At 52.1% G+C, this 230,686-nt stretch carries 196 protein-coding genes, 3 tRNA genes and 1 riboswitch (2 of these 200 only partly in view); of the genes, 77 read left to right on the forward strand and 122 right to left on the reverse strand.

The features are described from left to right. Positions 1 to 61: the 5' end (the start) of a hypothetical protein gene (locus F7P81_RS01440; protein ID WP_075654520.1), read on the reverse strand. 527 nt of this gene lie to the left of the window's left edge; 61 of the gene's 588 nt are visible here — the first part of the coding sequence; the start codon lies at positions 59 to 61; the stop codon falls past the left edge of the window. A gap of 72 nt (positions 62 to 133) precedes the next feature. Beyond that, positions 134 to 376: a hypothetical protein gene (locus F7P81_RS01445; protein ID WP_151158217.1), complete on the reverse strand. Its 243-nt coding sequence runs from the start codon at positions 374 to 376 to the stop codon at positions 134 to 136. A gap of 239 nt (positions 377 to 615) precedes the next feature. Between F7P81_RS01445 and F7P81_RS01450 the strand changes: the two genes are divergently transcribed. After that, positions 616 to 1,803: a pyridoxal phosphate-dependent aminotransferase gene (locus F7P81_RS01450; protein WP_151158219.1), complete on the forward strand. Its 1,188-nt coding sequence runs from the start codon at positions 616 to 618 to the stop codon at positions 1,801 to 1,803. Between the two features lie 67 nt (positions 1,804 to 1,870). Here F7P81_RS01450 and F7P81_RS01455 read toward each other — a convergent pair whose 3' ends face one another. The 6 genes from F7P81_RS01455 to F7P81_RS01480 form a co-directional block, all read right to left on the reverse strand. After that, positions 1,871 to 3,565: an ABC transporter permease subunit gene (locus tag F7P81_RS01455; protein ID WP_075654517.1), complete on the reverse strand. Its 1,695-nt coding sequence runs from the start codon at positions 3,563 to 3,565 to the stop codon at positions 1,871 to 1,873. Continuing rightward, positions 3,562 to 4,632 (reverse strand): ABC transporter ATP-binding protein, encoded by a 1,071-nt coding sequence (locus F7P81_RS01460; RefSeq protein ID WP_151158221.1) that lies wholly within the window; start codon positions 4,630 to 4,632, stop codon positions 3,562 to 3,564. Before F7P81_RS01460 ends, F7P81_RS01455 begins: the two co-directional genes overlap by 4 nt. A gap of 227 nt (positions 4,633 to 4,859) precedes the next feature. Continuing rightward, a complete protein-coding gene (locus tag F7P81_RS01465; protein ID WP_151158223.1) occupies positions 4,860 to 5,867 on the reverse strand; it encodes an ABC transporter substrate-binding protein in 1,008 nt (335 codons plus the stop codon). 584 nt (positions 5,868 to 6,451) lie between these two features. After that, on the reverse strand, positions 6,452 to 7,354 hold the full coding sequence (locus tag F7P81_RS01470) for a DUF2865 domain-containing protein (protein ID WP_170265201.1): 903 nt from the start codon (positions 7,352 to 7,354) through the stop codon (positions 6,452 to 6,454). A 119-nt stretch (positions 7,355 to 7,473) separates the two neighbouring features. Next, the gene (locus F7P81_RS01475) at positions 7,474 to 8,628 is read right to left on the reverse strand and encodes a GGDEF domain-containing protein (RefSeq protein WP_151158227.1); all 1,155 of its coding nucleotides are present in this window, start codon (positions 8,626 to 8,628) and stop codon (positions 7,474 to 7,476) included. Positions 8,629 to 9,026: 398 nt separating this feature from the next. Beyond that, positions 9,027 to 9,101, reverse strand: a tRNA-Gln gene (locus F7P81_RS01480). Positions 9,102 to 9,446: 345 nt separating this feature from the next. Here F7P81_RS01480 and F7P81_RS01485 point away from each other — a divergent pair. Beyond that, positions 9,447 to 10,427: an MraY family glycosyltransferase gene (locus F7P81_RS01485; RefSeq protein ID WP_374828060.1), complete on the forward strand. Its 981-nt coding sequence runs from the start codon at positions 9,447 to 9,449 to the stop codon at positions 10,425 to 10,427. Here the strand turns inward: F7P81_RS01485 and F7P81_RS01490 are convergent, their stop codons facing one another. The 8 genes from F7P81_RS01490 to puuE all read right to left on the reverse strand — a co-directional run bounded on the left by F7P81_RS01490 (position 10,428) and on the right by puuE (position 19,952). After that, positions 10,428 to 12,293, reverse strand: a complete 1,866-nt coding sequence (locus F7P81_RS01490; protein WP_151158231.1) for a polysaccharide biosynthesis protein — start codon at positions 12,291 to 12,293, stop codon at positions 10,428 to 10,430. A gap of 411 nt (positions 12,294 to 12,704) precedes the next feature. Continuing rightward, entirely contained in the window at positions 12,705 to 13,526 is an 822-nt protein-coding gene (locus tag F7P81_RS01495) for a DUF2793 domain-containing protein (protein ID WP_151158233.1), read from the reverse strand. A gap of 81 nt (positions 13,527 to 13,607) precedes the next feature. Continuing rightward, on the reverse strand, positions 13,608 to 13,964 hold the full coding sequence (gene uraH / locus F7P81_RS01500) for a hydroxyisourate hydrolase (RefSeq protein ID WP_151158235.1): 357 nt from the start codon (positions 13,962 to 13,964) through the stop codon (positions 13,608 to 13,610). A 27-nt stretch (positions 13,965 to 13,991) separates the two neighbouring features. Next, positions 13,992 to 14,513, reverse strand: coding sequence for a 2-oxo-4-hydroxy-4-carboxy-5-ureidoimidazoline decarboxylase (uraD, locus tag F7P81_RS01505; protein ID WP_151158237.1), 522 nt, complete (start codon positions 14,511 to 14,513; stop codon positions 13,992 to 13,994). Position 14,514: 1 nt separating this feature from the next. After that, positions 14,515 to 16,899, reverse strand: coding sequence for a xanthine dehydrogenase molybdopterin binding subunit (gene xdhB / locus F7P81_RS01510; RefSeq protein WP_151158239.1), 2,385 nt, complete (start codon positions 16,897 to 16,899; stop codon positions 14,515 to 14,517). Then, positions 16,896 to 18,377 carry a xanthine dehydrogenase small subunit gene (xdhA, locus tag F7P81_RS01515; protein ID WP_151158241.1) on the reverse strand — a complete coding sequence of 494 codons (1,482 nt, stop codon included), beginning with the start codon at positions 18,375 to 18,377 and terminating at the stop codon, positions 16,896 to 16,898. The genes xdhB and xdhA overlap by 4 nt, the downstream gene beginning before the upstream one ends. A 149-nt stretch (positions 18,378 to 18,526) precedes the next feature. Beyond that, complete coding sequence (locus tag F7P81_RS01520) at positions 18,527 to 19,033, reverse strand: ureidoglycolate lyase (RefSeq protein WP_151158243.1); 507 nt, start codon at positions 19,031 to 19,033, stop codon at positions 18,527 to 18,529. A gap of 1 nt (position 19,034) precedes the next feature. After that, a complete protein-coding gene (gene puuE, locus F7P81_RS01525) occupies positions 19,035 to 19,952 on the reverse strand; it encodes an allantoinase PuuE (protein WP_151158245.1) in 918 nt (305 codons plus the stop codon). Positions 19,953 to 20,138: 186 nt separating this feature from the next. Between puuE and F7P81_RS01530 the strand changes: the two genes are divergently transcribed. Then, on the forward strand, positions 20,139 to 21,044 hold the full coding sequence (locus tag F7P81_RS01530) for an MBL fold metallo-hydrolase (RefSeq protein WP_151158247.1): 906 nt from the start codon (positions 20,139 to 20,141) through the stop codon (positions 21,042 to 21,044). Between the two features lie 2 nt (positions 21,045 to 21,046). Here F7P81_RS01530 and F7P81_RS01535 read toward each other — a convergent pair whose 3' ends face one another. Then, a complete protein-coding gene (locus tag F7P81_RS01535) occupies positions 21,047 to 21,895 on the reverse strand; it encodes a DUF1499 domain-containing protein (RefSeq protein ID WP_170265202.1) in 849 nt (282 codons plus the stop codon). 391 nt (positions 21,896 to 22,286) lie between these two features. Between F7P81_RS01535 and F7P81_RS17170 the strand changes: the two genes are divergently transcribed. After that, positions 22,287 to 22,667, forward strand: a complete 381-nt coding sequence (locus F7P81_RS17170; RefSeq protein WP_022710087.1) for a hypothetical protein — start codon at positions 22,287 to 22,289, stop codon at positions 22,665 to 22,667. Between the two features lie 22 nt (positions 22,668 to 22,689). Here F7P81_RS17170 and F7P81_RS01545 read toward each other — a convergent pair whose 3' ends face one another. Both F7P81_RS01545 and ppdK read right to left on the reverse strand, forming a co-directional pair. Then, the gene (locus F7P81_RS01545; RefSeq protein WP_343031674.1) at positions 22,690 to 23,568 is read right to left on the reverse strand and encodes a polysaccharide deacetylase family protein; all 879 of its coding nucleotides are present in this window, start codon (positions 23,566 to 23,568) and stop codon (positions 22,690 to 22,692) included. Between the two features lie 98 nt (positions 23,569 to 23,666). Beyond that, positions 23,667 to 26,333, reverse strand: coding sequence for a pyruvate, phosphate dikinase (gene ppdK, locus F7P81_RS01550; protein WP_151158253.1), 2,667 nt, complete (start codon positions 26,331 to 26,333; stop codon positions 23,667 to 23,669). Between the two features lie 348 nt (positions 26,334 to 26,681). Between ppdK and F7P81_RS01555 the strand changes: the two genes are divergently transcribed. Continuing rightward, positions 26,682 to 27,029: a VOC family protein gene (locus F7P81_RS01555; protein WP_028233815.1), complete on the forward strand. Its 348-nt coding sequence runs from the start codon at positions 26,682 to 26,684 to the stop codon at positions 27,027 to 27,029. A gap of 57 nt (positions 27,030 to 27,086) precedes the next feature. Here the strand turns inward: F7P81_RS01555 and F7P81_RS01560 are convergent, their stop codons facing one another. The 6 genes from F7P81_RS01560 to F7P81_RS01585 all read right to left on the reverse strand — a co-directional run bounded on the left by F7P81_RS01560 (position 27,087) and on the right by F7P81_RS01585 (position 35,121). Beyond that, positions 27,087 to 27,980 carry a cation diffusion facilitator family transporter gene (locus F7P81_RS01560; RefSeq protein WP_151158935.1) on the reverse strand — a complete coding sequence of 298 codons (894 nt, stop codon included), beginning with the start codon at positions 27,978 to 27,980 and terminating at the stop codon, positions 27,087 to 27,089. A gap of 124 nt (positions 27,981 to 28,104) precedes the next feature. Further along, positions 28,105 to 31,569: a chromosome segregation protein SMC gene (smc, locus tag F7P81_RS01565; protein ID WP_151158255.1), complete on the reverse strand. Its 3,465-nt coding sequence runs from the start codon at positions 31,567 to 31,569 to the stop codon at positions 28,105 to 28,107. Positions 31,570 to 31,704: 135 nt separating this feature from the next. Continuing rightward, positions 31,705 to 32,367, reverse strand: a complete 663-nt coding sequence (locus F7P81_RS01570) for a DsbA family protein (RefSeq protein ID WP_022711656.1) — start codon at positions 32,365 to 32,367, stop codon at positions 31,705 to 31,707. 176 nt (positions 32,368 to 32,543) lie between these two features. Next, entirely contained in the window at positions 32,544 to 33,053 is a 510-nt protein-coding gene (locus tag F7P81_RS01575; RefSeq protein ID WP_151158257.1) for a DUF721 domain-containing protein, read from the reverse strand. Positions 33,054 to 33,062: 9 nt separating this feature from the next. Then, positions 33,063 to 34,352, reverse strand: a complete 1,290-nt coding sequence (locus tag F7P81_RS01580) for an O-antigen ligase family protein (RefSeq protein ID WP_210307564.1) — start codon at positions 34,350 to 34,352, stop codon at positions 33,063 to 33,065. Between the two features lies 1 nt (position 34,353). Continuing rightward, on the reverse strand, positions 34,354 to 35,121 hold the full coding sequence (locus F7P81_RS01585) for a glycosyltransferase family 25 protein (protein WP_151158259.1): 768 nt from the start codon (positions 35,119 to 35,121) through the stop codon (positions 34,354 to 34,356). 221 nt (positions 35,122 to 35,342) lie between these two features. Here F7P81_RS01585 and mutY point away from each other — a divergent pair, with 221 nt between their 5' ends. Together mutY and F7P81_RS01595 are read left to right on the forward strand one after the other, a co-directional pair. Further along, positions 35,343 to 36,449, forward strand: a complete 1,107-nt coding sequence (gene mutY / locus F7P81_RS01590) for an A/G-specific adenine glycosylase (protein ID WP_151158937.1) — start codon at positions 35,343 to 35,345, stop codon at positions 36,447 to 36,449. A gap of 17 nt (positions 36,450 to 36,466) precedes the next feature. After that, positions 36,467 to 37,084: a class I SAM-dependent DNA methyltransferase gene (locus F7P81_RS01595; protein ID WP_151158261.1), complete on the forward strand. Its 618-nt coding sequence runs from the start codon at positions 36,467 to 36,469 to the stop codon at positions 37,082 to 37,084. A gap of 163 nt (positions 37,085 to 37,247) precedes the next feature. Here F7P81_RS01595 and F7P81_RS01600 read toward each other — a convergent pair whose 3' ends face one another. Then, positions 37,248 to 38,381 carry a site-specific DNA-methyltransferase gene (locus tag F7P81_RS01600; RefSeq protein WP_022711662.1) on the reverse strand — a complete coding sequence of 378 codons (1,134 nt, stop codon included), beginning with the start codon at positions 38,379 to 38,381 and terminating at the stop codon, positions 37,248 to 37,250. A gap of 395 nt (positions 38,382 to 38,776) precedes the next feature. Between F7P81_RS01600 and F7P81_RS01605 the strand changes: the two genes are divergently transcribed. Beyond that, positions 38,777 to 39,466, forward strand: coding sequence for an HAD family hydrolase (locus tag F7P81_RS01605; RefSeq protein ID WP_151158263.1), 690 nt, complete (start codon positions 38,777 to 38,779; stop codon positions 39,464 to 39,466). A 66-nt stretch (positions 39,467 to 39,532) separates the two neighbouring features. Here F7P81_RS01605 and F7P81_RS01610 read toward each other — a convergent pair whose 3' ends face one another. Continuing rightward, entirely contained in the window at positions 39,533 to 39,715 is a 183-nt protein-coding gene (locus F7P81_RS01610) for a hypothetical protein (protein WP_075654492.1), read from the reverse strand. Positions 39,716 to 40,317: 602 nt separating this feature from the next. Further along, complete coding sequence (locus F7P81_RS01615; protein WP_028233820.1) at positions 40,318 to 40,893, reverse strand: hypothetical protein; 576 nt, start codon at positions 40,891 to 40,893, stop codon at positions 40,318 to 40,320. Positions 40,894 to 41,406: 513 nt separating this feature from the next. On the opposite strand from F7P81_RS01615, the gene thrC reads away from it, so the two are divergent. From thrC to F7P81_RS01635, 4 genes are all read left to right on the forward strand, one after another. After that, complete coding sequence (gene thrC, locus F7P81_RS01620; protein ID WP_151158265.1) at positions 41,407 to 42,804, forward strand: threonine synthase; 1,398 nt, start codon at positions 41,407 to 41,409, stop codon at positions 42,802 to 42,804. A 199-nt stretch (positions 42,805 to 43,003) separates the two neighbouring features. Further along, positions 43,004 to 44,302 (forward strand): M16 family metallopeptidase, encoded by a 1,299-nt coding sequence (locus tag F7P81_RS01625; RefSeq protein WP_022711667.1) that lies wholly within the window; start codon positions 43,004 to 43,006, stop codon positions 44,300 to 44,302. 18 nt (positions 44,303 to 44,320) lie between these two features. Continuing rightward, positions 44,321 to 44,932, forward strand: coding sequence for a GNAT family N-acetyltransferase (locus tag F7P81_RS01630; protein ID WP_075654489.1), 612 nt, complete (start codon positions 44,321 to 44,323; stop codon positions 44,930 to 44,932). Positions 44,933 to 45,002: 70 nt separating this feature from the next. After that, positions 45,003 to 47,867: an EAL domain-containing protein gene (locus F7P81_RS01635; RefSeq protein ID WP_170265213.1), complete on the forward strand. Its 2,865-nt coding sequence runs from the start codon at positions 45,003 to 45,005 to the stop codon at positions 47,865 to 47,867. A gap of 74 nt (positions 47,868 to 47,941) precedes the next feature. Here F7P81_RS01635 and F7P81_RS01640 read toward each other — a convergent pair whose 3' ends face one another. Continuing rightward, positions 47,942 to 48,523: a YqgE/AlgH family protein gene (locus F7P81_RS01640; protein WP_075654488.1), complete on the reverse strand. Its 582-nt coding sequence runs from the start codon at positions 48,521 to 48,523 to the stop codon at positions 47,942 to 47,944. Positions 48,524 to 48,912: 389 nt separating this feature from the next. Here F7P81_RS01640 and F7P81_RS01645 point away from each other — a divergent pair, with 389 nt between their 5' ends. Beyond that, complete coding sequence (locus tag F7P81_RS01645) at positions 48,913 to 49,398, forward strand: peroxiredoxin (RefSeq protein ID WP_075654487.1); 486 nt, start codon at positions 48,913 to 48,915, stop codon at positions 49,396 to 49,398. Positions 49,399 to 49,499: 101 nt separating this feature from the next. Here F7P81_RS01645 and rnhA read toward each other — a convergent pair whose 3' ends face one another. From rnhA to coxB, 11 genes are all read right to left on the reverse strand, one after another. Then, positions 49,500 to 49,940, reverse strand: a complete 441-nt coding sequence (gene rnhA, locus F7P81_RS01650; RefSeq protein ID WP_151158269.1) for a ribonuclease HI — start codon at positions 49,938 to 49,940, stop codon at positions 49,500 to 49,502. Between the two features lie 65 nt (positions 49,941 to 50,005). Next, positions 50,006 to 50,965 (reverse strand): homoserine kinase, encoded by a 960-nt coding sequence (locus F7P81_RS01655; RefSeq protein WP_122093348.1) that lies wholly within the window; start codon positions 50,963 to 50,965, stop codon positions 50,006 to 50,008. Between the two features lie 53 nt (positions 50,966 to 51,018). Beyond that, positions 51,019 to 52,020 (reverse strand): 4-hydroxy-3-methylbut-2-enyl diphosphate reductase, encoded by a 1,002-nt coding sequence (gene ispH, locus F7P81_RS01660; protein ID WP_151158271.1) that lies wholly within the window; start codon positions 52,018 to 52,020, stop codon positions 51,019 to 51,021. Between the two features lie 111 nt (positions 52,021 to 52,131). Further along, positions 52,132 to 52,884 (reverse strand): SURF1 family protein, encoded by a 753-nt coding sequence (locus tag F7P81_RS01665; RefSeq protein ID WP_151158273.1) that lies wholly within the window; start codon positions 52,882 to 52,884, stop codon positions 52,132 to 52,134. Beyond that, complete coding sequence (locus tag F7P81_RS01670) at positions 52,881 to 53,273, reverse strand: DUF983 domain-containing protein (protein ID WP_151158275.1); 393 nt, start codon at positions 53,271 to 53,273, stop codon at positions 52,881 to 52,883. Before F7P81_RS01670 ends, F7P81_RS01665 begins: the two co-directional genes overlap by 4 nt. 305 nt (positions 53,274 to 53,578) lie before the next feature. Further along, the gene (locus F7P81_RS01675; RefSeq protein ID WP_022711677.1) at positions 53,579 to 54,457 is read right to left on the reverse strand and encodes a cytochrome c oxidase subunit 3; all 879 of its coding nucleotides are present in this window, start codon (positions 54,455 to 54,457) and stop codon (positions 53,579 to 53,581) included. A 203-nt stretch (positions 54,458 to 54,660) separates the two neighbouring features. Beyond that, the gene (locus F7P81_RS01680; RefSeq protein ID WP_151158938.1) at positions 54,661 to 55,308 is read right to left on the reverse strand and encodes a cytochrome c oxidase assembly protein; all 648 of its coding nucleotides are present in this window, start codon (positions 55,306 to 55,308) and stop codon (positions 54,661 to 54,663) included. 74 nt (positions 55,309 to 55,382) lie between these two features. Beyond that, positions 55,383 to 55,562: a hypothetical protein gene (locus F7P81_RS01685; protein WP_022711679.1), complete on the reverse strand. Its 180-nt coding sequence runs from the start codon at positions 55,560 to 55,562 to the stop codon at positions 55,383 to 55,385. Next, positions 55,562 to 56,515 carry a heme o synthase gene (locus F7P81_RS01690; protein ID WP_022711680.1) on the reverse strand — a complete coding sequence of 318 codons (954 nt, stop codon included), beginning with the start codon at positions 56,513 to 56,515 and terminating at the stop codon, positions 55,562 to 55,564. Before F7P81_RS01690 ends, F7P81_RS01685 begins: the two co-directional genes overlap by 1 nt. Before the next feature lie 339 nt (positions 56,516 to 56,854). Next, positions 56,855 to 58,543 (reverse strand): cytochrome c oxidase subunit I, encoded by a 1,689-nt coding sequence (ctaD, locus tag F7P81_RS01695; RefSeq protein WP_022711681.1) that lies wholly within the window; start codon positions 58,541 to 58,543, stop codon positions 56,855 to 56,857. Between the two features lie 184 nt (positions 58,544 to 58,727). Then, positions 58,728 to 59,612: a cytochrome c oxidase subunit II gene (gene coxB, locus F7P81_RS01700; RefSeq protein ID WP_033316145.1), complete on the reverse strand. Its 885-nt coding sequence runs from the start codon at positions 59,610 to 59,612 to the stop codon at positions 58,728 to 58,730. 883 nt (positions 59,613 to 60,495) lie between these two features. Between coxB and F7P81_RS01705 the strand changes: the two genes are divergently transcribed. From F7P81_RS01705 to F7P81_RS01715, 3 genes are all read left to right on the forward strand, one after another. Continuing rightward, entirely contained in the window at positions 60,496 to 61,056 is a 561-nt protein-coding gene (locus tag F7P81_RS01705) for an invasion associated locus B family protein (protein WP_151158278.1), read from the forward strand. A gap of 157 nt (positions 61,057 to 61,213) precedes the next feature. Beyond that, a complete protein-coding gene (tldD, locus tag F7P81_RS01710) occupies positions 61,214 to 62,641 on the forward strand; it encodes a metalloprotease TldD (protein WP_151158280.1) in 1,428 nt (475 codons plus the stop codon). Positions 62,642 to 62,643: 2 nt separating this feature from the next. Next, on the forward strand, positions 62,644 to 63,393 hold the full coding sequence (locus F7P81_RS01715; RefSeq protein ID WP_151158282.1) for an SDR family oxidoreductase: 750 nt from the start codon (positions 62,644 to 62,646) through the stop codon (positions 63,391 to 63,393). A gap of 18 nt (positions 63,394 to 63,411) precedes the next feature. Here F7P81_RS01715 and F7P81_RS01720 read toward each other — a convergent pair whose 3' ends face one another. The 5 genes from F7P81_RS01720 to F7P81_RS01740 form a co-directional block, all read right to left on the reverse strand. Then, entirely contained in the window at positions 63,412 to 64,641 is a 1,230-nt protein-coding gene (locus F7P81_RS01720; protein ID WP_151158284.1) for a class I SAM-dependent RNA methyltransferase, read from the reverse strand. Continuing rightward, positions 64,641 to 65,420 (reverse strand): TlyA family RNA methyltransferase, encoded by a 780-nt coding sequence (locus F7P81_RS01725; protein WP_151158286.1) that lies wholly within the window; start codon positions 65,418 to 65,420, stop codon positions 64,641 to 64,643. Before F7P81_RS01725 ends, F7P81_RS01720 begins: the two co-directional genes overlap by 1 nt. A gap of 41 nt (positions 65,421 to 65,461) precedes the next feature. After that, entirely contained in the window at positions 65,462 to 67,402 is a 1,941-nt protein-coding gene (gene dxs / locus F7P81_RS01730; RefSeq protein WP_151158288.1) for a 1-deoxy-D-xylulose-5-phosphate synthase, read from the reverse strand. A 98-nt stretch (positions 67,403 to 67,500) separates the two neighbouring features. Continuing rightward, on the reverse strand, positions 67,501 to 68,436 hold the full coding sequence (locus tag F7P81_RS01735; RefSeq protein ID WP_151158290.1) for a pirin family protein: 936 nt from the start codon (positions 68,434 to 68,436) through the stop codon (positions 67,501 to 67,503). 229 nt (positions 68,437 to 68,665) lie between these two features. Next, positions 68,666 to 69,313 (reverse strand): YidB family protein, encoded by a 648-nt coding sequence (locus tag F7P81_RS01740; RefSeq protein ID WP_151158292.1) that lies wholly within the window; start codon positions 69,311 to 69,313, stop codon positions 68,666 to 68,668. 260 nt (positions 69,314 to 69,573) lie between these two features. Here F7P81_RS01740 and F7P81_RS01745 point away from each other — a divergent pair, with 260 nt between their 5' ends. The 3 genes from F7P81_RS01745 (at position 69,574) to F7P81_RS01755 (ending at position 70,765) form a co-directional block, all read left to right on the forward strand. Beyond that, entirely contained in the window at positions 69,574 to 69,834 is a 261-nt protein-coding gene (locus F7P81_RS01745; RefSeq protein WP_022709973.1) for a GlsB/YeaQ/YmgE family stress response membrane protein, read from the forward strand. Positions 69,835 to 69,852: 18 nt separating this feature from the next. Further along, positions 69,853 to 70,350: a DedA family protein gene (locus tag F7P81_RS01750; RefSeq protein WP_151158294.1), complete on the forward strand. Its 498-nt coding sequence runs from the start codon at positions 69,853 to 69,855 to the stop codon at positions 70,348 to 70,350. A gap of 157 nt (positions 70,351 to 70,507) precedes the next feature. After that, entirely contained in the window at positions 70,508 to 70,765 is a 258-nt protein-coding gene (locus F7P81_RS01755; RefSeq protein WP_022709980.1) for a DUF1344 domain-containing protein, read from the forward strand. 78 nt (positions 70,766 to 70,843) lie between these two features. On the opposite strand, the gene F7P81_RS01760 is transcribed toward F7P81_RS01755, so the two are convergent. The 4 genes from F7P81_RS01760 to F7P81_RS01775 all read right to left on the reverse strand — a co-directional run bounded on the left by F7P81_RS01760 (position 70,844) and on the right by F7P81_RS01775 (position 74,197). After that, positions 70,844 to 71,443 carry a histidine phosphatase family protein gene (locus tag F7P81_RS01760; RefSeq protein ID WP_151158296.1) on the reverse strand — a complete coding sequence of 200 codons (600 nt, stop codon included), beginning with the start codon at positions 71,441 to 71,443 and terminating at the stop codon, positions 70,844 to 70,846. 11 nt (positions 71,444 to 71,454) lie between these two features. Then, a complete protein-coding gene (gene fabI, locus F7P81_RS01765; protein ID WP_116087060.1) occupies positions 71,455 to 72,273 on the reverse strand; it encodes an enoyl-ACP reductase FabI in 819 nt (272 codons plus the stop codon). Positions 72,274 to 72,482: 209 nt separating this feature from the next. Continuing rightward, positions 72,483 to 73,406: a DnaJ C-terminal domain-containing protein gene (locus tag F7P81_RS01770; protein WP_151158298.1), complete on the reverse strand. Its 924-nt coding sequence runs from the start codon at positions 73,404 to 73,406 to the stop codon at positions 72,483 to 72,485. A gap of 359 nt (positions 73,407 to 73,765) precedes the next feature. Further along, the gene (locus tag F7P81_RS01775; protein WP_374828059.1) at positions 73,766 to 74,197 is read right to left on the reverse strand and encodes an RT0821/Lpp0805 family surface protein; all 432 of its coding nucleotides are present in this window, start codon (positions 74,195 to 74,197) and stop codon (positions 73,766 to 73,768) included. Positions 74,198 to 74,666: 469 nt separating this feature from the next. Between F7P81_RS01775 and pdxH the strand changes: the two genes are divergently transcribed. The 5 genes from pdxH (at position 74,667) to F7P81_RS01800 (ending at position 79,089) form a co-directional block, all read left to right on the forward strand. Further along, positions 74,667 to 75,278 (forward strand): pyridoxamine 5'-phosphate oxidase, encoded by a 612-nt coding sequence (gene pdxH, locus F7P81_RS01780; RefSeq protein WP_151158300.1) that lies wholly within the window; start codon positions 74,667 to 74,669, stop codon positions 75,276 to 75,278. Positions 75,279 to 75,424: 146 nt separating this feature from the next. Further along, entirely contained in the window at positions 75,425 to 76,516 is a 1,092-nt protein-coding gene (gene aroC, locus F7P81_RS01785) for a chorismate synthase (RefSeq protein WP_151158302.1), read from the forward strand. Between the two features lie 88 nt (positions 76,517 to 76,604). Further along, positions 76,605 to 77,711: a 3,4-dihydroxy-2-butanone-4-phosphate synthase gene (gene ribB, locus F7P81_RS01790; RefSeq protein ID WP_075654473.1), complete on the forward strand. Its 1,107-nt coding sequence runs from the start codon at positions 76,605 to 76,607 to the stop codon at positions 77,709 to 77,711. A 142-nt stretch (positions 77,712 to 77,853) separates the two neighbouring features. Continuing rightward, positions 77,854 to 78,816 (forward strand): histone deacetylase family protein, encoded by a 963-nt coding sequence (locus F7P81_RS01795; protein WP_151158304.1) that lies wholly within the window; start codon positions 77,854 to 77,856, stop codon positions 78,814 to 78,816. 3 nt (positions 78,817 to 78,819) lie between these two features. After that, positions 78,820 to 79,089 carry an exodeoxyribonuclease VII small subunit gene (locus F7P81_RS01800; protein ID WP_022709975.1) on the forward strand — a complete coding sequence of 90 codons (270 nt, stop codon included), beginning with the start codon at positions 78,820 to 78,822 and terminating at the stop codon, positions 79,087 to 79,089. A gap of 50 nt (positions 79,090 to 79,139) precedes the next feature. On the opposite strand, the gene ubiA is transcribed toward F7P81_RS01800, so the two are convergent. Then, positions 79,140 to 80,123, reverse strand: coding sequence for a 4-hydroxybenzoate octaprenyltransferase (ubiA, locus tag F7P81_RS01805; RefSeq protein ID WP_075654798.1), 984 nt, complete (start codon positions 80,121 to 80,123; stop codon positions 79,140 to 79,142). A gap of 102 nt (positions 80,124 to 80,225) precedes the next feature. On the opposite strand from ubiA, the gene purD reads away from it, so the two are divergent. The 3 genes from purD (at position 80,226) to F7P81_RS01820 (ending at position 84,307) form a co-directional block, all read left to right on the forward strand. Continuing rightward, entirely contained in the window at positions 80,226 to 81,533 is a 1,308-nt protein-coding gene (purD, locus tag F7P81_RS01810) for a phosphoribosylamine--glycine ligase (protein ID WP_246176014.1), read from the forward strand. A 252-nt stretch (positions 81,534 to 81,785) separates the two neighbouring features. Further along, positions 81,786 to 83,552 (forward strand): acyl-CoA dehydrogenase family protein, encoded by a 1,767-nt coding sequence (locus F7P81_RS01815; RefSeq protein WP_151158308.1) that lies wholly within the window; start codon positions 81,786 to 81,788, stop codon positions 83,550 to 83,552. Between the two features lie 2 nt (positions 83,553 to 83,554). Then, positions 83,555 to 84,307 (forward strand): crotonase/enoyl-CoA hydratase family protein, encoded by a 753-nt coding sequence (locus F7P81_RS01820; protein WP_151158939.1) that lies wholly within the window; start codon positions 83,555 to 83,557, stop codon positions 84,305 to 84,307. Positions 84,308 to 84,448: 141 nt separating this feature from the next. On the opposite strand, the gene F7P81_RS01825 is transcribed toward F7P81_RS01820, so the two are convergent. The 6 genes from F7P81_RS01825 to F7P81_RS01850 all read right to left on the reverse strand — a co-directional run bounded on the left by F7P81_RS01825 (position 84,449) and on the right by F7P81_RS01850 (position 90,942). Then, positions 84,449 to 85,015 carry a DUF6101 family protein gene (locus tag F7P81_RS01825; protein WP_151158940.1) on the reverse strand — a complete coding sequence of 189 codons (567 nt, stop codon included), beginning with the start codon at positions 85,013 to 85,015 and terminating at the stop codon, positions 84,449 to 84,451. Between the two features lie 586 nt (positions 85,016 to 85,601). Beyond that, entirely contained in the window at positions 85,602 to 87,020 is a 1,419-nt protein-coding gene (locus F7P81_RS01830) for an FAD-binding oxidoreductase (RefSeq protein WP_151158310.1), read from the reverse strand. 20 nt (positions 87,021 to 87,040) lie between these two features. Further along, on the reverse strand, positions 87,041 to 88,003 hold the full coding sequence (locus tag F7P81_RS01835) for an L-threonylcarbamoyladenylate synthase (protein WP_151158312.1): 963 nt from the start codon (positions 88,001 to 88,003) through the stop codon (positions 87,041 to 87,043). Between the two features lie 100 nt (positions 88,004 to 88,103). After that, a complete protein-coding gene (locus F7P81_RS01840) occupies positions 88,104 to 88,685 on the reverse strand; it encodes a histidine phosphatase family protein (protein WP_151158314.1) in 582 nt (193 codons plus the stop codon). 86 nt (positions 88,686 to 88,771) lie between these two features. Then, a complete protein-coding gene (gene der / locus F7P81_RS01845; RefSeq protein ID WP_151158317.1) occupies positions 88,772 to 90,211 on the reverse strand; it encodes a ribosome biogenesis GTPase Der in 1,440 nt (479 codons plus the stop codon). Positions 90,212 to 90,270: 59 nt separating this feature from the next. Continuing rightward, positions 90,271 to 90,942 (reverse strand): tetratricopeptide repeat protein, encoded by a 672-nt coding sequence (locus F7P81_RS01850; protein WP_151158319.1) that lies wholly within the window; start codon positions 90,940 to 90,942, stop codon positions 90,271 to 90,273. 305 nt (positions 90,943 to 91,247) lie between these two features. On the opposite strand from F7P81_RS01850, the gene F7P81_RS01855 reads away from it, so the two are divergent. Continuing rightward, positions 91,248 to 92,267: a polysaccharide deacetylase family protein gene (locus F7P81_RS01855; protein WP_151158321.1), complete on the forward strand. Its 1,020-nt coding sequence runs from the start codon at positions 91,248 to 91,250 to the stop codon at positions 92,265 to 92,267. A gap of 27 nt (positions 92,268 to 92,294) precedes the next feature. On the opposite strand, the gene F7P81_RS01860 is transcribed toward F7P81_RS01855, so the two are convergent. Together F7P81_RS01860 and F7P81_RS01865 are read right to left on the reverse strand one after the other, a co-directional pair. Next, a complete protein-coding gene (locus F7P81_RS01860; RefSeq protein WP_151158322.1) occupies positions 92,295 to 92,642 on the reverse strand; it encodes an ArsC family reductase in 348 nt (115 codons plus the stop codon). Between the two features lie 25 nt (positions 92,643 to 92,667). After that, positions 92,668 to 93,117 (reverse strand): MerR family transcriptional regulator, encoded by a 450-nt coding sequence (locus tag F7P81_RS01865; protein ID WP_075654461.1) that lies wholly within the window; start codon positions 93,115 to 93,117, stop codon positions 92,668 to 92,670. A 75-nt stretch (positions 93,118 to 93,192) separates the two neighbouring features. Between F7P81_RS01865 and F7P81_RS01870 the strand changes: the two genes are divergently transcribed. Beyond that, on the forward strand, positions 93,193 to 95,514 hold the full coding sequence (locus F7P81_RS01870) for a heavy metal translocating P-type ATPase (protein WP_151158325.1): 2,322 nt from the start codon (positions 93,193 to 93,195) through the stop codon (positions 95,512 to 95,514). A gap of 43 nt (positions 95,515 to 95,557) precedes the next feature. Here F7P81_RS01870 and F7P81_RS01875 read toward each other — a convergent pair whose 3' ends face one another. After that, entirely contained in the window at positions 95,558 to 96,484 is a 927-nt protein-coding gene (locus F7P81_RS01875; RefSeq protein ID WP_022711182.1) for a LysR family transcriptional regulator, read from the reverse strand. A gap of 166 nt (positions 96,485 to 96,650) precedes the next feature. Between F7P81_RS01875 and F7P81_RS01880 the strand changes: the two genes are divergently transcribed. Together F7P81_RS01880 and F7P81_RS01885 are read left to right on the forward strand one after the other, a co-directional pair. Beyond that, positions 96,651 to 97,532 (forward strand): pirin family protein, encoded by an 882-nt coding sequence (locus F7P81_RS01880; RefSeq protein WP_151158327.1) that lies wholly within the window; start codon positions 96,651 to 96,653, stop codon positions 97,530 to 97,532. A gap of 109 nt (positions 97,533 to 97,641) precedes the next feature. Then, complete coding sequence (locus tag F7P81_RS01885) at positions 97,642 to 98,331, forward strand: hydrolase (protein ID WP_151158329.1); 690 nt, start codon at positions 97,642 to 97,644, stop codon at positions 98,329 to 98,331. A gap of 59 nt (positions 98,332 to 98,390) precedes the next feature. Here F7P81_RS01885 and F7P81_RS01890 read toward each other — a convergent pair whose 3' ends face one another. The 5 genes from F7P81_RS01890 to ureB form a co-directional block, all read right to left on the reverse strand. Beyond that, on the reverse strand, positions 98,391 to 99,782 hold the full coding sequence (locus F7P81_RS01890) for an MATE family efflux transporter (RefSeq protein WP_075654794.1): 1,392 nt from the start codon (positions 99,780 to 99,782) through the stop codon (positions 98,391 to 98,393). Between the two features lie 271 nt (positions 99,783 to 100,053). Next, positions 100,054 to 101,343, reverse strand: coding sequence for an NCS2 family permease (locus F7P81_RS01895; protein ID WP_075654458.1), 1,290 nt, complete (start codon positions 101,341 to 101,343; stop codon positions 100,054 to 100,056). Between the two features lie 376 nt (positions 101,344 to 101,719). After that, positions 101,720 to 102,412, reverse strand: coding sequence for an alpha/beta hydrolase (locus F7P81_RS01900; RefSeq protein ID WP_151158331.1), 693 nt, complete (start codon positions 102,410 to 102,412; stop codon positions 101,720 to 101,722). Positions 102,413 to 102,625: 213 nt separating this feature from the next. Beyond that, positions 102,626 to 104,341, reverse strand: a complete 1,716-nt coding sequence (ureC, locus tag F7P81_RS01905; protein WP_151158333.1) for an urease subunit alpha — start codon at positions 104,339 to 104,341, stop codon at positions 102,626 to 102,628. 90 nt (positions 104,342 to 104,431) lie between these two features. Beyond that, the gene (gene ureB / locus F7P81_RS01910; RefSeq protein ID WP_151158335.1) at positions 104,432 to 105,193 is read right to left on the reverse strand and encodes an urease subunit beta; all 762 of its coding nucleotides are present in this window, start codon (positions 105,191 to 105,193) and stop codon (positions 104,432 to 104,434) included. Positions 105,194 to 105,871: 678 nt separating this feature from the next. Here ureB and F7P81_RS01915 point away from each other — a divergent pair. After that, the gene (locus F7P81_RS01915; protein WP_151158337.1) at positions 105,872 to 107,449 is read left to right on the forward strand and encodes an EAL domain-containing protein; all 1,578 of its coding nucleotides are present in this window, start codon (positions 105,872 to 105,874) and stop codon (positions 107,447 to 107,449) included. Between the two features lie 188 nt (positions 107,450 to 107,637). Further along, positions 107,638 to 108,357, forward strand: coding sequence for a L,D-transpeptidase (locus F7P81_RS01920; protein ID WP_246176015.1), 720 nt, complete (start codon positions 107,638 to 107,640; stop codon positions 108,355 to 108,357). Positions 108,358 to 108,497: 140 nt separating this feature from the next. On the opposite strand, the gene F7P81_RS01925 is transcribed toward F7P81_RS01920, so the two are convergent. The 6 genes from F7P81_RS01925 to katA all read right to left on the reverse strand — a co-directional run bounded on the left by F7P81_RS01925 (position 108,498) and on the right by katA (position 115,613). Continuing rightward, positions 108,498 to 109,208 (reverse strand): phosphoribosylaminoimidazolesuccinocarboxamide synthase, encoded by a 711-nt coding sequence (locus tag F7P81_RS01925; RefSeq protein WP_151158339.1) that lies wholly within the window; start codon positions 109,206 to 109,208, stop codon positions 108,498 to 108,500. A 181-nt stretch (positions 109,209 to 109,389) separates the two neighbouring features. Continuing rightward, on the reverse strand, positions 109,390 to 110,946 hold the full coding sequence (guaA, locus tag F7P81_RS01930; protein WP_075654792.1) for a glutamine-hydrolyzing GMP synthase: 1,557 nt from the start codon (positions 110,944 to 110,946) through the stop codon (positions 109,390 to 109,392). Between the two features lie 88 nt (positions 110,947 to 111,034). Next, positions 111,035 to 111,751 carry a 5'-methylthioadenosine/S-adenosylhomocysteine nucleosidase gene (locus F7P81_RS01935; RefSeq protein WP_083646896.1) on the reverse strand — a complete coding sequence of 239 codons (717 nt, stop codon included), beginning with the start codon at positions 111,749 to 111,751 and terminating at the stop codon, positions 111,035 to 111,037. Positions 111,752 to 111,965: 214 nt separating this feature from the next. Beyond that, on the reverse strand, positions 111,966 to 112,421 hold the full coding sequence (locus F7P81_RS01940; RefSeq protein ID WP_022711196.1) for a PaaI family thioesterase: 456 nt from the start codon (positions 112,419 to 112,421) through the stop codon (positions 111,966 to 111,968). Positions 112,422 to 112,683: 262 nt separating this feature from the next. Then, complete coding sequence (locus F7P81_RS01945) at positions 112,684 to 113,976, reverse strand: RsmB/NOP family class I SAM-dependent RNA methyltransferase (RefSeq protein WP_151158341.1); 1,293 nt, start codon at positions 113,974 to 113,976, stop codon at positions 112,684 to 112,686. A 137-nt stretch (positions 113,977 to 114,113) separates the two neighbouring features. Next, the gene (gene katA, locus F7P81_RS01950; RefSeq protein WP_075654448.1) at positions 114,114 to 115,613 is read right to left on the reverse strand and encodes a catalase KatA; all 1,500 of its coding nucleotides are present in this window, start codon (positions 115,611 to 115,613) and stop codon (positions 114,114 to 114,116) included. A 260-nt stretch (positions 115,614 to 115,873) separates the two neighbouring features. On the opposite strand from katA, the gene F7P81_RS01955 reads away from it, so the two are divergent. After that, the gene (locus tag F7P81_RS01955; RefSeq protein ID WP_151158343.1) at positions 115,874 to 116,839 is read left to right on the forward strand and encodes a hydrogen peroxide-inducible genes activator; all 966 of its coding nucleotides are present in this window, start codon (positions 115,874 to 115,876) and stop codon (positions 116,837 to 116,839) included. 89 nt (positions 116,840 to 116,928) lie between these two features. Here F7P81_RS01955 and F7P81_RS01960 read toward each other — a convergent pair whose 3' ends face one another. From F7P81_RS01960 to F7P81_RS01970, 3 genes are all read right to left on the reverse strand, one after another. After that, the gene (locus tag F7P81_RS01960) at positions 116,929 to 117,147 is read right to left on the reverse strand and encodes a hypothetical protein (RefSeq protein ID WP_151158345.1); all 219 of its coding nucleotides are present in this window, start codon (positions 117,145 to 117,147) and stop codon (positions 116,929 to 116,931) included. 61 nt (positions 117,148 to 117,208) lie between these two features. After that, positions 117,209 to 118,702 carry an IMP dehydrogenase gene (gene guaB, locus F7P81_RS01965; protein ID WP_075654446.1) on the reverse strand — a complete coding sequence of 498 codons (1,494 nt, stop codon included), beginning with the start codon at positions 118,700 to 118,702 and terminating at the stop codon, positions 117,209 to 117,211. 162 nt (positions 118,703 to 118,864) lie between these two features. Continuing rightward, entirely contained in the window at positions 118,865 to 119,548 is a 684-nt protein-coding gene (locus F7P81_RS01970; protein WP_151158347.1) for an ArsR/SmtB family transcription factor, read from the reverse strand. A gap of 78 nt (positions 119,549 to 119,626) precedes the next feature. Here F7P81_RS01970 and F7P81_RS01975 point away from each other — a divergent pair, with 78 nt between their 5' ends. Both F7P81_RS01975 and fdhA read left to right on the forward strand, forming a co-directional pair. After that, the gene (locus tag F7P81_RS01975) at positions 119,627 to 119,986 is read left to right on the forward strand and encodes an antibiotic biosynthesis monooxygenase family protein (protein ID WP_151158941.1); all 360 of its coding nucleotides are present in this window, start codon (positions 119,627 to 119,629) and stop codon (positions 119,984 to 119,986) included. Between the two features lie 154 nt (positions 119,987 to 120,140). Continuing rightward, a complete protein-coding gene (fdhA, locus tag F7P81_RS01980; protein ID WP_151158349.1) occupies positions 120,141 to 121,331 on the forward strand; it encodes a formaldehyde dehydrogenase, glutathione-independent in 1,191 nt (396 codons plus the stop codon). A 109-nt stretch (positions 121,332 to 121,440) separates the two neighbouring features. On the opposite strand, the gene F7P81_RS01985 is transcribed toward fdhA, so the two are convergent. The 5 genes from F7P81_RS01985 to F7P81_RS02005 form a co-directional block, all read right to left on the reverse strand. Further along, entirely contained in the window at positions 121,441 to 122,160 is a 720-nt protein-coding gene (locus F7P81_RS01985) for an ABC transporter ATP-binding protein (RefSeq protein WP_151158351.1), read from the reverse strand. 3 nt (positions 122,161 to 122,163) lie between these two features. After that, complete coding sequence (locus F7P81_RS01990; RefSeq protein WP_151158353.1) at positions 122,164 to 122,907, reverse strand: ABC transporter ATP-binding protein; 744 nt, start codon at positions 122,905 to 122,907, stop codon at positions 122,164 to 122,166. After that, the gene (locus F7P81_RS01995) at positions 122,904 to 123,905 is read right to left on the reverse strand and encodes a branched-chain amino acid ABC transporter permease (RefSeq protein ID WP_022711207.1); all 1,002 of its coding nucleotides are present in this window, start codon (positions 123,903 to 123,905) and stop codon (positions 122,904 to 122,906) included. Before F7P81_RS01995 ends, F7P81_RS01990 begins: the two co-directional genes overlap by 4 nt. After that, positions 123,902 to 124,780: a branched-chain amino acid ABC transporter permease gene (locus F7P81_RS02000; protein WP_075654440.1), complete on the reverse strand. Its 879-nt coding sequence runs from the start codon at positions 124,778 to 124,780 to the stop codon at positions 123,902 to 123,904. The genes F7P81_RS01995 and F7P81_RS02000 overlap by 4 nt, the downstream gene beginning before the upstream one ends. 164 nt (positions 124,781 to 124,944) lie before the next feature. Then, positions 124,945 to 126,087: an ABC transporter substrate-binding protein gene (locus tag F7P81_RS02005; protein ID WP_116087010.1), complete on the reverse strand. Its 1,143-nt coding sequence runs from the start codon at positions 126,085 to 126,087 to the stop codon at positions 124,945 to 124,947. Between the two features lie 387 nt (positions 126,088 to 126,474). On the opposite strand from F7P81_RS02005, the gene F7P81_RS02010 reads away from it, so the two are divergent. Beyond that, positions 126,475 to 127,014, forward strand: coding sequence for an invasion associated locus B family protein (locus F7P81_RS02010; protein WP_151158355.1), 540 nt, complete (start codon positions 126,475 to 126,477; stop codon positions 127,012 to 127,014). Positions 127,015 to 127,083: 69 nt separating this feature from the next. Here the strand turns inward: F7P81_RS02010 and F7P81_RS02015 are convergent, their stop codons facing one another. The 8 genes from F7P81_RS02015 to F7P81_RS02050 all read right to left on the reverse strand — a co-directional run bounded on the left by F7P81_RS02015 (position 127,084) and on the right by F7P81_RS02050 (position 135,993). After that, a complete protein-coding gene (locus F7P81_RS02015; RefSeq protein WP_075654438.1) occupies positions 127,084 to 128,028 on the reverse strand; it encodes a substrate-binding domain-containing protein in 945 nt (314 codons plus the stop codon). A gap of 103 nt (positions 128,029 to 128,131) precedes the next feature. Further along, positions 128,132 to 129,145, reverse strand: a complete 1,014-nt coding sequence (locus F7P81_RS02020) for an ABC transporter permease (RefSeq protein ID WP_075654437.1) — start codon at positions 129,143 to 129,145, stop codon at positions 128,132 to 128,134. Beyond that, positions 129,142 to 130,680: a sugar ABC transporter ATP-binding protein gene (locus F7P81_RS02025; RefSeq protein WP_151158357.1), complete on the reverse strand. Its 1,539-nt coding sequence runs from the start codon at positions 130,678 to 130,680 to the stop codon at positions 129,142 to 129,144. Before F7P81_RS02025 ends, F7P81_RS02020 begins: the two co-directional genes overlap by 4 nt. Next, positions 130,677 to 131,831 (reverse strand): Gfo/Idh/MocA family protein, encoded by a 1,155-nt coding sequence (locus tag F7P81_RS02030; RefSeq protein WP_151158359.1) that lies wholly within the window; start codon positions 131,829 to 131,831, stop codon positions 130,677 to 130,679. The genes F7P81_RS02025 and F7P81_RS02030 overlap by 4 nt, the downstream gene beginning before the upstream one ends. Before the next feature lie 11 nt (positions 131,832 to 131,842). Continuing rightward, positions 131,843 to 132,898 (reverse strand): sugar phosphate isomerase/epimerase family protein, encoded by a 1,056-nt coding sequence (locus F7P81_RS02035; RefSeq protein ID WP_151158942.1) that lies wholly within the window; start codon positions 132,896 to 132,898, stop codon positions 131,843 to 131,845. Positions 132,899 to 132,956: 58 nt separating this feature from the next. Next, positions 132,957 to 134,267, reverse strand: a complete 1,311-nt coding sequence (gene xylA / locus F7P81_RS02040; RefSeq protein WP_151158361.1) for a xylose isomerase — start codon at positions 134,265 to 134,267, stop codon at positions 132,957 to 132,959. Continuing rightward, a complete protein-coding gene (locus tag F7P81_RS02045; protein ID WP_151158363.1) occupies positions 134,264 to 135,562 on the reverse strand; it encodes an ROK family protein in 1,299 nt (432 codons plus the stop codon). Before F7P81_RS02045 ends, xylA begins: the two co-directional genes overlap by 4 nt. Before the next feature lie 357 nt (positions 135,563 to 135,919). Further along, positions 135,920 to 135,993: transfer RNA gene (locus tag F7P81_RS02050), tRNA-Gln, on the reverse strand. A 259-nt stretch (positions 135,994 to 136,252) separates the two neighbouring features. Here F7P81_RS02050 and F7P81_RS02055 point away from each other — a divergent pair. Next, positions 136,253 to 137,932: a Ppx/GppA phosphatase family protein gene (locus F7P81_RS02055; protein WP_374828051.1), complete on the forward strand. Its 1,680-nt coding sequence runs from the start codon at positions 136,253 to 136,255 to the stop codon at positions 137,930 to 137,932. Then, positions 137,929 to 138,687 carry an RlmE family RNA methyltransferase gene (locus tag F7P81_RS02060; RefSeq protein WP_151158367.1) on the forward strand — a complete coding sequence of 253 codons (759 nt, stop codon included), beginning with the start codon at positions 137,929 to 137,931 and terminating at the stop codon, positions 138,685 to 138,687. Before F7P81_RS02055 ends, F7P81_RS02060 begins: the two co-directional genes overlap by 4 nt. A 71-nt stretch (positions 138,688 to 138,758) precedes the next feature. Here F7P81_RS02060 and F7P81_RS02065 read toward each other — a convergent pair whose 3' ends face one another. Further along, positions 138,759 to 140,159, reverse strand: coding sequence for a DHA2 family efflux MFS transporter permease subunit (locus F7P81_RS02065; RefSeq protein WP_116086991.1), 1,401 nt, complete (start codon positions 140,157 to 140,159; stop codon positions 138,759 to 138,761). Between the two features lie 636 nt (positions 140,160 to 140,795). Continuing rightward, positions 140,796 to 141,245, reverse strand: coding sequence for a GNAT family N-acetyltransferase (locus tag F7P81_RS02070; protein ID WP_151158368.1), 450 nt, complete (start codon positions 141,243 to 141,245; stop codon positions 140,796 to 140,798). Between the two features lie 263 nt (positions 141,246 to 141,508). Beyond that, positions 141,509 to 141,662: riboswitch (FMN riboswitch) on the forward strand. 85 nt (positions 141,663 to 141,747) lie between these two features. Here F7P81_RS02070 and F7P81_RS02075 point away from each other — a divergent pair. Further along, positions 141,748 to 142,218: a 6,7-dimethyl-8-ribityllumazine synthase gene (locus F7P81_RS02075; RefSeq protein ID WP_022711224.1), complete on the forward strand. Its 471-nt coding sequence runs from the start codon at positions 141,748 to 141,750 to the stop codon at positions 142,216 to 142,218. Positions 142,219 to 142,357: 139 nt separating this feature from the next. Here F7P81_RS02075 and fdhD read toward each other — a convergent pair whose 3' ends face one another. Beyond that, positions 142,358 to 143,221 carry a formate dehydrogenase accessory sulfurtransferase FdhD gene (gene fdhD / locus F7P81_RS02080; RefSeq protein ID WP_151158370.1) on the reverse strand — a complete coding sequence of 288 codons (864 nt, stop codon included), beginning with the start codon at positions 143,219 to 143,221 and terminating at the stop codon, positions 142,358 to 142,360. A gap of 289 nt (positions 143,222 to 143,510) precedes the next feature. On the opposite strand from fdhD, the gene F7P81_RS02085 reads away from it, so the two are divergent. From F7P81_RS02085 to F7P81_RS02100, 4 genes are all read left to right on the forward strand, one after another. Then, positions 143,511 to 143,852 carry a protein tyrosine phosphatase family protein gene (locus F7P81_RS02085; RefSeq protein ID WP_151158372.1) on the forward strand — a complete coding sequence of 114 codons (342 nt, stop codon included), beginning with the start codon at positions 143,511 to 143,513 and terminating at the stop codon, positions 143,850 to 143,852. Positions 143,853 to 143,924: 72 nt separating this feature from the next. After that, on the forward strand, positions 143,925 to 145,859 hold the full coding sequence (mutL, locus tag F7P81_RS02090) for a DNA mismatch repair endonuclease MutL (RefSeq protein WP_151158375.1): 1,935 nt from the start codon (positions 143,925 to 143,927) through the stop codon (positions 145,857 to 145,859). Positions 145,860 to 145,894: 35 nt separating this feature from the next. Next, on the forward strand, positions 145,895 to 146,131 hold the full coding sequence (locus tag F7P81_RS02095; protein WP_022711228.1) for a DUF2093 domain-containing protein: 237 nt from the start codon (positions 145,895 to 145,897) through the stop codon (positions 146,129 to 146,131). A 1-nt stretch (position 146,132) separates the two neighbouring features. Continuing rightward, positions 146,133 to 146,588 carry a GNAT family N-acetyltransferase gene (locus F7P81_RS02100; RefSeq protein WP_151158377.1) on the forward strand — a complete coding sequence of 152 codons (456 nt, stop codon included), beginning with the start codon at positions 146,133 to 146,135 and terminating at the stop codon, positions 146,586 to 146,588. A 105-nt stretch (positions 146,589 to 146,693) separates the two neighbouring features. On the opposite strand, the gene lpxK is transcribed toward F7P81_RS02100, so the two are convergent. The 6 genes from lpxK to F7P81_RS02130 form a co-directional block, all read right to left on the reverse strand. Continuing rightward, entirely contained in the window at positions 146,694 to 147,755 is a 1,062-nt protein-coding gene (gene lpxK, locus F7P81_RS02105) for a tetraacyldisaccharide 4'-kinase (protein WP_151158379.1), read from the reverse strand. Then, positions 147,755 to 149,104: a lipid IV(A) 3-deoxy-D-manno-octulosonic acid transferase gene (waaA, locus tag F7P81_RS02110; protein ID WP_151158381.1), complete on the reverse strand. Its 1,350-nt coding sequence runs from the start codon at positions 149,102 to 149,104 to the stop codon at positions 147,755 to 147,757. Before waaA ends, lpxK begins: the two co-directional genes overlap by 1 nt. Positions 149,105 to 149,446: 342 nt before the next feature. After that, on the reverse strand, positions 149,447 to 150,205 hold the full coding sequence (locus F7P81_RS02115) for a lysophospholipid acyltransferase family protein (protein WP_370627042.1): 759 nt from the start codon (positions 150,203 to 150,205) through the stop codon (positions 149,447 to 149,449). Positions 150,206 to 150,264: 59 nt separating this feature from the next. Further along, positions 150,265 to 150,534: a DUF4170 domain-containing protein gene (locus F7P81_RS02120; RefSeq protein ID WP_022711233.1), complete on the reverse strand. Its 270-nt coding sequence runs from the start codon at positions 150,532 to 150,534 to the stop codon at positions 150,265 to 150,267. Between the two features lie 167 nt (positions 150,535 to 150,701). Next, complete coding sequence (locus tag F7P81_RS02125; RefSeq protein WP_151158383.1) at positions 150,702 to 151,556, reverse strand: 3'(2'),5'-bisphosphate nucleotidase CysQ; 855 nt, start codon at positions 151,554 to 151,556, stop codon at positions 150,702 to 150,704. Continuing rightward, entirely contained in the window at positions 151,543 to 152,892 is a 1,350-nt protein-coding gene (locus F7P81_RS02130; protein WP_151158943.1) for a TldD/PmbA family protein, read from the reverse strand. Before F7P81_RS02130 ends, F7P81_RS02125 begins: the two co-directional genes overlap by 14 nt. A 422-nt stretch (positions 152,893 to 153,314) precedes the next feature. On the opposite strand from F7P81_RS02130, the gene F7P81_RS02135 reads away from it, so the two are divergent. Further along, entirely contained in the window at positions 153,315 to 155,174 is a 1,860-nt protein-coding gene (locus F7P81_RS02135) for a monovalent cation:proton antiporter-2 (CPA2) family protein (RefSeq protein WP_075654420.1), read from the forward strand. 91 nt (positions 155,175 to 155,265) lie between these two features. Here F7P81_RS02135 and F7P81_RS02140 read toward each other — a convergent pair whose 3' ends face one another. From F7P81_RS02140 to F7P81_RS02155, 4 genes are all read right to left on the reverse strand, one after another. After that, positions 155,266 to 156,627: a M16 family metallopeptidase gene (locus F7P81_RS02140; RefSeq protein WP_151158385.1), complete on the reverse strand. Its 1,362-nt coding sequence runs from the start codon at positions 156,625 to 156,627 to the stop codon at positions 155,266 to 155,268. Then, complete coding sequence (locus tag F7P81_RS02145) at positions 156,627 to 158,189, reverse strand: M16 family metallopeptidase (protein ID WP_151158944.1); 1,563 nt, start codon at positions 158,187 to 158,189, stop codon at positions 156,627 to 156,629. Before F7P81_RS02145 ends, F7P81_RS02140 begins: the two co-directional genes overlap by 1 nt. Positions 158,190 to 158,420: 231 nt before the next feature. Further along, entirely contained in the window at positions 158,421 to 158,975 is a 555-nt protein-coding gene (gene rsmD / locus F7P81_RS02150) for a 16S rRNA (guanine(966)-N(2))-methyltransferase RsmD (RefSeq protein ID WP_022711239.1), read from the reverse strand. Further along, entirely contained in the window at positions 158,975 to 160,912 is a 1,938-nt protein-coding gene (locus tag F7P81_RS02155) for a pseudouridine synthase (RefSeq protein ID WP_151158387.1), read from the reverse strand. The genes rsmD and F7P81_RS02155 overlap by 1 nt, the downstream gene beginning before the upstream one ends. 393 nt (positions 160,913 to 161,305) lie before the next feature. On the opposite strand from F7P81_RS02155, the gene F7P81_RS02160 reads away from it, so the two are divergent. After that, the gene (locus tag F7P81_RS02160; RefSeq protein ID WP_075654789.1) at positions 161,306 to 161,737 is read left to right on the forward strand and encodes a nucleoside deaminase; all 432 of its coding nucleotides are present in this window, start codon (positions 161,306 to 161,308) and stop codon (positions 161,735 to 161,737) included. Between the two features lie 56 nt (positions 161,738 to 161,793). Here F7P81_RS02160 and F7P81_RS02165 read toward each other — a convergent pair whose 3' ends face one another. From F7P81_RS02165 to F7P81_RS02185, 5 genes are all read right to left on the reverse strand, one after another. After that, a complete protein-coding gene (locus F7P81_RS02165; protein WP_075654416.1) occupies positions 161,794 to 162,462 on the reverse strand; it encodes a hypothetical protein in 669 nt (222 codons plus the stop codon). A 316-nt stretch (positions 162,463 to 162,778) separates the two neighbouring features. Next, on the reverse strand, positions 162,779 to 165,685 hold the full coding sequence (gene ileS / locus F7P81_RS02170; RefSeq protein WP_151158389.1) for an isoleucine--tRNA ligase: 2,907 nt from the start codon (positions 165,683 to 165,685) through the stop codon (positions 162,779 to 162,781). Positions 165,686 to 166,052: 367 nt separating this feature from the next. Then, positions 166,053 to 166,874, reverse strand: a complete 822-nt coding sequence (locus F7P81_RS02175) for a MipA/OmpV family protein (RefSeq protein WP_075654414.1) — start codon at positions 166,872 to 166,874, stop codon at positions 166,053 to 166,055. A gap of 105 nt (positions 166,875 to 166,979) precedes the next feature. Then, positions 166,980 to 168,002, reverse strand: coding sequence for a bifunctional riboflavin kinase/FAD synthetase (locus F7P81_RS02180; RefSeq protein ID WP_151158945.1), 1,023 nt, complete (start codon positions 168,000 to 168,002; stop codon positions 166,980 to 166,982). 55 nt (positions 168,003 to 168,057) lie between these two features. Continuing rightward, entirely contained in the window at positions 168,058 to 168,906 is an 849-nt protein-coding gene (locus F7P81_RS02185; protein ID WP_151158391.1) for a TIGR01459 family HAD-type hydrolase, read from the reverse strand. 421 nt (positions 168,907 to 169,327) lie between these two features. Here F7P81_RS02185 and F7P81_RS02190 point away from each other — a divergent pair, with 421 nt between their 5' ends. From F7P81_RS02190 to F7P81_RS02215, 6 genes are all read left to right on the forward strand, one after another. After that, complete coding sequence (locus F7P81_RS02190; RefSeq protein WP_246176016.1) at positions 169,328 to 171,175, forward strand: TadE/TadG family type IV pilus assembly protein; 1,848 nt, start codon at positions 169,328 to 169,330, stop codon at positions 171,173 to 171,175. 412 nt (positions 171,176 to 171,587) lie between these two features. Beyond that, on the forward strand, positions 171,588 to 171,884 hold the full coding sequence (gene groES, locus F7P81_RS02195; protein WP_022711248.1) for a co-chaperone GroES: 297 nt from the start codon (positions 171,588 to 171,590) through the stop codon (positions 171,882 to 171,884). Between the two features lie 109 nt (positions 171,885 to 171,993). Beyond that, entirely contained in the window at positions 171,994 to 173,637 is a 1,644-nt protein-coding gene (gene groL, locus F7P81_RS02200; protein WP_075654413.1) for a chaperonin GroEL, read from the forward strand. Positions 173,638 to 174,383: 746 nt separating this feature from the next. Further along, positions 174,384 to 174,635, forward strand: a complete 252-nt coding sequence (locus F7P81_RS02205) for a hypothetical protein (protein ID WP_075654411.1) — start codon at positions 174,384 to 174,386, stop codon at positions 174,633 to 174,635. Between the two features lie 179 nt (positions 174,636 to 174,814). Next, on the forward strand, positions 174,815 to 176,206 hold the full coding sequence (gene fumC / locus F7P81_RS02210) for a class II fumarate hydratase (RefSeq protein ID WP_151158393.1): 1,392 nt from the start codon (positions 174,815 to 174,817) through the stop codon (positions 176,204 to 176,206). 328 nt (positions 176,207 to 176,534) lie between these two features. Further along, positions 176,535 to 176,936: a DoxX family protein gene (locus tag F7P81_RS02215; protein WP_075654409.1), complete on the forward strand. Its 402-nt coding sequence runs from the start codon at positions 176,535 to 176,537 to the stop codon at positions 176,934 to 176,936. Positions 176,937 to 177,011: 75 nt separating this feature from the next. On the opposite strand, the gene hisG is transcribed toward F7P81_RS02215, so the two are convergent. From hisG to F7P81_RS02235, 4 genes are all read right to left on the reverse strand, one after another. Further along, on the reverse strand, positions 177,012 to 177,704 hold the full coding sequence (hisG, locus tag F7P81_RS02220; RefSeq protein ID WP_151158395.1) for an ATP phosphoribosyltransferase: 693 nt from the start codon (positions 177,702 to 177,704) through the stop codon (positions 177,012 to 177,014). Continuing rightward, positions 177,701 to 178,843, reverse strand: a complete 1,143-nt coding sequence (locus F7P81_RS02225) for an ATP phosphoribosyltransferase regulatory subunit (protein ID WP_151158397.1) — start codon at positions 178,841 to 178,843, stop codon at positions 177,701 to 177,703. The genes hisG and F7P81_RS02225 overlap by 4 nt, the downstream gene beginning before the upstream one ends. A 1-nt stretch (position 178,844) precedes the next feature. Continuing rightward, a complete protein-coding gene (hisS, locus tag F7P81_RS02230; protein ID WP_151158399.1) occupies positions 178,845 to 180,368 on the reverse strand; it encodes a histidine--tRNA ligase in 1,524 nt (507 codons plus the stop codon). A gap of 123 nt (positions 180,369 to 180,491) precedes the next feature. Continuing rightward, the gene (locus tag F7P81_RS02235) at positions 180,492 to 181,142 is read right to left on the reverse strand and encodes a DNA-3-methyladenine glycosylase I (protein ID WP_151158401.1); all 651 of its coding nucleotides are present in this window, start codon (positions 181,140 to 181,142) and stop codon (positions 180,492 to 180,494) included. A 303-nt stretch (positions 181,143 to 181,445) separates the two neighbouring features. On the opposite strand from F7P81_RS02235, the gene F7P81_RS02240 reads away from it, so the two are divergent. The 3 genes from F7P81_RS02240 (at position 181,446) to F7P81_RS02250 (ending at position 184,144) form a co-directional block, all read left to right on the forward strand. Beyond that, a complete protein-coding gene (locus tag F7P81_RS02240; RefSeq protein ID WP_151158947.1) occupies positions 181,446 to 182,279 on the forward strand; it encodes a L,D-transpeptidase in 834 nt (277 codons plus the stop codon). A gap of 348 nt (positions 182,280 to 182,627) precedes the next feature. Then, complete coding sequence (locus tag F7P81_RS02245) at positions 182,628 to 183,452, forward strand: aldo/keto reductase (protein ID WP_022709446.1); 825 nt, start codon at positions 182,628 to 182,630, stop codon at positions 183,450 to 183,452. Between the two features lie 470 nt (positions 183,453 to 183,922). Further along, a complete protein-coding gene (locus F7P81_RS02250; protein ID WP_151158404.1) occupies positions 183,923 to 184,144 on the forward strand; it encodes a helix-turn-helix domain-containing protein in 222 nt (73 codons plus the stop codon). A gap of 134 nt (positions 184,145 to 184,278) precedes the next feature. Here F7P81_RS02250 and F7P81_RS17010 read toward each other — a convergent pair whose 3' ends face one another. Next, positions 184,279 to 184,419, reverse strand: a complete 141-nt coding sequence (locus F7P81_RS17010; protein ID WP_162994564.1) for a hypothetical protein — start codon at positions 184,417 to 184,419, stop codon at positions 184,279 to 184,281. Between the two features lie 474 nt (positions 184,420 to 184,893). Here F7P81_RS17010 and F7P81_RS02255 point away from each other — a divergent pair, with 474 nt between their 5' ends. The 5 genes from F7P81_RS02255 (at position 184,894) to F7P81_RS02275 (ending at position 190,822) form a co-directional block, all read left to right on the forward strand. Then, positions 184,894 to 185,631 (forward strand): 16S rRNA (uracil(1498)-N(3))-methyltransferase, encoded by a 738-nt coding sequence (locus F7P81_RS02255; protein WP_151158406.1) that lies wholly within the window; start codon positions 184,894 to 184,896, stop codon positions 185,629 to 185,631. Positions 185,632 to 185,835: 204 nt separating this feature from the next. Then, entirely contained in the window at positions 185,836 to 187,209 is a 1,374-nt protein-coding gene (locus F7P81_RS02260) for a glutamate--cysteine ligase (protein ID WP_151158408.1), read from the forward strand. Between the two features lie 303 nt (positions 187,210 to 187,512). Then, on the forward strand, positions 187,513 to 188,385 hold the full coding sequence (locus tag F7P81_RS02265) for a LysR family transcriptional regulator (RefSeq protein ID WP_022710512.1): 873 nt from the start codon (positions 187,513 to 187,515) through the stop codon (positions 188,383 to 188,385). A 167-nt stretch (positions 188,386 to 188,552) separates the two neighbouring features. Continuing rightward, positions 188,553 to 190,184 (forward strand): exodeoxyribonuclease VII large subunit, encoded by a 1,632-nt coding sequence (xseA, locus tag F7P81_RS02270; RefSeq protein WP_151158410.1) that lies wholly within the window; start codon positions 188,553 to 188,555, stop codon positions 190,182 to 190,184. 134 nt (positions 190,185 to 190,318) lie between these two features. Next, complete coding sequence (locus F7P81_RS02275) at positions 190,319 to 190,822, forward strand: hypothetical protein (protein ID WP_151158412.1); 504 nt, start codon at positions 190,319 to 190,321, stop codon at positions 190,820 to 190,822. 122 nt (positions 190,823 to 190,944) lie between these two features. On the opposite strand, the gene F7P81_RS02280 is transcribed toward F7P81_RS02275, so the two are convergent. Then, positions 190,945 to 191,021: transfer RNA gene (locus F7P81_RS02280), tRNA-His, on the reverse strand. Positions 191,022 to 191,482: 461 nt separating this feature from the next. On the opposite strand from F7P81_RS02280, the gene F7P81_RS02285 reads away from it, so the two are divergent. Both F7P81_RS02285 and F7P81_RS02290 read left to right on the forward strand, forming a co-directional pair. Beyond that, positions 191,483 to 194,737, forward strand: a complete 3,255-nt coding sequence (locus F7P81_RS02285; protein ID WP_246176017.1) for an ATP-binding protein — start codon at positions 191,483 to 191,485, stop codon at positions 194,735 to 194,737. A 151-nt stretch (positions 194,738 to 194,888) separates the two neighbouring features. Next, entirely contained in the window at positions 194,889 to 196,871 is a 1,983-nt protein-coding gene (locus F7P81_RS02290) for an AsmA family protein (RefSeq protein WP_151158414.1), read from the forward strand. 59 nt (positions 196,872 to 196,930) lie between these two features. Here F7P81_RS02290 and F7P81_RS02295 read toward each other — a convergent pair whose 3' ends face one another. The 5 genes from F7P81_RS02295 to F7P81_RS02315 form a co-directional block, all read right to left on the reverse strand. Next, positions 196,931 to 197,755 carry an ABC transporter permease gene (locus F7P81_RS02295; protein WP_151158416.1) on the reverse strand — a complete coding sequence of 275 codons (825 nt, stop codon included), beginning with the start codon at positions 197,753 to 197,755 and terminating at the stop codon, positions 196,931 to 196,933. Then, complete coding sequence (locus tag F7P81_RS02300; protein WP_122004997.1) at positions 197,755 to 198,666, reverse strand: ABC transporter permease subunit; 912 nt, start codon at positions 198,664 to 198,666, stop codon at positions 197,755 to 197,757. The genes F7P81_RS02295 and F7P81_RS02300 overlap by 1 nt, the downstream gene beginning before the upstream one ends. Before the next feature lie 179 nt (positions 198,667 to 198,845). Next, on the reverse strand, positions 198,846 to 199,991 hold the full coding sequence (locus F7P81_RS02305) for an ABC transporter ATP-binding protein (RefSeq protein ID WP_151158418.1): 1,146 nt from the start codon (positions 199,989 to 199,991) through the stop codon (positions 198,846 to 198,848). A gap of 149 nt (positions 199,992 to 200,140) precedes the next feature. Beyond that, positions 200,141 to 201,253: a polyamine ABC transporter substrate-binding protein gene (locus F7P81_RS02310; protein ID WP_022710503.1), complete on the reverse strand. Its 1,113-nt coding sequence runs from the start codon at positions 201,251 to 201,253 to the stop codon at positions 200,141 to 200,143. A 333-nt stretch (positions 201,254 to 201,586) separates the two neighbouring features. Next, on the reverse strand, positions 201,587 to 203,014 hold the full coding sequence (locus F7P81_RS02315; RefSeq protein ID WP_151158421.1) for a helix-turn-helix domain-containing protein: 1,428 nt from the start codon (positions 203,012 to 203,014) through the stop codon (positions 201,587 to 201,589). Between the two features lie 254 nt (positions 203,015 to 203,268). On the opposite strand from F7P81_RS02315, the gene aceA reads away from it, so the two are divergent. From aceA to F7P81_RS02335, 4 genes are all read left to right on the forward strand, one after another. Then, positions 203,269 to 204,558, forward strand: coding sequence for an isocitrate lyase (gene aceA, locus F7P81_RS02320; protein WP_075654394.1), 1,290 nt, complete (start codon positions 203,269 to 203,271; stop codon positions 204,556 to 204,558). A gap of 165 nt (positions 204,559 to 204,723) precedes the next feature. Next, on the forward strand, positions 204,724 to 204,957 hold the full coding sequence (locus tag F7P81_RS02325) for an SMc00767 family acetate metabolism repressor (RefSeq protein WP_022710500.1): 234 nt from the start codon (positions 204,724 to 204,726) through the stop codon (positions 204,955 to 204,957). Positions 204,958 to 205,697: 740 nt separating this feature from the next. Beyond that, positions 205,698 to 207,131: a glutamine synthetase family protein gene (locus F7P81_RS02330; protein WP_075654393.1), complete on the forward strand. Its 1,434-nt coding sequence runs from the start codon at positions 205,698 to 205,700 to the stop codon at positions 207,129 to 207,131. A gap of 109 nt (positions 207,132 to 207,240) precedes the next feature. Further along, positions 207,241 to 208,539 (forward strand): NAD(P)/FAD-dependent oxidoreductase, encoded by a 1,299-nt coding sequence (locus F7P81_RS02335; RefSeq protein ID WP_151158423.1) that lies wholly within the window; start codon positions 207,241 to 207,243, stop codon positions 208,537 to 208,539. A gap of 58 nt (positions 208,540 to 208,597) precedes the next feature. Here F7P81_RS02335 and F7P81_RS02340 read toward each other — a convergent pair whose 3' ends face one another. Continuing rightward, positions 208,598 to 209,347, reverse strand: coding sequence for a glucose 1-dehydrogenase (locus F7P81_RS02340; RefSeq protein WP_022711172.1), 750 nt, complete (start codon positions 209,345 to 209,347; stop codon positions 208,598 to 208,600). A 323-nt stretch (positions 209,348 to 209,670) separates the two neighbouring features. Between F7P81_RS02340 and zwf the strand changes: the two genes are divergently transcribed. From zwf to edd, 3 genes are all read left to right on the forward strand, one after another. After that, positions 209,671 to 211,146, forward strand: coding sequence for a glucose-6-phosphate dehydrogenase (gene zwf, locus F7P81_RS02345; RefSeq protein WP_151158426.1), 1,476 nt, complete (start codon positions 209,671 to 209,673; stop codon positions 211,144 to 211,146). 153 nt (positions 211,147 to 211,299) lie between these two features. Next, positions 211,300 to 212,025, forward strand: coding sequence for a 6-phosphogluconolactonase (gene pgl / locus F7P81_RS02350; RefSeq protein WP_075654390.1), 726 nt, complete (start codon positions 211,300 to 211,302; stop codon positions 212,023 to 212,025). A 226-nt stretch (positions 212,026 to 212,251) separates the two neighbouring features. Further along, entirely contained in the window at positions 212,252 to 214,066 is a 1,815-nt protein-coding gene (gene edd / locus F7P81_RS02355; RefSeq protein WP_151158428.1) for a phosphogluconate dehydratase, read from the forward strand. A 58-nt stretch (positions 214,067 to 214,124) separates the two neighbouring features. On the opposite strand, the gene folD is transcribed toward edd, so the two are convergent. After that, positions 214,125 to 215,042, reverse strand: a complete 918-nt coding sequence (folD, locus tag F7P81_RS02360; protein ID WP_151158429.1) for a bifunctional methylenetetrahydrofolate dehydrogenase/methenyltetrahydrofolate cyclohydrolase FolD — start codon at positions 215,040 to 215,042, stop codon at positions 214,125 to 214,127. Positions 215,043 to 215,183: 141 nt separating this feature from the next. Further along, a complete protein-coding gene (locus tag F7P81_RS02365; RefSeq protein WP_151158430.1) occupies positions 215,184 to 215,789 on the reverse strand; it encodes a hypothetical protein in 606 nt (201 codons plus the stop codon). 549 nt (positions 215,790 to 216,338) lie between these two features. On the opposite strand from F7P81_RS02365, the gene proC reads away from it, so the two are divergent. The 5 genes from proC (at position 216,339) to F7P81_RS02390 (ending at position 221,238) form a co-directional block, all read left to right on the forward strand. After that, entirely contained in the window at positions 216,339 to 217,151 is an 813-nt protein-coding gene (proC, locus tag F7P81_RS02370; protein ID WP_151158431.1) for a pyrroline-5-carboxylate reductase, read from the forward strand. A gap of 412 nt (positions 217,152 to 217,563) precedes the next feature. Next, positions 217,564 to 217,911, forward strand: coding sequence for a BRA0787 family protein (locus F7P81_RS02375; protein WP_151158432.1), 348 nt, complete (start codon positions 217,564 to 217,566; stop codon positions 217,909 to 217,911). A 183-nt stretch (positions 217,912 to 218,094) separates the two neighbouring features. Continuing rightward, positions 218,095 to 218,835, forward strand: coding sequence for a glycosyltransferase family 25 protein (locus F7P81_RS02380; RefSeq protein ID WP_151158433.1), 741 nt, complete (start codon positions 218,095 to 218,097; stop codon positions 218,833 to 218,835). Further along, the gene (locus tag F7P81_RS02385) at positions 218,835 to 219,545 is read left to right on the forward strand and encodes a polysaccharide deacetylase family protein (protein ID WP_151158434.1); all 711 of its coding nucleotides are present in this window, start codon (positions 218,835 to 218,837) and stop codon (positions 219,543 to 219,545) included. Before F7P81_RS02380 ends, F7P81_RS02385 begins: the two co-directional genes overlap by 1 nt. A gap of 157 nt (positions 219,546 to 219,702) precedes the next feature. Next, on the forward strand, positions 219,703 to 221,238 hold the full coding sequence (locus tag F7P81_RS02390; protein ID WP_170265203.1) for an FAD/NAD(P)-binding protein: 1,536 nt from the start codon (positions 219,703 to 219,705) through the stop codon (positions 221,236 to 221,238). Here the strand turns inward: F7P81_RS02390 and F7P81_RS02395 are convergent. Beyond that, the gene (locus tag F7P81_RS02395; RefSeq protein ID WP_151158436.1) at positions 221,201 to 221,917 is read right to left on the reverse strand and encodes a TetR/AcrR family transcriptional regulator C-terminal domain-containing protein; all 717 of its coding nucleotides are present in this window, start codon (positions 221,915 to 221,917) and stop codon (positions 221,201 to 221,203) included. The genes F7P81_RS02390 and F7P81_RS02395 overlap by 38 nt on opposite strands. 277 nt (positions 221,918 to 222,194) lie before the next feature. On the opposite strand from F7P81_RS02395, the gene hemA reads away from it, so the two are divergent. Continuing rightward, the gene (gene hemA, locus F7P81_RS02400; protein WP_151158437.1) at positions 222,195 to 223,439 is read left to right on the forward strand and encodes a 5-aminolevulinate synthase; all 1,245 of its coding nucleotides are present in this window, start codon (positions 222,195 to 222,197) and stop codon (positions 223,437 to 223,439) included. Between the two features lie 34 nt (positions 223,440 to 223,473). Here the strand turns inward: hemA and F7P81_RS02405 are convergent, their stop codons facing one another. Together F7P81_RS02405 and mscL are read right to left on the reverse strand one after the other, a co-directional pair. Next, entirely contained in the window at positions 223,474 to 224,550 is a 1,077-nt protein-coding gene (locus tag F7P81_RS02405) for an AbrB family transcriptional regulator (RefSeq protein ID WP_022711156.1), read from the reverse strand. A 151-nt stretch (positions 224,551 to 224,701) separates the two neighbouring features. Further along, complete coding sequence (mscL, locus tag F7P81_RS02410; protein WP_022711155.1) at positions 224,702 to 225,118, reverse strand: large conductance mechanosensitive channel protein MscL; 417 nt, start codon at positions 225,116 to 225,118, stop codon at positions 224,702 to 224,704. Between the two features lie 232 nt (positions 225,119 to 225,350). On the opposite strand from mscL, the gene F7P81_RS02415 reads away from it, so the two are divergent. Continuing rightward, a complete protein-coding gene (locus F7P81_RS02415) occupies positions 225,351 to 228,848 on the forward strand; it encodes a PAS domain-containing hybrid sensor histidine kinase/response regulator (protein ID WP_151158438.1) in 3,498 nt (1,165 codons plus the stop codon). Positions 228,849 to 228,869: 21 nt separating this feature from the next. Here F7P81_RS02415 and F7P81_RS02420 read toward each other — a convergent pair whose 3' ends face one another. Then, on the reverse strand, positions 228,870 to 229,520 hold the full coding sequence (locus F7P81_RS02420) for a response regulator transcription factor (protein WP_022711153.1): 651 nt from the start codon (positions 229,518 to 229,520) through the stop codon (positions 228,870 to 228,872). Positions 229,521 to 230,054: 534 nt separating this feature from the next. Between F7P81_RS02420 and pip the strand changes: the two genes are divergently transcribed. Further along, positions 230,055 to 230,686 carry the 5' portion of a prolyl aminopeptidase gene (gene pip / locus F7P81_RS02425; RefSeq protein ID WP_075654379.1) on the forward strand. It continues 325 nt past the right edge of the window, so the window shows 632 of its 957 coding nt (coding positions 1-632); its start codon is at positions 230,055 to 230,057; its stop codon lies beyond the right edge, outside the window.

A 230,686-nucleotide genomic window follows, 5' to 3' on the forward strand; every position in this document is an offset into this window, starting at 1 on the left:
CATTGATAATGCGCATATGCGAAAAAACATCAGCCTGACTGACAAGAATATCCGCTGCCATTGGCAAGCTCCCCTCCGGATAAGCGCATTATAAACTGCCGGATCACATCCCCTCCGGCTGTCATTTTATTTATTAGTAAATTATCAGCTCAAATGATGCCGACATAGTCAGAAGCAGAGCACCCAGAATTGCCAGAATCAAGCCGGTTCTGAAATGTTTGGATGCTTTAACAACCAAGCCTTTGTCATCGCTTTGTCCCGCAGCACCATGCAGGGATGTGGAGAACAATACGATCAGCAAACCGATCAGCAGTGTGAATGAACCCGCAGCACTCAGCAGATCACAGATAAAAAGCGTTAAATTGGTATTGGTCATAGAAGCTTCACCGGACAGATTACAAAATTACCCGTGATGGTTATAAACTCTGCCTGCTCATGACAAGCCTGAAGATTTCAATAGATCATAATGTTGAGCAATAATTCCCACCATAATTTATGCGCTTTTCTGATGTCATGCAGAAACAACACTGGTCTTAACTTCGGTTCATGCGATACAACGCATGAATTATTAAAAGATGCAGCAAGCATGAATAAAAATACGGAGGAGCGCTCAAGATGCATTATGCGCGTATTACCGAGCGTTTGAGCAGCAAAGGCTCACACAAATGGGCTGTCCATATGCGCGCCCGCGAGATGAAAGCCGCAGGCGAAGATATTATCGAGCTGACCATCGGCGAGCCGGATATTCCGACACCTGCCGATATGATTGATGAGGCTGCCCGCTCCATGCGCGCAGGCCGCACCCGCTATACCAGCGGCCGTGGCGAGCCGTCGATTCTTGCAGCTCTGTCTGACAAATATTCGAAGCGTACCGGCCGCAAGATCAGCCAACAGCAGATTCTCTGCTTTCCGGGCACACAAAGCGCACTGGCAATTGCCATGCTTGGTCTGGCCGAAGAAGGTGATGAAGTCATCACCACCAACCCGTGCTATGCGACTTATGAAGGCGTGATTAAAGCAACCGGTGCCACACCGGTCTATGTGCCGGTCAGTGAAACCAACGGTTTCCGCCTGCAGGCTGCCGATCTGGAAAAAGCGATTACACCACGTTCGCGTGTGCTGCTGCTCAACTCACCGCATAACCCTACCGGCGCCATGCTGAGCCGTGAGGAAATCGCAGCCATCGGCGAAGTCTGCCGCAAGCACAATCTCTGGATCATCTCCGATGAGGTTTATGAATTGCTGGTCTTTGAGGGTGAGTTTGCTTCTCCGCTTGATCTGCCAGAACTGGCCGAGCGTACCGTTGTGGTTGCCTCGATTTCCAAATCCCACTCCGCGCCGGGCTTCCGCAGCGGCTGGTGCATCGGACCGGAAGAATTTACGGATCGCCTGCTGCCTTTGTCAGAATATCTGCTGTTCGGCGTACAGCCTTTCATCGCAGATATGACTGCCTATGCGCTGAACCGTCCGGCAACCGCAGCGCAGCAAATGCTTGAAAACTTCTACCGCCGTGCGCAAAGGATCTCCGAGCGCCTCGATGGTCATGCCGGAATTTCCTGCAAGATCCCGCAGGCAGGCATGTTCATTCTGGCAGATATCCGCGCCACCGGCATGACCGGTGCGGAATTTGCGATGCGCCTGCTGGAAGAAGAAAAGATTGCGACTATGCCCGGCGATTCCTTCGGCAGCAATCTGGTCGGCTTTTTGCGTCTGAGCCTGAGCGTGGCGGATGACCAGATTGATGCAGCCTGTGCCGGTATGGTGCGGCTTGCACAACGTATCACACTGGAAAAAGCAGCCTGATTTCACCTCTTTCCAATACAAAGCCCGCCTCAGTGATGAGGCGGGCTTTTTGTTTTACATATCAGTTTTAGCGGATCAGTGTCACATGCTTGGCACCAAATGCCCAAAGAATACCGCGCACGATCAGCAAAGCTGCAATCACAATCAGCATAATACAGACCGAAAATGCCGCCGCCTGATTGACCGCCCCGCGATCAGACAATTGCAGCACAGAGATCGAAGCGACCTGCGTTGCCGGTGTGGTGAGAAAGATCACCGCAGACAGCGATACCATAGTGCGCATGAAGAACAGAACCCCCACGCCCAGCAATGTCGGCCACAACAGCGGCAATGTCACTTTACGCAAAGTTGTCAGCACGCTGCCGCCAAGCATGGTTGATGCTTCATCAAACGAACCGCTGATCTGTTTCAGACTGGTTGAGGAGATCAGGAATGCGTGGGCATGGTTATAATAGACACTGAGAATAATGATCAAAGCAAAGCTGCCATAGAGGAAGTGCAGCGGGTTGGACGGATTGTTAAAGGCCAATACATAACCAAGCCCCAACACCATACCCGGCACGGCTGACGGCAAGATGGCCAGAAATGCCAGCGGGCCGGTGAGCGGATTCTTGAACTTCTGCACCGCAATTGCAGTCATACCGGCAATTGCCACACCCAGCACAGCCGTCGCCAGACTGATCTTCACACTGTTCCACAAAGGCGCTGTGCCGTTCTGCACATCAAACTGATAATGCTGAAGCGTAAAGCTCATATTATACGGCCAGAGCTTGACGAAGCTTGCCAGCACCACAATCAGAATGACACTCAGGATCAGCGCCATTGTGAAATAGGCATAAAGCCCGAGCAGCAGATCACGTTTACCAGACGGGCGCACAACCATTGGCCGCGCCTGTGAGGTGAGCAGCGCCTGTTGCTGTTTGGTCAGGCGTTTTTCAACAATCTTGGCGGCAATGGCAGGCATCAGCAGCACAATACCGATCACCGCACCAAGGCCAAACTGCGCCTGCCCGATCACCTGATTATAGACTTCTGTGGCCAGCACATTGAAATCGCCGCCAATCACCATCGGATTACCGAAATCGGTCATCACCAGATTGAACACCACGAAACAGGCTGCCGCCAGACCATAGCGGGTGGCAGGCAAAGTCTGGGTGCGGAAGATACGCCATGGCCCTGCCCCCAGCACTTCCGCACTTTCATGCAGCCGTGCATCGCTGACAGCCAGCGCTGCCGAGAGGATCAGGAAAGCATAGGGAAAAGCATAAAGCGCATTAGCAATCACCACACCCCAGAAACCATAGATATCAATATCCATGCCCATCCAGCGGTTGAGAATACCGTTACGGCCGAGCAGCAGCACCAGCCCCTGCGCCTGCACCAGTGACGGAGCAAAGAGCGGAATAAGCGCCGCCATCCGCAACAGGGATTTAAACGGTACATGGGCACGCTGCAGCGTATAGGCATAGGCATAGGCCATGCCGGTCACAATAATGGTACAGGTCAGCGCCATACCAAGACTGTTCAACACCAGCGTCCAAAAACGCGCGGTGGTAAAAGTGCGGGTAAAATTGCCGAGACCAAAACCTTCCGGCGTGCTGAAACCCAGCACCAGAATGGCCCAAAGCGGCATGACAAGGAAAATCAGGATCAGGGCTGTAATCCCGATCGTCATCGCCCAGGAAATGAAATTGTCGCTAAACAGACCGCGCTTTAAACCGGCACCGGTCGTCGTGGTTACAGAAGCCTCCGCACTGCTCATGACAGCACCCGTAAAGCATCTGCAGGCAGGTGCAGCGTTACTGCATCACCTGTTTGCGGCAAATACCCTGTTCTGTTGGCGGTGCCGTGCATTTCCACACTGATTTTAACGTCCGGCCGTTTATCCGGCACCACTTCCAACCGCGATATATGCCCCAGATAAATCTGACTACGGATGGTTGCCGGAAAGTGATTATCATCCGGCATGGTTTGCGTTGCAGGCAGCAGGCTGACGGCCTCAGGCCGGATACCGACTTTACTGACCGGTGCGGAACCGGAAACCTCTGCGGCATCCAGTTTCAGTACTTTATCGGCAAAATGCAGACTATTTCCGGTGGTCTTATCCAGCGGCAGAATATTCATACGACCGATAAAATCTGCAACAAAACTGGTTAAAGGTTGCTGATAGAGCGTCTGCGGCGTGCCGGTTTGTTCAATATGTCCGTCTTTCATCACCACAATCACATCGGCCATCGCCAAAGCTTCTTCCTGATCATGTGTGACCATAATGGTGGTAATGCCGACGCGTTTTTGCAGTGCGCGGATTTCATTGCGCAATTCCTCACGCACCTTTGCATCCAGCGCGGAAAGCGGCTCATCAAGCAGCAAGAGTGACGGATTGGGCGCCAGTGCACGGGCAATAGCAATACGCTGCTGCTGACCGCCGGACATTTGCGCCGGTAATTTCTCGGCCTGATTAGCCAGATGCACCAGATCCAGCATTTCACGTACCCGCGCTGCAATCTGTGCTTTTGTCCAGCTCCGGCATTCCAGCCCGTAGGCAATATTGCGCGCCGCTGTCATATGCGGAAACAGCGAATAGGACTGAAACACAACGCCGAAATTACGCGACCGCGCAGGCGTATGTGACAGGTCATTGTCGCCCAGCATAATCCTGCCGGAATCAATATCTTCCAGCCCCGCAACGGCACGCAGCAAGGTTGTCTTACCGCAACCGGAAGGCCCGAGAAAACATACCAGAGAACCATGCGGAATATTCAGAGAAACATTATCAAGGGCTTTCACTGCGCCATAGCTTTTAATGACATTCTGAATGTTCAAATCCATTGGTATATTTCCTTTGGTATTTTGTTTTTATGGACGCAGCTGAAAATCCCTGCGTATTCCCCGTTGCATGAAATTTCATGCAAATGCTTATCAGACTGATTCAAGCCGCAGCTTTAAATCTCTGTTTTTCGTATGTTTTTTACAGCGCAGAAAACAGCTTGCTCAACGCTTTGAAAGCCGAAAGAGCAAGACCGGACAGCTGCAAGGCTGTCCGGTCTGATTAACAATTAGCGCTCGTATTTCTTCTGCCATGTTTCAATGATCTTTGTGCGATCATCGGCTGCGGCTTTGAAATCAACCGCATACATAACCTTGGACACATCTTCAGGAAGACCGGCTTCTTTGAACTTGTCCGGCATTGCGCCGCCCGGAATCGTTACAATGGCTTTCCACTTGTAATATTCGTCGGCAGCCTGCTTGCTCACAGTCCAGTCGAGAAAACGCTTGGCTGCGTCTTTGTTCTTGGATGTTGAAACCAGCGCATTGGCTTCCAGCTCATTACCCGCGCCTTCTGACGGGATCACCATAGTGATCGGATAACCTTCGGCAATATTCTTGATGGCACGCAGTTCAAAAGAGGCACCAACAGTATATTCGCCCATTGAAGCGACGTTACACGGCTTGGAACCGGATTTGATATATTGCGCTACGTTCTTGTCGAGACTGTCGAGGAAAGCCCAGCCCTTTTCTTCGCCCATCTGCTGGATCAGCGAGTCAATCTGAATATAGCCGGTGCCGGATGATGCAGGGTTCGGCATCACCACTTCACCTTTAAAGGCAGGGTCGGTCAGATCGGCCCATGACTTCGGCATTGTCAGGCCTTTGGATTTCAAGCGCTCATTGTTTACGCAGAAAGCGGCCATATAACCGGTGACCGCAAACCAGCGGTCTTCTTTGTCACGGAACTGCGCAGGCACAGTTTCGATATTCGCAGGCTTATAAGGCTCCAGCGTTTTAATAATTTCAGGATTGAACAGCGAGGTAACTGCAACGCCCCACAGCACGTCATGTTGCGGATTTGCCTGTTCGGCAATGATACGGGCAACAAGATCGCCATTGGACAGGCGCAGCATATTAATATCCAGATCAGGTAAAGCTTTTTTCGCCTCGGCGAGGAAAGCTGCGGCCTCATCTTCTTCATAAACAGTATAAACCGTCAGCGTCTCTGCCAGTGCAGAACCGGCCATCAGAGTCGCAGCCAGCGCCCCCAGAGTTTTCAGGTAAGTCTTGCGCATATCAAAGCCCCCATCCCATGGATTTTGTTTGAGTTTTTATAAAAAGTTCCCGCACATAATGATGAAATAGCCACAGATATCAATGCGAAACTTTGAAAACACACCGGAACACGCTGCGCTTGCCCCCTCCCGCGGCAGTCATTCCCGTGGCCTCATTGGTCGCATAAACATGATCTCAGAATGAGACCATTCTTCAGACAATGCTCCGCACAACCTCACAGAAAGGCACATCTGTCAGGTCAGCTTCCGAATTCTCGATTGGTCATATTATCGCGGTCGTTGAATGAGACCATTTAACGACGGGTACTCTGAAGTCTGTGACTGCAGATGTGTTTTCCACACCCGCATTGCATTCACGATCTTGTATAAAAATCAGGGTTGAGTGACGGATCAAAAGCCGCCCCCATCAGGATAACCTCAAAACTGTGCCTGTGCTTTGGCTCATGCGCATGTCCGTAAGCGGCAAAAAACAGCGCATTTTGTCATAATAAACATTTCCGCAGACAGGCAATAAAACTGCAATATTTGCTGTCGTTTTCACGGTAACAAATATCGCATTCGGTCAGTTACGCCATGCGATCAGATCACTCTGTACTGTGTAAAACTTCTATGCCTGTTTCCGGCCGCTCGCGACGACTCCCCAGATTGACCAGCATATCATTACCGTCCTGCAAGAAGGCAGGTCCAACAATCCGTACAGCACGGTCAGACACATCTTTTTCAACGACCGGAACAGAAACCGGCGCGATTACCGGCTTAACAGACGCAATGGTTTTTTTCTTCGGTTTTGCGGAACCTGCCCGCACCTGCTCAATATAGGAAAAATACTTTGCCCAGTTACATTTCTGAAAATTCTCTGATGCCTGATAGGCATAGGCAGAACCCAGATTGACGTAGGATTCGCGTTTATCAACGGATACCATATCCGCAGTCTCGGCAGCAGGATCGCTCAAAACATACAGATTGACATCGGGGGTCTCGCAGATGAAACGGCACTGCGCCAATGTCTCTTTTATCTTGTCGCTTCGGGCATATTGCGAATGCGGTGCCGGAAAATAATATCCGTCAGACAGGCGCACACAAAACAGTAAAGGTGTTCCCGAATACTGACCGCCAAACAAATTGGTATTTTTGGCAAGCTGGTTTTTGTTGCTCAGCCCGCTTGGTTTTGATGATGTGGCAGTAAGAGATGTTCCGCTGCATTTTGCCAAAGCTGCGGCACTTTTCTGTAACTGTTTTTGTATGTCACCACGTCGCTGAGCCAAATCACGACACGCGTTAAAAAAGCCGCCCTGAGCATTTTCTGCCGTACATTTCCGGCCGCGCTCCATATTTTTCAAGGCAGTCAGCTGACGTTTTAAAATAATATCGGCAGCGATCAGGGAATTATCCGAACATGTCGCAGCAAGAGCAGGAGAGATTGTGCCCGTTACAAGCAGGACAACCAAGAGGAGCAATGTCTGGCGAAGCGTAACACAACGCGTCATAAGCGCAGGCATCACCGGAAAACCCAACCTCTTTGACACCCTCCACTTAACCACAGTCCCCTCCGCGTGTTTATGTAACGGCCGAATTGAGCAAAGAATTACAAAGCTTTACCGATGAATCATGTAGCAAATATTTCAACCCGGTTACGACCATTATTTTTAGCTATATACAGGCTGATATCTGCTTTTTGGGTCATATCGGAAAAAGAGGCTACGTCTGTTGCTGCCTGACAGACCCCCGCGCTGATTGTCAGGCGCACAATACCGTCACTATGCTCAAATGCATCATTTTCAGCAGTCTTGCGAACACGCTCGGCAAACTCATAGGCTTCATTCATCGTCGTATCTGGGAGAAGAACTGCAAATTCCTCCCCGCCTATACGGGCAATAAAATCCTTCTTCCGGAAAATCGTCATCAGGATATTGGCAAAACGCTGCAAGGCAATATCACCGGCGGCATGACCGAACTGATCGTTAATGCGCTTGAAATGATCAATATCCAGCAAAATCAAAGCGAGAGAACCATCCGCAGGATCACGCTCTGCTAAAGTCAGCTCAAAGGCTCTGCGATTATACAGGCCCGTCAGCGGATCAAGCAGAGCCATTTGTTTTAACTCGGAAATCCCCCGTTCATAGGCCATTGATATAGCGAAAGCACCGCTTGCAACAATATGAATGGACATGACGAGCAAAATGACTGCCAGAAGCCCGTCATTCGGCAGTAATTTCATATTTGCGGGACTTGTCACCCAACCCTGTATCACGCGGGCAACAAATGCCGCAGCAACAAGACTATAGGCAATAGCCAGCCCCCAACGAGACGGCAGAGTCTCACCATTTGGGCGCACCAATTCGCGGAGAACTAGAACGATTTCAACCAAAAATATGAGATTAACAAAGCCAAAAATAAACCCGTTCGTCAGATAGGAAGAGAACAGATATGGAAGCAGCACAATCAGTATGATTAAGAAATTAATCTCAATATAGTTTTTGCGATAGAAAAAGCTGCGTATAGCCTGCCAGCGCAGCGCTATCCCCGTCGCTAATACCACGTTGACGAGAATCAACTGCAGCATCTGCGAGCGATCAATCACAACAAAGATAATGAAGCCGACGGATAAAACCGCATTTGCAGCAACCCAATAGAGCCAATAGGTTCTGTCGCGCTGCTTCAGCCAAATACAAAAAAATGCAATCGCAAACGCTGCCAGAGAAATAGCGTTTACTGTAAATAGTGAATTTGGCTCAATATCTGCCATGTATTGAATGAGCATCGACAATCAAATCCCTCACGTCGATAAACAAAACACTCCCGGAATGCACTGTATCTCTGACTTCTGCCCGTTAAGGAGACGAAGTCAGTATGCGGTTCGGCAAGCCGAACATATTCATAAAGTGTGCAGCCGTTTTAGCAGGCATCACATATTCCATAGCATTATGTAAAAAGATCCCGCTATCACTTTTTTATGCAAAAAGCGACATTTTGAATGAAAGATAAAAGAATAAGATTGTTTCAGTGCTGCTTAATATTCTTAAATTCAAACAAAACAAACAAGCTGAGTTAAATATAATGTGAGAACAATTTAAATTTACTCCGCCTGTTTACTACGCATAGCGAGATCAAAAATCATCGGCAAAACAAATTAAACAGGCAGAATATAATGTGAGGAATTGGCTGGGGCGCCTGGATTCGAACCAGGGGATGGCGGTACCAAAAACCGCTGCCTTACCGCTTGGCTACGCCCCAATACAAATCACGGAGAGATTCCGTGGCGGTTGATCCGGCTTATAGCCGCAAGAAATCCATTGTGCAATGCATTGAAATCAGATTTTTACATTTTAAAACAAAGCAAACCCGTCCAACTTCAAAAAAGCGTTTTACGTTTTCAGCTTCGCAAGTTCTCCACTCTCCAACATGCTGGAAAAGCAGCTCATAAACGCGTAAAGACAACAGTAATTGAGTAAGTTTGACTGCGCTCCGATACAGTTTAAAGGTTCAGACAATCCGTTTCAGATTAAATTATATCATATTCAACCGCTTGCCGGATTACCTTACACTTCAGGAGACAGCAGCTTGTCAGTTTATTGGTGGATTTTTCCTCTGTGCTTTATTTTCTCCACGCTCCTGCTCCTGATTTTAAAAGACAAACTTCCTGCGAATTTTCTTGCTGCCGGCTTTAATCCGCGCTCCAACCATTCTGTCCCTGCCAGACAAATCGGCGGACTGGCCTGCATTCCGGTTTTCATATGTGCACTAATTATTTTTGGCCTATGGGAAATGATACCGGCTCGCATGAGTATCAGCCTTGTCATTGCGGCTTCGTTAGTCTGGGTTATCGGTTATCTGGATGACCGAAAAGAACTGTCTGTACGCGCAAGACTTCCCTTGCAACTTCTGGCCGCAATTCTTGCGGTTTACAGTTTAGGTGCCAATTTTCAACTTTTGCCCGATCTGCTCCCCTATTGGCTTGAAATGCTGATTTTGAGCATCGCTATCCTTGGAAGTATTAATGTCGCCAATTTTATGGACGGTCTGGATTGGCTGACTGTCACCGGAATTGGAATTCCACTATTCCTGCTCGGAATTCTCTCAGCTATATTTCTTCAGGAGCCGGCAATTCCGGCGATTAGTCTGGCGATAAGTGGTGCTCTCGCAGGATTTGCAGTTTTTAACCGCCCGCCAGCCTCAATCTTTCTCGGTGATTCCGGTAGTCTGCCGCTTGGCCTGATTACCGGTGCAGTATTTCTGCTCTTTGCCGGACAAGCAGGTATTATTGCCGCTCTCATCCTGCCGCTTTATTATATTCTCGACGCTGGCAGCACGATTATCCTGCGTCTTAGCAAAGGTGAGAATATTTTACAGGCGCATTCTTCCCATGCCTATCAGATTGCAAAACGCTCGGGAAAATCCGTTTATTTTGTTACCGGCAGCCTTGCACTGCTCAATCTTATATTGGGAGCTATTACTGCAGCCGCGCTGTGGTCAGGTACTCTTATCGGGCAATTATACGGCCTGATAATCGCCCTGGTGCTGACAGCGCTGCTGATCCTTTATTTCCGCAAAAGAGTTTAATTACTGGCGGATATAATCGAACAACAGCGCTTTAGCGCCCTCCGCATCGTTATCATCAAGGAATTGCTGCATGTGCGGCAAACGCTGCGGTATTTCGTCGGCTTTTGTACCACGTTTTTCCGCACAAAGAATTTTAGGGTGACGGGTACGTAATGCCTTATCCGGATCATAAAACAGCTCCTCGTAAAGCTTCTCGCCCTCGCGAATACCGGTTACCCGAATTGTAATATCCCCGTCAGGATTTTTCATGTCACGCACAGACAATCCGGCCATCAGGATCATATTTTCAGCCAGATCTCTGATTTTCACCGGACTTCCCATTTCCAGCAAAGCCGTCTCACCACTTTTGATAACCGCACCGGACTGGATAATCAGTTCTGCAGCCTCGCGGATCGACATGAAATAACGGGTCATATTTTCATCAGTCAGCGTTACAGGGCCTCCTGCAGCAATCTGCTCACGAAACAGCGGTACAACCGACCCGTTAGACCCTAGAACATTACCGAACCGAACGCTCGAAAATGACTGTGCCGAACCTTTCTGCTGCGCAAGATCTCCATAATGGCGGATAACAAATTCTGCCCATCTTTTGGTTGCCCCCATAACATTAGTTGGGCGAACAGCTTTATCGGATGAAATCAAAATAAAACGCTCTACGCCGGTTTTCAGCGCAGCATCGGCAACAGCTTTTGTGCCCATAACATTATTACGGATGCCTTCAAGCGGGTTCACCTCAACCAAAGGCACATGCTTATAGGCAGCACAATGATAAATCGTATCAACGCCGTGAGAGTGAATAACATTCTCCACCAGTTCCTGCTGGGTTACTGAACCCAAGACCGGAACGATTTCACAATTCGTGACAGATTTCAGCTTGCGCTCCAGCTGATAGAGCGCAAATTCCCCGACCTCGAACAAAATCAGTTTGCGTGGTTTCCAGTTGACGATCGTACGGCACAATTCGCTGCCGATAGAACCACCGGCACCTGTTACCATGATTGAGTGCCCCTCAATCATCGACTGCAGCATCGCCTCATCCGGCGGCACCGGCGAACGCCCCAGCAGGTCATCAATTTCAATATTACGCAGCGCACCAACCAGATATTTTCCCCGCGACAGATCTGCAATCGGCGGCAGAATACTGGTACGGATTTTCAGGCGTCCTAAAATACTGGCATAGGCTTTTCGCTCTGTCTCCCCCATCGACGGATCAGAGATCACGACCTGACAAACACCGTAATTCTTAACCAGATCATCGATAGACGCCGGTGCATAAACACGGGTTCCGGCAATATCCATACCAAGCAATGACGGATCACGATCAATAAAACCGGCCACGTAAGTGTCGCGATGTACACGCAATGCCGCTGCCAGCTGCTGTGCAGCTTCACCGGTACCGATAATCAAAGCCACTTCCCGTGATACTGGCCCCGTACTATCCCGCAAAATCCATTTAGCGCCGAAACGGGAAATGGAAACCAAAATCGTAATCAACAGCCAGTAAATCAGCGGAACAGAACGCGGAACGCCGGTTCCGCCGGTCATTTCAGTCAGGAATGCGATAGCAACCCATAGCAAAGCCGCAACAGCGGTTGCCTGAAAGATAGACCAGATTGCCTTTTCCGGCAGATAGCGGATGACGGAACGATAAAGACCATAGCGGATAAAAACCGGCACAGCGATCAGCGGAGCCGCCAGCATCAGCAATATTTGCTTGGGATTTGGCACAAACAGGAAGCCATAACGCAGAACATAGGCAACATAGACGCCAAGCAACAACAACGTAATATCCACAGCCAGTGTGATAAGTTGCTTTATAAATCGCGGGAGTCCCGCAATCCGCCTTGAAAAATCTGCCGTTTTCATGCGGTTAATCTCTCACCTTATTCTTCAGCAAAATTTGCACCTTACTTCCACAATCACAATCAGGCAAAAGAATAATTTGACCAAAACAATTGAATATTAAGTTTAGATAAAACAGCGTATTTATACTGACTAACAAAATACTTATATCAAAACCAGCAAATCTCCCACTATTCACAAGAATTGCGAACAGAAGTAGCTATGCGACAGACGTATAAAAATGATGCTTCTCATAATTTTTCTCAAAATGAACCATAGACCACTGCCTTACCAATCAAGCTTTCTCAGGTTCCGTAAAAGAAATTTATCCGGCTCTTATAATTCATCAGATTCGCTGCTGTTGCACGACATATCAATCGAAATCCCCCGATTGTTTTGAAAGCCGTGCAACAAACTATTACAAACTTAACAACATCATGGAGCAACAGGCTGATTACCGTCTACCCAAAGCCACTGCTGGCCATCACTGAAAGCAAGCTTCCCGCTCTGACCTGTCCTGATAAAAATAACCGCTCCCGCACCGCTCTGCGCAGCATCCGGCAATGTACCACTCTCATAATTTCCGGTGCGAATTGGCCCCTCAACATGCAACGGTGCTGTTGGCCAGACCGAGCCGATAGCTATATTACCGCTAGCACGATCAATCCGCAGTGCCTGTCGCCACTGCCCGCTATCATCTGCAACTTTAATGCTGAAGTTATTTTCACCGGCGATTCCCATTTCAGCATAGCCGGTCCAGCTACTCTGAAATAACAGGGATGCAGTATTCTCACTCAGGTTTTTATTGATTTTCAGCTGATGCCCTGCCCCGCTATGGGTCAGCAGAACGGCGTCAGAGGCTACAGCCAAGCGGTTATAGGTATCAGCCTCCGTATTTACTCCAACCATCGGCTGCGGGTTCAGCAGTGCCTGCCATTGACTGCCGTTAAATATGAACAGCGCATTTTCATCAGCAATATGCATGATCCAGCCGCGCAAGGGCACGAAGAAGAACCATTCACCATCCATAAAGGCTGCAAGATTGCCATCCTGCCCGCTCCATAAATCCGCGGCTCCCGCAGGTATCAGATAACGATCACCTTCCTGCGCAGTGACAGGCGCTGAAGAATATTGCCGGCTTAGAACGGACAGATGCAAAAGCGCATCGAGATAACGCAGTGCTTCATTATGTGTGACATGTTTCTGCGCTTGACTGGGCAGAATATAAGGCATTTTCAGATTAGGGGTCGTTTCCATATCTTGCTTTTCCCGTTGCTCATGAACGGGAAAAGTCTACGGAGAGAATAAAGAGCGGGGATAGATTTGCCCGTCGTGCCTTTAGCTGCCGCGATAAGTGGAATAAGCCCAAGGGCTGACCAGCAGCGGCACATGATAATTGGCGCTCTCATCGGCAATAGAAAACCGGATCGGAATCAGATCCAGAAATGGCGGCTTCGCCTGATCCGCGCCTTGCGATTCAAAATATTCAGCGACATGAAACTGAATTTCATAAGTGCCGATACGCATTTCCGCTTCATTGAGCAGAAGCTCATCAGTGCGGCCATCAAGATTGGTTGCAGTCCGCTTAATCAGTTCCAGCTCACCACTGCCCTTCACCCGATAAAGCTCAAGACGCATTGCGGCAGCCGGTTTGCCATGAGCAGTATCGAGAACATGGGTTGAGAGTTTTGCCATAACCATACCTTTTCTGCTGCATATATTTTATTGGCCAAGCATATCCCCCAGCCGCAGTTCAGCGATACGCGCAATCTGCCGCAGTGCCTCAGAAATTTCCTGTGCCGGTGTGTTTTTCAAACGCGTTTCAAAACTGGCGAGGATGGAATGTTTGTCATGTCCTTTACCGTCAAAACCGCGTACGGCGAGAATGAAGGGAAAGTCAAAACGCTGCTTATAGGCATCATTTAAGCTATGAAAGCGCTCATACTCCGCATCATCAAGCCGGTCGAGTCCCGCTCCCTTCTGCTCACTTGTAGAAGCATCGGTGAGATGACCTGCACGCGCAGCTTTGCCTGCCAGATCAGGATGCGCACGGATCAGCGCCAGTTGTTTGTTTACACCCGCGTTTTCAACTACCTGCACCATCGCCTGATGCAGAACAGAAACTGAAGCGAACGGCCTGTCTCTCACCACAGCTTCTGCCACCCAAGGGGAATGTTCGAAAATACCGCCCAGAGCAGAGACAAATTCCGTTTCTGACAGCGAATTTAAGGTCTGCAAATTCATCTCAACCCTGCTTGTTATTTCCACTCTGGCGCTGACGCAATTTGATGATCGATTTCAGCACGGTTTCTGGTGTGGCCGGTGCATCGAGTTCCGGTGAAAACTGGTGATCCGTAATCGAAGCAATGGCATCGCGGATTGCCAGCCAGACGGAAATGCCAAGCATCAGCGGCGGTTCGCCAATGGCTTTGGAACGGAATACCGTTTCCTCGCGGTTCGGTGCATTTTCCAAAATCCGCACATTGAAGATTTCCGGCACATCACGCGAGCCCGGAATTTTATAGGTTGAAGGGCCTGCGGTGCGTAACCGTCCAGCCTTGTCCCACCATAATTCCTCGCAAGTGACCCAGCCCATGCCCTGCACAAAAGCGCCTTCAATCTGGCCGAGATCAATCGCAGGATTAAGCGGAAAGCCGACATCCTGCAGAATATCCGCCCGCAAGCAGCGCGTTTCACCGGTCAGCGTATCCACTGCCACTTCGGCAACAGCCGCACCATAGGTGAAATAGAAGAACGGACGGCCGCGCATTGTCTTGCCGTCCCAATGGATTTTCGGCGTCGCATAATGAGCAGCCTCGGAGAGCTGCACACGTTTTGACCACGTCAGCTTGGCAAGCTCGCCAAAGGACATCGATTCATTGCCCGCATAGACACGGTTGCCACGGAAAATGATCTCGCTCTCTTCTGTATTATAATGTTCTGCGGCAACCTTGGTCATCCGCCCCTTAATCGCCGTTGCCGCTTTAAAGGCTGCCATACCATTGAGATCAGAACCCGTTGAAGCAGCCGTTGCAGATGTATTCGGCACTTTGCCGGTCGCTGTCGCCGAGATACGCACCATGTCCAGATCGATCTGGAACACTTCAGCCACAACCTGCGCGACTTTGACAAACAGTCCCTGCCCCATTTCCGTACCGCCATGGTTCAGAAACACAGAACCATCCTGATAAACATGCACCAGAGCACCAGCCTGATTGAGCGCTGTGAGATTGAACGAGATACCAAACTTCACCGGCATCATCGCCAATCCGCGACGGATCAGCGGATTACCCGCATTATAGGCATCAATTTCCACACGCCGTTTTTGCCAGTCACTGCTGCTCAGCAGCGCTTCTGTGACCTGTACCAGACGGTTGTCGTCAACCTTCTGGCCATAAGGCGTTTCATCACCAGTCTCATCGCCGTAATAATTGATGGCGCGCAGTTGATTGGGATCAAGCTTCAATTCACGGGCAATCGTATCGACGATTGTTTCAATCGCGATAATCCCCTGCGGCCCCCCAAAGCCGCGAAATGCCGTATTAGACACAGTATTGGTTTTGCAAGCATGACCAATGAAATGCGCATGTTCGATAAAATAGGAATTATCGGCATGGGTCAGCGCACGGGCAATTACCGGCCCTGTGAGATCCGGCAGGTTTCCGGCGCGGGCAAGGAATTCAATATCCAGCCCTTTGATACGCCCGCGACTGTCTGTTCCTGCCTGCCAATGCACTACAAAATCATGGCGTTTGCCGGTCGCAATCATATCATCGCGGCGCTTGAGGCGCATTTTGCACGGGCGTCCGGTTTTAGCTGCAACCAGCGCAGCGGCACAAGCGATAATCGTCGCCTGACTTTCCTTGCCGCCGAAACCGCCGCCCATACGCCGCACCTGACATTCCACCGCATGGGCATGAAGCCCCAGCACATGCGCCACATGATGCTGTACTTCGCTCGGATGCTGCGTTGAAGAATGCACCAGCATATCGCCGTTTTCATGCGGCCAGTTTTCACCCGGAATGGCATAGGCAATATGAGTTTCGAGGTAGAAATGATCCTGCCCGCCCATGGAAAGACGGCCGGAAAACTGATGTTCCGCATTGGCAACGGCGGTTTTGGCATCGCCCTGTTGCACCACCTGTTGCGGGATCACATAGCTCTTTTGCCGGTGAGCTTCTTCCACATCCAGCACCGGTGGCAGTTCTTCAATATCCAGCTTCACCAGCTTAGCGGCCTTATAGGCGGCTTCAAAACTGGTCGCGGCAATCACCGCAATTGCCCGCCCCTGATGATCAAGCAGCTCCTCAGCAAAGAGCGGTTCACCGGGGAGACCAGGTGAAACATCATTGATGCCCGGAATATCATGCACATCCCAGATACCGACCACACCGGCCTGCGCCAGAGCTTCACTGGCATCCATGCTTTTCAACCGGCCATGGGCAACCGGCGATAATATAAAAGCCGCATGAAGCGTATCCGGTAATTCCGGCATGTCATCAATATAAGTCGCGGCACCCGCCACATGACGGCTGGCGGAATCATGCACAACACCATGTCCGACAATACTGCGTTCGACTTTATCCAAAGCACTCTTTGGAGTAGGGAAAGGCTGATTAAGTGCTATCATAATGCCATCACCTCCACCAATTCACCGGCCAGATCATGACGCAAACGCTCCACCAGATTTTGCGCCACCATCAACCGGTACTCGGCACTGCCGCGCCAATCACTTAATGGACTAAGCTCTGTGGCAATAGCCTGCATACAGGCTGCGACTGCGGCCTCATCTAACGTCTTACCGATCAGCGCCTGTTCCGCACTTTTCACTCGTTTCGGGATCGCTGCCATACCGCCAAAGACGATACGGGCATCTGTTATAATCTCGTTTTCCCGCGTTATGCGGAATGCACCGCAAACAGTAGAAATATCCTGATCGTAACGTTTGGAGATTTTATAAACACGATAATCCTGTGTGGCAGTCAGCTTCGGAAGCATAACCGAGGCAATCACCTCATCACCGCGCAGTTCCGTCTTACGGTAATCGAGGAAGAAATCTTCCAGCGGCAGTGTACGACTGCCATTTGAGCCGGCCAGTTCAATCTCAGTGCCAAGACCGATCAACGCTGGTGGCCCGTCCCCGATCGGACTGGCCGTGCCGATATTGCCGCCAATCGTGCCCTGATTGCGGATTTGTACAGAACCGAAACGGCGCAGCAAAGTAGTGAGTGACGGATAATGATTGCCGATAGTTTTCAGCACCTCTGCCCATGTCACCGCAGCGCCAAACCGGAAAGAACTCTGATCTTCACGGATCTCCCGCAATTCACGCACATGCGCTGTCGAGATCACCTCATTCCAGTCGCTGTGATAATCGGCCAGCGCCACGCCGAGATCAGTACCGCCAGCCAGCAGCAGGCTCTGCGGATATTGCGCACGTAATTCCACCAGTTCTTTGAGTGTCTGCGGCTGATGATAGGTTGAGCCGCCATGGCTGAAACCTGTTTGCGGACGGATATCCTGCAAGGAACCGGAAACCGGCTGTGCTACCGGTGCGCCACCTTCTGCAATCACCTTACGGGCGGCTTCAACAATCGGGCGATAGCCGGTGCAGCGGCAGAGATTGCCTGCCAATGTGTCATGGATCAGCTGATCGTCAGCTTTGGTACCGTGACTTGCACAATCCGCAGCCAGTCCGCTGAGCGACATCACAATACCGGGTGTACAAAAACCGCATTGCGATGAACCGTTTTCGGCCATTGCCGCCTGCACAGGATGGAGTTGTGTGGTTTTCAATCCCTCAACCGTGACCAATGCCTGACCGTCCAGCTGTCCCATTGTCAGGATACAGCTGTTAACAGCGCGGTAGCGAAATGCTCCGTCGGCATTGTTCGATTGTGGTTCACCCGCCGCAGTGTCAGCCTGCGCAATTGCGTCTTTATCTGTGCCGATTAAAACGGAGCACGCCCCGCAATCCCCCTCAGCACAGCCTTCCTTCGTTCCCTTGAGCCGCGCCTCCCCGCGCAGCCATTCCAGAACCGTTGTATCTGGCCGGATCTGAACATCCTGCCGGTGACCATTCAGAAAGAAACGGATCATCTGTGTCATAAGACCAGATTGTTACGCCTCTGAATACTCGTCAAGATGTGCCGTGACAAATGCGGCAAATTAGCTTTGAGTTGCGTTTTAAAGCGACATTTCTGATCTGTTTCATGCCGCTTTTAAACTATGTGTATTCGGAGCATCTGACCGGATGGTCAAATCTCCCTGTCAGAAATCGTGAAATTTTGCTGCGGGAAGTAATATTCTTCCAGATTATTGCCCGCACCGCCACGATCCACCACCAAAAAATCTGAAGTCTCATCCAGCGCCAGCAGCGGATGATGCCAGACATTGCGGTGATAATTCACGCCCTGATTGCCCCGCGCCAGAAAAGCCACAGGCTGATGCGGGACACCATTATTATCTTCTGCAACCACCACAAGATAGTCGCGTCCGTTCAGCGGCATAAAGGCTTGCGAGCCCAGCGGATGGCGTTCAACCATCTTAATGGTCAGCGGCAGCTGCCAAGGCTTGCTGCGGAAGATGTTCATCAAAACTTGGGGCTCCTCACCGATAACATCGGCTTTCGCCAGTGCATGGTGGCGTTCGGTAATGTCCCAATTGATGAGCTTAACTTCACCCAAGCCGGTTTCGATAATATCCCCGAAAGGTGCGAAATTTTCCGGCGTCAAAGCCCGTACCGGCAAATTGATTAGTTCCATCTTATTGCCTTGCCGGTTTGTGATGTTCATGCCAATGGCGGGCAATATCAATGCGCTTGGCGACCCAGACTTTGTCATGGGACTGCACATAATCCAAAAAGCGCTCCAGTGCTGCGGCGCGACCCGGGCGGCCGACAAGGCGGCAGTGAAGACCGACAGACATCATCTTCGGCGCGCCTTCCCCGCCTTCGCGGTAAAGCACATCAAAAGTGTCTTTCAGATAGTTGAAAAACTGGTCACCGGCATTAAAGCCCTGCGGCGTGGCAAAGCGCATATCATTGGTATCGAGCGTATATGGCACGATCAGATGCAGCCCTTTTGGCCCTTCAATCCAGTAAGGCAGTTCATCGGCATAGGAATCAGCGGAATAGACAAAACCACCCTCTTCCATCACCAGCCGCAATGTATTGTCGGAAGGTTTGCCCTGATAGATACCGTAAGGGCGCTCGCCGGTCAGTTCTGTGTGCAGACGCACGGCTTCCTGAATATGACGGCGTTCTTCTTCTTCTGTGAAGTCTTTATATTCCAGCCAGCGCAAGCCATGACTGGCGATTTCCCATCCTGCTTCTTTCATCGCCGCAACGGCTTCCGGATTACGTTCCATGGCTTTAGTCACACCATAGACAGTCACATCCATATTGCGCTTGGTGAACATGCGCCACAACCGCCAGAAACCGGCGCGTGCACCATATTCGTAGATCGATTCCATATTCTGGTTACGCTGTTTCGGCCAGCTTTGCGCGCCGACAATCTCGGACAGCAGGCATTCAGAACCGGCATCACCATCGAGAACACAGCTTTCACCGCCCTCTTCATAATTGACCACGAATTGCACGGCGATCTGCGCGCCGTTCGGCCAGCGCGGATCCGGCGTATGACGGCCATATCCGATAAATTCACGTTCACCACATTTTTGCATGTTCTGCTCCCCAATTCTGTCCGCTCAAAATGATAAAACATCGGGCACTTTGTCAATGTCAAATTGTCGACAATTTTAACAATAATTGTCGATTATAATATATGGAGTGGATAAACGGGACAAGTCACTGAAAAGCCTTTATAGACACCCTGTTATTATTGTGATGCCTGCCGGAAAGTCTCTTTGATGTCTCTGAAATTTGATACGCAATTTGATCCGGCCTATGGTGAAGCGGTGCAGATTGCGCCGGATATTCTGCGCGTAACCGTCAATAATGCCAGTGCTTTTACCGGTTACGGCACCAACAGCTATATTATCGGCAAAGCCCAGCTCGGTATTATCGATCCGGGGCCGGAAGATGAAGCGCATTTTGCAACGCTGATGCGTATTATTGCAGACAGGCCGGTCAGTCATATTTTCGTCAGCCACACCCATCGCGATCATTCACCGCTGACCGCAAGACTGAAAAGTGAAACCGGTGCAATCGTTATTGCACAAGGCCCGCATCAATCCGCCCGTCCGTTATTTGACGGTGAGAGTAATGCACTGGATGCCAGTGTAGACACAGATTTTGCGCCGGATATTTGCGCCAAAGACGGAGAGATTTTCACCAATCCTGACTGGGCACTAGAGGTGATCCATACTCCCGGCCATATGGCCAACCATGCCTGTTTCGCACTCAATGATCGCGGCATCTTATTTTCCGCCGATCATGTCATGGCATGGGCGACCACCATTGTTGCGCCACCGGACGGCTCCATGCGCGCCTATATGCAATCTCTGGAAAAACTTCTCAAACGCAAAGACAATCTCTATCTGCCGGGGCATGGCGCACCGATTGCCAAGCCGCATCGTTTTTTACGCGGACTTCGTGCTCACCGAAAAATGCGCGAGCGGGCCGTGTTTGAGCGGGTGATGCAGGGCGATGAAACCATCGCGCAGATGGTCGCCGCGATTTATCGTGATACTGATCCGCGTCTGCATGGCGCTGCAGGGCTTTCGGTTTTCGCCCATCTGGAAGATCTGGTCTCACGCGGATTAGTCAAAACCGACGGCGACCCGATGCCCGACAGTCTCTACCGGCCTGCCTGAGCTTATTCTTCCGGCGCATCCGGTACGGCATTGCGCATTTCCAGATCAAGCGCATTAAAAAACGTACCGATCAGACCGGCATTGAACCCCATATCATAGCGCCCGTAACGCGAGACGGAGCGCATATCGACCGTGGTTTGTTCGGCCTCGTCCCTGAGCCGCACGACCACATCGCTGTGCAAACCCAGAATGAAGGTTTTGGCAGTTGCCTCGACACTCACATCCATGTCTTCACCGGCAGTACCGGACGTAGCAGTCACAGCAAAGCCCTGCTCTTTCAGCACTTTAAGCACAGCTTTTAAGACGTGATCCTGCGCACTGTCATATTGCCGACCGCTCACTTCCGGATAGGCAGAGATTTGCTGCAACATATCCGGCATCGCATCGGTGCCCAGACTATTTTGCACAGTCAGATCACCCAGCCCCAGTTTTTGAAGCAGTTGCACGCGGAAATCCGGCTTATGATCCTGCAATAAATCCTGCTCATTGCTCATCACAGTATTGAACTGCACGGAGTTTTCGAGATCGGTGGAAACATCATGAATACGCGGTGTGCCGCTGATCTGCCCCAGCACAAGTGCGGGCGGGATCAATGTGATCAGAGCGATAAAGCAGGCACGCATGGCACGCCGCCCTCCGGCATCGCCGCTACGCCATAAATTATAAAAAGATTTAGCTGAGAGCAGCAAAGCCAGCAGAGCGAAAAACACGGCAAGTGCCACAATAAACACCAGATCCGGCTGCTGTATCAAACTGAAACGATGTGCTGTAACCGCAGCGATGAGCAACCCCAGACCGGCAAAAGCGCAAGCCGGTGCATATTTCGCCGATCGCGAGGAACGACGTCTCACTTTGCGCCGGATGTAATAATTTTCAAGCATCACTTGCCGCACTGCCGGTTAGAGAGCGGTTCCGGTAAACACGGAATTGTAAAACCGCTCTGTCTCTTTGTTTTACGCATCGAGGCGGGTAAAGAAATCAGTCCCGCGAAGGCGCTTCGCACAATATTCAGGGTCTGCCGAGCATAAACAATACGCGATCCGCATCGCTGCCTGCAAGAACTGTTCATTTCGTCAGGTAGCAAAAGAGGTAAAGATCTGTGATTAACGATAGATAAAAGAGAAATATTTTTATTTATCATGATATTATAACAAATCACTAAAATGAGATTGCATCAAATTCACAAACTGCCACAATCAGTTTGCGGATAAGAAGAATTATACAGCCGGAGACGCTCCCCCTATGAGGCAAACGCCCTCCTCCACCGACGAAAACCTGATAGCCGCGTCTGAGGAGAACGCGTCTTTAGAAGCAGTTGAAGTTGAATTTGCCCTCGGTGCTCAGGATGTTCTGACCGACGGCTTTGATCTGTCCTTGGCCAAAGCCGCTGAAATTGTCGGCGGTGAAGTCCTGTTTAATATGCCTGCGCTGGACACTACCAATGCGCAGCGTATCGGTGCCATTCTTGTGCCGTCTGCCGTACAGGATCAGGTAGTTTTCGTCACTTTGCTTAATGACGGGATTACGCTGTCCCACGCTCCGCTCTCGGGCAATAATGTTCTGTTTGAAAGCCTCGGCCGCAATTATGCTGCCGTTATGGGCAAGCTAAAGAACGGCCTCTGAAATCATTCAAATACTTGATATGTCATTGCGCAGAGACCGGAACAGGCTCTGCGGATGCCGGTTTTGTCTTTACTTTAGAATGGCTTTTATTCTCTTTCTGCGAAACAGATTCATTCGGCGGCGCAGTTTCACTCACCACATTCGGTGCTGCGCGTGCGGGCATATCCCGCAGAAGCCTGAACTGCACGCCTTTCTTCTTCAGCGTCAGAATACCCTCGGCCACACCGGCACCGGAGACACGTTTCGGCTGATTGATATGTGAGATAATCACATCACCGTCTTTGGCATAGGATATCCGTTTGGCAACCGTTGCCGCAGGCAGAGAAGCACCGCGATCACCATTGAGCGAATAACCGGCAACCTTATAACCCATGCCCTCGATCTGGCGCACGGCATCCGTTGAATAACGGGCTGTCGCATCGCGGTACCATTGCGGCTGCTTGCCGAAGATTGCAGTGATCTTGTCCGCACCGCCTTTGACCTCTGCTTCAATTGCAGCAGGTGTACCGGCTGTCGGAATACCATACATGGTTTTCAGCACGGTAATTGCAGGCACATGCTCCGCCCCGTGATTTTCAATCGCGAACAAATCCGGATGCGCTTTCAGAACCTCAATCGCCGCCTGATTGCGGCGCAGCCAGCGCGCAGTCACAAACAAAGTTGCCGGAATTTTCTCTCTCACCAGAACATCAAGAATACGATGGTCGACATCGCCTGAGCAGGCATCCAGTGTCAGTGCCACCTGTATCGGATTTGATTTACCGGCAAGATTTAGCTGCGGCTCGATAATCAGATGGCGCTGCGAAATTTTGGACGAGAGCAAGGCTTCATCTGCAGCAAACGCAGCAGTTGCACCAATGCTCAGGCTCAAGCTCAGCAATAAGGATTTAATGACAGACATCTCGCACCGGCTCATGTTTCAATAATGAACTTATAGCACCATAAACTACAAATGCGCCGGATGAAGCATCCGGCGCATCGTCTTGATTATTTACAACGTTACTTCGCTGCGGCAATTGCCGCTTGTGCTGCGGCAAGACGGGCAATCGGCACACGGAACGGCGAACAGGAGACATAATCCAGACCGGTCTTTTCATAGAAACCGATTGAGGCCGGATCACCGCCATGCTCACCGCAAACGCCGAGTTTGATATTGCTGCGCTGTTTGCGACCACGCTCAGCGGCCAGCTGCACCAGCTCACCAACACCATCGAAATCCACCGTCACAAACGGATCCTGTTCGATAATGCCCAGCGCCTGATATTGGGTCAGGAAGGATGAAGCATCATCACGCGAGACACCAAAGGTGGTCTGTGTCAGGTCATTGGTACCGAAGGAGAAGAATTCGGCAGTCTCAGCCAGTTCCCCTGCACGCAAGGCAGCACGCGGCAATTCGATCATGGTGCCAACCATATAATCAACCTGCACGCCGCTCTCGGCAATGATCTGCGCAGCGACTTTATCAATGCGCGCTTTCACAAAATCCAGCTCGGCTTTAATACCAACCAGCGGCACCATAATCTCCGGTATAACCGCTTCGCCGGTATCTTTGGCAGCGGCAATCGCCGCTTCAATAATCGCACGGGTCTGCATTTCAGCAATTTCCGGATAGGAGATCGCAAGGCGGCAACCACGATGGCCAAGCATCGGGTTAAACTCATGCAGGCTTTCCGCACGCTCGGTCAGCTTGTCGACATCCACGCCCATGACATTGGCGACTTCGGCGATTTCTTCCGCAGTCTTTGGCAGGAATTCATGCAATGGCGGATCGAGCAGACGGATGGTGACCGGCAGCCCCTGCATGATTTCAAACAGCTCGGTGAAATCATCACGCTGCATCGGCAGGAGTTTATCCAGCGCAACACGGCGGCCTTTTTCGTCCGATGCCAAAATCATCTCACGCATAGCGAGAATACGCGGCCCCTCGAAGAACATATGCTCGGTACGGCACAGGCCGATCCCTTCCGCACCGAAGGATCGCGCTGCACGGGCATCAGCCGGTGTTTCCGCATTGGTGCGCACTTTCATGCGGCGGGCTTCATCTGCCCAAACCATCAGCTTGCCAAAATCACCGGAGAGTTCCGGCTGTTGCATGGCCACAGTGCCTTTCAGCACCTGTCCGCTGCCGCCGTCAATGGTGATGATATCACCCTTTTTGAAGGTGCCGCCGGCTGTCAGCATTGTACCGTTGCGATAATCAATACGCAGCGTACCGGCACCGGAAACACAAGGCTTGCCCATACCACGGGCAACCACAGCCGCATGGCTGGTCATGCCGCCGCGCGATGTCAGAATACCTTCCGCTGCATGCATGCCGTGAATATCTTCAGGGCTGGTTTCAATACGCACCAGAATGGCTTTGCGGCCTTCCGCTTTCAGCTGTTCCGCATCCTCCGAAGAGAAAACAATCTCACCGGTTGCCGCCCCCGGAGAGGCAGGCAGGCCGATACCGATCACATGGCGTTCGGCTCTCGGATCAATGGTCGGATGCAGCAGCTGATCCAGCGATGCCGGATCAATACGGTTGACGGCTTCTTCTTTACCGATCAGCCCTTCCTCGACCATTTCCACGGCCATTTTCAGCGCGGCTTTAGCCGTGCGCTTGCCGGAACGGGTCTGCAGCATCCAGAGTTTGCCGCGTTCAATGGTGAATTCCAGATCCTGCATATCGCGGTAATGCTGTTCCAGACGATCAGCAATTTTCAGGAATTCAGCAAAAGCATCCGGCATGATTTTCTCAAGCGAGGGACGCTCGGAACCAGCCTCAATACGGGCTTCCTCGGTGATATTCTGCGGGGTGCGGATACCGGCCACCACATCTTCACCCTGCGCATTGACGAGGAACTCGCCGTAAAGCTTGCGCTCACCGGTGGAAGGGTTACGGGTAAAGGCAACGCCGGTTGCTGATGTATCGCCCATATTGCCGAACACCATGGCCTGCACATTCACGGCAGTACCCCAGTTTTCCGGAATATTATGCAGGCGGCGATAGGTGATCGCGCGGGCATTCATCCATGAGGAGAACACTGCGGAAATCGCGCCCCAAAGCTGCGCTTCCGGATCCTGCGGGAACGGCTCGCCCAGCTCTTCTTCAACCTTGGCCTTGTACTGATCGATCACACCGCGCCAGTCGTCTGCAGTCAGATCGGTATCGACATCCAGATCGAGACTGGCTTTGGCATCATCGAGAATTTCTTCAAAGAAAGAATGGTCAACGCCCAGCACCACATCCGAATACATCTGGATGAAGCGGCGGTAGCTGTCATAGGCAAAGCGCTCATCATTGGCCTCGGCTGCGATTGCCGCAACCGTATCATCATTGAGGCCGAGATTAAGCACCGTATCCATCATACCCGGCATGGATGCACGGGAACCGGAACGAACTGAAACCAGAAGCGGACGGGTTGCATCTCCCAGACGGCGACCGGTCAGCGCAGTGATATGTTCCAGTGCAGCTTTGACCTGATCTTTCAGGATTTCAGGATAAGTCCGGTCATGGTCGTAATAATAGGTGCAGACATCGGTGGTAATGGTAAAGCCCGGAGGCACCGGCAGTCCGAGGCTGCTCATTTCAGCAAGGTTTGCACCTTTACCGCCCAGAAGATTACGATCACTTGCAGCACCATCGGCTTTGCCGTCACCGAAGTGATATACCCACTTAACCATTCCCGTCCTCCTGTTATGTCCGGCTCAGGCTGAATGTAAGTCATGATAACCGATACCGGATACACGCATTCTGCTTAAGCGATAGCACTGCCGCGGGCTACTGAAAAATACAGAAAAACGGTAACAAAGCGCAACGCAATGCTTGTATATTTGTTTAAATCGATTTTGCGGAATTCGTTTCCGGTTTATTGTCTGAACAGATGAATAATTTACGGCGGCACAGAAAGCGATTTCATCTGCATTTCCGCAACTTAACGGAATCAGCTGAGAGTTTGATTCCGGAACATCAAAACAACGCGGAATCTGCTATTAACAAACGTCATTCTCAACCTTGTTTCGGGGATCATCATGCGTAAGACCGGAAAACTCGACTATATAGAAATGCCTGCCGGCCAAAGCGGTCTGAAGGATGTCAAAGCCTTTTACGCCGATGCCTTCGGCTGGAGCTTCACCGATTACGGCCCCGATTATGCCGCCCATTCTGAAGGACTGGACGGCGGCTTTTATCAGGGCGATGAGGCGAAAAACGCCAAACCACTGCCCGTGCTCTATTCTGAGGATCTGGAACAGACACTGATTGATGTTGAAAAAGCAGGCGGCAAAATCGTCAAACCGGTTTTCAGTTTCCCCGGTGGCCGCCGTTTCCATTTCACTGATCCGTCCGGTAATGAACTGGCCGTGTGGAGCGAGAATTAAACCGGCACTCACAGATATGAATAACAGCTACGGTGCTTAAATGAGCGCCGTAGATGATTAGTGAATATCTTCTTCACGAGCGCAATTTTCGGCCTCCATCTGTAATGTCGTATGATGCAGATCATATTGCTGCTGCAACACCTGTTCGATTGCACGGCGCACGGCTTCACCATTTGCCTCAGGTTGCAGCACAATATGCGCCGTCAGAGAATGCTGGCTTTTGGTCAGCGACCAGACATGCAGATCATGGATTTCATCAACGCCAGAGACTGCAAGAACAGATTGTTCAAGCTTGCGTAAATCCAACCCGACCGGCACACCTTCCAGCAGAATATTGATACATTCCTTGAGCAGCACCCATGTGCGCGGAAAAACCATAAAGCCGATGCCCACAGCAATAACCGAGTCCACCCACTGCCAGCCTGTCAGATAGATAATCACCGCGCCGACAATGACGCCGACGGAGCCAAGCATATCCGCCCAGACTTCAAGATAAGCGCCTTTAACATTCAGGCTTTCATCTTTTTTGCCGCTTAAAAGCTGCATGGAAATGAAGTTCACGATCAGACCGAGAACAGCGACAATCATCATGCCGACAGACTGCACTTCTGCTGGCTGGAACAGACGTTCATAGGCTTCATAGAGAATATAGAATGCGACGAGCAGCAACAGAACGGCATTGATTGCTGCCGCCAGAATTTCAAAGCGGGAATAACCATAGGTGCGGAAAATATCCGCTGCACGGCGCCCCAGATAAATGGCAATCAGAGCAAGTGCCAGCGCGAAAGTATCTGTTGCCATATGCATGGCATCGGACAGTAGAGCCAGACTGCCGGTAACATAGCTGCCGATAATTTCGGCAATCATGAAGCTGCCCGTCAGCCCCAAGGCCATCCAAAGCCTTGAAACCGGTGTTGTGCTTACATCCGCATGATTGTGATCGCCGCTCATCATCTGCCTTTCAGCTTTGCATGCCAGTCTGCAACTCAGATAAAACACGCCTGAAAATCATTCTTAATTTTGCATCGGACAAAAGAAAACGGGATGATTTAACAGGTTCAGCAAGACTATAATTTTATACTGCTTCACGCATGGCAGCAGCGGTTTGCAGATCAACGGAAACCAGCTGGCTCACACCCTGCTCGGCCATGGTCACGCCAAACAGACGATCCATGCGTGCCATGGTAATCGGATTATGGGTAATGATAACAAAACGCGTCTTTGTGGACGCGGCCATCTCATCCATCAAATTGCAATAGCGTTCCACATTGTGGTCGTCGAGCGGTGCATCCACCTCGTCCAGCACGCAGATTGGTGCCGGATTGGTGAGGAACACTGCAAAGATCAGCGCCATTGCCGTCAGCGCCTGCTCACCGCCGGAAAGCAGGGTCATGGTCTGCGGCTTCTTACCCGGAGGACGGGCGAGAATTTCCAGACCGGCATCCAGCGGGTCTTCCGATTCAATCAGTTGCAGCTCCGCCGTACCGCCGCCAAACAGGTGCGTAAACAAACGCTGGAACTGCTCATTGACCACATCAAATGCCGCCAGAAGACGTTCTCGGCCTTCTTTGTTCAGGCTTTGAATGGCCTGACGCAGTTTCTTGATCGCCTCCATAACGTCTTCGCGCTCATTGATGATCGCGTCCTGTCGTTCGGACAATTCGCGCTGTTCTTCTTCGGCACGCAAATTCACTGCACCGAGACGTTCGCGCTCAATCTTCAACCGGTCCAGCTGACGGTCTGTATGATCCATATCCGGCAGCGGATCACCGGCATTGAGACCTGTATGACGGAATGCTTCATGCGGCGCACAATTCAACACCTCAGCGATACGCGCTTCTGTATCCTTGCGGCGATCTTCTGCAGCCGCCAGACGCTCTTCGGCACGGGCACGCACTTCCCGCGAGGAAGCCAGTTCCTGAATAGCCAGCGTTGCCCGCTTATCCAGTTTGGCCTGCTCGGTTTCGGCAATGCTCAGGCGGTCAGAGGTTTCTTTGCGTTGCGCATCGGCATCCGCCACAGCGCTTTGCAGCTCACGGCGGCGCTCTTCAATATCCGCCGGTGCTTCCGCCAGATCTTCCGCTTCATCACTGGTTTCAGCCCTGCGTTCTGTCAGCGCAGTAATTTGCCGGCGGGCATTTTCTGCCCGCGATTGCCAGCTTTTGCGCTCATGCCCGATCATTTCCAAGCGACGCAGACGGTTTTCCGCATCACGGCGCAGATTATCATGCGCGGCGCGGGCTTCCGTCATTGCGGCACGATCAGCCATAACCTGCGTGGTCAGCGAGGTCAGTTGCAGGTTCAATGCAGCCAGATCCGGCAGATCATCCAGTCTGATCTGTGCTTCTTCCAGCTGAATGGTGTTTTCTTCCAGACTGTCGCTGAGACGGGTTTTCGCCTCATCCAGCGCTGCACGCTTGCTGGATAATTGTCCGGCAACACGCTCGGCCTCCGCCAAGGCATCACGCGCCTGCGCCAATTCACGCTGTGCAGAGCGCCAATGATCGCGCAGGCTGCGTTCACGCTCCACCGCCTCGCGCAAAGCCGTTTCCGCCTGACGCAAAGCCGTTTCTGCCTGTGTTACACGGTCGCGCGCAGTGACAGCAGAAGCTTCAAGCTCAGCTAAGCGGTTTTTCTGTGCCAACCGTTGTGCGGCGGCAGTCGGTGCATCGGAACGCGCCGTAAAACCATCCCAACGCCAGAGACTGCCCTCGCGGCTCACCAAACGCTGACCGCTTTGTAATTGCGCCTGAAGATTTGCGCCTTCACTGTCGTCTACCAGACCAATCTGGGACAAACGTGCCTGCAATGCCGCAGGCGCATCTACCACCGTGCTCAGCGGCACTGCACCTTGCGGCAGGGAGCCGAAATCCCGCGCATTCTGGCTATCAATATCCGTCCAGAAAACCGGCGCCTGCGGATTAACCGGCGCTTCGAGATCGTCGCCCAAAGCTGCACCAAGTGCGGTTTCATAGCCCTTTTTCACCTGCATCTGCTCAACAACAGCGATATAGGTGGAAGACTGGCCGCTATTGAGAATACTGGCCAGAGTACGGGCTTCAGTTTCAATCCGGTTCAGCTCTTCGCGTGCATGCGCCAGTGGCTGGCGGCGGCCGGTTTCGGCTTCCCGCGCTTGCTCTACCATTTCTTCACAAGCCAGTGCCTGTTCTTCCGCAGCCTGAACCGCCTCTTCGGCCAGCGCTACCCTGGCGGCTTTTTCTTCTGTACCAGCGAGTAATTTCAGCTGGTTTTCCAGCGCGGCAATATCCTGCTCTACCGTTCGCAACTGCACTGAGAGTTTCTCACTGCGCTCGGCAATATCACGTACCAAACGTTCGCTTTGCGTGCGCTCTGCTGCAGCCTCTGCTCTTGCAGAAGTGATCTGCGCCAGTTCAGACTCATGAGCCTGTAATTGTTCCTGTGCAGTGGCCAGCAGTTCTTCTGCTTCAATCGCACGATCGCCGGACGCCTCATTCTGCTCACGCAGATCCTGCTCTTCATCGTCCAGACGCTCAAGCACAGCCGCATGTTCCTGCAACATCTGCTCTTCGCGGGCGATGTCAGAGCTTAGCTGCTCAAGCCGTTTTAACAGCTCAGACCGGCGCTGTGTCAGGCGCGTCGCTTCTTCATCCAACTGCGAAACCGCAATCGTCAGACGCTGTAAGGCTGCAGATGCGGATGCCTGCTGATTACGCAGTTCCGGCAAATGCTGAGCGGCAATGGCCTGTTCTTTGGCGGCAATCATCTGCGCCTGTGCCATGGCACCAACTTGCGATGTTGCTGTTGCCAAAGCACTCTGCGCCTCGCCTTCCTGTTGCTTGGCTTGCGACCAGCGCAAATGCAACAGGATCGCTTCCGCCGCACGGATATCTGCGGACAATGCGCGGAAACGGTTAGCCTGACGGGATTGACGCTTAAGACTTTCAATCTGGGTGCCAAGCTCACCGACCACATCTTCAAGACGTTCAAGATTGGTTTCAGCCGCACGCAAACGCAATTCGGCTTCATGGCGGCGGGAATGCAGGCCGGAAATACCGGCAGCCTCTTCCAGCAATGCACGGCGTGCCTGCGGTTTGGCCTGAATAAGCTCACCGATACGCCCCTGACCGACCATAGATGGTGAGCGCGCGCCGGTAGACTGATCGGCAAACAACAGCTGTACATCTTTGGCACGGACTTCCTTGCCATTGATGCGATAGACAGAACCGGATTCACGCTCAATACGGCGCGAGACCTGCAACTCATCCACGTCATTATAGGAAGGCGGTGCAGAGCGGTCGCTATTGTCGAGAAACAGGGTTACTTCCGCACTGTTGCGTGCAGGGCGTGTGCCCGAACCGGAGAAAATAACATCATCCATGCCGGAGGCGCGCATATTCTTATAGGAGTTTTCCCCCATAACCCAGCGCAACGCTTCAACGAGATTGGACTTGCCGCAGCCATTCGGCCCGACGACACCGGTCAATCCGCCTTCAATAACGAATTCCATCGGCTCGACGAAAGATTTAAATCCGAGAAGGCGCAGTTTGGTAAAACGCATCAGCCAGTGCTCCGTGCAACCGGGCGCGGCAAAAACAAATCAATGAAGAGCGGAATAAAATCAGACACTATTTTTTTTAAATATGAAAATGCAGCGGGCGCAAAAAAGCCCCCGCTGCATGAATATGCATCAGGTTCAGAGCATAGAGTCGATAACTGCCGACATCTGTTCAACCGAAAGAGCTCCGGAATATTTCTGACCATTGATAAAGAATGTAGGCGTTGCATTCACACCGAACTCAGCGCCACGTTCACGAACAGCATTCACATCATCGAGAAGCTGCTGGTTCGTCAAGCAGGCATTGAATGTCTCCTGTGTAAAACCGGCCAGTTTGGAGATTTGCAGCAATGCAGCCTGTGCATCATCGGCCGCAGCCCACTGCATCTGCTGCTTGAACAGCACATCCACCATCGGGAAATAACGGTCATCCGGTGCACAGCGTGCCAGCATGAAGGCAGCAGTTGCGCGCGGATCAAACGGAAATTCACGGAAGATCAGACGGGCTTTGCCGGTCTTAATGTATTTTTCTTCAATTGCCGGAAGTGTATTCACAGCGAAAGTCGCACAATGCGAACATGTCATCGAAGCATATTCAACGATTGTTACCGGTGCATCAGCCTGCCCCAGCACTTTATCTTCAAGTGCGCCTTTTTCGAGCAGTTTTTTCATATCGACAGAGCCGTCAGACTTCGGAACATCTGTCTGTGCCAGAGCGCTGCCGGCGGCAGATACGGACAATGCCGCAGTTGCAAGAGCTGCAGTTCCAAGAAGCTGTCTGCGGTTCAGTTGAGACATCATACGAATCACCCGTTCATTCACGTTGCTATAGTTTCCGGATATTAGAGCAAATTGCCGGAATTTTGTCAGGCAGCTTAAGAGTTTTTAATAAACAGTGTGTCTCCAGAGACTTAACGGGCAATTTTCAGCCGTTTTCGCATTGTTTATTCTCTGTAATCTGCCCTTTGAAATTAGGATCAGCGGGGCTTTTTATTGGCTTTTTCCGCCAGAATATTACGGCCGAGCTGCATCAGTGAGGCACGTAAAGCCTCATCCTCAATACCGACTGTTGCCTGCGCCAGTTTTTTCTCGGCAGGTGCACCAACCGGCATCAGCGTTTTGATTTTACGTTGCGCAACAGGGGCAACAGATTTTTGTTCAATGCGAATACGGGCAATGGCAACGAAACCTAAAAAGGAATTCACGCGATTAATGATCTCGCCGGTGGAATGCTGGATGCGCATTGCTGCCATGCCTTCGCAGCCGATGATCAGTGTTGCCGGCTGAAACGGGTCATCCTCATGGGCGCGTCGCGGCCAGAGAATACGCAACGGACGCGATTGTGCACCAATCTGCGGCCCGACCACATCTTCCCATGCCTGTATCAGCGACAAATTAATACCGGCGCGTTTGCGTAAGACAGGATCGAGCACACTACCGGCCGTATCTGCCAGCGGTTTAAAACCCGATTTTTCCTCTCTGCTCATCTCTGTCCTTTATGCCGGTTTTATTGCCGCGACGGGCGATGGTTTTTCTCTGTTATAAAATGCCAGAGCATTACGGGCGTCACTGTTACGCCGCAAAATATTACGGCTTGTTCCCGCATAAACCACACTGAAAAAGAACATTGTCACAGCAATACTGGTTTCATGCAGCAGCGGGTTATGCAGCATAGCATAGCTGCCCCAGCTGATCGTAAAATAAATCAGTACCCGCCGGATCGTGTAGTCTGTGTTATTGCGCCATAGGAAAATGAAACCGGATATAGCCATTGCCAGCAGCAGCAGAAAACCGATGGCACCATTGACCAATAGTTCATCAAAAACTGAATTATGAACATGGATATAACCGTCAAGTAAAGTTGCCTGATCGCCCAGTGCCGTCCTTACCGCAGGCATTTTTTGTTCTGAACCGACACCGATCAAAGGGTACTTCTTAACAACCTTCACCGCGCCGCGCCACATCTGCTCACGTGTATCTGCTGAGGACTTATCAACCCAGAGACTGCTGTCGCCGGTTTCATAATAATGCACCATACCGGCAAAGCGCTGCGACAGAACTCCGGCAACAGGGCCAACAGTAAAGACAGCGGTCAGACAGGCAGCCAGAATGAGTGAACTGCCGATTTTCACCTTATGGCTGGCGATACGACCGATCAGCACAATGATTTCAAATATTGCCAGCAAAGCCAGCGTAATCATAACCGCACGGGTTTCGGAGGCGAATACGATCCCCGTACCAATGACCAGATACCACGGCCCGTTTGGCAAAAGGCGCGGAGCGTTTTTAATTGGCAATGTTGCAGCAACTGCTGCAATTGCTGCCGCATAGGCAAAAACAGCGGGATTACCGCCAACACCGATACGGCCACCCCATAATAATGCCTCTCCAGCAACCACTACTGCACACAAAATGATGCCGATGCGGGAACCGAATGCGAGTATTCTCAGCGGGTCACGAATGAGAACCATCCCCAATCCGGCAAAAGAATAGATCCATAACAGCAGCACATACCCCACCTGACGGTTTGCAATGCTGAGTTCACCGCGCCATGCCATCAGGCCAAGGCTCCAGATCATATAGGCGGATATCAGAATATAAAAATACGCACCATACATCCGGTGCCAGCGATGTTTGTACAGCGCCAGATAGAAACCGATACAACTATACGCAAACAAAACTATCGGCCCGAAAGCATAGCGAACCGGCATAGCCATTGCTGCCAGACATAAAATCCAGAGATCAATACGACGGCGTATCAGAAAGTTTTTTTGCAGAATTCGCATATCACCGTTGCCGGATATTTGTTTTTTGGAAACTGTAAAACAGTCTTTGCAAATAGTCTTTCATACGAAAGAATAATGTACCGATCCGTTTATGGGCCGGTAATTTTGCCCGCGAATAGGTTTTGATATCCTCGGATATTGTTGAAGCGCTTTCATTGGCATTGCTCACCACAGCCCTGCTGGCGGTGAAGAAATTATATGAACCCGCCCAGCCGCGCTCCAGTGCCACATCATAAGGAAGATGCATCACTTGCAGTGCTTTGAGCACTTTCGCAGCCCCCTCTTTTGAAACAATATAGGCTCCGGCATTACCAAGCGGCCCGTGGGTAACACGCCCGATCGCCACATCTTCTGTGAGATTTTCAACCGGACGAAAGCCTACAAGACGGTTATGGATCAGTTTGATGACATCCCAGCCCTGCAAATCTGCTGCAGCTTCAACAACCGGAACAAATTCTTCAGAAAACCGGATATCATCTTCAATAATCACACCGGCTGGCGCATTGCCTGCCGCAATCATTTCCAGAGCCTTCATGTGACTGAAATAGCAGCCGATTTCCGCAGAGGAGGCAATCTTCCCGTGATCGCGTCGGAAAGCCGCATCATCAAAATGGCGTTTATCCGCTTCTGCGAGCAATTTACCGTCAATTGCCGACACGCGCTGAAGCGCAATGCCGCTTTCCTGCGCATGTGCAAGCAGCGAATCCCAACGGTCTTTTGAGCGGTCAAGATTGAGAACATAGACCGGAAAGCTTTGTTTGTTCTGCAATATCAAGCCTTTCGGATATTATTCCATCAACAAAATAAGGTTTATAAAATTGTGGTACTCAGCAATATGACGACAGTCAAACTATCCGCTGCATAATGAAAACGATTTCACATTGTAAGCACAAGCTAAAAATAATTTCCGGTGCATTCCGAAAGCAGATCATTTATTGACAAAATATGACGAAAAAGCGCCTCCAAGCCTCCCCCGATAACAGTCCGACGATGTTTCTTGCCGTGTCGGGAGATGATGCTCCTGCGCAAAAGCTGCTGGCATGGTATGATCGTCATCACCGTATTTTGCCATGGCGCGTAACGCCCGTTGAGCACAAACAAGGTGTGCGCCCAGATCCTTACCGCATCTGGTTGTCGGAAGTCATGCTGCAACAAACGACGGTTGAAGCGGTTAAAGCTTATTTCCTCAAATTTACCAGTTTGTGGCCGAATGTGCAGGCACTTGCCGATGCCACCGAAGATGATGTGCTGCGTGGCTGGGCGGGACTTGGTTATTATTCCCGAGCCCGCAACCTGAAGAAATGCGCGGATATGGTAGCCTCTCAGCATAAAGGGCAGTTTCCGGCAAGTGTTGAAGGTCTCAAACAATTGCCGGGTATCGGCGATTATACTTCAGCGGCCATTGCGGCCATTGCCTTCGATATTCCGGCTGCGGTTGTCGATGGTAATGTCGAGCGCGTGGTCAGCCGCCTGTTTGCGATCAAAACCATGATGCCTCAGGCCAAGAGTGAAATTCGCAAATTTACAGAGCAACTCACTCCGCAAACCCGCCCCGGTGATTTTGCGCAGGCGATGATGGATCTCGGCGCTACAATCTGCACACCTAAGAAACCGGCCTGCATTCTCTGCCCGCTCAATGATAATTGTGCAGCCTTATTGGAAGGTGAGCCGGAGCTTTACCCTGTCAAAGCACCGAAAAAGGCACGTCCTGTCCGCTATGGTGCGGCTTTTATCATTCTCTCACCGCAAGGCGATGTTTACTTGCGAAAACGCCCTGACAAAGGCCTGCTTGCCGGCATGAGCGAAGTACCGAACAGCGAATGGATCGCGGCAGATGAAGCGACCTCTCCTGAGCATATTGCACGATTGACCAATACTGATCCGGCACCAATTGCTGCAAACTGGCAGCCAAGCGGCACCATCACTCATATTTTCACGCATTTTGAATTACGCCTCAGCGTTTATAAAACGGATGTTTCGACCATGCCGCCAAGCAATAATGGCTGGTGGGTTGCTCAGGATAATCTCGAAAAAGAAGCGCTGCCGACAGTGATGAAGAAAGCCATCAGCGCCGCCCTGCCTGACACTTTCAAATAAACAACCGGAAAAATGCTATGTCCAAAGACGCAGATAACATTATTCCGCTATATGAAACTCATGCGCAGAAATGGGATGACATCCGGCGTGGCAATGCTGCAAAAGGCCTGATGGAAGCGGAATGGCTGGCACGCTTTATCGGTCTGTTACCCCATCAAGGCTCAGTTCTGGATATTGGTTGCGGAGCGGGCGAGCCTATGGCTGGTCACCTGATCCGCTCAGGCTTTCAGCTGACCGGCATCGACAGTTCTGCCAGCCTGATAGACATTTGCCGCACCCGTTTCCCTCAGCAGCAATGGCTGGTCGCAGATATGCGTGAGTTATCTCTCCCGCAGAAATTTGACGGCATACTCGCGTGGAACAGTTTCTTTCACCTGCAGCGTGATGATCAGCGCCGGATGTTTCCCCGCTTTGCAACACTCGCTACAGAGAATGCAGTTCTGATGTTTACCAGCGGCACTGCAAATGGCGAAGCAATCGGCACTTTTGAAGGGCAACCGCTTTATCACTCCAGCCTCGCACCGGAAGAATACCGCAGTCTTTTATCCGAGAGCGGTTTTGAAGTTGTGCAATATGTGGAAAATGACCCGCATTGCGGTCATCTCACAGTCTGGCTCTGCCGTAAAACTTCCTGAAGCAGTCCACAAAAAAAGCGCCGGCTCAACACCGGCGCTTTAAGGCTCAGACATCTCTGGAGGTCAGTCCGATAATTATGCGTGGCCTGTGCTTAACACATCAAACCAGCGCAAAATGCTGTAGAAAATACCAGTATCAAGTGCCGGTATTCTGCCGTTCATTTTATGAACCGGCTTGAGCCATATTCACACGGATTTCAGCGCGCAGCGCATCAATCGGCTTCAACACGCCATTTTCTTCATAATGCCAGAATGTCCAGCCATTGCAGGCATCAAAGCCCTGTACCTTGGCACCCATACGGTGAATGGAACCGGCATCGCCATTGGCAGACAGAGTACCGTCTGCACGAACAATCGCTGCATGACGACGTTTGGCATCACACAGAACTGTACCCGGACGCAGCAGGCCAGCTTCAATCACGCTAACGAAAGCCACACGCGGCTCGGCACGCTTGCCGGTCATAACTTTCAGCTCGGTTTTGCCCAGAGGCTCAACAGCTTCGATACGCTTGGTTGCCGCATCAATGTAAGATTGTTCACGTTCAATACCGACAAAATGACGGCCGAGACGCTTGGCAACCGCACCGGTGGTGCCGGAACCAAAGAACGGATCGAGGATCACATCACCAGGCTTCGATGAAGACATCAGAATACGGGCAAGCAATGCTTCCGGTTTCTGGGTCGGATGAACCTTATCGCCATTATCGTCTTTCAGACGCTCACCGCCGGTGCAAATCGGAAACAGCCAGTCAGAGCGCATCTGCACATCATCATTGGCGGCTTTCATGGCTTCGTAGTTAAACGTATAGCCTTTGCTCTTCTGATCGCGGGATGCCCAGATCAGCGTTTCATGTGCATTCTGGAAACGACGGCCGCGGAAATTCGGCATCGGATTGGTTTTGCGCCAGATAATATCGTTGAGCATCCAGAAGCCCAGATCCTGCAGCGATGCGCCGACGCGGAAAATATTGTGGTATGAGCCGATAACCCAGATGGTGCCGTTTGGCTTCAGCACACGGCGGCAGGCCAACAGCCATGCACGGGTAAAGGCATCATAAGCCTGAAAACTGTCGAACTGATCCCAATGGTCATCAACTGCATTGACCTTGGTCTGATCCGGACGGTGCAGAGCACCTTCAAGTTGAAGATTGTAAGGGGGATCAGCAAAGATCACATCCACCGAATGATCCGGCAAACGATCGAGCGCAGCTACGCAGTCACCCTTAAGAATTGTATCGAGCCAGACCGAGCGCGGTGCAGCTTCTGGCAGATCTTTCACAAGACGAACAACGGACATGTGATACTCGCTAAACATAGGAACGCTTTACTGTCCTTATGGTTACCGAACAGGGTAAACATGGAGTTAATCGAATTGTTAAAAAGCGTTATCAGGTGCGAAAATCGCCAAATTTCTTTAAAATCAACACAAAATAGCGCTCACAAACCACTGTAAATGCTTAATAATTTTTAACATTTGGCGAAATTGCAGTTCCAAAGCTTAAAATCAGACACCGCAAATCACCCGATTTTGCTCGCTGATTTGCCTTGCCGATAAAACACAGAAGAGCCGGCAATTTCTTTTATCATTTTGACCCTCAATCGTTTTAAGTGTAAACAGTGCCCGTCCTCCCTCTCCTTTTGTTGCGAGCCCTGTTGCGGCTTTTGCAGCTTCTGAACATTTACGGATTTTTCATGTCAAAACCCCAGCTGATCCTCTTCGACTGTGACGGTGTTCTGGTCGATTCCGAGTATATTGCCGCACAGGTCGAATCCGAGCTTCTCACCGATGCCGGTTATCCGATTTCACCGGAAGAAATTGCCGAGCGTTTTGCCGGTCTGACATGGCCAAGCATTCTGATGGAAATTGAACGGGAATCTTCCATTCCGATCTCCGCCTCGCTGATTGAAAAATCACGCAAAATCATGAAAGAGCGGATTACCAAAGAACTGCTCACTGTAGACGGTATTGAGGATGTGGTCAGCCAGCTTCAATATCCGAAAGCTATCTGCTCCAACTCCAATTCGGACTCTCTGGAACTGATGCTCAAGCGTTCAACGCTGTATGATGCATTTGCCCCGCATATTTATGCGTCGCGTGAGGTTGGCAATAAAGAGCCGAAGCCTGCGCCGAATGTTTATACCTACGCGGCTCAGCAATTTAATGCTGATCCGAAACAGTGTTTTGTGATTGAAGATTCAAGCCATGGCATCCATGCGGCACGCGCTGCAGGCATGCGGGTCATCGGCTTTACCGGCGGTGCTCACACCTATCCGGGTCATGCAGACAAGCTGACTGAAGCCGGTGCGGAAACAGTTATCAACCGTCACCGCGATCTGCCTGCCGTGATTGCAGCCATGGCAGAATGGGATGAAGGCTTCTGATAACCTTCTGAGAAATGTAATAAAAAAGGGCGTGCCACAAGCACGCCCTTTTTTATATCGTGATGATCAGGCCGCTGATTTCTTCGCGTCTTTCACGGGAGCAGTCAGTGCAGCATAAATCTGCTGTGCTTCTGTCTCGCTGAGACCAATCATCGGACGGCCTTCAATCATAACCGGTTCACCGGAATCCATTTCAAAAATGGCCCAGGTGTCGGTTGGTTCCTGAATGAGTTCATATACTGTCATCATGCCAGCAGTCTAAACGTTAGAGATTACAAATAGTTTCATTCTTTCATCGCTTTAACGATGAACAGGCGGTATTTTCCCGTAAGCACATCCGAAAACCGGACAAATCACTGACAAAAAATTCGCAAATAATTGATATTAAATAATATTTTTCAGATAAAAGTTTTATTTACCGTAAGAAGCTTTCAGATTGTCCGACCTGCAAAACCCACGGCAATATGAACCTATAGTAAATAATTTATGCACTAATTTTAGACACTTGGCAAATACCAGACAGAATACAGCATCTGCCAGAGCGTATCCCGAAAAGTGCGAAGCGCCTTCGCGGGGAAAACAGTCCACCGGACTGTTTTCTTATCCCGCTTCGATCGGATAAGATACGCGTTAACACAAAGAGTTAGAGCATATCCCGCCAAGTGTATTCATGGCACTCGCTCTAGATTTTTTTCTGGTCGCATGCTCGCGAACGCTCAATGTGTCCATTTCGCTGCGACATGCTCTAGCTGCTTTTAACAGTATCACCGTCCTGCATTGTGCTTCGGTACAATAAAAAATGCCGCATTCCTTATCGGGAATACGGCATTTTTAACTGTAGTGACTTCAGATTAACCCTTGTTCGGGCCTTCATCAAAACCAATAAAGATCTGCACCTGACGTGACGATGCTTCAGGCACGCTCACCGGCGTTCCCGCAAACAGGAACTGTGTTGCCGACTGGGAATTATTCATCGCAACTGCCTGTTTATGCAGTTTTGTGGAAATCACTTTATCGCCTTCCATCACCACAACACGGATCGGCATATTGATTGTGCCGTTGCGGAATTTCGGCCCAGGTACAACGCGGCCTGCGGCTGCAACAGTAATTGTCAGTGTACCATTATCCCGACGGCAATCGCGGGTCACATCGCTGATCGAAGCCTGATAAACCACACGGCTGCTGTCACCGTTTCCGCCCTTTTCATAAGTGCTGAAGAATGACGTTCCCTCACGCAGGCTGATGCGCGGGCAATAGGCCTGCAAATCCGCCTGTGTCACACGCTGCTCACCGGATGTGGAAACAGCGCCCTGCTGATTGCCGCTGGTTGAGCAACCGGCAACCAACAAACCAAGCAATGCAGCTCCACCCAAACGGGTAAACCGCAATGAAAGAGGATTTAAACGTCCGAAGGTAGATTTCTGCATAAACCGGTCTTCCTGAATATTGAACCTGTTTGCGAACCGCTCCGGCAACGCGCCGTAACTGTTCTGTTGTCTTGTTTCCCGCATCTCCCGAAGAGTTCCACTCTTTGTCTGATGCGTAAATTCTTCACCATCGCGCATTTTATCCAAAAACCGTTTCACACTTTTTGGAATGCGCCATCTTTGTCTATCGCGCATTTTATCCAAAAACCGTTTCACACTTTTTGGAATGCGCCATCTTTGTCTATCGCGCATTTTATCCAAAAACCGTTTCACACTTTTTGGAATGCGCTTTATACCCAAATCCTGCTGCGTCTTTGACATATCCATATGGACGCAAGGCGCTTAACATGCATTATGAGATAATATTTTCACGTTTTTTGTGAACAGGGCAAGCTCTATCCACCGATGCTTGCGTCAGCCACAAGAGATATGACAGGAAAACACCGCAAACTTGACCGAAACCGGCTCAAAACCGGCACAGAATTGCATTGACTGAATGAGGCCTGAAATCTTATGAAATATATCAGCACCCGTGGCGAAGCGCCGGTTTTGGGCTTTTCTGATGCACTTTTGGCGGGTTTGGCGCGGGACGGCGGTCTCTATCTGCCGGAAACCTATCCGCAATTTTCCTCAGATGACATCCGCAAGCTGCGCGGCAAATCCTATGTGGAAATCGCTCTCGCAGTCCTCACTCCTTTTGTGAATGGTGAGATTCCGGACGCCGAATTTGAAAAAATGGTGCGCGAATCTTATGGCTCATTCCGCCATGATGCCGTCTGCCCGCTGGTGCAAACCGGTGCGAATGAATTTGTGCTGGAGCTTTTCCACGGTCCGACTCTCGCCTTTAAAGATGTGGCAATGCAGCTGCTGTCACGCATGATGGATTATACGCTGGCACAGCGCGGACAGCGCGCAACCATTGTCGGCGCAACTTCCGGCGATACCGGCGGCGCGGCGATTGAAGCTTTTGCCGGTCGCGACAATACCGATATTTTCATCCTGTTCCCGCATGGCCGTGTGTCACCTGTGCAGCAGCGCCAGATGACCTCATCTGCAGCCAGCAATGTTCATGCTCTGTCGATCGACGGTAATTTTGACGATTGTCAGAACCTCGTCAAAGGCATGTTCAATGATCTGAACTTCCGTGACACGCTTTCTCTCTCCGGTGTGAATTCGATCAACTGGGCACGTATCATGCCGCAGATCGTTTATTATTTCACATCGGCAATCAGCCTCGGCGCACCGGATCGCAAAGTGTCCTTCACTGTGCCGACCGGTAATTTCGGCGATATTTTTGCAGGCTTTGTCGCCAAAAAAATGGGACTGCCGATTGACCGTCTGATCATTGCCACCAATGACAATGATATCCTGTCACGCACTGTTGCCACCGGCTCCTATGCAATGCGCGGTGTGGAACAGACCTCTTCTCCGTCCATGGATATCCAGATTTCCTCGAATTTCGAGCGTTTGCTGTTTGAATCCTATGATCGTGATGCGGCAGCTATTCGCGGGTTGATGCGCAGCCTCGGCCAGTCCGGTGAATTCACCATTGCCGATGCACCGCTCAAAACCATTCGTGAGCAATTTGCTGCCGGTCGTTCAACCGTTGCAGAAACCGCTGCAACCATTGACAGCGTGCTGAAACAGGACGGCTATCTGCTTGATCCGCATTCGGCTATCGGCGTTAAAGTTGCGCGCGAACACGCAGATACAGCCACGCCGATGGTGGTGCTGGCAACCGCCCATCCGGCCAAATTCCCGGATGCGGTGAAAGATGCCTGCGGTGTTTCTCCGGCTCTGCCTGCATGGCTCAGCGATCTGATGGAGCGTAAAGAACATTTCACGCGTCTTCAAAATGACCTGAAAGTGGTGGAAGATCATATCCGCAGCCACTCGCGAGCAGCAAAATAATCAAAGTTCTGCTGCAGCCATATGTTGTATTATGGCAGCAAATTTGCATAGATTTCGCTCTGCCCCTATATGTCACCTGATAAAACAACAGGGGCAGACGAGCTCTTCCGGAACGGTCACGTTCTTTCTTTGTCGCATTGCCATGCCCGTCAGACTCAAAGAAGCTGACGGTTAAAATACTCAGGGGAGTATGCCTAGAATGGGTGTAGAAGTTAGCGTTCTGTCCAACGGACTGACAATTGCCACCGAAACCATGCCGCTGATTGAAAGCGTGGCATTGGGTATCTGGGTCAAGGCAGGCTCCCGCAATGAAGCGCATAACCGCCACGGCATTGCGCATTTTCTCGAGCATATGGCCTTCAAAGGCACAGAAAACCGCAGTGCATGGCAGATTGCAGCCGATATTGAAAATGTCGGCGGTGAGATCAATGCAGCAACCAGCGTTGAAACCACCTCTTATTATGCCCGTGTGCTGCGCAATGATTTGCCGCTGGCGATTGATATTCTGGCCGACATTCTCACCAGCTCAAAATTCGATGAAGATGAGCTGGAACGCGAGAAAAACGTCATCATGCAGGAAATCGGCGCGGCCTATGATACGCCCGATGACATTGTTTTCGATCGTTTTTCTGAAACATCCTATCTGAACCAGCAGATCGGACGCTCCATTCTCGGCACACCGGAAACGGTGCAGTCCTTCACACCGGGTGATCTGCGTAATTATATCAATGAACAATATAGCGCCGACCGTATGGTTGTTGTCGCTGCCGGTGCCGTTGACCACGCTTCGTTTGTACGCGAAGTGGAAAGCCGTCTCGGCGGTTTCCGCGCAACGACACAGGCTGCAGCGCCGGTGAAAGCGTCCTATGTCGGTGGTGATTACCGCGAAGAACGTGACCTGATGGATGCGCAGGTGCTGATCGGCTTTGAAGGCCGCGCTTACCATGTGCGCGATTTCTATGCCTCACAGCTTCTGGCAACGGTTCTTGGCGGCGGCATGTCTTCCCGCCTGTTCCAGCAGGTGCGTGAAAAGCGCGGCCTGTGCTATTCTGTTTATGCCTTCCATTGGGGCTTTTCCGATACCGGTCTGTTCGGCATTCATGCGGCAACCGGACGTGAAAACCTTGAGGAACTGGTGCCGGTTGTTCTCAACGAGCTTTATGAAGCATCGAGTAATATCAATATTCAGGAAGTTGACCGCGCCCGTGCGCAATATCGCGCCGGTCTGCTGATGTCGCAGGAAAGTGCAGCAAGCCGAGCAGGTCAGATTGCCCGCCAGATGCTGCTCTATGGCCGTCCGGTACCGAATGAAGAACTGCTGGAACGTCTGAGCCTGATTACGCCGGAACGTCTGACAGATCTTTCCGGTCGCATGTTCCTCGACAGCAAACCGACCATTGCCGCTGTCGGCCCTGTCAGCCAGATGATGGGTTATGACGATATTCACGGCACGTTGCGCGGCTTCGCCGCGAATAAGCGTCCGGCACTGGCAGTTTAACTTAACAGGCTGGGTATCATGATCAGCTTTCCCTTCAGCAAAACACCGTCTGTGTATCTGAAGGGGGAGCGTCTGTTTTTGCGTGAGCCGCAATGGTCTGATTACCGCCAATGGGCAAATCTGCGCGAAAAAAGCCGTGCTTTTCTGACCCCGTGGGAGCCGGTATGGCGGGATGACGAGCTGGAAAAATCCAGTTTCCGGTTGCGTCTGCGCCATTACTCTGAAGAAGCACGCAGCGGAAATGCATGGTCGCTGTTTTTATTCCGCAGGTCCGACAATGTTTTGCTGGGGGGAATCACCCTCGGTAATATCCGGCGCGGTGTCGCCCAATCCGGACAGATCGGATACTGGTGCGGCGCACCTCATGCAGGTCAGGGCTATATGTTCGACGCTTTGAAACTGGTTATCCCCTTCGCATTCAGTGAACTGCGGTTGCACAGACTTGAAGCTGCCTGTATTCCGTCTAATCTGCGTTCGGTCAGGCTTCTTGAAAAAGCCGGATTTTTACTGGAAGGCACATTGCGCTCCTATCTCAAGATTAACGGCCTGTGGCAGGATCATCTCCTCTACAGCCTGATTGAGGGAGAAGAGCAGCGCAGAGGTCTTTCTGTTAAAACAACAGCCGTCTGACCGTTAAGCGCAAAGCACCTGATACCAAGACAAAAAGGTAAAGATAGTGACAGAAAACTTTCAGAACCGATTGAAAACGTTTTTCTGTGTGTTTGCCTTTATCGCAGCATTATTGCAGATCACGGTTCCTGCATCCGCAGTTGAGCCGATCAAAATTTCCAAAGAAGATACGGCTCTCGACCTCACCCGCGCTGTGCAGATCATGCATAATCAGGGTGATACTGTGCAGGTATCCACGGCTCCCGGTGCCGACGGCATTGTGCGACGCATTGAAGTGCAGGCCGACAAGGACAAACGCTCCAGCGGCAACTGGGCAGCTTTTGCTATTGCCAATCCGACTGATGAGCAGATTGACCGTCTGATTGTTGCCCCGCATTACCGTCTTGTGAAATCAGGTTTTGTATGGCCGGATCTGGGTTCGCAGCGCATATCCTCGATCACGCCAAGTGAGGGCTTTGCGCTTGACCGTCAGGTCAGCCCTGATGCGGATGTGTTTCTGATTACTATCAATCCGGGCTCGGTGATTACACTGGTTGCGGAAATGGCCTCCCCTAACCTGCCGCAGCTTTATCTGTGGGAGCCGGATGCCTATAAAGACACAATCAACTCCTACACGCTTTATCGCGGTATTCTGCTCGGTATTTCCGGCCTGCTGGCGCTGTTTCTGACCATTCTTTTCGTCGTGCGCGGAACATCACTGTTCCCTGCTGCTGCTGCACTGGCATGGGCGGTTCTGGCCTATATCTGCGTGGATTTCGGCTTCTGGAACAAGCTGATCGCCATCACCCCCGGCAATGAGCAAATGTGGCGGGCGGGCACGGAAGTGGCACTGGCTGCCAGTTTCCTGATTTTCCTGTTCACCTATCTCAATCTCAACCGCTGGCACGACCATTTTTCCTATGGCGCTGTGGCATGGGTTCTCGGCCTGATGATGCTGAGCGGTGTGGCCATTTTTGATCCGCCAATTGCTGCCGGTATTGCCCGTATCTCTTTTGCGCTGACTGTTATCTGCGGCATCGTCATTATCGGCATTCTGGCTTTGCGCAGCTATGACCGCGCGATTATGCTGATCCCCACATGGCTGCTGATTGCCATATGGATGACCGGCGCATGGCTGGCCGTTTCCGGCCGTCTGGACAATGATATCGTGCAACCCGCACTTGGCGGTGGTCTTGTGCTGATCGTTCTGCTGATCGGTTTCACCGTGATGCAACATGCTTTTGCGGGCGGCGTGCTGCGTGTCGGCCTGTTCTCCGATATGGAACGGCAGGCGCTGGCGGTTATCGGTTCCGGCGATATTGTCTGGGACTGGGATGTGCCGCGCGACCGCGTGGTGACAACGCCTGATATTTCCACCTATCTCGGCACGGCTGCGGCCAGCCTTCTCGGCCCTGTGCGCAACTGGTTGCCGGTGATGCATGGTGATGACCGTGATCGTTTCCGCACCACGCTGGATGCAATTCTGGAAAACCGACGCGGTCGTATTCATCAGACTTTCCGCCTGCGCGCTAATGACGGCCATTATCACTGGTATCATCTGCGCGCGCGTCCGGTTATCGGCTCGGATGGTGAAATTGTGCGCTGCGTCGGCACACTGCATAATGTGACCGAGCAGAAAAAAGCCGAAGAACGCCTGCTGCATGATGCCGTGCATGACAATCTTACCGGTCTGCCGAACCGCGAGCTGTTCCTCGACCGCCTCGCCAATGTCATGAGCATGTCCTATAATGAGAGCAGGCTCAAACCGACTGTTTTCGTCATTGATATTGACCGGTTCAAACAGGTCAATGACAGCCTCGGCATGTCTGCCGGTGATACAATCCTGCTGACAATCTCGCGCCGCCTGTTCCGCTTGATGAAGCCGCAGGATACGCTTTCAAGACTGTCTTCCGATCAGTTCGGCCTGATCCTCGCGTCTGAATCTGATCCGGCAAAGGTTGCAGCCTTTGCGGAAGCGCTGCGTCAGGCCATCCGTGCGCCGATCTCTTATGCCAAGCGCGAGATCGTACTGACCGCTTCCGTTGGTCTTCTGACATGGACGGCCAATGCCGCCAATGCGGAAGATATGATCAAAGATGCGGAACTGGCCATGTATCAGGCCAAGCGTTTTGGCGGCGACCGTATTGAGCCATTCCGCCCATCCTTCCGCGCTATCGGCAGCGACAAGCTACAGCTGGAATCCGATCTGCGCCGCGCCATTGAGCGCAAGGAAATCACAATTGCCTATCAGCCGATTGTGAATTTGCAGGACGGCACTATTGCCGGTTTTGAAGCGCTGATGCGCTGGGAACATCCGCGCCGCGGACCGATTTCGCCATCTGAATTTATTCCGATTGCCGAAAATTCAGGCCTTATCGTGCCGCTCGGTCTGTTTGCCATGCAGCAATCAGCCAATGACCTGTTCAACTGGCAGGAAAACCTGTCGCGTCCGAACCTGTTTGTCTCCGTCAATCTGTCCAGCACCCAGCTGATCCGTCAGGATTTGCTGAGCGATGTCCGTGCGATCCTGTCCCGTACACATGTGACCAAAGGCACGCTCAAACTGGAACTGACAGAATCCGTGCTGATGGAAAATCCGGAACAGTCAGCGCATATGCTGAACGAGCTGAAATCCATGGGTGTCGGCCTGTCACTGGATGATTTCGGCACCGGCTATTCATCGCTGGCCTATCTGACACGCTTCCCGATCGACATGATCAAGATCGACCGCTCCTTCGTCAAAGGTGACAAGCCGCAGAAAGCAACGCTGCTGCGCTCCATCATTCGCATGGCGCAGGATCTGGAACTCAAAGTTGTTGCTGAAGGTGTTGAAAGTGAACAGGACGCCATGCAATTGCGCGAAATGGGCTGTGAATATGTCCAGAGCTTCCTGTTCGGCCAGCCAATGACGGCTGAAAATGCAGCCCGTCTGCTCAATGGTCAGACAGTAGAATAAGTATTATTCGTCAAAAATAAAAAACACCGCCTCTCCTGCCGAGGCGGTGTTTTTTTTATGTATCAGACTTTGCTTCAAGCATGTCCGGCCTGCACAACGAGGCGGGCAGGATCGACACCCATCTGCGCCATGACGCGATCATATTTGCCGAGAATATCCGTATCAAACAGCAAATCTGTGGTCGGCGGACAGATCAGCCAGTCATTGCTCGCAATTTCACGTTCAATCTGCCCTGCATCCCAACCGGCATAGCCAAGCGCCATCAGTGTTTTATCCGGCCCGATACCATCCGATATGGCATGGAGAATATCCATGGTTGCGGTCATACAGATATCATCGGTGACGGGAATACTGGTACCGACCATAAAATCATCACTGTGCAGCACAAAGCCCCGTCCTGTTTCAACAGGGCCGCCACGGCGCACCATCAGCGAGCGGGCTTTTTCGGGCAGTAAAATACTCTGCGCCTGCGTAATAATACCAAGGCGGATCAAGAGATCGGGAAACTCAAGCGGCTGGAGCTGGTTAATGATGAAACCCATCGTCCCCTGCTCTGAATGCGCACAAATATAAATGACCGAACGGGCAAAACGCTCATCCGTCATACCGGGCATTGCAAGCAGAAATTGTCCGTTGAGAAAACCGTTGTTCACCACACGCCTCTTTCAATTTCAATGCAACAGGATTGATAAAGATAAATGTGTAATTTTTGCCGTTCGCTGGGGATGATTATGCGTCTGTTTTATTCATTCACGGCATAGTGAATAATCAGCATAACACAACGCTTACATGAGCCAAGTCACATTTATCGAAGTTTTTTGAAGTGCAAAAATCCGACTTGTATTTTTTCAGCCATTTCAGCGCATTACTTAAAATCAGTATTTTAGAAAATTCATATTAAAAGCGAAATAGTCTGCCTGAATGAGAAAAATTACATGCCTGCCTGTCAGAATTTTCAAGAAATAGCGCTTCCGTAAAATCCGGTCAGAGGCTATGTATAATGCCAATATCCGTTACTCATAATCTGTATGAAGGAGAACAGACAATGGCCATTCAGATCGGCGATAAACTGCCAGCAGCAAGCTTCAAAACCAAAACTGCTGACGGCGTTAAAGACGTCACCACAGATGACGTTTTTCAGGGTAAGAAAGTCGTTCTCTTTGCAGTACCGGGCGCTTTCACCCCGACCTGCACACTGAACCATCTGCCGGGCTATCTGGCGAATTACGACGCGCTGATCGCTAAAGGCGTGGACACTGTTGCCGTTGTTTCCGTCAATGACGTGCATGTCATGGGCGCATGGGCAAAGGCCACTGAAGGCGAAGGCAAGATCGTCTATCTTTCCGACGGTATCGGCGCATTCACCAAAGCTGCCGGTCTTGATATCGACCTGTCCGGCGGCGGTCTTGGCGTGCGCTCCAAGCGCTATTCAGCGCTGATTGAAGATGGCGTTGTAAAGAGCCTCGACATTGAAGAAAATCCGGGTGTTGCCACAGTTTCTTCCGCAGAAGCGATGCTCGAAAAGCTCTGATTTTTATAATCATACACAGAAAAGCCCGCTTTGAAGCGGGCTTTTTTATGGTTGCGCTACAGATCAGCACCTCTGCACACAAATTATAAAGCATACAAATATCAGCGCTTTTTATATGGTGCCATACCTTCACGGGCGAGTTCATCGGCACGTTCATTCTCAGGATGACCCGCATGGCCCTTAACCCAGTGCCATGTCACCTTGTGATTTTTGCGCGCAGCATCCAGCTCCTGCCAAAGCCCGGCATTTTTAACCGGAGCCTTGGCCGCTGTTTTCCAGCCATTGCGTTTCCAGCCTTCGATCCATTTGGAAATGCCGTCGCGCACATAAACCGAGTCCGTATAGAGATCGACCTGACACGGCTCTTTCAGCGCCTGCAATGCGGAAATTGCAGCCATCAGCTCCATCCGGTTATTGGTCGTATCCGGCTCACCACCATTCAGCTCTCTGCGGTGTCCGTTATATTCCAGTATAGCCCCCCATCCCCCGGGACCCGGATTTCCTGAACAGGCACCATCCGTATAGGCTGTAATCGTCTTCAAGCGGTTTTCTCACATTTATTTATAAAGGCAGTTCACGGATATTCAGCACCGTAACTTGCTGGTACTTACTGACCATATTCGCTGGCCGAGCGCACTTCGCGATGAAAACGCATACGACGCAAATATTCCATCGGGTCTTTTTTCGTCACAAAACTGTCCGCAGGCACATTGATCCAGTCATAAAGCCGCGTCAGCATAAAGCGCAAGGCAGCGCCGCGGCACAGCGCAGGCAAAGCCTCACGCTCTGCGGAGTTCAGAGGGCGTACAGAATTATAACCGCGCAGCAAAGCTGTGCCTTTGGTCAGATTATAGGAAAAATCACGCTCGAAGCACCATGCATTGAGGCAGATTGCCAGATCATAGGCCAGCATATCCGTGCAGGCGAAATAAAAGTCGATAATGCCTGACAGGTTCGGACCGATAAAAAACACATTATCCGGAAACAGATCGGCATGGATCACACCGCGCGGCAGATCAGACGGCCAGTTCTGCTCCAGATAGGCCAGATCTGCTTCGGTCTGAACACGCAAACCGGCCTCAACGGCATCAGCATCTGCCATGCATTTTTCCCAGAGCGGGCGCCAGTCTTTCAATGTCAGGCTGTTCTCGCGTTCCATCGCAAAATTCTGACCCGCGAGATGCATCTGCGCCATTGCCACACCCAGAGCATAGCAATGTTCCGCTGCAGGTTTACGCAACCACATGCCTTCGAGAAAGGTGACAATTGCCGACGGGCGGCCAGCCAATTCACCAATCGCCTCACCGTTTTTTTGCACCACCGGCTGCGGGCACTCAATCCCGTTGACCGCCAGATGCTGCATCAGTTTAATGAAGAACGGCAGATCATCACGATCCACGCGCTTCTCATAAAGGGTCAGAATGAATGTGCCTTCAGTCGTGCGCAGCAGGAAATTGGAGTTCTCAACACCTTCAGCAATGCCTTTGAAAGACAGCAAAGTACCTATGTTGTAATTTTCCAGATAGGCTGCCAATTCAATTTCATTAATATCCGTATAGACAGCCATGCTGGTCTCCCCCTGCCGTCACCTGCGAAAATCGCGGCAGATTATTCTTTATTTCAGTGATTGCCGTTCACAAACGCCATGTCCTGAGCCGTCAGTTCCACATCGCGGATCTGACGGTTGACGAGGAAGTTCTCGGTTTCAACGGTGGTGATTGCCAGATCAATTGTGACATCAAAACGCTGCGAAAACGCATCAATGATCTCATCAACGATAATTTCCGGTGCGGATGCCCCTGCCGAAATTCCCAGCACAGAAAGCTCGCCCAGATTATCCCAGTCGATCTCTTCCGCACGCTGCACAAGCAGAGAATGACGGGCACCGGAGCGCTCGGCCACTTCCACCAGACGTTTGGAGTTTGAAGAGTTCGGCGCGCCGACAATCAGAAACAGATCACAGCCGGGAGCCGCTTCTTTCACCGCTTCCTGACGATTGGTTGTGGCATAGCAGATGGATTCAGCGGCAGGCGCTGTCAGCTGCGGAAACCGTTCCTGAAGCTTGGCAATAATACCCGCAGTATCGTCTACCGACAGCGTTGTTTGCGTTACAAAGCCGAGGTTTTCAGGATCTTCCGGCTGGTAAGCCTCGGCATCTGCTACAGTCTCGATCAAAGAAACCGTACCTTCCGGCAGTTGCCCCATTGTGCCGATCACTTCCGGATGGCCGGAATGGCCGATCAGAATAACATGCCGGCCAAGACGCTGATGGCGCATCGCCTGTTTATGAACTTTGGAAACCAGCGGACAGGTTGCATCCAGATAGAACAGGTTTTTCGCATCCGCATCTTCCGGCACTGATTTTGGCACACCATGAGCGGAAAATACCACCGGCTGATCGCGGTGTTCAATCGGAATTTCGTCCAGCTCTTCCACAAAGATTGCACCACGCGCCTGCAGGCCTTCAACCACATAACGGTTGTGAACAATCTCATGACGCACATAGACCGGAGCGCCGTATTTCTTCAGCGCTAGCACAACGATCTGAATAGCGCGATCAACACCGGCGCAAAATCCACGTGGACCGCACAGGCGGATGGTCAGCTTAGGCTTATCGGTCATTGAACTCTGATTATCCTGTCTTCAAAGCAACATTGCGACCATAGATCATCAATGCGCTGTAAAACATATCCAGCTTTAGCAATTGGGCTTCGCATCGCGCAATGTCAACAGCTATTGCGCATCCGGACTACGGCGCTGACGGAAAATATAGATAAAGGTCACAACCAGCAAAACGGCAGCCAGCCCGAACCATGTGCCCGCATATTGCAGATGATTATTCGGTTGCTCCAGAATGGTTATCCCGCCCTGCGGCAAGCCACCGGCATTGGCTGTGGCATCCGCATCCACAAAGAACCCGACAAAATCATGATCCTGAGCAAGGCCGCTATTTTCCATCATCGCGCCCCAGTCTTTCCAGTAATAAAGTTTTTTGGCCGGTTCATTGTCCGGCAGATAAGAAGACGGTTTGGCAATCAGCGGATCACGGGCAAGCCCCGTAACAGTCACTTCACCCGCGATCTGTCCTTGCGGACGTGTCGCCGGATTTTGCTTTTCATAAGGTACAAAACCACGATTAACCAGAACAGCCCGCCCGTCATTCAGGATCAGCGGCGTATAAACCGCATAACCGGATGCACCTTTAAACGTGGTGAAAAAATACTGTTCGCGCTCATGCTGAAATGTGCCGCGCAAAGTCACCGGCATGTAATCAACAACACCGGTTTTGGCAAATTCAGCCTCAATGTCGCTCAGCGGCTTAGGTGCGGAATGCACCCTTTCTTCAATCTGCGCAATCAGCTGTTCTTTCCAGAACAAACGCTGTGTCTGCCAGATACCAAGCCCCAGCAGAACGGCAAAAGCAATGCTGCTGCAGAGCAGTAAAATCCATGGAAAGGATTTTGATGTCTTGTCGGAGGTGGTCATTCGCTTCCCCGCCTGTCGAGCTGCCCCGATGCCGCTTTATGCTTATATTGCAGTGTTATCAGAATACCTTTCATATAGCGCGTCAGAACCAGTCCGATGAGAATTGCCAGCGGTATCCAGATGATAAAATGCAGCCAGAGCGGCAGCTGATAAGACACCTCAGCCCAGAGCGCCAATGCCGTAACAAAAAAACCGTCAAGCAGAAGCACAAAAACAACAGGCCCGTCACCGGAATCTGCAAAACCATAATCCAGTTCGCAGACCTCACAGCGCTTTGCCAGTTTCAGATAACCATTAAACAAAGCGCCCTGTCCGCAGCGCGGGCAACATCCTTTGATACCGGCTTTGATTGGCTCTACCGGCGGATAAAGACTATCTTCATTATGCATTATTCCACCTCCGCTGCGGTCTAGAGCAGTTTACGTCCAGATTGGATGATAGCGCTCGCTCTAGATACTTTATTTTTGTCGCATTATCACTGCCGTCAAGTTGATCCAACTTGACTGTGAAATGCTCTAGTTGCGCCGCATAAAACCAGAGCAAAATTTTAAAATGTTGAAGCCACCTTTATGTGCCAGGTCCGACACAGGGCGCTCTAAGAAACAAAAAGCGCCGCAGCCCTCAAAAACCGCGACGCTTTCCTTATCCCATCAGGCTCAGAACTCCGGCAAAATGCCGTTATTCCTGATGCCGGTTAATGCACGGCAATCGGTGCGCCCCATGAACCCCAGACATAAATGCTGAAGAACAGGAATAGCCAGACCACGTCCACGAAATGCCAGTACCATGCAGCGGCTTCCAGACCGAAATGGTTCTTCGGCGTAAAATCACCGCGAATAGAGCGGATCAGACAAACGGCCAGAAAGATCGTACCAACAATAACGTGGAAACCATGGAAACCGGTCGCCATGAAGAATGTTGCACCATAAACGGAATCTTTGAAGGCAAATGGCGCATGAATATATTCATAAGCCTGCACGAAAGAGAACAGCACACCGAGAACAACAGTCAGCGCCAGCCCCCAGACAAGGCCTTTGCGGTCATTATGCAGCAGCGCATGATGCGCCCATGTCAGCGTGGTGCCGGAGAGCAGCAGAATTACGGTATTATAAAGCGGCAGGTGCAGAGGATCGAGAACTTCCATGCCTTTCGGAGGCCACTGACCGCCGGTGAATTCTGCACGCATCACCTGATGCACTTCATTCGGGAACAGGCTGGCATCAAAGAACGCCCAGAACCATGCCACGAAGAACATGACTTCGGAGGCAATGAACATAATCATGCCATAGCGCAGATGGATGGAAACCACGCGGGTATGGTGGCCTTCCTTGCCCTCACGGATCGTATCCGACCACCAGCCATACATGCAGTACAGGATGATGGCGATGCCGATAAAGAACAGCCATGGCGTTACAAAATTGATACCAAACAGATGCAGCTCGCCTGCATTGAGGTAGCGCATATAAGCGATACCGCCAATGGCCAGAACAAATGCACCAACCGAGCTCAGAAACGGCCACGGACTAGGATCTATAATATGATAGTCGTGGTTCTTCTGATGAGTGTCTGCCATGTCATTCCCCCTTAAGGTTTATGCCCCAAGGCTCCTCTGTTTATCTTTCCGGTGCTGCATCCGGATATCCCCCGATAAGCACCCTGTTCTTTATTTTATGTCGCAGGCGCAGTCTGTTTTTGCGCTCCGAACATAGCCCCTCTTGACCATATTCTTGATGCAGTTCGCTTTTTTGCGCACCGCAACATGATGTCGCGGCATCTCTACCCTTGCGGCTTCACCACCGGCTTAATTTCAGCATTTTTCTGCAAAACAGCAGGCGCTGCGGCTGAGTTCACCGGCTCCTTGTCCAGCGGGAAAAATGTATAAGACAAGGTGATCGTCTTCAGCCCTTTAAGGTCTTTTTCTTTCACAATATCCGGATCGACAAAGAACATGACCGGCATTTCCATTGTTTCACCGGCGGCAAGGGTTGTGTCTGTAAAGCAGAAACACTGAACCTTGTTGAAATAAGAACCTGTGAGATCCGGCGACACATTGAATGTCGCGCGTCCCGAAGCCGGACGGTCGGAGATATTCTTCGCTTCGTAATTCACGATAGTCGTTTCACCGATACGCACAGTCACTTCGCGCTGAACCGGCTTGAACTCCCATGGCAATCCGCCGGACACATTGGCATCAAAGCGTACATTGACCGTCTGATCGAGGATTGTATCAGACATCTGCTCAACGCGCTGCGTTGTGCCGCCATAGCCGGTAACCTGACAAAACATCTGATAAAGCGGGACAGCCGCATAGGCCATGCCGATCATGGCAACGAAGAAACTGGCACAGGACAGAGCAACAATACGATTGGAACGCTGATGACGTGCAGCCTGTGCAGCAGCGTCTTCTGCTGCAGGCGCCTGCATTGTTTCTGTATTTTCCGGTTTCTGTATCATTGCCTATGCCGCCTCCCTGCGACTTAAAACGCTGACAGTTCCGATTACATCGGGCGAACCAGCACACCTGGTCCGAGTTTAACCCATGTGCCGATATAAACGATCAGAACAAAAGCCGTTAAGGCCAGTGCCAGAGCCACAGAACGGCTGCGCTGGGCTTTCTTCTGTTTCTCTGTCTGCGTTATCAGTTCGAGTTCAGTTTTTGCTTCTTTATCCGCCATCATTATCCCCCTATTACCGGCAGTATTTTCGCCACCAGTGCTTCAACAAGCAAGATGCTGAACAAAGCGGACAGATAAACCAGCGAAAATTTAAACAGCGCACGGGCAGCGCGCATTTGTGTTTCATGTTCCGGCGCCATCCAGAGCTGCACTGCGCGCCATACGAAGATTGCGCCAAGCAAAGCAGAAAGCACACCATAGACATGGCCGCCGAAGCCGAGGAACCATGGCAGAACACCAACCGGCGCCACGATCAGCGAATAGATTACGATCTGCAAACGTGTGGATTTTTCACCCCGCACATTCGGCATCATCGGAATTTTTGCTGCTTCATAATCACCGGATGTGAACAGGGACAGTGCCCAGAAATGCGGCGGCGTCCACAAAAAGATAATCAGAAACAGAACAACACTTTCAACCGAGACTGTGCCCGTTACCGAAGCCCAGCCGATCATCGGCGGGAATGCACCGGCGGCACCGCCAATCACAATATTCTGCGGTGTCGAGCGTTTCAGCCACATTGTATAAACGACGCTGTAGAAGAAAATTGTAAAGGCCAGCAAAGCTGCAGCAAGCCAGTTGACGAGCAGACCAAGCGTCATCACGGAAAAGACAGACAGTGTAATACCATAAGCAAGCACTGTTTCTTCACGGATCAGACCGGCAGGGATCGGCCGGTTTTTTGTGCGTTTCATAATGCGGTCAATATCCGCATCATACCACATATTCAGCGCGCCTGAGGCACCGCCGCCGATCGCAATACATAGAATAGCAATCGCAGCCATAACCGGATTCATATGACCGGGAGCCACGATCAGACCAACAAAACCGGTAAATACAACCAACGACATGACACGCGGTTTCAGCAGCGCGATATAATCAGCCGCGCTCGCTTCCGACAGCTGCATCGGCTGTCCGGTTTCACCTGTCATGTTATTTTTCTCAACCAGAGACATTATCTGTATCTGTCCTTATTCAAAAATTCCGGCAAAACCGGATACCGGATCTCAAATCCGGCAATTCCTTAAAACGAATGTCGCACTCTGAGCAGCTATTTGCGGGGAGACTGCTTCTCCCGCAACGCCGCATTTTCTTGCGCGACTGTTGCAGCACCTGCGGTGCATTAAGCGCTAATAGCGCCTCTATACACCCAAACACCGCACGGTACACCCGTCATAATTTAGGAAATTCATAAATAGCCTAAAAGTGAACGGCCCTATGAATTGCATAAATCATGCTATCCGGCATTTTCGTTTGTATCGGGCGGCGGCATGACTGACGCCGCCCGAACAATATTACTTCACATGCGGGAGCTGTTCCCACTGGTGATAAGGCGGCGGCGAAGACAGCTGCCATTCCAGTGTTGTTGCACCCTCACCCCATGGATTTGCACTTGTGGCACGCTTTTTCGCAAAAGCCTCAAATACACCATAGAGGAAAACCAGCACCGCAAAGCCGGAAATATACGAGCCGTAGGACGACACCATGTTCCAGCCTGTATAGGCATCAGGATAGTCGATATAACGGCGCGGCATACCGGCAAGACCGAGGAAATGCTGCGGGAAGAACACCAGATTCACACCGATAAATGTGAGCCAGAAGTGAATTTTGCCGATGGTTTCATTATACATGTAGCCGAACATTTTCGGGAACCAGTAATACCAGCCCGCAAAAATCGCGAATACGGCACCCAGCGACAATACGTAATGGAAATGCGCGACAACATAATATGTGTCATGCAGCGCACGGTCGAGACCGGCATTGGCCAGCTGTACACCGGTCATACCACCAACGGTGAACATGAAGATGAAGCCGATTGACCAGATCATCGGTGTGCGGAAGTCAATCGAACCGCCCCACATTGTGGCAATCCACGAGAAGATCTTGATACCGGTCGGTACCGCAATCACCATGGTTGCGAACACAAAATAACGCTGCGTATCGAGTGACAGACCCACCGTATACATATGGTGCGCCCAGACCACAAAGCCGACAACACCGATTGCAACCATCGCATAGGCCATGCCGAGATAACCGAAAATCGGCTTCTTCGAGAAGGTCGAAATCACGTGGCTGACAATACCGAAGCCCGGCAGGATCAGAATATACACTTCCGGATGACCGAAGAACCAGAACAGATGCTGATACAGGATCGGGTCACCGCCACCTTCAGGCGCGAAGAATGCTGTCGCAAAGTTACGGTCTGTCAGCAGCATGGTGATCGCACCGGCCAGAACCGGCAGAGACAACAGAAGCAGGAAGGCTGTAACCAGAACAGACCATGCGAAAAGCGGCATTTTATGCAGGGTCATGCCCGGCGCACGCATATTCAGAATGGTTGTGATGAAGTTGATCGCACCGAGAATGGACGACGCACCGGAAATGTGGATCGACAGAATTGCGAAATCCACCGCAGGTCCCGGCTGTCCCGAAGTCGACAGCGGCGGATACAGCGTCCAGCCACCACCTGCGCCCCAACCACCGGCAGGACCCGGCACGAAGAAGGAAATCAGCAGCAGCAGCAATGCCGGAGGCAGCAGCCAGAATGAAATATTGTTCATGCGCGGGAACGCCATATCAGGCGCACCGATCATCAGCGGAACCATCCAGTTGGCGAAACCACCGATCAGCGCAGGCATGACCATGAAGAAGATCATAATCAGCGCATGCATGGAGGTAAACACGTTGAACATATGCTTACCGGCATCCAGTGCCGCATCGCCTTCAACGCCATAGACCATAGAAGCCAGACCATGGAAAATCTGGATACCAGGCTCCTGCAATTCCGCACGCATAGCGATGGACAATGCCCCGCCGATGATACCGGAAATAATCGCAAAGATCAGATAGAGTGTACCGATATCCTTGTGATTGGTCGAATACACCCAGCGTACCCAGCCGCGCGGCTTGTGGTCGTCATGGTGTGCATCCGCCCCTGCGTGAGGGGCTCCCTTTCGGGTATCGTGAGCTGTTGTACCAGCCATAAGATTGCTCCCGTTCTGAACGAATACCAAATGCCCTTTAGGGAACCAAAACAGGTATTCTAAAATATTGAACTACCACATGAATTCCGTCTTAAATCATATTTGATTTTTAAGCAGCCATGCGGTTCGTGACCTGTAAAAACCCAGGAGCCTGACGAAAACTCCGTTCACGTCAGGCTTATAATCAGTTTCCGGCAACAGTCACGGTCTTGTTGTCATTTTCAATTTCGGCCATCAGTGTCTTATTCGCACCGGAAATATCCGTACGGGCAGCAGCAAGCCATGCATCATAACGCTCCTGTGAGACAACGCGCACAGCAATCGGCATATAAGCATGATCTTTACCGCATAGTTCAGAACACTGGCCGTAATAGAGCCCTTCACGGGCGGCCTTGAACCATGTTTCGTTATTGCGTCCCGGAACACCATCCATCTTGACGCCGAAAGCAGGCATTGCCCATGAGTGGATCACATCGGCAGCTGTCACCAGCAAGCGGACAGTCGTATCCACAGGAACCACAACTTCATTATCAACAGCCAGAAGGCGCGGATAAGCGGCCAGATCCTGTTTACCGGCGCTCGCACGGTCTTCGTCTTTCAGCAGAAGTGCATCAAATGAAAGCGGCTCTTCTGTCTGATATTCATAGCCCCAGTACCACTGATAACCTGTTGCTTTAACAGTCAGTTTTGGCTCATCCGGAGAATATTGCGCAGTCAGAAGCTGGAAGGACGGAATGGCCAGAAACAGCAGAATAATGACCGGACCCAGTGTCCAGATCACTTCAATCGTTGTGTTATGGCTGGTTTTGGAAGCAACCGGATTTGCGCCTTTACGGAAGCGCAGGATGCACCACAAGAGCAGCAGCATCACCAGACCGGTTACCGGAATAATGAACATCAGCGAATAACGCTCAAACCAATGTATCTGATCCGCAATTTTTGTTGCGGAATCCTGCCAGCTCAGCTGCCAGTCAACCGGCTTGTCAGCCAGTGCGCCCGCTGCAGACGCCAAAAGACCCGACACTGCGCCGAATGCAACCGCGCTGCCGGTCAAAATATGTTTTTTCATCGCAGAATCCTTACCTGCAACGGCTTTATTTGTGGCAATAACCCTATCCACCAGCATCTTCTCCCGATTATAGCCTTGCCGGTTAATCGCGGACATAGCTCTTCCCCAGCCAATGTCCCGTTCCCCCACCGTACTGACAACACATTATAGCACCAAGCAAGGAAGGCGAAGATTTTCCCGTGCGGCATTTTTGCGCGTAATACAACTCAAAAACACGGGTCTTTTCCGGTTCATCCCGCAGGTAACCGGATATAAAACCTTCCAAATCAATCTATAAAAACATATAAAATCAAAGAGTTGAAAATGAAGAACAGTATAGCGCGACCTTTTACAGATTTTGTCTGCCCGGAAAAATCTCAAGGTTTTCCTGATTATCTCAACCGCGCCAAAACAGCCCAAATCCGCAGATCATGCCTTATTCCGGCCTCAGAACGGAGAATCAATTCACAGCTCGGACTTATTTGCATTGATCTGGATCAAGTAAAATACAGATAAAACAATGCGCCGTGCATCCTGCACAAAACTGCTGCAATATTCTGAAAAACACCACAGATTTCAAATGCTGCACATTCTTTCAGGCCAGCATGCAATTCACGGTGCTAAAACGAAGGGAAGATGCTGAAAACTGTGCATGGCATAGCGATAATTTCGACAATGCGGATTTAGAATGGTGTTCACAATCTGATTTATACTAAAACTTTACCTTATCCGGTTCAAATTCCGCCATTATCCATGTACACAGAATGAAAAGCATGGCTTTCTGATTTGCCGGTTTCCGGAAATGACGCAAAGCCCTCTCTTAAATACGCTTTCAAAGGGTAGTTACGGCTCGCGCCGCATTTACCGATGTAATGTTTACCGAGCCGCCAAAGGTATCATAAATATGCACCATTTCTCTTCTGTCAGCCGTAAAGTTGCCGCTGCTCTGCTCGGTGCAGGCCTTATGGCTGTATCCGCCTCTGCTGCTTTTGCTCAGACTGCACCGCAGCCAGCGGCGACCAGTGCATCGCAGAAAAACGGCACTTTGCGCTCTCAGCATGGCGCATGGTCCATTCTTTGCGACAAGCCTGCCGGTGCCAAGACCGAACAATGTGCGCTGATCCAGAATGTGATCGCTGCTGACCGTCCTGAGCTCGGCCTTTCGGTCGTTGTTCTGAAAACTGCCGACAATAAAGCGCGTATCCTGCGTGTGCTTGCACCACTCGGCGTTTTGCTGCCAAACGGCCTCGGCCTCAATGTGGACGGCAAAGATATCGGCCGTGCTTATTTCGTGCGCTGTTTTGAAGACGGCTGCTATGCGGAAGTTATCCTTGACGACGCGCTGATCGACACGCTGCGCAAGGGTAAGGCCGCGACTTTCATCGTGTTCCAGACACCGGAAGAAGGCGTGGGTATTCCCGTTGAACTGCAGGGCTTCAGCGACGGCTTCAACAAGCTGCCATAAGCTCTTCAATCTGATTAAAACGCCGCCGCTCATATTTTGACGGCGGCGTTTTTATTTTATCCCGCTGTCCGGCTTGTCCCACGGCAGCAAACTCGCCATATACAAAGAACAATCACCCGTCTGATACAGGACACAGCCGCTGTTCCGGAGTAAATCTATGAGTTCCACCACGTCCCGAAGCCTGATTGATGAATTCGATGTCAGCCGTGACAAGGTTGAAAAACTGGTTGCGCAATCGCTCCACGGCAGTGAAGACGGTGAACTTTATCTGGAATATGCGGAATCTGAATCTCTGGTCTTTGATGATGGCCGTCTGAAAAACGGCTCTTTCAATCAGGGACAGGGTTTTGGTCTACGTTGTGTCTCCGGTGAGACGGTCGGCTATGCCCATTCCGGCGAACTGACCCATAGCGCCCTGCTTCGTGCATCCGATGCAGCATCCGCGATTTCCCGCGGATCGTCAGGCACTTACAGTGCAGCTCCGGCTGGTACAAACCGCCATCTCTATACGGATGTGAACCCGCTAGGCTCTCCGACTTTCAATGAAAAAGTCGTTCTGCTTCAGCAGATTGACGGCTATTTGCGCGCCAAAGACAGTAAAGTGCGTCAGGTCAGTGTCAGCATCGGCGGTTCATGGCAGCAGGTAGAAATCTTGCGTGCGGATGGACATTTCGTTCGTGATATCCGTCCGATGGTACGCCTGTCGATTTCCGTCATGGCCGGTCAGGGCGACCGTCAGGAATCCGGCTCCTATTCCATGGGTGGCCGTCGCCTGTTTGAAGATTTTATTGCTACAGGCTCATGGCAGCACGCAGCGGATGAAGCACTGCGCCAGGCTCTCGTTAATCTCGAAGCGATCCCCGCTCCTGCCGGTACATTTGATATTGTACTATCCAATGGTTGGCCGGGTGTAATGCTGCATGAAGCTGTCGGCCACGGTCTTGAAGGTGACTTCAACCGCAAGCAACTCTCGGCCTTTGCAGGCCTCATGGGGCAACAGGTTGCCGCCAAAGGCGTGACCGTAGTCGATGACGGCACAATTACTGACCGTCGCGGCTCACTGACCATTGATGATGAAGGCACACCGACCAACAGCACTGTGCTGATCGATGACGGCAAGCTCGTCAATTATATGCAGGATCGCCAGAATGCCCGTCTGATGGGGATGAAACCAACCGGCAATGGCCGTCGTGAATCCTATGCCCATGCACCTATGCCACGCATGACCAATACGATGATGCTCTCCGGCGACAAAACACCGGAAGAGATTATCGCCTCCGTTAAGAAAGGCATCTATGCGGTGTCTTTCGGCGGTGGTCAGGTAGACATTACCTCCGGTAAATTCGTTTTCGGTTGCACCGAAGCCTATATGATTGAAGACGGCAAAGTGGGCGCACCGGTCAAAGGTGCCATGCTGATCGGCAATGGTCCTGATGCCATGCATCGCGTATCGATGATCGGCAATGACAGCAAGCTCGATAACGGCTCCGGCAATTGCGGCAAAGGCGGCCAGTGGGTGCCTGTAGGCGTTGGTCAACCACATCTGCGTATGGATCAGATGACAGTCGGCGGAACCGCGGTATAAACATGAAAAACTTGAATGGTTTGACGGCTGTTATCACCGGTTCCGGTCGTGGCCTCGGTGCTGCAATGGCGATACTGCTGGCTGATGCCGGTTGCAAAATTGTGCTCTGCGCCCGCAATCAATCTGCACTCTCGACGATTGCTGACCAGATTGAACAGCGCACAGGACTGCGACCTGATCAGGTTGTGGTTGATCTCGCTGATAATGCCAGTATCGGCTGTGCCATCGCGCAGATCACAGCAAAATATAACACGATTGATCTGCTGATTAATAATGGTGCAATGTGGCTGGAAGCCAGTGATGAACCGCATAGTGAGCAGGAAGTGTTCGGCACGATCAATGCTGCGGTAACCGGCAGTTTTCTGTTTACGCAAGGGCTGTTGCCGCTGCTGAAAAACTCATCCAGACCGGATATTGTGACCATCGGCTCGATCAGCGCATTACCGAATGCACCGCTGCATAGTGTGGCTGTACCGTTTTATGCTGCGAAACATGCACAGGCCGCGATAGCAACAGGTTTACAGCAAATGCTGCGCGGCACGCCGGTGCGTTCACTCTGTGTGCACCCACCCTATCTGGATGATATTTCACCGGCGGATACGGAATGGGATGCCATTCCCGAACGCGTCAAAGGTGAGCGCGCAACCAATCGCGATGTTTGTGAAGCAGTGATGTTTGCGATCACCCGACCACGCCATATCACGCTGTCGTCAATCACAATTGATACGGATGAAGGCGGGTTGTTCGGCTGAACACCCGCCCTCTCCTGATTATTTTTTCGAGAGCAGCGCCACAGTTTCCACATGGGATGACCACAGGAACTGATCGACAGGGATAATCTTGTCGATCTTGTAACCGCCCTTGACCAGAATGGCGAGGTCGCGTGCCAGTGTCACCGGATTACAGGAAACAGCCGCGACTTTTGGCACGGATGATTTGGCAATCTGCATCGCCTGCTCTTCAGCACCGGCACGCGGCGGATCGAAAACAATACCCTGATAGGCATTGAGATCCTTATACAGGATCGGACGGCGGAACAGATCACGCCGCTCATGCGTGACCGGTTTCAGCCCCTGCACATGACGGATACCGCGATCCAGCGCCGCCAGTGCCGGTGCATCATTTTCCACCGCATGAACTGCCATGGTCTCAGCCATACGCAGAGCAAAAGTACCGACACCGCAGAACAAATCCGCAGCTTTTTTGACCTTTTTGAAGTGGCCGATCACCAGCGCAACCATGGCTTCTTCAGCTTCGATTGTTGCCTGAAGGAAACTGCCGGACGGAATATTCACCGGTACTTTGCCAAAGGTAATCAACGGCTTCTTTGGCTCCAGAATGATCTCACCGTCAACGCTGAGGCGGGCAAAACCCAGTTCCATCATCAAAGGTGTGAGAATACGGCGCGCCGCATCATCCGGTGTCGGGCAGCCGCTTGCAGCCAGATCAAGGCCGGATTCCGTATCAGTAACCGTCAGTTTAAACGGCTTTGCACCATCGGCCAGATGAATAGCGACTTTGCGCAGATCATCCAGACGAGAAATAATCGCCGGAACTGTCACCGCACATTCAGAAATATTAATCAGCTCATGGCTCTGGTGACGGTTAAAACCAAGCAGCAAACCGGCTTCAGTTTTGCGAATGGCGAATGTCGCACGGCGGCGGCTCTGCTGTGCGCAAGGCACCAGTGGTGCCAGCTCATATTTCAAACCACGACCATCAAGACTGGCTGCCACCAGTGAGCGCTTCCATGCCTGATAGGCAGACATTTCCCAATGCTGCAAGGCGCAACCGCCGCAATCCTCGAAATGGCGGCAGGATGGTTCCACACGCTGCTCCGATGTTTCCAGCAATGCCATCAGGCTGGCGCGGTTCTTATCCCGCGCAACATTGGCAATCTCACCCGGCAAGGTAAAAGGCACAAAAACCTGACCATCCGGCAGCTGGGCAACACCATCACCACCGGCACCCATTGCATTGATTGTAACACGCAAACTCATCAAACATCGTCCTTCGCGGCGGCAGCTTTGTTCTTCCTGCCTGCCAAAATATATTCCTGATTGCCGTCACCACCGGTAATCGGTGAGGCACAAAATCCTAAAGCCTGCCAGCCGGATTGCGTATTGAGCCAATCCTGCAAATCCAGCGCAATTTTCTCACCCTGCGACGGGTCTTTGAGAATACCGCCTTTACCGATTGCCTCGCGCCCTGCCTCGAATTGCGGTTTCACCAGCAACAGACACCAGCCGTCATCCGCGCAAAGATCAAGCGCATTGGGCAATGCCAGTTTCAGCGAGATAAAGCTGACATCCGAGACAACAACCTCAATCTTGCGTTCCTGCAAATGGCTCGCATCCAGCACACGGGCATTCAGCCCTTCGAGATTGGTAACGCGTTTATCGCCACGCAAAGTCTCATGCAACTGATCATGGCCGACATCGACGCAGATCACATGCTCTGCACCGCGCTCGAGCAGCACTTGTGTGAAACCGCCGGTGGAAGCACCGATATCCAGTGCTGTCTTGCCCTCAACCTCAAATCCGAAATGATCGAGCGCGGCTGTCAGTTTCAGCGCCGCACGGGAGACAAAACGGCTGGCCGGATCATCCACTGCCAGCTCAGCTTGTGCCGTCACAATCTGCCCGGCTTTAGTGACCACCTGACCATTCACGCGCACGGTACCACGTGCCACCGCATCGCGGGCACGCGAGCGCGAAGCAAACAGCCCGCGCTCTACGAGCGCCTGATCAAGGCGTATCTTATCTGTATTTTCACTCATGCTGCCTCAATGAATGAGACAACGCCTGAACACAAGAGGCTTTATGCGCGCAGTCCGCCGCCTGCCTCACCGGTCAACACATCACGGCCGAGCGCTGCAAAGGCCGCTCGCACGATGCCTGCACTATCCAAACCTGCACGGGCATACATAGCCTCAGGTTTTGCATGATCCATAAATGCATCCGGCAAGGTCAATGTGCGAACCCGCAAGCCATGATCCAACGCACCTTCATTGCTGAGATAATGCAGCACATGCGCACCAAAGCCACCTGCCGCACCTTCTTCAATCGTGAGTAACACCTGATGCTCTTTGGCAAGACGGCGGATCAGATCATGATCCAGAGGCTTAGCAAAACGCGCATCAGCAACAGTGGTGGAAAGACCGGCTGCATCCAACTCATCAGCAGCAGCTAAGCATTCCTGCAACCGCGCGCCGAAGCTCAAAATCGCGATTTTGCTGCCTTCACGGACAATACGGCCTTTACCGATTTCCAGAACAGTACCACGCTCCGGCAGATCAACGCCCACACCATCCCCACGCGGATAGCGGAAGGAGATCGGCCCTTCTTCATATTCCGCAGCAGTGCGCACCATATGCACCAATTCTGCTTCTTCTGATGCTGCCATCACCACAAAACCCGGCAGATTGCTCAGGAAAGCGGTGTCGAAACTACCCGCATGAGTGGCACCATCCGCGCCAACCACACCGGCACGATCAATAGCAAAGCGCACCGGCAGATGCTGGATCGCCACATCATGCACCACCTGATCATAGGCGCGTTGCAGAAAGGTAGAATAAATCGCTGCAAACGGCTTCAACCCTTCGGCAGCCAGACCGGCTGCAAAAGTCACCGCATGTTGCTCTGCCATGCCAACATCGAAAGTGCGCTTAGGAAAAGCCTGTCCGAAAAGATTAAGCCCCGTTCCGTCCGGCATTGCTGCCGTCACGGCCACGACCTTTTCGTCGTGGCGCGCTTCTTCAATCAGCGCATTGGCGAAAACTTTTGTATAGCTTGGCGCATTTGCAGGCGGCTTCGACTGCTTGCCGGTTATGACATCGAATTTATTAACGCCGTGATATTTATCGGCTGCGGCTTCCGCAGGGGCATAACCTTTGCCCTTCTGAGTCACCACATGCACCAGCACCGGCCCCTCAACATTATCGCGGATATTTGTCAGAACCGGCAGAAGATGATCGAGATTATGACCATCCACAGGGCCGACATAATACATGCCCAGCTCTTCAAACATTGTGCCGCCAGCCCAGAAACCGCGGGCAAATTCTTCCGTTTTACGGGCTTTATCCTGAAAGAATTTTGGCAATTTCTTGCTGATCTGCTTGGCCATCTCGCGCAGGTTGCGATAAGTCGGCCCAGAGACCAGACGCGCAAGATAGGCGCTCATTGCACCGGTCGGCGGCGCAATCGACATATCATTATCATTGAGAATAACGATCAGACGGGCATCCAGCGCACCGGCATTATTCATCGCCTCATAGGCCATACCGGCAGACATGGAACCGTCCCCGATAACCGCGATCACATTGCGCTTCTCACCTTTGAGCTCACTTGCCACAGACATACCCAGACCGGCGGAAATCGAAGTGGACGCATGGCCGGTGCCGAAATCGTCATATTCGCTTTCAGCACGTTTGGTAAAACCGGACAGGCCGCCCTCCTGACGAATGGTCGGCATACGCTCACGGCGTCCGGTCAGAATTTTATGCGGATAGGTTTGGTGCCCCACATCCCAGATCAGACGATCATTCGGTGTATCAAACAGATAATGCAGCGCCACAGTCAGTTCTACCACACCAAGGCTTGAGCCGAGATGACCACCGGTGCGCGACACCACATCAATCAGATCTGCGCGCAATTCATCCGCCAGTTGCGGCAATTGCGCAGGATCCAGTTTTCGCAAATCTTCCGGCAAATGCACCTGATCCAGCAATGGCGTGTGCAGTTTGTTATCAAAACCGGTCATTGGGAAAACCTTATTATTCTATGGACAATCAGAACAGGCGGAGATTAACGGCTTTGTTTCCCATCCGCCTGTATTTTGCAATCAGCTATATCAAATATTTATTCAGGCAGCGGGATAAATTCTTCCGCATCGCCCGGTACAATATCAAAGCGGCGGCTGCGCCACTCTTCCTTTGCCTGTTCAATACGTTCTTTTGATGATGAAACGAAATTCCACCAGATATAACGGCGGCTGTCCATCGCCTCGCCACCGAAGACCATGATCTGTGCACCCTCACCGGCGAAATTTTGCGGCACGGCTTCAATCACAATATCATCGCCCTGCCGGAAGGCCAGCAACTGATTATCAGTGAAAACCTCTCCGGCAATGCGCACTGCACCGCTCAGGATATAAATCGCCCGCTCTTCCTGCACCGCAGGCAGATGGAATTTGCCACCCGCCTCAATAAACACATCGGCATAGAGTGTCTCGCTATAGGTCGGCACATCGGATTTCAGCCCGTGCATATCGCCGATCATCAGGCGCATGCGAAATTCCTTTTCCTCCAGCCACGGCAATTGCTGCACGGTATGATTGCTGAATTCCGGCGCCATATTTTCAGAACGCTCCGGCAAGGCAACCCATGTCTGCACGCCGGAGATTGCCAGCGGCGACCCGCGCATTTCCTCCGGTGTGCGCTCGGAATGCACAATGCCGCGTCCCGCAGTCATCAGATTGACTTCACCGGGATTAATTACCTGCTCGGTACCGAGACTGTCACGATGACGGATATTGCCGTCCAGAAGATAAGTAACCGTTGAAAGCCCGATATGCGGATGCGGCGCTACATCCAGCGCCTGCCCGGCCCGTAATAAGGCCGGCCCCATCCGGTCAAAGAAAATGAAAGGCCCGACGAGCCTGCGCTTTGCAGTGGGCAATGCACGGCGAACCTGCAAGCCGCCCACTTCACTGGTGCGCGGAATAATCAGCGTTTCAATTGCATCAATCGACTGATGATCACCGGGAACCGGATCCTGACCGGGAAAGAAGCTCACAAATCTGTCCTTTCAGAAACAATGAAACGCCCAGAGTGAAGCATTTCCGGCTTAAGTTAAGCCATTGAAATACCTGACCCACCAGCTTTCAAACGCATCCGCACCAAAATCTGCAACAGATTTTCGGGATGCATTTTAAACAGCATATCATAAAATAAGAAATGTCCGGAGTTTTACATCCGGACATTCCATCACAAATCAGTCAGACAGGATCGGACACTAATGCCTGTTATTTCTGACCAAGCATTTTCAGCAATTGCTGCATATCCGGCACCTGACCATTCGCTGTCAGCTTGTCAACAATGCCCGGCAGTGCTGCGGAAAGCTCTGCCAGCAAATCCTGTTCATTGACACCCGTCTGACGGGCAATATCCGAAATTGTGTTTTTGCCAATGGCATTGCCAAGCTGGTCCGGTTCGATTGGCGCATTGCTGCCGGAACCAACCCAGCTATCAACTTTATCTGCATGGCCAGCCTGTGTAAGCTGCTCAAGCAAGCCGCCTAAACCGCCGCCAAGTCCACCGCCGCTGCCGGTCTGTCCGGCTTGTCCTGCGGCTGTGCCCCCCAGAACACCGCCAAGCAAGCCGCCAAGAACACTGCCGAGGCCGCCAAGGCCACCAGCCTGTGAATCTGCCTGCGTGCCTGCCGGAGCATTCGCCTGCTGTCCACCGCCGAACACGCTACCCAGAAGATCGCCGAGACCGCCGCCGGATGCGGCCTGATCCGGCGCATTCACCTGAGGCTGTTCATTATCATCGGATTTACCGCTGAACATGCGACCAACGAGCAATGCACCAAGTGCAATCAGAACCGGTTTGGTCAGACTGCCGCCCGGTACCGGTTCATTATTTGAAGAGTCACCACCCAAAAGGCCCATTTTATACTTCCTCCAAACCTGCTGAAATGCCGGATACTTAGCAGCATCGCGCAAAAATATTTACTTGGCAAGATTGTCACTTGCCAAGCATGTAATGATATGGGAGCGTTTTACCGAGTTTCCAGAGCCAGCCTCATGAATTTGCCAGCACGTGAATTTAATTGATGGTCTGCGTTCCGGTTTCTTTGATTTTCGCATTCTTGCAGCGCCGGATGTGATCTGTCTCTGTAAAATGCTTTTCGCGAAACGGAGAACATACAATGTCAGTTATCAGCTGGATTATTCTCGGTCTCATTGCCGGTTTTATCGGCAGCAAAATCGTCAACAAAAGCGGTCAGGGCATGTTGATGGATATTGTCCTCGGCATTGTCGGCGCGGTTATCGGCGGTGTTATTTTCAATTTCTTCGGTGCGGCGGGTGTTACCGGCCTCAATATTTACAGCCTGATTGTTTCCGTAATCGGCGCAGTGGTCGTGCTGTTCCTTTATCACGCAATCAGCGGCCAGAGGCAGCTAAGATAAACATAAACAGGCACGAACATGCATTGGGTTGAGCCATATATTGCCGCCTATGGCTCAATCGCTCTGTTTATCATCATTTATTTTGAAAGTTTCGGTGCGCCGGTACCGGGAGAGACATTGCTTATTGCTGCATCCCTGCTGGCTCAGCAAGGCGAACTGTCTTTACCGGTCATGTTACTCGCGGTGTTTCTCGGCGCGATACTGGGCGACAGCACAGGTTATCTGATCGGCCATTTTGGCGGGCGGAAAATTTTGATCCGCTTCGGCCCCTATATCAAGCTGACACCGGAGCGGCTGGAGCAATTCGAAAAACTCTTTGAAAAATACGGCAGCGGCATTGTCATCACTGCACGCTTCTTTGCTATTTTACGCCAGTTAAACGGTATCATGGCTGGTGCCTTAAAAATGCACTGGCTGAAATTCGTCTCCGCCAATATTATCGGCGCGGCACTCTGGACTTTAGTCTGGGGTGCTGGCCCCTATTTTTTCAGCGCCTTGTTTAAAAAGCTACTCTAAACATATGTACTGAGCGGATTACAACCGGAAAATGTTGCGAAAATCTGCGGATATGATCTAGTCTCTCCAGCAGAGCGTTTCAGAGAAGCAGGTCGTGCTAATGCCATAATTGACCTGCAGCTTCGGAACCGGATTTTATAACGCACAAGGATTTCTCATGCGTATTTTGGCCATTCTCACGGTGTTACTCGCCCCGCTCTTTGCAGGTACAGCGCTTGCAGACGATGCTGAGGGTAAGATCACCAAGATCAATGAAGATACGGAAACCATTACGCTGGACAATGGCAAAGATTACCGCCTGCCCGGAGAATTCGATTATAGTGCGATTGAAAAGGGCATGAAGGTTATCGTCACCTATGATCTCGTCGATAATGTTCGCTATATCAGCAATATTGACGAAGCCGACGGCGGTTAAAACCGTAATTACCGGCCATCATAAAATGACAAAAGCGCCGTTTCCGGCGCTTTTTTTTATTATACAGAAGCTCTTTATTCAAACCCATTCAAGACGGTTGTTTTCAAGCTTCAGAAGCTTGTCCTGCGGCACGGAAAGATGCGCAGCATCCTGCCCGCTCATGCCTTCAACCAGATAAAACAAGGTACGAATGCAACCGCCATGGGTCACGCACACTGTTTTGCCCTTCACGCTTTCAAGCCATTTGGCAACGCGCTCTGAAAGAATCATGTAGCTTTCAGCATGTTCGCCCGGCGGAACAAAATTCCATTTGTCACGCTCACGCTGCTGCAAGAGACTTGCACTGCCGACACCGGCAGCCTCGAACTCTTCCATCATATGCCCCTGCCAGTCACCGAAATGCACCTCCATCAGCAAAGGATCGGTGCGGTAAGCCAGCGGGTCGAGCCCCATACGGGTGCGGATACGCTCCATCGTCTCACGGGTACGGCGCAGAGGACTTGCAACAAAGTCAAATCCTTCTGCGGTACCAATCAGCGACTTCAGCATATCGCCGTTGCGGTCAGCCTGTGTGCGGCCATGGGCATTGATATCAATGTCCATCTGCCCCTGCACACGCTGGGAGACATTCCAGTCCGTCTCGCCATGACGCGAGAAGTAAATGATTTCCCGTGCCATTCCTGCTGTCCTCAGTCTTTTACAACCGAAATATCCGGTGCATCCACGGCCTTCATACCGATTGTATGATAGCCGCTGTCAACATGATGAACTTCACCGGTCACGGAACGGGAAAGATCGGATAGGAAATACAGGCCTGAATCGCCGACTTCTTCAATGCTGACGGTACGACGCAGCGGTGCGTTATACTCGTTCCATTTCAGAATATAGCGGAAATCGCCGATACCGGAAGCCGCAAGCGTCTTGATCGGACCGGCAGAGATCGCATTAACGCGAATATTCTGCGGACCAAGATCAACAGCGAGATATTTCACGCTGGCTTCCAGAGCGGCCTTGGCAACACCCATCACATTGTAGTTCGGCATGACTTTTTCTGCACCGTAATAGGTGAGTGTCAGCATAGAACCGCCGTCTGTCATCAGTTTTTCCGCGCGCTTGGCCAGCGCAGTGAAGGAATAAACCGAGATCAGCATTGTGTTGGAAAAGTTCTCTGCCGAAGTATCGAGATAACGGCCGGTCAGCTCATCCTTATCAGAGAAGCCGATAGCATGAACGAGGAAGTCGAGCTTGCCCCATTTTTCTTCGATCAGAGCGAAAACCGCATCCATGGATGCGTCGTCAGTCACGTCGCAATGGCCGCAGACCAGCGCGTCCAGTTCAGCCGCAAGCGGCTCGACGCGCTTCTTCATCGCGTCGCCCTGATAAGTTAAAGCGATCTCCGCACCGGCATCCCGTGCAGCCTTGGCAATACCCCAGGCGATTGAGCGATTATTGGCCAGACCCAAGATCAGCCCGCGTTTTCCTTGCAACAAACCGGATTTGGTGGTCATTCACCATACCTCATAAAAAAATATAATCTGAATAGCTGCCTATCGCACAGCACAGCATTGGCTTCAAGCAAGGACAGTAAATTTTGTCCCCCTTCCCCTTGAAAGCAGGTATTTAAGTGCAAATATCAGCTTGTTGTTTCTAATATGTAACGGTTCCCGTCAGCAATATAAAGCAGTATTCACGGGCGCGAATCCACCCGTGAATCACTTTATCCTGCCCGTGAACGCAATAGCGATTCGAGCTCTTCATCACCATTTTCAGGCAACATAATCCGGATATGCACGAATAAATCCGCAGCATCTCCCGTTTTATTAGGCAATCCTTTGCCCTTCAGGCGCAAAATCTTATCCGAGCTTGACCAGGCAGGAATACGCACAGCCACACGTCCGCTCAAAGTTTCCACTTCCGCACGGGCACCAAGCACCGCATCACTGAGCTGCACCGGCAAATCAAGATGCAAATCACGCCCGTCCTGACGGAAACGCGGGTGTTTTTTGAAATTGATTGTTACCAATGCATCGCCGTCAACAGCACCGGGAATGGTTTCTCCCTGACCTTTCAGGCGGATCGTCTGGCCGTCCTCAACATATTTCGGCAGTTTGATCGACAGTTTCTTGCCGTTCGGGAAAACCGCCTCAACCTTCTCGGCTCCTGCCGCCTGCTCCAGAGAAACAGAGATCGAGGCTTTCAAATCCGGCGCTTTTGACGGTGCGCGGCTGCGTGTACGGCTTCCGCCACTACCAAAGCCACCACCGAAAATGCTGCTCAGAATGTCCTCTGCGCCGTCAAAACCGCCCTGCTGGAAGCCACCTTGTCCGCCACCCGCGCCACCCCGACGGAAACCGGCAAACGGATCGCCCTGAAAACCACCACCTTGGCCACCAAAACCATGACCGGCAAAACCTGCCGGTTTTCCTTCGGCATCAATCTCACCACGGTCAAACTGACCGCGCTTGTCTTTGTCGCCGATAATTTCATAGGCCTGATTAATTTCGGCAAATTTCTCCTGTGCCTTCGGATCATCCTGATTCTGATCCGGATGATATTTCTTGGCCAGTTTACGAAAAGCAGATTTTACTTCTTCAGGCTTCGCCGTTTTAGCGACGCCCAATACGCTATAGGGATCGCGCATAATATTCCTTCATGGCTGCGGTGATTACTAAACAGAATCACCTGTCATCTGATAAGAGCTTAGCGCATGTCTCCCAAAAGCGGGTACCGGTTTTGGGACAAAGACGTGCGTCAAATCAAAAAGATAAAGCGAGTGCAGTAGATCAAACTTCACACAACACGCTTTAGCGCATACGGCACCATTTTACCGCGCGGATTAAACACCCGATCAGCTTGTAAAGACAGCGACAGTGTTTCACGGCATGGTTCCGGCATGCTTTTATACAGCAATATGCGTATCAATACGGCTGTTTTCCAGATGTTAAACGGCAAATATAGCCGTTCATCTGCAAAATCTGGCGTTCAATTTCCGTATAATTATTAAATCGGAGCGAAAGAAGTCAAAGCCCAGGCACCACCTTGCGCCATACAGGCCTGTCCGCGATAAAGTGCAGCACCGTCAAAGGCTTCCCGCGAGGTTTCAAATTCGCGGCACAGTCCGGCATCCGTCTTTTTCTCGGCGACAGTCGTGATTGTCCCCTGACTGCCGGTATCCGGATTAGCCCAAGGGATCGGTGTCTTACCCCATTGCGTGAAATTCAGAGCGGAGACCACATTCCGGATGGTATTCTGATCCGATACTTTACTGCTGTCATTGACCTCTGCTGTCACAGCAGGCTGTTTTGCGACAGAACCGGTAATACTGTTTTTATCCGGCATCGCTTTTTCGAGATCAAAACCGGACATTGCGCAGCCGGACAGGACAGAAACAGTACAGACGACCATAAGAAAACGGCAGGATGCCCCCCGCATCAACTGCAAAAAACCGCTTTTCCGTAATTCTGAAGTCATTGTAGTGACTGGCAAATGATCGTCCTGACAGGCTGAAGAACAGAATATCCGTAAAGACATTCCGGTGTTAATTGAAAACAGGCGTTTATTATGTGCCGGTCTGCGTTAACAAGCGGTTTGTGCAGAAGGTAAACAAATCGATAGCAGCCGTCAAAGGCTTCTGAAACATGTTTTCACAGCATTCCGCATATACGCCCGTTTATTCGCGTTTTGTGATTATTTCTTGTTGTTTTCGCGGCTATTTCCGATCCGCAGACTAAAGACGCAACACGGCCTTCATCCGATATCTCAGCCGGTTTTTTGTACAATAATAAACTTGCGGGTCTTCACAAGCACAGCCGGTCATGCAACTTATGCTGGTCATGATGATGGAAGCGCGGGTTAAGCACCGCTGAAGCCTTCCAATTACCAAGCAAGTGAACATACCGATATGACAACATCAGCGAATGATTTTACAACTGCAACCGAGCCTTTTCGTCTGTTTGCAGAATGGTTAGAGGATGCAACAAAATCCGAGCCGAATGATCCGAATGCTGTTGCAGTGGCAACCGTAGACGAAAGCGGCATGCCGAATGTGCGCATGGTGCTGCTGAAAGATTTCGATGAGAATGGCTTTGTATTCTATACAAATTACGAGAGCCAGAAGGGTTGCGAAATCCTGTCAGCCGGCAAAGCAGCCATGTGCTTCCACTGGAAATCCCTGCGCCGTCAGATCCGTGTGCGCGGCCCTGTCGAACAGGTAACGGCAGAGGAAGCTGACGCCTATTACAAGTCGCGCCCGCGCGGCAGCCGCATCGGGGCATGGGCCTCCAAACAATCCCGCCCGCTGGAAAGCCGTTTTGCACTGGAAAAAGCGGTTGCCGAATATACTGCGCGCTATGCCATCGGTGAAATTCCGCGTCCTGAATATTGGTCGGGCTTCCGCATTAAACCGACTTATATCGAATTCTGGCATGACCGCCCATTCCGCCTGCATGACCGTTTGATCTTCAAACGCGATGCACCGGAAGGCGATTGGACAACCCAGAAATTCTATCCGTAAATAAAAAAGCCGCCGATAACTTCGGCGGCTTTTTTGTGCGCCGGTCTTTCTCTTGTTTGACCACTGCTTAAAAGGCGAATAGAAACAGATTACCAAACTGAAATTAAAATGAGCCGCAAAGAACCGGTTCAATCTTGGGGTTTTCTATGTCGCATAACAGCTTTGGCCATCTTTTCCGCGTGACGACCTGGGGCGAAAGCCACGGTCCCGCGCTGGGCTGTATCATTGATGGCTGCCCTCCGGGTATTCAATTTACCGAAGCTGAAATTCAGGCCTATCTTGATAAGCGCAAACCGGGTCAGTCAAAATATACCACGCAGCGCCGCGAGCCGGATCAGGTGCGGGTATTGTCCGGTGTTCTCACCAGTGAAGACGGCGTGATGACCACCACCGGCACGCCGATTTCCATGATGATTGAGAATGTGGATCAGCGTTCAAAAGATTATGGTGAGATTGCCCGCCAGTATCGTCCGGGACATGCGGATTATGCCTATGATGTGAAATACGGCCTGCGCGATTATCGCGGTGGCGGACGTTCTTCTGCGCGTGAAACCGCAGCGCGTGTTGCTGCCGGTGCGATTGCCCGCAAGGTTGTGCCGGGTTTGAAAATCCGTGCAGCATTGGTAGGCATGGGTATTCACAAGATCGACCGCTCCCGCTGGGATTGGGCCGAGGTCGACAATAATCCGTTTTTCACACCGGATGCAGGCTCAGTAGAGCTGTTTGCCAGCTATCTCGATGGTATCCGCAAAAACGGTTCTTCGATTGGTGCAGTGATTGAAGTTGTGGCTGAAGGTGTGCCTGCCGGTATCGGCGCGCCGCTTTATGCCAAACTGGATCAGGATATCGCGTCCAATCTGATGTCGATCCCTGCGGTAAAAGGCGTTGAGATCGGTAATGGCTTTGAGGCCGCGACGCTGACCGGTGAAGAAAATGCCGACGAAATGCGCATTGATACCGATGGCAATCCGGTCTTCCTGTCGAATAATGCCGGTGGTATTCTGGGTGGTATCGCAACCGGTGCACCGATTATTGCACGTTTTGCCGTGAAACCGACCTCATCCATTCTCACCACACGTCGTTCTATTGATGTGGATAAGAAGGAAGTGGATGTCATGACCAAAGGCCGTCATGACCCGTGCGTTGGCATCCGTGCTGTGCCGATTGGTGAAGCAATGCTCGCTTGCGCGATTGCGGATCATTATTTGCGTCACCGCGGCCAGACTGGCCGCGTCTGATAGCCATGGGGCCAGACTGGCCGCGTCTCAATTCGATGCGGCCAGAGCAGTTATATGTGATGTTCTTTGAAAGATTACGGAGTGAAGCATGAGCTATAATCAGAAACAGGTTGTTGATGCACTCCGTGCTTTTGAACGCGGTGAAATCGTTGTTGTTATGGACGATGACGGGCGCGAAAATGAAGGCGATCTGATTGTCGCTGCTGTCCATTGTACGGCAGAGAAAATGGCATTCATCGTGCGTCATACATCCGGCATCGTCTGCACACCTATGCCGAAGGAAGAGGCCAAGCGCCTCAATCTGACGGCAATGGTGGCGGAAAATGATGCACCGCATTCTACTGCCTTCACCATTACTGTTGATTACAAACACGGCACGACAACCGGTATTTCTGCCGATGACCGCACACTGACTGTGCGCAATCTGGCGAACCCGAATGCAGGGCCTGCGGACTTCGTGCGTCCGGGGCATATTTTCCCGCTGGTGGCGCGTGAAGGCGGCGTGCTGATGCGCTCCGGTCATACGGAAGCGGCTGTTGATCTGTGCAAGCTGGCCAATCTGCCGCCTGTTGGTGTGATCTGCGAATTGGTCAATGATGATGGATCTGTGATGCGAGGTCCTCAGGTGACGGAATTCGCGGAAACACACGGATTGCACCGCATTACCGTTGCCGATCTGATCGCCTATCGCCAGCGCAAGGAAACGCTGATTGTGCGCATGGGCGAGACCGAAGTGGACACATCGGCGGGGCACGCCTGCGCATTCACCTATCAGTTGCCATGGGAGCCGATGCAGCATGTGGCTCTGGTATTCGGCGATATCCGTGACGGTGAAGATGTGCCGGTGCGTCTGCATCGGGAAGATGTGCTGGCGGATACATTCGGTGCCGGTTCCGGCCTTGATGCCGTACTGAAGCGAATGGCTGCGGAAAAGCGCGGGGTGCTGGTGTACTTGCGTGAAGGGTCTGTCGGCGTCGGTAAAAATGACAAGTCGCGCCGCCGTGCGGAAAATCATGACAGGGAAGAGCACAAAGAAGCACAGGCGCGTGAGGAAGAATGGCGCCAGATCGGTCTTGGTGCGCAGATTCTGAAAGATCTCGGCATCAGTTCCATCCGCCTGCTGGCTTCCAAAGAGCGCCATTATGTCGGATTGGAAGGTTTCGGTATTACTATTCTTAAAACTGAAATCTTGTAACTTTATTCTGCTTGATTAGAGCGCCGTGCGCCCCATTGGGCGCACAAAACTCGCCCTAACGCTTTAAAATGCGAGCATAATTTTACCTTAAACTAATTCAAATTTAAGAAATTATGCTCTGAGCAGGCAGATACAGGATATTATGGCAACCAGACTTTACTCGCATCCGGTCTTTCTTGAGCATCTGACGCCGGCGGGGCATCCTGAGCGTCCGGATCGGTTGCGGGCTTTATTCAGCGTTCTGGAAGGCTATGATTATTATGCGCTCGATCAGGTGGAGGCACCTGTTGCCGATGAGCAGGCGTTGGAGCTTGTGCATCAGGCCTCTTATCTGAAGCAAATTAAAGCACAGATTCCCGATCCGCTTGATGAAGAACAAGTTGCTTCCGGCATGGCACAACCGATTGTGAATGTGGGACAGGACACCTATGTCAGTCCGCAAAGCTGGCATGCCGTGCTGGCGGCAACCGGCTCTGCCCTTGCTGCCGTTGAAGATGTATTTAACGGGCAAGCGGATAATATCTTCATCGCTGCCCGTCCGCCTGGTCATCATGCAACTGCCGACACGGCGATGGGTTTCTGCATCACCAATACGGCCGCGATAGCTGCACGCTATGCGCAGAGCCATTTTGGAGCGGAACGTGTGGCGATCATCGATTGGGATGTGCATCACGGTAACGGCACGCAGGACATTTTCGCGGCGGATAAGAATGTGCTGTTCTGTTCAACACATCAGGCGCAGATTTATCCGGGTACTGGTCTGGTCAAGGAGACCGGTGTCGGTAATATCGTGAATGCGCCTTTGCTTGCTGACAGTGGCAGTCGGGAGTTTCGTGAAGCTTTTACTTCCCGTATTTTACCGGCATTGGACAATTTTCGCCCTGATCTGATCTTGATTTCAGCGGGCTTTGATGGTCATTATCTTGACCCATTGGCTCAACTTAATTTGACCGAAACAGATTATGATTGGGTGACAGGGCAGGTGATGGAGCGCGCCGACCGGTTTTGTAATAACCGGCTGATCAGTTTTCTTGAAGGCGGATATGATTTACAGGGCTTGTCCTTTTCCGCCGCAGCGCATATTACGCGTTTAATGAAAGGATAAATTATGACCGAGCCGAACACCACCGGACAAGCTTCCAATGATGATATTGCAGTGATGAGCTTCGAACAGGCGCTCAAGCAGCTGGAAACAATTGTCGATGATCTGGAACGCGGTGATGTGCCTTTGGAAAAGTCGATCCTGATTTATGAACGCGGTGAAGCGCTGAAAAATCATTGCGAAAAACTGTTGCAGTCAGCAGAAGATAAAGTCGAGAAAATCAAACTCAGCCGCGACGGCCAGCCAACCGGCACCGAACCGCTTGATCCTGAGTGATTATCTGGCAATGAATTGAAAAAGCCCCGCAATGTCGGGGCTTTTATTGTTTAGATCACCGGCTTAACCACAACCCACAAAGAACCGAGCACCAGACCGGCAAAGATCAGCCAGCCGACAATATTATTGGAACGGAACAGGCGCAGGCATTGCTCCGGATTATCAATATCCAGCACAACGATCTGGCGGTAGAGATGCACACCGGCGGCAAGCAGACCGGCCAGTGCGGGCATCGGCACTTCTGCCACAGCAAACGCACCGGCAAAGCACATCAGCGCACCGCCATAAAGCAGCATCAGCGCCAGCTTGGTTTTCTCGCCGAACAAACGGGCAGTCGAGCGCACGCCCACCAGTGCATCATCTTCCTTATCCTGATGGGCATAAATCGTGTCATAGCCGATCGTCCACAAGATCGCGCCGATATAAAGCAGCACAGGCGAAAGAGACAGAGAACCGGTTTGCGCCGACCATGCCACCAATGCGCCCCACGAAAAAGCCATACCCAGCACCAGCTGCGGCCAGTCAGTAATACGTTTCATAAACGGATAGGCTGCAACAATCACCAGCGATGCAAAACTCAAAGCAACGGTGAACCAGTTAAATTGCAGCACCACAGCAAGACCGGCCAGACATTGCAGGCCTAAGAAAACCCAAGCTTGTTTACGGCTGACCTGACCGGATGGCAGCGGGCGGGAACGGGTGCGCGCAACCTTATCGTCAATATCCTGATCCGCCAGATCATTGAGCGTGCAACCGGCTCCGCGCATGGCAATAGCGCCGATCAGGAACAGCACCATATGCCAAAGCGAAGGCAGTACAGTCCAGATATCGTCTCCGGGTTTGGCACCGGCACTCGCCACCAGAGCCGCCGACCACAGGCATGGCCAGAGCAGCAGCTGCCAGCCAATCGGGCGATCCCAGCGGGCAAGCTGCGCATAAGGCCACAGGCTTGGCGGCAATAACCGGTAGACCCAATGGCCGGACGGCGCGTCCATAACCTTGCCCGTTTGCCCGCGTGCCTGAATCTGAACCATTTTATGCAAACCTTTCGCAGTTGCATTCTCATAAATGCTTTTAAATTCTCTACCGATTTCGTAAAGGAGGAGCAAGCCTCAAGCACATATGGAGAAATGCCTGTGACCACCTCCCCCTCAGACGCTCTTAAAGTTCTGCTGATCGGCTCCGGTGGCCGTGAACACGCGCTCAGCTGGAAACTGGCAGCATCTCCGCTACTCGGCACTCTCTATTGCACACCGGGCAATCCGGGCATTGCCGAATGTGCCACGCTGATTGATCTGGATATTGACGATCATGACGCTGTGATTGCCTTCTGCCACAGCTTTGAGATTGATCTGGTCGTAGTTGGGCCTGAAGCACCACTGGTTGCCGGTATTACCGATCCGCTGATCGCTGCAGGCATTAAAGTATTCGGCCCTTCGCAGGCCGCGGCTCAGCTTGAAGGCTCCAAAGGTTTTACCAAAGACCTTTGTGCCCGTTTTGATATTCCGACCGGCAGCTATGGCCGTTTTAACAACGCGCCAAAGGCCAAGGCCTATATCCGCGAACAAGGTGCGCCGATTGTTGTTAAAGCCGATGGTCTCGCCGCCGGTAAAGGTGTGGTCGTTGCCATGACTTTGGAAGAAGCGCTGGATGCCGTAGATGCCTGTTTTGAAGGCCATTTCGGCGATGCCGGTGCAGAAGTTGTGATTGAAGAATTTCTCGACGGTGAAGAAGCCAGCTTCTTCTGCATTTGTGACGGCACCACAGCCTTGCCTTTCGGCAGCGCACAGGACCACAAGCGTGTAGGTGACGGTGATACCGGTGCCAATACCGGCGGCATGGGCGCTTATTCCCCTGCGCCAATCATGGATGAAGCCATGACGGAACGGGTGATGAAGGAGCTGATCGAACCGACAATGCGCGGCATGGCCGAGATCGGCGCACCTTTCAGTGGTGTGCTGTTTGCCGGTCTGATGATCGGTAAAGACGGCCCTAAGCTGATTGAATATAATACCCGCTTTGGCGACCCTGAATGTCAGGTACTGATGACCCGTCTCAAAGACGACCTGCTGGTGATTATGCTGGCGGCGGTCAATAAAATGCTGGATCAGGTTTCAATCCGCTGGAGCGATGATGCCGCCCTCACTGTGGTGATGGCAGCGGAAGGCTATCCGGCCTCCCCGCGCAAAGGTACTGTCATCAAAGGCGTTGAAGAGGCTGATGCTCTGCCGGATGTGAAAGTGTTCCATGCGGGCACTGTACATAAAGATGGCGAGTTGCTGGCTAATGGCGGTCGCGTTCTCAATGTAACGGCCACCGGAAAGTCAGTCTCCGAGGCTCAGGCGAAAGCCTATCAGGCTGTGTCTAAAATCGACTGGGCTGGTGGCTTTTGCCGTTCGGATATTGGTTGGCGCGCCGTTGAACGGGAAAAATCAGCCCGATAATCGCTTTTACAAACGGAATGATGTTAATTTAAATTATCATCCCGTTTGAACTCTTTATTTGAGCATAATCTCATCCAAAAACCGGTTCTCACTTTTTGGGATCATGCTTTTAAAACCCGCCTCTCCGGCGGGTTTTTTCTTGTTTTGCTCTTCTGAGATTTTATTGACGTTTACGTAATAAGCCGATACCAATATTTGCAGGAGAATTACGGCTGCATTCTTTCAACGGAATGCGCCAAACGGAGGAAGCAGATGTATCGCGCGCCACTTGCTGAAATCAGCCAGACACTCAATCAGGTTGCAGACCTGCCGGAACTTTTGAAAACCGATCTGTTTTCAGAATTATCACCGGATATTGTTGAAGCCATTTTGCAGGAAGCAGCAAAGTTCAGCGAGACGCGCATCACTCCTTTACGCACCAAAGGCGATCATCAGGGCGCAACGCTTAAAGATGCTAAGGTCACCACGGCAGAAGGCTGGAAAGAACTTTACAAAGACTGGACGGATGGCGGCTGGAACGCCCTGACCGGCGATCCTGCCTATGGCGGCCAGGGCCTGCCGACTTTGCTCTCGGTTGCCGTTGCGGAAATGTGGAACTCCGGCTCCCTTGGTTTTGCTATTGCCTCAACCCTGACGATGGGTGCAGTTGAAGCACTGGAACATCATGCCAGCGATGAACTGAAAAACACCTATCTGGAAAAACTGATTTCCGGTGAATGGTCAGGCACCATGAACCTCACCGAACCGCAGGCTGGTTCCGATCTCGGTGCTTTGCGTTGCCGTGCTGAACGGGCGGATGACGGGACATACCGGATTTTCGGGCAAAAAATCTTTATCACCTATGGCGAGCATGATCTGACCGATAATATTGTGCATCTGGTGCTGGCACGCCTGCCCGATGCACCGGCAGGCACTAAGGGAATTTCGCTGTTTCTGGTACCGAAATATCTGGTCAATGAAGACAGCTCGCTCGGCGCACGCAATGATGTGTTCTGCGCCGGACTGGAAGAAAAGCTCGGCCTTCACGCCTCACCGACCTGCACCATGATTTATGGTGACGGTTTTGGTGATACAGGTGACAAAGGCGCTGTCGGTTATCTGATCGGCGAGGAACATAAAGGCCTCGTCTATATGTTCACCATGATGAACAATGCCCGTTTGCTGGTCGGCATTCAGGGTGTTGCGATTGCCGAAGCTGCCTATCAGAAAGCCCGTGCCTATGCGGCGGAGCGCCGTCAGGGACGTTCCCTGAATGCACCGAAGGGCGCAGAAATGAGCCCGATCATCGAGCATCCCGATGTCCAGCGCATGTTGCTGACCATGAAGGGACTGACACAGGCTTCCCGTGCGATTTGCTACTCCTGCGCACAGGCGCTGGACATGGCCAAAGCCGACAGTACCAAAGCGGATTTTTGGGCAAACCGTGCCAGCCTGCTGACCCCGCTTGCCAAGGCTTTCTCCACCGATAGCGGCGTGGATGTGGCATCTCTCGGCATTCAGGTGCATGGCGGCATGGGCTATATTGAAGAAACCGGCGCCGCGCAGTTGCTGCGTGATGCCCGTATCCTGCCGATTTATGAAGGCACCAATGGTATTCAGGCCATGGATCTGGTGATGCGCAAATTACCACTGGAAAATGGTGGCCATATTCATGGTTTCCTGCAGGAATTACGCGATATTGCCGGACAGGCCAAAACCTCCGGCAAGCTCTCCGCAATCGCTCCTCAGCTTGAATCCGCGCTGGATGCTACAGAAGAAGCCACCCGCTTGCTGCAGGATTGCATTATTAAAGGCGATAGTCAGACAGCGCTTTGCGGTGCTACCCCCTATCAGCGCCTGCTCTCGCTGACTGTTGGTACGCTTTATCTCACCAAAGCCGGATTGCAGGACAGCCGTGCTGCTGCCCTTGCCGCATTCTTTGCCGAAAACACGCTTCAGGAAACTGCCGCGCTTAAACAGGTCGTGTTTAATGGCGCAGCCAGCCTGAGCAATGCCGCAACAATTTTGCAGGATATTTGATGATGAGCGACTTTCTTCAGATTGAACGTCAGGATGCTGTACAGATTATCCGCCTCAACCGGCCGGAAAAGAAAAACGCCATCACCCGTGATATGTATCACGGCATTGCCGAGGCACTGAAACGAGCTGATACCGACGACACTATCCGTGTCAGCGTTATTCTAGGTCAGCCCGGTGCATTCTCCGCCGGTAATGACATGCAGGACTTTATGCATGCAGCCCTGTCACAAGGCAGTCTCGGTGAGGAAATTATCGACTTTCTGCACAGGCTTGCACTGACACGCAAACCGCTGATCTCCGGCGTTGACGGACTGGCAATCGGCGTCGGCACCACGCTGAACCTGCATTGCGACCTGACCTTTGCCACGCCGCGCTCCGTGTTTCACACGCCATTTGTTGATCTCGGTCTGGTGCCGGAAGCCGGTTCAAGCCTGCTCGGCCCTAAAATCATGGGCTATCAGCGTGCCTTTGCCCTGCTGGCAATGGGAGAAGCCATGACCGCACAACAGGCGCTGGAAGCCGGCATTGTCTGGCGCGTTGTGGCGGAAGATGAACTGGAAGCGGAAGTGCTGAAAACCGCTCAAAAGCTTGCCGCACGCCCGCCTGCGGCTCTGCAACTGACCCGTGATTTGCTGCGCAGTGCCGCCGAACCGCTCACAGACCGGATCGACCGCGAGGCTCAGATTTTTGCTGATCGCCTGAAATCTGCAGAGACTGCACAGGCTGTCGGCGCATTTCTTTCCCGCAAAAAATAATTTCAGTCATAATGCAAAAAACCGTATGCCCCTTCAAGCATACGGTTTTTTGCATGTTCTGTGACTGGAGATCACATATTTAATTCTTTAACGCGCGAGACAGTCTTCGGTTTCTTAAACTCGCGAGATAATCTCAACTTTTTAAACTCGCGAAATAATTTCGCGGCCAGAAATCTTCAAACTCACGCCCAGCGAACCGGTTTTGCGGCGTGCCAGAAAACGCGGACGGCGACGACGCGGCTCCTGCCCCTGACGACGCTCTGTGCTGGCCGAAGCAGTAACACCGCCAATGCTGTCATGAAGCGGACGGGCAACACCATCGGCCTCAACCAGAAGCATCGGCAGCTTGTAAGCATTCGCCCATGCATGCCAGTCAGCGGCAACATCATCCAGATCATGCGCCACCAGCAGCGGCACAGACATTTGCGGGTCTTCGTGCATCAGTTCCAATGTCACAGTAATCAGACCCTGTTCATCTTCAACTGCACGGGCGGTCACGCCAAGAAACACATGGGCAGGCAATGCCACAGACATTGGCAAACCGCTGGAAGGCAATACGCGTCGCAGCACTGCGCCACGCTCATTGATCGTGAAAGTCACATCTTCCTGCTCGCCCGTTGAAGCGTAAGATACGCTCTGCGGGAACTGGAAAGGATCGAGACGGATCTCCCTGCTCGCCCAAACTGGTTTGTCCTGTTTTTCCAGCATCTGGTTCATTGTTTTCGCGCCCTGTTGCTTCTGAGAACCGCTGTTATTTTTATTTTCGGTCCTGTTATATTTGCGAGCCTTTTTGGCTTCGTTGGACACAAGAATAGCGCGGCAAAGTCACCAATCTGCTTAAATGACACGGTTAATGCTTCTGTCTTTGCGGGAATGGTTTACAGATTCCAACTATCTGCCAAGCAGAAGTAAGACTTCGGAAAGACCGGTAAACAGCATTTAAACCATGAAAATCAGCGAACATTCATGATTTTTAACAAGAGCTAAACAATAAGCGCCCGTGCTGCTTCGCCAACAGCATTTTACCGCTTCCAAAGCCCTCAAACCTGAAGATTGTCTGAAAACCACAATCCGGCAGCAACCAGTTATTAAGGCTGAGGCTGTGGACATTAAATCCGCGTTAAACACGCCGGACAGCACATCAATCTTTTACTAACCGCGTTTTTGCTGCTCAGAATGTGGATATTTACCGCTCGTTTATGATGAGCGGTGGGCAAAGCGGCCTGTTTTTAACAATTGAGCCGCCGCTTCTTAACGAAACGGCGGCTCAATGTTTAAACTTTAACAAGGCAGATCAGAGCAGCTTGTCCGGATTCATAATATTCTTCGGATCAAAAGCCTGCTTGATCCGGTGCATCAATTCCAGCGCCAGCGGCTGTTTAAAGGCACGCAATTCTTCACGCTTCAGCGCGCCGATACCGTGTTCAGCCGAAATGGAACCATTATAACTCATCACAATGGTATGGATGCGATGGTTCAGTTCATGCCAGCGTGCCAGAAATGCCTGTTTATCCGCCCCGACCGGCTGCGAAACATTATAATGCAGATTGCCGTCACCAATATGACCGAAACAAACCACACGGGCGGACGGGATCATTTCCTCAACCGCAATCGCCGCTTCTGCAATGAATGCAGGGATGGAAGCAACAGGCACAGAAATATCATGTTTGATCGAGCCGCCTTCCGGCTTCTGCGCCGGAGACATTTCCTCACGCATTTTCCAGAACAGATCAGCCTGCGCACCATTTTGCGCAATGGCTGCATCCTGCACCAGTCCGGCCTCAAAACCTTGCGTCAGAACAGCTTCCATCATTTCCTGCGCATCGGCCTCGGAACGCGCAGAGGAAATCTCGATCAGCACATACCACGGATAAGCGTTTTCCAGCGGATCACGCGCTTCTCCGATATGGCGGAGGATAAATTCCATGCCAATGCGCGGCATCAGCTCAAAGCCGGTCAGCGCCTGCCCCGCCTGATCGGTCGCCAAACGGAACAGCTGCACCAAATCTTCCGGCGATTGCAATCCGGCATAGGCGACCGCTTTGCCTTTCGGCTGCGGGTGCATTTTCAGCACAGCCGCGGTGATAACGCCAAGCGTGCCTTCAGCACCAATAAACAGATCACGCAGATCATAGCCGGTATTGTCTTTTTTCACGCGACGCAGATCATTCAGCACCTGCCCATCCGGCAAGACGACTTCAAGACCAAGGCATAATTCGCGCATATTGCCATAGGCCAGCACAGCCGTACCACCGGCATTGGATGAGAGATTGCCGCCAATCTGGCAGGAACCTTCCGCGCCGAGGGACAGAGGAAACAACCGTCCCGCATCCTGCACGGCTTCCTGCAGATTTTGCAAAACCACACCGGCTTCAACCGTGACAAGATTGCCGATCGTGTCAATATTGCGGATTTTATTAAGGCGCGACAGCGAGAGAATGATCGCCCGTCCGCTGCTATCCGGCTGCTGCGCACCGACAAGACCGGTATTACCGCCCTGCGGCACAACAGGTGTTGCAGTCTCATATGCCAGTTTCATAATGGCAGAGACTTCATCCACCGATGCAGGGCGCAGCACCAAAGCAGCGCGGCCATGAAACAGATCGCGTGGTTCGCTTAAGTAAGAAATCTGATCGGCGGGATCGCGGAGTGCATTTTTCTCACCGACAATTGCAGTGAAGCGTGCGATCAACTCTTCTGAAATCGTCATCATCTGTTTCCGCCCAGTACCAGTTATTCGCGCGGCGCAGCCGCGCGCGCTAAGCGATCATTAATTGCCTCACCCAGACCATGATGCGGCACCGGCTCAACGGCAATCGTCTTCGCCCCCGCTGCATCCAGCTTTTTCATATAATCAAACAAATGCACGGCAGCTTCATGCAAGTCACCGGATGGGCTCAGATTCAGCACCGCAACGGCTTTATCAGCACTACTTGCTCGCTGTGCGCCAAAAGCCAGCAGCGCCTCGCCTTCACGCACTTCAGAGATATTCAACCGCATCGCTGCATCCGGCGCATAGTGAGACGCCATCATGCCCGGTGCCTGAATGGCCGCACGCTGATCCAGACGATGCAAAGGCTGAGCGAGAAAGGCTTCAATCTCTTCCGCTGCCAAACCACCCGGACGCAGCAGAAATGCCTGACCATTTTCAATTTTAACAATGGTGGATTCCAACCCCACCACACAGGCACCGCCATCAACGATCAGATCGAGTTTGGCACCCAGATCATCCTGCACCGCCTGTGCCGAGGTGGCGCTGATACGCCCAGAACTATTGGCACTCGGCGCGGCCAGCGGGCGGTCAAGCATGGCGATGATCTCACGCACCGACCCGCGCGGCATACGAATGGCCAGTGTTGTGAGACCGGCGGTTACCAGCGGATGTATCTCCGCACCATCACGCACCGGCAGCACCAGTGTCAGCGGCCCCGGCCAGAATTTTTCCGCAAGTTTACGGGACAGATCATCAAACACCACATAGCGCTCGGCCATTGCAAGCGTCGCCATATGCGCAATCAGCGGATTGAAATGCGGACGGCCTTTGGCAGAGAAAATACCGGCAACCGCATTGCCATTGGTGGCATCGGCGGCCAGTCCGTAGACAGTCTCGGTCGGCAGAGCCACAAGTTTGCCTGTGCCCAGCGCATTTGCAGCTAGTTCAAGAGATGAAATGTCAGTAGAAATAATTTGTGCCATGCCGCGCTCCTGCAATTTTTTGCAAGCTGGCAGCACTGTCAGGACCTGCATGTTCTCTGACTACAGAACCATGAAACGCGATGCAAGACTGTAATCCCTGTCAGCTGCGATCATTGATGTTTCGCCAATGATGCAGCATCTGTTTTGCCCCGTCATCATAGTGCCAATAATGCCCCTGCGAAGGTTGATCATAGCGGCGGGAAACCGGCAATCCGACCAGCGCACAATAAAGCAATGTGCCGGTTGCCCCATGACCACAGATGACAATGTTCTTGTGCTGAGCCTTGGCAGCAGCATCCATAATATCACGAACTGCCGTGCAAATTCTCGCCTGTGCATCCACCGCTCTTTCCCAACCGCGCACGGAATGATGCCGTTGAGCAAAGAACTGGTCAGCAAGTTGTTCAAACTCTGCCGGAGGGAGGAAACCCGTTGCGGAGCGGCCATTTTCTCCCAAGGCACTATGGCTCTGCACAGTCTTGTTAAAATACGCACCCAATAAAGCAGCAGTCTCCTGCGCCTTGGTTTCCTTACTGCTCCAGATCATATCCGGCACCGGCCAGATTTTGCGTTCGAGAAACTGTTGCAATGCAACCCTGCCCGCTTGTGACAAATGCCAGCGCTCAACCGGCACAATCGGATCAACAACAACCTGCGGATGGCTCAGAAAAATCAGCTGCATTGCATTCCTGCCAATCTTTTACCGGCAATAAAAAATCCTGCCGGAACACTTCCGGCAGGATTTTAAAATACATCATCAAGATGACATCAGCGTTTCTTCTTTGCCCGTCCGGCAAAAGGATTTTCCGATGTACGCAAGGACAGGCGGATTGGCACGCCCGGCATTTCGAATGTATCACGCAGACCATTGATGAGATAACGCACATAGGATTGCGGCATCACATCAGGACGCGAGCAAGACACCATGAAGCCCGGCGGGCGTGTCTTGACCTGCGTCATATACTTCACTTTAAGACGACGACCAGCCACTGCCGGTGGCGGATGATGGGTAATCACACCTTCAAGCCAGCGGTTCAGACGACCTGTGGAGATACGCGTATTCCAGATACGGTGCGTCATCTCGACATTTTCCATCAGCTTATCAATGCCGTGGCCGGTTTCACCGGAAATCGGCACAGCGCGGATGCCGCGTACCTGCGGCAGCAGACGCTCGGTCTTTTCACGCAGATCAGCCAGCAATGCCTGACGGTCTTCGATCAGATCCCATTTATTGAAAGCGATAATCGGCGCACGGCCTTCACGGATAATCAGATCGATGATCTGCAAATCCTGCTTTTCAAAAGGAATGGTCGCATCGAGAACGATAATCACCACTTCCGCAAAACGGATAGCACGCAGGCCATCGGCAACGGAGAGCTTTTCCAGCTTTTCCTGCACGCGCGCTTTGCGGCGCAGACCAGCAGTATCGAACAGCTTAACTTCGCGGCCACGCCATTCCCATTCAACGGAAATCGAGTCGCGGGTAATACCGGCTTCAGGGCCTGTCAGCAGGCGATCCTGACCGAGCATTGTATTAATCATTGTGGACTTACCGGCATTCGGGCGTCCGACAATGGCAATGCGCAGCGGCTTGGTCGCGTCATATTCAGGGATGATTTCCTCATCCTCATCGCTGACGTCTTCACCAACCAGTGCGCCGATTTTTTCCTGCGTAAATTCTTCTTCGGCTTTTTCTTCCGCGAAGGCTTTTTCTTTGCCGATCGCTTCCACAATCGCATCGCGCAGATCAGGCAGACCCTGACCATGTTCAGCGGAGATCGGGCAAGGCTCGCCCAGACCCAAACGATAGGCATCATAAAGACCGGCATCAGCGCCGCGGGCTTCAGACTTATTGGCAACCAGAATAATCGGCTTGCTGAATTTGCGTACCAGCTGCGCGAATTCAATATCCGTCGGCGTCAGACCGGCTTTGGCATCAATCACGAACAGAACCGCATCAGCCTCGTCAATCGCGGCTTCGGTCTGCGCGCGCATACGCCCCTCCAGCGTACCGGCTTCGGCAATTTCGAGACCGGCAGTGTCGATCACTTTGAAATGCAGATCATAGAGCTTGCCGTCGTGGATACGACGGTCACGGGTAACACCCGGCGTATCATCGACCAGCGCCAGTTTGCGCCCGACAATGCGGTTAAACAGTGTGGACTTGCCGACATTCGGACGTCCGATAATTGCGAGTGTAAAGCTCATTCAGCTTATTTTTCCGTATTATAGAGCGGCACATGAACCGTCCCGCTCTAATGAGTGTTTCAGCCTTTTGCTGCAGTCTCTGTGCTGCGCATCAGGTCAAGCATTGTATTGGCACGCTGGCGGAGATTGGCGGGAATTGCCGCGTCATCCGCATTTTGCTGGAACAGTTTGCGCGCATCGTCTGCACGACCTGCCTTATAAGCAGCCAGACCCAGCACTTCACGGGCAGAACCGCGCATCGGATTACCATCCGCGCTCAGTGTTTCCGCACGTTTGGCAACATCTTCATAAGAGCCGGTATCCACCAGAATATAGGCAGCCCGCAGCTTGGCAACATCACGCAGAGCAACCGGTGCCTTGCTGTCTGCCGCAACCGCATCAAAAGCAGTGACCGCACCGGCCATGTCTTTTTTCTGCTCAAGCAATGTTGCTGTGCGCAACTGTGCCAGAACCGGATAAGACCCTGCGCCTTCGGTTTCCAGCTTCTTCAGAGCGCTCAGGGCTTCATCTGTTTTCTTTTCACCGGCCAGATCAAGCGCCGTCAGGAACTGATCGCCCGACACTGCCGCTTTGCTTTCACGCCAATATTCATAACCGACATAACCGGCTGTACCGATAACAACGGCTACCGCGCCACCGATCAAAACCGGACCAAAACGCCGCCATACAGCGCGTACCTGTTCTGAGCGGAGCTCTTCGTTGACTTCGCGGATAAAGCTGTCGTCTGTCATGAATACCCTGTGAAACTTGTCAAGATTATCGAATATGCATCAAGAGCACGGACTATATACACAGCCCGCGACTTAACACACCTATCCGGCTTTTAGTCGGAATCGCCGACAGATGGTAGTCCTGATTGCGAATTCCTGCATAATTCCTTAATTTGCGCTGCTTAGCGCTCAAATCAATGGCACAGCATCAAGAGATCAGAGCATCTTTGTGCATCCATTTAGACGCAGAGCGCTCTCTGCCTGTGCTTTGCCACATTTCATACCTAATCAATCCGCTTCCGATTTCGCAATGAGCTTTCGTTTTCATGTATCAGTCTCTTCTTTCCGGTTTTGCGGTTTCTCTGTGTCTGGCCACGGCTGCGCAGGCGATGCCCGATATGCCTGCAGCGCCTCAGCAACAGGAAAAACCGGCTGATACCCGCCCGAAACAGGTGGTGATTATCTCCTTTGACGGCGCGCATGATAACAAGCTCTGGCAGCGCAGCCGCGCATTGGGGCAGGAAACCGGTGCACATTTCACCTATTTTCTCTCCTGCGTCTTTTATCTGGAGCGCGCAGACCGCGCGCAATATCAGCCACCGCGTATGAAAGCAGGCCGCTCCAATGTCGGCTTTGCACAGGATAAAGCAGAAATTGCCACCCGTCTCGATCAGGTGTGGAAAGCCAATCTGGAAGGTCATGAAATTGCCAGCCACGGTTGCGGCCATTTTGACGGCAAGAGCTGGACTACAAAAGAATGGGCGCAGGAAATTCAGGCATTCCGCACTATTGTCGGCAATGCATGGAGCGCCAATAAAATTGACGGCGAACCGGAAGGCTGGAAAGATCTGGTCTATAACAAGATCACCGGCTTTCGTGCGCCCTATCTCTCCGATGACAAGCCGGTGCAGACAGCTTTGCGTGAAAGCGGTTTTGCCTATCAGGCCAGCGGCGTAACCTCAGGGCCTGAATTGCCAAAGAATTTTGCAGGTCTCAAAAGTTTTGGCCTGCCGCTGATACCGGAAGGCCCTGCCCGCAAACCCGTGATTGCCATGGACTATAATCTCTATGTGCGCCATTCGGGCGGCAAAGAGAAACCGGAACAGGCAGCGCAATTTGAGCAGCGCAGCTATGATGCCTTTATGAATGCGTTCAACAAACAATATGACGGCCAGCGTATTCCGCTGCAAATGGGCTTCCACTTTGTGCTGATGAATAACGGCGCTTACTGGAATGCGCTGGAGCGTTTTGCCCGTGATGTGTGTAAGCGTCAGGATGTGCGCTGCGTCAGCTATCAGGATTATCTGGCGGAGCCGGAACTGCATAAAAGACAAACCGTTCTCTGACAGAACAGAGAACGGCAGTTTGAAGATTTAAGCGAAAAATTCCGCGTAGATTTCCGGTTTGAAACCGGCCAGCAATTTGCCGTCCTTTTCCAACACCGGACGCTTAATCATCGACAGATTGCCGAGCATCAGTTCAATAGCCTTGGCTTCAGTCAAATCCTGCTTCTGTGCATCATCGAGTTTACGGAATGTCTGCCCTGCGCGGTTGATTACCGTTTCCCAGCCCAGTGTCTGGCACCAGTTTTCCAGCTTGGCACGATCCAGACCAACCTTTTTATAATCATGAAAGTCAAAGGCAATATTCTGTGCGCTCAGCCAGTCCTGTGCCTTGCGCATCGTGTCACAGTTTTTAATTCCGTAAATGGTTACAGTCACGTCCATTCCTCTCTTAGTGATAATGCTATTTCAGCGTCTGTGCCGGATGATCATGATCGTGGCCGCATTGGCTGTGATCTTCGAGTATCTGGATCACCCTGCATTCACAAACCCGTCCGTGATCACATTCACTCACCATGCGGCGTAATTCATCGCGCAAGGCTGACAGGCGCTCAATCCGGTCTTCAATCTCATCAAGATGACGCCGCGCAATCGAATCTGCCTCGTGACAGGACGCATTGGGCGTCTCAGTCATTGCCAGTAATTCACGGATATCATTGATTTCAAAGCCGAGATCACGGGCATGACGGATAAAAGTCAGGCGCTTAATATCTTCCGCGCCATATTCCCGTCGCTGACTCTCGGTGCGTTCAGGCTCGCGTATCAGCCCGATTTGCTCGTAAAAACGGATAGTTGGCACCTTAACACCGCTGCGTGCCGCAACTTTGCCAATCGTATAACCTTTTTTGTCCATTTTTCCGCTTGCTCCTATAGCCACTAGAGCATTTAGGGTCTTTCTCAAAAGATGCAAGAGAAAAGGAAATTGGAGATGTCCGGTCCCGTCCGTCAGGATAAATTCCGCGTCGAAGGCATGGATTGCGCCTCCTGCGCCATGAAAATTGACACCGCTGTGCGCCGCCTTGGCAAACAGATCAGCGATGTCAATGTTTCGGTCACCAAAGGCACCATGACTGTAACTCATAATGGTGTTGAAGCTGATGCCATTACCGGCCAGTTGAAAAAACTCGGCTATAAATCCAGCTATCTGGGTGCCAATCAAGGCGCTGCTGTTGCAGAGCCGGAAACCGAAGCACATGCCTGCTGCTCCGGTCATGACCACAAGCATAGTCATGACAATCATGATCACGCTGGGCATGACCACAGCGATCACGATCATGCCTCGCATGATCATAAAACCCATAGTCACAGTCATGCACACGAGCAGAAACAAATGCAGGCCAAAGAGGCCTCACCTCTGCATATGCATGACCATGGCACCGATGAAGACAGCAAACCGTGGTGGCAGCAGGGCAAAGCCAAACTGACCATTGCTGCCGGTACTGCACTGGTTGCGGCCTATCTTCTCGGCCATTTTGTACCGCAATATGAAATCTATATTTTCTCCGCTGCAATGCTGGTGGGGCTAGTGCCGATTGCCCGCCGCGCTCTGGCCGGTGCCCGTTTCGGCACGCCGTTTTCCATTGAAACACTGATGACCGTTGCCGCTGTCGGCGCGCTGTTTATCGGTGCTGTGGAAGAAGCCGCGATGGTTGTCTTCCTGTTCCTGATCGGTGAGCTTCTGGAAGGTGTGGCTGCACGGCGTGCCCGCAACTCCATCCGTGGCCTTGCCGATCTGGTGCCAAAAACCGCGCGTGTGGAAAAAGACGGTCAGATCATTGAGCAGGATGCATCCACTCTCGCGCTTGGTGCGGTTATTCTGGTGCGTCCGGGTGACCGTATTGCCGCCGATGGTGAAATTATCAGCGGAAACAGCGCGGTCAATGAAGCCCCTGTGACAGGTGAAAGCACGCCTAAGAATAAAGAAGTCGGCGACAAGGTTTTCGCAGGCACCATCAATTCCGATGCTGTCCTGCGGGTTAAAGTCACTGCCACGGCGCAGAACAACACCATTGCCCGTATTATCGCACAGGTTGAGGAAGCGCAGGAATCCAAAGCACCGACCGAGCGTTTTATCGACCGTTTCTCGGTCTGGTACACACCTGCGGTGATGATCCTTGCTGCTCTGGTGGCGATTATACCGCCGCTTGTTGCCGGTGGTGACTGGAATGAATGGATCTATAAAGGTCTGGCCATTCTGCTGATCGGCTGTCCTTGTGCTCTGGTTATTTCCACCCCTGCCGCGATTGCTGCCGGTCTTTCGTCCGGTGCCCGCCGTGGTCTACTGATGAAGGGTGGTGCAGTTCTGGAAAGCGCCGGTCATGTAACCGCAGCCGCCTTTGACAAGACCGGCACGCTGACAGAAGGCAAGCCTGTTGTTACCGACATTATCGCCTTTGGCAGTTCGGAAGAAGAAGTGCTGCGCTATGCGGCGGCTGTGGAACAGGGCTCAAGCCATCCGCTCGCCGTTGCTATTCTTAAGGCTGCAGAAGACAAGAAACTGGCCCTGCCGCAGGTACATGACGGTGCGGCGCTTGGTGGTAAAGGCGTATCCGGTACAGTTGACGGCAAAGCCATTCTGCTGGCTTCTCCGAAAGCTATCGCCGCCAAGACCAGCATCTCCGATGCAGATCAAAAACGCATCGCTGATATGAATGATCAGGGCAAGACCGTCTCGCTGCTAATGATCGGCGACCAGCTTGCCGGTGGTATCGCCATGCGGGATGAGCCGCGTGAAGATGCGCGTCAGGGTATCAAAGCGCTGCAGGCTCAGGGTATCCGCACCATCATGCTGACCGGTGACAACCGCCGTACGGCAGAAGCGATCGGCCGCGATCTCGGCATGGAAGTCCATGCGGAAATGATGCCGGCAGACAAGCGCCGCGTGGTCGGTGAACTGAAAGCCGATAAGCAGGTGGTTGCGAAAATCGGTGACGGCATCAATGATGCTCCGGCACTGGCCGCAGCCGATCTCGGTATTGCTATGGGCGGCGGCACTGATGTTGCACTGGAAACTGCCGATGCCGCGATCATGCATGGCCGCGTGACTGACGTTGCCAATATGATCGACCTGTCAAAAACAACCATGGCGAATATCAAGCAGAATATTACGCTCGCCATTGGATTGAAGGTGGTGTTCCTCATCACCACGATCCTCGGCATTACCGGCCTGTGGCCAGCCATTCTGGCCGATACCGGTGCCACGGTTCTGGTAACCGCCAATGCCATGCGCTTGCTGCGCTGGAAACCATAATCTCCACGATATAAAACAGGGCACCATCCGGTGCCCTTTTTATTTATGTCAGGCTGTAATCCGTTTCTTCACGGGCGATTTTTGCATATTCATTGCCGAGAAAATCCAGCAGCGAGCGAACAGAAGGCAGCAAGCCGCGCCGCGACGGAAACGCCGCATGGAGTATGCCGGTACGCGGTGCCCATTCCGGCAGCACATCGACCAGACGCCCCTCACGCAGATCATCGCGGATGACCATTGTCGGCAACTGACAGACCCCGACGCCATGTATTGCGGCCATACGCAGAGCCACCATATCTTCCGTTATCAGACGCGGTTTGTGATGCACTCTGGCGGTTGCACCATCCGCCTTCTCCAGACACCATTCATGATCCACCCGCAGCGGATCCCATGCCATGCTTGGTAAAGAAGCCAGATCAGCCGGCACCAATGGCCGGTTGATTTCAGCAATCACCGACGGGCTGGCGACAAGGCGTTGCGGGCTTTCTGCCAGTTTACGAATAACCAGATCACTGTCATCAAGCGGCGGGAAACGCACGCGGATTGCCAGATCAAAACCTTCCCGCAGCACATCAACGCGGCGGTTGGTGCTTTCCAGCAGCACATCAACTTTCGGATTTTCCTGCATGAAACGGGCAATCATGTCGCCGATCTGGAAGTAAATCATCGAGGACGGACAGCTGACCCGCACGATACCCTGCGGTTCCGAGCGCATCCGGTCAATCACCTCCTGCGCAGCCTCCGCCTCAACCAGCATAGCCACACAATGGCGGTAATATTCATGCCCGACTTCCGTCACCGCAAAATGACGGGTTGTGCGCTGGATCAACCGCACACCGAGACTGTCTTCCAGCAAACCGATGCGGCGGCTCAGACGGGAGCGCGGCATATTCAGCTTGCGTGCCGCAGCAGCAAATCCGCCCTGCTCCACCACAACCACGAAAAATCTCAGATCATTCAGATCCTGCATGGAAACTCCCTGTCATGTCGTCTGTTTCCTTGAATATAACCGTATTATTTTAAACCGCTACGGTATTGTCTCATATTTCAGACATTGTAGTGCGTTTTTACGGACTACCGCTATTTTTGTCCTGCTCATATCTTCCTGTCATTCAGCGCAATACAGGAGACAGATAATGAGAAAGGTATTAGGTGTTTACAGCAGCCCCCGCCCGCATTGGGTAGGCGACGGCTTTCCGGTCCGCTCAGTCTTCTCCTATGCCAGCCATGGCGATCATGTCAGCCCGTTTCTTCTGCTTGACTATGCAGGTCCGGCAGAATTCAGCCCTGCCGGTCATGCCTCCGGTGACCGGCGGGGTATAGGCATTCATCCGCATCGCGGCTTTGAAACGGTTACCCTTGTCTATCAGGGCGAGCTCGAGCATCGGGATTCAACCGGCAAGGGCGGTACGATCGGTGCCAGTGATGTGCAATGGATGACGGCAGCCAAAGGCATCCTGCATGAAGAACTGCATTCGCGCGCCTTTACTGAACAGGGTGGCACGCTGCAAATGGTTCAGCTCTGGGTCAATCTGCCTGCGAAAGATAAAAATGCAGAACCCGGCTATCAGAACTTACGGAGTGCAGAGATACCAGTTGTTGACCTGCCGGATAAGGCAGGCAGCCTGCGCGTTATTGCCGGTGCTTATAACAAGGTCAAAGGCCCTGCCCGTACCTTCACTCCCGTCAACTTATGGGATGTCAGCATGCGGCAGAACACAACTGCAACCCTGACTATCCCCAACGGGCATACGGCAATGCTGGTCGTGCTCAGCGGCTCAGTGACAATCAATAATGACAAGCAGGCCGGTGAGGCTCAGCTGGTTTTGCTGGATCGCCACGGCACGGATGTCTGGATAGAAGCGCAGAATAATGCCTCTTTTCTGGTTCTCAGCGGGGAACCAATTGACGAGCCTGTCGTTATTCATGGGCCATTTGTAATGAACAGCAAGGAAGAAATCAGCTCCGCCCTCCGCGATTTTCAGAATGGCCAATTCGGACACATACCCCTTTCATGACCGGTTTATCCGGCCATGCGCTGCCGGTCTCACCTTGCCCCCCAGTTTCGTGAGACCGGCAGATGATGAAATGATTCAGCCTGACATTTAATCCAAGGGAGACGTCGAAATGAATATTCCATCAACCATTGCCAATTTTAACGGTCAGCGGCCGGTTATCGACCCGGAAGATTCTGTCATGCTGCTGATTGACCACCAGAGCGGGCTTTTTCAAACTGTCGGCGATATGCCTATGACGGAATTACGCGCCCATGCAACCGCATTGGCCAAAATCGCCACACTGGCTAAAATTCCGGTTATCACCACTGCATCAGTGCCGCAGGGGCCGAACGGCCCGCTGATACCGGAAATTCATGAGAATGCCCCTCACGCCAAATATGTTGCCCGCAAAGGCGAAATTAATGCATGGGATAATCCGGATTTCGTTGCTGCTGTCAAAGCAACAGGCCGCAAGACCCTGATTATTGCCGGTACAATTACCAGTGTCTGCATGGCCTTTCCGTCGATTTCAGCGGTCTATGACGGATATAAAGTTTTTGCCGTTGTTGATGCTTCCGGCACCTATTCCAAAATGGCTCAGGAAATTACGCTGGCGCGGGTGACGCATGCCGGCGTTATTCCAATGGATACCGCAGCGGTAGCGTCAGAAATTCAACGCAGCTGGAACCGTGATGATGCGGCGGAATGGGCCAAAGTCTATACCCTGATTTTCCCGCCTTACCAGCTTCTGATTGAAAGCTATATGAAGGCGCAGGAAGTCGAGAAAAATCACGAAACACTGGATTCAATGCGGAAATAATTTCCGGTCACAAAAATGAAAATGGTTGCGGAACTTATCTGTTCCGCAGCCATTTTTTATCAGACATAGACCACATTGCTGAGGCTGTCGCGGCGCATCCAGCGCTGTGTCATCAGCACCGCGACAATTGCAAGTCCCGTCGCCAGACCGATCCACACGCCGATCCCCTCAAAGTTGAAGGTAAAGGCGAGCAGTGCGCCAAGTGGTAAGCCGACGCCCCAATAGCCGAGCAGCGCCAGAAACATCGGAATGCGTGTATCACGCAAACCACGCAACATACCCGCTGCCACCGCCTGTGCACCGTCAACAATCTGGAACAGTGCCGCAAAAGCCAGAAATGATATGCAAAGCCGGATCACTTCCGCATTGGCCGGGTCACGAATATCCAGAAACGCACTGATAAACACCTTCGGCATCAGGATCATCAGCAGGCCCATCACGCCCATGAAGCCGACCCCCAAAGCATAGGCACTCCAGCCTGCATAGGCCACGGCCTCACGATTACCCGCGCCATAGGCACGACCAACACGCACCGTCGCCACCTGTCCGAAGCCGAGTGGCACCATAAAGCTTAAGGAAGCAATCTGCATCGCTACCGCATGCGCAGCCAGTGACGTCGGGCTGATTTTACCCATCATCAGCACAGCCGCATAGAAGATCGTGGTTTCAAAGGCAAAGGTCAGCGCCATAGGCAAGCCGATGCGCCACAATTCAAGAAAACGCGGCCAGTCAGGACGCCAGAAGCGGCCGAACAAACGGTAGCGGCGGAACTTCTTATGAGTGCAGACAACGACAACCAGACCAAAGAACATCATCCAACTGGAAGCTGTGGTCGCAATACCGGCACCGCGCAGCCCCATTTCCGGCATGCCGAATTTACCGAAAATCAGGCTATAGGCAGCAATCGCATTGAACACGATAGCAAAAGCCGCAATCAGCAATGTCCAGAGCGGACGCTCCATCGCCGCCAGAAATGAACGCAGACCGATATAGCCGAGATAAGGCAGCATCGCCCATTGCAGCGTATGCATCATCTGCACGGAATGCGCGGCAATATCCGGCCGCTGCCCCATAAACAAGAACACGGATTCCGCATTCCATAGCAGCACCCAGAACGGAATGCAGATAATAATCGCTGTCCAGAATCCCTGACGCACAGTGCGGCGCACATCGCGCACGGAATGGCGGTTGCGGCCAAGCGCCATCGCCATCATCGGCAGCGTGGCGGAAACCAGCCCCATGCAGAAGATCATCATCGAATGATAAAAGCTGGTCGTCAGCACGGCAGCAGCCAGCGTATCGGCGCCGAGACGCCCGATCAGAATGACATCCGTTGCTGTCAGCGCTGCCTGCGAAAGATTCGTAAAAATCAGCGGCCAGCCAAGTTTAAAGGACGAAATGACCTCCCGCCCCCAGCGATTACCTGTATTTGTCTGCGTAATTGCAGTCATGTTCAGCCGCCTCCCGACAGCTTTTTCCGGCACAGGCCGGGTTTTCAAAGCATTTTCCGGCCTGACTGCCTCAGGAAAATACGCTCATTTTGTTATGGTATATTCGCAAGCAATTTCCGGACAAAGAAACCGGCGCTTAACATTGAGAACCATGCTGTATCATGCCGGTTCATGAAGATCGAGAGCGATCTGAAAGAACAATCAAATGTGTTGAGCCGCAGAGCTTTCCAGCGCTGCGGCTCAACATAGTAACAATCAGGATTACTATGCTTTAATGCACATAGGCAAAGCGGATCACAAACAGTGCCGCAACAATCCATGTTGCCGGATGAATAACCCGCCATTTACCCGAACCGGCCTTGAGCACAACATAGCTGATGAAGCCGAAGGCCAGACCATTGGCAATCGAATAGGTGAACGGAATGCCCAGAGCTGTCAGAGCGGCTGGTGCAGCTTCCGTTACATCGTCCCATTCGATTTCAGACATTTCACGCATCATCAGACAGGCGACATAGATCAGCGCCGGCGCTGTTGCATAGGCAGGAACGGATCCGGCCAGAGGTGAAATGAACAAGGCAGCAAGGAACAGAAGAGCGATAACCAGTGCTGTCAAACCTGTACGGCCACCGGCCTGAACGCCTGAAGCGCTTTCAACATAAGCGGTTGTCGAGCTGGTACCGATCAGTGAGCCGCCGATGATGGCAGTGCTGTCTGCAAACAAAGCGCGGTTCAGACGGTTCGGCTTGCCTTCAGGAATAAGACCTGCACGCTTGCTCACGCCGATCAGTGTACCGGTGGCGTCAAACACTTCAACCAGAACGAAAACCAGAATAACCTGCAGGAAGCCCACATGCAGAGCGCCCATAATATCGAGCTGCATAAATGTCGGCATCAGGCTTGGCGGCGCTGAGAACACGCCCTGAAACTGGCTTACACCGAGCATGATCGACAGAACAGTTACTACAAGAATACCAATCAGAATTGCGCCGCGCACTTTCAGCGCATCCAGAACGGCCATCACGAAGAAGCCGAAGATCGCCAGCAACGGACCGGTTTTGGTCAGGTCGCCAAGGGTGATGAAAGTTGCTTCGCTGCCGACAATAATGCCGGAGCTTTTCATACCGACCAGCGCAAGGAACATGCCGATACCGACAGCAATCGCACTGCGCAGGGATTTCGGAATACCGTCAACCAGCCAGCTACGGATGCCGGAAATGGTGAGGATGAAGAAAATCACACCGGAGATAAAGACAGCGCCCAGAGCCTGCTGCCATGTGAAGCCCATAATACCGACAACGGTGAAAGCGAAAAACGCATTCAGACCCATGCCCGGTGCCATACCGATCGGCCAGTTGGCAACAAATGCCATCACAATAGAGCCAAGCGCTGCGGCAAGACAGGTCGCGACAAAGATCGCATTACGATCCATGCCGGTCGAGGACAGAATGTCCGGATTAACAAAAATGATATAGGACATTGTCAGGAACGTTGTCAGACCGGCGAGCACTTCTGTGCGCACATTGGTCTTATGTTCCTGTAATTTGAAAAGCTTTTCCAGCATGGTAGCTCCCTGTCAGTCTTTGGTAAGAAAGCATTCTGACGTCTTGCAGATGAATGGCCTCCTCGCAAAATCCTGATAGCAAAACCTGCTGCAGTCCACGGGAGACGACCTGTTTTATAGCGCCTGATCCGGCGGGATAAAACAATGCCACATTTTCGCCATTATCATGAATAGCCGGTCGCGTAAATGCACAGCACTCTCCGGCACTCCGCAGTGCAGGCTTTATGCACCGGAATCTCGCAGGTAAAAAAGGCTGACAATCGTGATGATATGCCGGTTCAAAGCCGGAATGTGTCGCGCGTGAACACTGCGACACACTCCGTTTTAATAGGCCGCATCATAGCGGCGATCAGGTAAGATCAATATAGAAACAGCTTTAGCCGAGCGCTTTTGCAGCCTCATCAATCAGATTTGCAACCTCTGCCGCGCGGGAAGCCAGTGAAGCATGGCTTGCATCCAGCTCAATCAGTTTACGCGGCTTCATCCGTTCAGCCATATGTTTCTGATTGGCCGGATGGATCATGTGATCCTGCGTTGAAAGCTGATACCAGACCGGCTTATGTTTCCATGCAGGGTCGGTCACATGATCACCGAATGTCGTGGCAATCGGCGCCTTCTGCGCTACAGCCATTACCAGCGCTTCGTCCGCGCTCATATCCTGACAGAAGCTTTCATGGTATTTGTCATAATTAATCCAGAGATAGCCGTCACTGTCCGGAGCCAGATTGGCAATGGCTGCGGGCGGATTTGCCTGACTGATACCACCAGGGCTTTCCCCTGCATCCGGTGCGAAGGCCGCAATATAGACCAGTCCGGCAACATTTGGCAGATTGCCCATCTCGGTAATAACCGCGCCGCCATAGGAATGGCCGACCAGCAAAACTTTGCCTTCCTGCTGTTTAACCATTTTGCGGGTGCGTTCCGCATCATCCGCCAGAGATGTCAGCGGCATTTCCACGGCACGGATTTTGCCATATCCTTTACGGGATAATTCGAGAATAACTTTGCTCCAATGGGCGGCACCGCCCCAAAACCCGTGCACCAATACAATTGTCAGCTGACTACCCATAGCTATCTCCTTTTGCAGTGATAATCCTGAAAGATGTGCTGTCTTTTGATGCGTTACAGAATAAGGAATATTATTATTTTAGAATGATACGATATTGCTGTAACGACAGTGCCTCGTAATTAGAGCGCCTGTTTTATCCGGCAACCGGATATTCAATATTTTTCGTAGCAGCACGCCGCATATTGCTACACGGCGTACTGTCTTTAATAACAATCAGAACAGGTTGTAACGCTGCGCGAGCGGCACGACAGAAACCGGCTCTGCCCCGACCTCTGCACCGTCAACACTGACTTTATACGTCTTCGGATCAACCGTGATTTTCGGCAATGCATCATTGAGCTTCATGTCAGCCTTGGTCAGACCACGGCATTTAACAACCGGTTCGATGCGCTTGTTCAGGCCAAGATTCAGCACATTGCCGTCATTGACCGATGCCTGACTGACGAACAGAATTGATGTTTTGCCGATACCGGAAGACAAAGCACCAAACATCGGGCGCATAATCACCGGCTGCGGTGTCGGGATTGATGCATTGGCATCGCCGATCTGCGCATAGGCAATGAAACCGCTTTTCATCACCAGTTCAGGACGCTGGCCGAAGAATGCCGGTTTCCACAATACCAGATCCGCGACTTTGCCTGTCTCAACTGACCCGATGAGATGGCTGATACCATGGGCAATTGCCGGATTGATGGTATATTTGGCGATATAGCGCTTGATACGGAAATTATCATTTCCCGCACCATCCTGCGGCAGGTTTCCGCGCTGCGCCTTCATCTGATCGGCGACCTGCCATGTCCGCATAATCACTTCTCCACCGCGCCCCATCGCCTGACTGTCTGAGGTCATCATGGAAATCGCGCCGATATCATGCAGCACGCCTTCGGCAGCAATCGTATTGGCACGGATACGGCTGGCTGCAAAAGCCACATCTTCCGGAATATTCTTATCCAGATGATGGCAAACCATCAGCATATCGAGATGCTCTTCCACCGTATTCACGGTGTAAGGCAGTGTCGGCGTGGTGGAGCTGGTCAGCACATTGGCTTCCGCACAGATGCGCATCAGATCAGGCGCATGACCGCCGCCTGCACCTTCCGCATGATAGGCATGGATAGAGCGACCACCGAAAGCCTTGATGGAATCTTCCACCGTGCAGCTTTCATTGACGGAATCCATATGAATGGTGACCTGAATGTCATATTCGTCGGCTATATCCATACAGGTTGCAATAGCTGCCGGTGTTGTGCCCCAGTCCTCATGCAATTTCAGACCAGCCGCACCAGCCAGAACCTGTTCACGCATACCTTCAGGACGGGATGAGCTGCCACGACCGGTAAAGATCACATTGAGCGGCAGATCATCGGTCGCCTGCATCATATGATGCAGATAATTCGGGTTCGGTGTGCAGGTGGTCGCCATCGAACCTGTGGCAGGGCCAGTACCGCCGCCGAGTACGGTAGTCAGTCCGCTGGCAATCGAAGTAATTGGCTGTGACGGCGTGATATAATGGAAATGTGTATCAATACCACCGGCGGTGACGATACAGCCCTCCCCCGAAATCACTTCTGTATTCACCCCGATCACCAGATCTGGATGCACACCGGCCATGATGTCGGGATTACCGGCTTTGCCGATACCGGCGATTTTACCATCCTTGATGCCGATATCTGCTTTGACGATGCCGGTATAATCAATGATCAGCGCATTGGTGATGATACAATCCAGTGCCTTGTCACTGCTGATGCCGGTTGCCTGCCCCATACCATCGCGGATGACCTTGCCGGAACCGAAGATGCACTCGTCACCATAGACGGTGTAATCATGTTCGACTTCCGCATAGAGATTGGTATCGCCCGGACGAACTGTGTCACCCTTGGTCGGGCCGAAAAACTTGGCGTAATCTGCGCGGGTTATTTTATAGACCATGTTTTATCCTTATCGGCAGAGCGCGGCGTGATGCATATATCCGGCACTCTGCAAGCTTAAATTGTTGCGTAAAATCTGTGATAAAAGCGCTCATTCAGCACTGCGGCTGTCGGCAAAAGCACGCTCATTCACGCGGGAAAGCGTGCGCGCTTTATTCTCTGCGTCCACTGCACCATCGACCAGATTATTACCGCCGCGGATGATCTGATTGCCGGAGATTGCCACCAGTGTGACCTCTTTGGTTTCACCCGGTTCAAAGCGCACAGCCAGTCCCGCCGGAATATCCAGACGCTTGCCATAGGCTGCTTCACGGTTGAATTTCAGACGCGGATTGGTTTCAACAAAATTGAAATGGCTGCCGATTTGCACCGGACGACTGTCGGTATTGGTGACGCTGATCGTGACAGTTTCACGCCCTTCATTGAGCGCAATATCGCCCTCTGCACAGATGACCTGACCGGCAATACCGATCTCTTCATCATCCTGCATTTTCTCCGGAACCGGCAGAAAGCTACCATAGAGCGCCAGTTTCATATCGCCCTTGTCGGCACTGACCGGCGTGCGCACGGCAACCAGTTTGGTGCCGTCTTTAAATGTGCCTTCAATCTGCACATCTTCAATCATCTCGGCCACGCCGGACATGACTTCACGCTTGCCGAGAATGGTGCTGCCGAGGCGCATCAGCTCAGCGACTGAGTGCTGACCGTCGCGGATCAGCTCCAGCATGACCAGCGAGATCAGGGCAATGGCTTCCGGATAATTGAGACGCAACCCGCGTGCGAGACGGCGCTGTGCCAATTGGCCGGTGGTTACAAGCATCAGCTTGTCGGTTTCATGAGGTGTAAGATGCAATGGTGTCTCCTTTATTTTCGGGGAAACACAGGCGCAGCAAATCGCAAGGCGTGCCAACTCCTCGGCAAGCCGCTATGAATTTCAAGGAGCCTGTGTGAAGAATGGATGTGCTGCGAGAAAACACAGCTGATGCGCTTTGCACTGACCAATATCAATGACATCACAACGCGTCCTGCAGAACAGGAAGAGTTGCAGATTACACGGCATTACCACCGCCTATAGTCATGACGGTGATTATACTCATAGCGATGATTAATGGGCGCAATACGCCCGTAAGCAGCATCGGCTATGCCGGTGAATTTCGGATGATATGGATTAGCAATACAGAAAGGGCATCAGCACTTCGCAGCGGCTGAAACTAGCCGACATTAAGTCCTGAGAAATGTTCCATCATGTGATTAACGACAAAAAAAGTCAGCAATCTCGGCCCTGTCATTTCAGTTCTGTATGAAGAAAAAACTGCGATGCGGATTGGTAAATCTGAGTCATCGCAAGCCCGATAAAGACAGCAGTATAAACCGAAGTCAAGGGGACATTGCTGCGCTCTGCACGGTTAAAAAATACAGCTAAACACAAAGAGAAATGTTGTTTTATTAAACCTAAAAATGAAATTTTACACTGAATCCTAAGTCTTTCCCTGTATGGGAGGAAAGGCAGATAAATACGAAAGCCTTTGCAGTGATTTGGCATCGTCAGTTTAAGCTCGGAAAAAGCAATTATACAGCACGGCATATTATTGTCGTTTTGCTGGCTTTTTTCACGCCTATACTTCTGGGACTGCCGATTTTATATTGGCAATCCGGCAATACTTTACAGGAAAGAGCCCAGTCAGCCAGCCGTGCCGTTATTGAACATGTTGATGATATTCTCGACAATGCAAGAAAAGTAACTGAAGACGCTGCACCTCTGATTGAAAAACCCTGCTCCGAAATTGTCGAAACACTGCGTATCAAAGCCACCACGGCATCTTTTGTCAGATCGCTGGCAGTTATCAAAAATGATACAATAACCTGCAGCACCATTTACGGTGACACGCGCCTGCCTGTAACAAGCGCCCATTTTTATGATGACCGTCTGGCCTTAATCGCCGGAAACAGAGTTTCTCCTGACCGTGCAATTTTACTCTACCGGTGGAAAAACGGCACGTCATCTATTCTGGCCGGTATTGACGGCCTGCATATTATTCAGCTGCTCAACAGCCATGAGATGACACCGGCAACAACGCTGATTATCGGTTCTTACCGGCTTGAGCAGGACGGCAAAGTCCGCAACATATCTGCAGGAACCAGCAACAGCATTCTGATCCGCGACCGCTCCGATAAATATCCGTTTTCGGTTGAGACCGGTTTTCACAGCGGCGCATTACGGGACTATATTTTATCCCGCCATCTGCCGCTTATCATCCTGCTCGTCATTCTTGGCGGGCTGAGTGCATTTGCAACAAACCGGATGACGGTCAATGCCCGCAACATGACTGCTGAGGCCAAGCGCGCCATCCGCAACCATGAATTTATCCCTTATTATCAGGCAATTGTGCGGAGCGACACCCATGAATGGGTTGGTGCGGAAGTGCTGACCCGCTGGGATCATCCGCTTGAAGGCATGATCCTGCCAAACAGTTTTATTCCTTTTATGGAGCGTTCCGGACTGATTATTCCGATGACGGCAGCCCTGATCCGGCGCGTTGCGGAGGAATTTAGACTGCTGGAGAAACAGCTTCCTGACGGTTTCCATATCAGTATCAATGTTTCCGCCGTTTATCTGGCCGATCCTGAATTGATCAAAAGCTGTCACTATTTCCTGAGCCAATTTTCGCAAAACAAGATACGGCTGATGCTGGAACTGACCGAACGTGAAGCAATAGAGCCAACGCCGGAACTGTTACAGCAAATCCATACGTTGCGTCAGGCCGGAATTCTGATCGCACTGGACGATTTTGGCGTCGGCCACTCCAATCTCAATTATCTGAAAGAGTTTCAGGCGGATCTGCTCAAGATTGACCGTAGCTTTATTACCGGCATTGGCAGCAATGACTTCTCCCGCCATGTTTTGCAGAGCATTATTGATCTGTCACAGCAACTGGGGCTTCGGATCATTGCAGAAGGTATCGAGACACGCCAGCAGGCCGATTATCTTCAAGAGAGAGGCGTCCAGTATCTTCAGGGCTTTTATTTCTCCAAGCCTCAGCCGATTACTGTTTTCCAGTCCCATATGTGCCAGCATTTATCGGGACAGAAACCGAAACGTGGCAAGTAACCGCTCTGCAGCTCCCTACCCTGCGCAGAATTGAGCGTTGCCAAAAAGATACCATCCCTCTGACATTCGCCCAATCTTTGTAAAAATAATTGATCACTTGGTAAACTCTTTGTAGACGCTTAAGAAAACCTTAAGTATCGCGAGGGAGCAAGCTGTCTTCCTTGCTAAAAACTGGAGCCGGTTTGTCCGTGTCATTATCCCCGCTGAAATTATCCCTGTTATTCGCCTGCGCTGCTGCTCTTTCTGCCTGTACCACTGTCCAGAATCCGCCACCTGTGCTCAATGCCAGCGTAATCCAGCCGCAGCCGGTGAAACCGGAACCGGTATCCGAGCCGGAAGCATCGGCAGCGACACCGGAAACTGACAGCGCCGCGTATATGTATCGCGCAATGACGGATCAGAATTACCAGATCCCTGCGATTGATCTGACCAAGCTGAAACCGGAACACCGCCGGACTGTTGTCGATTACAAGACCACAGAAAAACCGGGCACCATTATTGTCGATCAGCCTGCCCGCTATCTCTATTTTGTGTTGCCGGAAGGCAAGGCTGTCCGCTATGCCGTGGGTGTCGGCCCCGCAGCACGCGGCTTTAACGGCGGCGATGCAATTATCGCGCATAAGGCCGCATGGCCGCGCTGGACACCGACCCAGAACATGATCAAGCGCAATCCGAACCAGTATCTGCGCTACAAAGACGGCGTTGACGGCGGCCCGGGAAATCCGATGGGCGCACGCGCACTCTACATGCATAAAGACGGCATCGACACCTATTACCGCGTCCACGGCACGAATAAACCTTCATCGATCGGCAAGGGTGTTTCTGCCGGCTGTATCCGTCTTATCAATCAGGACATTATCGACCTGCATTCCCGCGTAAAGCCTGGTGCACGCATTGTCGTGAAATAAAAAAACAATCTACCCTGCCTCGAAACAACAGTTACGGGGCAGGTTTTCAAACCCGAGACATGAAAACACCGCCGCAGTTTTCGTAACTGCGGCGGTGTTTTTATTATCTGTTTGAAAAGAAGATAGAAATATTTTCTCAGTCAGCCGATCAGCTTTTCATAGACTGTGCCGTGTTCAAGCACTTTGCCTGTTTCATCCATAACACGCATGGCATCAGCGGAAATCTCATCGATAACCACGACTTCACCGTCGATCAGGCCGATTTCAATCTTCATATCGATCAGCGTCAGACCCAAACCACGCAAGTCAGCTTCTACAATACGGCACACATTACGGGTAATGTCCTTAGCCTTTGCAAGATGGTCAGGGCTTAAGAGGCCGAGCGCAACGATGGTGTCATCATTGATAAGCGGATCGCCGCGTTCATCATCTTTCACAGTAATTTCAACAAGATAGTCAAATTTCTGTTCGGTATTACGAATATATTGCTGATAACGGCGAATGAAACTGCCCCAAGGACGGGTGCGGCAAACAAATTCAAAGCCGCCGGTGCCGTTAATATCCTTGCCCAAAGGTTCGGCACGGCGAACTTCCATCGTGCCCTTTTCAAGATCAAGATTGACCGAGTGTGTAGGCACGCCAGCAGCATGCAGTCGCTTGAAGAAATAATCCGTCATGCCAAGAGATTTGCGCCCCTTGCCTTCAACCTGACCAATAACGGTATTTGCACCCGGATCAATCACACCATCCGAGCCGGTTACATCATCCTTGAACACCAGAAGAATGTTGCCGTTCTCCAAGGCGTAGAGGTCTTTGGTCTTGCCGGAGTAAATCTTTTCGCTGCTGTTCATTCGTTTGCCCGCTCAGGTTTATGCGCTGATCATACCCAAAGCGGTTTACGTTCATGTTGGATCGCAATGCTCGCTCTGGATTCTTTAGTTTGTCGCATTATGCCTACGTCAAATTGGATCAACTTGACTGTGAAATGCTCCAGAAAAAAACAATGCGCCGATTGGCGCATTGTTCTTCAACTTATTCCCACTCAATGGTGCCCGGAGGCTTCGAGGTAATATCATAGACCACGCGGTTAATACCGCGTACTTCATTGATAATACGGGTCGCTGCCTTGGCAAGGAAGTCCATATCATAGTGGTAGAAATCAGCTGTCATACCGTCAACCGATGTTACCGCACGCAGCGCACAAACGAATTCGTATGTACGGCCGTCGCCCATAACACCAACGGTCTGCACCGGCAGCAACACTGCGAAAGCCTGCCAGATCTTGTCATAAAGACCGGCTTTGCGGATCTCGTCCAGATAGACTGCATCAGCTTCACGAAGGATTTCAAGCTTCTCACGGGTGATACCGCCCGGGCAACGAATTGCCAGACCCGGACCCGGGAACGGATGGCGACCGATGAAACTGTCCGGCAGACCGAGTTCCTTACCGAGAACGCGCACTTCATCCTTGAAGAGTTCACGCAGCGGCTCCACAAGCTGCATATTCATGCGCTCAGGCAGACCACCAACATTGTGATGCGACTTGATTGTAACCGAAGGTCCACCGGTGAAAGACACGCTTTCGATCACGTCAGGATAGAGTGTACCCTGTGCGAGGAAGTCTGCACCGCCGAGTTTAGCCGCCTCTTCTTCGAACACTTCAATGAACAGACGGCCAATGGTCTTGCGCTTCACTTCCGGATCAGTTTCACCTTCCAGAGCGGAGATGAAACGATCCTGTGCATTCACCAGAACCAGCGGCATGTTGTAATGTTCTTTGAACATTGCAACAACCTGTGCCGCTTCATCCTTACGCATCAGGCCGTGATCAACCAGAATACAGGTCAGCTGATCGCCAACCGCTTCATGGATGAGCAGCGCTGCAACGGAAGAGTCCACGCCGCCTGAAAGCGCGCAGATAACCTTGCCTTTGCCAACCTGTTTGCGGATAGCTTCAACAGCCTGTTCGCGATAGGCGGACATTGTCCAGTCCGGCTTGATGCCAGCAATATTATGGACGAAATTCTGCAGGAGTTTCGCGCCGTCCGGTGTGTGCACCACTTCCGGATGGAACTGCACCGCAAAATATTTGCGTTTTTCATCGGCAATGGCTGCGAATGGTGCATTCGGCGATGTGCCGACAACTTTGAAGCCTTCCGGCAGGGCTGTCACACGGTCACCGTGGCTCATCCAAACCTGATGGCGGGTGCCTTTGGCCCAGATGCCGGAAAACAGCGCGCTGTCCTCGTTGACTTCGAGGAATGCACGACCGAATTCACGGTCATGGCCGCTTTCGACCTTGCCGCCCAGCTGCTCGCACATGGTCTGCTGACCGTAGCAAATGCCCATAACCGGAATACCGGCTTCAAACACTGCCTGTGGTGCGCGCGGACTACCGATATCGGTGGTTGAATGCGGGCTGCCGGACAAGATCACAGCTTTCGGATTGATGCGCTTGAACGCTTCATCTGCCAGCTGGAACGGCACGATTTCGGAATAGACTCCGGCCTCGCGCACACGCCGCGCTATCAGCTGCGTGACCTGACTGCCAAAGTCAATGATAAGGATAGTATCGGGATGGGTGCTCATGGGCAGCATCTAGAGAATTATGTTGATTGTTGCAAGCCGGAATCGAAACCCGCGACAATATATTAGGGTACAAACAGTGGAGATAAGATCAGTCGCCGGATTTTACCGTCAGCGGCACTGTACGCTCAAGATCAGCCTTGTAAAGACCCGGATCAGGATGGCCGGTTGTTTTAACCAATGTGCTCTGCAACATTGCCGCTTCCAGCAAGCGCACAGCCTGTGCCAGTTTCTCATCAATGATGTGCAGATAACGTGTCCAGTCGGACACCTGCTTAACCGCCTCATCGCCATCGGAAATACCGCGCAGACCAATCAGCGGCACAGCAAAACGCTGACAGGTACGCAGGATCGCAAAGCTCTCCATATCCACCATATCCGCATCAATATCATTATAGGCAGAACCGGTGACGATATTTGCACCTGTGGACAAGGACGCGCTGGCAATACCCGGAATATGATATGGCAACGGAATGATAATCGGGAAATCAGCCGATGGTGTCTGACCTTTGGCATAGCCGAGAGCCGAGGCATCCATATCGCGATAGCCGACATTGACCGCCTGATAAATCTCGGTCTGCACCAGCTTTGCCGAACCGGCAGAACCAAGCGACACCACCAGATCAGGCAGAGCACCGCGCATGGAAAGATCGGCCAGAACCGCAGAAACCACGACAGCCGCTTCAACAGGGCCGATACCGGTAATCAGCGGCTTGAACATAGCCTGCAAATGCGGGCCGTATTCTGAAGGGGACGCCATAACAAACAGAACTTTTTTGCCGCCGAAATCATGCACATATTGCAGCATCGACATCGCATCTTCTGAAGCACCCTGTACCGGCGCGGACATAATCTTGGTCATTCTAACACCTGAGGCCGTCAATATAGATGATTGCGGCACACCCTTTTATTCGGACTTGCGCGGAGCTTTGGGATAAATCCGCACGAGGTTCAAATCAAAAAGCTGTTTACAGAAGCGCTTCCGTAAACAGCACACTCAGGACAGGTGTTCAGAGGATAACCTAGTCCTGCAAATCTTCACGATCTTTCACCACCATCAGCGTCGCTGTCATGGTGGCTACCAATTTCACTTCAGTCTCACCGACGGCAAATGCCTGACCGTCGCTGACCATAATCGTACGTCCCTGCTTGGTTACATTCCCGCGGAACAGAAAATGGTCGCCTTTACCGGGCGCCAGCAGATTGACCTTGAATTCGATGGTCAGCACTGCGGCATCCGCGGGCATCATTGTCAGCGCCGAATAGGCACAGACCGCATCAAGAGCCGTAGACACAATTCCCGCATGCAAAAACCCATGCTGCTGGGTCAGATCGGCACGAAACGGCAGCTCCACTTCAACCACACCCGGTTCGCAGCGTGTGAGTTGTGCGCCAATCAGCTTCATCGCCGCCTGACGTGCAAAACTCTTCTCAACCCGTTCTTTGAAATCCGGTTCTGCTATTCTCGGTACTGCCATAATATCCCTCAGTCTTATACACTGAATGTCAGTTTTATGGCATCTCCATAACAGTCTTCAGAACCTATTCCAACCACCGGTTCGTACAAAGCATGTCCATATACGACCGAAAACAGGATATATCCTTATAGACATATATTTATATCGGATATTGCTATTCAAGCCCAGCTAATAGCGCAAACAGGAAAAAATACCAGCTTTAATGGAGAAAAAGCCCGTATTTTTTCAATATTACGATCCGGATAAGAATATTGCCCGATACTCAGGCAGGCTGATTTTGCAAAACAGCAATATAGAAGCCGTCTGTATCCGTGGAAAGCGGCGAGAACACGGCACCGAAATCTGGATAATGCGGCTGTGCCTGATCGGTGATGCCGCTCCACAGCTCCGCCATCGGCAGCGCCCTGTAATCGGAGTTTTCCGAGAGAAAACGGGCGACCTGCCGGTTATTCTCGGAAGCAAACAGCGAACAGGTCACATAAACCAGACGACCACCCGGCTTCACATAATGTTTGGCCGCTTCAAGCACTTCATGCTGATCGGCAACGCGGCGCTCAAGCTGCACATCGGTCAAACGCCATTTGGCATCCGGACGGCGGCGCCATGTGCCGGAACCTGTGCATGGCGCATCGGTCAGCACAATATCCATCTGCCCTTTATAAGGCTCCAGATTTTCCGGCCGGTTATGTACCTGTGTATTACGCACACCGGCGCGGCTCAGGCGATCATGAATCGGATTAAGGCGCGAGCGCTCGGCATCATAGGCATGAATCTGCCCCTTATTCTGCATAGCTGCGGCCAGAGCCAGCGTTTTACCACCGGCACCGGCGCAATAATCCATAACCTGCTGACCGGGCTGTGCGCCAACCAGTTTCGCGGCAAGCTGCGAGCCTAAATCCTGCACCTCATACCAGCCATCGAGAAAAGCCTGCTCGGTCTGTACATTCGGATGACGGCCAAGCGCACGCAAAGGCGGAATACGAACCGCTTCAGGCAGAAAAGGTGCAGCTTCTGCACCGGCATTTTTCAGACCTTCCAGCGCGGTCAGCACCTTGTCGCGATTGGTTTTCAGCGTATTGACCCGCAGATCAACCGGCGGACGTGTAGCAAGCTCAGCAGCCTGTGCAACCCAGTTCTCACCAAACAAGGCTGAAAATTCCGGCACCCAGCTCTCGGCAATATCGGCGCGGATAAAATCCGGCGCATCACTCAGATCACGGCTTTCCCAAGCCTGCAAGCGCTCACCCTCAAGCGGCTCTGGCGCAAATTTATCGCCGGCCAGATTAGCCTCCAGCCACTCTGCGCCCATATCAGGATCGCTCAGGACAGAGGCATAAACCAGCGCACGGGCATCCTGCGCATCCATTTGCCAGCCGAATGACAGTTTACGGCGCAGAACATCATAGACAATATTGCCGATCACAGCGCGGTCGCCAGCTCCGGCAAAGCGGTGCGCTGCACCCCAGTCTTTCAGCGCATCGGAAGCAGCACGGCTCTGGCGTTCAATATCTTCCAGCACTTCTATCGCTGCCTGCAACCGTCCGCCCAAACGCATCTTTACCGCTTTCCTGTTTTTATCTTGTTCATATGTTCTCACCGCATAGCTTAAAATGCGCTAAAGTGAAACGACCTGAGCAAAAGAAAAAGCCGGAGCAGTGATGCTCCGGCTTCTTTATATTGCGTTCCTACCACTTATTCAGCAGCAGTCTGCTTTTCCTCATTGGAAATCGTATTGGCTTCATAACCATGCGCTTCCTTGAGGGCTGCACGGACACCGGCTTCATAATCCGGATGGATCAGTTTGAAATGGCCAAGCTGACGCTCAATGATAAAGCCAGGAACACCGCCCATTGCCGCAGCAATATTCGAGAACAGACGGCTCTTCTGACCTGCATCAAACAGGTTAAACAGTGCGCGCGGCTGCGAATAATCATCATTGCCGATACGGTGATTGTAACGATCAACGTCACCGGAGATTTTCAGCGGCGGTTCTTTCGCCGATGGCTGCTCAACCGGACCATTGAAGGAATTTGGCTCATAATAAGCATCCGGATTACCGGTCGCGATACCGCCATAAGTATTCATCTGACCGTCGCGATGGTAGTGATGCACCGGACATGCAGGCTTATTGACCGGAATTTGCTCATAATGCGTGCCAAGACGATGACGATGCGCATCTGCATAGGAGAATACACGCGCCTGCAACATCTTGTCCGGCGAATAGCCGATACCCGGTACGATATTCGATGGCGAGAAAGCAGCCTGCTCGATTTCCGCAAAGTAATTGTCGGCGTTACGGTTCAGCTCCATAATACCGATATCCATCACCGGATAATCCGCATGCGGCCAGACTTTGGTCAGATCAAACGGGTTATAAGGTGTTTTATCGGCATCGAGTTCAGGCATGATCTGAACCTGCACTTTCCAGCGCGGGAATTCACCCTTTTCAATCGCACCAAACAGGTCGGCCTGTGTGGATTCACGGGTCTGGCCGACAACTTTTTCGGCTTCCGCATTCGTCCAGTGCTGGTGCCCCTGCATGGTCTTGAAGTGGAATTTCACCCAATAGCGCTCACCGGCATCATTCCAGAACGAATAAGTATGCGAGCCGTAACCATTGATGTGACGCACATCTGTCGGCAGACCACGATCTGACATCAGGATTGTTACCTGATGCAGGCTTTCCGGTGACAGCGACCAGAAATCCCACATAGCTGTGGCGGAGCGCATATTGGTCTTTGGATGGCGCTTCTGGGTGTGGATGAAATCCGGGAATTTCACCGGATCACGTACGAAAAAGACCGGCGTGTTATTGCCAACCAGATCCCAGTTGCCTTCTTCTGTGTAGAATTTCAGTGCGAAACCGCGCACGTCGCGCTCGGCATCTGCCGCACCGGCTTCACCGGCAACTGTGGAGAAACGCGCAATCATCGGGGTCTTCGCACCCGGCTGCAAGGCTTTGGCTTTGGTATATTTGGAAATATCACCGGTAATGGTCAGTGTACCATGGGCACCCCAGCCCTTGGCATGAACCGCACGCTCAGGAATACGCTCACGGTTCTGGTGTGCCAGCTTTTCAATGAGCTGGTAGTCAGTCATCAGGACAGGACCGCGCTCGCCTGCTGTCAGGGAATTCTGGTTATCCGGAATCGGTGAACCCGCACTTGTGGTCATAATCGGACGATCGGCCATTTTTAGCTCTCCCTTGTATGATTGGCTCTGTTTTGAGCCATTATAAAAAAATCTGCATGACAAGATTATGACGGGCGCAGAACCACCTTCAGGTATTCCGCACCAGTCAAAACATGTATTAAACATTCAATTTCAATCGCTTAATCATATGCATTGATCAGAACTGAAATTGCATTCTCATGCTCTTTCTAAAGAATAGAACTATTCTAACCATAATTTCCAATTGAATTTCCTGCAATTATTGATAGGATTTTCTTATCATGTTTACAGTCAAACAAATGCGTTATTTCGATGCGCTCGCCACTCATCTGCATTTCCGCAAAGCAGCGGAAACGGTATTCGTTTCACAACCCGCTCTGTCCGCGCAGATTGCGGAAATGGAAAATCTGGCGGGCAGCCCGCTCTTTGAACGTGCCAATAAATCAGTTCTGCTCACAGAACTCGGCCACACACTCTGGCCGCGCATTAAAGTGATTTTGCAGGAAATCCGTGCGCTGGAAGAACTGACCGAGCAGAAAAGCGGTATTTTACAGTTACGACTGCGGCTTGGCATCATCCCAACCATTGCCCCCTATTTGCTGCCGGATCTTATTCAGGCGCTGAAACAGCAATATCCGGCACTGACGCTGGAACTGCGCGAGGCACTGACCGACAAGCTGCTGGAAGAATTGCGCAATGGTGAACTGGATGCGGTGATCGCCGCCATGCCGGTGCATGATCCCTACCTGACCGGCAAACACCTGTTTGATGACCGGTTTCTGATCGCCACTTCCAGCAATAATAATGATGTCCTGCCCTCACCGCTCACACAGGGCAATGCGGCATTGGAAAAGCTGCTACTACTTGAAGAAGGCCACTGTCTGCGCGATCAAGCACTTGAGGTCTGCGCTCTGCCGCGTGAGCGTACACTGGTGAATTTCGGTGCGACCAGCATGGCCACGCTGCTGCAAATGGTCAGCAATGATATGGGGCTGACGCTGATACCGGAAATCGCCATCCGCTCTGAGGTTCCGCATAAGCGCATCCGCATTGTGCCATTCTCGGACGGCTCACCAAAACGCCAGATCGGCCTGTTCTGGCGCAAACAGAGTCAGCGTCTTGAGGATTTCACGGCTTTGGCGAAATGCATCCAAAACAGCGCGGAAAAAGTGATGCTGGCACCTGATGAGCTTGGCAGCCTGATCCGCCACAGTGCCGAATCTGAAGAGACTGCATCTAGAGCATAATTTCTTAGACTTGGATCAGTTTAAGGAATTATGCTCTAATTTTAAAGTGTTAGAGCGACCTTTGTGTGCCAAGTCTGGCACACGGCGCTCTATCCAGCGCATTCCTGCTGGTATTTAAGCATCATCAGCGCAGCAGCTTTGCTCATCCATAGGTCGCGCTCATTCGCGAGATCAGCTTCAAAGCGCTTGGCAAGCTGTATATAAGCCTGCCACATGCTCTGCGCCCCTTCCCCCTCCTGCACAGAGAAGTGTTTTTCCATGCGCTCCACTGTCGCCTTGATCTGGTCAGTTTCAGGAATAGTTTTCATCAGCACCTCCCGTTTGCGGGCAATAAAAAAGGCCGGTTAAACCGGCCTTTTCGTATTCGTCTTATACGCTGCCCGGATAATTCGGGCTTTCACGGGTGATGGTCACACCGTGCGAGTGGCTTTCACGCAGACCCGCATTGGTAATGCGGACAAATGTTGCCTTCTCACGGAATTCCGGCAGTGTTTTTGCACCGACATAACCCATAGAAGCACGCAGACCACCGGCCAGCTGATGCAGGATATTGGCAACAGGGCCTTTATAGGCAACCTGACCTTCAATACCTTCCGGCACCAGTTTCAGCTCATCGCGCACTTCCGCCTGGAAGTAACGGTCAGCGGAACCGCGTGCCATCGCACCAACGGAACCCATGCCGCGATAGGACTTATAAGAACGTCCCTGATGCAGGTAAACTTCACCCGGGCTTTCTTCCGTACCGGCCAGCAGCGAACCGGCCATAGCAGCCGATGCACCGGCAGCCAGTGCCTTGGCGAAGTCACCGGAGAATTTGATACCACCATCAGCGATAACCGGAATACCGGCTTTCTGAGCCACTTCAACAGCGCCCATAATCGCGGAAAGCTGCGGCACACCGACACCGGCAACAATACGTGTGGTGCAGATCGAGCCAGGCCCGATACCGACTTTAACCGCATCGGCACCGGCATCAATCAGAGCCTGTGTTGCCGCACCGGTTGCTACGTTACCGGCAAGGATACGTACATCGGAAGACAGTTTCTTCATGCGGGTCACCGCATCGAGAACACGCTGCGAATGACCATGGGCAGTATCAACCACCAGCAGATCAACACCGGCTTCGATCAGACGTTCCGCGCGTTCAAAACCATCATCGCCAACCGAAGTTGCAGCAGCAGCACGTAGACGACCCTGCGCATCTTTAGCGGCATTCGGGTTGAGCTGCGACTTTTCCATATCCTTGACGGTAATCAGACCGGTGCAACGACCCTGCGCATCAACAACCAGCAGTTTTTCAATGCGATGTTGGTGCAAAAGACGCTTGGCTTCTTCCTGATTAACGTTTTCACGCACGGTGACCAGATTTTCACGGGTCATCAATTCGTAGATTTTCTGTGCCGGATCAGAGGCAAAACGCACATCGCGGTTGGTCAGAATACCGACCAGACGACCCGGGCCTTTGCCCGCATTTTCGACAACCGGAATACCGGAAATACCATGCATACGCATCAGTGCCTGTGCATCAGCCAATGTTGCGTCAGGGCCGATAGTGACAGGGTTTACAACCATGCCGGATTCGAACTTCTTAACGCGCAGAACAGCTTCTGCCTGCAATTCCGGTGTCAGGTTGCGGTGAATAACGCCGATACCACCAGCCTGCGCCATAGCAATCGCCAAGCGGGACTCAGTCACTGTATCCATCGCTGCGGAGAGTAGCGGCAGGTTCAGTTCAATGCCTTCAGCAATGGTGGTGCGCAGATCGACCTGACCAGGCATAACCTCGGAATGACCGGGTTGCAGCAGGACATCATCAAAAGTCAGCGCGTATGCGCCGGTGGATGATTCAACAATTTTCGCCATGGCCAATTCCTTTAAACAGGTAAAACACCCTGTGGGAGCAGAGGGTGCAACGACTCTTATCGTTTCAATTGAATTGGCAGCGGCTGGTAACACGGATATGACTTTTTGAAAAGACTATTCGTGAAAATCGCGTAAATTTCACCAGATCTTGTATCAGGCAGCTTAATTACAGCTAAAATGACGGCTAAATTCCTTCCGTCCTGCCGATGTAAAATGCAAGGCACGCCCCTGTTCGCGGCGCAACCAGTTGCGCTCCAGCATCATATCCAGCACTGCCGCACCAAGCGATCCGCCCAGATGATGACGACGCTCACTCCAGTCCAGACAATGCAGGCAAAGCGGTCGGCGTTTGCCTTCCAGCGGTTTCAGCTCAAGCCCTAATCCGCTGAAGAACTCCCGCCCCTCCGAAGTCAGCTGAAGTGCATCCTGCTCTGAGTGTTCGAGATAGTTACGCGCCGTCAGACCATTGAACAGCGTGACACCCGCCTCACCCGCCAGATGATCGTAGCAAATCCGCGCTTCCCGCAACGCTGCATCTTTAGGCCCTGTACGCACCCGCACAGCCCCCGTGCGTTGCGCCAAACCCATCAGAGCTTCCAGTACCTGCGCCACATCTGCACCCGACAGGCGGAAATAGCGATGACGCCCCTGTTTTTCAGCAGTGAGCAAACCGGCATCACTCAATTTGGTGAGATGTCCGCTGGCGGTCTGAACAGTGACACCGGCCACACCTGCCAATTCACTGACCGTCAAAGCACGGCCATCCATCAGCGCCGTGAGGATGTTTGCGCGGGCGGGGTCGCCGATCAATGCGGCAACAGAAGCTATGACAGGTCCATCTTTCATAGTTCGATGATAGCCGAAGCATTGATGCAACTCAATGGGGTATTTGCCTGCGCAGAAACGCACAAGGAGTCTCCCCCCATGATCGCCGTAATTTTTGAAGCCCACCCAGCTAAAGGACAAAAAAACATCTATCTGGATATTGCCGCCGACCTGAAAGAAGAACTGCAAAGGATTGACGGTTTTATCTCCGTCGAACGCTTTCAGAGCCTGACTGATCCGGACAAAATTCTCTCCCTCTCCTTCTTCCGTGATGAGGAAGCCGTAAAAAGCTGGCGCTCCAGCTTTATGCATCGCTCGGCGCAAGCTGCGGGGCGCAGCGGTGTTTTTGCCGATTACCGGCTGCGGGTGGCCGCTGTCACCCGTGATTACGGCTTAAACAGCCGCATACAGGCACCGCAGGACAGCCGAAGCTTTCATCATGAGCGGGAACTGACCTGACCTCAAAACATCAGCCTGCCCATTTACCACATTAGATGTCGCGTCCAGAACGATATCTCGCCAAACTTGACATACACTTTGGCCAGCATTGCAAAGATATTCATCCACTATTCGCACATTTATTTATCTGGTGATTTATCTGGGAGGAAAATCCATGAGCAGCAACCGTGGTGTCGTCTATACGGGTCCGGGACAGGTTGAAGTACAGAATATCGCAGATCCGGTTTTTGCCGACCCGACAGGACGCAAGATCGAACATGCGGTGATCCTCAAAGTCATTACAACAAATATTTGCGGCTCTGACCAGCATATGGTGCGCGGACGCACCACAGCTGAAGCAGGACTTGTGCTCGGCCATGAAATCACCGGTGAAGTGATTGAAAAAGGCGCGGATGTTGAAATGCTGGAGATCGGCGATATCGTCTCCGTACCGTTCAACGTCGCCTGTGGTCGCTGCCGCACCTGCCGCGCGCAGGATACCGGTGTGTGCCTCACTGTTAATCCGTCCCGTGCCGGCGGTGCCTATGGCTATGTGGATATGGGTGGCTGGATCGGTGGTCAGGCCAAATATGTCACGATTCCCTATGCCGATTTTAACCTGCTGAAAATTCCGGATCGCGACCGTGCGCTGGCCAAAATCCGCGACCTGACCATGCTTTCCGATATTCTGCCAACCGGCTTCCACGGCGCGGTTAAAGCCGGTGTCGGCGTTGGCTCCATCGTTTATGTGGCCGGTGCAGGCCCTGTTGGTCTGGCGGCGGCGGCCTCCGCCCGTATTCTCGGTGCAGCCGTGGTGATGATCGGTGACTTCAACAAAGAGCGTCTTGCCCATGCCAAGAGAGTCGGTTTTGAGCCGGTTGATCTCTCAGCTTCCGACCGCCTTGGCGATCTGATTGCCGACATTACCGGCAGCAATGAAGTCGACAGTGCGATTGACGCAGTGGGCTTTGAAGCACGCGGCCATGCAGGCGGCGAACAACCGGCGATCGTTCTCAATCAGATGATGGAGATCACCCGTGCGGCTGGCAATATCGGTATTCCGGGGCTCTATGTGACCGAAGATCCGGGCGCTGTGGACAAAGCCGCCAAAGTTGGCAGCCTTTCCTTACGCTTCGGCCTCGGCTGGGCGAAAGCACAGAGCTTCCACACCGGCCAGACACCAGTGCTGAAATATAACCGCCAGCTGATGCAGGCCATTCTCTACGACCGTCTGAATATTGCGGAAATCGTTAATGCCCAGCTGATCTCGCTGGATGATGCACCGAAAGGTTATGAAAGTTTCGATCAGGGCGCTGCGAAGAAATTCGTCATCGATCCGCATGGCGATCTGCTGAAATCAGCCTGAGAATGATCTGAAATGAAACAGCCCCGCATGAGGAAACTTGCGAGGCTGTTTTATATTCACGCCTTTTCGAGGCTCTTTCTCCCTACGCCTCTTCGAGGATTCTTTTACTTTACGCCTCTGCAAGGCTGGCACCAAGAAACAGCTGCCCCACACGCGGATCAGCCAGCAGCGCATCTGCCTTGTTATGCATCCGCGTCTGCCCCTGCTCCAGCACCAGACCATAGTCAGACATCGCCAATGCCGCCTTGGCATTCTGCTCAACCATCAGCACCGTCACACCTTCATCGCGCAAACGGATCAGTGTGCGGAATGTCTCGCTCACCATTTGCGGTGACAGGCCAATCGACGGCTCATCGATCAGGATCAGTTTCGGATCAAGCAGCAGCGCGCGGGCAATTTCCAGCTGTTTCTGCTGACCGCCGGAGAGCGTGATCGCCTGCTGATTGGCCTTCTCTTTAAGGATCGGGAATTGCTCCATCACCTCATCAATCCGCCGCGCGACCCTGCTCTGATCCGGTGCCGAAATACCGCCGATCTCCAGATTATGCTTCACCGACAGCATCGGAAACAGATTACGCCCCTGCGGGACATAACTCACACCATGAGCCAGCATTTTTGCAGGCGCCTGCCCTGTCACATCTTTGCCGTTGAGCAGAACCTGCCCTGAGCGGATATTCAGCAGGCCGAAAATCGCTTTGAATACAGTTGACTTACCCGCACCGTTCGGGCCGATCACAGTGGTGATCGTGCCTTTTTCAATGCGAAAAGACGTACCGTTGAGAATGGTCATTTTACCGTAACCGCCAAAGACCTGTTTCAGTTCCAGCATGGCTCAGCCTCCCAAATAGGCTTCAATGACGTCCGGATTGGTACGCACGGTTTCCGGATCGCCTTCGGCAATGATACGCCCGTTTGCCAGCACAATAATGCGCGTGCAGAGCGACATGACAAATTCCATATTATGCTCGATCACCACAAAGGTTGCGCCGCGCTCACGATTGAACGCCTTGAGCCGCTCTTTGAGGTCGGCCAGCATGGTGAGATTAACCCCGCCTGCGGGTTCATCCAGCATCACCAGCTTCGGCCCCGCCATAAAGGCCATCGCCGCATCGAGCAATTTCTGCTGCCCGTAAGACAGCGAACCTGCTTTTTCATAGGTCTGATGCGTGAGACGGAAGAACTCGATCATCGTCTTCGCTTCTTCAGTCAAGCCGGCATCCGGACGACCAAACAAACGCGACAGCATCGTGCCTTTATGCTCCTGACCGGCCAGAATGATATTATCCAGCACGCTCATATCCGGAAACACCTGCAACATCTGGAAAGTGCGGCCGACGCCGAGCTTATTGAGGTCGCTAGGGCGTTTGCCCGCAACATTCTGCCCATCCACCAGCACCGTGCCGTTTGTGGCAGGCAATTGCCCGAGAATGCAGTTGAACAAAGTGGATTTGCCGCTGCCATTTGGCCCGATCAGGCCGAGGATTTCCCCTTCATGCACCTCAAAGGATACATCATCCACAGCGGTTACACCGCCAAAATTCTTGCTTAGATTACGCACGGAAAGAACGGGGTTCATTGGTTTTTCTCCCCGTTGCTGTCGAGTGCAGCTTTTGTCGTCCATGCCGTTGCCTGCGGATTACGGCGCTGCTTGAGTGCATTTTTAGCGCGCTCTGCCAGTCCCAAAAGTCCTGTCGGGCAGAACACCATCAGCACAATCACCAGCACCGCATAGAGCATCAGATAATAGCCCTCGGTAAAGCGCAGAAATTCCGGCGCCAGCACGATGAGGAAAGCCCCCAGCACCGGCCCGAAGAAAAAGCCAGCACCGCCGACAATTACCATCAGCAGGATTTTAAGCGAGATCGGCAGGCCGAAAGAATGCGGCTCGATATATTGGGTGAGCTGCGCAATCAGACCGCCCGCAAGACCGCCATAGGCAGCACCGATAGCAAAGGCCAGCAAGGTCATTTTACGAACATCAACGCCCAGACTATTGGCGCGGATCGGATTTTCACGCAGACCTTTAAACGCCCGCCCCCACGGGGAGCGGATAATGCCGTAAAGCGCAAGCGCCGTCAGCACAAACAGGCCAAGCACGAAATAATAAAACGGCGTGGCCATCATGGTTTTCATGCCGAAAATTTCCGGACGCGGAATACCCGTCAGGCCATAAGTCCCGCCTGTGAGCCATTCTTCATTGCGCAGCACGAGGATAACCAGCGCATTGAAAGCCAGCGTGACGAAAGCCAGAAAATGATGCTGCACACGCAAAGCCGGATAGCCGAGCAGCAGACCAAGCACAAAGCACAGCAGCATTGCCGCAATCAGTGCGAATGGCCATGCAATGCCGGCCATCGTCATCAGTGCTACCGTATAGGCACCCAGCGCCATAAAACCGGCCTGCGCCAGTGAAATCTGCCCCGCATAGCCGAGTGTCAGGTTAAGCCCCATGGCAGCAATGGAATAGATCAGCCACGACGACAGCACCAGCAGACCATAATTGGATTGCGAAAACGGCAGAGCGATCAGAATTGCCAGACCGGCCAGCAGAAAGAGTATTTTGCGAAGGCTCATATTGTCCGTCCCTCCGCCTTGCCGAGCAGCCCTTGCGGGCGCACGAGAATAATCACAATCAGCAGGATCAACGGCACTGCCGAGCGATAGGATGCGGAAATATAAGCAGCTGAGAGATTATCAATCACGCCGATAAGCAGACCACCGGCCAAGGCACCACGAATCTGGTTAAAGCCGCCGACAATCGCCGCGATAAAGGCGATCAGCCCCAGAGTCTCACCATTGGAGAATTTCGCCAGATAGATCGGTGAAATCAGAATGGAGGCCAGCAGAGCCAGCGCACCATTAATTAAAAATGTATAAAGAATCATGCGCTTAACCGGCACGCCGAGAATTTCCGCTACCTGTGGGTTTTGCGCTGTTGCCTGCATACAGCGCCCCGTCTTGGTGCCGTTGAGGAAGAATTGCAGCAGTGCCACAGTGCCAAGCGAGATCGCCAAAACCGCAATATCCTGCACCGAAATCGCCGCGCCGAAAATATTCAATGTGCGGTCGGTAAACAGCGCCGGAAACGGCATGGCTTCCGCCGTATAGAATTGTTTGACGCCTTCTTTCAGCAAAATGCCCAGCGCGATTGTCGCAATAACAATCGGCAACACGCCATGCGGCAGCAACGGATCAATGATGATACGTTTGAAACCATAGCCCAGAAACAGCAGTGTCAGCACCAGTGCCAGCAAAATGGCAACCGGAAAACTGAGACCTAAAATCTGCGTGCCTGCCAGCACAAAAAATGCGGGCAGCATGACAAATTCGCCCTGCGCGAAATTGATCGTCTGCGAAGCCTGCCAGAGCAACGTAAAGCCGATTGCCACAAGGGCATAGATCGAGCCTGTTGCCAGACCCGATACCAGCAACTGAAAGAAAGTAGCCATCAGGAAAAGTCCGTTTTGCGGGCATATTCCGGCGGGCACCCCGCCGGAATACGCAACGACTATTTATTGTTACGCATGTCGTTATCGGATCGTAGTGGGATCAGAATTCAGTCCAGTGAACTGAATTCCCCGCGAAGACGGCATCCACTTTTCCGCGACATGCGTTAAAGCTTCGGCAGTGTGGAGACGACAGACTGCTTGCCGTCTTTGACTTCCACAAGGAAGCTCTCACGGTTCACTTCGCCTTTGTCATCCCATGTGGTTTCCATCAGAATGCCCGGCTCATCGGCAGGGGTGATGGTCAGTCCATGAAGCGTATCAGCAAATGCCTGACGGTCAACTTTGCCGTTTTTCGTGGTCACATATTTCACGATATAAGCGCCCATATAGGCTTTGATCGCATTGTGATCCGGCTTGTAGCCATATTTGCCTTCGAATTTCTTGGCAAAATCCTGCACAGCCTGCACCGGGGCATCCGCTGTCAGACCAACATGGCCGCGCACGCCGTTGACCGCATCACCGGCCAGATCAATCACCTTCTGGTTCATCAGTGTGGTTTCACCAAAGATCGGCTGCTTTACGCCCTGTTTCTGCATTTCTTTCAGCAGACGTGCGCTTTCTTCTTCGTGCAAATAGGCGAAGATCACATCGGCATTGCTGTCTTTAAGCTTCACCACGTCAGCGGCAAAGTCCGCCTGACCGACTTCACTGGACACATCGCCGACAAGCTTGATGCCACGCTTGTCGAGCTCAGCAACAAATGCATCGCGTCCGCCTTTACCGAAATCATTATTGACCCATGCAACGGCAACGGTTTTGGCACTCAATTCATCGGTGAGATATTTCACCAGTTTCGGCATCGACTGCTGCGCGCCGAAGGATGTGCGGAAAATATAAGGATTGCCGAGATCGGTGATGAATGGTGCTTCCGCACCAGTCAGCTGCGGCACGCCATTCTGCATGGCAACCATCATATTGACTTTGACCGAGCCGGAATAAATCGGCCCCATAATCACATAAGCGCCGTCGTCAATCGCCTTCTGCACCATAGCGCGTGAAGTCGTTGCATCGGTCTGCGTGTCATAGTCTGTGACTTCGAGCTGCTGTCCGAGCACGCCGCCTGCGGCATTGATCTCTTCAACAGCCAGCTTCAGACCATCACGCCAATTGGTGCCAACGGTCGCGCCTGCGCCGGACAGTTCAATCACGTCTGCGATTTTGATGGTTTCCGCCGCAAAACTCATTTGCGGTAATGCTGCCGACAATGCAGCTGCTGCAGTTAAAGCCAGTAAATGTCTTCTGTTCATAAACCCCTCCCAAGGCTCCCCGACCGGATGGGATTTCATTCTGTCTGCACAATCATTCACATCATTATTGTCAGCACAAAAACAACATATGTTTTTCGCCTTACAGAAATGTATATTCAATGACCGGAGATTTCAGCCCATCATAATCTGATTTAACGGCTTGTTTGCACAGTTGCAAGCACAGGCTTAACCAATAAAGCCCGATATTTCCGCATTGCCGGAATGCTCAGATTTTATCCCCGTAAAACATATATAATTGTCAGTATTTCACCGGCCAAAACTGTCTATGGTGCGGATTGTTTTCAATTCTGCAGAACCGGCGAAAACCATATCTGCCGGTTTCTGAAATATCCGTCAGTCATTCAATAAAACAGGGGAGCGCAAGTGATGAGTAACAAAAACATCCTCAGAATAATAACCGGAACCACACTCTGTCTGGCACTGCATATTGCATCCGTATCCGCTGCCACCGGATTACCCGGCGGGGCATCATCACTCTATGAAACTTACGGCAACTGGACAGTTTCCTGCCTTGTACAAAAGCAGGATGAAGCGCAAAAAGTCCTCTGTTCCATGTCCCAGCAACAGGTTGATGATAAAAGACAGCGTGCTCTTGCCGTTGAGATTAGCCCTGACAAAAGCGGTGCATCCGGCGCATTTATTCTGCCATTTGGCCTCAATTTCAGCGCCGGAATGGTTTTGCAGATTGATGAAACAGCTACTGACAAACCTGTCGCATTCTCAACCTGCCTGCCTGCCGGTTGCATTGTACCCGCCAGTTTTAATGCTGCGAAGACAGATGCTTTAAGTAAGGGGCAGAACCTGTCTGTCCTCATACAATCTGCAGACGGGAAAGACCTTAAACTTACAGTTCCGCTGGATGGCTTTGCTTCCGCTATAAAACGCACCAGAGAATTGCTGAAATAAGTATCCGCTCATAATACAAAACAAAAAAGCTCCGGCGAACCGGAGCTTTTCTTTTAGGTACAGACCCGATTAGTATGGTGAATCAGGGAAGTAGAATTCCTGTGCATTGTCCTTGGTGACAAGGGTTGCATCCAGAATATAGCGTCCGCGTACCGGCACCTGATCGTAGAAATTGGCAACGGTCAGTTCCATTGCAGTTGCAATCATTGCTGGCGGATAGAGTACATCTACCGGCACCATTGCATCGCCGTCAGCAACCTTTTTGATCATTTCTTTCATGCCGGCACCGCCGACAACCATTTTAATATCTGTACGTTTGGCCTGCTGAATGGCTTCAAGAGCACCAACGCTCATATCGTCATCCTGCGTCCAGACCGCATCGATCTTCGGATATTTGACCAGATAATCCTGCATCACTTTAAAGGCGTCATCGCGCGACCAGTTACCGAACTGCTTGTCCAGCACCTTGATGTCGCTGCCGGCCACTGCGCCGTCAAAACCCTTCTGGCGTTCTTCATCAATCACAATCGGCAGGCCGCGGATAACCACGACATCGCCTTTGCCAAGCGTATCTTTCAGATACTGACCGGCAACGCGGCCGAGTTCTTCATTATTACCGGCAACATAAAGATCCTGAATGGACTGGTCAGACAATGCGCGGTCAACAACGGTAACGAAAATGCCCTTATCCTTCACCTGACGGATCGGATCGGTCAGCTCATCAGAATTGTGCGGCAGTGTTACCAGCGCATCCATGCCCTGCGTGGTCAGATCTTCCAGAGCATTGGCCTGCGAAGCGCCGTCCGGCGAGGTTTTGATGACAATTTTCAGACCCGGATGGCTCTTCTCCAGAACCGCTTTAGCCCGTTCTGCGTGATAGACAACGCCACCTGTCCAGCCGTGGTCAGCCGCCGGTATCGACACGGCAATCGTGACTTTCTTTTCTTCCTGTGCCTGAGCCGCTGTCCCGAACAGGGCAGCAGCACAAACAGCACCTAACAGAATATTTTTCATGGTCTCACTCCCTGATATTTGGCCTGACGACACGGCGGTCCGGCCTCCCCTCCGCCGCTTTGCGACAGCGGAGCCACAGCCCCGCCGCCAAGTACATCTGCAATTACTGACGCCGCGACAATGACCGCTGCACCAGCATTGCAATAATGATAATCGCGCCCTGCACCGCCCCGATCAGATATTCACTGACCAGATCAGACAGAACCATAATATTACCGACAACCTCCAGAATGAGTGCACCGCAAACAGTGCCCCAGATACGGCCAACACCGCCACGCAAGGCTGTGCCGCCAATCACCACTGCGGTAATTGCCTGCAATTCCCACATCAGACCTGTGGTCGGCGTGGCTGCGCCCAGACGCGGAATGTAAATCAGAATAGCGATGGCAACGCAGATGCCCTGAATGACAAAAGCCATTGTGCGCACGCGGTTAACCGGAATGCCGGAATAACGCGCCACATCCTGATTGGAACCAACCGCGATAATATGGCGGCCAAAAGCTGTGCGGTAGAGTATGAAAGATGCAATCAGCGCCACAACAATGATTGCAACAATTGGCACCGGAACACCCAGAATATTGCCGAAATAAACCGGACGATAGGCTGCCCGCAGCTCCTGCGATTTCATGGCAATGGAACCGCCCTCAGCCAGATAGATTGTGAGTGCGCGGAAAATCCCCATTGTGCCGAGTGTAACGATAAATGGTTCGATACGTCCGAGTGTGGTGGTGACGCCGTTGGCCAGTCCGCAAAGCGCGCCGACAACAATGGCAATACAGGCAGCCACCAGCAACATCGGCAGAATGCCGGTGATGATGCCGGAATTCATGAACATGATCGTAACAGCGGCGACAAAGGCAGACATCGAGCCGACAGACAGATCAAGCCCGCCGGATGAAATCACAAAGGTCGCGCCGATAGCAATAATCGCAATGAAGGCACTGCGTGTTGCAATATTCAGCAGATTGTCCACGCCGATGAAATTGGAATTCACCAGCGTTCCAAAGACCAGCAGAGCCGCCAATGCCACGAAAGGGGCAACAGCACGCAAATCCATATCCTGCCAGAAGCGGCGTTCTGTTGTATTTTGCGGAGTGGTTTTAGCCTGTTCTGTCATAGCGCCTCTGCAAAAATTGCAGCCTCAGAAGATGTGACACCGGTAGCGTGCACAACAATTTCATTCTCTGTCATTTTGTCTCCGCTGAGTTCCGCAACGATACGGCCATTGCGCATCACCAAAGCACGGTGACACAGGCCGATCAGCTCCGGCATTTCCGAAGAAATCACGATAACGGCTTTGCCCTGCGCGGCCAGCTCGGCAATAAAACGGTAAATCTGCTCTTTGGTACCAATGTCGATACCGCGTGTCGGTTCATCAATGATCACAATATCCGGCTCGAGCAGCATCATTTTTGCCAACAGCAATTTCTGCTGATTACCGCCTGAAAGCTGTCCGGCGAGAAGGTCAGGATTACGGGTGCGGATATCAAAGTCCCCGATTGCCTTTTCCAATGCTGCAGCCTCGGCAGTGCGGTTGATCTGCAAGCCTGAAAACTGGCTTAAAGCAGCCAATGTCAGATTGGTGCGCAGGTTTTGTGCCAGCAACAACCCTTTGCCCTTGCGGTCTTCACTCAGGTAAACAAGTCCGGCATCCATGCTCTCACGGGCATTATGAAAGCGCCGTGCGGTTCCGTTGACACGCACAGTACCATGCGCATGACGCAAGCCCACCACGCCCTCGCAAAGCTCAGTGCGACCCGCGCCGATCAGCCCTGCAAAACCGAGTATTTCACCTTTATGCAGCGTAAAGCCACAATTGCTCGCATAACCCGGAACGGTAAAATCCGAGACTTCCAGCACCGGCGTTTTGACCTGCGGGATGACACGTTCCGGATAAAGCTGGGACATATCCCGCCCGACCATCAGCTGTGCCATATCCAGAGGCTCCAGCCCTTCCGCCTCACGTGTTGTAATCATCTGCCCGTCGCGCAGCACTGTCACGCGATCGGCAATGGCTTTCACCTCCGGCAAGCGGTGCGAAATATACAAAATCGCAGCACCGCGATTACGGATAGCCATGATGACTTTGAGCAAAGCCTCAGTTTCAACCGGCGTCAGCGACGCAGTCGGCTCATCAAAAATCACCAGCCTGTGCGGCACCAGCAAAGCACGGGCAATCTGCACCAGCTGACGCTGTGCAATCGACAATTGCTCAACACGGGTTGTCGGATCGATATCAGCACCGAGATCTGCAACTGCCGCTCTGGCCTGCGCATTCATGGCGCGGTCATTCAGCATCAGACCTTTGCGCTGCTCGCGACCGAGGAAAATATTCTGTGCAACAGTCATATCCGGTGCCAGCAAAATCTCCTGATGCACCAGCACAATACCGCGATGTTCCGCATCTACCGGCCCTGACAGCACAACCGGCTGCCCATCAATAAAGATTGTGCCTTTGCTCGGACTTAAATGTCCGGCCAGCAGTTTCATCAGTGTTGACTTACCGGCACCGTTCTCGCCGATCACCGTGTGGATTTCACCCTCACGGATATCCAGCGTAATTTCGCGCAGCACTTCCACCGGTCCAAAACTTTTGGCCAGTCCCTCAACACGCATAAAAGGTGGTTTGCTGCTCGTCTCTCGTTCTGTCATCGCAAATTTGTCCAGACATTGCCCGCTTTGGATGAAGCCACAGAAGCTTCAATAAAGCGCATTCCTTCAAGCCCGTCTTCAACAGTGGGATACAACACTGCCGCATCCGGTTTTTCACCATTGCGCGCTGCACGGATAGCGCGTGCTGCTTCCGTGTAAATCGTGGCAAAACCTTCGAGATAACCTTCCGGATGCCCGCCCGGAATACGGGTAACTCGAGCAGCTGAGGCACCGGCTCCGGCACCGCCACGAGTGATGAGTTGCTTCGGCTCGCCAAAACGCGTGAACCACAGATAATTCGGATCAGACTGCGACCATTCCAGCCCGCCTTTGCTGCCATAGACGCGCAGTTTCAGCCCGTTTTCATTGCCGACGGCAACCTGACTTGCCCATAACATGCCACGCGCGCCGCCTTTGTAGCGCAGCATAATCTGCACATCATCGTCCAGCGCCCGCCCCTCAACAAAACTGGTCAGCTGTGCCAGCACTGCCTCGGCTTCAAGACCGCTGACAAATCCGGCCAGATGATAGGCATGGGTGCCGATATCACCGATTGCGCCACCGGCTCCGGAGCGTTTCGGATCTGTGCGCCATTCAGCCTGTTTATTACCGCTCAGCTCACTGCGCTCTGTCAGCCAGTCCTGCGCATATTCGGCCTGCACAACACGGATATCGCCCAGATCACCATTGGCCACCATTTCCCGCGCCTGCCGGATCATCGGATAGCCACTGTAATTATGGGTCAGCACAAAGATTTTGCCGGATTGCTGAACAGCTTCAACCAGTTGCTCGGCTTCAGAAACTGTTGTTGTCAGCGGCTTGTCGCAAATCACGTGAATGCCTGCAGCCAGAAAAGCCCGGGCAGCTGCGCCATGCAGATGGTTTGGCGTGACTATAGCCACAGCCTCAATCCCATCCGGCCTTTTGCTTTCCGCCAGTGCCATTTCTTCATAAGACGCATAGGAGCGCTCAGACGAAATACCCAGCTCTTGCGCAGAAGCACCGGCGCGTGCCGGATCAGATGAAAGCGCACCGGCGACCAGTTCATACTGATCGTCAATCCGCGCTGCAATGCGATGCACCGCGCCGATAAAAGCGCCCTGCCCGCCGCCGACCATGCCAAGTCTGATACGATGTGCTGCGTTTCCCATAGCCGCCTCCCTTAGCTCAGACCGAGCATTTTACGGTTTGCCGCATCATCAGTGCCCGCATCGGCAAAATCATCAAAAGCACGCTCTGTAACGCGGATAATATGGTGGCGGATAAATTCCGCACCTTCCCGCGCACCGTCTTCAGGATGCTTCAATGCGCATTCCCATTCAAGCACTGCCCAGCTGTCGAAGTCATGCGTTGTCAGTTTCGAGAAAATACCGCCGAAATCGACCTGCCCGTCACCCAATGAGCGGAAACGGCCTGCGCGGTTCACCCAGCTCTGAAAACCGCCATAAACGCCCTGCCGTCCGGTCGGATTAAATTCCGCATCCTTGACATGGAACGCTTTGATACGTTCGTGATAAATATCAATGAAATCAAGGTAATCGAGCTGCTGCAGTACGAAATGCGACGGATCATACAGGATATTAGCGCGGGTATGATTTTTCACCCGACCCAGAAACATCTCATAGGAAATACCGTCATGCAGGTCTTCCCCCGGATGCAGCTCATAGCAAACATCCACACCGTTTTCGTCAGCATAATTGAGCAGCGGTGTCCAGCGCTGTGCAAGCTCATCAAAAGCTGTCTCAACAAGACCGGCAGGGCGCTGTGGCCACGGATAAACATAGGGCCATGCCAGCGCACCGGAGAAGGATGCCATCGCATTCAGACCAAGATGTTTGGAAGCCCGCAGCGCGCGGCGCACCTGATCTTCCGCCCATGCCCGACGTGCCTGCGGATTGCCGCGTACTTCCTCATCGGCAAAGCCGTCAAAGGCTGCATCATAGGCCGGATGCACCGCAACAAGCTGCCCTTGCAAATGCGTTGAAAGCTCGGTGATCTCCAAGCCGTTATCAGCGGCGATGCCTTTGATTTCATCGCAATAGGTTTGCGAATCCGATGCTTTTTTAAGATCGAACAGGCGCTTATCCCATGTCGGAATCTGCACGCCTTTATAGCCCAGCGAGGCTGCCCATTTGCAGATATTCTCAAAGGAGTTAAACGGTGCCGCATCTCCCGCAAACTGCGCCAGAAATATCGCCGGTCCTTTAATCGTTTTCATCATCCCACTCCCGAATTTTCTGTATCGTTTCTGATGTTCGCCGTTGCCAGAAGTGCAACTAAACGTATCGATTGACGATATTTTCCAGATATTCCTGACGACCGGAAACCGGCTGCGGCTCAATTCCGCTGTCGCGCACATAGGCAGCAATGTCTTCCAGTGATTGTTTGCCCTGCAACATGGCCTGCGCCTGCGGCTGCTGCCATCCGGCATAACGCGCATCAAGCGGAGCGGACAAAGCTTTGTCCTCAATCATTTTCGCAGCGGCTTTAAGCCCGCGTGCACAGCAATCCATCGCGCCGATATGCGCAATCAGCAGATCCTGCGGATCGAGCGACTGACGCCGCAATTTGGCATCAAAATTTGTGCCGCCGGTGGTAAAGCCGCCGCTTTGCAGAACCTGATAATAGGCCAGCGCCATTTCCGGTACATTGTTCGGAAACTGGTCTGTATCCCAGCCGGACTGGTAATCATTGCGGTTCATATCAATGGAGCCGAAAATACCCAGCGCATTGGCCATTGCCAGTTCATGCTCAAATGAATGACCGGCAAGAATGGCATGCCCCTGCTCGATATTGACCTTCACTTCGCCTTCCAGACCATAGCGCTTGAGAAAGCCGTAAACGGTGGCGACATCAAAGTCATATTGATGCTTGGTCGGCTCCTGCGGCTTGGGCTCGACAAGGATTGTGCCTTTGAAACCGATTTTGTGCTTGTAATCGACCACCAGTGAGAGAAAGCGCCCCATCTGGTCAAGCTCGCGCCCTGCATCCGTGTTGAGCAGAGTTTCATAGCCTTCACGCCCGCCCCAGAGCACATAATTCTCACCATTCAGACGATGCGTCACATCCATGCAATGCTTAACCGTGGCGGCAGCATAGGCAAAAATTTCAGGATCAGGATTGGTGGCAGCACCAGCCATATAGCGGCGATGCGAGAAAAGATTGGCTGTTCCCCAGAGCAGTTTGATGCCCGTCTGGTTCATCTTTTCCTGAAGATAATCGGCCATATGGTCGAGATTGGCCGATGTTTCCGCAAAATTTTTGCCTTCAGGGCGGATATCCGCATCGTGGAAACAATAATAAGGTGTACCGAGCAGCGTAAACAATTCAAAGGCCACATCAGCTTTGTGCTTCGCGTGATCCAACGTGTCGCCGAACCACGGGCGCTCAAAAGTCTGCCCGCCGAACGGATCGCCGCCAATCCATGCAAAACTGTGCCAATAGGCAATGGCAAAGCGCAGGTGATCTTCCAGCCTTTTGCCCAGCACAACCTCGTCCGGATTATAGAAACGATAGGCAAGCGGATTGGTGCTTTTCTCACCCTCATAGCGGATGGGTTTATCCAATCCGAAGAAACCTGTGCTCATGCCGTTACCCTCTGTGCGTTATTATTATTTGTCACCAGCAATTTTGATTTCTGAACTTCCGTCTCCGCATCAACGCGAAGCAAAGATGTGATTGCACAGCCTTGCAGGATCAGCGGCTGTTCTGACGGATAGCAACGAATGGTCAGATCTTTGGGCGATTGCAGGCCGTTACGCGGCCCGACCTGCCGTCCATCGGCAAGATCGCCGCTGATGGTCTGGCGCAATTCATCCTCGATGAGATCAAAGGCGTGCACACCGGGACCGACAAAGGCCAGCGGCACCGGATCAATCAGCGAGAAAATGCTGCGCAAGGCAAAACCAAGCGCCTTACCCGCCTGCTGGAAAGCCTGCCGCGCAACGCCGTCTGCCGTTCTGGCCTCATGCGCCAGCGCATAAAAATCGCTCTCGGGAATCATCGCCACGGGCGCACTGTTTTCATCAACACCATGCGCCTTGCGCCAGATGCCATAATCACTGGCATAGGCCTCAAGACAACCGTGACGACCGCAGCGGCACAAAGCGCCATCCGGCATATAGACCACATGGCCAAACTCTGCGGCTGACGAGCGCGCACCGGAAAACGGTTCGCCTTTCAGATACAGCCCCATGCCGATACCGGACGAAAACAAGATCGCCGCGAAATCACCGTGGAAGATATCCGGCTGCGACCAGCGCAAGGCTTCGGCGATCATCAGGCAGTCGTTGAAAACCATCACCGGAACATCAAAAGCCTGTTTCAGAAAATCCGCTATAGTTACATTTTCCGCACCGATTGTCGGTGACCAGACCAGCATCTGATGGGCAGCATCAGTCATGCCCTGCACACTCACAGAGATATGGCGCAGATTTTTCGCCTGATCAGGATAGCGGCTGAGTAATTCGCCGATCTGCCGCTCCAAGGCTGCAAGAAGTGCATCCGGCGCTATAGTCAGCGTATCAAGCTGCAATTGCTCAAAGGCAATTCTCTGCCCCGCATAATCGAACAGGTCTACGTCAATCACATTCAGCGCGATATTGACCGCAACGACAGATGCGCATTGCGGATTGAGCCCGAGCAAAACCTGCGGACGGCCGCGCTTGCCCTCAGCATTATTCGCGGCTTCTGTTTCAGGCACTTCAACAAGCACCTGCTCTGCCAGCAACATGGCACTGATAGCGGAAATTGTGGAGTGGCTCATGCCGGTCATGCCGGCGATATCCGTGCGTGACAGACTGCCGGACTGCCGCAGCAATCGCAGAATCCGCCGCCGGTTTTGCCAGCGCAACTCTTCAGATCGTGAAACGCCTCCCGTCACACGACACCTCCCTTATAACGGAACGGTTCTTAGCGACCTGTTTCCGTCTGTCTCCTCTGCGGATAAGACTGGCACGGATTTTTCTGCTTGTCATCTATTTTTCGAGTATCGAAAAAAATAAGATTTCTATGCCTCAGCAATAAAATCAGACCGGATAATTAAAAAATGAAGGCTGATGACAGGGAAATAAAAGAATCACATGCCGCATCGGCTGGTGCGGTTCGGATAAATTACAATTTTCGGAAAATTCGTTTCTTCTTCAGAAAATACCGCTGACACGGAAATATACCGTATCAAAACAATGAATTACCGCTTTAAGCGGATAAATCTCTGTATTTTGTAAAGTGAGAAGAAGATTGGCTGGGGAACCTGGATTCGAACCAAGACTAACGGAGTCAGAGTCCGTCGTTCTACCATTAAACTATTCCCCAGCATCGCTGCTCTGTGAGAGCGAAGCGGTGACGCTCGCGGCGCCGTGGGTGGTCATATAATTGATATTTTCACAAATGCAAACCCTCTTTGCACTGATTTCAATATATTTTTCCACAGATCACAAAATTCTCCTTTCTCTTAGCAATTTGCGCCCCTTGGTAAATCGGCAAAGGACTGTTACATTAAGGGCAACGTGAAATAGTCTGCACCATGCCTGCGTCCCTGAAGGGTTCGCGCGGTGCCAAAAGGACAAAAACTTTGAAGAACCCCGATCTGCACACCCCAAAGGTGTCTATCAACGGGGCGTCTGGCGGCAAAGAAGGAAGAACATCTTCTTCTGAGCCGCCGAATACAGGGCAACGGTCAGGCCGTTCTCCTGTCGGCTCATCGTCACCAAAGCCCGTGGCGGATGAATCGGGGCGCTTCGATAAAAAACAGCGCAAACGCGCGCGCCGGCGAAAAGCCGGTAAGCATAATGGCTCGGAAACGATGTCAGCCGGTGCACAAGGGTCTTCCCTTGCCGCCGAACGGGTTTCTGCAAACAGCGATAAGTCATCTTCAGCCAAATCAGCGCGTGCAGAAAACGCCTCCGGCAATCATGCACCGAAGAGCGAGCAGAAAAACGGCCAAAGAAACGGGAAGAAACTCTCGAACCGCCGCAGACGCTCGCGCCGAAAAAAGCAGGACAATCCGGCCGCAGCCAATAATATAGCTGCGGCACCGTCTGCTCAGTCCGCTTCGCAAGCGCAAACCGCCAAGCACGGCCATGCACCGAACCGCCAAAGCCCGAAACCAATTGCGGCCAGAGCAGAGCATAATTCCGGCCATGCAGGCGAAAGCCGCGCACCGCAGGCTGCGCAGCCGCGCGCCTATGAGCCGCCACTTTATGCAGCGCTTGATCTTGGTACCAATAATTGCCGTCTGCTGATTGCAACGCCGAGCAGACCCGGACAATTTCGCGTTGTCGATTCCTTCTCGCGTATTGTGCGTCTTGGTGAAGGCTTCGGCACCAGCGGCCGCCTGAGCGATCAGGCAATGAACCGTGCGATTGAAGCGCTGAAAATCTGCCGTGATAAGCTTGAAAGCAAGAATATCCGCCGCAGACGCCTGATCGCGACGGAAGCCTGCCGCTCGGCCAGCAATGGTGCGGATTTTCTGGAGCGGGTACGCGAGGAAGCCGGTCTTGAGCTGGAAATTGTGGACCGCCAGACTGAAGCAAGCCTTGCGGTTTCCGGTTGCGGCACTCTGGTCAATCGCGAGACCGATGCGCTTGTGCTGTTTGATATCGGCGGCGGCTCTTCGGAAATCGCTCTGATTGATGTGACCTGCCGCCGCTCTTCGCGCCTTGCAGAACACATTACCGCATGGACCTCCCTGCCCGTAGGTGTTGTCACTCTGGCGGAGAAATTCGGCGGACGTGATGTTACGCCTGAAAATTATGCGGAAATGGTTGCCTATGTTGCCGGTATGCTGAATGATTTCAGCGAACGGCATAAACTTGGCGAACTTGCCCAAAGCACACATTTCCATTTGCTCGGCACATCCGGCACCGTAACCACTTTGGCAGGCATTCATCTGGGGCTCGAGCGCTATGACCGCCGCCGCGTGGATGGCATGTGGATGGGCTCGCAGGATGTGACTGACATGACCGCCAAGCTGTTGTCATGGGATTTCAAAACCCGTGTGGCCAATCCGTGCATCGGTGCAGACCGTGCCGATCTGGTGCTGGCCGGTTGTGCTATTCTCGATGCCATCCGTCAGATCTGGCCGAGCGAAAGATTGCTGGTTGCCGATCGCGGTTTGCGTGAAGGTATCCTCACTGAATTGATGTCCCGCGATGGTGCATGGCGCCACCGCCGCCCTCATCAGGCAAAAGAAACTTATATGAAAAACGGTTCCGGCAGGGACACGCAGCTAAAGGGCAGACAGTCGATATGAGTGGTTCTGGAAGCAAGTCCGGCAAATCAAAATTCGGCAACACCACCGGTGGCCGTGGCGGTGCAGGTACGCGCGGCATGCATGTGCGCGTCAAGAAAAAGGCTGGCACGATCAAAGAAACATCGCGCCGCTGGCTGGAACGCCACCTCAACGACCCTTATGTGCAGCAGTCCAAGGCAGACGGCTATCGCTCCCGCGCGGCCTATAAGCTGATCGAGATCAACGAGCGCTATAATATTCTGAAAAAAGGCCAGAGGATTATCGATCTGGGTGCGGCCCCTGGTGGCTGGAGCCAGATTGCAGCGAAGATCGTCGGCTCCAATGATGAGCAGCCGCATGTTGTCGGCATCGATTATCTCGACGTTGATCCGTTGCCGGGTGTTGCGCTCCTGAAAATGGACTTTCTGGATGATGAAGCACCGAATGCCATTATGAATGCTTTGGGTGACGAACCGGATCTGGTGATTTCCGATATGGCAGCACCAACCACCGGTCATCGCCGTACCGACCATTTGCGCACCGCGCATCTTTGCGAAGTAGCAGCGCATTTTGCCGTTTCGGTACTGAAACCGGGTGGCCACTTCCTGACCAAGACCTTTCAGGGCGGCACCGAGAACGACCTGCTGACCATGCTGAAGCAGAATTTCCGCTCTGTGCATCACGTTAAGCCACCTGCATCGCGCGCGGAATCCGTTGAGCTTTATCTGCTCGCCCGTGATTTCAAAGGCCGTAAGGAAGATGACAGCGAAGAATAAATTCGCCTCATTCTATTCAACAAAAAAGCGCGGCTGAGCCGCGCTTTTTTGTTGCTTCAAGTACCAAATGCTCAATGTATCTTTTTCACTTTAGGCGCGAACTTCTTCTCATAAAGCTCCTGCCCAGCTTCCGGCTTCAGCTTAACAAAAGAGAAGAAAGCCAGCGCGGAAATAGCGCCGACAATATAAAACGCGATATGGAAATCCTGCAATTGCAGCACAGAACCACGAATGATTGTGCTCAGTTCCAGTATCACACCGGCCAGCGCCACACCCATTGCGATGGAAACCTGCTGGGCAACCGCAGAAATCGGTGTTGCCTGACTGGTTTTGTCGTCAGGAATTTCTGCAAATCCCAGCGCATTGACACCGGTGAAGAACATAGAACGCAGGAAGCCACCAAACAGCAAGGCGATCAGGATCAGCGTCATTGGTGTTTGCGGGGTGAAAAAACCGTTCAGAATAATAAAACATGCGGATGCGAGAGAGCCGAACATCAGCAACCGGCGGAAGCCAAAACGGGAGAAAACCCGTGTCGCCCCGAATTTCATCAGCAATGCCCCGATTGCCGAAACAAAAGTGATCATACCGGATTGAAACGGATCAAGCCCGAAACCGAGTTGCAACATCAGCGGTAGCAGAAACGGAATAGCACCGATACCTAAACGGAACAGGCTGCCGCCGACAACAGAAATACGGAACACATCATTCTGAAACAATGACAAATCCAGCAGCGGATTTTCCACCCGCTTTGCATGGCGGATATATAGAGCTGTCGACAGCAGACCGACACCAAGCGTGATAATACCCACCGCAGGCGGCAGCGCCGGAAGACTGACCACAGAAAGCCCGAAGACCACACCGGACATTGCCAGCCCCGACAGGATAAAACCGGTCACATCCAGCTTGCGCGGCAGCGGCACATCCAGCACCGGCAGATATTTAGTGGCAAACCAGATACCGGCCAAACCAATCGGCACATTAATCAGAAAAATCCAGTGCCAGCTGAAATAGGTTGTGATGAAACCGCCGACCGGCGGCCCGACCAGAGGCCCGACCATGCTCGGGATTGCCAGCCATGCCATCGCATTGACCAACTGATTACGCGGTGTAGAGCGCAACAAGACCAGACGACCGACCGGCGTCATCATCGCCCCGCCCATGCCCTGCAGAAAACGCGCGACCACAAAGCTCATCAGAGAATTGGATGCTGCACAGGCCACAGAGCCGATCACAAAAACCGCAATCGCTGCACGAAATACATTGCGGGCGCCATAGCGGTCGGCCATCCAGCCGCTGACCGGAATAAATACCGCCAAAGATACGAGATAGGATGTGAGCGCCAGCTTCAGCGCAATGGGGCTGGTGCCGATATCGGCTGCAATTGCCGCCAGAGAGGTCGAAATCACATTCGAATCCATCTGCTCCATAAAGAGCGCGACGGCCAGAACCAGCGGAATAATGCGATTCACAATACGAATCCTGAATGTCAGATATGTTTCATCATGGTCATTATATAAACCAGCCAGACCGGATTACACGCAGAATTGACCGGACCGGCAAAGTTTTTTGACGGGCAAAAACATAGTGTCACAAAATTTAACGCGGGCAACAAATCGTGTGCGAACGTGATTAATTTCGACTTAAAAAACAATGGATTGTGATGAGCGTGTTACAATTGAAAACCCCGCCCTCCCTTGTCTGCCAAGCCGGAAAACAAGGCTCAAACCATGACCGGCATCGCCGGAGCGGCAGAAAAAAGCGCTTTCGGGTTGCGTGACCGGTTACACGCTGTTACATTTGGTGAGTAAACAGAAATGAGCAAAGCATCGATAAGGGGCCGATGCGTAGAGGTGTGAGATGACTGAGATCACCAAAAGCGCAATACTTTATACCATGATGATCATCACGCTGAATACGGCCATTGCCATTAGTGTGATCGGGCTGGATTTTCTGCCATAATCACCATGACGGATGAGCATAGCGGCGCTGTATTGATAAGCGAATGAATGCTCTTAACCTGTTTATGCGGGAGAACTCCCGCGCTGCAGATTTTATAAGAGGTCTGCCGGAAGTGTTCCGGCAGACCTTTTTTATTATCTGTAGAGTTACAGATCACGACTCATATGGATGACTTCAAAAGGCAGGCCTTCGCCATCCTGCGGATCACGCGCGGTTTCAGTAAAACCGTTACGCAGATAGAAACTATGTGCTTGCGTGTTCAGTGCGTAAACTTCCAGCGACAGCGTTTTCTTCAATTCCAATGCATGGTCGAGCAATTGACGGCCAAGACCCTTGCCATGAATTTTGGTATCGATGAAAAGGCCGCCGATAAACTGATCCATCAGACCGATAAATCCGGCCGGTTGTCCGTTTTCGAGGATCACCCAGTTTTCAGCTTGTTTCAGATAGATATCCCGCACCTGTTCAGACTGTAATTGCAGGCGCTCCTGCCCCAGAAAACTATGGGCAAATTGCGAGGCCTCCAGCCAGATAGCGACCAGAGTTTCCGTATCCTCATTGCGGATCGGGCGGATTTCATTTCGTATTTGTATCATGATAATTTTAGTCCATTGAAAGATATTATACGCGCCCTGCTATGGGCTGCAAAAGGCGCAACTCAACCCTCAGCCATTTATGAAAAGGCTGTCGGGGAAACACTTGCTATGAGTTGCTGCGCATAAATCTCCTGATTGGACTGCGCCTCCATATCACCGGCACAAAAGCGAAGCAAGATTGTAAAGTAAAACAGTAACACATTGTCCACTCGACTTCCCCGTCAGCTGTCTGTATGAGACATGCGTCGCGTAATAATGCGCGATGTTGTTCTCGGGGCGGGGTGCGATTCCCCACCGGCGGTATGAAGAGGAAACTCTTTGAGCCCGCGAGCGTCTGAATAAAGCGATTTGTTCAGAGTCAGCAGATCCGGTGCGATGCCGGAGCCGACGGTATAGTCCGGATGAAAGAGAGCAAAGACACGGTTAAACAGCACCCGCTTTCTGCGTGTGATCTGTCGATTTGTGAATTTGCGCCCTGATTCTAGTATCAAGAGATGAAACTATGAACCAGAGCTTGACCAACCCATCTTCCCTCAAAGTTGCATTCATTCAGGCGCGCTGGCACGCCGATATCGTGGATGAAGCACGCAAATCCTATATTGAAGAACTGGCTAAACTGACTGACAACGGCATTGAAACCGAAGTCTTTGACGTGCCGGGTGTATTCGAAGCACCGCTTCTTGCCCGCACGCTGGCCGGCACCGGCAAATATGCTGCTGTTGTGGCAGCGGGTTTTGTGGTTGACGGCGGCATTTACCGCCATGATTTCGTATCCGATGCCGTCATCAAAGGCCTTATGCAGGCACAGATGGATACTGATGTGCCTGTCTTAAGCGTTGTGCTGACCCCGCATCATTATCATGACAGCAAAGAGCATCATGATTTCTTCCATGCGCATTTCAAAGTCAAAGGTCGTGAAGCCGCCCATGCAACCGTGCAGATTTTGAATACTTACAGCAAAATCGAAGCCTGATGATTATAGAGGCGGCTTGCTTATGCAGGCCGTCTCTCTTGATTATTACGCATTGTCCTTCGTATCGAAGCGGGGAAAGAAATCAGTCCAGTGAACTGGTTTCCCCGCGAAGACGGTTCCCACTTTTGCTGGAAATGCTCTACTCCTTAATACGATGCGGATGCGTATAAACATCAAATTCCGCACCGCGCACCAGTGCCACCAGCGTAATATTCAGCGCCTCTGCGGTACGGATTGCCAGAGCCGTCGGCGCGGAAATTGCCATAATCACCGGTGAGCGGATCGCCGCTGTTTTCTGCACCATTTCCAGAGAAACGCGACTGGTGACAACCACAGCACCACGCGCCGGATCAGCATTTTCAGCCTTGCCCTCACCGCGCAACAAGAAGCCTGCCAGCTTGTCCAGCGCATTATGCCGCCCGACATCCTCGCGCACGGCCAGTATCTCGCCACCACTTTGATGTGTCTGATAGAAACCTGCCGCATGAACGGCTCCGGTCGCCCGATGCAAAATTTGCAAATCCCACATTTGCTCTGCGGCCTGCACAATCTGCTCAGAACGCAGCTTGAAATCACTGTCAGCAACCGGCGGGAACTCCCGCACGGCCTCAGTAATCGATTCAATACCGCATAGGCCACAGCCAACCGGCCCCGCCATATGACGGCGGCGGGCAGTCAGTGCATCGCGTTTCAGATCAGATAATTGCATCTGCACATCAATACCGGCGGGAAAGTTCTGAATATCCATCGCCTCAATTTCAGAAGCCTGTGCAATAATGCCTTCGCAGAGGCTGAAACCAACAGCAAAATCCTCAATATCCTGCGGGCTGGCCATCATCACCGCATGGGTGGTACCACCATAGGAAAAGGCCACCGGAAGCTCTTCCGCAACCTGCCGCTGCGAAGCTTTCAGCACGCCCTGACGGTGGATAATATTACTGACCTCAGATGTAGCAGGCGGAATATCCGCCCCCTCACTCTCAAGTCCGCAGGTTTTATCCATAGTTTTCCCTTTCAACCCTCTGACGCCATAACTATATGCTTTTATTGGAAGCATATACCAGCGCTTAAACGGATGATAATTTCAGCCATAACGCGGCAGTTTCAACAGGCAATAAGCGCTTTCGGGGTGGTAAGCACATCACGATGGTATATTCTGAAACAAATCCACCAGAGCGTGTTGTATTTGATCACAGCCACGGCACTCGCTCTGGGTTCTTTTAATTGTCGCATGTTCGCGGGAGCTCAAATGAATCCATTTGAGCCGACATGCTTTAATGAGGTTCCGACTTATGGACATTCGTCAGATTGATGAAAATTTTGCTGTCACCGGCCAGCTGGCACCGGAAGATATTGCCGGTGTTGTGGCACAGGGCTTCAAAACCCTGATTTGCAACCGTCCGGATCATGAATCCGACGGCCAGCCGCTCTATGATGCGGTTGCGCAGGCAGCAAAAGCAGCCGGTCTGCAAACCTATTTCATCCCTGTGGCCGGTGGCCAGATCACGCAGGAAAATCTGGACGAGATGACCGTAGCTCTGGAAAATGCACCGCAGCCTGTGCTCGCTTACTGCCGCTCCGGCACCCGCTGCACCAATCTTTACGGCATTGTTCAGCAGCAGAAACAGCGCTGATTAAGCTCAATGATGATGTGCGGATACGTTCCGCACATCATCTGAATTCTACAAAACGCAGCGGATCATTCTATGTCTATCAGGCTCCTGAGCGAAACCATTATCAACCAGATTGCTGCCGGTGAGGTGATTGAACGCCCTGCCAGCGTGGTGAAAGAGCTGGTCGAAAATGCGATTGACGCAGGTGCTACACGTATTGAGATTGTCACCGCAGGCGGCGGCAAAAACCTGATCCGCGTGACTGATAATGGCGGCGGTATTCCGGCGGATGAACTGACACTCGCTGTCTCACGCCACTGCACCTCCAAGCTGACCGATGATGTGCATGATATCCGCGCTCTTGGTTTTCGTGGTGAAGCGCTACCATCCATTGGTTCCGTTGCGCGACTGAGTATCAAATCACGCACAACTGATGCCGATTCTGGCTATGAGGTTGTGGTGCGTGGCGGACATCTGGAAGGCCCGCGCCCGACAGCGATTAATCGCGGCACGATCGTTGAAGTCAGCGATCTGTTTTATGCGACTCCTGCCCGCCTGAAATTCATGAAAACCGACCGCGCCGAATCCACCGCCATTACGGAAGTGGTGAAGCGCATTGCGATTTCCTTCCCGCAAATCCGCTTTTCCATTGCCGGTACAGATCGCAGCCCGCTGGAATTGCCTGCCACATGCAGCGCCGGTGAAACTGTCACTGAAACCGCCATGCTGGAGCGCATTTCACAGGTGCTTGGCGCAGATTTCTCTGAAAATGCACTGGCACTCGACAGCGAGCGTGAAGGCGTGCGCCTCACCGGCTTTACGGCTATTCCGTCTTTCAATCGCGCCAATTCTTTGCACCAATTTGCCTATATTAACGGCCGTCCGGTACGCGATAAGCAAGTGTTCGGCGCATTACGCGGCGCTTATTCCGATGTGATTGCCCGTGACCGCCATCCGGTCGGCGTATTGTTTCTCCAGCTTGATCCGTCTCATGTCGATGTCAACGTGCATCCGGCCAAGGCTGATGTGCGTTTCCGCGATCCCGGACTGGTGCGCGGTCTGATCGTCGGCACCATTCGTCACGCTTTGGCGCAATCAGGCATCCGCCCTGCAACCAGCGGCACAGAGGCCATGCTGAAAGCCTTTCAGGCGCAGGGATTCGAAACCAAGGGCTTTGAAGCGCCGGAGCATTCATCAAGCTCATTTACCTCAGCCCCTGCTCGCAGCTGGCAGTCTGCTTCGAATTACCGGCCAGAGCCGCCGCGACAGGAATGGTCACCGCAGACTGCACATCCGGCACAGCGTCCGCTGCATCTCGACAGCCAACCGGCACCACGCTTTGAGCAGGCCGGTTTCGGTGAGGCTTTGCAGGCTACGATTTCGCAATTCGCGGCGCCCAGTGCTGACAGCCGTGCCGCAGAAATTGAAGCACCGGCAGAATTGCTGCGTGCTCCGCTTGGTGCCGCACGGGCGCAAATCCATGCCAATTATATTGTTGCCCAGACCGAAGACAGTCTGGTGATTGTTGACCAGCATGCCGCCCATGAAAGACTGGTTTATGAAGCGCTGAAAACCGCGTTGGAATCCAAACCAATGGCTGCGCAGATGCTGCTGATCCCTGAGATTGTTGACCTGCCGGAAGAAGATGCGGAGCGTGTTGTCGCCCATGCGCCGACGCTTGAGCGCTTTGGTCTGAGTGTGGAACAGTTCGGCCCCGGTGCTGTGGCTGTGCGTGAAACTCCGGCCATGCTCGGCGAAATGGATGTGCAGCAGCTGATCCGCGATCTGGCGGATGAAATTGCCGAACATGACACCGCCAACGGTTTGAAAGATATGCTCAATCATGTGGCCGCGACGATGGCCTGTCATGGCTCTGTGCGCTCCGGCCGCCGCATGAAAGGCGAGGAAATGAACGCGTTGTTGCGCCAGATGGAAGCCACACCGGGTTCCGGCACCTGCAATCACGGACGGCCGACCTATATAGAATTAAAACTCAGCGATATTGAACGTCTGTTCGGACGCAGGTAAAGATTACCCAAACACACTGAAGACAAGAAAGAATAATGAATATGTTTTCCAGCAATCGCAACGGTGAAGCCAAATTGCGCTACCTCGATGGTGATTATCAGGTTCTCGAACCGGGTTCCTATGTGATCTGTGCGGTTACCGGCGAAAAAATTGAGCTGGATGATCTGCGCTACTGGAGCGTTGCCCGTCAGGAAGCCTATGTGAACGGCCTCGTCTCCTATCAGCGCGAACTGGAAGCTAATCCTGAACTTCGCCAGCGTAGCAAAAGCTAAAATGGCATACGAAATATCAGACCTGAAGACCCAGCCGCATTTTCTCGATGATGCAGCCGACCGCGTTTGGAATACATGGTGGCGGCAAGACGGTCATGAACTGGACTTCATCAAAGGTCTGTTTCAGGAGAATCTGACGGCAGAGACCACACCGGTTGCGCTCATCGCCCATGAAGGCAGTGCGTTTCTCGGCACTGTTTCGCTGATTGACAGTGATATGGAAGCCCGCCCGCAATATACGCCATGGGTCGCAGCCCTTTGGGTTGATGAACAACAGCGTTCGCATGGCATCGGCGGTGCCTTGCTGAAAGCCGCAGCGCAACAAGCCCGCGACCTGAATTTCTCGGAAGTCTATCTTTGCGCTGAAGCTGACAAGCATGATTATTATGCTGCGCGCGGCTGGCTTTTGATTGAAGAAAATATTGATGGCCTCAATATTTACCGTCAAAGCCTCTGATTAGAGCGGTTTACGTCCAGATTGGATCAAAGCGCTCGCTCTAAATTCTTTAGTTGGTCGCATTATCACAACAGTCAAGTTGGTCCAACTTGACTGTGAAATGCTCTAGAGATCCAGACTGCGCTCAAGAAAATTTTGCCGTGTTGTTTTGATAATGCGTTGCAAAATTTTCTCACGGCCAAAATCAAGCCGCACATCAAAAACAGCAATATCACGAAGCCAGTTGCCCTCAACGGCAGATTGCAATCCATGCAGGCGCACATAATCTTTCGCCGTGGTTGCCAATATCAGATTGGCTTCCCGCGCCTCCGCAATAAGCTGGCGGATATCTTCCGGCTTATAATTATAGTGGTCGCCAAATGAGCGGCTGATGACCACTTCCCCGCCCAGCTCCGTCACACTGTCATAGAATTTTTGCGGATTGCCGATACCGGCAAAAGCGAGAAACTTTTTGCCCTCAACCGGTTGTTCCGCCACCGAGACCAAACGCGCATCAAAAAACGGCTTATTACTGCGCGCTGCCATGCGGATCACATTTTCTGATGCATCCTCACCTTTCAGATGGTTCGGCGTTATGCGCAGCAGTGCCGATGCCTGCTGCATCTGCGCCATCAAAGGTGCCCGCAAGGGTCCTGCCGGAATGATTTTTCCGTTGCCGATCCCGCGTGAAGCATCCACCACCAGCAGCGCGTAATCATAAAACAGACGCGCACTCTGAAAACCATCATCCATAATGATGAAGTTGCAGCCATGCTTTTCCAGCAATTGCGCGGCATGCAAACGATTGGCCGAAACCGCGACCATGGCATGTCTTGCCAGCAGCAGCGGCTCATCGCCGGTCAGCTTGGCTGTATCCTGCGCCACATCCACCAGATGCACGCCTTTAAAAGAACCGCCATAACCGCGCGAGACTATACCGGGCTTAAAGCCTTCAGCCTTTGCAGCCTCGGCAAAAGCGATACAGGTCGGTGTCTTACCCGCTCCGCCAACCGTGAAATTACCGATACACAAAACCGGCATGGCAATTTCCGGCGGCTCAGCATTCACCATACGCTTTTTAGCAACCGAGCCATAAATTGCAGCCACCGGCGACAGCAATGCAGACTGCCAGCCAGCCTTACGCCACCAGAAACCTGAAATATCTGCCTGTGTCTTATTTGCAGCCATCACGGCTGCTCCGCTGCATCTGTCTCAGCCAGAGGTTCAACAACTGTCGTATCCAGACGGGATTTGACGGCCAGCGGCTGTATAAAAGGTTCAAGCGCCGTGAGTGTGCGCTCCAGCGCGCCGCGCATATCACCGACCGTGCGCTTTCCGGCCTCGGTCATGGTTTTCAGCTTTTCCGGATTATTGAACAGGAAATTCACCGCACCGGCCAGCATATTGTGATCGCTGACAAGTTTGGCACCGCCGTTTTTAATCAGGCGCTGATAGGATTCACGGAAATTCTGCACATTGCGGCCGGACAAAACTGCTGTGCCGAGCATCGCTGGTTCCAGCGGATTTTGCCCGCCCTCACCGGTCAGGGATTTGCCGACAAAAGCAATTTGTGACAGGCGCAGATACAAGCCCATTTCGCCGATTGTATCGCCAAGATAAACAGCTGTTTGCGGAGTGATCTCCTCATTACGGCTGCGCTGAGCAACAGTCAGCCCCTTGGCTTCGATCATAGTGCGGATTGCCTCGGCGCGATCCGGATGACGCGGCACAATCATGGTCAGCAAATCCGGATGGCGGGTGCTGAGCATTGTATGCACTGTCGCAGCAATATCTTCCTCACCCTCATGGGTGGAAATCGCAGCCCAGACTTTGCGCTTGCCAATTTGCTGTTGCAGACGTTCCAGTTCCTGCGGATCAACCGGCGGGGCATCCGTATCCACTTTGAGATTGCCGGAAATCGTGACCGGACGTGCGCCGAGTTGGCGGAAGCGTTCGCCATCCGCATCAGACTGCGCCACCACATGGGCAAAATTTTCAAACAAAGCCTCAGCAACTGAGCTGCGCTTTTTCCATTTCGCATAGGAACGGTCAGACATACGCCCGTTGATCAGGATTTGCGGAATATGGCGTTTACCCAGCTCCAGAATGGTCATCGGCCAGATTTCGGATTCACATTTAATCGCCACATCCGGTTGCCAGTGATCCAGAAAACGGCGCACGGCAGGCAGCAAATCCAGCGGTACATATTGGTGAATAACCCTGTCACCAAGACGCTCCCCCACCAGCGCAGCAGAAGTGCGCGTGCCGGTGGTCAGCAAAATGCGTATATCCTGTGCCAAAAAATGCTCGATCAGCGGCAGAATGGCGGTAAACTCGCCCACACTCGCGGCATGCATCCAGACCAGCGGCCCGTCAGGGCGGGCAATCTGGCTGCGACCGTAACGCTCGGCACGGCGGGTACGGTCTTCTTTGCCTTTGGAAACACGATAACTGATATAGGGTCCGATCAGCGGATAGGCCGCACAACCGGCAGCCTTATAGATTTTAAGAACAGTGCGGGCCCATTTTTCACTCATTCTTGTCTCCATACCGGTCTTGTTTTATGCCGTACAGCAGTTCTGTTCTGTAAAACGAACATAAAATACCGGAAACACAAAGGGCACAAAGACTATTTGCGCCCCTGCGCAAGCTATTGAAATCTTGCATAAAGATGCCCGGCGAACCAAGCCTATCTTAAGTTTATACACGAATAAACCGGTCACAAGGTGATTATATAAAAGAATGCCGGCCGCTATCACAATTTATTGTCAGCCAGAGCGGGTTGCGTTCAAATTTAATAACGACGCTCGCTCTGGATTCTTTAGTTGGTCGCATTGTCACGGCCGTCAATTTGATCCAGCCTGACAAAATTAAAACGATCAAGTTGGATCAACTTGACTGTGACATGCTCTGGCAGGAGGTGGCAGCATTCCCAGCTGTTTATAAGCGGCAAGCGTGGCAGCATCGAGTTTACGGGTCAGTTCGAGCCGTTTTTCCTCAAGTAAATTTTCATCCGCATCCGCAGGCACCCAGACCGGTTCGGTCGTGGTGGCAGCGGAACGCCCGAAAGGCAGCGGTATTGAGGTTTTATCCCAGCTTTTTTCCAGAATTTTGCTGCGTGAAAAAGCATAGGCAACCGGCAGGATCGGGCGGCCGGATAATTTGGCCAGCAGGATAATGCCCTGCCCTGCCTCACGCACCGGACTATGCGCCACATCGGCAATCATGCCGGTGCTGGTGCCCTGATCCAGCGCCCGTTTCAGGGTGATCAAAGCACGTGCGCCACCTTTTCCGCTATTATCACTGTCAGCACGCCCGCCGGAACCGCGAACTGTTTGCAGGCCGAGCTTTTCCGCCACACGGGCATTAAGCTCCGCATCAGCACTGCGTGAAAACATGGCAACAACCGGCACGGATTTATCACGCACAAACGGCCCCATCAAATGCTGGCCATGCCAGAAAGTGACGATATAGGGCGTTTGCTTTTTTTGGGATGCAATCGTTTCGTAAAATCCCGGCAGGCGTTTATTGGTTGCATAAACCAGCCGGAGATAGCCCGAAATCAAATTGACCAGCACCGTCTTCAGAACTTCTGAACGCGCCAAAGGCCCGCGAATACGCTGCCAGGCGCGTTTCAAAAACTTGGTCAGAAATCCGGTTCGGTGCGGTTTGTCACCTGCCACAGTCAGAACGCGCGTCAGGCTTTGTCAGCAGAGCGCACAGCTTCGGCAACTGCACTTGCAGGATCGAGCAGACGGTGCATATGCACGATGAAATAACGCATATGCGCGTTATCAACGGTCTGCTGAGCCTTGGATTTCCAAGCCATTTTAGCGGCTTCATAATTCGGATAGATGCCGACAATATCCAGCTTGTCCAGATCACGGAATTCCATGGAATTCAGCGTCTTCAATTCACCGCCGAATACCAGATGCAGCAGTTGTTTGTTTTCACCAGATGCGGTCATGTTTCTAATCCTGTCACTGAGATTATGTTTTGCCGGAAGGCAGAGCACTTTATAGCCTGCCTTTGTTGCCGCCCTCTTTAGAGCGGTTTACGTCCAAGTTCAACCGGAGTGCTCATTGCACACTCTTTAATTTATCGTATTTTCTAATGCACCTGCGACAAGCCGGCTCAGGAATAATTCTGATCCGACAATAACTGCCGCACAACGCTCAGCATTTCTTCTTCAAAACCTGCAACAGCCGCCACCAGCACATCATGGCTGAACGGTTTTTGCCCCGCAGCTGCACCACCTGCCGCGCCATAGCTAAGCGCCTGTCCTTCAAGGGTCAAAAGCCTGCCGCCGGCCTCGGAAAGCAGCAGATCTGCCGCGGCCAGATCCCAGTCATGGGCACCGCCGCGCACGAAAGTTCCGGCCAGTTCACCCCGTCCGACCATAGCTATGCGATAGGCCAGCGACGGCACGTAGGGCGAGAAAGCTGTCTTGCTGCGAAAGCCTTCCGGCAGATCATTAAAATGTGATCGCGACATCGCCACAGGATAGCTGCGGCCATCCGCAGGCAACTGCGCTGCAACCGGCGTGCCATTCTGGAAAGCACCCTGTCCGCTGACGGCGCTCAGCACCTCTTTACGCACCGGAACATCCAGCACACCGCAGCGCGGTTTACCCTGATCGGTCACTGCAATGCTCACGCACCAGCGGTCATCACCGGCAAGAAATGCGCGGGTACCGTCAATCGGATCAACCACAAATGCCCGTTCTCTGCCTGTACGCTGCTGATCTGTTGCCGTTTCCTCTGAAATCCAGCCATAATCCGGCCGCGCCTGCAGCAAAAACGCCTGAAGGAAACGATCAACTGCTAAATCCGCTTCGCTCACCGGAGACTGACCACCTTTCAGCCAGACCTCCGGATTATTGCCATAATAGCGCAAGGCAATTTTACCCGCTTCCGCTGCCGCTTCACGGATGAGTTGCAGGTCATCGCTGTCTGCTGTTTGATTGGTTGCTTCTTTAGTTTCCGGCAAGCGTCATTCCTTCAATTACCAGCGTTGGTGCGGCTGTTCCGTAAGACCGGTCGAGATCGCTGGCAGCGGTCATATTCATAAACATATCTTTGAGATTGGACGCGATGGTCACTTCACTCACCGGATAGGTCAGCTCTCCGTTTTCAATCCAGAAGCCGGAAGCGCCACGGCTATATTGGCCGGTAATCATATCCACCCCCTGTCCGAAAACCTCGGTGACATAGAAACCGGTGCCGAGTTCTTTCATCAGTTCTTCCGGTGTACGTGCACCGGCTTCAATTGCCAGATTGGTAGAGGACGGCACAACAGTTGAACCGGAACGCACGCCACGGCCATTGGTTTCCAGCCCCAGTTCACGCGCGGTCGAGCCGGAGAGGAACCAGTGCTTCAGCACACCGTCCTCAATCATGGTCAGTTTTTCACCGGCAATGCCCTCACCGTCAAACGGACGGGAGGATGAACCGCGCAGGCGCATCGGATCATCAGTGATGCTGATCCCTTTGCTCAGAACCTGCTGACCCATTTTATCTTTCAGAAAGCTGCTTTTGCGGGCAACGGATGCACCATTGATGGCGCCGGCAATATGACCGGCCATGCCGCGCGCCACACGCGGATCGAACATCACATTGACCGGGCCGGTTTTAACCTTACGCGCATTGAGACGGCGCACAGCCCGTTCACCGGCGGTGCGGCCAAGATCTTCCAGCGCCGGCAGATCGGCGAAATGCAAACGCACGCGCATATCATAATCGCGCTCCATCGCGGTGCCTTCACCGGCAATCGCGCTGACAGAGCGGCCAAAACGGCTCAGCGTGTAAAAACCTTCAAAGCCGCCGGATGTGACCAGCACCATACCACCCAGCCCCGCAGAGGCCGTAGCGCCGCCGGAATTGGTAACACCGGCAACTGCCCGTGCAGCCTCTTCCATTGCCAGCGCATCTTCAGTCATGCGTTTGCTGTCAATTTGTGTCGGGTCAAACAGATCAAGATCGGCAATTTGTTTAGCCAGCTTCGACGGATCAGCCAGCCCCTCATAGGCATCTTCCGGCGAGACTTTTGCCATCGCGACGGCACGTTCGGCCAGCGCGACAGGATCAGCCCCCTTATTGGCACTGGCCGAAATACTGGCAATGCGCTTACCGACAAAAACCCGCAGTGAGAAATCATCACTTTCCGAGGCTTCGGTCGCTTCAACCTTGCCTAAACGCACGCTGACATTGCTGGAACGGCTGCGCACAACCACCGCATCGGCATGATCCGCACCGGCTTTTTTAGCCGCGGCGACGAGAAAACGAGCCTGATCGGCGAGTTTTTGAGCAGAGCTTTGTGCGTCCATCATTCTTCCTGTCATTCGTCTGGCGCGGTGGTGCGTGATAATTCAGCGCCCGCATTTTGCAATCTGCGAACAGTCAATTATCAGGTTTTGCCGCCTGTATAGGTTCTATATACGGATAAGCCGTGTATTTTTTAAGTCTCATTTTATGTTTATGCATGACAACTCAGGCCTGAAGAAACATATGCAGGAACACAGACGTCGTCTTCAGAATAATATCCTCAGTGTTTCGCCCATGTTCATGACTTCATATTTGAAAACGATGAAACCATAAACGTGATATTTTTCTTTAAAAAACCGTTATCTGCACGCGTTGTTTCATATTATGTTCGGCATGATTTGCCTGCAGCATTGTATTTGATGATTTTCTGCCGGTAGCTTATTCCGCACCCGCCCCAACAAACGTAATATGTGATGTTTTAATTATGGAAAACAATATTTCCATCGGCAGTCTTTATCTGCAGACCCTGATGATCCTCGGCGGGGCAATCATTGCCGCACCATTGTTCAAGCGTATGGGGTTGGGAACCGTTCTGGGCTATCTGGCCGCCGGTGTGATTATCGGCCCGATTGCCCGTTTTATTACCGATGGTGAAGAACTGCTGCATTTCTCCGAACTGGGCGTGGTGTTTCTGCTGTTTATCATCGGTCTTGATCTCAAGCCATCCCGCCTCTGGTCTCTGCGCCATGCGATCTTCGGCCTCGGTCTGGCACAGGTCGCATTATGTGCTGTCACTCTTGCTTTTCTGGGCGTTTATGTTGCCGGTCTTCCAGTTCCGGCAGCGATTATTGTCGGTTGCGGTTTTGCACTATCCTCAACCGCCTTTGCCATGCAAATTCTGGAAGACAAAGGGGAAACCAGCCAGAAATACGGGCAAAAAGCCTTTGCTATTCTGCTGTTTCAGGATCTGGCGATCGTTCCTATTCTTGCGCTTATTCCTGCATTGTCGCCAAGCGAAAGCTCACAGAGCGCTGCGAATTTCCATGTGGCAGCGGCACTCGGGGCCATTATCATTCTGATTATTGCCGGCCGCTATTTGCTGAACCCGATGTTCCGTATCATCGGCAATACCGGTGCACGAGAAGTGATGATCGCCGCCGCTTTGTTCGTCGTTCTCGGTTCGGCGGCGCTGATGGAAGCTGCAGGGCTTTCCATGGCGATGGGCGCATTTATCGCCGGTGTGCTGCTGGCAGATTCCTCCTACCGTCATGAACTGGCAGCCGACGTGGAGCCATTCCGCGGTATTTTCCTCGGCCTGTTCTTCGTCGCGGTTGGTTTGTCGCTTAATCTGGTGGTCATTCTCGATAACTGGCTGATGATCCTACTGTCAGTTCCTGTGATTATTGTTACAAAAATCGCGATCATTTATCTGCTGTGCCGTATTTTCCGCACCAGCCATAATGATGCTGTCAAAGTCGCCTTTCTGCTGCCGCAGGGCGGTGAATTTGCCTTCGTACTGTTCTCCACGGCCAGTGCCGCAGCGGTCATCACCGATGCGCTGGCCTCCGAATTGATCGCTGCCATCACGATTTCCATGGCGCTGACACCACTCTGCGTAACGATCGGCAATCGCCTGCTGACGAATACGAAGCAGGAAGACGGTATGGAGGAAAATTTCGAGGGTGCCGGTTCCGATGTGCTGATGATCGGCTTCTCCCGTTACGGGCAGATTGCCTCGCAGATTTTGCTGGCCGGTGGTTCTGATGTGACGGTGATCGACAATTCCGCCAATAAAATCCGCGCAGCAGGCCGCTTCGGTTTCCGTATTTATTTCGGTGACGGGCAGCGTAAAGACGTGCTGGAAATGGCAGGTATCCGCAAAGCCAAACTGGTTGCTATCTGCACCGAGAAAAAAGAAATCACCGACCGGATAGTTGATCTCATTCAGACAGAATTTCCGGATGTGAAACTCTATGTGCGCTCCTTTGACCGTGAGCATACGCTGCAATTGCGGGCAAAAGGCGTGGATTACGAGCTGCGTGAAACTTTTGAATCCGGTCTGTTATTTGGCCGTAAAACACTGGAAGCGCTTGGCATGCCGGAAGAAGAGGCTCAGACCATTGCCGATGATGTGCGCCAGCGCGATGAAGACCGCCTGCATGTACAGGCTTCGGAAGGTATTCTCGCCGGTCGTCACCTGTTGTTCAATAAGCCGGTAACACCGGAACCTCTGGTCAAACCAACCCGCTCGGCAGTGCCGCTCGACAAGGCAACGGAAGAGACAATTGCACCCGCCAAACCCTATCCGGAAGCAGGTATCGTCCTCACTCCGGCAAGCGAATAAATCATCGCCGGTCAAATACAAAAACGGCGCGGTGGTCATCCACCGCGCCGTTTTTTATATTCCTACAAACCTGTATCTTAGTTCAGGCTCGTTAGTTCAGGCTTGGCCCAACCACGAGGATGGCAGGATCTGCTTTGAGCAGCTTTGCTGCAACAGCCTTCACATCATCTGTGGTCACAGCATTGATGAGATCAGCACGGCGGTCGATATAATCACGCCCCAGATCCTGTTCCTGCAAGCCAACCAATGTGCGGGCAACGGCCACGGATGAATCCAGATTATTGATTGCATAGGCACCGATTGCAAAGCTCTTAGCTGCGGCCAGTTCTTCCTCTGTCACGCCGGATTTCGCCATACGGGCAACTTCCGCGCGGATCACATCCAGACTCTGCTGTGCACGGTCGGGACGTGTACCGGTGGCAATATTGAGACTGTTGGAATAGTCCCGGCCACTGAGACCGGAGCTGACCGTATAAGCAAGGCCGCGCTTCTCACGCACTTCATTATAAAGACGTGAAGTAAAGCCAACACCCAGCACCTGATTCATCAGATAGGCTGCGAAGAAATCTTTATCGCTGCGCTTTACACCCGGATACACCAGGCTGACCGTAGTCTGCGGCAGATCATAGGTCACAGATGTTGTGGCACCCAAAGCGAGCTTAGCCATTTCCATCGGCTTCAGCTCTGCTTTATCCTGCAGATTGCCGAAAAGTTTATCCAGCAGAGGCGCCAGTTCCTCGGCGCTGATCGCACCGACCACACCGATTTTCAGCTGGTCTTTGCCGAACAGTTTTTTATGCGCATCCAACAGATCATCGCGGGTGATTGTTTCCAGCGACTGCACTGTGCCCTCTTCACGGCGAGCATAAGGATGCTTGCCATAGAGCACTTCGGCAAATTTCTGCGAAGCAATTGTGTTCGGATCATTTTTGGAAGCGTTAATCCCTGCAATCACCTGATCGCGGATACGATCAACCGCCGCCTGATCGAAACGCGGTTTCTGAATAGCCAGAGCCAGCATGTCAAAGGCTGCCGGACTGTTCTCTTTCAGCATCCGCATACCGCCGGAAATCGTATCATCGCTGGCGGTGAAGCTCATTTCCGCGCCGATATTATCCAGTCTTTCCTGATAGGCATCGGATGGCATATCACCCGCACCTTCATCGAACAGGCCTGTCATCAGATTGGCCAGACCTTCTTTGCCTTCAGGGTCTTGCGCACTGCCGCCCTTAAACGAAAAACGCACAGAGATCAGTGGCACACTGCCGTCCTCCACCAGCCAGGCTTTGATACCCTTCGGCGAGGTCACTTCCTGAATATCCAGCGCATAGGCAGGCAGTGTTGTCAGCAATGCGAAAAGACCAACAGCCGCAGCTTTGAAACCACGTAAAGCATTGCTACGGACAGGGCGTGCATTTTCGAACTCTGCCTCAGAGTGAAGAGAATATGTCATTATTTTTTCACCTCTGGCTTCGCATCTGTCTTCTTGTTCAGATCATTGCCTGCCGGCTTATCACCGGCAGCACCGGTTTGCGCCTTATCGGCTGCGGTTGGTTTTGCACTCTGTTCAGGCTTTGCGGCTTCTTCTGCCGTTTCCGGTGGCAGCAGATAACCGGTCACAGCAATTGACGGTTTTAGATAGCGCTCTGCCACATCGCGGATCTGCTCCGGCTTAACGGTGCGGATTTTATCCGACCAGCCCTGCACATCCTCAACAGTCTGGCCGACAGCCAGTGAGGAACCATAAATCCGCGCCATACCGGTCTGGCTGTCACGGGCAAAAATTTCCGACTTCAGAAAACGATTGCGTGCCTGATTAAGCTCTGTTTCCGTCACACCGTCTTTAATCAGACGCTCGACTTCGACATTGATTGTAGCCTGCACCTGCTCAAGCGTGGCATCGCCGCGCGGCGCGCCATAGAGCATGAATGTACCGTCATCCAGCGCGTCACCGGCATAATAAGCACCGGCACTGGCAGCAATGCCCTGCTCAACAATCAGCTTCTGATAGAGACGGCTGCGCATACCACCGCCGAGAATTTCTCCCAGCAGATCAAGTGCTTCAGCGTCGCCTTCACGTTCCTTAGCCTTGGCGTTTACGTAAGACGGCACCACCCATGTGGAATTGAAAGACGGCTGGTTCACACGGGCATCGCGCAGTGTCACGGTGCGGGCTGTGTGCTTCACAGGTTCCTGCGGGCGGATACGCGGTGCAACTTCAAAGCGCTTCGGCAATTTGCCATAAGTGCTGAGCGCCAGATCACGGACGCGCTCCGGCGTCACATCACCGGCCACAACGAGAATGGCATTATTCGGCGTATAATAACGCTCGTAAAAACCGATGGCATCCTCAAGGCTGAGCTTTTCCATTTCCTGCTGCCAGCCGATAATCGGGCGGCGGTAAGGATGATTAAAGAAAGAAGCGGCACTCACCTCTTCGCTCAGCATTGCGCCCGGATTACTGTCCACACGCATGCGGCGCTCTTCGAGAATAACATCGCGTTCCGGTACAATCACATCTTCGGTCAGAACCAGATTGGCCATACGGTCTGACTCGTATTTCATCACCATTTCCAGCGCATCCGGTGCAACCTGCTGGTAATAGCCGGTATAATCGGACGAGGTGAAAGCGTTTTCCTGACCGCCAATCGCTGCAACTTTTGCAGAGAATTCACCGGCAGGAACATTCTTCGTACCCTTGAACATCAGATGTTCAAGAAAATGGGCAATACCGGATACACCTTCCTGCTCATCAGCGGCACCCACGCGATACCAGACCATCTGCGTGACAACCGGTGCGCGGTGATCGGGAATCACCACAACATCCATGCCATTGGTCAGCTTAAAACTGCTGACGCCTTTCTGGGTCTTGATTTCAGGCAGCGCGGCCGGCTGATTATCATTGGCCGGATTGGTCTGGGTGGTCGCAGCGGGGGCAACCTGCGCCTCGGCGGGCTTGGCAGCCTGCGCAAAAGATGCGCCCACAGTCGCAGAACTGACAATCAGCGCCAGCATGGATGTGCTGACCAGTTGCCGGCAAAAGGATAGATATGGCACGAAAAGTGTCCCTTCCTGTTTTGCAAAACAACCTTAATTAAACGAGATTGCGGCAAATTCGCAACCAGCCATCAAGAATTATGTCATGATGACAATAATTTAATAAATATGCTCCCCAAAAGGCAGCACTGTGCTGAAATGCAAATTGCCCGCACAGAGCGGGCAATTTATTATCTAATGATAAAATTGTCAGGCCAGTTCATAAAGCCTTATCGTGGTGATCCCGTAATTGCGTTCATCGCGCAATATGAAGCGGTCATCCAGCGTGATAACGGCTTCTGACACTTCTTCCAGTATCAAAAGCGCATCAGGCTTCAGCCATCCGCCTTCAAGTGCAGAGATAAAAGCCTGTTCACCCAAACCTTTACCATAGGGCGGATCGGCAAAAACCAGATCAAATTCACCCATTGTACCGGTCGGCCCCAAGGCTGTTGCATTGCGGCGGAACACTTTTGTATTCCCCTGAAGGCCGAACGCCTCCACATTCTGGCGCAACAGGCCACGCCCTTCTACGGATTCCTCAACGAAAACCGTATAGCGGCAGCCGCGTGACAAGGCTTCAAGACCAAGCGCACCGGTACCGGCAAACAGATCCAGCACGCGTGTATTGTCCAGCTTCTCACGAAAACCATGCGTGATAATATTGAACAGACTTTCGCGCGTCCGGTCGCTGGTCGGCCGGATTGCAGAGCTTTCCGGCGTCACCAGTGCACGTCCGCGGAATTTACCGCCGACAATGCGCATTAACGTTTATCTCCGCGCGGGCCGGAACGCGGTCCTGCGCCGCGAGGACCTGCACCACGAGGGCCGGACGGACGATTACCGGATGGTTTGCCACCCTGCGGTCCTTTGCCGAAAGGCTTGCCGCCGCGACCGCCTTCAGGTTTGCCACGGAATGGTTTGTCGCCCGACGGACGATCACCAAACGGCTTCTTGTCGCCAAATGACTTCTTGTCAAAATTGCGCTCACCGGAGAAACGACGCTCTTCGCGTGCCGGACGATCGCCTTCATCAAAAGAACGACGGTTTTCCGAACGGAAGCCTTCGCGCTTGAAACCGTCACGATTGTCTTCATCGCGGCGGAAACCCTGACGCTTATAACCGTCTCTGTCTTCTGAACGACCCTGATAACCGCGACCGCCTTCTTCACGCTGCGGACGGTCATCACCGTCACGGCGCGAACGGCGGCGATCATCACCCGGAGTCGGCTTGGACGAGGAATTATAGGCCTTGGCACCCGGTGCCATCCATACATTCACACCGCGCGGACGCTGCGGCTGTGAACCAAACTTGTCATCATCCTTGTCACCACGGCCGCCTTTCGCAAAGCGCGGCTTGTCAAAGCCACCGGAACGCGGTGCAGATGTGCTGAGGCGTGACAGGCCATCTTCACGCCAGCTCTTGCCATCGCGATCACGCTGGAAAGGCTTGCGCTCACCATCACGCGGCGCACGGCCTTCTTCACGACGGTCACCATCTTCACGGTCACGACGGAACGGTTTACGCTCACCGTCCATACGCCCTTCGCCGCGCTTGGCACCGAAGCCGCCCTTGCCGCCACGGCCACCGCCTGCATTGCGGCTGCTGGAAATCCAATCGGATTTGTAACGGGAACGGCCCTCGCCTTCCTCGTCGCTGCCGCGCTCTTCATAAGCATCAAAACGCGGGCTGCGGGACGGCAATTCGCCCTTAACCGCTTCATTCGAGAATTCATTGAGGATCGGCGCATCAAAATCCGCACCGGAATCTTCAACCAGTTTCTCACCGAGCTGTTCACGCAGGGTACGGCCACGGATTTCACGCACCGCCCCCTCTTCCAGATCGCCCAACTGGAACGGGCCGAAAGAAACACGGATCAGGCGGGAAACGGCCAGACCAAGCGCACCAAGAATATTCTTAACTTCGCGGTTTTTGCCTTCGCGCAGACCAATGGACAGCCAGACATTGGCGCCCTGCTCGCGCTCCAGAGTTGCTTCAACCGCGCCGTAGAACACGCCGTCAACAGCGATACCGTTCTTCAGCTCATCAAGCTGTGCCTGTGTTACTGTACCGTGGGCGCGCACGCGATAGCGACGCAGCCAGCCGGTTGCAGGCAGTTCCAGAACGCGGGACAGGCCACCATCATTGGTCAGCAGCAACAGGCCTTCGGTGTTGATATCAAGACGACCAACCGACAAAACGCGCGGCAATTCAGCAGGCAGTGCATCAAACACTGTCGGGCGACCTTCCGGATCACGGTTGGTTGTCACCAAACCGGCAGGTTTGTGATAGAGCCACAGGCGGGTACGTTCAGCCTGCTGCAGAACTTTATTATCAACGGTAATACGATCTGTGCGCAGAACATTGACGGCAGGGCTGGTCAGTACTTTACCGTTTACAGCAACACGACCGGCAGCAATCATGCTTTCCGCTTCACGGCGCGAGGCAATACCCACACGCGCCAGACGTTTGGCGATACGTTCGCCTTCTTCAGCGGCGCTCATATCAAAGCCGCGGGGCTTATCGCCGCGAGGTTCAAAACCACGAGGTTTGTCGCCGCGCTCACCGAAGCCGCGCGGCTTGTCACCACGGGATTCACCTTCAAAACGACGCGGACGGTCAGAACCTCTGTCATCGCGCGTACGCTCACGCTTTACAAAAGGACGCTTGCCGCGTTCATTATCATGATCATCACGGGTCATTAGAATATCAGCCTTTCACCGGTATTTCTGCCCGGCGTCAAAAATCGAAAATCAGGATGCGGAAAGCCCTGCTGCAAAACCGCTGCGCGTTTTCGCCGGACATGCTTTATGCTAAATCATTCCGATCCGGCAAAATTTAGGATAAAGCTGGCACGATTGCAGCGCAGTTCTTATGCTACACACCTTATTAAAGCTACGCTCTAACAAATCATCACCGCGCTTGCGAGTAAAATATCTGAAAGGCTGCCGCACATTATGCAAAAAAACGCAACCGGCGGCAATTCCGGCAAGATGAACAATAAAAATTCACAATCCCCTGCGGCAAGTTTGGCTCCTGCAGAGAATTTGGTTTCCGTGACACATCTGGCAAGCGGTCATGCAAAGATATCTCCTATGCAGGCCGCGATGGAAGAAGCCCGCGCCGCAGAAGCACGGGGCGAAGTACCGATCGGTGCAGTCATCACGCATAAAAACCGGATTATTGCCCGTGCGGGTAACCGCACCCGCGAGATCAATGATCCAACCGCCCATGCCGAAATTCTGGCAATCCGCATTGCCTGTGAGGCTCTGGAAAATGAGCGTCTCGGGGATTGCGATCTCTATGTGACGCTGGAACCTTGCGCCATGTGCGCGGCGGCGATTTCTTTCGCCCGTATCCGCCGCCTTTATTATGCTTCAAGTGATCCGAAGGGCGGCGGTGTGGAATATGGCCCCCGCTTCTACAGCCAGCCGACCTGCCATCACGCACCGGAAGTTTATTCCGGCATAGGTGAAGCGGAGGCAACCGACATGCTGAAACGCTTCTTTCAGGAAAAACGCAAATAAAAAAGCCGCGTCCTTTGTCAGGACGCGGCTTTTTTCAAACTTCATTCAAACCCGAATTAAAGACCGAGCTTATCGCGCCAGCTTTTCGAGCCGGTGGCTTCAGCCTTACGACGACGTTCTTTCTTCGCCTCGTCCTCACCCAGATCACCGACTGCAGCAGTGGCGGCTGGCTGGCGATAGCTGACCGGCGGCTCACTCAAATATTTACGCTGTGTTGCAGAACCGCCTGCACGGTCAAGCTGCGCCTGCTTCGCGGCTGCAGCAACTGCCGGATCGGCAACAGAATCACGTGATGCATAATCTTCACGACGGCTGGCACCGCTTGGCAGAATCTGACGGCGCGGCGTGAAATCGCTCGGGCTGTCAGGTGCAATCGGCGAAACGAAATTCGGATTGTCGCGGTTTGCTTCAATCTCTGCACGCAGACGCTTGCGGCGTTCTTCCGGCGATTCCGGCCATGAAGGATCACCGGCACGGGCAACACTTTCCTGTGGCTGCGGCAGGCTTTCTTTCTGCCCTGCAACAGGCTTCACCAGCTCCGGACGCGGCTTATATTCAATACCGGTTCTCTTTTTCGGACCGATTGTAGCAATGGATGACATATCATCCAGCAATTGCGTGCTGGCTGACTTGCCTGTTCCATAGGTCGGATCGGACACGCAACCGGCAAGACCCAAACTGGCCAGCACTGTTGCGAAAGCGAAAATGCGTCCTTCAATCTTCATGAGCACCACTTTTATCCGTATTCGGCCAGATTACCCAACCACCGCTACATTAAATTTCATGCATTATGGCGTTATCGGTACTTTCCGGCAACTCCAAGGCATGAAAGCAGATTTTCACTGCCGACAAGATATTTCAATGCAGTGCCTTAGCACGGCAGAAAATATGCGGCAATCACTGATAACTGCTTGTCAGAGCGGTTCCTGTTAAAATTGAATTACCGGAACCGCTCTTTTTCTTTGTTTTACGCATTATCCAACGCAAACCGCTTCGCACTTTTGCTGGAAATGCTTACCTGTGATCGCCGCAGATTCATACTTATCCCAAACGACCAAGAGCTTTCAGCTCATGCAATGCCACAGCATCGCGTGCCGATACATCAGGGAATTCAGAATCACTGCCGACATCATTGGTATAACGCCATGAACGGGCGCATTTTGTACCGTCTGCCTTAGCAGGCACAACAGCAACACCCTTCACATCGCTCAACGCGAATGCCTCACCGGCAACCGGCTGATCGCTGATGGTCAGTCCGCTGGTGATGCAGATCTCAGCCATATCCAGACCCTGTACCGCTGAGAGCAGCGACGCATCGGTGATATGCACCAGAGGCGCAGCTTCCAGCGACGAGCCGATACGCTTGTCCGCACGTTCCAGTTCCAGAGCGCCGGTAACAACGCGGCGTACATCGCGCACCTTGTCCCATTTCGCAGCCAGAACCGGATTATTCCATTCAGCAGGAATGTTGCGGAACTGCTCCAGATGCACGGAAACCGCATCTTTATAACGGTCAAGCCATGCTTCTTCCGTTGTGAAAGGCAGCATCGGTGCGAGCCATGTCACGATATTATCGAACAGATGGCGCACGGTCTGCAAAGCAGCTTTGCGGCGCAGGCTCGATGGTGCATCGCAATAAAGCGCATCTTTGCGGATATCGAAATAGAAAGCCGACAACTCGATATTGGTGAAGTCGATCAGCGCACGGGTGATGCGTTTGAATTCAAATGCATCATAGCCGTTGCGAACAACTTCATCCAGCTCGCTCAGGCGATGCAGCATCAGCTTTTCAAGCTCCGGCAGATCGGCATAGGCAACTTCTTCGCCTTCATCATGCGCCAATGTACCCAGCATCCAGCGGATAGTGTTACGCAGCTTGCGGTAAGCGTCGATATTGGTCTGGATGATGCTCTTGCCGAGACGCTGATCATCCCAGTAATCCGAGGTCATCACCCAGAGACGCAGAATATCTGCACCGGAATCCTTGATGATTTCCTGCGGGGTTACTGTATTGCCGAGCGATTTCGACATTTTCTTGCCGTGCTCGTCCATGGTGAAACCATGGGTCAGCACTGCATTATAAGGTGCACGGCCACGGGTTCCGCAGCTTTCAAGCAGCGAGGAATGGAACCAGCCGCGATGCTGATCCGAACCTTCCATATAAAGATCGGCAGGCCATTTCAGATCAGGGCGGTCTTCCAGCGTGAACGTATGCGTTGAACCGGAGTCAAACCAGACATCGAGAATGTCGGTAACCTGCTCCCAAGCCTCACCGGCGCGGTTGCCGAGGAAACGCTCACGCGCACCTTCTGCAAACCATGCATCAGCACCTTCCACTTCAAAAGCTGCGAGAATACGTTCATTCACAGCTTCATCAATCAGCACTGTGCCGTCTTCAGCTGCAAAAACACAGATCGGCACGCCCCATGCGCGCTGGCGTGACAGCACCCAGTCAGGACGGTTTTCGATCATGGCACGCAGGCGGTTCTGACCGGCAGCCGGCACAAAACGTGTATCATCAATGGCTTTCAGAGCACGGGAACGCAGCGTTGTGCCGTCGCCCAGTTCTTTGTCCATATAGACAAACCATTGCGGTGTATTGCGGAAGATGATCGGCTTTTTCGAGCGCCATGAATGCGGATAGGAATGCTTCATGCGGCCACGGGCGAACAGCAGACCACGCGCGATCAGTTCTTTGATAACCGCTTCATTGGCATCGCCCTTCTTGCCGTTATCATCGATAACACGGGCAGCACCGCCTTCACGGTCAGGGCCAAAACCCGGTGCGTCAGCAGTATAGAAACCGGCATCATCCACAGGGAAAGGAATTGCAGGATTGATACCGCGTGCTTCGAGTTCACGCACAGCATCCATCCATGCTTCAAAGTCTTCACGACCATGGCTTGGTGCAGTGTGAACGAAGCCTGTACCGGCATCATCAGTCACATGCTCACCGGCAACCAGTGGCACAGTAAATTCATAACCGCCGCCAAAGCCTTTGAGCGGATGGGCTGCGGTCATGCCATGCAGCTGTGCAGTGGAAACATCGCGCAAACGATTAAAAGTCAGCTTGGCTTTTTTGAAGCATTCCTCAGCCAGATTATCAGCGAAGATCAGCTTTTCACCGGCTTGCGGGCCAAAGTCATTTTCCGCACCGGTCACTTCATAAAGACCGTAGGAAACCTTTGGCGAATAGGCGATGGCGCGGTTGCCCGGAATTGTCCATGGTGTCGTCGTCCAGATGACCACATGCGCATCAGCCAGTTCCGGCACGGATGTGACAGGGAATTTCACCCAGATCATATCCGACTCAATATCGTGATATTCAACTTCCGCCTCGGCCAGAGCAGTGCGCTCAACAACCGACCACATCACCGGCTTGGAACCACGATAGAGCTGGCCGGAGCGGGCGAATTTCAGCAATTCACCGGCAATACGGGCTTCCGCATGGAAATTCATTGTGGTGTATGGCTGTTCAAAATCACCGGTGATTGCCAGACGTTTGAACTCATCGGTCTGAACCTTGATCCAGCCTTCAGCAAATTCACGGCATTCCTTGCGGAATTCATTAACCGGCACTTCGTCTTTATTCTTGCCCTGCGCACGGTATTTTTCTTCGATCTTCCATTCGATCGGCAGACCGTGGCAATCCCAACCCGGAACATAGTTCGAGTTATAGCCGCGCATCTGGAACGAGCGGGTGATCACATCTTTCAGCGTCTTGTTCAGCGCATGGCCGATATGAATATTACCATTGGCGTATGGAGGGCCGTCATGCAGCACCCACAGCGGACGATCTTTGGCATCTTCACGCAGCTTCTTGTAAAGATTCATCTCTTCCCAGCGGGCGACCAGCAACGGCTCACGCTGAGGAAGGCTGGCGCGCATCGGAAAGTCGGTCTGCGGCAGGTTAAGCGTTTTGGAATAATCGATTTTTTCAGCAGTCATTATCTTGAGCATTCAGTTGGACTGCCGGAGCATAATGCAGGCACTATGCTGCTCTCAGGCAGGCAGTCTTAAGAAAATATATATCCTGAAATTGCGGCAGAGTTCATCATGCCTCAGGATGTCAGCTATTCTTCCCGGACCTTTCCCCCTGAACCATCCGGTCAGGCTTAAGAAAAGGCCGGGCCAATAATTCGGCCGGCATAGCGCAGCATTATAAATATCGAGTATTGTCTCATCATGGTGATGCTTTTACCAATGCAGGCGCGCAGAATAAAGAGGCAAGACAGATAAACTTTGCCCTTCCGGCAGATTTTCAAAGCAAATAAGCCGTTACTTTTCTAAAAGCTGACGGTTTTCGCTCAAAACATCAGTCCAGCGTAAAATCAAAACGATAGGTTGCCGAAACACCAACCGTCAGCTGATGGCGCGATCCGCGCTCGGATACAAGGCTGGAGCGCGCTGCTTTGCCTTGCAATTTAGTATATTCGGCATAAAGGCTGGTTGTGATTTTATCGGTTGTCATCCATGTCACTGCGCCGCCCAGTCCGGCAGATGTAATTCCCCCGCCATCCGGATCATAAACGGAAAGACCGCTGGCAACGGATTCCTCAGCATTAATACCATAATAGGTATCCAGATATTTCTCTGAAGCAAAAGACATGCGCGGCCCGCCGGAAACACGGATCGCCGGTGTCACATCATAAAATGCATCCCCTGCCAGTTCGCCGACAATACCATTATGTGCCCGAACCCCGTGACGCAGTTCTGAGCGCAGACGAAACCAGTCTGTCGGGTAGAATTCCATGAAACCGCCGACCTCACCGCCCCATGGCACATCTTTCAAGCCATCAGCCTGACTGCCGCCACGCGCCATCAAAAACTCACCGGTCAATCCCACGCGAAAATCCTCCATATCCATCAGAGCGAAGGAAATATTATCATTGCGGGATGAAAAGCGCTCGGCAACACCTGTGCGACCAAAGGAAATCAGAGGCTGCGCACTCATTATATATTTGCTGGAGCCTGTAAAACGGGGTTGGCGGTAAAAGTCGCCGCCGACGGTCAGCGACCAGTCACCTGACCAGAAATGTTTTCCTGATGATTGTCCGCCCTCTTCCGCCAAAGCCGGATGAATGAATGATGCAGCAGACAAAACAGCCAATCCGGCAATCCGGAACCGGTTAAACATATTACGCAAAACGCATACTCCAGACGCCATTTGCAGGCGGACAAACAGGTATGCGCTTATTTTTCAAGTAAAGCGGTAAATATATTCTGAAATATTGAGATCAATTCAGCTGCGGGAGAATGTCAGATAGGAATCCAGCAAAGAAAGCGGCTGTACAGCGGATAATATTGCCCGTGCTTCAGCTTCATCCTGCCGCATCTGCACCATCAATGCATCAAGCGAATCGAATTTTTCTTCTCCGCGTAAATAAGCAAAGAAAGATACAGAGCAGAATTCGCCGTAGAGATCGCCTGAGAAGTCAAACAAGAATGTCTCAAGCAATGCGCAACCGTCACTATCCACGGTCGGACGGCGGCCAAAACTCGCAACACCATCATAAAGCGTGCCGTCAGCACGGCGGAAACGCACAGCATAGATACCGTGCTTCAGATTGGTCTGCTCCGGCAGCGCCATATTGGCTGTCGGAAAACCAAGCGTGCGCCCCAGCTGCTTGCCTTTAATAACAGTGCTGGCCAGCGTGTAGCGATAGCCCAATAGTCCCGCTGCGCCCGCCACATCACCTTCAGCCAGATGGGAGCGAATGCGCGAGGAGGAAACCACCTCGCCGCCCTCATCGGTAAAAGGCTCAATCAGTGTCACGCCAAAACCGTGTTTCTCGCCCGCCTGTTTCAAAAACTCCGGATTGCCCTGCCGCTTTTTGCCGAAGTGAAAATCAACACCGGTAATGACTTCCGATGCACCCAGCCGTTCGATCAGCGCCTGATCGATAAATTCCTGCGCACTCAGGCAGGAAAATCCGGCATCAAAGCCCTGCTCCACCACAACATCAAAACCGAGCAAACCCAGAATAGCCGCTTTTTCCTGCGCATCAGTCAGGCGATCAACCGGCTGATCCGGATTGAAAAAACTGCGCGGATGGGGCTCAAAGGTCAGCACAACTGCCGGACAATTGCGCTCTTTGGCCAGTTGCAGGGTTTTCTCAAGCACAGCCTGATGACCGCGATGCACACCGTCAAAATTGCCGATCGCCACCACGCCGCCGCGCATATGTGCAGGCAGCGGCTCACTGCCGTTCACACCGCAGGTGAGACGAAGAATTGCGGATTTTGCAGCAAATTCTGAAGGCATCGCAGTCATTGAGTTGTTTCAGATCAGTTGTTCAGGGATTAAAAACTTCCGGCAATCACACCAGATAACGCATCACTGCTGCCGGTGCCTCGCCGTGACGGCCAAGAAATGCCAGCAGCTTGTCGTGATCGACTTCGCCCTTGGCCACATAATCAGCCGCGTGAATACCGCCGGAAATATACAGAACATCCACGCCGTAATTCTGCGCACCTTTCACATCGGTCAGCATACCATCGCCGATAGCAAGGATGCGGGATTTATCAACAGGCTTGCCGGTCAGCTTTTCTGCTGCCTGCATTGCAGCCGCATAAATCGGGTGATGCGGCTTACCGGCGATAAGTGTGCGACCGCCGAGCTGCGTATAATCACGCGCCAGTGCACCGGCACACCAGATCAGGCGGGTACCGCGCTCTACAACGATATCAGGATTGGCGCAGATGAATGGCAGATTGCGCGAACGGAAACGCTGCAGCAGTTCGGCATAATCTTCCGGCTTTTCCACTTCGTCATCGACCAGACCGGTACAGACAACACCGGATGCCTCATATTCTTCAACCAGTTCCACATCCAGCCCGTCATAAATCGCCAGTTCGCGCTCAGGCCCCAGATGATAGATTTTACGCGGGCCTGCAGCGATCAGGTCGCGGGTAACATCACCGGATGTCACGATCTGGTCATAGCTTTCATTGGTGATACCCATCATTTCCATCTGTGCGGCAACACCGGGAAACGGGCGCGGCGAATTGGTAATCAGCACCACTTTGACACCGGCCTCACGGGCACGTTTCAGAGCATCCGCAGCCGGACGATAGGCTTCCACCCCATTATGCAACACACCCCAGACATCACTGAAGATCACATCGTAACGGTCAAAAAGATCATCGAGTTTTGCCGGATGCAGCATAAAACTATCCTTAAATCAATTATCTCCGCGGCTAAACGGAGCACAGGCGCACCATTCGCGCGCACGGATCTGCATGAAAGACGCGGTCGAAGCCAAAGCTTCAGGCGCCGGATTTTATAAATGCTCTAAACCAACAGGCAGCATATGTCACCCGTTTTACGTGAGCGAAAATATCACAACACTGTTTATATTTTGACGCAGCACGGAACCACGCCGCTCATGTTTCATTAACTCTACCCTGTACCCAGTTTTTTTACTGTGTTTCGTGACGGCTTGTTAGAACCAATCCATTACCATCAGAGAAAATGAAAAGATTGAATCGCGTTTCCTGTCATGTCTGCCGTTTTCTGAAACGTCACACGACCGGAAACAGACGGACAATAAGAAGACTATGTTCCGGCCTGTGCCGGCAGGAGAGATTATGCGTTGCGTAAAAAGCTCAAAACAGAGATCCGGCAGTTTTTCTGCACTGATAAAGCGGTTTCGCAGAAACCAGACCGGCGCTATTACCCCGCTTTTCGCATTGATGATCCCGCCTATTTTGTTGGCAATGATGCTGGCGATTGACGCTGCCAATCTGATGCGCGTGCGCGGGAATGTTCAGAGCTCACTTGATGCCGCAGGTCTGGCTGTCGGTAAACGCTTCACGGTCGTTTCTGAAGAAAACCAGATCCGCGAATTTGGCAAGAAAATATTCGAAGCCAATCTGCGTGCCATTGAACCGGAGAGAACCAAATTTACTCTGGACTTTCCAAAAGGTCGTGATTCCGATCAGCAAATTGTAGTCAATGCCTCCTTCCGGTATATTTCATTCTTTGGCAGAGCCGCAAAAACTGTCACGAATGATCGGGTTGACTGGGATAAATATACTTTCTCGATGTCTGCAACTGTGCGCCTTAAAAATACTCTGGAAGTCGCACTTGTACTGGATAATTCCGGCTCGATGGCCGAGCGCGGTTCGGGTTCAGGTCTCAAACGCATCGACTTGTTAAAACAGGCATCCGCCCAGCTTGTAGACAAGCTGGCAGATCAGGCCAAACTCATTACGCATCTTGAAAATCCGGTACAGTTTTCACTGGTTCCGTTTGCGGCTTCCGTCAATATCGGCCCTGAAAACCAGACCCAGCTATGGATGGATCAGACCGGCGTTTCGCCTGTTCATTATGAAAACTTCACTATGCCTACGGCAAACAATCCTATCAATGTCGGGCGCAATAAGAATATCGTTTACCGCGATAACGTCTATTTTAAAGAAGGGTCAGGATGGGGAAGCGAAAATGGCCATCATTTCACGCGGTTCAGCCTGTATAATGACATGCAGACAACACGCGGAAGAGCATATACAAGCTGGAAAGGCTGCGTAGAAGCGCGCCCGGGTGAATATGGCATCAATGCGGATCGTCCTAAAATTGATGATCCTGACACGATGTATGTGCCGATGTTCGCTCCGGATGAATATGACTCCAGCCGTTCTCTGAACCATTGGTGGTCGGATAACGGAGGACGTTACGACAGCTATCAAACAATGCAGCGGGATTTGAAAAAATACTACATCGCGCAGAACACATCCGGAGAAGGTACAACCGGCCCCAATTACAGCTGCACAACAACGCCGATCACTACACTTACAGATGTAACAACTGACAATGGCCTGAGAACGGTAAAAAATGCCATTGCCAAAATGCAACCGGATGGCGGTACAAACGTGCCGGAAGGCATGGTCTGGGGATGGCGCACGCTCATTCAAAACTCGCCATTTACAGGTGGCAGGGCTACTTCTGAGCGAGGGAACGATAAGGTTGTTATTGTTCTGACCGATGGTGCCAACACTTATTACCGTTACAACTCACTCGGCGGTACGGATAATGCAAACAATATATCCACCTATTCATCGCTGGGATATACTGCAGTCAGAACCACGGGTTATGACAGAACACGTATTTTTCAGGAGGCACGCGGTGTCAGCAATGTTCATGACAACGCCTATTATACTGAAGCACTGAATGCGCGCTTTAAAAGGCTATGCGAGCTTGCAAAACAGGACAAAATCATGGTGATGACTGTTGCCCTTGATCTGCGCCAAAACCTTGCTGCTGATCGCAAACAGATGGAAATCATGAAAGAATGTGCTTCGGATTCCCGCGTTCGCTTCGATCCGGCAGCCCCGACAAAACGCGCCAAGCTTTTTTGGAATACAACCGGTAGCGAGCTGGAACAGACATTCCGTGAAATTGCCGATGAATTATCCAATCTGCGTGTTGTCCGCTGATTGATGAGAAAAACTGCGGCGCGGCTGCACAGAGCCCGCCGTGGTTTTATTTTCTCACCCTTCCAACAGAGTTCATACTGCTTTCACATTCAGGCAATAATATCTGAAACCCAGCGACACGCTTTTGAGACATGTAAATTTGTTGCCGTCAGGCACTTATAAATCCGCAGGACGGGCATCATATTTGTGCCTAAGCATCTGATTTACGATGCTCCCTGTCAGTTTTTACAGGGTTTATCACCGGCAATATTGTCTTTTATGCCCGCCGGAAACCTTGACTCCGAAACGGCTCTTTCCTATATCAAAAGCACGTTAGCACTCACACAAAGAGAGTGCTAATAATCCACGGGCTGAAAGGCCTTCAACTCATTTTGCTGCCTTATTTCAAGGCGTATTTTCAAGGGTTATATCCATGGCAGAGATCAATTTCCGCCCTCTTCATGACCGCGTTGTCGTTCGTCGTGTAGAATCGGAAGCAAAGACAGCCGGTGGCATCATTATTCCTGATTCAGCCAAAGAAAAGCCGTCTGAAGGCGAAGTTGTCGCCGTTGGTTCCGGTAACCGCGATGAAAGCGGCAAGCTGGTTGCTCTGGACGTTAAAGCTGGCGACCGCGTTCTGTTCGGCAAATGGTCCGGCACAGAAGTGAAGATCGGTGGCGAAGACCTGCTGATCATGAAAGAATCCGACATTCTCGGAATCATTGCCTGATTTTCGATTTAGCCTGAGCGGTTCATAGCCCGGGCTTATTCACCATCCCTTTTCAACAGTTCAAATCGGGAAGCCTTGAAGGCAAGACCTCAGGCTCCAGGAGAGAAAAATGGCTGCTAAAGACGTAAAATTCGGTCGTTCAGCGCGCGAAAAAATGCTGCGCGGCGTCGATATCCTTGCAGATGCTGTTAAAGTAACGCTCGGCCCTAAAGGTCGTAACGTTGTTATCGACAAATCTTTCGGTGCGCCACGCATCACCAAAGACGGTGTATCGGTTGCCAAAGAAGTAGAACTTGAAGACAAGTTCGAAAACATGGGCGCACAGATGCTGCGCGAAGTCGCAAGCAAGACCAATGACACTGCCGGTGACGGTACAACAACCGCTACTGTTCTCGGTCAGGCGATCGTTCAGGAAGGCGCAAAAGCTGTTGCTGCCGGCATGAACCCGATGGATCTGAAGCGCGGTATTGATCTGGCTGTGACTGAAGTTGTTGCAAACCTCCTCGGCAAAGCTCAGAAAATCAACACTTCTGAAGAAGTTGCTCAGGTTGGCACCATCTCCGCTAACGGCGAAGCTGAAATCGGCCGCATGATTGCGGAAGCGATGCAGAAAGTCGGCAACGAAGGCGTCATCACTGTTGAAGAAGCCAAGACAGCTGAAACCGAGCTGGAAGTTGTTGAAGGTATGCAGTTTGACCGCGGCTACCTGTCTCCTTATTTCGTAACCAACCCAGAAAAGATGGTTGCAGAACTGGAAGACGCTTACATCCTTCTGCACGAAAAGAAGCTTTCCAACCTGCAGGCTCTTCTGCCGGTTCTCGAAGCTGTTGTTCAGACCTCCAAGCCACTCGTCATCATTGCTGAAGATGTAGAAGGCGAAGCACTGGCAACTCTGGTTGTTAACAAGCTGCGCGGCGGCCTGAAAATTGCTGCTGTTAAGGCTCCGGGCTTTGGCGATCGTCGTAAGGCAATGCTCGAAGATATCGCTATCCTCACCGGTGGTCAGGTTATCTCCGAAGATCTCGGCATCAAGCTGGAATCCGTGACCCTCGACATGCTCGGCCGTGCGAAGAAGGTTGCGATCACCAAAGAAAACACAACTGTTGTTGATGGTGCCGGTTCGAAAGCTGAAATCGAAGCCCGCGTTGGCCAGATCAAACAGCAGATCGAAGAAACTTCTTCCGACTACGACCGCGAAAAGCTGCAGGAACGTCTTGCCAAGCTCGCCGGCGGTGTAGCAGTTATCCGCGTTGGCGGTGCAACTGAAGTTGAAGTTAAAGAACGCAAAGACCGCGTTGACGATGCTCTGAACGCAACCCGCGCTGCGGTTGAAGAAGGTATTGTACCTGGTGGCGGTACTGCCCTGCTCCGCGCATCGGCCAAGATTACCGTTACAGGTATCAATGCTGATCAGGACGCTGGTATCAACATCATCCGTCGTGCGATCCAGGCTCCTGCCCGTCAGATCACCACAAATGCCGGTGAAGAAGCATCCGTAATCGTTGGTAAAATCCTCGAAAACGCTTCTGAAACCTTTGGTTACAACACTGCAACCAACGAATATGGCGATCTGATCAAAGCTGGTGTTGTTGATCCGGTTAAAGTTGTACGTACTGCTCTGCAGAACGCAGCTTCTATCGCTGGTCTGATGATCACCACCGAAGCTATGATTGCTGAACTGCCGAAGAAAGACGGCGGCATGCCAGCAATGCCAGGCGGCGGCATGGGCGGCATGGGCGGCATGGATTTCTAAGAAATCCATAAAGCTCGCCCATCAAGAAATAAGCCTGCACCGTGAAGCGGTGCGGGTGGCGGCATGGACTTCTAAGAAGTCCATCCGAGCATTTCGTAGCACAGGCGTGAGCGCCTGTGCGGCCACGATAATGCGGTTAAGAAATGAAAAAGCCTCTGAGAAATCAGGGGCTTTTTTTATATCAAAACACTAAAATCTGCACGGCATAGCGATGCGGCACAGGATATAGCTTGCCTTATGCATTTAAGCTGTTTATGTAACCTCTCCGTTTTTCAGGAGAGATATTTCTAAATAAATTGTAACCAATGCCATTAGCGACCATCACAATTGCAATGCATTATTTTTTTAAAGTTACTGTACTTAATGATAACTCAAAATTATTTTAGTATCTCCTTAAGGATCAGGCTTTAAAGATTGAAAATCTGCAGCTTGCGCTGGTCGGCACTCCTATTTGCCCCCGCTTGAAGGAACTGCTGACCGCGCATAGGGAAGACGGGGAAACCCGTCTTCCCACGCCTTTCCCAGCACAATTTCCGCTTTTCACAAGTCATAAATAAGAGCTCCGATATGCCGCTTGCGCTTGTGAAGCTCATGGTTCAGCCTGTTAGCTGGCCGCTTCATCTCAGCACTCTGTTTTACATATAAATGCTTCACACTTTCCGGAATGCGCTATAGGTTTGTATTTACAAGCTTCGCTGTTCTGATCTGGACAGTGCTTTCATTGCATCGCAACGGAGGGAAGACGAATGCGTAAAGAACACCCGATTACAACGGCACCGCAAGACGGACGCACAGTCACGGTACTCTGGACAGACTTTGATGGTCAGCTCAATGAATCCCCTGCCCGTTATCGCCGGCTTGAACAGCTTCAAAAAGCCGGTGGCGACTGGAATGAAAGCGATACCGGCTGGTGGACTTTCATTGACAGCACAACCCAGAAAAAAATCGACCCTACTGCCTGGATAGAAAATCCGGATGATGAGGCCGAGGACGACTAACCGCCTTTAATATTGCACGCGCGATCACGGCACCGCACTGAAAATATTAAACTTATTTTCACACGCGATTGTGCAGAAGCCTACACAAAACTGTGTTTTGCACGGTCTCGCAATACTTGTACCCGATACCATATGACACTCTGACATCTTCCCAGAATACAGAACTTCAGGAGCTGTAAATGTCTGACCAACGTACCGAAACCGATAGTTTCGGCCCTATCGCTGTTGATAATGATCGTTACTGGGGTGCGCAGACCCAGCGCTCTCTGCAAAATTTTAAAATCGGAACAGATCGCCAGCCACTGCCGCTCATTCATGCACTCGGCATTGTTAAACAGGCCGCAGCAGAGACAAATATTGCTCTGGGCAAACTTGATCCGGTATTGGGCCGCGCCATTACTGTGGCTGCTGCAGAGGTTGTTGAAGGCAAGCTGGACGACCATTTTCCGCTGGTGATTTATCAGACCGGTTCCGGCACGCAATCGAATATGAATGTGAATGAGGTGATCTCCAACCGCGCGATTGAAATGCTCGGCGGCACGATCGGCAGCAAAAAGCCGGTTCACCCGAATGACCATGTGAATATGGGACAATCCTCCAATGACAGTTTCCCGACTGCCATGCATATTGCCACCGCGATTGAAGTTACATCCCGCCTGCTACCAGCCATCGATCATCTGATTGATGCGCTGAAAGCCAAAGAAGAGAAATTCGCGCATCTGATCAAGATCGGCCGCACCCATACGCAGGATGCAACACCGGTGACTTTGGGACAGGAATTCTCAGGTTACCGTGCGGCGGCAGAATATGGCAAGCACCGTATTGTGCAGAGCCTGACAGATGTTTATCTGCTGGCACAGGGCGGCACAGCGGTCGGCACAGGGCTGAATTCAGCAAAGGGTTTTGATACCGGCTTTGCTGATGCGGTTGCCAATATTACCGGCCTGCCGTTTAAAACCGCCCCGAATAAATTCGAGGCACTCGCCTCCCACGGCGCTCTGCTCAATCTTCATGGCAGTTTGAATGCGCTTGCCGCTGATCTGTTTAAGATTGCCAATGATATCCGTTTTCTCGGCTCCGGCCCCCGCTCCGGCCTCGGCGAATTGCAATTGCCGGAAAATGAGCCGGGTTCATCGATCATGCCGGGCAAAGTCAATCCGACACAGGCAGAAGCTTTGACCATGGTTGCCACTCAGGTTTTCGGCAACCACACAACCGTCACTGTTGCATCCAGTCAGGGGCATTTTGAGCTGAATGTTTTCAAGCCTGTGATCGCGGCCAATGTGCTGCAATCTATCCGTTTGCTGGCTGACGGCATGAATTCCTTTGTCGATCATTGTATTGACGGGATTGAAGCCAATGAAGCCCGCATCCATGAACTGATGGAAAATTCACTGATGCTGGTAACAGCTCTTGCCCCGCAAATCGGCTATGATGCGGCCGCGAAGATTGCCAAAACCGCTCATCATAATGGCACGACTTTGCGCGAGGAAGCCCTGAAAAGCGGTCTTGTCAGTGAAGCAGAATATGAAGCTTTAGTGCGTCCGGAACTGATGTTGCACCCTGCATAACTGCTCTGCATGACGAATGAATTGCAGCCCGTAATAGCTCACTGTTGCGGGCTGATTTCTTTTATAAGCTCTTGTAATCTTAACTTGCTATCAACACAGGGCTATCGGTATTAAATTTCAACATGCTATTTTAGGGTTCACTATTGATGAACAATATGTCAATATCTGTCTATATTTACAATACAGTCACTTATTAGTTATCCATTGCGCAACAGCAATTCATGCTGCGCACAATGAGCCTGCAGCATAAATCACTTTTCTATTGTTAACTTTTATTGCCTGGAAGCCTCTTACCCTCCTCCAGCAATATATCATCCGGAGCCTCATAATGAGCACTGTTTCCGCCTCCCAGAATTCCATTATTATTCTGATCTCCCGCGTTTTTCTTGCTATTCTTTTCATTCTTGCAGGTTGGGGCAAGCTGACCGGCCTTGAAGGCACTGCGCAATATTTCGGTGCGATCGGCCTGCCAATGCCAAGCGTGACCGCAGTTCTCGTTGGTCTGGTTGAATTTGTTGGCGGCCTCGCCATTTTGATTGGTTTCCAGACCCGTATCGCAGCGGTCGTTGTTGCCCTGTTCACCATCGGCGCCACACTGGTAGCCCATATGGATTTTGCCGAAGGCATGAATGCTCTGATGGCACAGAAGAACCTCGCAATTGCAGGTGGTCTGCTGCTGCTCGCCGTAACCGGTGCCGGCGCATATTCGGTTGACCGTCGCGGTCGCTAATAGCTGAACACTTCTACCTATCAAAAAGGCCGCAATTCATGAGAATTGCGGCCTTTTCTTTTTAAATATGTAAGCTTATTTCAAACTGTCACAGATACGGCTGATAATTTCCGTCACCCGCGGATTATCCAGACTGCGGCGCGCAGAAACCAGACAAGCCTGCGACTTCAGCATAATGCCGTCATCCAGAATTTTCAGCCTATTGGCTCGTAATGTCGAACCGGTCGACGTGATATCAACGATAATATCCGCAGAACCGGCAGCCGGGGCGCCTTCTGTTGCACCCAAGCTCTCAACAATACGGTAAACCTGAATACCGTGCTTCTGAGAGAAGAACTGCTGTGTCAGCCGCCAATATTTGGTGGCAATCCGCAAACGACGTCCATGACGCTGACGGAAATCCGCAGCCACATCATCCAGATCGGCCATTGTCGCCACATCATGCCAGACTTCCGGCACGGCAACGATCACATCTGCATGACCAAAACCAAGCTGCGTTTCAATCTGCACTTTTTCATCTGCACGCGCCAGCGTCTCACGGATCAGGTCTTCACCTGTTACACCGAGATCAACCGTCCCATAACCCAGTTCACGGGCAATTTCTGACGCAGAGAGAAACAGAATATCCACATCATCCACGCCTTCAATACGGGCGCGGTAATTGCGGTCATCTTCTGGCAGCACCACATGCAATCCGGCCTTCGCCATCACTGCAATTGTCTGCTCTTTCAGACGGCCTTTGGAAGGCAAAGCCAGTGTTACAGTCATGAGCGCGCTCCTGCCTGTGTTGCCTCGGCACATTTTTGTAAACGGTCGAGCCAGATGGAGAAACCAACACCGGAAATACGCTCTTTCGCGCCCAGCATTGTCAGCAAACGGTCATAACGCCCGCCACCGACAATCACACCGCAATCAGCATCGCGACTGGTAATTTCGTAAACCAGACCGGTATAATAATCGAGCGGACGGCCAAAACCTGCATCATAAGTGATGATGCCGAGATCAATACCAGCCTTACGCATTTCCTCAACGCGTTTGCCGAAGCTCTGCAATGCAGCGCCGAGATCAAGACCGTTTTGTTCAGCAAATTCTGTCAGCTGTACAGTCGCCTGTTCCAGCGGTACACGGATGGACAGGAATGTCTTAAGCGCCGTCAGTACCCTATCTGCCAGCTGAACCGCAGCCAGTTGCTGCTTCTCCATCAGACGCCGTGCAATCTCAGAAGGACTACGGCCTGCGGCCGGTGAAATACCGGCAACCTGCATTTCCTGTGCAAGTGCAGTGACCAAAGCATCTTCGCCCTGTTCATCCACAATCTGACGCAAACGCTCAGGAATGACATTACCAAGACGCGGTGATGCCAAATCCTGCAAGGCCTGTTCCAGCAGTTCAGCACTACCAAAAGCACGCGCCAGCTTTTTCTGCCAGCCGCGTGGCAGGCCGAGAGATGCCAGAACAGCTTCAAACACAGACTGATCGCCGAGCAGCACCTGCAATGACGCATTAAGAGCTGCCTGATGCACAGCATTCAACGCATCGCTCAGAGAGCGCGCATCGGAGGCCGGTTCATTATCGCCGCCAAGATCTTCGATACCGGCCTGATGAAAGCTGGTGCCGCCTTCACGACGCTGACGGAAAACCTCGCCAATATAAGAATAGCGCTTCGGCGTGGCTGCATTCAGCGCAATATGATTGCGACAGACCGGAATAGTAAATTCCGGACGCAGACACAGGCTGTCGCCATTTTCATTCTCGGTCAGGAAAATCCGGCTGCGCAGATCCTCACCGGCCATATCCAGAAACGGATCGGCCGGTTGCAGGATCGGAATATCAACAGCTTCACTCGACGTGGTTGCAAAATAAGACGCCAGATCAGCGGCAATATCTGCTGTTTGACGATTGCTCATTTTACTTCGCCTGCCTGCTTAGTTCCTGCAAGCGATCCTCAGCCTGTTCAGCCAGAATACGCTTCACTTCCGCAACCAGATCAGCTTCCTTGACAGTGATCTGCGCCGGACGGCTGGCGCGCCATTCCTCATTGCTTTCGATCTCACCGGAAAGACGTTTACCCTCGATCAAATCCTTAATCTGGATTTCGCCATTGGCACGTTCATCACCGCCCTGAATAATCGCAAGCGGCGCATTGCGGCGGTCTGCATATTTCAGCTGATTACCGAATTTCTTCCAGTTGCCCTGATACATCTCAGCTCGGATACCGGCATCGCGCAGATCCTGTGTGAATTTCTGGTAGCGGCCAAGGTTTTCGGCATCACCGTCCATCACTGTAATGACGACCGGTGCCATTGCATCTTCAGTGCCGAGCTTGCCGAGGTTTTTCAACGCAGTCATCAGACGGGAAACGCCGATGGAGAAACCCGTTGCCGGAACCGGCTGACCACGGAAACGCGACACCAGACCATCGTAACGGCCACCGCCGCCAACAGAACCGAAGACGACTTTTTCACCCTTTTCATTGGTGACGTCGAATTGCAGTTCGGCCTCATAAACAGGACCGGTGTAATATTCGAGACCACGCACAACGGACGGATCAATTTTGACGCGGCCGGCATAGCCGCCTGCATCAAATAAAATCTGCATCTGTGCGAGTTCTTCAACGCCTTCTGTGCCGCGGGCATTGCCTTCAACAACAGCACGCAAATTTGCGATGGTCTGCTGACCATCTTCCGCACCCGCAGCAGTAAAGTCGAGCACTTTGGCAATTGCCGCGGCATCCAGTCCTGCACCTTTGGTAAAGTCGCCGGATTCATCACGGCGGCCCTCACCGAGCAGCAGTTTCACGCCCTCTTCGCCAAATTTGTCGAGCTTGTCGATGGCACGCAGCACATTGAGGCGGCGTCCGGCATTATCATCACCGGCCAGACCAATCGCCTCCAGAACACCGTCGAGAACCTTACGATTATTAACGCGGATCATATAATCACCGCGCTGAATGCCGAGACGCTCCAGCGTATCCGCTGCCATCATGCACATTTCCGCATCGGCAGACACGCCCGGTGCACCAACAGTATCCGCATCAAACTGCATGAACTGGCGGAAACGGCCAGGGCCCGGCTTTTCATTGCGGAATACCCAGCCATTGCGATAGGTGCGGAATGGTAGCTGAATTTCATTGAAGTTTTCAGCCACATGACGCGCCAGCGGCGCAGTCAGATCATAGCGCAGCGACAACCATTGTTCATCATCATCCTGAAGCGAGAACACGCCCTCATTCGGACGATCCTGATCCGGCAGGAATTTGCCCAGCGCATCAGTATATTCAACAAGCGGCGTTTCAATCGGATCAAAACCGTAACGCTCATAAACCTCACGGATTGTCGCCAGCATTTTCTCAGCAGCACGCAGATCATGAGGCTCACGGTCCACAAAGCCGCGCGGCAACCGCGCTTTCATCTTCTCCGCTTTATTTGCCATGATACTGATCCGCTAAACTTGAGTTATCTTGAAGATTAAATGCCTTAATATCCTTGAAAGGCGCGTATGTTTCCTAACCGATCAGTTTGCATGCGGCAAGAGCAAGATCCGCGCAGAAACATATTATGCTGGCCGCACAAAATCCTGCCGCAAGCGCTCAATCACCGGGCGGCAATAGCAGCCCTCCAGATGATCATTCACCAGTCCCATCGCCTGCATAAAAGCATAGACTGTCGTCGGGCCGACAAATGACCAGCCGTGCTTCTTCAGATCCTTGCTGATACGGGTAGAAATCTCGGTTAAAGGGTTCGCTTTATAGGCCGCCAGATCAAACCGTGCCGGCCGGTCTTTCGGCTGCGGCTCAAAGCTCCAGAAATAAGCGGCCAGCGAGCCCTTCTCGGCAATCAGATCAATCGCACGACCTGCATTATTAATCGCTGATTTGATCTTGCCGCGGTGGCGTACAATGCCCTTATCCTGCATCAGACGCTCAACATCTTCCTCAGTAAACTGCGTCATTTTATGAAAATCGAACTCTGCAAAAGCACGGCGAAAATTTTCACGCTTACGCAGAATTGTCAGCCATGACAGGCCGGACTGAAAGCCCTCCAGACAGATTTTCTCGAAAAGACGACGATCATTATCAACCGGAAATCCCCATTCCGTATCATGGTAAAGCAGATAATCCGGCAAACCGCCATGCCAACCACAGCGCACACGCCCGTCTTCCCCCAAATGCAATCCTGCTTCCAGAACCGGTATATCCTGCACCATTTTTCACCCGTACCATCTCTGCCCAAACCAACGAGTCTCTCTATAGCATATTTCATTTGACATGGAACAAAAAAAGAACATATCTTCTGTTTCAAGACAGAAAGCAACCGCGAAACCCAACTCAGAATATTTACCTGCTGATAACCAAAAGAGAAAGTTTTCACCGCATTTGCGCATCCGCAAGGCAGTGATTCACCTTTTCAAAAGGGTCAGGCATCACAGTCGAAGCAAAGGAATCTGCATGTCTCGCCTGCTGAACAGTGCATCACAGTTTCAGGCATGACTTCAACACAGGACGATCTGATGAAACCACGTCATCTGCTGCTGATCGCATCCATTGCTGCTTTTGCCCTGTCCGCCATTTCAGCTGGCGGAGCATTTGCCAATGACCGTTATGCCACACCGCCGCCTCTGGTTCTCAGCCCTGATCTGAGTGCGCCCTGGGTCACTCAATTGCAGCCGCAGCGTTATGCCACCCAGCTTGCGCCATCAAAGCCGCGTATCTACCGCAATAGCGGATCACAAGGCATTCAGGCACCGGCGCAACGCTCCGCTACACGCCAGCAAGCACGCACAAAGCAGGATAAAGCCCTGCAACGGAATACAACCTATCAGCAGGGTTCATTCATCCGCACCAGCGCGACAGCACCGCAAAATCCTGCAAAGGCTGCGGGCGGTATGAACCCGATCTATTTGCCGCAGGAAGTTGATTACTCAGCCTCCCATAAGTCCGGAACAATCGTGATCGATACGAAAAACAAGTTTCTGTATCTTGTCGGAGATAATGGCAAAGCCCGCCGCTACGGCGTAGGTGTCGGTAAAGAAGGTTTCAGCTGGAAAGGTACAGAAACCGTGAGCCGCAAGGCCGAATGGCCGACATGGCATCCGCCGAAAGAAATGATTGCCCGCGAGCGCAAGAAAGGCCGCATTCTTCCTGTCCGTATGGAAGGCGGCATTGCCAATCCGCTCGGCGCACGTGCGCTGTATTTAGGCAATACGCTCTATCGTATTCACGGCACCAATGCGCCATCTACCATCGGGCGTGCAGTATCCTCCGGCTGCATTCGCATGCGCAATCAGGATGTGGAAGACCTCTACGAACGGGTGCCGGTGGGCACGAAAGTCGTCGTTCTCTGAGTCTACCCTGAAGAGCAGAATAGGATTTCTGTTTAAACGCCTCACAACCAAAAGCCCTGCATCAGACACTGATGCAGGGCTTTTCTATTCATCGCATGGCAAGCTGCGGTTTTATTCACATATCGCCACCGGCAGCCTGTCGAGCATTGCACACGCAAAAAGGAATCTGTCCGGCAACAGACAGGCTTGTGAAAAACCACCCCCAAGAATTTATCGCTTTTGACATAAGCCGGTCTTGCAAAAACTGTAAGAACTGATTCAAGATTGCGTTCTGCAAAGTGCTTCGCCGGTTTATCCCAAACAATGCGATGAAATTACCGGCGCAAAAAACAGAAAAGGAATAAGGACATGACCGTAGCTGCGATCAAACTGAACGACGGCAACTCCATTCCGCAACTGGGTTTCGGTGTATGGCAGGTCAGCGATGAAGAAGCCGTCGCCAGTGTGACAACCGCGCTTGAAACCGGCTACCGTCACATTGATACCGCCGCAATTTACAAGAATGAAAAAGGTGTCGGTCAGGCAATTCGTAATTCCGGCATCGCACGTCAGGATATTTTTCTGACAACGAAAGTCTGGAATGACGATCAGGGTTATGATTCCACCCTGAAAGCTTTTGATGCTTCGGCTGAGCGCCTCGGTACAGATTATTTTGATCTTTATCTCATTCACTGGCCAATGCCGAACAAAGATAAATTTCTTGATACATGGCGTGCACTCATCAAATTACGTGAAGAAGGCCGTGTGAAATCAATCGGCGTTTCCAATTTCCGCACAGCTGATCTGCAACGCATCCTGCGTGAAACAGATGTTGTGCCAGCCATCAACCAGATCGAGCTGCACCCTTATTTCCAGCAGGATAATCTGCGCCAGTTCCACCAGCAGCATAATATCGCTACAGAAGCATGGAGCCCGCTCGGACAGGGTAAAATTCTGGACAATCCGGTTTTGAAAGCCATTGCCGCCAATCACGGCAAATCTGTCGCTCAGGTCATTCTGCGCTGGCATCTGGATATCGGCAATGTTGTCATTCCGAAATCAGTCACCCCTGCCCGTATTAAAGAAAATTTTGAAGTCACAGATTTCAAGCTTCTGGGTATCGAGCATGACGAGATCAACAAGCTGGATGCTTCTGACGGACGTATCGGACCTGATCCGACAACCTTCGGTTAATCTGTCATTTCGAAATATATTTTTCAAAAAATTTTCTTAATTATCAAAGCACTCGTATAAATTATACGAGTGCTTTATTTTAACATGAATAAATCAACAAAAAATCTGATGGTGTCAAACTATTGATTTTATTTTTACTGAAAAATTAAATTAAAATATAAATATTTATCAAATTAATTAAATTTATAAATACAAAACGACATAAAATTAATTAACCAATACATCAAAATTGCAACTAATATTCACCACCACCCTTTTTATTACCTGCATTTTATTGCAGTATCCATTTATGGTTTTTTTCATATGATGAGTTATAAATTTCCAATAGAGAAAGGACGATTTTTTTCCGCCTGTTAATTTATTATATTTCCGGTTTTTTCTGAAATCAGATTATGAAAATTCCATGCAATTTTAAGAATTAAAACAGAGCCAAGTATAAATATATTTTATTCAATTTTTTAAGGTGAAAAATGTCAATTGTTGTCAATCTTGATGTTGTTTTAGCACGTAAAAAAATCCGCTCACGCCAGCTGGCGGCCGATATAGGCATTACGAAACCCAATGTATCCCTGCTCAAATCCGGCAAAGTGCGTGGCATACGCTTTGAAACACTGGCAAAAATCTGCCGTGTCCTTGAATGCCAGCCAGGCGATATTCTTGAATATCGCGATGAGGTTCGTACCCCGCATTAATGCAACCGGCGACTGACCACATATAGGACAGTTTAAAAATCAGACACACAAAAGCCGCGCGATCAGTGACCAGCGCGGCTTTTTTATAAGAAACCAATATTTCCCGTCAGAGAAACATCAGCTGATCCTGATTATTAATGATGGAAAGACGAAATGCCGTATCCGTCATTTGCAACTGCGCTGCCGCCGGTTTCAACGGAGAGCAGGCCCAATCCGGTAAACAGGATTGCAGACAACATAAGGACGGTCAGGAGCGTGGCGCTCTTTGCGGACATGGAAACAAGTCTCCCGGAAGCGGACTAAATTCAGCATGAACCGGCACATTGCATAAAGATGCACACGGACTCAGCATTGTTGAAAGGTGCTTCCAGATATAAGCAGCCGATCTTAACAGCAATAAAACATGCGCAAGATACACGCTAAAAACACATACAAAAATCAGTTTGATTTTCATTGTGGCAGATCAGCAACTGAAACGGCTCTGTGCAGTGTAAAAACCCGATCTCACTCAATCAAATAGTAACCATAGATCTTTACGCATAAGCAAAATACGCCGCCCAAGCTCCAAATTTCCGGCTGATCCACCGCAGTGAGTCTCTGTGACAAGCGCAATGACAGTGCCACAAATGGCCACTGCATTTCCTTTACCGAGGATTTCTCCGTCTATTTTGCTGCTCTGTTTTTAACATCAAGGTTACAGCGCTCTTTATCACTTGACCTGCCAGCCTTCTCTCTGCCATCCGTAGCCGATGCGCGCAAATTACAGAATGCAACGACTGCTTATTGACCTTCCCCTGCAACCGGATCACCTCATAGAAGCTCCGGCTGATATGGCACATTACCTGCTCAATGTTCTGCGCATGCGGGACGGCGATAAGATTTTGCTGTTCAACGGGCGGGATGGTGAATGGCTCGCACATATAGAGCAAACGGGCAAAAAACGCGTCTCTCTGCACCCTGCCGAGCAGACACGTCCACAGCCGCTGGCATCTGATTTTCATTATTGTTTTGCCCCGCTGAAAACCGGCCGCATGGATTATATTATACAGAAAGCCGTGGAAATGGGCGCTTCCGTCTTACAGCCGGTTATCACCCAGCATTGCCAGATGCCCAAGCTCAACAGCGAGCGGATGCAGGCTAATATGCGTGAAGCCGCAGAACAATGCGGAATTCTCATCCTGCCGGAATACAGGGAGCCGTTGCGCTTTGATAAATTCATGGAGCAATGGGATGAGGCACGCGCGCTGATATTCTGTGACGAGGCTGCCGAAGGCAACAATCCTCTGCCATTATTGACCAGCCTGAAAGGCAAGCCTGCCGGTGTTTTCATTGGCCCTGAAGGCGGCTTTTCAGAAGATGAACGTCAATATTTACATAAGCAGGATTTTGTGACAGCGATTCCGCTTGGCCCCAGAATTTTACGCGCTGATACCGCTGCGGTAGCAGCCATGGCTGTGATTCAGGCAAGTATCGGCGATTGGCAGTAGTCCTGTTATTTTATCCACCACTCACTGCATAATTCCGGCAATAGCGCATTTTTTTCAGGGTTCTTCGCAACAGGACAAGGCTCAATTACGCGTCCTGTTATTATTCCAAATAATTATGCCCAATAATTCCACTTGCGTGTTGGATAAAAAAACGCCAATCACATATATGAATAGTGACAACTACAAAATAGGGTAATGCAAAGCATGGCTCGGGATACCACAGACGAAACAGCCATTTCCGGCATTGAGGAACTGGCTGAATATCTCGCAGAAGGCTGTAAGCCACAGGACAAATGGCGCATCGGCACTGAGCATGAGAAATTTCCCTATTATATCAAAGATAACAGCCCTGTTCCCTATGAGGGCACGCAAGGCATCCGCGCCATTCTGGAAGCGATGCAGCAGCGTCTTGGTTGGGATCCGATTATCGACGAAGGCAAACTGATCGGGCTGGTCAGCCCGCAGGGTCAGGGTGCAATTTCTCTGGAACCCGGCGGCCAGTTTGAGCTCTCCGGCGCACCGCTGCAGACCATTCATCAGACCTATGCGGAAGCCAGTCAGCATCTGAAAGATGTGCAGACAATTGCGGCACCGCTTGGCATCCGTTTCCTTGGTATGGGCGGCAGTCCGAAATGGACGCGTGCTGAAACGCCGGTTATGCCGAAATCCCGCTATGCCATTATGACAGCCTATATGCCTAAAGTCGGCAGTCAGGGGCTGGATATGATGTATCGCACCTCGACCATTCAGGTGAATCTCGACTTCGGTTCTGAAACGGATATGCGGCACAAGATGCAGGTCAGCATGAAACTGCAATCTGTCGCGACTGCGCTTTTTGCCTCCTCGCCATTCACGGAAGGCAAAACCAACGGCCTGCAATCATGGCGCTCAGACATCTGGCGCGACACGGATAACAGACGTGCGGGTGTCCTGCCATTCGTGTTCTCAGAGCGCTTCGGCTTTGCTGATTATGTAGACTGGGCGCTGGATGTGCCGATGTATTTCATCATGCGCGGCGGCCACTATATTGACTGCACGCATATTACATTCCGCCAGTTTCTGAACGGCGCAATGAAGGATCATCCAACTGCCGGACAGCCTAATATGGGCGACTGGGCGAACCATATTTCCACACTGTTTCCGGAAGTCCGCCTTAAGCGTTTCCTCGAAATGCGTGGTGCTGACGGTGGCCCGCTGTCCCATATTGCAGCACTTTCCGCTTTCTGGGTTGGCCTGCTCTATGATCAGGATGCACTGAATGCGGCACTGGATCTGACAAAGGACTGGGATTTCGAGCAAGTGGTTGCAATGCGTAACGCTGTGCCAGCAAGCGGCCTTGCCACGCCATTCGGCAAGGGCAAAGTCGCAGATATTGCCGCACAGGCAGTCGCAATCGCGTCTCAGGGCCTTAAGAACCGTAAAAATACGGATGAAAACGGTCGCGACGAGAGTATCTATGTTGAACCGCTGGAAGCTATTGCCAAATCAGGAAAACCATTGGCAGAGGTAATGCTGTCTCACTTTGACAGCGACTGGAACCAGTCTGTCGAGCCGGTTTTTAAAACCTATTCCTACTAGAGCGCCGTGTGCCAGACCTGGCACACAAAGGTCGCTCTAATCGCTTTCATCAATAAAGAGCGGCTGCCTGATTCAAAAATGCAGCCGCTCTTTTTATTTTTGCAAATTGCACCTGACATTGTGTCAACATACACAATGATTTCCTTAACAAAGCTGAACAGGTCTTAATAAAAGCAAACCACAATATATTAAATTTGACTTATCTTATATTTATCCAAGTAAAGATGTTGAAAAACTGCAATAAAACTATTTGCCTTCATTAAGATATTCCATATGATTACCGGAACTTAACCGGAGCATGGCATGCAGACACTACTTGACCTGGATCAGTTGCGTACATTCCTGCTGATTGCCGAAACCGGTAGCTTCACCAAAACGGCTGACAGTGTTTTCCGAACCCAGTCTGCGATTTCCATGCAGATACGTCGCCTTGAAGAGCGTATCGGCAAGCCGCTTTTTGCCCGCGAAGGGCGTCATCTCCTGCTGACACCGCATGGCGAAAAACTGCTGAATTATGCAAGGCGCCTTATTGAGCTGAACAATGAAACGGTTGCCTCATTCCGTACTGATAAAATGAAGGCCAATATACGTATCGGCCTGCCCGATATTTATCTGGAACATATGGTGCAGGATGCTTTGCAGCCGATATTCCGTGATTATCCGGCATTTGAAACCATTCTGCATTGCGAACCGACAGATGCGCTGATTGACCATATCCGCCGCGGGGCACTGGATCTTGCCCTCATCACCCATAATACGGGGCAAAAACGCTCGGAAGTCCTCAACACCAGCCGTTTTGTCTGGGCAACCTCAGCGGAAAACTCTCCGCATGAAGAGCCTGTTATACCGCTGGCAATGAACAAGACAAATTGCAGCTGGCGCAAAGTGCTGACGGATACACTCAACACGATACAGCGCGAATATCGTATCGTTTTATCCACCTCCTCCGCCCGCTCCATCCTCATGGCGGTGCGCTCCGGCAGCGCAATCTCGATTCTGCCTGACAATATGGTGGGAAGCGGCATGCGCGTGCTCAATGAGGAAGACGGTTTCCCCAAACTACCGTCCTGCGCTTTGTCACTCATTCGCGCACAGGGTATTCATGCACCCGCCATTGATCTGATCGCCGGTGCCATTAAAACCAGTTTCCGAAAACCGATCCGCTTTTCAGAATAATCAAATCCATTTCCGGCAAAACTGTCTTCAGAACGCATTTGGGACTGATTGAATCAGATCGATGCTTTAACTCTTTATTGTAACGCGTATCTTATCCGAAAACCGTTTCACGCTGGACAACAGCAAAGTCTCTTGACCGCCAAGCCCATAAAATGGCCAATAGAGTCATGAGTTTTTTTCCAGATTCGCCCGACCGTCAGACAGAAAATAACGCGACCAATGTTGCGGAATATTCTGTATCGGAAATATCCGGTGCGCTGAAACGTACTGTTGAGGATACGTTCAGCCATGTGCGGGTGCGCGGTGAAATCTCCGGTTATCGCGGTCCGCATTCTTCTGGCCACGCTTATTTCGCCCTCAAGGATGAGCGTGCGCGGATTGAGGCTGTGATCTGGCGCGGCTCCATGAGCCGCATTAAATTCCGTCCGGAAGAAGGTATGGAAGTGATTGCCACCGGCAAACTCACGACCTATCCGGGTTCATCCAAATACCAGATCGTGATTGAGCAGATGGAGCCTGCCGGTGCCGGTGCACTGATGGCTTTGCTCGAAGAGCGTAAACAGCGGCTGGCACGTGAAGGGCTGTTTGATGCAGACCGCAAGCAATTGCTGCCGTTCATGCCCCGCACAATCGGCGTCATCACCTCTCCGACCGGTGCGGTAATCCGCGATATTATTCACCGGATTACCGACCGATTTCCTCTGCATGTACTGGTCTGGCCGGTTCGTGTGCAGGGCGAGACAACCGGAGAGGAAGTTTCCCGTGCCGTTGCCGGTTTCAACTCAGCCTATTTCGGCGAAGTACTGCCCCGACCGGATGTGCTGATTGTTGCCCGTGGCGGCGGCAGTCTGGAAGATCTCTGGGGCTTCAATGATGAGAATGTGGTACGCGCCGTTGCGGCCTCCGATATTCCGGTTATCTCAGCCGTGGGGCACGAAACCGACTGGACACTGATAGACCTCGCGGCAGATATGCGCGCCCCGACACCAACCGGCGCAGCAGAAATGGCCGTGCCGGTTCGGACAGATTTACAAGCGCAGCTTGCGTCTTACAGTGCACGACTGGCATCAGCTATGACACGTCTGATCGACAGGCGACGTGAATCCTATCGCGCTTTGCAAAGGGCATTGCCGTCGACCGATCAGTTGCTTGCCTTGCCGAGACGCCGCTTTGATGAAGCAGGCTCCAGACTGGGCCGCGCGCTGCTGGTCAGCACAGAGCAAAAACGTGCGCGTTTTGATGGTCTGAAGCGCCACCTCTCCCCGCGCCTGCTCAATCAGCAGATCAGAGAGCGCCGCTTGCAGTTGCAACAGCTCAATCAGCGCCTGCCGAGAGGCCTGTCTCTCAAAGCGCAAAACAGCCGCAACTTGCTGCGACAGACATCATCAAGACTGACCGGCGAGCTGATCCTGCGCCGCTCCCGTCAATGGGCGCTCAATATTGCCAATCTGCAACGGCGCGGCGATCAGGCCATGCGTCATAGCCTGCAGAAATACCGTACCCGCAGTCTGGAACTGTCCCGACTGATGGAAACCTTGTCCCATACAAGTGTCCTCAAACGTGGCTTTGCTATTGTGCTGAACGATCAGGGGCTGCCGGTTAAAGCAGCAGCGGCAGTGCAAACAGGCGAAAATCTGACATTGCGCTTTCATGACGGTGATCGCTCCGTCATTGCGGATGGTTCAGCGCCAGCTCCGGCAGCTCAGACTCCAAAAATGCAATCTGCCGAACCACCTGCCAAAGACAAGAAAACTAAAGCTCCGCGTGCCAAAGACAGCGGTCAGGGAACGCTTTTCTAAAATATATCCGGCAGTCTATTCAGATTTATTTTTACTATTTCGCCTGTCACTAGCGGAAGAGACACATTTCTATAGTTTTAATAGCGTAAAAAATAACATATATCTGCGACTTCAATCAGCGGGGGAGAGAAAGATTGAAGTATACAGACATTATTACAGTCTTTACATCGCTTTCCGTGCTTACGGCATGCACAACAAGTGCAACACAGACGGACAAGCCCGTAGCCAGCCAAAATCAGCCAGCATCTGCAAGCAATGATACATCAAAACCGGCCAAACTGGTTGAGACCTATACGGCACATATCAGTGATCGTGATAAGGTTGATGAAAAGGGCAAGCCCCTGAAAAATGCCCGCGATATTCTTCTTCAGGATCGTAAAAATTATTACGATTTCAATTTGCGCGATCAGGCTGACACGCCAAGCAAGGTCTTTGCCAAAAAAGAAAATCGCTGGTCTCAAGGCAAAGAATTTTCAGAAATGAAATGGGAGCCCTCGAATGCCTCTGATCCTCAGCGCGGCTACCAATGGAAAATGCGTCGCGGGGTTGAATATCAGATATTTGAGGGAAATCCGGACGTGAAAATTCAGGTCTATGACGATGGCAATATCCACGTCAATCCGAGCCGGAACTATTAAGCAAAATCATACCGGACAAAAGCGGAGCATCTCCGCTTTTGTCAAAATAAAGACAAAACTGCTCTGCCTACAGATGGGGCATCAGATCGTAATCTATTGATGTGAAAGCGGTAAATTTGGAATGGTACGGTCGAGTGGAGTTGAACCACTGACCTCAGGAGCCACAATCCTGCGCTCTAACCAACTGAGCTACGACCGCGTACCAATCCGGCAGTGAATCAATCAGGCTGCCGATAGGGGTCAGATACGTAAAATCATCGCATATTGCAAGCATATATCAAAAAAACTTTGTGAAAATATGATGCCTTACCGGATTATTGCTCAGGATTTCATTCTGCCTGCCTGAAAAACCGGAAAACCAATGCGATGCTTTTATGTTTTCATCATGATTATGCCATGTAAACCCTGTATTTACCACTAATTAACCATAATGCGCCCTGACAGATGGAACCGCAGCGGGAGATTTTTATCCGCAAGTTTCATCAGACAGCGCTTTGCTCCTTGGGGACATTAACTAATAGTTAAGAAAGTGTTTGTCAGAACCGCCCGCTTTGTGGTGATAATGCCTGTAAATTCTCTGTCGGAACCAAAATTTTCCGATAACAGACAACAGCTTAAGACAGATCAAATCAGTTATTGGTCGGGTACGGAACTAAATATATGCAACAGCATCTGGATTTCATGGAGCTGATCCCTCTTTCCGGCATCCGTGCGGCTCTCGCAAGGGGGGACGCCATGCTGGTGCTGTCGCACGACCTGCAAACTGTTCTCTGGGCAAATGACAGCGGCGCCCGTCTTCTCGGCGAGGATGCGGCAGCCGCACTTATCGGACAGGATGCAGATTTCAGTCCGCAGACACGGCGTCAGATTCTGGCTCTCGATCTTGGCACAGAGGGTGCGAAAACAATTATGCTGCGTCTGGGCGGCGGTTTGCACTCAGCCTTGCAGCAATGCACTGTAACACCGCTGACACTAGCACATGCTAATGAGCCGGTCATTCTCATGACTACGGCTGCAACAGATACAGCAAACAACATTATTCCGTCTCTGCCGCATCATCACCTGATGCAAGTGCAGGCAGACGGAACCATTCTGAACAGCGATGCGCAATTTGATGCCCTGAACATCAACAACAACACTTTGGCTGATCTGATCGTTGAAGCGCAGGATGAGGCCGATGGTATAGTCCGGCGGCGTGTGCGTGCCGGACAAGGCACCCTGCCCGCAATGATGATCCGCCTTGACGATCAGAATGAACAGGCACCTTATCTCTTTCTCGTTGAGAGAACACAGAACAGCACGGCTACAACTGCACCTGCACAGGATGCTACTGAGGCTATCGCAGTCGCTGACATAACCGAAATCACGCAAGACGAGCCGGAAATTAATGCTCCTGCGGCTGAAGAAAGCGCCCCTGCACGGTTTATCTGGAAAGTAGATGCTGATAGCCGCTTTACGGAAATCTCACCGGAATTTGCAGCAATTGTTGGCGACAATGCCGCTGATATTATCGGCCGTAAATTCTCCGATGTGGCCAAAGTTTTCGGCTTTGATAATGACGGTGTTATTGCTGCCCTGTTGAAGCAGCAGGAAACATGGTCTGGTAAAAGAATTTTCTGGCCTGTGCAGGGTACAGATCAGCGCGTTCCTGTTGATCTCGCTGCACTGCCTGCTTTTGCGCGCGATAAGGCTTTTTCCGGCTTCAGCGGTTTTGGCGTTCTCTATCCGTCTTTAACGGAGCAGGATTCTGAAGCTATTGGCATGGCGCTGATATCAGGGCCTGTCGTACCGGATGCACCTGCGCCCCAGACCGAAGATGCGAAAAGCGCATCTCTTTCCAGTGAAAAAATCATTCTGATGGAAGCACTGCGCGCCTCACAGAAGCGTCAGCAGGATACTGAGCCAGCCAGCGAGAATCTTCACGCAGATAAGGCCAATATTATTGCGGAAATCCGCCCTGCCCGTCCGGAAAACGGCCTATCGCCGACCGAGCGCAGTGCATTTCGCGAGATAGCCGACCGTCTGCGCCGTGAGGTTCTCCAGAAAACACCAAAATCTCAAATAACAGAGCAGCCTACTGCGGCAGATACCCCCGTACTTCCGCAGGCGGAGCCGGTTATTGCGGCTCCGCAGCTGCCTGTTGAAGCATCAGATATCCCTTATCCGCATGACACACAGCCTGCGAACCACAACCAGCATCACGAACAAGCCGGATCAAAACCGGCACAGGCCGATACGGCATCGCAGGAAGATGAAGACCTGCATGTGCTGAGCGGATTGCCTGTTCCGGTATTGATCCACAGTGCAGACCGGCTGCATTTTGCCAATCAGGCATTTTTTGACATGACCGGCTATAATTCGCTGGATGATCTGCGCCATGCCGGTGGCATTGACGCGCTGTTTGCCCAGTCAGACGACAGCAATCTCAGCGGCATGATCCTGTGCCTCGCCGATGGCGGACATAAGATTGTTGAAGCCCATCTCCAGTCGGTTCCATGGCAGGGTGCACGCGCTTTGATGTTGAGCCTGCTGCCAGAGCTGGTGCTGAAAGCGGATAATGATGACGATATCAGCAAGCAGCCAAGCCGGTTAAAACTGGTTGATAGCATTACAGCAGAGACTGCGCCGCAGGACAATGCCGTTCATCAGCTGCAATCAGAACTGGCATTTCAGTCTGCCGAGACAACAAAGCCAAAAACTGAAGATGCCGGAACGGCAAACCCTGTAACGGACAATCGTGCGCAGCCTGATTTTCATGCCTTGCAAACCCAGATTGATGAACTGACATCCATTCTGGATACGGCAACAGACGGCGTGGTGATTATCGGGCAGGACGGCAAAATCCGTTCGCTCAACCAATCTGCTGCGGCGCTATTCGGCTATGATATCAATGAATTATCAGGCAAGTCCTTCGCCGTTCTTTTTGCCATTGAAAGCCAGCGTGCAGCAATTGACTATATTCACGGTCTGTCCGGCGATGGTGTTGCCAGCCTGCTCAATGACGGGCGGGAAGTGATCGGCCGTGAAGCGCAGGGTCGTTTCATTCCGCTGTTTATGACTATCGGCAAACTGCCTGCCTCCAAAGGCTATTGCGCGGTGATGCGTGATATTACGCAGTGGAAACGTGCGGAAGAAGAACTGACCTCAGCGCGTCAGGAAGCCGAGCGTGCCTCAACCCATAAAACCGAGTTTCTGACGCGGATCAGTCATGAAATCCGCACACCGCTGAATGCGATTATCGGTTTCTCCGAACTGATGGCGGAAGAGAAATTCGGCCCGATCGGCAATGACCGCTATCGTGAATATCTGCGTGACATTCACCGTTCAGGCAATCATGTGCTGGCGCTCGTCAACGACCTTCTGGATATTTCCAAAATTGAAGCCGGTGCGCTTGATCTGGAATTTGAAGCTGTGGCGCTCAATGATGCGCTGGCGGAAGCTGTGGCGCTGATGCAGCCACAGGCCAATCGGGAGCGTGTGATTATCCGCTCCAGCTTCTCGGCCTTTTTACCGGATATTGTGGCAGATGCCCGTTCGATCCGTCAGGTGGCACTCAATCTTCTGTCCAATGCGATCCGCTTTACCGGTCAGGGTGGTCAGGTGATTGTTTCAACCAGCTATGAGCCGGAAGGTCATGTGGTGATGCGCGTGCGTGATACCGGCATCGGCATGAACCAGAGCGAGCTGGAACAGGCGCTGAAGCCTTTCCGGCAGGTCAGCAATCATAACAGCCAGACGCAAACCCTCAAAAATCCCGACATCAAAGACTGGCGGCAGCAAGGCACCGGCCTTGGTCTGCCTCTGACGAAAGCCATGGTGGAGGCAAACCGCGCGCAGTTCTCCATTGAATCTGCACCGGAACAGGGCACGACTGTGGAAATTACTTTTCCGCCGACCCGCGTTCTCGCGGAGTGAGGTCTAGAGCGGTTCTGGTTAATATTGAATCGATAGAACCGCTCTATCTCTTTGTGTTACGCATTATCCAACGCAAAACCGCTTCACACTTTTGCTGAAAATGCTGTAAATCATTTTCGCCTGATGTAATTTGTTACGTGATCGGAACACAATGAAGCTGATACGCCCTGTTCTGGCTGTTATCGTTATTTTAGCAATGCTGTTTGCCGGAGCACTGGCTGCTCTGCCTTATATTGTTTCAACCGATTCCATCCGGCTGCATCTGGCACAGAATATCAGCGCATGGACGGGCTACAGCGTCGAAATCCGCCAGCCGCCGCGTATGAGTTTCTTTCCGGTCTTTCGCGCTTCGCTCAGCGATGTTACTGTCAGCAAAATGGGCGACGCCAATACCCCGTTTATGGCTGCGGAACGCATTGAAGTGGAAATGTCGCCGCTTGATGCCCTGTTCGGCCGTGTTGCCTTTACGGAAACCCGTCTCATCAATGCGCATTTCGCTCTGAGTGAGCCGGTGGAAGACCTACCGCAATTTGTGAATACGCTGGCCTCATCTTCCGGCCGTCTTGGCCTTGCCATCCGGCAGGCGCGCAATGTGACAGCACGTAAAACGGACAGCGATCAGCAAAGCGACAAGCAGTTGCAAACCATGCCTTTCGGCAGGCTGGTTCTGGAAAACAGTAGTATCGGCTTCACAACCCGTAATACCGAACGTCAGGAACAAATCAGCAAGATCAATGCCAGCATCGACTGGCCGCAGACAACCAGCGCGGCAACAGTCAAAGGCAAGGCTGCCTGGCATGATGAAACCGTGGACTATAATCTGAATGTTGCGCAGCCGCTTTTGTTGCTGGCGCGCGGCATGAGCCAGATGAGCGCACAGATAACCAGCAAACCGCTGACCATCAGCTTTGACGGACGCAGTAATATTTCTGAAAACATCTTCACGGAAGGTGCGTTCAGCCTGTCCAGCCCGTCGCTCAGCGAAAGCCTGCACTGGGTGGGTCTGTCATCCGATGCCAGCTATTCTCTGCGTGCTACGGCAGATGATGCTTTCAGCATCGAGACCAATGTCAGTGCCACGCCGCTGCGCATTAAATTGTCCGACATTGTGCTCAACCTCAACAATATGCCGGCCAAAGGTGCTGCGGAAATCGGCTTCGGCAAACAGCGACCTGTGGTGACCGGCACTCTGGCTTTCCAGACTCTAAATGCCGTTTCTTTCTTTCACACCGTCACCACACTGGTCACAAAAGTCAGCGAGGATGAAGAGGCAAAAAATTACGGCGGCTATCGTTATGCCCCGCCACGCATGATTGACACGCGACTGCTGAACAGCGCCGATCTGGATATCCGCCTCTCTGCACAGAATGCCAGTATCGGCGCTGCGCAGATGACCGGCCTTGCTGCTGCTTTGCAAATTCGCGATGGTCAGGCAATTTTCGATATTGGCGATGCCAAAGCCTTTAAAGGCTCCATCCAGACCAGTATCAAACTGTCTCAAACCGAAGACGGGCAGGATAATATCGGCGTCCGCCTGAACGCGGCCAATATTGACAGTGCTGTATTTCTGACAGCTCTCGGTCTGAATGATCCGATTTTGAGTGGTCAGGGCAATCTCTCTGTGACAGCCGAAACCTCACCGCAAAGCCTGCAAAGCATGTTGCGCAATGCACGCGGACAAATCAGCTTCACCCTGAATAATGGTCGGATGCTGGGCTTTGACCTCAATGATTTCATTGTCAAAATGAAAAGTGAGGGCTTCTTTGCCCTGCAACGCCGTGACAAAGTCAGCCTTGATTTCAAGCGCCTCGATGTCAAAGCCTCGCTTGGCGATGGGGTAGCCACACTGGAAACCACCAAAGCGGAGACCATGCAGGGCGCTTTATCGCTGACCGGCATTATCCCGCTGACCGACCGCAGTCTGGCACTGTCCGGCACACTGACGCTGCCGCAACCGGCAAAAGAAGCCGCGGATACACCGGCAGATAGTGGTCAAGCAACGCCGCCTGCTCCTGTTGCTACACCGGAAACCACAGAACTGACGGTAACAGAGCCGCTCTTCCCACCGGCAGAAAATCTGCATTTCTTTGTCGGCGGCTCATGGGACAGACCGTTTATCTCACCATCGAAATAAGCAAAAAGCCGGTGTATCCCATGATGCACCGGCTTTTAAATTCGCATTATAGGAAAAGATCAGCCGAGGCGGAAAGCTGCCTGTTCATCACGCTGGCGCTGTACCACGCGGCGCTTATTGACGACCGAAGCGATAATCACGCCGGTAGCCACCAGACCGATCAGCAATGTACATACCGCATTGATCTCCGGTGTTACGCCGAGACGCACCTGACTGTAGATTTTCATCGGCAGTGTTGTAGCACCCGGCCCCGAAGTGAAGCTCGCGATTACCAAATCATCCAGTGACAATGTGAAAGCCAGCATCCAGCCGGAAACCACCGCAGGCAGAATAATCGGCAGGGTGATTTTCATAAAAGTTGTCACCGGCGGTGCTCCGAGATCCATCGCCGCTTCTTCCAGCGAGCGATCAAAACTCACCAGACGCGACTGCACAACCACCGCCACAAAACACATGGCAAAGGTGATATGCGCCAATGTCACTGTCCAGAAGCCGCGGTCAAAACCGACAGCCACAAACAGCAACAGCAAGGACAGGCCGGTAATCACTTCTGGCATTACCAGCGGCGCATAGATCATGCCGGAGAACAAGGTGCGGCCGCGAAAGCGCGTATAGCGGGTCAAAGCCAGAGCACCCAGAGTGCCAAGCACCGTGGCAATCGTGGCCGACAAGACGCCGACACGCAGGGTTACCCATGCAGCATCTTTAAGCCCCTGATTGTTGAAAAGCTCGACATACCATTTGACCGAGAAACCCGACCAGACCGTCACCAGACGCGATTCATTGAAGGAATAAATCACCAGCAGCACAATCGGCAGATAGAGAAAGGCAAAGCCCAGCACCACCGAGACAATGTTAAAACGTGACCAGGATGTTGTGTTCATTATTTGCCACTCCCCTCGGCACGGGTCTGCATTTTCTGGAACAGCACAATCGGAATAACCAGAATAACCAGCAGCACCACTGCCACGGCAGCCGAAACCGGCCAGTCACGGTTGGAGAAGAACTCGCTCCACAGGGTCTTACCAATCATCAATGTGCTGGAACCGCCAAGCAGATCAGGGATCACGAACTCACCGATTGCCGGAATGAAAACCAGCATCGATCCGGCAATCACACCCGGCAAAGCCAGCGGGAATGTAATTTTCCAGAAGGCTTTCAGCGGTGTGCAGCCAAGATCCTGTGCCGCTTCAATCAGCGAATAGTCCATCTTTTCCAATGCGGAATAGATCGGTAGCACCATGAATGGCAGATAGGAATAGACAATACCGATATAAATCGCGGTATCCGTATTCAGGATCGTCAGCGGCGTGTCGATAATATTCAGCGACATCAGAAACTGGTTGAGCAGGCCTTCCGGTTTCAGGATCGCAATCCATGCATAAACGCGGATCAGGAAGGATGTCCAGAATGGCAGGATCACCAGCATCAGCAAGGTCGGGCGCAATGTCAGCGGTGCACGCGCCATGCCATAGGCCAGCGGAAAACCGATCAGCAGCGCCAGAAAAGTTGAAACTGCCGCAATTTTTACGCTCGACAAATAGGCCTTGTAATAGAGCGAATCCTGCGTCAGCCAGATATAATTCTCGAAAGAAAATTGCTGGATTTTCTGCCAGATGACACTGAGCCCGTCACTCCAGAAAAAGCGCGGATCATAGGCCGGTATCGCCATCGCCACCTGCGACAGAGAAATTTTGAAAACAATGAAGAACGGGATCAGGAAAAACAGACCGAGCCAGATATAAGGCACGGCGATCACCGCTCTGGAAGCAATAGCTGCAATTAATTTTTGCATGGACTACCCCTCAATTCTTTAGAGCATAATTCCTTAAACTTGAAACAGTTTTAGATGAAATTATGCTCTAGTTTTAAAGTGTTAGAGCGACCTTTGTGCGCCTATCGGGCGCACGGCGCTCTAATGACGCGCATTTTGTCCGAAAACCGCTCACATTTTTCGGAATGCGCTTTAGGTGATCAGGCAACCAGAACCATACCGGCATCATCTTCAAACGACACCCAGACCTGTTCATCATAACCCAGCGGATCTTCAGTGCGGCGCACGGAGTTCATGCTGGAGGCCTTGATGGTGCGGCCATTCGGCAGACGCACATGGAACACGTTCATATCGCCGAAATAGGCGATATCCCAGAGTTCACCCTGCAAGGCATTGATCGACGCATCCTCCGGCTTCTCGCGGCTGATGGTTATTTTCTCAGGGCGGATCGCATACCAGACCTTCTGACCGGCATGCAGATCTTTACCGGTTTTGGTACGGATGGCGACATTGTTTGCCGGACTGTCAATATCCGCTTCGCCATTGGCAAAACGGCTGATTTCGCCCTCGATAATGTTAATATTGCCGATAAAGTCGGCCACAAATTTGCTGCTCGGCGCCTCATAGACCTCAGCCGGTGTCGCCACCTGCATGATCTGGCCTTTATCCAGCACAGCGATACGGTCAGCCATGGTCATCGCTTCTTCCTGATCGTGGGTGACGATCAGGAAGGTCAGACCGAGATTCATCTGCAAATCCATCAGCTCGAACTGGGTTTCTTCGCGCAGCTTCTTATCCAGCGCACCCAGCGGCTCATCCAGCAGCAAAACTTTCGGGCGTTTAGCCACAGCGCGCGCCAAAGCTACACGCTGGCGCTGACCGCCAGAAAGCTGATGCGGCTTGCGCTTGGCATATTTCTCCAGCTTCACCAGTTTCAGCATATCGTTCACACGATCTGCCATTTCCGATTTGGCCATGCCGTCCTGTTTCAGACCGAAACCAATATTCTGCTCAACAGTCATATGTGGGAACAAAGCATAGGACTGGAACATCATATTCACAGGACGTTTATAGGGAGGAATGCCGCGCATATCCTGCCCGTCCAGCATGATACGACCGGAAGTCGGCTCTTCAAAACCCGCCAGCATACGCATCAAAGTGGATTTACCGCTGCCCGATGCGCCCAGCAGCGCAAAAAACTCGCGGTTAAAAATATTCAGCGACAGATCATCAATCACCGTCACATCGTCGAATTTTTTGACGATGTTTTCGAATGAAATATAGGGCTTGGCTGCCGGATCGTTCCAAGGTGAGAACTTGCGGCGGAAACTACCAAAAGATTTCATGCTGTTCCCCTCATATTGCGGGTCTTGTAAGCCTTAAACATATTTGAAATGTCGCGGATAAAATTCCGGAAACCTGTGCATCCGGTTTGTGGTCTTGTTGCAGGCCGTAAAACAAACGGGGCATTTGCCCCGTTTGTTCCCTGATCTGCTTAGTGCCCTGTCACAATCTTGGTCCAGGTGCGGGTTGCCATCTGGTTGATTTTCGGCGGGTAAGGCATCGGAACGAAGAGCTGTTTCATCACTTCTTCACTCGGATAAACCGCCGGATCATTCAGCAGTTCCTTGTCGATGAATTCCTGCGATGCCTTGTTGCCATTGGCGTAAAACACATAGTCCGAAGCCTTGGCGATCACTTCAGGACGCATGATATAATTGATAAATTCATGCGCTTCTTCAACATGTTTGGCATCTGCCGGAATGGCCATCTGGTCAAACCACATCAGAGCGCCCTCTTTCGGAATGGAATAGCCGATTTCCACGCCGTTTTTGGCTTCTTCCGCACGGTCACGTGCCTGAAAAATATCACCCGAATAGCCGACAGCCATGCAGATATCGCCATTGGCCAGCGCATTAATATATTCAGACGAATGGAATTTACGGATATTCGGACGGATGCTTAAGTAAAGTTCTTCGGCCTTGGCGAAGCTTTCAGCGGTTGGGTTATTGGTATCAAAGCCCAGATAATGCAGCGCCGGACGCAGCATTTCACTGCCTGAATCCAGCAGATAAATACCGCAATCTTTCAGCTTTGCCGAATTTTCAGGCTTGAACAGCACATCCCAGCTGTCGATTTCGTCAACACCAAGCGCTTCCTTGATCTTAGCTTTGTTGTAACCGATCCCTGTGGTGCCCCACATATAGTTGACCGAATATTCATTGCCCGGATCATAAGCGACGGTGCGTTTGGTGATCTCGTCCCACATATTTTTCAGGTTCGGCAGTTTGTCTTTATCCAGTTTCTGGAAAACGCCTGCCGGAATCTGACGGCCCATAAATTCAGCGGAAGGCACAACAATGTCATAACCGCTGCCACCGGCCAGCAATTTTGTCTCAAGGATTTCGTTGGAATCATACACGTCGTAAACGACTTTGATGCCGGTTTCCTTGGTGAAATCTTTCAGGATGGAATCATCAATATAATCAGACCAGTTATAGATGTTCAGCACGCGCTCCTGCGCAGCAGCCGGCAGAACAGGCAGCAGTGCGGCAAGTGCCACACAGCTGGCAGAAACATATGAAAGCAAATGGGCTTTGATCTTCATCAGTCACTCCGTCCAGAAAGCTTTATGGGGCAAAAGCCTTGCAAGCCAAATCATCCCTCACACATTGCCCTTCAATGTGCATTCTCCGTTACCTTTTGAGATTAATTTGCTTTCGTCAACGGAAAGATGACGCTTAAACCGCATAGCGCCGATTATTTGAATTTAATGAACACAATTTTAAACTTTGTGTGTCCTTCAGGGCGCACAAAAGGATATTTTATCCGGTGAAAACGGGTGCCGGATAACCGGGATATAAGCCTTATCTTTCAAAGATATGCTACACAGAAACCATAACAGGCAAAATGCCCGAATCTTACCCGCCTTTAACGCCCTTTACTGGAAGTCATAGGCAGAGAAACCAGAGACCATTTCATCCAGCGCCAGCGGGCGGGTGAGCGGCGGTTCGGCACGGGCAAGGCAAGCCTGCCTCTCACATAAACGACAGGCCGTACCAACCGGACTGACAGCAGAGCCGGAAGACATGCCCGCCAGATAGGTCGCATAGACCGTATCCTGCGCCACAGATGCATCACAGCCCAGCATCAGCACTGTCCGGCGAGGCTGTTCGCCAAATCCGGTTTGCGGTCCTTCAACTGTGCGGCTGATGGTCAGATATTGCGTTTTATCCGGCAGTTCCACCTGCTCCGCCAGATATTGCTGCGGATGGGAAAAAGCATTGTAAACTTGCAACTTCGGACAGGCACCGCCAAAACGCGCCTGCGGAAAACCCTGCGCTCCGAAATGCCGCAAGCGGTTTCCGGCCTGATCGATCTCCTGCAAGAAGAAAGCAATACCGGTAGCGCCTTGCTTTTGCAGACTAGTCAGACGGCAAGCCACCTGCTCAAAAGACACGTTGAAACGCGCGCGCAGCACATCAATGTCGTATTTTGCACGCTGCGCCGCTTCACGAAACGGCGTATAGGGCATCATCAAAGCATGGGCTGCATAGCGCAGCAGCTCAAACCGCGCGATGCGTTTTGCTTCCGCAGAGCTCAGCTTCAAATCTTCCAGCTCTGCACCGATCACCACCTGCATACGAATAGAAGCAGCCTCCATGGCAATCTCACGTGTCTGGTCAAAGATCGACAAACGCTCGGAGATAAACAACCGCAATGAGTGGCGATCATAACGCCGACGCCAGTTCGGCATAGTCGCGGCTGGCAATGTACGAACGGTAATCGACTGCTCACGTTTCAGCCATTGTTTCAGTGCAACAGCCAGCCCGTCTTCCGATTTCAGCAGGCGGTTAAAACTGTCGGCCTCCGCTTCAATCCGCTCGAAATAATGCGGCTTGCGCGCCAGCACTTCGCGCACTTCATCTAATGGCAGGCGTGTCGGCGCAAGGCTCAGTGCTTTGCCCTCGCGCACCATCATATCGGACAGGTCTGTGAGACGCTTTTGCTGCTCCCGATAGGCGCGGAATAATTTCAGTACGCCCGCAGCTGCATTGGGCGCGGCCTCGCAAATATCAATCAGCTCCTGATCGCCCGGCAGTTCACCGGCCAAAAGCGGCTCGGAAAACACTTCCTTCAGACCGGCCAGCACCGAGCCGGTTTCTTCCTGCAACTGATCCAGATCCACTTTATAGACCGAGGCCAGCTTCAACAGCAGCTGCACCGTTAACGGCCGCTGATTGCGCTCAATCAGATTGAGATAGGATGGCGAGATACCCAAATCCTCGGCCATCGCAACCTGTGTCAGCGCCCGCTCATTGCGGATACGCCGAATACGCGCACCGGCAAATATTTTACGTTCTGCCACAGGTCTGCCCCTCCAAGAAACAACCGGATTTATCCGATCTGTAAAGAATGTGACTAATTCTTACGATTTGTCAAATTTACAAAACTTACAAATTTACAAACCCATACTGTCAAAACACATACAGCATAACCCGAATAAAATGCTGTTATTGCGTATTTTTCTCGCCAATATATGCAGCATCTGTAAATCTGGTCACAGACAAAACAAGCATTCAACTCAAAATCTGATGACACGGTTTTACAGGATATCTGATCATGACTGATTTTTACAATCTGGTTCCATCCGCACCAAAAGGCCGCTTTGACGGCTTGCAGCGCTCGCATACTGCTGAAGATGTAAAGCGCCTGCGCGGTTCGGTTGAAATCCGCTACAGTCTGGCCGAAATGGGCGCCAACCGTCTGTGGAAACTCATTCATGAGGAAAACTTCGTCAATGCACTGGGCGCCCTTTCCGGCAATCAGGCGATGCAGATGGTTCGCGCAGGATTGCAGGCCATTTATCTCTCCGGCTGGCAGGTAGCGGCTGACGCGAACACCGCCTCCGCGATGTATCCGGATCAGTCACTCTATCCGGCCAATGCTGCACCGGAACTGGCAAAGCGCATCAACCGCACTTTGCAGCGCGCTGACCAGATTGAAACCGCAGAAGGTAAAGGCCTGTCCGTAGACACATGGTTTGCGCCGATTGTTGCCGATGCTGAAGCAGGCTTCGGCGGCCCGCTGAATGCTTTTGAAATCATGAAGGCCTTCATTGAGGCTGGCGCTGCCGGTGTTCACTTTGAAGACCAGCTGGCATCGGAAAAGAAATGCGGCCATCTCGGCGGCAAGGTTCTGATCCCGACCGCAGCGCATATCCGCAATCTGAATGCCGCGCGTCTTGCCGCTGATATTATGGGAACGCCGACACTGGTTATCGCCCGTACCGATGCGGAAGCCGCCAAGCTGCTGACCTCGGATATTGATGAGCGCGATCAGCCATTTGTTGATTATGACAAGGGCCGCACCGTTGAAGGTTTCTACCATGTGAAGAACGGTCTTGAGCCATGTATTGCCCGCGCTGTGGCCTATGCACCGCATTGCGATCTGATCTGGTGCGAAACTTCGAAACCGGATCTGGAACAGGCGCGTAAATTTGCCGAGGGCGTGCATAAAGCCCATCCGGGCAAGCTGCTGGCCTATAACTGCTCGCCGTCGTTCAACTGGAAGAAGAATCTCGACGATGCCACGATTGCCAAATTCCAGCGTGAGCTGGGTGCAATGGGCTACAAGTTCCAGTTCATCACGCTGGCCGGTTTCCACCAGCTCAATTTCGGCATGTTCGAACTGGCGCGCGGCTACAAAGATCGTCAGATGGCGGCCTATTCGGAATTGCAGGAAGCAGAATTTGCAGCAGAAGCCAATGGCTACACTGCAACCAAGCACCAGCGCGAAGTCGGCACCGGTTATTTCGATGCCGTTTCCATGGCGATCACCGGCGGCCAGTCTTCGACAACGGCCATGAGTGAATCGACCGAACATGACCAGTTCCGCCCTGCTGCCGAATAAGCAGAAGACGGATCAGCAGAGCCGGACTCCAGTCAACTCTGCATAACAGCCATCCGTAGCCGGTTTCTCTCCTTCACCCAGCCTTATGGCACCCTTCCGGCTACGGATATTCACCTCAAACGCAACTTCAGCTCACGACCTGACTATAACCCAAGGATAAAGACCATGATGACCAAACCACAGGTTAAAGAACGGGCCGAAGAACAAGCTTCGGCTATGACAGAAGACCAGAAGGCTGCAATCCGCATGCTGGCCAATGATCTTCACCGCCTCAACCACGCTGTTATGAAAGCCGTTGATGCAGGCGTATCCGTTGAGCTGGTGCGCTCCGCCCGCCATCATGGTGGCGAAGGCCAGTGGGGTGATCTGCTGACACCGGTTGTTGTAACCCGCAGTTAAACTATGCAGCCTTCGCCACCATGCTCTTTTAAATTGCATGCCTGCGGCAATGCGGGACGGCGAAGGCCAGTGGGGTGATCTGCTGACACCGGTTGTTGTAACCCGCAGTTAAACTTTACAGTTTTCGCCACCATGCTCTTTTAAATTGCATGCCTGCGGCAATGCGGGACGGCGAAGGCCAGCGGGGTGATCTGCTGACGCCGGTTGTTGTAACCCGCAGTTAAACTTTACAGTTTTCCTAAGCATCCTCCTATTGCCCTGCCGTTTTTAAGGCGGCAGGGCAGCATCCAGATTTCTCAGGTTCGGCTCCATCCCCCCAACCACCCTTCCCGCATTTCCTCAGGGTGGTATTTTTAAGTGTCTAAATCAAAAAGCGGCTGGCATGAGCGAAAATGGTGGTTTGCGAGCATCGGAACGGAGCGTACAAAGAGTACGTGAGTACCGAAGCACAGAAAATTGCCATTTGCAGCCATGTCAGGTGATTTTAGATCAGACACGAATGGGGCCGCACAATCGCAGGTTGCTCTGATATCATGACTGATTACCTTGCATTATCCTCAAATTCTTCAAGGTATTTCCGGGCAGCCTGCGTATTTCAAAAACCATCATTTTCAACAGCTCACGCCAAAAAATATTTTTGACAACAGGACTTACGCTTACGCACACAAATGCTACTCTGTTTGTTAAAGGTCACATGAGAAGCTATAGTGACCTTAACGTAAACAGCTATCCGGTGATTAATGCCTGTCACACCTACTGAGAAGAAAAAACCGCGCAAAACTGTACGTCGCGGTACACCAGCCTATGTCAAGTCGCTGCGCGGCGTCAAAAACTGGAAAGAAGCTTCTGAATGGCTGGCATGGCGCGACATTGAAGATATTGAGTGCATCACGCCCGATCAGGCGGGTGTTGCCCGCGGCAAGATGATGCCGTCCAAGAAATTCATCTCCAACTCCACACTGGCTTTGCCATCCGCCGTCTTCATGGTCACGATTTCCGGCGACTATCCTGATGATGGTCACGGCTTCGTCTATCCGGAAGATGACGGTGATCTGCGCCTTGTCGCCGATCTCTCCACCCTCACCGTTGTACCGTGGGAATCTGATCCGACAGCACAGGTTCTGTGCGACCTCGTTTATCAGGACGGCCGCGTGGCAGAATTCACCCCGCGCAACGTGCTGAAGCGTGTGGTTGATGAATATGCCAAACTCGGCCTCAAACCTGTTGTTGCGCCGGAGATCGAATTCTATCTGGTGCGCAAAAATCCCGATCCGGATTATCCGCTCACCCCGCCGGTTGGCCGTTCAGGTCGCGCCATTGGCGGCGGTCAGGGCTATTCCATTGCCGGTGTCAACGAATTCGACGAACTGATTGACGATATTTATCATTTCTCGGAAGCACAGGGGCTGGAGATTGACACGCTGATCCACGAAGAAGGTGCCGGTCAGCTGGAAATCAACCTGCGTCATGGTGATCCGATTGAACTGGCCGATCAGGCATTCATGTTCAAGCGCACCATCCGCGAAGCTGCACTCAAACATGATATGTATGCAACTTTCATGGCCAAGCCTATTCAGGGTCAGCCGGGTTCTGCCATGCATATTCACCAGTCTATTGTCGATAAAAAAACCGGCAAGAATATCTTCAGCAATGAAGACGGCACTGAGAGCGAAGCATTTTATCACTTCATCGGCGGCATGCAGAAACATGTGCCGAATGCCTTGGTGATGTTTGCGCCTTATGTGAATTCTTATCGTCGTCTGACACCGGATGCCTCTGCGCCGGTCAATGTCAAATGGGGCTATGATAACCGCACCACCGCTCTGCGCGTACCACGTTCTGATCCGCAGGCACGGCGCGTGGAAAACCGCATTCCGTCTTCCGATGCCAATCCTTATCTGGCGCTGGCAGCTTCGCTTGCCTGCGGTCTGATCGGGCTGAAAAACAAGATCATGCCGGATGCGCCGGTTGCAACATCCGTCAACCGCAATGAGGTGGAACTGCCGCGCGGTCTGATCGAGGCAGTCAACCTGTTTGAAGAAGATGCGGAACTGAAAGCTCTGCTCGGGATCAGTTTTGCTACCACCTATGCCGCGATCAAGCGGGCAGAGTTTGAGACTTTCATGGAAGTGATCAGCCCGTGGGAGCGGGAATATCTGCTGCTCAACGTATAATATTCCTTCCGGCACGTTGCTTTTAATCAATGTGCCGGAACAATTTCTGCCGAAATATACGTCATAAATTTTCTGCTCTCCGACATACAGCACCAGCTCAAGGCACCCAATGCAGCAGTCACAGCATTATCAGAGCCCGATTTCTCCAGGACTGTCATGGTATGAGGCAAGTATCAGTGAGCGGCCGCGCTATCCCGAATTTGACGGATCAGTCCAGACAGATGTCGTGATTATCGGCGGTGGCTATACCGGCCTGTCTGCCGCCTTTCATCTGGCGGTTCAGGGTATTAAAGTCGTGTTGCTTGATGAAGCGCGCTTCGGTGACGGTGCATCAGGCCGCAATGGCGGACAGTTGAATACCGGCCAGCGCTGCGGTGCGGAAGATCTGGAAAAGCAATATGGTTTCAACCATGCAAAGGCGCTTTTTGATCTGGCGGAAGAAGCCAAACATCATCTTTTAAGCTTTGCTGTGCAGCATAATATCGACATGGAATATGTGCAGGGGCACATGTCCGTGACGCATAAACAGCGCTATGACAAACAATATAAAGCCCATAGCGAAATTATGGCCACGCGCTTCAACTATCCGCATCTGCGCTATATGGAGCGCGATGAGGTTGCCGAAAAACTCGGTTCAAAACGCTATTTCGGCGGCACCTATGACAGCGGCACCGGCCATATTCATCCGCTGAAACTCCTGATCGGGTTGGCGAGAACCGCATCTCAGGCAGGCGCAAAGCTCTATGAGAACAGCAAAGCCACCGGCATTACCTCATCCAATGGCCGTGTAATCGTCAAAACTGCACGCGGCATCATCAATGCGGAAAAAGCCCTGATCGCAGTCAATGCCTATGGCGGCAATCTGGAGCCGGTCAGCGCAGCCCATGTGATGCCGATCCGCTCGTTTATCGGCGCGACTGTGCCACTGGATGATACATGCCGCGTTTTACCGGGTGGTGAATCCGTCGACGACTCCCGTTTTGTGGTGCGTTATTTCCGTCGTTCCAAAGACGGGCGGCTGCTATTTGGCGGACGCGAAGCCTATACGGCCGATAATCCGCGCGATATTACCACGCATATCCGCCGCCAAATCACGGAAATCTATCCGCAGCTCCAAGATATTGAGATCACCCATAGCTGGGGTGGCTCGGTTGGCATTACCATGCCGCGCCAGCCTTTTGTGCGCGAAGTTATGCCCAATGTCATCAGCGCGGGCGGTTATTCCGGCCATGGCGTGATGCTCGCCAATTTTATGGGTAAACTCTATGCCGAGACGGTGACCGGCAATCGCGAACGCCTGCGTCAGTTTGAAATGCTGAAAGTACCGGCATTTCCGGGCGGTCGCACATTCCGTGCACCGCTGCTTTTCCTTGCGCTCTCATGGTTTGCCATGATGGATCGCATATAAACCACTAATCAATGACAACAGCCCGCCGGTTATGTGTAACCGGCGGGCTGTTTTTGTTTTACAGGCTGTAGCCGCCATCCACATCAACAGATGTACCGGTGACAAATGCGGCTTCATCACTGGCCAGCCACAGAGCGGCATTGGCAATATCATCCGGCTTAGAGAAGCGCCCGAGAGGAATGGAAGCTTTGAGCGCTTCGCGGGCTTCCGGCGTATCCTGACCGAGGATCAGTTTCAGCGTTTCGGTTTCACTCTCCACCGGACAAATTGCATTGACGCGGATTTTATCATCGGCCAGTTCCAGCGCCATGGATTTCGTCGCGCTCATCACCCAGCCTTTGGATGCATTATACCAGGTCAGACCTTTACGCGGATGCTGTGCACCGATGGATGCCGTATTGATAATCGCGCCGCCGCCCAGCTTACGCATAACCGGCACAACTGCCAGCGTGGACAGATACAGCGCCTTCATATTCACAGCTGTAATCAGATCAAAACTATCTTCCGGCACATCGGTCAGCAGCATGTTTTTATAAGCAAAACCGGCATTATTGACCATAATATCAAGACGGCCGAATTGCTGCAGCGTCACTCCGACCAGCCGCTCAACATCATCTTTCCGCGATACATCCACAGCAAGCGGCACAGCACTTTTACCGATTGAACTTGCAACATCATTGGCGCGTTTCGGATTAATATCGGCAACGGTTACTTTCGCGCCCTCCAGCGCAAAACGACGGGCAATTGCCTCACCGAAACCAGAACCGGCGCCGGTCACAATAGCCACTTTATCTTTCAATCGTGCCATACTCTTCTCCAGAAACTTTCATTACAATGCAAATCAGTCACCCCAATGCATAAAGCATTTCAGACCTTAAGGGAATCTTGCAGGAGAAAGCGCCGGTTTTCTGTTTGCTCAGGCATAATTATCCGTAAAATTAACATTTTTAAATCGATTTTTTAAATCGATTTAAAAAGCCACTATTGTCAACGCTGTTATTTCGCTAGATTATAATGCAAATCACTGCTTCGACCATCGTTCCGTTCCCGGACCAAATCCCACCACTTTCTCTCCATATCCTGAGATATTCTTTGAACTTATCAGGAAAACGCGAATAAAGAGACAGGTTCATGACCAGCCAGACAATTCCGGTAGAGCCCTTTGACTGCATCGTTTTCGGCGGTTCAGGCGATCTTGCCGAACGTAAACTGATCCCCGCATTATACCAGCGCCAGCGTGCCGGACAATTCAGCGAACCGACCCGTATTATCGGTGCATCCCGCAGTGAAATGGGCGATGCCGAATATCGTGAATTTGCCCGCAATGCCATTCATGAACATGTCAAAAAAGACGAGATTGATGAAGCGCAGATCGAACAGTTTCTGCAGCGCATCTCCTATGTGGCAGTTGATGCCAAGTCCGATCAGGGCTGGCCTGCACTGAAAAAACTCATCAAGACCAAACCGGCGGATATCCGCGCTTTTTATCTTGCCGTCAGCCCGAGCCTGTTCGGTGATATTGCCCAGCGTTTGCAGAGCAATGATCTCATCAGCGATCATACACGCATCGTTGTTGAAAAACCGATTGGCCGCGATCTGGCATCCGCGCAAATCCTCAATGACACGATCGGCAGCGTTTTCCGCGAAGACCAGATTTTCCGTATCGACCATTATCTCGGCAAAGAAACAGTGCAAAATCTGATGGCGCTGCGTTTTGCCAATGCGCTTTATGAGCCGCTTTGGAACTCAGCCCATATTGACCATGTGCAGATTACTGTTGCGGAAGCTGTCGGACTTGAAGGACGTGCAGGCTATTACGACACAGCCGGTGCGCTGCGCGATATGGTGCAGAACCATATTCTGCAATTATTGTGCCTTGTCGCTATGGAGCCACCGGCTTCACTGGAAGCCGATGCTGTGCATGATGAAAAAGTTAAAGTACTGCGCTCGCTCACACCTATTACTGCCGACAATGCGCAGGAAAATACTGTACGCGGCCAGTACCGCGCCGGTGCTTCTGCAGGCGGGCCGGTTAAATCTTATCTCGATGATCTGGAAAGCACTACCAGCAATACGGAAACCTTTGTGGCGTTGAAAGCCGAGATCGGCAACTGGCGCTGGGCAAATGTGCCGTTTTATCTGCGCACCGGCAAAAGACTGGCCGAACGCGTTTCAGAAATCGTGGTGACATTCAAACCTATTCCCCACTCGATTTTTGAAAGCAGTGCGGGGCAGATTATTGCCAATCAGCTGGTCATCCGCCTGCAGCCGGACGAAGGTGTGAAACAGTGGATCATGATTAAAGATCCGGGTCCGGGCGGTATGCGTCTGCGTCATATTCCGCTGGATATGAGCTTTGCGGATTCTTTTGACGAGCGTAATCCGGATGCCTATGAGCGGCTGATTATGGATGTCGTGCGCGGCAACCAGACGCTGTTCATGCGCCGCGATGAGGTTGAAGCTGCATGGCGCTGGATTGACCCTATTCTGGAAGCCTGGGAAAGCAATGAACAGAAAGTTCAGGGCTATACATCCGGCACATGGGGGCCTTCCGGTTCTATCGCCCTGATCGAGCGTGACGGCCGCACATGGCATGATAGTCTCTGACGAGACTGGGGATACAATAACCGTAATAAAAATTGAGGTCGGAGCACCGCTAAAAAGGCAGGAAATGAATACCGTCTGAGGCGGTATTCTGTATAAAGATACAAAATGACTGCGCCACACCCCACATAGGGGTGTAAAGGCGCAGAAACACTGATGGAGACTGACATAACCAATATTGAAAGGCATGATTTTGCAGAGCCATCCGCTTTGGCGCTGCAATTAGCCGGAACAATCGCGGATCAACTGAATAAAGCAGTCGCGGCCAAAGGACAGGCCGTACTCGCTGTATCCGGCGGTACAACGCCGGTACAATTGTTTGAGGCGCTCTCCATGCAGGATGTGGCATGGAAACAGGTTACGATTACTCTTGTCGATGAACGTTTTGTAGCGCCGGACAATGACCGTTCGAATGAGAAACTGGCGCGCGAACATCTTTTGCAGAACAAGGCGGCGCAGGCCGTTTTTGTCAGTCTTTATATTCCTGCCCAGACAGCCAGTGTTGCTGCGGTCACTGCTGCAAACCGCATTGATGCACTGCCGAAACCCTTTGACGTCGTGGTTCTCGGCATGGGCAATGACGGCCATACCGCCTCTTTCTTCCGCGGCGGCAGCAGGCTGGATCAGGCCATTGATCCGACAACCCGTGCTGTTGTGCTGCCAATGCAGGCTGAAGGCGCAGGCGAACCGCGTCTGACACTTACACTGCCGGTGATTGCAAATGCCGATCTGCTGATCCTGCATATTGAAGGGCAGAAGAAACTGGCTGTTCTGGAAGAAGCACTGGCCAGCGATTTCAGCGAAGCAGATATTAATCTGATGCCCGTGCGCGCTGTTTTTGCCCATGCGAAACAAGCCGTACAGCTTTACTGGGCACCATAATTCCAAAACGATTACTGCAATATCCGCTCATTCTCCGATGATACTCGGCCGGAGAATGAGCCGGATTACACACCTTTTTCTCCCCGTCCATTCCCGTGCGCTTTATAGACGCATCAGCCTTTTTCCACTCTTTCGCTATACTTGTTTTCCGTATATTAAAACATCTATTAAATCGGTTTAAATATTAATGCGCATGACCGGTTTCTGACCGGTACGGGAGACTGAAATGACCGTGAATCACACCCTGCAGGCGATCACCAACCGGATTATCGAGCGCTCCCGCCCGACCCGTGAAGCCTATCTGGGGCGGATCAGTGAAGCTGCATCACGCAAGCCCGTGCGCACTGCACTTGGCTGCGCCAATCTGGCTCATGGTTTTGCGGCCTGCGGCCCTTCCGACAAAGCAGGACTGGCTGGCGATCAACTGCTCAATATCGGCATTATCACCGCTTATAATGATATGCTCTCCGCGCATCAGCCATTTGAGACTTTTCCGCAGCTTATCAAACAGGCAGCGCGTGAAGCAGGCGGCATTGCGCAGGTTGCCGGTGGCGTGCCTGCAATGTGTGACGGTGTTACGCAAGGTTTTGCGGGCATGGAACTGTCGCTGTTCTCACGCGATGTGATTGCCATGGCCACTGCCGTCGGCCTGTCCCATGATATGTTTGACGCTGCCGTCTATCTCGGTGTTTGCGACAAGATTGTGCCGGGGCTGGTGATCGGCGCCCTCACCTTTGGTCACTTGCCTGCGATTTTTATTCCGGCAGGGCCTATGACATCCGGCCTGCCAAATGATGAAAAAGCCCGCATCCGCCAGCTTTATGCGGAAGGCAAAGTCGGTCGTGCAGAATTGCTGGAATCCGAGTCCAAATCCTATCACGGCCCCGGCACCTGCACTTTCTATGGCACAGCCAATTCCAATCAGATGCTGATGGAAATCATGGGACTGCATATTCCGGGTTCATCCTTCATCAATCCGAATACACCATTGCGCGATGCGATGACGAAGGAAGCCGCCAAGCGCGCTTTGCAGATCACCGCCTGCGGCAATGATTATACGCCGGTCGGCGCAATGCTGGATGAGCGCTCTTTCGTCAATGGTGTTGTTGGTCTCAATGCCACCGGCGGTTCCACCAACCACACCATCCATCTGATTGCCATGGCCGCAGCCGCAGGCATCAAACTGACATGGCAGGATATATCCGATATTTCGGCTGCTGTGCCGCTGCTTGCCCGCGTCTATCCGAATGGGCTTGCCGATGTGAACCATTTCCATGCGGCAGGCGGCATGGGCTATCTGATCCGTGAATTGCTGGATGCCGGTCTGCTGCACGAAGATGTGCGCACCGTCTGGGGTGAGACTCTACGCGACTATACGATTGAACCGGCGCTCAATGCAGATGGTACGATTGCACGCAATCCTGCCCCTGAAGTGAGTGCTGATGCAAAAGTTCTCGCCAAAGCCAATGCGCCTTTCCAGCCGGATGGTGGTATCAAAGTACTGAGCGGCAATATTGGCAGCGCGATCATTAAAGTTTCGGCCGTCAAACCGGATCGCCATGTGATTGAAGCGCCTGCGAAAATCTTCCACGATCAGTCGGAAATGCAGGATGCTTTCAAGGCAGGCAAGCTCGAAGGTGATTTCATCGCCGTTGTCCGCTATCAGGGCCCGAAGGCCAATGGTATGCCGGAACTGCACAAGCTGATGACTGTGCTTGGTATTTTGCAGGATCGCGGACAGCGCGTGGCACTTGTGACCGACGGCCGTCTCTCCGGCGCATCCGGCAAAGTGCCTTCCGCCATTCATGTCACACCGGAAGCCCTTGATAATGGTATGATTGCAAAGATTCAGGAAGGCGACATTATCCGCCTTGATGCCGTGCAAGGCACCCTGTCTGTCCTGCTGAGCGAGGATGAATTGCAGTCACGCAATATTGAAACACCTGATCTTACCCGTAATCATTTTGGTATGGGACGGGAATTGTTCTCCGCATTCCGGCACATTGCAGGCCATGCGGATCAAGGCGCATCAGTATTTTAAAAGGTAACAAAAAACGGCGCGATCAAAATGACCGCGCCGTTCTTTTAACTACTTAAAATCAAAATTTCGGTATCTGCACACCGGCAGCGCGGCAAGCGGCGACCAGCGTATTGGCCATCAGCATTGCAATGGTCATAGGGCCAACACCGCCCGGAACCGGCGTAATCGCTCCGGCCACTTTTGCAGCCTCTGCATAATCCACATCGCCGACGAGACGGGTCTTGCCTTCACCCTTTTCCGGTGCATCAATGCGGTTGATACCCACATCAATCACAGTCGCACCCGGTTTGATCCAGTCACCCTTCACCATTTGTGGTCGACCAACCGCTGCCACCAGAATATCAGCCGTGCGTGCCAAGGCCGGCAGATCTTTAGTGCGGCTATGGGCAACGGTAACGGTGGCATTGGCTGCAAGCAGCAAATTCGCCATTGGCTTGCCAACAATATTGGAGCGGCCGATAACAACGGCTGTAAGACCGGACAGGTCACGGCCAAGCTGACGCTCAATCATAATCATGCTGCCAGCCGGTGTGCATGGCACAAAAGCACTGTCCACAGCGCCGGTGCCGAGCTTGCCGACATTGATATAATGGAAACCGTCAACATCTTTATCCGGCACAATCGTCTGGATGACACGACCTTCATCAATATGTTTCGGCAGTGGCAACTGCACCAGAATACCGTGAATGGCAGGGTCATTATTGAGACTGTCGATCAAATCCAGCAGATCCGCCTCAGATGTGTCTTCAGTCAATGTGTGCTGTACAGAGTGGAAACCGCATTCGCGTGCTTTGCGGCCTTTGGAGGCGACATAAACCTGACTGGCCGGATCTTCCCCGACGATCACCACAGCAATCCCAGGCTTTGTGCCGGTTGTATTTAACAAGTCGGATGTTGCAGCTTTAACCGCTGCCACCACATCTTCCGCCAGCAATTTACCGTCGATTACTTTTGCGCCGCTCGTCTCAGTCGCCATCTCACAACTCCGTCAGACAAAAAAACAATGCAAGGCCGAAATTGCGGGATCACAAAGCCACGCGCTCACATCCTGCCCCCGCATAATCTGCCAGCGCGATGATGACAATCAAAAAACGGTCATGCTATCGGAATAACGGCATCAACGTGACGAATTTTCATTCTGTCTGGCACTGGCCAGCTTCTCATGTTCACGCAATGCCTGCCGGATTTCGGCCAGTGCATGGGAAAGGTCTGCAGCTTCAGGAATAGTCTGATCTGCCGCAGCAGTGCCGAGCGCATTTTTGCGCATGGCAGCATAGGTTTTGGAAACCGGCTGGCGCATTTCCGCAATAGCCTCTTCCGCCGGTTGCTGTTTCGGCTCCTGCGGTTCTGCATCGGCCTGTTTCACAGGCATTTGCTTTGCCACAGGCGCGACAGGCATTTGCCTTGTAACCACCGGCTGCGCAGGCTGTTCCGCAGCGGTTTCAGCTTGTTTGCCGCGCTTTAAAAGGCCGGACAGGTTCAGCCACAGTTTCTTGAACAACGAAGATGACGAAGCCGGTGCAGGTTCGGCAAGTACAGCTCTGTCAGCTTTTACCGATGTCTGTGCGGGAGCCTGTGCATGACTGCGCAGCGGCTGCACGCCCGTGCGCCCCATTGCGGCACGCGCACGGTAAGCGCGGGAACGCTGGATGTTCAGGCCAAAATCCTGCGGTGCATAGGCCAAAAGCGGTAATGTGCCGGAAAATTTATCATCACGTTCCATAATGCCGCCCCGTCTTAAAATTTATTTACACAGTCATTCATAAAATGCGCCAGAGACGCAGGTATAATATGCGCCGGACACGCAAACGGCATCCGGTATCAGAGTGTTTTGCCCCTCCTCTGCACATTCCAAAAATCCGGCCAAAACCGAGGTTTTTTGGAAATTCCATGTCTGAAACGCCTGTTCTGCCCGAAAAAACGGACTCATAAGAACCTGACCGACCGGAATAAAATTCACAGCAGATCATGAAAGCTTTTCAAAACTGTTCGCAGATAAGCGACACGCCAGAAGCAACGCATTTCACAATGTAAATCACGTTTACCCGTTACGCCTTTGCAGCGCGGCGAAGCCGGTGCAAATCACTCTGCCTTATGGTTAACAAAACCTTAATGACTCTGGCAACCACTATAAGAAATAAATTTCACATTTATCTGATTAATGTGACACCGCGCCTGTCACGATGCCGGAATTTCACTCTGTGCAGCGAACGATATTTCCATCTGCCGGTCGAATGTTCTATGGTCGGGCAAATCACAGGAGAGGCATTTGATGGCAAATAACACTGTTGTTCTGGTTGGTTGCGGCAATATGGGGTTTGCCATGCTGCAAGGATGGCTCTCCTCGGGCAAGTTACAGCCTTCTGACGTGACAGTTGTTGAACCGGCAGACACTTTACGCGAACGTGCGACAAAACTCGGCGTTAAAGCACTGCCGGACAGCACAGGCATTACCGGCTCTCCGCAGCTGATTATCATTGCGGTCAAACCACAGGTCATTCAGGACATTCTGCCTGCCTATAAAAACTATGCATCTGCCTCGGCTTTTCTCAGCGTGGCTGCCGGTACACCGGTTGCCTTATTCGAGAAAATTCTGGGCGCGCAGGCCGCGATTATCCGCTGTATGCCGAACACACCGGCAGCGATTGGCAAAGGCATGATGGTGACATTTGCCAATAGTAATGTGCAGGCAGATGTCATGCGTTTCACCGAAGAATTACTGGAAACCAGCGGTCAGGTCGCACAGGTCAAAGATGAAAACCTGATGGATGCCGTAACCGCAATATCCGGCTCCGGCCCCGCCTATGTGTTTCATTTCATTGAATGTCTTACACAAGCCGGCATAACCGCCGGTCTGCCGCAGGATATTGCTGCCATGCTTGCCATGCAGACAGTTTACGGTGCAGGCGCGCTCGCTGCGGCAAGCACGGATACGCCATCGCAATTGCGCATTAATGTCACCAGCCCTAACGGAACAACAGCAGCTGCTCTCGAAGTGCTGATGGGTGATAATCGCCTGCAAAATCTTGTCAGCGAAGCGGTTGAAGCTGCCCGTAACCGCTCTGTGGAACTCGGAAAAAGCTGAAACACAATACCGCATTTCCACAGGGAGAGAGGACGGGTCGTCTTCTTCCTTTTCGTATTTTAAAAAGATTTTTCTTTTTTACAGCATTATCCGAAAGTACGATAATATCGGGATTTACCGGAGCGATATTTTCGTTACTCTGACAGGCACGATCTTTGTTTCATGATCGTCTTTGCGGGTTAAAAGCCCGAACAGAAAACACGGCTGAAACAGCCGTCCATTATAGAACTGTCATATAATCAGGCGATAATCAGCCGACACTTTCCGGTTCAGGCTTTGATGCCGGAAACAGATTTATATTTTCAACGGCCTGTCTGTGCGCCGCAAAACACAGAAACAGGCATTTTTTCAAATTACTGCGAACTCCATGCAAGGAAAGTTTGCAGTAAGCAGCCCGACAGAGGAGACAGGAATGTCAAGTTTACTGCCGCCGCTCCATAACGGACATGCATCAATTTATCTGCTGAACGGCTTCCACGAAGCTGTTCATGCCTATGAAGACTGGGATATGGCCGGTCAGGAACCACAGGTTGCCGTTTACGGAAAATCCGTCCGCATCAGCGTGATTTTCCGCCGTCTGACCCAATGTTCAGACCGGTTGCCACAACATGTTCTGCAATCACTAAAAGCGGCGATACCGCATATTATGAAATATCAGCCCGCAGATTTCCCTGCCACTTATGCAGATGCAAGTGGTTTGCTGCGTCAGGCTCTGCGGAATTATACATGCAATCCGGTGATCGCGGCCCGTTTCAATTAAACGGGGCTAAGCTTTACAAAAACACAACATACGGGCAGATTTTCTATCTGCCCGTTTTCCATTTTACATAGGTAATATTTCTCACTTTCCGACAAGACCTTTAAGCTGCTATAGGCAATTCTTATATGCGGTCGCAGAGCTGCGATCAGCTAAAAATATAAGCCGCTCAGGCAAAGGTTAGTCATGCAGAAACCGCAGATTAAAGCATTCATCATTCATCTGGAGCGCGCAACAGAACGCCGTGCGCAGGTGAATGAACTGATCTCCCAATTACCGGTACCGGCAGAAATCATTACAGCTGTTGATGCAAAACAACTGAGCGATGCAGATGCGGCACAGGCCTATCAGACGCGCCTGCACAAGCCTTATTATCCGTTCCGCCTGAGCCGCAACGAAATTGCTTGTTTCCTGTCGCACCGCAAAACTTGGCAGACAATCATCGATCAAAATCTCGATGCAGCACTTGTGCTGGAAGATGACGTGGCACTGACAGCGGACTTTCCTGCTGCTTTTAAAGCGGCCACAGAGATTGCAAAACAAGGCGGGCTGGTGCGTCTGCCGTTCCGTTCCGACCGTGAGACCGGCGCTGTCGTGCTCGAACAGGGAACAACGAAAGTCATTCGTCCCGTACCTGTCGGGCTGGGCATGGTCGCGCAACTGATTACCCGTGACGCTGCGCAGGCACTGTTGAAAGCAACCGAGAAATTTGACCGCCCTGTTGATACTTTTGCCCAAATGAACTGGGTAACCGGATTGCAGCCGCTTTCCGTTGTTCCGGGCGGTGTGCAGGAAATATCTGCCAATCTGGGCGGTAGCACCTTGAAACAGAACCGCTCTCTGGCGCATAAACTGCACAGAGAACTGATGCGGCCTTTCTACCGGCACAGCGTCAAAACCTATTCCCGCAAATCCGGAAAAGCCTGATGAAATCTTCTGCTATTCCCATTCTTCTCTATCATTCGATTGATGTACCGCCTACACGCGACAAGCCGTTTCGCAGCCTGCATGTGTATCCGGACCGGTTCCGCTCGCAGATGCGCTGGCTGAAAAGACTGGGCTATCAGGGATTGTCCATGCGCGATGCCCGCCCTTATCTTGAGGGCAAAAAACAGGGCAAGGTTGCGGTTATCACGTTTGATGACGGTTTTCTCAATGTCTATCAGCACGCCATGCCGGTGCTGAATGAGCTGGGTTTTACTGCCACCAATTATTTCGTCGCCAATCAGATCGGCGGACGTAATGAATGGGACATTCCGAAAGGCGCAGTTGAAATTCCCTGCATGAGTGCCGAACAATTGCGCGACTGGGCTGCACATGGCCATGAGGTTGGCGCACATACGCTTGACCATATCTATCTGCCGGATGCGGATTTGCAGGAAGCAGAACGGCAGATAGCCGGTTCAAAGAAAATTCTTGAAGAGATACTTGGCGCTGAAGTCACTAATTTCTGCTACCCTTATGGCGGCGAAACACAGGCTGTGCGCGATGTGACCCGACAAGCGGGCTATGTTCACGCCACCACCACCAAACGCGGTCATGCCCGCGCAACAGATGATCCGTTTGGCTTGCCGCGCCGTTATATCCGCCGCACCGATGGCGGATTATTGTTCCTGAAAAAGCTCTTCGGCCTCTGACAGCCGGAGAGAAAACTTTTATTCCGGCACCATTTCAAAGAAAATTACTTTACCGCAGAATTGCAAAACCGGATTTCATTACTATAAACTGGCAGCGACCTGTAATAATTTTTTTCTTACAGATTACAGCATCGTCACCTGAAGCCGGATATATGTTTTGACTGTATTGCCTTCTGCCTGCACTGACCGCCCGCATCATGAAAACCAGCACAAATCCATCATCATTATCGGGGGCGGCTTCTCCGGCGCTTCTCTGGCCTATCATCTGGCAGCGATAACCGATCCGGCAAAACTTCAAATTACAATCATAGAACCGCGCTCCTCTCTTGGTGCCGGTCTGGCTTATTCCACCAATGAGGATGCCTTCCGCCTCAATGTTCTCTCCGACCGGATGAGCATATTTTATGAGGACAAGCCGCATTTTGCCCGCTGGATGGAAGAGCAGCACAGTCTGAACAATGATCCGGAAGCCATGACGGAGAACGGTCAGATTTACGCAAGGCGCAGCACTTTCGGCACCTATATGGCGGAACAGCTTGCACCGCTGCTTGCAAGCGGACAAGTGCAGCATATTCGTGCCAGCGCTACCGGCGCCAAACGCTGCGCCTCCGGCCGCTATCAGGTTACCACAGATAAAGGCGAAACGCGGGAAGCGGATTTTCTGGTGATCGCTGCGTCACATCCGCTGCCTGCCCTCCCCGCACCATTGCGAGAACTCCAGCAATCCGGCCAGAGCCATGTAAAAGGACTGATCGCCAATCCTTATCAGGCAGGTGCTCTGCGGCAATTGCTTCAGGAGACAGGTCCGGGCAGTTCGGTTCTGATCGTCGGCGCAGGTCTCACCTCTGCCGATATGGTTGCAGGGCTGTCACAACACGGACATCGCGGCAATATCACCGTTTTGTCCCGTCACGGTCTGCGCTCCCGTTCCAATCTGCGGCTCAAAGCCAATGAGCCAAGACCGCCGCGTTTCTTCGGTGATTTTATCAATCCGCCGGAAACATCGGCCGTGCGCCTGCTGCACAAAATCCGCCGGACAATCCGCGAAGCGGCACAACAATCTGTGCCATGGCAATCGGTGATTGATACTTTGCGCGATCAGGGCGGCGAGATATGGCTTGCTCTGCCGCTCAGTGAGCGCAAGCGCATTGTCCGCCATCTGCGCACTTTCTGGGATGCGCATAGGTTTCGCTTAGCAACTCAGACAGATGATGTTCTTGATGAACGCTGCCGTGCCGGAACACTGAAATTTCTCGGCGCACACCTCACGGATGCTGCACGCGTTGATGACGGTCACGGCTATATCGTGACCTATCGCCTGCGCGGACAATCAGGAACAATCAGACAGCATTTTGACGCTATTATTGTTACCACCGGCCCCGCACATGGCGATATTATCGGTCAGTGCCCGCCATTGGCAATGCTCTGCGAAGACGGTTTGATTGAAATGGATCCTACAGGTCTTGGTTTGCATACAAGCCGCACTGAGCAGACGGATACAACCATGCGTGCCATCGGCAAAAACGGTAGCATTGCTGATAATCTGTTCATCGCAGGGCCTTTAGCCCGCGGTACATTCGGGGAATTAATGGGCGCGCCGGAAGTGGCGCGCTATACAGAAACATTGGCGGATGTCATCAGACAGGCCGCTGCACTTATTCAGCAGCCTCATAAATCTGCTGACGTCTGTTGAAAACGGCCTGCGCACCATCAAGGATCAGAAGCAGTTTTTTGTCCCACCAATCCTTCGGATGATCGGTCATCATACGGCTCATAATCAGGATCGGCCGCGCCGTATCCGGATTGCGGGCAGCTTCTGCCTGCCACGACTGCACAACCTTCTCAATTCCGCGTTCGCCAATGCGGCCCGGTTTTTTATAGGCTCTGCGCCAGCCGGTGAAGTAATCGACCGTCATATCCATCATACTGTCGATCAGCACAACGGCTTCCTCAGCCGAGAAACCATATTCCACAAACTGGTTAGCCATTTCGCCAAAAGCGCGGATACCGGATGGCGGGGATACTTCCAGTTCCCGCATAGCATCAGCCAGCCCCGGATGTCTGTTGAATAATTCCCAGGCCGAATTGGCGACATTTTGCGCAAACTCATACCAGTCGGCAGGATTACCGCGCCAGTCCAGTTCGGTAATGGCCAGATCGGCAGCAGCCAGCAGCAATTCATTGCGGCCTTTGACATAGCGGTAGAGGGAGGAGTGATCGACCCCGAGCGCCTGACCGACAGCAATCATCGTCACATCATCGAGACCGATTTTCAGCGTCACACGCGCAATTTCCTCAAGAGAAATCCGCGCCGGACGACCGATACGCGGGCTTGGCGCCACACATGACTTTGCCGAAATTTGCTTTTTCATAGCCGCCCCGTCCGAAAATTATGCATGCACGCAAGGATTAAACACTCTGTTGCAAACTCAATTAGCGTTGAATGCGCCCTTTTACAACAGAGTGTGACTAAAATTGCGGACAGCTCCGGCCTTTTCAACCGGAATATATCGAAAACCCGTAGCGGAGGCGGCCTGATTGACTGAAATCAATGCCGCAAAACCGGCCTAGGTCTATTTACCGCACATGTCCTTATAGACGGCGCGTCTCTAAAGGATTAGGTAACGGTGAAGAAAAGGAAGATGCCTCATGGACTATAGCCGGTTTTTTGAAGCGGCCATTGACCGCCTTCACACTGAAAATCGTTACCGTGTATTTGCTGATCTGGAGCGTATTGTCGGCCGCTTTCCGCAAGCAATCTGGCGCCATAACGGTCAGGCGCGTGAAATCACCGTATGGTGCTCCAATGACTATCTCGGTATGGGGCAAAATCCTGATGTTCTGAAAGCCATGACCGATGCAGCCGTCTCGCAAGGGTCCGGCGCCGGTGGCACACGCAATATCTCCGGCAATAATCATCCGCTTGTTGAGCTTGAACATGAGCTCGCGGATTTGCACGGCAAAGAAGCCGGTCTGGTTTTTACCTCCGGCTTTGTCTCCAATGATGCCTCTATCTCGACCATTGCCAAGCTGCTGCCGGATTGCCTGATCCTGTCGGATGAACTCAATCACGCATCGATGATCGCCGGCATCCGTCATTCCGGTGCCGACAAGCAGATTTTCCGGCACAATGATGTGCAGCATCTTGAAGAGCTTTTGAAGGCTGCGGGCAAAGACCGCGCCAAGCTGATCGTTTTTGAATCCGTCTATTCCATGGACGGCGATGTGGCACCGCTGAAAGCAATTGTGGAACTGGCAGAAAAATACAATGCCATGACCTATCTTGATGAAGTCCATGCCGTTGGTATGTATGGCGCACGCGGCGGCGGCATTTCAGAACGCGAAGGCCTGAGCCATCGTATTGATATTATTGAAGGTACATTAGCCAAATCCTTCGGCACACTGGGCGGGTATATTACCGGTTCCAAGGCTGTGGTTGATGCTGTGCGCTCCTATGCGCCGGGCTTCATCTTTACCTCAGCCCTGCCACCGGCAATTGCCAATGCGACTGTTGCAGCCATTCGCCATCTCAAAGCCTCGGGCACCGAACGCGAATTGCAGCAGAAGAATGCACAATTGACCAAGGACACGCTGAAACGTGCCGGCCTGCCGGTTATGCCAACTGAAACACATATTGTACCGCTCTTTGTCGGCAATGCGGATTTGTGCAAAAAAGCTTCTGATCGCCTGCTGGAAGTTCATGGCATTTATATTCAGCCGATCAACTTCCCGACCGTACCACGCGGCACTGAACGCCTGCGCATCACACCGACCCCTGTTCACGGGGAAGAACTGATTGCCGGCCTGAAAGAGGCTCTGCTGGAAGTCTGGCAGGCTCTGAACATTCCTTATGCAACGGACTTTACCGGCAACCCGCTGAAACAATCCGCTTAATAGCGCCGTGTACCGTTTCAATCCTTACAGCCGCTCAGAGCTCCGCCTGTGCGGCTGTTTGCTTTTCATCCATACGGCGCAGCGATCGGGCAAGAAACGGCACAAAAATCGCAATCATCATAAAGCGCACAACATGATGCGAAGCCACATAGGCCGGATCAACACCCAGCGAGAAAGCGATCACAGTCAGCGCTTCCAATGCACCCGGCGCAAAAGCCAGTGCAATTTGTGCCGGATGCAGCCCTGTTGCCAGCCATGCCAGCGCACAGATTGCGGCAGCTGTTCCCGTACCGACGATGAAAGCCATCAGCGCCACCGGCAAATAATTCAGGATAGCGCCGCGATGCCGTGCATCAACCCGCGAGCCGATCAGAGCTCCGAGAACAACCATACCAAAATCCGCCATTTCAGGCGGCACGCGCACAGTTACAAAACCGGTCACATAGACCAGCGCACTGGCGAGCAATGCGCCCAGCATCATCCCGCCCGGTAAACGGCTGTAATGGCCGATCAGCGCACCAAGGCCACCCGCAGCGAACAACCATAGCCATTCTTTTTGCTGGCTGCCTGAACCGGCAACAAAATCGATATGCGGTGCGGATTGCCCAAGCACATTAAGCACCGGCGCCAGCAACCCGATGAGCAACAGCAGGCGCACAGTCTGAATAATGGTGATTTTAACCAGATCGGCACGGGTTTCGCTGGCTGCAGCCATCACGAAAGACAAGGCACCGGGCAAAGAGGAGAAAAAAGCCGTTTGTGCATCCCAGCGAAACACATAGCGCAGCAGCATAAATGTAAAACCGGTTACCGCCACCAGCATCACAAACAGCAGCATAAAGCTCAAAGGCCATTCGCCGATCTGACTCAGCGTTTCGGGACGCACACCGGAACCGGCTTGCAGGCCGAGCATGATAAAAACCGCATTACGCAACCAGACAGGCAGATAAATGCGGATACCGCTCAGAGATGCAATGGTCACGCTGCACATTGAGCCGAGCAGAAAAGGAATGGGCAGTCCGGTCAGATAAGCGATTGCGGCACCGCTGCCGGCAATCAGAAATGTCAGGAAAAGCGCATAGATATTTTTCAGAGAGAACTGACGGGACATGGGATATTCTTAACCAGAGCATTTCCGGATGGCAGGCATAATCGTCGCGCCGGAGTCTTGTTGAATTGGCCGCATTTTATGCAACCAAAATATCAGACAAATTAAAAATAAACCCGGCTTCATTTCTGAGGCCGGGTTTAGGATTTTATAATCAGGCTTTTTTCGCCAGAAGATCACGGATTTCTGTCAGCAGAACCTGATCTGCCGGAATTGCGGCTTCAGCTTCAGGCTTGGCCTCTTCCTTTTTCTTCATGCGGTTCATGCCTTTAACAACAAGGAACAGAACCCAGGCGATAATCAGGAAGTTAATCAGCAGCGTAATGAAATTACCGTAAGCAATGGTTGCACCGGCTTCACGCGCTGCCGCCAATGTACCCTTAGGCTCACCGGCCAGCTGGATAAACATGTTGGAGAAATCAATACCACCGGTGATGAGACCGATAATCGGCATGATAATGTCATTCACGATGGAATTGACCAGACCACCAAATGCACCGCCAATGATGACACCGATGGCCAGATCGACCATATTGCCCTTGAGGGCAAATTCACGAAATTCCTTTAGCATGAGCTATCCTTTACAAGTACGGGGGCTTACTCTTTTTATATCCGGCAATAAAAACAAAGTAGCGGAGATTATTATAGTCTCAAGATCAGAAAGCAGCTTACTGCTTGATTATCCTGAAGTGTTGCATACAAACATAGGTACAGAATAATCAGCGGACAGAGACTGCCATTATTGCAGCCATATACAGGATCTTTCTGTCCCGCAATCATTAACCGGTCAGCAAGGGGGCTGAATGCACGGCTGGATCATCATCGGCATCGCATTTCTCTATCTGATCCTGCTCTTTGCGGTTGCCAGTATTGGCGACAGTAAAGCATCGCGCTGGGGCTCCAAGCCAAGACCCTATATTTATGCATTCAGCCTTGCTGTTTACTGTACATCATGGACCTTCTTCGGCTCGGTCGGGCTTGCAGCTGACCGCGGGCTTGAGTTTCTGGGCATTTATATTGGCCCCATTCTGGTTTTCACCTTCGGCAATAAATTTCTGCGTCATGTGGTGCGGCTGGCAAAAGCCGAGCGCATTACCTCTATCGCCGACTTTCTCGCCGCCCGTTACGGCAAAAGTACCAGCGTCGCCACGATCGGCACCTGCATCGCCGTGGTCGGCTCGATGCCCTATATTGCTCTGCAGCTGAAAGCCGTATCCGGCAGTGTCGATATGGTTCTGGCTGAATATCAGGCTTCCTATGACCCGATTGTCTATGTCTTCGGCGACATATCGCTGTTTGTTACTGCGCTGCTGGCTATATTCGCCATCCTTTTCGGCACCAGACATACGGATGCGACTGAGCATCAGGACGGGCTGATTCTTGCGGTTGCGTTAGAATCCGTCATCAAAATCACCGCTTTTCTGATTGTCGGCATTGCCACAACCTTCTTCCTCTTCGGCTCGCCTTTTGATCTGCCGCAGCAATTGCAGGAGCGGAATATTGATTTCTGGGGCATGTTAACCCGTACCAGCCCCAGCACCTGGATTGTTCACACCGTTCTGAGTGCCGCGGCAATTCTGATGCTGCCGCGCCAGTTTCACGTCACTGTGGTTGAGAACCGCAGCGAAAAGGAATTGCGCACAGCCCGCTGGCTGTTTCCGGTCTATCTGATCCTGATTAACCTGTTCGTCCTGCCAATCGCCCTGCAAGGCATTATCAATCTCGGCCCCACAACCAATGCAGATCTCTATGTTCTGGCTCTGCCGCTGGCAGCAGGCTCACATCTTTTAACTCTGCTGGCTTTTGTCGGCGGGCTTTCTGCTGCAACGGCGATGGTGATTGTGGCCTGCGTGGCGCTGTCGATCATGATCTCCAACCATCTGCTGCTGCCATTGCTGATCCGCTACGTCTATCGTCGCCAAAAACATCAGCAACGAGATCTGACCCGCCTTATCCTCTATACCCGCCGTGCAACCATTGTGATTATTCTGGCGGTGACTTTCAGCTATTACCGCGCCAGTTCCAGCACTTTCGGGCTGGCTTCTATCGGTCTGGTTTCTTTCGCAGCGATTGCACAATTTGCGCCCCCTCTGATCGGCGGACTGATCTGGCGCAATGCCAATGCACGCGGAGCCGTTTTGGGCATGGTCAGCGGCTTTGCTGTCTGGGCCTATACGTTGCTGCTGCCAACACTGGCAAATCCTGATGCGCCGATCCTGCGGGAAGGTTTATGGGGGCTTTCCTATCTGCGTCCGCAGGCACTCTTCGGCGTTGATGCCCTGCCCCTCACCCATGGCGCTCTGTGGAGCCTCGCCATTAATGCACTGTTCTTCGTAATCGGCTCACTCTCCCGACAGTCCACACCGCTGGAGCGCATTCAGGCCAGCACATTCATGCCGCGCAATCTGAAAACCGTGCCGGTTCTGCGTCGTTTCCGCACCAGTGTCACTGTCGGGGAAATTAAAAATACGATTGCCCGCTATCTGGGTGAAGACCGCGTTGCTCTTGCTTTCAGCCGCTATGAACATAATGGCGATCAGCCGCTCGATGATAAAGCTGTCGCTGATGTGCCGCTGATCCGTTTTGCCGAGCAAATATTGGGTAGTGCCATCGGCTCCTCTTCCGCGCGGCTGGTGCTGTCACTGCTGCTTCAGCGCAAGGACAATACCGCACCGGACACGCTGCGCCTGCTGGATGATGCTTCAGAAGCCTTGCAGCACAATCGCGACCTGCTGCAAACCGCTCTGGATCAGATGGAACAGGGCATTACCGTTCTCGACAAGGATTTTCGCCTGACCTGCTGGAACCGGCGTTTCCGCCATCTTCTGCAATTGCCGGACGGGCTGACACAGGTTGGCACACCGATTTCCGATGTGCTCGACCGGTTGCTGCATAATGGCGAAATTCATGCGGGCGATGCCGCGATGATGATGCGCACATTGGAGCGCACTCATGAGCCAAGCCGTATCCTCTTACACTCCACCGGCAAAATCATTGAAATTGCAGCCAATCCGATGCCGGATGGCGGCATTGTTGCCAGCTACACTGATATTACTGCCTCGGTTGAAGCCGATAATTCCATGAAGCGTCTCAATGAAACGCTGGAACAGCGCGTCGCCGACCGCACCACCGAACTGCTTGAAGTGAACCAGCAGCTTGTCCGTGCGCAGAAACTGGCGGAAGAGGCCAATTTCGGCAAAACACGTTTTCTCGCCGCTGCCGGTCATGATATTTTGCAGCCGCTCAATGCTGCCCGCCTCTACAGCACAGCCTTGAGCGAAAGGCTCGGCGCATCGGAAGCGCAACTGGCGCGCAATATTGACTCCTCCCTTGAAGCGGTTGAAGGCATTCTCAGTGCGCTGCTGGATATTTCACGGCTTGATACCGGCGCGCTCAAACCGGAGCTTTCGCTGTTCCGTCTGGATCGCCTGCTCCAGCAGGTTGTCACAGACTTCACACCGCTTGCTGCCACAAAAGGTCTGAAACTTCGTGTCGTGCCCTGCTCCCTCACAGTCTATAGCGACCGCAATCTTCTGCGTCGTCTGCTGCAAAATCTGATCTCGAATTCGATCAAATACAGCCGCAGCGGCAAAATTCTTCTCGGTGTGCGTCGTCGCGGCGGTGATCTGGAAATCAAGGTTGCCGATACCGGCATCGGCATCGCACCGGAAAAACAGCAGCTGGTTTTCCGCGAATTTTACCGGCTGGATGAAGGGATCAGTCAGGCAGACGGGCTGGGACTTGGCCTTTCCATTGTCGACCGTATTGCCCGTGTGCTGGATCTGACGATCCGTCTGCAATCCGAACATGGCAAAGGCACCTGTTTCAGCATCATTATGCCGGTGTCTCAGGAGCCTGCGGTTGAAGTTTCACCTGAACCGTCACAGGCCAGACGCCGCAGCAATGCGCTCGAAAATATGCGGGTTTTGTGTATTGATAATGATCCGCTGATCCTCGACGGCATGCGCATTCTGCTGGAAGGCTGGGGTTGTGACATCACTCTGATCCGTGACGGCGCACAACTTAAGGACTGGTGCAATCATATCGCCCGTTCACAAGCGAGCGTCAGGATACTGCCGGATATTATTCTGGCTGACTATCATCTCAACCGTGAAAACGGGCTGGATATGATCGGCTATATCCGCGAAACGCTGGGTCATGCCATACCGGCCGTACTGCTGACGGCCGATCGTTCAAAAGAGGTCAAATTACAGGCCACAGAAGAAAATGTTCATGTGCTGAACAAGCCGCTGAAACCCGCAGCATTGCGGGCTTTGCTGGCGCATTATCATATGCGGTGAGAGACTGTGAAATGCTCCGGCTCAATCCAGAAGTGCAAAACCCGGACCAAGCCGCGAGAGCAGAATCACCGCCTGTGTGCGGCTGTCCACGCCCAGCTTCTGCAGAACCGCAGATACATGGGCTTTCACCGTGGCTTCTGAAATATTCAGCTCATAAGCCAGCTGCTTGTTCAGAAGCCCCTGTCCAAGCATTGAAAGCACGCGGGTTTGCTGCGGTGTGAGTGCTCGGATACGGGCAATCAGATCAGCAATCTCCGCATCATTTTCCGCGCCGAGTTCCATATCACCGGACACCCATTCCCCGCCGTCCAGCACGGTGCGCACGGCCTCGCCGATTTCCTCAAGACTCGCGGATTTTGAAACAAAACCGGAGGCTCCGAGCTCCATGGCGCGGCGGATTGTGGTGACATCATCGGTAGCGGAAACAATCATAACCGGCAGCTGCGGATGCTGCGCCTTGAGATTGATAAGGCCGGACAAACCACTGACACCGGGCATAGTCAGATCGAGAAACAACAGGTCAACATCCTGTGCTTCTTCTGCAACCTGTTGCAATTGCTGATAATTGTCAGCCTCAGTCACACTCTCAGGCTGAAAACCGTCCTGTAAAATCTGTCGCAATGCGCCACGGAATAAAGGATGATCGTCGGCAATAATAAAATTCAATTCCATAAATTTCCTACCCCTTGCCTGCCCCCTCAGCAGTCTCCCCGCAAATCATCTCCTGAAAGCACCTTATCTCTTTATATAACCAAAGATAAAGTTAGAAATGACCTGTTTTCATCTTGCATTTTCTTCAGGCATAGAGCCCTTCCCGCTCCGCCTGCATTCCTAAGAATGCTCTGTTCTTTGTTTTTACATGCAACAGAACTGATCCGTAATCAGGATCAGAAACCGGTCAGATAAACTGGTTTCCATACCTCAGCGCTTCACAATTTCGCAATGCGCTCCGGCCACCGGCATTTCATTTCAATGATAAATCCGGCTTGAGAAAACCGGTGAATGCAATTTCCAGCACAATAAAAGCCGCCTGTAGCAGACGGCATGCATATTCATTATGCAATATTACAGGCAAAGCGTACAATATACAGTCTGATTTCTGCTTTTGCCGCGATGGTGCCGTATTGTCAGTTAGGGTGATGCCTGCTCTATATGCAAGAGAAAATCTTATTGCTTCGCAGATAAAATAACGCAAAAGGACGACCTATGACACGCCACAGCCTCTATCCGGAAATTCAACCCTATCGGGAAGAGATGTTGCAGGTCTCATCGCTGCACCGGATTTATTTTGAGGAATGCGGAAACCCGAACGGTAAGCCGGTCATCATGATCCACGGCGGACCGGGTGGCGGCATCTCGCCGACTATGCGCCGTCTGCATGATCCTTCAGCCTATCGCATTATCCTGTTTGACCAGCGCGGCTGCGGCCGCTCCACGCCCCATGCGGAATTGCGCGAAAATACCACATGGGATCTGGTTGCGGATATGGAGCGTCTGCGCACCCATCTCGGCGTTGAAAAATGGCAGGTTTTCGGCGGCTCTTGGGGCTCGACCCTCGGCCTCGCTTATGCACAGACCCATCCGGAGCGCGTCAGCGAACTGGTACTGCGTGGTATCTTTCTGGCACGTCGTTTTGAAGTGGACTGGCTCTATAGCAACGGCGCCAGCATTATCTATCCGGATCGCTTTGAAGCCTATCAGCTGCATATTCCGGAAGCCGAGCGCGGTGATATGGTGGCGGCCTATTACCGCCGCCTGACTGATCCGAATCCGCAGGTGCAGATTGAAGCGGCACGCCGCTGGTCACGCTGGGAAGGCTCGGCAATTTCCCTGCTGCC

The sequence above is a fragment of the Pseudochrobactrum saccharolyticum genome (assembly GCF_008801715.1).
GTDB classification, from domain to species: domain Bacteria; phylum Pseudomonadota; class Alphaproteobacteria; order Rhizobiales; family Rhizobiaceae; genus Pseudochrobactrum; species Pseudochrobactrum saccharolyticum.

Bases quoted from the DNA above. Each gene is read 5' to 3' on its own strand.
- F7P81_RS01445 (WP_151158217.1), bottom strand. From the start codon at position 376: ATGACCAATACCAATTTAACGCTTTTTATCTGTGATCTGCTGAGTGCT.
- F7P81_RS01450 (WP_151158219.1), top strand. From the start codon at position 616: ATGCATTATGCGCGTATTACCGAGCGTTTGAGCAGCAAAGGCTCACAC.
- F7P81_RS01455 (WP_075654517.1), bottom strand. From the start codon at position 3,565: ATGAGCAGTGCGGAGGCTTCTGTAACCACGACGACCGGTGCCGGTTTA.
- F7P81_RS01460 (WP_151158221.1), bottom strand. From the start codon at position 4,632: ATGGATTTGAACATTCAGAATGTCATTAAAAGCTATGGCGCAGTGAAA.
- F7P81_RS01465 (WP_151158223.1), bottom strand. From the start codon at position 5,867: ATGCGCAAGACTTACCTGAAAACTCTGGGGGCGCTGGCTGCGACTCTG.
- F7P81_RS01470 (WP_170265201.1), bottom strand. From the start codon at position 7,354: ATGACGCGTTGTGTTACGCTTCGCCAGACATTGCTCCTCTTGGTTGTC.
- F7P81_RS01475 (WP_151158227.1), bottom strand. From the start codon at position 8,628: ATGCTCATTCAATACATGGCAGATATTGAGCCAAATTCACTATTTACA.
- F7P81_RS01490 (WP_151158231.1), bottom strand. From the start codon at position 12,293: ATGAAAACGGCAGATTTTTCAAGGCGGATTGCGGGACTCCCGCGATTT.
- F7P81_RS01495 (WP_151158233.1), bottom strand. From the start codon at position 13,526: ATGGAAACGACCCCTAATCTGAAAATGCCTTATATTCTGCCCAGTCAA.
- uraH (WP_151158235.1), bottom strand. From the start codon at position 13,964: ATGGCAAAACTCTCAACCCATGTTCTCGATACTGCTCATGGCAAACCG.
- uraD (WP_151158237.1), bottom strand. From the start codon at position 14,513: ATGAATTTGCAGACCTTAAATTCGCTGTCAGAAACGGAATTTGTCTCT.
- xdhB (WP_151158239.1), bottom strand. From the start codon at position 16,899: ATGATAGCACTTAATCAGCCTTTCCCTACTCCAAAGAGTGCTTTGGAT.
- xdhA (WP_151158241.1), bottom strand. From the start codon at position 18,377: ATGACACAGATGATCCGTTTCTTTCTGAATGGTCACCGGCAGGATGTT.
- F7P81_RS01520 (WP_151158243.1), bottom strand. From the start codon at position 19,033: ATGGAACTAATCAATTTGCCGGTACGGGCTTTGACGCCGGAAAATTTC.
- puuE (WP_151158245.1), bottom strand. From the start codon at position 19,952: ATGCAAAAATGTGGTGAACGTGAATTTATCGGATATGGCCGTCATACG.
- F7P81_RS01530 (WP_151158247.1), top strand. From the start codon at position 20,139: ATGTCTCTGAAATTTGATACGCAATTTGATCCGGCCTATGGTGAAGCG.
- F7P81_RS17170 (WP_022710087.1), top strand. From the start codon at position 22,287: ATGAGGCAAACGCCCTCCTCCACCGACGAAAACCTGATAGCCGCGTCT.
- F7P81_RS01545 (WP_343031674.1), bottom strand. From the start codon at position 23,568: ATGTCTGTCATTAAATCCTTATTGCTGAGCTTGAGCCTGAGCATTGGT.
- ppdK (WP_151158253.1), bottom strand. From the start codon at position 26,333: ATGGTTAAGTGGGTATATCACTTCGGTGACGGCAAAGCCGATGGTGCT.
- F7P81_RS01555 (WP_028233815.1), top strand. From the start codon at position 26,682: ATGCGTAAGACCGGAAAACTCGACTATATAGAAATGCCTGCCGGCCAA.
- F7P81_RS01560 (WP_151158935.1), bottom strand. From the start codon at position 27,980: ATGAGCGGCGATCACAATCATGCGGATGTAAGCACAACACCGGTTTCA.
- smc (WP_151158255.1), bottom strand. From the start codon at position 31,569: ATGCGTTTTACCAAACTGCGCCTTCTCGGATTTAAATCTTTCGTCGAG.
- F7P81_RS01570 (WP_022711656.1), bottom strand. From the start codon at position 32,367: ATGATGTCTCAACTGAACCGCAGACAGCTTCTTGGAACTGCAGCTCTT.
- F7P81_RS01575 (WP_151158257.1), bottom strand. From the start codon at position 33,053: ATGAGCAGAGAGGAAAAATCGGGTTTTAAACCGCTGGCAGATACGGCC.
- F7P81_RS01580 (WP_210307564.1), bottom strand. From the start codon at position 34,352: ATGCGAATTCTGCAAAAAAACTTTCTGATACGCCGTCGTATTGATCTC.
- mutY (WP_151158937.1), top strand. From the start codon at position 35,343: ATGTTTCTTGCCGTGTCGGGAGATGATGCTCCTGCGCAAAAGCTGCTG.
- F7P81_RS01595 (WP_151158261.1), top strand. From the start codon at position 36,467: ATGTCCAAAGACGCAGATAACATTATTCCGCTATATGAAACTCATGCG.
- F7P81_RS01600 (WP_022711662.1), bottom strand. From the start codon at position 38,381: ATGTCCGTTGTTCGTCTTGTGAAAGATCTGCCAGAAGCTGCACCGCGC.
- F7P81_RS01605 (WP_151158263.1), top strand. From the start codon at position 38,777: ATGTCAAAACCCCAGCTGATCCTCTTCGACTGTGACGGTGTTCTGGTC.
- F7P81_RS01610 (WP_075654492.1), bottom strand. From the start codon at position 39,715: ATGATGACAGTATATGAACTCATTCAGGAACCAACCGACACCTGGGCC.
- F7P81_RS01615 (WP_028233820.1), bottom strand. From the start codon at position 40,893: ATGCAGAAATCTACCTTCGGACGTTTAAATCCTCTTTCATTGCGGTTT.
- thrC (WP_151158265.1), top strand. From the start codon at position 41,407: ATGAAATATATCAGCACCCGTGGCGAAGCGCCGGTTTTGGGCTTTTCT.
- F7P81_RS01625 (WP_022711667.1), top strand. From the start codon at position 43,004: ATGGGTGTAGAAGTTAGCGTTCTGTCCAACGGACTGACAATTGCCACC.
- F7P81_RS01630 (WP_075654489.1), top strand. From the start codon at position 44,321: ATGATCAGCTTTCCCTTCAGCAAAACACCGTCTGTGTATCTGAAGGGG.
- F7P81_RS01645 (WP_075654487.1), top strand. From the start codon at position 48,913: ATGGCCATTCAGATCGGCGATAAACTGCCAGCAGCAAGCTTCAAAACC.
- F7P81_RS01655 (WP_122093348.1), bottom strand. From the start codon at position 50,965: ATGGCTGTCTATACGGATATTAATGAAATTGAATTGGCAGCCTATCTG.
- ispH (WP_151158271.1), bottom strand. From the start codon at position 52,020: ATGACCGATAAGCCTAAGCTGACCATCCGCCTGTGCGGTCCACGTGGA.
- F7P81_RS01665 (WP_151158273.1), bottom strand. From the start codon at position 52,884: ATGACCACCTCCGACAAGACATCAAAATCCTTTCCATGGATTTTACTG.
- F7P81_RS01670 (WP_151158275.1), bottom strand. From the start codon at position 53,273: ATGCATAATGAAGATAGTCTTTATCCGCCGGTAGAGCCAATCAAAGCC.
- F7P81_RS01675 (WP_022711677.1), bottom strand. From the start codon at position 54,457: ATGGCAGACACTCATCAGAAGAACCACGACTATCATATTATAGATCCT.
- F7P81_RS01680 (WP_151158938.1), bottom strand. From the start codon at position 55,308: ATGCAGGCGCCTGCAGCAGAAGACGCTGCTGCACAGGCTGCACGTCAT.
- F7P81_RS01685 (WP_022711679.1), bottom strand. From the start codon at position 55,562: ATGATGGCGGATAAAGAAGCAAAAACTGAACTCGAACTGATAACGCAG.
- F7P81_RS01690 (WP_022711680.1), bottom strand. From the start codon at position 56,515: ATGTCTCTGGTTGAGAAAAATAACATGACAGGTGAAACCGGACAGCCG.
- ctaD (WP_022711681.1), bottom strand. From the start codon at position 58,543: ATGGCTGGTACAACAGCTCACGATACCCGAAAGGGAGCCCCTCACGCA.
- coxB (WP_033316145.1), bottom strand. From the start codon at position 59,612: ATGAAAAAACATATTTTGACCGGCAGCGCGGTTGCATTCGGCGCAGTG.
- F7P81_RS01705 (WP_151158278.1), top strand. From the start codon at position 60,496: ATGCACCATTTCTCTTCTGTCAGCCGTAAAGTTGCCGCTGCTCTGCTC.
- tldD (WP_151158280.1), top strand. From the start codon at position 61,214: ATGAGTTCCACCACGTCCCGAAGCCTGATTGATGAATTCGATGTCAGC.
- F7P81_RS01715 (WP_151158282.1), top strand. From the start codon at position 62,644: ATGAAAAACTTGAATGGTTTGACGGCTGTTATCACCGGTTCCGGTCGT.
- F7P81_RS01720 (WP_151158284.1), bottom strand. From the start codon at position 64,641: ATGAGTTTGCGTGTTACAATCAATGCAATGGGTGCCGGTGGTGATGGT.
- F7P81_RS01725 (WP_151158286.1), bottom strand. From the start codon at position 65,420: ATGAGTGAAAATACAGATAAGATACGCCTTGATCAGGCGCTCGTAGAG.
- dxs (WP_151158288.1), bottom strand. From the start codon at position 67,402: ATGACCGGTTTTGATAACAAACTGCACACGCCATTGCTGGATCAGGTG.
- F7P81_RS01740 (WP_151158292.1), bottom strand. From the start codon at position 69,313: ATGGGCCTTTTGGGTGGTGACTCTTCAAATAATGAACCGGTACCGGGC.
- F7P81_RS01745 (WP_022709973.1), top strand. From the start codon at position 69,574: ATGTCAGTTATCAGCTGGATTATTCTCGGTCTCATTGCCGGTTTTATC.
- F7P81_RS01750 (WP_151158294.1), top strand. From the start codon at position 69,853: ATGCATTGGGTTGAGCCATATATTGCCGCCTATGGCTCAATCGCTCTG.
- F7P81_RS01755 (WP_022709980.1), top strand. From the start codon at position 70,508: ATGCGTATTTTGGCCATTCTCACGGTGTTACTCGCCCCGCTCTTTGCA.
- F7P81_RS01760 (WP_151158296.1), bottom strand. From the start codon at position 71,443: ATGGCACGGGAAATCATTTACTTCTCGCGTCATGGCGAGACGGACTGG.
- fabI (WP_116087060.1), bottom strand. From the start codon at position 72,273: ATGACCACCAAATCCGGTTTGTTGCAAGGAAAACGCGGGCTGATCTTG.
- F7P81_RS01770 (WP_151158298.1), bottom strand. From the start codon at position 73,406: ATGCGCGATCCCTATAGCGTATTGGGCGTCGCTAAAACGGCGAAGCCT.
- F7P81_RS01775 (WP_374828059.1), bottom strand. From the start codon at position 74,197: ATGCGGGGGGCATCCTGCCGTTTTCTTATGGTCGTCTGTACTGTTTCT.
- pdxH (WP_151158300.1), top strand. From the start codon at position 74,667: ATGACAACATCAGCGAATGATTTTACAACTGCAACCGAGCCTTTTCGT.
- aroC (WP_151158302.1), top strand. From the start codon at position 75,425: ATGTCGCATAACAGCTTTGGCCATCTTTTCCGCGTGACGACCTGGGGC.
- ribB (WP_075654473.1), top strand. From the start codon at position 76,605: ATGAGCTATAATCAGAAACAGGTTGTTGATGCACTCCGTGCTTTTGAA.
- F7P81_RS01795 (WP_151158304.1), top strand. From the start codon at position 77,854: ATGGCAACCAGACTTTACTCGCATCCGGTCTTTCTTGAGCATCTGACG.
- F7P81_RS01800 (WP_022709975.1), top strand. From the start codon at position 78,820: ATGACCGAGCCGAACACCACCGGACAAGCTTCCAATGATGATATTGCA.
- ubiA (WP_075654798.1), bottom strand. From the start codon at position 80,123: ATGGTTCAGATTCAGGCACGCGGGCAAACGGGCAAGGTTATGGACGCG.
- F7P81_RS01815 (WP_151158308.1), top strand. From the start codon at position 81,786: ATGTATCGCGCGCCACTTGCTGAAATCAGCCAGACACTCAATCAGGTT.
- F7P81_RS01820 (WP_151158939.1), top strand. From the start codon at position 83,555: ATGAGCGACTTTCTTCAGATTGAACGTCAGGATGCTGTACAGATTATC.
- F7P81_RS01825 (WP_151158940.1), bottom strand. From the start codon at position 85,015: ATGCTGGAAAAACAGGACAAACCAGTTTGGGCGAGCAGGGAGATCCGT.
- F7P81_RS01830 (WP_151158310.1), bottom strand. From the start codon at position 87,020: ATGATGACGATTTCAGAAGAGTTGATCGCACGCTTCACTGCAATTGTC.
- F7P81_RS01835 (WP_151158312.1), bottom strand. From the start codon at position 88,003: ATGGCACAAATTATTTCTACTGACATTTCATCTCTTGAACTAGCTGCA.
- F7P81_RS01840 (WP_151158314.1), bottom strand. From the start codon at position 88,685: ATGCAGCTGATTTTTCTGAGCCATCCGCAGGTTGTTGTTGATCCGATT.
- der (WP_151158317.1), bottom strand. From the start codon at position 90,211: ATGAGCTTTACACTCGCAATTATCGGACGTCCGAATGTCGGCAAGTCC.
- F7P81_RS01850 (WP_151158319.1), bottom strand. From the start codon at position 90,942: ATGACAGACGACAGCTTTATCCGCGAAGTCAACGAAGAGCTCCGCTCA.
- F7P81_RS01855 (WP_151158321.1), top strand. From the start codon at position 91,248: ATGTATCAGTCTCTTCTTTCCGGTTTTGCGGTTTCTCTGTGTCTGGCC.
- F7P81_RS01865 (WP_075654461.1), bottom strand. From the start codon at position 93,117: ATGGACAAAAAAGGTTATACGATTGGCAAAGTTGCGGCACGCAGCGGT.
- F7P81_RS01870 (WP_151158325.1), top strand. From the start codon at position 93,193: ATGTCCGGTCCCGTCCGTCAGGATAAATTCCGCGTCGAAGGCATGGAT.
- F7P81_RS01875 (WP_022711182.1), bottom strand. From the start codon at position 96,484: ATGCAGGATCTGAATGATCTGAGATTTTTCGTGGTTGTGGTGGAGCAG.
- F7P81_RS01880 (WP_151158327.1), top strand. From the start codon at position 96,651: ATGAGAAAGGTATTAGGTGTTTACAGCAGCCCCCGCCCGCATTGGGTA.
- F7P81_RS01885 (WP_151158329.1), top strand. From the start codon at position 97,642: ATGAATATTCCATCAACCATTGCCAATTTTAACGGTCAGCGGCCGGTT.
- F7P81_RS01890 (WP_075654794.1), bottom strand. From the start codon at position 99,782: ATGACTGCAATTACGCAGACAAATACAGGTAATCGCTGGGGGCGGGAG.
- F7P81_RS01895 (WP_075654458.1), bottom strand. From the start codon at position 101,343: ATGCTGGAAAAGCTTTTCAAATTACAGGAACATAAGACCAATGTGCGC.
- F7P81_RS01900 (WP_151158331.1), bottom strand. From the start codon at position 102,412: ATGGGTAGTCAGCTGACAATTGTATTGGTGCACGGGTTTTGGGGCGGT.
- ureC (WP_151158333.1), bottom strand. From the start codon at position 104,341: ATGGTCTATAAAATAACCCGCGCAGATTACGCCAAGTTTTTCGGCCCG.
- F7P81_RS01925 (WP_151158339.1), bottom strand. From the start codon at position 109,208: ATGAACAGCAGCGAAAAGATTTACTCCGGCAAGACCAAAGACCTCTAC.
- guaA (WP_075654792.1), bottom strand. From the start codon at position 110,946: ATGAGCACCCATCCCGATACTATCCTTATCATTGACTTTGGCAGTCAG.
- F7P81_RS01935 (WP_083646896.1), bottom strand. From the start codon at position 111,751: ATGCTGCAATATGTGCATGATTTCGGCGGCAAAAAAGTTCTGTTTGTT.
- F7P81_RS01940 (WP_022711196.1), bottom strand. From the start codon at position 112,421: ATGGCAGTACCGAGAATAGCAGAACCGGATTTCAAAGAACGGGTTGAG.
- F7P81_RS01945 (WP_151158341.1), bottom strand. From the start codon at position 113,976: ATGCGTTTGGGCGGACGGTTGCAGGCAGCGATAGAAGTGCTGGAAGAT.
- katA (WP_075654448.1), bottom strand. From the start codon at position 115,613: ATGGCCGATCGTCCGATTATGACCACAAGTGCGGGTTCACCGATTCCG.
- F7P81_RS01955 (WP_151158343.1), top strand. From the start codon at position 115,874: ATGTTTACAGTCAAACAAATGCGTTATTTCGATGCGCTCGCCACTCAT.
- F7P81_RS01960 (WP_151158345.1), bottom strand. From the start codon at position 117,147: ATGAAAACTATTCCTGAAACTGACCAGATCAAGGCGACAGTGGAGCGC.
- guaB (WP_075654446.1), bottom strand. From the start codon at position 118,702: ATGGCGAAAATTGTTGAATCATCCACCGGCGCATACGCGCTGACTTTT.
- F7P81_RS01970 (WP_151158347.1), bottom strand. From the start codon at position 119,548: ATGAAAGATGGACCTGTCATAGCTTCTGTTGCCGCATTGATCGGCGAC.
- F7P81_RS01975 (WP_151158941.1), top strand. From the start codon at position 119,627: ATGATCGCCGTAATTTTTGAAGCCCACCCAGCTAAAGGACAAAAAAAC.
- fdhA (WP_151158349.1), top strand. From the start codon at position 120,141: ATGAGCAGCAACCGTGGTGTCGTCTATACGGGTCCGGGACAGGTTGAA.
- F7P81_RS01985 (WP_151158351.1), bottom strand. From the start codon at position 122,160: ATGCTGGAACTGAAACAGGTCTTTGGCGGTTACGGTAAAATGACCATT.
- F7P81_RS01990 (WP_151158353.1), bottom strand. From the start codon at position 122,907: ATGAACCCCGTTCTTTCCGTGCGTAATCTAAGCAAGAATTTTGGCGGT.
- F7P81_RS01995 (WP_022711207.1), bottom strand. From the start codon at position 123,905: ATGAGCCTTCGCAAAATACTCTTTCTGCTGGCCGGTCTGGCAATTCTG.
- F7P81_RS02000 (WP_075654440.1), bottom strand. From the start codon at position 124,780: ATGGCTACTTTCTTTCAGTTGCTGGTATCGGGTCTGGCAACAGGCTCG.
- F7P81_RS02005 (WP_116087010.1), bottom strand. From the start codon at position 126,087: ATGAACAGAAGACATTTACTGGCTTTAACTGCAGCAGCTGCATTGTCG.
- F7P81_RS02010 (WP_151158355.1), top strand. From the start codon at position 126,475: ATGAGTAACAAAAACATCCTCAGAATAATAACCGGAACCACACTCTGT.
- F7P81_RS02015 (WP_075654438.1), bottom strand. From the start codon at position 128,028: ATGAAAAATATTCTGTTAGGTGCTGTTTGTGCTGCTGCCCTGTTCGGG.
- F7P81_RS02020 (WP_075654437.1), bottom strand. From the start codon at position 129,145: ATGACAGAACAGGCTAAAACCACTCCGCAAAATACAACAGAACGCCGC.
- F7P81_RS02025 (WP_151158357.1), bottom strand. From the start codon at position 130,680: ATGACAGAACGAGAGACGAGCAGCAAACCACCTTTTATGCGTGTTGAG.
- F7P81_RS02030 (WP_151158359.1), bottom strand. From the start codon at position 131,831: ATGGGAAACGCAGCACATCGTATCAGACTTGGCATGGTCGGCGGCGGG.
- F7P81_RS02035 (WP_151158942.1), bottom strand. From the start codon at position 132,898: ATGAAAACGATTAAAGGACCGGCGATATTTCTGGCGCAGTTTGCGGGA.
- xylA (WP_151158361.1), bottom strand. From the start codon at position 134,267: ATGAGCACAGGTTTCTTCGGATTGGATAAACCCATCCGCTATGAGGGT.
- F7P81_RS02060 (WP_151158367.1), top strand. From the start codon at position 137,929: ATGAGTGGTTCTGGAAGCAAGTCCGGCAAATCAAAATTCGGCAACACC.
- F7P81_RS02070 (WP_151158368.1), bottom strand. From the start codon at position 141,245: ATGATACAAATACGAAATGAAATCCGCCCGATCCGCAATGAGGATACG.
- F7P81_RS02075 (WP_022711224.1), top strand. From the start codon at position 141,748: ATGAACCAGAGCTTGACCAACCCATCTTCCCTCAAAGTTGCATTCATT.
- fdhD (WP_151158370.1), bottom strand. From the start codon at position 143,221: ATGGATAAAACCTGCGGACTTGAGAGTGAGGGGGCGGATATTCCGCCT.
- F7P81_RS02085 (WP_151158372.1), top strand. From the start codon at position 143,511: ATGGACATTCGTCAGATTGATGAAAATTTTGCTGTCACCGGCCAGCTG.
- mutL (WP_151158375.1), top strand. From the start codon at position 143,925: ATGTCTATCAGGCTCCTGAGCGAAACCATTATCAACCAGATTGCTGCC.
- F7P81_RS02095 (WP_022711228.1), top strand. From the start codon at position 145,895: ATGAATATGTTTTCCAGCAATCGCAACGGTGAAGCCAAATTGCGCTAC.
- F7P81_RS02100 (WP_151158377.1), top strand. From the start codon at position 146,133: ATGGCATACGAAATATCAGACCTGAAGACCCAGCCGCATTTTCTCGAT.
- lpxK (WP_151158379.1), bottom strand. From the start codon at position 147,755: ATGGCTGCAAATAAGACACAGGCAGATATTTCAGGTTTCTGGTGGCGT.
- waaA (WP_151158381.1), bottom strand. From the start codon at position 149,104: ATGAGTGAAAAATGGGCCCGCACTGTTCTTAAAATCTATAAGGCTGCC.
- F7P81_RS02120 (WP_022711233.1), bottom strand. From the start codon at position 150,534: ATGACCGCATCTGGTGAAAACAAACAACTGCTGCATCTGGTATTCGGC.
- F7P81_RS02130 (WP_151158943.1), bottom strand. From the start codon at position 152,892: ATGGACGCACAAAGCTCTGCTCAAAAACTCGCCGATCAGGCTCGTTTT.
- F7P81_RS02135 (WP_075654420.1), top strand. From the start codon at position 153,315: ATGGAAAACAATATTTCCATCGGCAGTCTTTATCTGCAGACCCTGATG.
- F7P81_RS02140 (WP_151158385.1), bottom strand. From the start codon at position 156,627: ATGACATATTCTCTTCACTCTGAGGCAGAGTTCGAAAATGCACGCCCT.
- F7P81_RS02145 (WP_151158944.1), bottom strand. From the start codon at position 158,189: ATGCTGGCGCTGATTGTCAGTTCTGCGACTGTGGGCGCATCTTTTGCG.
- rsmD (WP_022711239.1), bottom strand. From the start codon at position 158,975: ATGCGCATTGTCGGCGGTAAATTCCGCGGACGTGCACTGGTGACGCCG.
- F7P81_RS02155 (WP_151158387.1), bottom strand. From the start codon at position 160,912: ATGACCCGTGATGATCATGATAATGAACGCGGCAAGCGTCCTTTTGTA.
- F7P81_RS02160 (WP_075654789.1), top strand. From the start codon at position 161,306: ATGCAGGCCGCGATGGAAGAAGCCCGCGCCGCAGAAGCACGGGGCGAA.
- F7P81_RS02165 (WP_075654416.1), bottom strand. From the start codon at position 162,462: ATGAAGATTGAAGGACGCATTTTCGCTTTCGCAACAGTGCTGGCCAGT.
- ileS (WP_151158389.1), bottom strand. From the start codon at position 165,685: ATGACTGCTGAAAAAATCGATTATTCCAAAACGCTTAACCTGCCGCAG.
- F7P81_RS02175 (WP_075654414.1), bottom strand. From the start codon at position 166,874: ATGTTTAACCGGTTCCGGATTGCCGGATTGGCTGTTTTGTCTGCTGCA.
- F7P81_RS02180 (WP_151158945.1), bottom strand. From the start codon at position 168,002: ATGCCTTCAGAATTTGCTGCAAAATCCGCAATTCTTCGTCTCACCTGC.
- F7P81_RS02185 (WP_151158391.1), bottom strand. From the start codon at position 168,906: ATGCTGCATCCGGCAAAACTCGATGATCTTTTTGACCGTTACGATGTG.
- F7P81_RS02190 (WP_246176016.1), top strand. From the start codon at position 169,328: ATGCGTTGCGTAAAAAGCTCAAAACAGAGATCCGGCAGTTTTTCTGCA.
- groES (WP_022711248.1), top strand. From the start codon at position 171,588: ATGGCAGAGATCAATTTCCGCCCTCTTCATGACCGCGTTGTCGTTCGT.
- groL (WP_075654413.1), top strand. From the start codon at position 171,994: ATGGCTGCTAAAGACGTAAAATTCGGTCGTTCAGCGCGCGAAAAAATG.
- F7P81_RS02205 (WP_075654411.1), top strand. From the start codon at position 174,384: ATGCGTAAAGAACACCCGATTACAACGGCACCGCAAGACGGACGCACA.
- fumC (WP_151158393.1), top strand. From the start codon at position 174,815: ATGTCTGACCAACGTACCGAAACCGATAGTTTCGGCCCTATCGCTGTT.
- F7P81_RS02215 (WP_075654409.1), top strand. From the start codon at position 176,535: ATGAGCACTGTTTCCGCCTCCCAGAATTCCATTATTATTCTGATCTCC.
- hisG (WP_151158395.1), bottom strand. From the start codon at position 177,704: ATGACTGTAACACTGGCTTTGCCTTCCAAAGGCCGTCTGAAAGAGCAG.
- F7P81_RS02225 (WP_151158397.1), bottom strand. From the start codon at position 178,843: ATGAGCAATCGTCAAACAGCAGATATTGCCGCTGATCTGGCGTCTTAT.
- hisS (WP_151158399.1), bottom strand. From the start codon at position 180,368: ATGGCAAATAAAGCGGAGAAGATGAAAGCGCGGTTGCCGCGCGGCTTT.
- F7P81_RS02235 (WP_151158401.1), bottom strand. From the start codon at position 181,142: ATGGTGCAGGATATACCGGTTCTGGAAGCAGGATTGCATTTGGGGGAA.
- F7P81_RS02240 (WP_151158947.1), top strand. From the start codon at position 181,446: ATGAAACCACGTCATCTGCTGCTGATCGCATCCATTGCTGCTTTTGCC.
- F7P81_RS02245 (WP_022709446.1), top strand. From the start codon at position 182,628: ATGACCGTAGCTGCGATCAAACTGAACGACGGCAACTCCATTCCGCAA.
- F7P81_RS02250 (WP_151158404.1), top strand. From the start codon at position 183,923: ATGTCAATTGTTGTCAATCTTGATGTTGTTTTAGCACGTAAAAAAATC.
- F7P81_RS17010 (WP_162994564.1), bottom strand. From the start codon at position 184,419: ATGTCCGCAAAGAGCGCCACGCTCCTGACCGTCCTTATGTTGTCTGCA.
- F7P81_RS02255 (WP_151158406.1), top strand. From the start codon at position 184,894: ATGCGCGCAAATTACAGAATGCAACGACTGCTTATTGACCTTCCCCTG.
- F7P81_RS02260 (WP_151158408.1), top strand. From the start codon at position 185,836: ATGGCTCGGGATACCACAGACGAAACAGCCATTTCCGGCATTGAGGAA.
- F7P81_RS02265 (WP_022710512.1), top strand. From the start codon at position 187,513: ATGCAGACACTACTTGACCTGGATCAGTTGCGTACATTCCTGCTGATT.
- xseA (WP_151158410.1), top strand. From the start codon at position 188,553: ATGAGTTTTTTTCCAGATTCGCCCGACCGTCAGACAGAAAATAACGCG.
- F7P81_RS02285 (WP_246176017.1), top strand. From the start codon at position 191,483: ATGCAACAGCATCTGGATTTCATGGAGCTGATCCCTCTTTCCGGCATC.
- F7P81_RS02290 (WP_151158414.1), top strand. From the start codon at position 194,889: ATGAAGCTGATACGCCCTGTTCTGGCTGTTATCGTTATTTTAGCAATG.
- F7P81_RS02295 (WP_151158416.1), bottom strand. From the start codon at position 197,755: ATGAACACAACATCCTGGTCACGTTTTAACATTGTCTCGGTGGTGCTG.
- F7P81_RS02300 (WP_122004997.1), bottom strand. From the start codon at position 198,666: ATGCAAAAATTAATTGCAGCTATTGCTTCCAGAGCGGTGATCGCCGTG.
- F7P81_RS02305 (WP_151158418.1), bottom strand. From the start codon at position 199,991: ATGAAATCTTTTGGTAGTTTCCGCCGCAAGTTCTCACCTTGGAACGAT.
- F7P81_RS02310 (WP_022710503.1), bottom strand. From the start codon at position 201,253: ATGAAGATCAAAGCCCATTTGCTTTCATATGTTTCTGCCAGCTGTGTG.
- aceA (WP_075654394.1), top strand. From the start codon at position 203,269: ATGACTGATTTTTACAATCTGGTTCCATCCGCACCAAAAGGCCGCTTT.
- F7P81_RS02325 (WP_022710500.1), top strand. From the start codon at position 204,724: ATGATGACCAAACCACAGGTTAAAGAACGGGCCGAAGAACAAGCTTCG.
- F7P81_RS02330 (WP_075654393.1), top strand. From the start codon at position 205,698: ATGCCTGTCACACCTACTGAGAAGAAAAAACCGCGCAAAACTGTACGT.
- F7P81_RS02335 (WP_151158423.1), top strand. From the start codon at position 207,241: ATGCAGCAGTCACAGCATTATCAGAGCCCGATTTCTCCAGGACTGTCA.
- F7P81_RS02340 (WP_022711172.1), bottom strand. From the start codon at position 209,347: ATGGCACGATTGAAAGATAAAGTGGCTATTGTGACCGGCGCCGGTTCT.
- zwf (WP_151158426.1), top strand. From the start codon at position 209,671: ATGACCAGCCAGACAATTCCGGTAGAGCCCTTTGACTGCATCGTTTTC.
- pgl (WP_075654390.1), top strand. From the start codon at position 211,300: ATGGAGACTGACATAACCAATATTGAAAGGCATGATTTTGCAGAGCCA.
- edd (WP_151158428.1), top strand. From the start codon at position 212,252: ATGACCGTGAATCACACCCTGCAGGCGATCACCAACCGGATTATCGAG.
- folD (WP_151158429.1), bottom strand. From the start codon at position 215,042: ATGGCGACTGAGACGAGCGGCGCAAAAGTAATCGACGGTAAATTGCTG.
- F7P81_RS02365 (WP_151158430.1), bottom strand. From the start codon at position 215,789: ATGGAACGTGATGATAAATTTTCCGGCACATTACCGCTTTTGGCCTAT.
- proC (WP_151158431.1), top strand. From the start codon at position 216,339: ATGGCAAATAACACTGTTGTTCTGGTTGGTTGCGGCAATATGGGGTTT.
- F7P81_RS02375 (WP_151158432.1), top strand. From the start codon at position 217,564: ATGTCAAGTTTACTGCCGCCGCTCCATAACGGACATGCATCAATTTAT.
- F7P81_RS02380 (WP_151158433.1), top strand. From the start codon at position 218,095: ATGCAGAAACCGCAGATTAAAGCATTCATCATTCATCTGGAGCGCGCA.
- F7P81_RS02385 (WP_151158434.1), top strand. From the start codon at position 218,835: ATGAAATCTTCTGCTATTCCCATTCTTCTCTATCATTCGATTGATGTA.
- F7P81_RS02395 (WP_151158436.1), bottom strand. From the start codon at position 221,917: ATGAAAAAGCAAATTTCGGCAAAGTCATGTGTGGCGCCAAGCCCGCGT.
- hemA (WP_151158437.1), top strand. From the start codon at position 222,195: ATGGACTATAGCCGGTTTTTTGAAGCGGCCATTGACCGCCTTCACACT.
- F7P81_RS02405 (WP_022711156.1), bottom strand. From the start codon at position 224,550: ATGTCCCGTCAGTTCTCTCTGAAAAATATCTATGCGCTTTTCCTGACA.
- mscL (WP_022711155.1), bottom strand. From the start codon at position 225,118: ATGCTAAAGGAATTTCGTGAATTTGCCCTCAAGGGCAATATGGTCGAT.
- F7P81_RS02415 (WP_151158438.1), top strand. From the start codon at position 225,351: ATGCACGGCTGGATCATCATCGGCATCGCATTTCTCTATCTGATCCTG.
- F7P81_RS02420 (WP_022711153.1), bottom strand. From the start codon at position 229,520: ATGGAATTGAATTTTATTATTGCCGACGATCATCCTTTATTCCGTGGC.